This is a genomic window from Streptomyces sp. IBSNAI002 (assembly GCF_052244475.1).
Taxonomy (GTDB): domain Bacteria; phylum Actinomycetota; class Actinomycetes; order Streptomycetales; family Streptomycetaceae; genus Streptomyces.
In genome coordinates this window covers 4497722-4721277 of the sequence record NZ_JBQPXG010000002.1, presented here as the reverse complement: position 1 = coordinate 4721277, position 223556 = coordinate 4497722, and the positions used below count along the sequence as shown (strand labels likewise).

Sequence of the window (223556 nt, the reverse complement as noted above, 5' to 3'; positions counted from 1 at the left end):
TTGTCCTCGGCACTACAACTACACCATCCGTCCAGCCCCAAGGGCCAAACCGACGGAATTGCCCTCCGAGGTGTTCATCAGCGGCGGAAGCCGATGGACCGCCCCATAACGGACAGTCACCCCACTGTGACGATCAGTCACAGAGCGATCAGGAGTCGTCAGACCCCCCGTAGAGCGCAATGCCGAGCATTCCGCCCTTAGTTGGACGGAAGGAACCCTCCCCGGACTCCTTGTCCTATTTTGGCACGAGGGTAGGGGAAGGGCGCAAGGGTGTGGTTAGTGCGGTCCGTCACGCTTGGGCCAATGGCCCGTATCGGGACGTAGGTCCTGGTACAACGTCCCTAAAGCGATGATCAAGCCCCTGATCAGCCACTTATGGCCGAAAGACCGATACGCGGGGGTACGTACGGGTGCTATCGGAGCCGGATCCGGGCCCGGCCGGCCCCGGAAACTAATTCGCGAACAGTCTCTCCCGGACCGCCCTCCAGCGTTCCGCCAGCTCCTCGTAGACCTCGGCCGCCCCTTCCTCGTCACCCGCCCGCAAGGCCGCGATCCCCTCCGCGAGGTCACCCGCCGAGCGGTCCGCCGCCAGCCGGTCCGCCGGCAGCGCGTGCAGCAGCCCGCCGTAGTCCAGCTCGACCATCGACCGCGGGTGGAACTCCTCCAGCCAGCTCCCGACCTCCACCAGGCCGTCGGCGAGCATCCCGTACCCCTCCCCCGACCGCAGCGTCCGCAGGGCGCGCGCCAGCCGCCGCCGCGCCTGCACCATCGGCGTCCGGTAGCGCAGCCGCTCGCCCGGGACGTAGTCCCGCTCCTGATCCGCCACCAGCACGAACCAGCGCAGCGGGACCTGCCACACCCCCGTACGGATCCACGGGCGGGCGTCCGGGTTCCGCTCGCGCCAGCGCTCGTACTCCTCGGCCGCCCGCCGGCGCACCGGCGGCGGCAGCGCCGCGTCCAGCACCGGCAGCGGGAACCACTCGACCAGCTCCTCCAGCGCCAGCCAGCCGCGGAGCCGGGTGCGCCAGGGGCAGACCAGCAGCACCCCGTCGACCTCGGCGGTGAACGCGTCCGCGCTCTCGTGGGCCGGCACCCCCACCACGGGGACCCGCACCAAGTCGGAGAGCGACCGGCGCAGTTCGTCCTGGGCCGTCGGGGCCGTCCCGCGCCGGGCGTAGTCGGCCCAGTGCGCCCGCTCCGGCTCCGGAAAGGCCACCAGGGGCTCGTAGACCCGCAGGTAGGAGGCGTACGGGACGGCCGGCGCCGAGCGCGCGGAGGGCAGCAGGGGATCGGGAGATTCGCTCACGCTCTCGTACTCCCCTTTTTGCGGCTCCGCTACCTCCGGCACGCCAGTGACACGGGAGTGTTCCGATCCTCGGACAGGCGGCCCCGACGCCCCCCGCAGGTCTTACGCTGCTCCCAGCACGCCCTCCCCCACCCGCAGGGCGGGCGTCTTTTCCGCGCCGCATCTCTTCCATGGGAGTCACCACCGTGACCGAAATGACCGACGGCGTCCTGCACACCCTGTTCCGTACGGAGCAGGGCGGCCACGAGCAAGTCGTGCTGTGCCAGGACCGAGCCACCGGCCTGAAGGCCGTCATCGCGATCCACTCCACCGCACTGGGCCCGGCCCTCGGTGGCACGCGCTTCCACGCGTACGCCTCGGACGAGGAGGCCGTCCTCGACGCGCTGAACCTCTCGCGCGGCATGTCGTACAAGAACGCCCTCGCCGGTCTCGACCTCGGCGGCGGCAAGGCCGTGATCATCGGTGACCCCGACGTCCTCAAGAGCGAGGAACTGCTGCTGGCCTACGGCCGGTTCGTGGAGTCCCTCGGCGGCCGCTACGTCACCGCGTGCGACGTCGGCACGTACGTCGCGGACATGGACGTCGTGGCCCGCGAGACCCGCTGGGCGACCGGCCGCTCCCCCGAGAACGGCGGCGCGGGCGACTCCTCGGTGCTCACCGCGTTCGGTGTCTTCCAGGGCATGCGCGCCAGCGCCCAGCACCTGTGGGGCGACCCGACCCTGCGCGGCCGCAAGGTCGGCGTGGCCGGCGTCGGCAAGGTCGGCCACTACCTGGTCGAGCACCTGCTGCAGGACGGCGCCGAGGTCGTGATCACGGACGTGCGCGAGGAGTCGGTGCGCCGGATCCTCGACAAGCACCCGGGCAAGGTCACCGCGGTCGCCGACACGGACGCGCTGATCCGCGTCGAGGGCCTGGACATCTACGCCCCCTGCGCGCTCGGCGGCGCGCTGGACGACGAGACCGTGCCGGCCCTCACCGCCGGGATCGTCTGCGGCGCGGCCAACAACCAGCTCGCCCACCCCGGCATCGAGAAGGACCTGCAGGACCGCGGGATCCTCTACGCCCCGGACTACGTGGTCAACGCGGGCGGCGTGATCCAGGTCGCCGACGAGCTGGTCGGCTTCGACTTCGACCGCTGCAAGGCCAAGGCCGCGAAGATCTTCGACACCACCCTGGAGATCTTTGCTCGCGCGAAGGCGGATGGCATCCCGCCGGCCGCCGCGGCCGACCGGATCGCCGAGCAGCGGATGGCGGACGCCCGCTCCGCGCGCTAGCCGCCGGCCCCTCTCGGGGCATCCGGACGCGCCCGCCGGGGTGCGGGGAGACGGAACTCACTGCACTTCGGCGGGTCGCGGGCCAGGAAAGCGTTAAAATCGCGGTGACCAGCGAGGACGGGGCGCCTCGTTGGTACTGCACCGGGGCGCGTCATGCGGGCGGCGTACCGTATGGCCGCGGAAGCAGGTACCGTTAAACCCCTACGGACGGTCTCTCCACGGAGAGCCCGCTCCGAACCATGAACGCGTGTCAGACTCTGGGGCCGTCGAGCCCCGTCACCGAGGGGGTCGAGCCATGGGGCGCGGCCGGGCCAAGGCCAAGCAGACAAAGGTCGCCCGCCAGCTGAAGTACAACAGCGGCGGGACTGACCTCTCGCGTCTGGCCAATGAGCTGGGCGCATCGCCGACAGAGCCGCTGCAGATCAGCGAGCCGGTCGAAGTCGATGACGATCTGGACGACGACGACCCGTACGCCAAGTACGCGGATCTCTACAACAGCGATGACGACGACGAGGACGAAGAGTCCGGTCCGTCGGCACAGCGTCGCGGCGCTTGACGCTTTCTCGAGAGCGTCTGCACAACAGGGTCAAAGACTGAAACCCGGTCCAGGGCATCGCCCCGGGCCGGGTTTCAGTGCTGCTCAGCTCGCGTAGGACCCGGTCAGGGTCGAGCCCTCGGTGTGCTCGCCGCGCTCGACGATCTCACCGGCGACCCAGGAGTCGACGCCCCGGTCGGCCAGCGCGGTCAGGGCCACGTCCACCGACTCGGCGGGCACGACCGCCATCATGCCGACGCCCATGTTCAGCGTCTTCTCCAGCTCCAGCTGCTCGACCTGCCCGGCCTTGCCGACCAGGTCGAAGATCGCGCCCGGGGCCCAGGTCGAACGGTCGACCGTGGCGTGCAGGTGGTCCGGGATGACCCGGGCCAGGTTCGCGGCCAGGCCGCCGCCGGTGATGTGCGAGAAGGCGTGCACCTCGGCCGTCCGGGTGAGGGCCAGGCAGTCCAGCGAGTAGATCTTGGTGGGTTCCAGGAGCTCCTCGCCGAGCGTGCGGCCGAGCTCCTCGATCTCCTGCTCCAGGGACATCCCGGCCCGGTCGAAGAGGACGTGCCGGACCAGCGAGTACCCGTTCGAGTGAAGGCCGGACGAAGCCATCGCGATGACGGCGTCACCCGTACGGATGCGATCTTGGCCGAGCAGCCGGTCGTACTCGACGACACCCGTGCCGGCGCCCGCCACGTCGAAGTCGTCCGGGCCCAGCAGGCCCGGGTGTTCGGCGGTCTCGCCGCCGACCAGGGCGCAGCCGGCGAGGACACAGCCCTCGGCGATGCCCTTGACGATGGCCGCGACACGCTCGGGGTGCACCTTGCCGACACAGATGTAGTCGGTCATGAAGAGCGGCTCGGCGCCGCAGACGACGATGTCGTCCATGACCATCGCGACCAGGTCGTGGCCGATGGTGTCGTACACACCGAGCTGACGGGCGATGTCGACCTTGGTGCCGACGCCGTCGGTGGCGGAGGCGAGCAGCGGACGCTCGTAGCGCTTGAGGGCGGAGGCGTCGAAGAGGCCGGCGAAGCCGCCGAGGCCGCCGAGGACCTCGGGGCGCTGCGTCTTCTTCACCCACTCCTTCATCAGCTCGACGGCGCGGTCTCCCGCTTCGATGTCCACGCCTGCGGCTGCGTAGCTGGCACCGGTGGTCTTCTCTGTCATGACAGGAGAGAGCTTTCGTGTCGTTACTGCGTGTGGTGCCGGGCCCTGGGAGAAGCCTCAAAGACAGGACCCGGCGCAGGTTGAGCCTGGGGTCCCCCGGACGGGGTCCGGGGGACGCTACGGGCGACGGAGCGCGTCGGCGGCGTCCGTGCCGCCCGCGAGCTCGGTCTCCAGGAGCTGCTTGCCCAGGAGCTGCGGGTCGGGCAGCTCCATCGGGTACTCGCCGTCGAAGCAGGCACGGCAGAGGTTGGGCTTCTGGATGGTCGTCGCCTCGATCATCGCGTCGAGCGAGATGTACGAGAGCGAGTCCGCGCCCAGCGACGTGGCGATCTCCTCGACCGTCATGCCGTTGGCGATCAGCTCGGCCCGGGTGGCGAAGTCGATGCCGAAGAAGCACGGCCACTTCACCGGCGGCGAGGAGATCCGGATGTGGACCTCCGCCGCGCCGGCCTCGCGGAGCATCTTGACCAGGGCGCGCTGGGTGTTGCCGCGGACGATCGAGTCGTCGACGACCACCAGGCGCTTGCCCCGGATGACTTCCTTGAGGGGGTTGAGCTTCAGGCGGATGCCGAGCTGGCGGATCGTCTGCGAGGGCTGGATGAAGGTCCGGCCGACGTAGGCGTTCTTGACCAGGCCGGAGCCGTACGGAATGCCGCTGGCCTCCGCGTACCCGACGGCGGCGGGCGTGCCCGACTCCGGGGTCGCTATGACCAGGTCGGCGTCGACCGGGGCTTCCTTGGCCAGGCGCCGGCCCATCTCGACACGCGAGAGGTAGACGTTCCGGCCCGCGATATCGGTGTCCGGGCGCGCCAGGTAGACGTACTCGAAGACACAGCCCTTGGGCTTCGCTTCCGCGAATCGGGAGGTGCGCAGACCGTTCTCGTCGATCGCGATGAGCTCGCCCGGCTCGACCTCGCGGACGAAGCTGGCGCCGCAGATGTCGAGGGCGGCGGTCTCGCTCGCGACCACCCAGCCGCGCTCCAGGCGGCCGAGGACCAGCGGGCGGATGCCCTGCGGGTCACGGGCGGTGTAGAGGGTTCCCTCGTCCATGAAGACGAGGGAGAAGGCGCCCTTGACCTTCGGGAGGACCTTGGTGGCCGACTCCTCGATCGTCAGGGGCTTGCCGTCCTCGTCGGTCTGCCCCGCGAGCAGGGCGGTGACCAGGTCGGTGTCGTTGGTGGCCGCCACCTGGGTGGCGCGGCCGTCCTGACGGGGGAGGTCGGCGACCATCTCGGCGAGCTCGGCGGTGTTCACCAGGTTGCCGTTGTGACCCAGGGCAATGGAGCCGTGGGCGGTCGCGCGGAAGGTGGGCTGCGCGTTCTCCCAGACGGAGGCTCCGGTGGTCGAGTAGCGGGCGTGACCGACCGCGATATGACCTTGGAGCGAGCCGAGAGAGGTTTCGTCGAAGACCTGGGAAACGAGGCCCATGTCCTTGAAGACGAGGATCTGGGAACCGTTGCTCACAGCGATTCCCGCGGACTCTTGTCCGCGGTGCTGCAGTGCATACAGTCCGAAGTAGGTGAGCTTGGCGACCTCTTCGCCCGGAGCCCAGACACCGAAGACGCCGCAAGCGTCCTGGGGGCCCTTTTCTCCGGGGAGCAGGTCGTGGTTGAGTCGTCCATCACCACGAGGCACACCCTGAGTGTAGGCGAGGTCGACCACTGGTCCGAATTCGGGATGCCCGGGAAATGTCACAGCACAGAGGGTGACGGGGCTGCTGCGTCTCGGTATCCGGATTCCTTTGTTGACAGCTGTATGGACATTCGTACAGGCTCTCGGCCCATGCAGCCTCTCGGTGACCGCACCGTCACCCTCGTCGAGCGCCGGCACGTGGACCTGGTCCGTGTCGCGAGCGCCATCTGTCGCTGTTCTGCGTAGTCACACGCCGCAATTCCTTTCCCTTTTTTTCGCCCGCCTCGCCCCGGTATGCCCTGCGCTGCCGGGCGCCGGGCCGTGCCTTGGAGTACCTGTGACCTCGTACGAACCCCAGCTGTCCCGGCGTGCCTTCGGCGGAGCGGTCGGCGTGACCGCCGCCGCGGCGGCGGTGGGACTGGGCGCCGCCGCCCCTGCCCAGGCCGTCGAAGGCGCGCACGAACGGGAGTTCCGCGCCGCGCGCGGGCGGCGGTCCCGGCGGCCCAACATCCTGTTCGTCCTGGGCGACGACCTGGGCTGGGCGGACCTGTCCTCGTACGGATCCCCGCACATCAAGACCCCGAACCTGGACCGGCTGGCCCGCCAGGGCGTCCGGTTCACCGACGCGTACGCGGGCTCCGCGACCTGCTCGCCGACCCGGTTCAGCCTGTACACCGGCCGCTACCCGGCCCGTACCGAGGGCGGGCTGGCCGAGCCGATCGCCGACAAGTCGGTGGGCCTGGAGCCCACCCATCCGACGCTGGCCTCGCTGCTACGGGACTCCGGCTACTCCACCGCGCTGATCGGCAAGTGGCACGCGGGCTACCTGCCGGACTACGGTCCGACGAAGTCCGGCTGGCAGGAGTTCTTCGGCAACTTCGGCGGGGCGCTGGAGTATTACTCCAAGCTCGGCCTGGGCGGCGAGTACGACCTCTACGAGGGCGACGCCACCTACCGGGACCTGCGCTACTACACCCGGATCATCACCGAGCGGGCCGTCGAGTACGTCTCCCGGGACCACCACGGCCGGCCGTGGCTGCTGAACCTGAACTTCACCACCCCGCACTGGCCGTGGATCGCCGAGGGGGACACGGAGGAGAGCGCCGGGATCGTCCGCCGGATCAAGGCCGGCGACGGCCGCGCGCTGTGGCACCAGGACGGCGGCTCGCTCGACAAGTACCGGCAGATGGTCGAGGACCTGGACCGGTCGGTCGGCGAGGTGCTGAAGGCGCTGAAGCGCTCCGGCCAGGAGGACGACACCCTGGTGGTGTTCTCCAGTGACAACGGCGGCGAGCGCTTCTCGTACAACTGGCCGCTGTCGGGCAACAAGGCCTCCCTCCAGGAGGGCGGGATCCGGGTGCCGAACATCGTGCGCTGGCCCGCGCGCCTGGACGGCGGGCAGGTCAGCCGCGTCCCGGTGTTCAGCCCGGACTGGACGGCGACGCTGCTGGAGGTGGCCGGGACGCGGCCGCACCCGGCGTACCCGCTGGACGGGGTGAGCCTGGCCGGGTACCTGCTGCGCGGCGAGAGGCCCGCCGAGCGGGACCTGTTCTGGCGGGTCCGCGGGGAGCGGGCGCTGCGCCGCGGCCCCTGGAAGTACTACCGCGGCAAGGCGGGCAGGGACCAGCTGTTCGACCTGGCGGGCGACGTCCGCGAGCAGGCGGACAAGGCCGCGGTGGAGCCGGCCCGGCTGGCGGAGCTGCGCTCGGCCTGGGAGGCCGTGGACGCGGGGCTGCTGCCCTACCCGGCCTGACCGCGCCACGGCCGGCGCACGGCCCGCGGGTCATTCGACCGCCGTGGCGCCCTTGGCGGTGAGGCCCTTGCCGTCGGGGGCGGTCAGGGTGAGGCTCTGGCCGTGGATCTTCCAGGTGAGCGGGCCGCCGGAGAACAGCGCGGTCAGGGTCCTCTCCAGCTCGCCGGCCGGGCCCTCGCAGGCCATCCGGGTCGCGGTGAGCGGCCCGAAGGTGACCGAGGAGCCGTCGACGGTGGCCTTGGCGCTGAACCGGTTGCAGCCGAGGCTGCCGCTCGCCGCGCCGTCGGGGGTCAGGGTGAACCGGGCCTTGCCGGCCGCCTCGGCGGGGACGGCGGACGCGGTCTCCCCGTCGACCAGCCCGTCGACGTCCCACTGGGTCGTGGCGAGCGGGGCGTCCGGGGCCGGGGGCTGGGAGGTCAGGGCGATCGTGCTTCCGTCTGCGGTCTTCAGGGTGAGTCGGTCAGGGCCCCGGTCGATGGTGAGGCGGCCCTTGAAGAGCTGGACGAAGGCGTTCTCGAACTCCTGGTCCTCGCAGGCCATGGTGGTGGTCACGCCGGGGGACACGGTCACGGCGGAGGTGCCTTCGAAGACGGCCTTCGCCAGGAGGCCGTTGCAGCCGTAGCTGCCCCTGGCCTCGTCCGCCTTGAACTCGACGCGGGCTGCCGCGGGGCCGTGCAGGGTGCGGCCGCCGGTCGTGAGGGACTCGACCGCCCAGGAGCCCTGGGGGTCGGGGAGGGGCCTGCTCGCGCCGTCCCCGGACTGCGCGCACGCGGAGAGCGCGAGGACGAGGGCCAGGCCGGTCGGAAGGTGCCTGAGGGTACGCATGACGATGGGACGGAGCAGGCGCCCGGGCGGTTCCGCCCGGCGCGCGGCTCAGCGCATCAGGGGGAGCAGCGCGGACAGGTCGGCCCGCTCGCCACTGGCTCTGACCTGCGCCTCGTCGAGGGCCGCGGCCCAGTCGGTACGGCCCGTCGCGAGCCGGATCCAGGTCAGCGGGTCGGTCTCCACCACGTTGGGCGGGGTGCCGCGGGTGTGGCGGGGGCCCTCGATGCACTGGACCACCGCGTAGGGCGGGATCCGCACCTCGACCGAACCTCCCGGTGCCTTGAGGGCGAGGGCGTCGGCGAGCAGCCGGGTGCAGGCGGCCAGGGCCTGGCGCTCGATGGGGATGTCCGATCCGGCGGCCCGGTTCAGGTCGTCGGTGTGGACCACCAGTTCCACGGTCCGGGTGACCAGGAAGTCGGCGAGGGTCATGTCCCCGATCCACAGGTTCAGTACGCGGGCGCCGGTGTTGGCCTCCAGTGCCGCGGCCAGGCCGGCGGCCGCCCGGTCGAAGAGCTCGGGGAGCGGGGCTCCGGCGAGGGTCTCGCGGGCGGCCTCGGAGATCTTCCCGGCGAGGGAGGCGGTGGCGAAGGGCCACTCGGCGGCGGTCAGCTCGGGGACGGCGGCGGGCGGCCGCGCGAGGCCGACGGCGAGCGAGTCCGCGATCCACGCGATGTGCGCGGCGAGGTCGGCGACGGTCCACTCGCCGAGCCCGCTGGGCCGCGCGAGCTGCTCCTCCCCCAACTCCCCCACTACCCGGGCGACATGCCCGAACTGTGCGGTGACCGCCGTACGGATCTTGACGGGGTCGTAGGCGCGCGGCTTCTTCCTGGCGGGCGGCATGCCCCGACCCTACTCGGGCGGGGGCAGCACGAGGCCGGAGCATCCGCGGCGCGCGGCCGCGTCTTCGGCGTATGCCTTGAACAGCTCGTCGAGGCGCGGTCCGAGGACGGTCCGGTAGCGGTACGGGACGGTCATGGTCAGGGTGGCCGGCCGGCCCGCGCAGGTCATCGAGCCGTAGAGCACGCCGTCGAGGCGGCCCGCTCTGCCGGGGAGCACCGGGTGCGGGCTGCCCGAGCCGCGGACGGCCACCGCGACGGCGGCCGCGTCGTCACCGAAGTACGCGCGCGTCCGCAGCCACCAGGGCGAATACCGCAGGGACCCGATGACGTCCTCCCGCTCCTCGCGGGGAAGCAGGCCGAGTGCCCGCTCGGTCCCCTCGGGGCTCATCGCGAGCAGACAGCCCTCCTCGCGGGCGGCTGCGGCGCGGGGGACGCCGGCCGCCCGGTCGGGCAGCCGGTAGCGCTCGGCCGTCCGCAGGTGGGCGGGATACCAGCCGCAGCTGTCCGCGCGCTCGCCCACCGGCCCGAGAGCGGTGACGGGCGCCGGCAGTTCGTCCGGGAGCGGGGGCAGCCGCGTCCGGCAGCCGTACTTCTCGGCGGCTGCCTCGGCGGCCCGGCGGGCGATGCGAGCCAGGACCGGGCGGTCCGCGGCCTCGTGCGCCGTGCTCGGGGAGCTCGCCGTCACGATCAGCGAGGTGGTACCGGCCTTGGCGGGCTGCTCGCACCGGGCCACGACGGTGACGTCGTCGGGTCCGTAGTCACCGAGTGCGCCGTCGCCGAGCGGCATGCGGTCGGGCGACTCGGTCCGCGCTGTCACGTCGCCCGGGTCGCGGTAGGTGCGGAACGGGCCGGTCCTGCGGAGATCGTCGGTGACGTGCAGGTCGCGCGTCACCGGCAGCCCCTCCAGGGCCAGCGTGAACTGGCTGTAGCGGCGCTCCTTGCCGTCGCGGTCCTCCAGGCGGCTCAGCACGCAGCCGTCCGGAACCGTGTCGAAGTCGACGGTGCTCGGGTTCTCGCCGCCGAGCACCACCCGGTCGGCGCCGCCGTCCAGGCGCATCACCGCGTCGGCGTCCACCAGCCCGGCACATGCCCGGGTGATCAGCCCGCGGCTCGCCTCGCGGTCCTGGTGCCTCCCGTACGCGTCGGTCAGCGCCCAGCCGCCGAAGACCACACCGCCCGCACCGGCCATGCACAACAGCAGATTGACCGCGTTGCGCCATCGGCCCCGGTCCGGCAGCGGGCCGCCCCTGGACCGCTCCAACGGTTCGAACATCCCCGCCCCCCGCTCGTGCGCCGTGACGGCGCGACCGACCGTACCAACCACCGCCGACAACGCGGAGGCCCCGCCCACAGGAGGGACGGGGCCTCGTACGACCGAGAACCGGATCAGGCCAGCAGGGCCGGGATCGTCGTCTCGTGGGCCTCGCGGAGTTCGGCCAGGGGGAGGGTGAACTCGCCCTGGATCTCGATCTCCTCGCCGTCCACCACACCGATGCGGGCGACCGGCAGGCCGCGCGCACCGCACATGTCGGTGAACCGGAGCTCCTCGCTGCGCGGGACGGACACGATGGCCCGGCCCGCGGACTCGGAGAACAGGAAGGTGAAGGCGTCCAGGCCCTCCGGGACCACGATCCGCGCACCGTTGCCGCCGCGCAGGCAGGACTCGGTGAGTGCCTGGATCACGCCGCCGTCGGACAGGTCGTGCGCGGCGTCGATCATGCCGTCGCGCGAGGCGGAGATCAGGATCTCGCCCAGCAGCTTCTCGCGGCCCAGGTCCACCTTGGGCGGCATGCCGCCGAGGTGGTTGTGGACGACCTGCGACCAGGCCGAACCGCCGAGTTCCTCAGCCGTGTCGCCCAGCAGGTACAGCAGCTGGCCGGCCTCCGAGAACGCCATCGGCGTACGGCGGTTGACGTCGTCGATCACACCGAGGACCGCCACGACCGGGGTCGGGTGGATCGCGATGTCACCGGTCTGGTTGTAGAGCGAGACGTTGCCGCCGGTCACCGGGGTGCCCAGCTCCAGGCAGCCGTCGGCCAGGCCACGGCAGGCCTCGGCGAACTGCCACATGACGTCCGGGTCCTCGGGGGAGCCGAAGTTCAGGCAGTCGGAGATCGCGAGCGGCTTCGCGCCGGTCGCGGCCACGTTGCGGTAGGACTCGGCCAACGCCAGCTGCGCGCCCGTGTACGGGTCGAGCTTGGCGAAGCGGCCGTTGCCGTCGGTGGCCATGGCCACGCCGAGGTTGGACTCCTCGTCGATGCGGACCATGCCCGCGTCCTCGGGCTGCGAGAGCACCGTGTTGCCCTGGACGAAGCGGTCGTACTGGTCGGTGACCCACGACTTCGACGCCTGGTTCGGGGAGGAGACCAGGGCCAGGACCTGCGCGCGCAGCTCGGCCGAAGTGGCCGGGCGGGGCAGCTTGTTCGCGTCGTCGGCCTGGAGCGCGTCCTGCCAGGAGGGGCGCGCGTACGGGCGGTTGTAGACGGGGCCCTCGTGGGCGACGGTGCCCGGGGGCACGTCCACGATCTGCTCGCCGTGCCAGAAGATCTCCAGGCGCTCGCCGTCGGTCACCTCACCGATGACGGTGGCGATGACGTCCCACTTCTCGCAGATCTCCATGAACCGGTCGACGTACTGCGGCTCGACGATCGCGCACATGCGCTCCTGCGACTCGCTCATGAGGATTTCCTCGGGCGAGAGCGTCGCGTCGCGCAGCGGAACGGTGTCCAGCTCGACGCGCATGCCGCCGGAGCCGGCGGAGGCCAGCTCGGAGGTCGCGCAGGAGAGCCCGGCGCCGCCGAGGTCCTGGATGCCCGCGACCAGCTTCTCCTTGAAGATCTCCAGGGTGCACTCGATGAGGAGCTTCTCCTGGAAGGGGTCGCCGACCTGGACGGCGGGGCGCTTGGTGGGCTTCGTGTCGTCGAAGGTCTCGGACGCGAGGACCGAGACGCCGCCGATGCCGTCGCCGCCGGTGCGGGCGCCGTAGAGGATGACCTTGTTGCCGGGCCCGGAGGCCTTGGCGAGGTGGATGTCCTCGTGCTTCATCACGCCGATGCAGCCGGCGTTGACCAGCGGGTTGCCCTGGTAGCACTCGTCGAAGACGACCTCGCCGCCGATGTTCGGCAGGCCCAGGCAGTTGCCGTAGCCGCCGATGCCCGCGACCACGCCCGGCAGGACGCGCTTGGTGTCGGGGTGGTCGGCGGCGCCGAAGCGCAGCGGGTCCACGACGGCGACCGGGCGGGCGCCCATGGCCAGGATGTCGCGGACGATGCCGCCGATGCCGGTGGCCGCGCCCTGGTAGGGCTCGATGTACGAGGGGTGGTTGTGCGACTCGACCTTGAAGGTGACCGCGTAGCCCTGGCCGACGTCGACGACGCCGGCGTTCTCGCCGATGCCGACGAGCATGGCGTCGTTCTTGGGGGCCTTCTTGCCGAACTGGGCGAGGTGGACCTTGCTGCTCTTGTACGAGCAGTGCTCGGACCACATGACCGAGTACATGGCGAGCTCGGCGCCCGTGGGGCGGCGGCCGAGGATCTCCCGGATCCGGGCGTACTCGTCCTCCTTGAGGCCGAGTTCCTTCCACGGCTGGGAGGAGTCCGGGGTCTCGGTGGCGTTCTTGACGGTGTCGAGGGTCATGCGGAAACCAGCTTCTTCAGGACCGACGTGAAGAACGGGAGGCCGTCGGTGCGGCCGGTCCCGATCAGCGGCTCGACCGCGTGCTCGGGGTGCGGCATGAGGCCGACGATGTTGCCCGCGGCGTTGGTGATGCCGGCGATGTCGCGCAGCGAGCCGTTCGGGTTGCCGTCCAGGTAGCGGAAGGCCACGCGGCCTTCGGCCTCCAGTTCGTCGAGCGTGCGCTCGTCGGCGGTGTAGCGGCCGTCCATGTTCTTGAGCGGTACGGAGATCTCCTGGCCGGCGGTGTAGTCGCCGGTCCACGCGGTCTCCGCGTTCTCCACCCGCAGCCTCTGGTCGCGGCAGATGAAGTGCAGGTGATTGTTGCGGAGCATCGCCCCCGGCAGCAGGTGGGCCTCGGTGAGGACCTGGAAGCCGTTGCAGATGCCGAGGACGGGCATGCCGGCCCTGGCCTGCTCGATGATGGTCTCCATCACCGGCGAGAACCGGGAGATGGCTCCGGCGCGCAGGTAGTCCCCGTAGGAGAAGCCGCCCGCGAGGACGACCGCGTCGACCTGGTGCAGGTCCTTGTCGCGGTGCCAGAGCGAGACCGGCTCGGCCCCCGCGAGGCGGACGGCGCGCAGCGAGTCACGGTCGTCGAGCGTTCCGGGGAACGTGACGACTCCGATGCGAGTGGTCACCGTCAGGCCTCGACCTTCACGGTGAAGTCTTCGATGACGGTGTTGGCGAGGAAGGTCTCGGCCATCTTGTGGATGCGGTCGAGGGTGGCCTGGTCGACCGGTCCCTCCACCTCGAGCTCGAAACGCTTCCCCTGGCGGACGTCCGCGATTCCCTCGAAGCCCAGGCGCGGCAGTGCACGCTGCACCGCCTGGCCCTGGGGGTCGAGGATCTCCGGCTTGAGCATGACGTCGACTACGACGCGTGCCATCGGGCACTCCCGTGTGTGGTTGGTGCGAAGGCGGTTCCCTCAGCGTACCCGGCCGAAATTTCTACGCGGGTAGATATCACGGAGAGGTGATCACCGGGCCGTTTCGGCTTCACCAACGCTTCGCAAAATCCGACGGAAAACCACGCGCCCGGCATTGCGGCGGGACACGCGGAGAGAATTAACTGGGCTTCGCAATGCAATGGGAATCGGGGTACAAAGGAATCACCCGGGATTCCGGATGAATGATGCATTGCCCCGAAACATCCACACAGTCGACATCGCCCCACGTCAGCAGGGAGCGAGTCGCACGAAGGGACCGATATCCGTGGCGCACCGCGTAGTAGTCACGCTCTCCGACGACATCGATGGCGGAGAAGCGGCGGAAACGGTCGTGTTCGCTCTGGACGGAAAGTCGTACGAGATCGACCTCAATGTGGCCAACGCAAAGAAACTGCGGAAGGGCCTCGCGCCCTTCGTGGCCGCAGGACGCCGCCAGTCGCGTTCGGGGAAGGCCTTCAAGCACACGTCCATCGCCCCCGATCCGGCGGTCGTCCGGGCCTGGGCCCGGTCCAACCAGCACGAGGTGCCGCCCCGCGGCCGCATCCCCAAGAAGATCTACGAGGCCTACAACGCGGCCCACTGAGAGCCGATTTGCCATCCACCCCCCTCAGTCGGCTAGTGTGTGGATCACGCCGAGGGGCCAGACCGCAGGTCAGAGCCCCGAAGTCGTGCGGGTGTAGTTCAGTAGCAGAACATCCTCCTTCCAGGAGGAAGGCGCAGTGTGCGATCCCTGTCACCCGCTCTGCATCGGTTTACCGGCCACCACAGTGGATCAGGTAGAGTGATGCACGCACTGCTCGCAGTGCACGCAGTAAACCTGCGGACGTAGCTCAGTTGGTAGAGCACCACCTTGCCAAGGTGGATGTCGCGCGTTCGAGTCGCGTCGTCCGCTCCATTGGAGAAGACCCCGGTCATTACGACCGGGGTCTTCTTCGTGTTTCTCGTTTCTCTCCCCGTGCCGCGGTCCCTCCCCCTGCCCTGACAAATGTCATCGCGGATCATGACAGCGCGCACTGCCCCGGCCCTTCCGGCGCCGCGAGGCTGGAGTCATGACTGACACCGTGATCGACGTCGAGGAGCTGCGCCGGGGCTACTCCGGCGGTTTCGAAGCCGTACGGGGCGTCTCCTTCTCCGTGGCCCGCGGCGAGGTCTTCGCCCTGCTCGGCACGAACGGCGCCGGCAAGACCTCCACCGTCGAGCTGCTGGAGGGACTGGCCGCGCCGAGCGGCGGGCGGGTCCGCGTCTTAGGGCTCGATCCGTACACCCGGCGGGCCGAGGTCCGCCCGCGCACCGGCGTCATGCTCCAGGAGGGCGGCTTCCCCTCGGACCTCTCGGTCGCCGAGACCGTGCGGATGTGGGGCGGGGTCACCACCGGTGCCCGGCCCGCGGCGGAGGTGCTGGACCTGGTGGGCCTGGGCGCGCGCGCCTCCGTACGCGTCAAGCAGCTGTCCGGCGGTGAACGGCGGCGCCTCGACCTGGCGCTGGCCCTGCTGGGACGGCCCGAGGTGCTGTTCCTGGACGAGCCGACCACCGGCATGGACCCCGAAGGGCGCCGGGACACCTGGGCACTGGTGCGGGAACTGCGGGACCGGGGGACCACGGTGGTGCTCACCACGCACTACCTGGAGGAGGCCGAGGAGCTCGCCGACCGGCTGGCGATCCTGCACGAGGGGGAGCTCGTCCTGTCCGGCACCCCGGCCGAGGTGACCGCCACCCGGCCCGCCCGGATCCGCTTCACGCTGCCCGACGAGGTGCCCGCGGCCCGGCTCCCGCTGTCGCTGCACGCGGCGGCGTACGGGCAGCGCGTGGAGATCCGTACCGCACGGCTCCAGGAGTCCCTGACGGAACTGCTGCGCTGGGCCCATGACTCCGGGGTGCCGCTGGACCGGCTCGACGCCCGGTCCGGCTCGCTCGAGGAGGCCTTCCTGGACATCGCGCAGGGCCGCCGTACCGAAGGCGCGGCCGTCCCGGCCGGCGCCCCGGAGACCGCCGGGGCGAACGCTCCGGCCGACGCAGTGACGGGAGCAGCCCGATGACCGCCTTGACCTTCAACCTGAACCCCGGCCGGCTCACCGCACTCGGCCGCAGCGAGCTCACCCTGCTGGTCCGCAACCGGGCGGCCCTGAGCGTGGCCCTGCTGATGCCGGTGCTGATGGTCTTCGTCCTGCGCTCCACGCTGGGCGGGTCCCAGGGCGCGGCGGCCGTCGGCGAGGCCACGCTGACCGGCGGGATCGGCATGGTGCTGCTGCTCGTCGTGTACATGAACCTGGTCTCCGCGTTCGTGGCACGGCGCGAGGAGCTCGTACTGAAGCGGCTGCGCACCGGCGAGGCGACCGACCTGGAGATCCTGGCCGGGACCGCACTGCCGTCCGCCGTCCTCGCGGTCGGCCAGATCACCGTCCTCGCGGTCGCCGGGGCGGCCGCCCTGCACGTGCGGATGCCGCAGAGCCCGCTGCTGCTCGTCGCGGCGGTGCTCGCCGGGATCGTGCTGCTCGCCGGGATGTCGGCGCTGACCAGCGCCGTGACCCGCACCGTGGAGAGCGCGGGCGTGACCACGCTGCCGCTGTTCCTGCTGACCGCGCTCGGCTCCGGGCTCGTCGTACCGCTCGATCGGATGCCCGGCCTCGCGGCCTCGGTGTGCGAACTGCTGCCGCTCAGCGGGGTGATGACCCTGGTACGGGCCGGCTGGAGCGGCGGCGCCGGGGCCTCCGGGCTGCTGGGGGCGGCACTCACCACACTGGCCTGGGTCGTGATCACGGTGTTTGCTGTGCAGAAGTGGTTCCGCTGGGAACCGCGCCGCTAGAGGATCCGGGGGACGGGAACCGTGTCGAAGCTGACGGGGTGGTGGAAGAACCGCAGCAGTGCGGAGAAGGTCGAGCTGTACACGCGCTGGTCGTGCCATCTCTTCGTCCTCCTGGAGATCGTCTCCTTCGGGCTGCTCCCGGTGGCCGTCGAGGCCTCGGAGCGGCCCCTGCTGGCCCTGGCCCTCGGCCTGCTGGTCTGCGCGCACGCGGTGCTGTGCGGATTCGTGTACTCGCGGGGGATGGACTGGGTGGTCGGCCGGCGCGAGCGCCCCGTCCGGCTCCTGGTCACCGTCGCGGCCGTGACGGCCGCCTTCGTGGTGACGGTGCTCGTCCTGCGCCGGTACGGGGCGTTCTCCGACCCGGCGGTGGCCCCGCAGCTGATCGTGGGGGTGACCGGGTTCGGGAGCGGGGCCATGGTGATGTGCCTGCCCTCGGTGCGGCAGATGCGGTACGTCGGCCCCGCCTGGTCGGGCGGCACGGGACTGGTGGTCCTGGCCCTCGGACTGTCGGCCGGAGAGGCCCTCGGGTACGTGGTCGGCATCCTGCTCTCCGGCCTCTTCTTCTCCCTGGCCTGCGGGTTCACCAACTGGCTGCTCATGACCGTCTGGGAGCTGGACCGCTCCCGCGAGGCCCAGTCGCGGCTGGCCGTCGCCGAGGAGCGGCTGCGCTTCGGCCGGGACCTGCACGACGTGATGGGCCGCAACCTGGCGGTGATCGCGCTCAAGAGCGAGCTGGCGGTCCAGTTGGCACGGCGCGAACGCCCGGAGGCGGTGGACCAGATGATCGAGGTGCAGCGGATCGCCCAGGAGTCCCAGCGAGAGGTGCGGGACGTCGTGCGCGGCTACCGGGAGGCCGATCTGTCGGTCGAGCTCGAGGGCGCGCGCGGGGTGCTGAGCGCGGCCGGAATGGACTGCCGGGTGGACTTCGCGGCCGGCCGGGCGCTGCCCGCCGAGGTGCAGTCGGCGCTCGGCTGGGTGGTGCGCGAGGCGACCACGAACGTGCTGCGGCACGGGGACGCGCAGCACTGCCTGATACGGCTGACCGCGCCGGAGGCCGGGGCCGTGACCCTGGTGGTCGAGAACGACGGGGCGCCCGAGTCTCCCGCCGGGCCGCCCGGCTCGGGGCTCGCCGGGCTGCGCGAGCGGCTCGCGGTGCTGGACGGGACCCTGCAGGCGGGGCCGGTGGCCGGAGGCCGGTTCCGGCTGTGCGCCGAGATCCCGAGTGCCCACGTGCAAGGACTGGAGGTGCGGGCGTGAGCCCCGTACGCGTACTGCTCGCCGACGACGAACACCTGATCCGCGGGGCGCTGGCCGCGCTGCTGGCGCTGGAGGACGACCTGCTGGTGGTCGCCGAGGCCGCCTCGGGGCCGGAGGCCCTGGCGATGGCGCGGGCGCACCGGCCGGACGTGGCCGTGCTGGACCTCCAGATGCCGGGGGCGGACGGTGTGAGCGTCGCCACATCGCTGCGGGCCGAACTCCCGGACTGCAAGGCCATGATCGTGACCAGCCACGGCCGTCCCGGACACCTGAAGCGGGCCCTGGCGGCGGGGGTGCGGGCCTTCGCCCCGAAGACCGTCTCGGCGCAACGGCTGGCCGAGCTGATCCGGACCGTGCACGCCGGAGGGCGTTATGTGGACCCGGAGTTGGCGGCCGACGCGATCAGCGCGGGGGACTCTCCGCTGACCGCCCGGGAGGCGGAGGTGCTGGAGTTCGCGGCGGACGGGGCGCCCGTCGCGGAGATCGCGGAGCGGGCCCGGCTGTCGCAGGGGACCGTACGGAACTACCTGTCCTCGGCGGCCACGAAGCTGGGTGCCGAGAACCGTCACACGGCAGTGCGTCTCGCACGCGAGCGAGGTTGGGTATAGTAGTTCTCGCGCTTACGGCGCACCTGCGGACATAGCTCAGTTGGTAGAGCACCACCTTGCCAAGGTGGATGTCGCGCGTTCGAGTCGCGTTGTCCGCTCAGAACGAAGAAGCCCCCGGTCCTGCGGCCGGGGGCTTCTTCGTGTCTCAGGCCTCGCTCTGCCAGGTCAGGCCGGTGAGCCGCTCGTAGGCCTCGACGTACTTGGCGCGGGTCTGCTCGACGACCTCCTGCGGGAGGGCCGGCGGCGGGAGTTCGCCCTTCGGGTCCCAGCCGGAGGCCGGGGAGGCCAGCCAGTCGCGGACGTACTGCTTGTCGAAGGAGGGCTGCGCGTGGCCCGGCTCCCACAGGTCTGCCGGCCAGAAACGGGAGGAGTCAGGGGTCAGCACCTCGTCGGCGGCGACCAGCGTGCCGTCCTTCGGGTCGAAGCCGAACTCGAACTTGGTGTCCGCCAGGATGATCCCGCGCTCGCGGGCGATGTCCCGGGCGCGGCCGTACACGGCGAGGGTCGTCTGGCGCAGCAGGGCCGCGGTCTCGGGGCCGGTGGTGCGCGCGACCTCCTCGTACGAGACGTTCTCGTCGTGCTCGCCGACCGCCGCCTTGGCTGCCGGGGTGAAGATCGGCGCGGGCAGCTCGGATCCGTCCACGAGGCCGTCGGGGAGGGCCAGCCCGCAGACCGTGCGGGTCTGGCGGTACTCGGCGAGGCCGGAGCCGGTGAGGTAGCCGCGGGCCACGCACTCGACGGGGACCATGTCGAGGTTGCGGCAGATCAGCGTGCGGCCCGCCCAGTCGGCGGGGGCGCCGGCGGGCAGGTCGGTGGAGATGACGTGGTTCGGGACGAGGTCCGCGAGCTGGTCGAACCACCACAGGGAGAGCTGCGTGAGGACGCGGCCCTTGTCCGGGATCTCGGTGGGCAGCACCCAGTCGAAGGCGGACATGCGGTCGCTGGCGACCATGACGAGGCGGTCTTCCTCGTCGCGGTAGAGGTCGCGCACCTTGCCGGTGTGGAGGTGGACGAGGCCGGGAACCTCAACCGGCTCGGGCTTTTCGACGAATCCGGACACGGGGTCTCCCTGTGGGTCTGTACAAGCGCAAACCCATTCTCCCGTACGGGGCCGCCCGCCCGGGCAGGCGGGGGTGCCGTGCGCGCCCGGCGGGATCTCAGTCCCGCTTGCAGATCCGGTCGAGGAGGTTGGCGGTGGCGCGCTGCACGCGCTCGTCGACGTGGCCGGGGCGGTCGAGCGCCGGTGACCAGGCGAAGGTGCCGGAGGCGAAGACCAGGGCGCCGCTGGGCGCCCGGTAGAGGGAAGTCTCCTGGTGGCGGCGGTGGTTCTCGCTGTCGAGGTACGGGGAGTGCGCGAGCAGGATGCGCTCCTGGTGCGCGGGGAGCTGGGTGCGCGGGAAGTACCGGTCGGCCTCGCCCGCGACCAGGCCGGGCAGTTCGTCGTTCTCCCCCGCCCCGGTGGAGTTCCACAGCCAGTGCGTGGCGTTGCGCACGATGAGGGGCGCGGGTTCGGGGACGCGTCCCGCGTACTGGATGCCGAGCAGCTGCTGCTCCGGGCGGTCGACCTCGCGCCAGAGGCTCGGGCGGCCCGGGCCGCGGCGTTTTCGGCAGGTCAGGAGCCTGTCCTCGACTCCGGAGGGGGAGGGGCCGAGCTCGACCTGCCAGTACATGGTGTTGGCGGAGAGGAAGACGAGGGAGGTGCCGTGGTCGCGGGCGCGCTCGACGGTGCGGCGCATGGGCGCGGACCAGTACTCGTCGTGGCCGGGGAAGACCAGGCCGCGGTAGCGGGTGGGGTCGACGCGGCCGGCGTGCAGGTCGCGGGTGTCGGCGTAGGCGAGGTCGTAGCCGTAGCGCTCGGCCCAGCGGATGAAGTCGTAGGCGTGGCCGACGTGCAGGGGCAGGCCGGCGCCCGCGTACGGGCGGTCGAAGGAGACGGTGTGGGCCGCGTCCTGCTCGCCGAGCAGCCGTCCGTCCTCGTCCCAGGCGTGGTAGAGGCTGGCGCCGGTCCGGCCGTCCTCCGGGTAGAGGTTGTAGGCCTGCCAGGTGATGTCGGGGAGCAGCAGCAGGAGGTCGGCGGGGTGGTCGTCGCGGACCGTGAAGGGGATGTGGGAGCGGTAGCCGTCGGCGGTGGTGAGGACGGCGACGTAGGCGCCGATGCTCCAGTACGAGGGGACCTGGAGGCGCCAGGACAGCCACCAGTGGTGGCAGGAGACGGTGCGGTCGGCGGCGAGGGGGGCCGGCTGGACGATGCCGGACAGGCGCGGGCTGGTGGTGATCTTGGAGGCGCCGTCGCCGCCGTAGTGGCCGATGCGGTAGACGTCGACGGAGAACTGCTGGGGCGGGTCGACCGTGATGTGGAAGTCGATCGCCTCGCCGGGGGCCACGGCGCCGGTGGAGGCGAAGCCCTTGATCTGGCGGTGCACGTCGTCGGCCGTGCGGGGGCCGCCGGTACCGCCGCGGCCGCGCGGGAGCTGTCCGGGGGCCAGGGCCGGGTCCACGTACCAGGGGACGACCTGGCCGGTGTCGTCGAAGTAGAGCTCGCTGCCCCGGAACCAGGGCAGGGGGCCCTGTCCGAAGGGGTCGTTCACCGCGTGCGCGAGCGCACCTGACTCCCAACGCCGGATCTGGTCCGCACCCATAACCGCTCCCCTCCCTCGCTCCCCCGAACGGGCAATGCATCGAGCCGGTCCCAGCACATCACATAACGCACGCAGTCCGTCACCGTTCGTCGCGAATTGACGTGATCGGAACACAGGGATCCGGTTGTGTGTGCGATCCGTAGCCCGTCCGGGAGGCGTCAGACGAGGCGGACGGGCTTCTCGGGGCGGACGCCGAGGTCCGCGAGCCAGTCGCGCAGGGGCTCCGGATCGCCGTCTTCGACCAGGCACAGCACGCGGGGCGCGAGGTCGGAGCGGCGGTCGCCGCCGACGAGCAGGACCGGGCCGTCGAGCCAGTCCAGGCCGGGTGCGGCCCCGGCGGAGTCGACGGCCGCGCAGCAGACCATGGCGGTGACGTGGTCGGCCAGCAGGTCCCGGCCGCTGCGCGGGGGCTGGAGCGGGAACAGCGGCACGGCGTCCGCACCGCGTGCCTTCCCGGTGTCCGCGGCCGAACCGGCGGCGCGCTCCTCGCGGGCCAGGTCGCCGCTGAGCCGTCCGGCCAGGGCCTCCCCGGCCGCGCCCGCGCCGGCGGGGTCGGTGAGGTAGCCCAGCACCCGCTCCAGCGTGGGACCGGCGAAGCCGTCCACGGCGGCGGGCGCGGGGGGCGGGGTCGCGGGGGCGGGGTCCGGTGTGGCGGGCTGCGCGACGGGGGACGCGGCCACCCCGGTCAGGGCGTCCAGCGCCGAGTGCAGGCGGGCCGCCTCCGTGCGCCACTTGCGGTCCACGACCTCCTCCGGATAGGCCGCCCAGTCCACCGGGGACCACTCCGGCCCGGTCTCGGCCGGACCGCCGTGGAAGAGCCGCGCGGCCAGCAGCGAGGCCGCCTCGTCGATCGCGCCGGGCTGTTCCAGCAGGTCGCAGGCGGGGCGCTCGCCGAGGCGCGAGGTGAACCCGTCGGCCAGCCGGTCGCGCCGGGACAGCTCGGTCAGCGCGGAGACCACCCCGGCGTCGAGGTGCGCAGGCCAGCGGCCCATCCGCCAGGCGGGCAGCGCGACCCGGGTCAGCAGCCGGTCCCAGCCCGCGTAGGCCAGGCCGACCTGCTCCTGGGCGACGATGCGCAGCCCGTAGTCCACACCCTGTGCGCGGTCCGAGGCGGCCGCGGCCACGCCGCGCTCCATCTCGGCGGCGTCCACCCGGCACAGCCGCAGCAGCAGCCGGGCGGGGACGGCGATCCAGCCGAGGCCCCGCCGGCCGCCCACGTCCACGGCGGCGTCCAGACCCCGGACGAACCCGCGGGCGTCGGCTATGTCCGGGTGGGCGGAAGGACCCGTACCGGCGACGACGGGGGCGAGGACGGCGCGCAGCTCGGCGACCCGCATCCACCACAGGAACGGCGAGCCGATGACCAGCACCGGGGCGGCGCCGGGCTCGGACTCCGGCCCGGCGGATATGCCGCCGCGGCGGTGCGCCGCGTGGGTGCGGTCCTCGAGCCAGCTGTCACAGTCCGGGGTGAGGGCTATCGCGGAGGGCGCCGGTACGTTCATGCGGTCGGCGAGGTCCCGCACCAGCCGGTACAGATCGGGGGCGGCGGCCTCGGACAGCGGCACCGTCGGTGTCACGGCCGGGCTCGCCCGCAGGACCACCGCGCCGAAGATCCCGCCGACGAGCAGCACCAGCACGGCGGCCCCGCAGACGGCGAGGGTCACCGCGGGCCAAGGGTCACCGGCCAGCCGGCCCGTCATCCGGGCGGCCACCAGTACCACCGCGAGGGCGGCGGGCAGCAGCCCGACGGCCAGGGCCCTGCTGCGCACGCGCAGCACGGCCAGGGCGCGGGAACGCGCGGACGGCACGCCCACGTCCATGATCGAACCGGTTCCGGACACGGCCGGACCTCACCCCCTCTGCGCTGCGGCGGCTTTGCTCACTCCCCCACTGTGACACCCGCCACTGACATCGCAATGCCGGTGGGCCAAGTGCCGGAACGAGTGCCGGAATGCTTGCGCCGCACCCTAGTTGGGGCGCGCCCGGGCGTCAGCCGGACCGGGGGACGATCACCCGATGGAATGGCTTTGGGCAAAGGTGGGTGCGTTCGAACGCGGCCGGATGCAGTCGCACGCGAACGCGCCCGCGGGCCCGGGCGCACCTCGTGCGCACCGGGCCCGCGGGGGTCGCTCTGCCGCAGCTCAGGGGCGTTCGGCCGCCTTGGCCGCGATGTCCGTACGGTGCTGCGAGCCGTCCAGCCGGATCCGCGCGACGGCCTTATACGCCTTCTCTCGGGCCTGTGCCAGATCAGAACCGGTCGCCGTCACCGAGAGCACGCGGCCCCCCGCGCTGACCACCGAGCCGCCCTCGCGCCGGGTCCCGGCGTGCAGCACGTACGCATCGGGGGCGTCCTGCGCCGCCACCTCGTCCAGACCCTCGATCACGTCGCCGGTGCGCGGGGTCTCGGGGTAGTTGTGCGAGGCGACGACCACCGTCACGGCCGCGTCCTCACTCCAGCGGAGCGCGGGCTGGGCGTCCAGGGTGCCGTTGGCGGCGTTCAGCAGCACGCCCGCGAGGGGGGTGCTCAGCCGGGCCAGGACCACCTGGGTCTCGGGGTCGCCGAAGCGGGCGTTGAACTCGATGACCCGGGTGCCGCGGCCGGTGATGGCCAGGCCCGCGTACAGCAGTCCGGAGAAGGGGGTGCCGCGGTGGCGGAGCTCGTCGACGGTCGGCTGGAGCACCAGCTCCATGACCTCCTCGACCAGCTTGGGGTCGGCCCACGGGAGCGGCGAGTACGCGCCCATGCCGCCGGTGTTGGGGCCCTCGTCGCCGTCCAGGGCCCGCTTGAAGTCCTGGGCGGGCTGGAGCGGGAGCACGGTGACGCCGTCGGTGATGGCGAAGAGGGAGACCTCGGGGCCGTCGAGGTACTCCTCGATGACCACGCGGTCGCAGGCGAGCGCGTGGGCGCGGGCGGCGGCGAGGTCGTCGGTGACCACGACGCCCTTGCCGGCGGCGAGGCCGTCGTCCTTGACGACGTACGGGGCGCCGAAGGCGTCGAGGGCCTCGTCCACCTCCTCCGGGGTGGTGCAGACGTAGCTGCGCGCGGTCGGGACCCCGGCCGCGGCCATCACGTCCTTGGCGAAGGCCTTGGAGCCCTCGAGCTGCGCCGCCTCGCCGGACGGGCCGAAGACGGGGATGCCGGCGGCGCGCACGGCGTCGGCGACTCCGGCGACCAGCGGGGCCTCCGGGCCGACGACGACCAGGCCGGCGCCGAGTTCGGTGGCGAGAGCGGTGACGGCATCGCCGTCGAGGGCGTCGACCGGGCGGAGCTCGGCCACCTCGGCGATGCCGGCGTTGCCGGGAGCGCAGTACAGCGCGGAGACGTCGGGGTCGAGGGACAGAGAGCGGCACAGGGCATGTTCGCGGGCGCCGCCGCCGATGACGAGGACCTTCACGCTGCTCAGCCTAGCCCGGACGGCGCAGCCGGATTCGTGCGGCCACCCCAATCAGACGGGGCTACTCATTCGTGTATTCCTCCACAACGGTGGCTCCGAGCTCGCGCACGATCAGGTCGTGTCCGGTCAGGGCGCTCTCGACGAGGTCGGGATCGTCGTCCTCGGCGAAGTCGTCCTCGGGGGCGACGGGCGGGGGCGCCTGCTGTACGGGGGGCTGCGGGGCGGAAGCCGACTGCTGGGGCTGCTGTGGCTGGTACTGCTGCGGGGCGGGGGCGGACGGGGCCGGCGCCTGGGTCGCGGGCGGGGGGCTGTAGGCCGGGGCGGGGGCTGCCGGGGCTCCGTACGAGGGCGCGGACTGGAGCGGGGCCGGTGCCGCGCCGGCCACCACGGCGTCGATCTTCCAGTTGACCTGGAACTGCTCGGCCAGGACGGCCTTGAGCACGTCCTCGCTGCCGCTGCTCGCGAAGTTGTCGCGGGCTCCGGGGTTGGGGAAGCCCAGCTGGAGGGTGGTCCCGTCGAAGCCGGTGACCTGGGCGTTCTGGCTGAGCAGGATCCAGGTGAAGCGGCGGCGGTTCTTGACGGCCTCCAGGACCCCGGGCCACATCGCCTGGACCTGCCCCGCGCCGGCGGCCATGCCGGGCGAGGGCGCGGGGGCGGCGGCCGGGGCCGCGGGGGCCGGGGCCTGGGCGGCCGGTCCGGGGGCGGCGGGCGCGGGAGCCGGGACCCCCTGGCCGGGAGCGGCAGCGCTGGGCCAGGCACCGGGGGCGGCGGCCGCGGCGGGGGGACGGGCTCCGGGGGCGCCGCTGCCGGGCTGCGCGGCTCCGGGCCATGCGCCGGGTGCGGGCGCGGCGGCCGGGGCGGGGGCCTGGGCAGGGGCCGGGGCGGGGGCCGGGGGTGCGGCCTGCGCCGGTGCCTCCGGCTGCGCGGCGGCCCGTACCGGCTCGGGAGCCGCCGCCGGAGCGGGGGCCGCGACCGGAGGCGGGGCCTGTACGGCGGCGGCACGCGCCGCGGCGACGCCGCCACCCGGACCCGCGGGCGCCATGGCGTGCGCCTCCGGCCCGGGCACGTAACCCAGGGCGGGCCCGGCGGGCGCGGGGGCGAAGGCGGCGGCCGCCCCGCTGCGCTCCAGCCGGTCGAGGCGGGCCTGGAAGGACCGCTCGTCGTCGAAGGCGGCGGGCAGCAGCACGCGGGCGCAGATCAGCTCCAGCTGGAGCCGCGGCGAGGTCGCGCCGCGCATCTCGGTGAGCCCGGTGTTGACGAGATCGGCGGCGCGCGACAGCTCGGCGGCCCCGAACACGGACGCCTGGGCCTGCATCCGCTCCACGACATCGGCGGGGGCGTCGATCAGCCCCTTCTCCCCGGCGTCGGGCACGGCGGCCAGGATGACCAGGTCGCGCAGCCGCTCGAGCAGGTCGGCGACGAACCGGCGCGGGTCGTTCCCGCCCTCGACCACCCGGTCCACGACCTCGAAGGCGGCGGCCCCGTCTCCGGAGGCGAAGGCGTCGATGACCGAGTCGAGCAGCGACCCCTCGGTGTACCCGAGCAGGGAGGTCGCCATGGCATACGTCACACCGTCATCACCCGCACCGGCGAGCAGCTGGTCCATGACGGACATCGAGTCGCGCACGGACCCGGCGCCGGCGCGCACGACCAGCGGCAGCACGCCGTCCTCGACCGAGGCGCCCTCGCGGCCGCAGACCTCGCCCAGGTACTCGCGCAGGGTGCCGGGCGGCACGAGCCGGAACGGATAGTGGTGCGTCCGGGACCGGATGGTCCCGATGACCTTCTCGGGCTCCGTCGTCGCGAAGATGAACTTGAGGTGCTCCGGCGGCTCCTCGACGACCTTCAGCAGGGCGTTGAAGCCCGCCGAGGTGACCATGTGGGCCTCGTCGATGATGTAGATCTTGTACCGGCTCGACGCGGGCCCGAAGAAGGCCTTCTCCCGCAGGTCACGGGCATCGTCCACACCACCGTGCGAGGCGGCGTCGATCTCGATCACGTCGATGGACCCGGGGCCGTTCCTGGCCAGGTCGCGGCAGGACTGGCACTCCCCGCACGGGGTGGGAGTGGGACCCTGCTCACAGTTCAGGCAGCGGGCGAGGATGCGCGCGCTGGTCGTCTTTCCACAGCCGCGCGGCCCGCTGAACAGGTACGCGTGATTGACCCGGTTGTTCCGCAGGGCCTGCATCAGCGGGACAGTGACATGCTCCTGCCCGATGACCTCGGCGAACGACTCGGGGCGGTAGCGGCGGTACAGCGCAAGGGACGACACGTCTACGAGGTTATCCGGGCCCACCGACAACGGCGGCCCACCTGGCCCCCCGGAACGCAAAGCGCCCCCCACGCACCCGCCAGAGCCCACTTACCCTTGCTGCCTTCCGGCCCTGGGGGAGTTGGGTGAGATAGCGCCACGTGAGGGGCTGACCCCACCCTAGCGGATGGACGCCCCCGGAATCGAGCCCGCCCCCGGCTCCGCCCTCCACGAACGATCACGTTCGCGAGCACCCCTCAACGTCTTGTATTGTTTGCGGCGGAGGATTCGCCTAGTGGCCTAGGGCGCACGCTTGGAAAGCGTGTTGGGGGCAACCCCTCACGAGTTCGAATCTCGTATCCTCCGCAGCCGCCTGAACAGGCGAAACGAAGAGCCGGACCGCTGATCGCTGTCCGGCTCTTCGGCGTGCCGTGGTTGCATTTCTAGTTGCGTTTATATCGCCTCAATCCGGACTTTCGGCACATCGGTGGCCGACGCCGCCCTCCAAGTACCGCTACCTGGGGAGGAACCCCTTCCGTTCCGCATCCGCGACCCCGGCGAAGGCACCATGCTTGAACTCTGCACCGGAACGGCTTCGGTGCCGCTCCGGCCCGGTTCGACGAGGTGCCCCATGAAATCCCGATCAACGCTGGCGTCCTGGCTGGGCAGCCTCGACGCTCCGCGCCTGGCGCGTGTGCTCGCTGTCCGGAAGGACGCGGCGTCATCTCCGGAGCCGCGGACGGTGGGGGAACTGGCGGACCGCCTCCAGCGCCCGGGGTCGGTGGCGTTGACCCTGCCGCAGCTCCCCCTGCCGTGCCTGCAAGGGGCCGAGGCGCTGGCGGCGCTGGGAGGACCGGCGTCGCGCGATGCCCTGGCGAAGCTGCTGGGAGCGACGGGCAGCGCAGCCGCCCGCAGGCTGAACTCCACGCTGGAGGTGCTGGCCGATCACGCGCTGGTGTGGCCGGACGGCACCGGAGCACTCCGCATGGCCTCAGCCCTGCGGCAGGCGTGGGACACACCCCTGGGGCTGGACGCCCCTCTGGAGAAACTGCTGGCAAGCGTGACCTCGGACGAGCTGCGCACCATGCTCGTGACCCTCGGCATCGAGCCACCCGGCACCAAGCAGCAGCGACTGGCGGCCTTGGTGGATCACCACAGCGACCCGCAAGCCATCGCCACACTGGTGGCACGGGCACCGGCAATCACACAGAAGCTGCTTGCCCGCCAAGCGGAATCCGCGGCGGGGCAGCGGCAGTTCATCATGTTCGGGTCACCCGGGCCCGACCTCGAACCCGGCGCCCGATGGGCACTCGACCGGGGGCTCCTGGTCGTGGACCGCCACCGGTACGGCCCCGCGCGCGTGCCCGTCGAAGTCGCGCTGGCGCTGCGCGGGCCGGACTGGCACGCCCCGTTCGCCCCCCTGCCGCCTTCCACACAGGTGGTGCCCGTCGGCGCCGCCGAGGTGGAACGGGAGGCCGCAGCCGCGTCCACGGCACTTGCCGCCCAGGCCGCCTCCGTCTTGTCGGCCTGCTCCGCTTCCCCGCCGGCCAGGCTCAAGTCCGGTGGGATCGGCGCACGTGAACTGGCCCGGATCGGTAAGGCGTCCCAGGCCGACGACAGCGTGGTCCGCATCGTGCTGGAGACCGCGTACGCCGCCGGACTACTGGGCCGGGACGGCGACCGTGTGGCACCCACCGCGACATACGACGCCTGGGCGGACCAGGAGCCCGCCGAGCGACTCGCTGTACTGCTCCAGTCATGGCACCACCTGGCGCGCACCCCCACCCAGGCGCGCGACGAGGACAACAAGGCGCTCCCCGCCCTCGCGGGAGCACCTCCTTGCCCTGGCTGCCTGCAGGCCCGGCACGGACTGCTCCAGGCGGCGGCACAGCTCCCGGCGGGACACGGCGCGACCACCGCCGCGGACCTGGGGCCGCTGGTGGCCTGGTATCGCCCACTCGCCGACGCGTCGCCCTTGGATGGGACACCGTTCGCCACCCTGATCCGCGAGGCCGAGCTACTCGGCGTGCTCGCCCGCGGCGCTCTGTCTCCCCTCGGCCACGCCCTGCTGGAAGATGACGTCTCAGGACTGGCCGCCGTATGCCGGCGGCTCCTGCCCACGGCCACCCGGACAGCACGGATCGGCGCCGACCTCACCGCCGTCGTCACCGGCACTCCCTCGGCACCACTCGCCGCGCTGCTGGATTCTGTCGCCGACCGCGAGACCAGCGGCACAGCCTCGGTCTGGCGATTCAGTACCGGCAGCGTCCGCCGGGCCCTGGACGCCGGGTACACGCCGGACGACCTCACAGCCAATCTGGCCGCCGTCGCTACCGGACCGCTGCCCCAGCCCCTGTCGTATCTCATCGCCGACACCGCCCGCAGTCACGGCCGCGTGCGCATCGCCCCTGCCGCCTGCGTCATCCACGGTGAGGAGCCAGCGCTGCTCGCCGAGCTCGCCGCCCACCGCAAGCTCGCCAAACTCGGCCTGCGACAGCTCGCGCCCACGGTGCTGGTCAGCCGCAGCCCGCTCGGCGCGACCCTCGCCGCGCTCCGCGCCGAGGGCTACGCCCCCGTCGCCGAGACCGCCGACGGAACCGTACGCATCGAGAAGACCCGACCGCAGAGGGCCGCCGCCGTACCGACCCCCCGAAAGGCCGGCTCGGGCGCCGACCGCCACAACGCGGTCAACCACACTGTGAGGACGCCGGCCGGCACCGACCCGAACGCCCTGGCCGCCCGCCTCCTCGTCGCCCCGCCCGCCACCCCGGACCCCGACCCCTTCGGCAGCGGGGTCCCCTTCGGCACCGACACCGAGGAGATCGTCGCCGGGTACGCAAAGCGGCTGTCCTACGCCGATGTCCGCCAGCTCGCCCACGCCATCGACACTGGAACGCCCCTCACCGTCGAATACGTCGCCACCTCCGGCAACCGCACGGTGCGCACCCTCAGCCGGCTCGAACTCGACCCGCCCTACCTCGAAGCCTGGTGCCACCTGCGCGAAGACGAACGCGTCTTCACCCTCTCCCGCATCCACAGCGTCATGCCGACGTGAATCCATGGCGTCGCTGAACAGTGAGAGGTATAGTTGTTTCCACATTTGATATACAGGAGGTGTACATGAGTCGGACAGTGATTGACCTCGATGACGAGCTGGTGGCAGATGTAGCCAAAGCGCTGGGAACCAGCACCAAGAAGGAGACGGTCAACACGGCCCTGCGCGAGGTGCTGGAGAACAGGCGGCGGGCGCTGGCCTTGACTCGCCTGCGTGGCGCGGCCGACGAAGGCGCGTTCGATCTGACACTCTTCGAGGACAAGCGGAACTACCGACGGTGAACGCCGCTCTCTACCTGATCGACACCAGCGCCCTCGCCCGCTTCATGCGGGGCGACGCGGAGCAGCACGGCTGGGACCAGGCGGCGGCCGCCGGCCTGATCGCCACGTGCCCCGTCACCGAGCTGGAGTTCTTCTACAGCGCCCGATCGGCTGCCGACCGGGCACGCGGCATCGAGGACATGCGGCTGCTCTTCGGCTGGGTCCCGGTCGACGATCGCGCTTACGACCGGGCCTGGCAGGTCCAGGAGGCCCTCACCAAGCAAGGCAAGCACCGCAGCGCCGGCGCGGTGGACCTCGTGGTCGCCGCGACTGCCGAGTTGCAGGGACTCACCCTCCTGCACTGTGACCACGACTTCGAATGCATCGCCGCAGTAACCGGCCAGCCCCTCCAGTGGTACGGCCCGGAGGGCCGTAAGTAGCCGAGCAGTGGTTGCAGTTCTGGTTGCATTCACGTCCATCCGGGGCCGTCCGGACCAGGCCGCCCAGGACAGTCCGCCGCAGGTCAGGCCGGGCACGACCCCTGCCGGACCGCCGTACGAACATGTGGAAAGCGTGTTGGGGGCAACCCCTCACGAGTTCGAATCTCGTATCCTCCGCCTGATCGAAGGCCCGGACCGCACCTGCGGTCCGGGCCTTCGGTGTCTCATGTCTGCAGTTCCTGTCACGACCGGTCCGCCCTGAACAACAGGTGACGGCAGTCGGTGAAGGGCGACGCGCTGCTGGAGCTGCTGCGCCGGGAGCTTTCTCGGCCCCGGGACAGAAGTGGCCGCCAGGAGGCCGACCGGATTCTCAACCCTCCGCACCCGTGGGCGCAGTCGTCGGGGCGGCCGGGGTGAGGTGCGCGGCGAGGATCTCGACGAAGGCGTCCACATGCGGCGGGCGGGGACCCGGGCGGGTGGCGCAGTACCAGGTGCGGGTGAGCGGCCGGGCGCCGATCCGGACCAGGGCGAGGCGGTGGCTGGCGGCATAGGGGGCGGCGACCCAGTTGGGCAGGACGGTGGCGCCCTGGCCGCCGGCGACCATTTCGATCAGCAGGTCGGTGATGACAGGCATCAGGGTGATCCGGGCGGGCCGGGCGCCTGGCGGCAGGGGCAGCGGGACCGCGGGGATACGGCTCTGGTCATAGACGTCGTACAGCACGAGTCTCGCGTCGGCGAAGTCTCGAGTGGTGAGGTGGCTACGCCGCGCCCAGGGGTGGTGGTCGGGGACGACGGCGACCATCTCGTCCTCGAACAGGGCGGTGAGGTGGACCCGGTCGAGTTCACGGTCGGGTTTGGTGACCAGGGCGACGTCGACGAGGTCGGCGAGCAGGGCGGGGACGGGCGCGTCGTCAGCGACGGTCTCGATCCGCAGTTCGGCGTCCGGTTCGCGGTGGCGGAATGCACGGATGACCGGCGGCAGCCAGGTGAAGGTGGTGCTGCACTGGGCGGTGAAGCGGACCCGCCGGTGCCGCCCGTCCCGCAGGTCGCGCAGGTCCCGCTCGGCGGAGTCGAGTTCGGCGAGGATGTGGCGGGCGGCAGCGAGCATCCGGCGTCCGGCGGCGTTGGGGACAAGGCGTCGACCCGCGCGGTCGAAGAGTTGCAGGCCGAGCCGGTCCTCGAGCCGCGTGAGGCGCTGGCTGAGGGCGGGCTGGCTGACGTAGAGCTTGGTGGCCGCGGCGGTGAGCGAACCGGTTTCGGCGGTCGCGGCGAGCAGTTCCAGGTCGCGCAGGTCGAAATCCATAACTCCAAGTTATCTCACGCTCCAATCGCCGTCGTGGAGTTATGAGCGGCAGGCTCCTAGGTTCGAGTCAGCGGGCAACCACCGCTTCGAATCAGCGAGGGAGCACCATCCATGTCCACCACCACGGTGATCGTCACCGGTTCCTCCAGCGGCATCGGTCTGGACGTCGCCCGGGCGTTCCTGGCGCGCGGCGCAAATGTCGTGCTGAACGGCCGGGACGCCGACCGCCTCGCCAAGGCGGCGGCGTGCCTCGGCCACCCGGACCGGGTTGCCCCCGTACCGGGGCCGATCGGCGCCGCGGCGACCGGCGAGGCGCTGGTCCGGGCCGCGGTCGAGCGCTTCGGCGGGGTCGACGTCCTGGTCAACAATGCGGGGACGTTCGCGCCGCGGCCGTTCACCGAGGTCACCGAGCAGGAGCTGGACGGCTACCTGACGGGCAATCTGAAGGGCACCTACCTGACCACCCAGGCGGTGGTGCGCCAGCTGCGCGAGCAGGGCCGCGGCGGTTCGATCGTCAACATCGGCACGGTGCTGGTGGACCACGCGCTCACCGGGTTCCCGGCCTCGGCGCCGGTGGTCAGCAAGGGCGGGGTGCACGCGCTCACCGTCAGCCTGGCGGCGGAGCTGGCCCCGGAGCAGATCCGGGTCAACCTGGTGGCACCCGGCGTGGTCCGCACCCCGCTGCACGGCGGCGCGGACGTGGACTCCTTCGGCGGCCTCGCCCTGCTCAACCGGGTCGGCGAGGTGGGCGAGATCGCCGAGGCTGTGGTGTACCTGGCAGGCGCCGAGTTCGTCACCGGGCACGCCCTGCGGGTCGACGGCGGCCACGTCACCGGTCGGTCCTGATGACGGGTCCACAGCACCCGCAGCACGGCCCCCGATCGACCGACTCCCGTGCGAGCGAACCGCGTACGAGCGTCGCCGTCGCGCTCACCACGTACTTCGACGGCCTGTACGAGAGCGACACCGACCTGCTCGCCGGGGTCTTCCACCCTGCCGCCGTGTACGCGAGCGCCACCGAGGGCGAGCTGCTGCACCTGAGCATGGCCGAATACCTGCCGATGGTGGCCCAACGCGAACCGCCCGTCGCCAGGCGGGAGCCGCGCCGGGACCGGATCGTCTCGATCGAGTTCGCCGGACCAGTCACCGCACTGGCCCGGGTGGAGTGTGCGATCGGGGAGCGCCGGTTCACCGATCTCCTCACCCTGGTCCGGGTGGAGGGACGCTGGCAGATCATCGCCAAGGTCTTCCACTACGAGCGCGCCGAGCGCGTCGACACGGAGGGCTGAGCATGCCGTACGTCCAGGTGCGGATCACCCGCGAGGGGGCGAGCGCCGAGCAGAAGGCCGAGCTGATCGCCGGGATCACCGAGTTGCTGGCCCGGGTGCTCGACAAGGACCCCGCCACCACCTTTGTGGTGATCGAGGAGGTGGAGCTCGAGGACTGGGGAGTCGGCGGCCTGCCGGTCGCCGAGTTCCGGCGCCTGCGGGCCGGCTGACCTACCGTGTCTCCGCCGCCGATGCGTTTACCTCCCGGCCGTTGGGCGGGCGCGTCGGCGGCCGAACCGTCCGTACCCGCCGCGCCGTCCTGCGTCCTGGGTCAGTAGGGGTCTCAGCGGAGGGAGGACGGCCGCAGACGGACACGGACCGCTGGCGGCGGCAAGGGTGCTGATCCCCGACGGCAGGGGCGGATCATGCTGGTCCGGGTCTGATGCCAGGCGAGGCAGCCAATCGGCAGACTCGTCCCCAAGGCACCTGTTGGTGATCCTCTTCACGAACCTGCCGTGTGCCCCTCGGGGCCATCAACTCGCCTCGGTGGCTTTCGGCAGTGAGAGGAGTCCGCCGCCTGCGACCCGAGCGCCTTGGCGATCCGGCTGCTGACGGCCTCGCCCGCTCCCGAACCGGCGCCACTCGGCGGCGGAGCGCCCCGCTCGGACACCGAGGAGATCGTCGCCGGGTGGGCGAAGCGCCTGCCGTACGGCGACGTCCGCCGGCTCGCGCCCATGCTATCGACGCCGGCCAGGCCGTCACCGTCGAGTACGTGGCCGCCTCCGGCAACCGGAGCGTGCGCACACTGAGCCACCTCGCACTCGACCCGCCCTCCCTGGAAGCCTGGTGCCACCTGCGAGAAGACGAACGCGTCTTCACCCTCTCCCGTATCCGCAGCGTCATGCCGACGTGAAACCCCTCCAGTGGTACGGCCCGGAGGGCCGCAAGCAGTCCAGCAGCGGCGAGCGGACAGGTCTTCGGGCCCTGGGATCAGGGACGAGTGGCCGGGGAAAAGACCGATCAGACGGCGTCCAATGGGGGGTGCGGCGACGAGGCCGCCGGCGTCGGGAGGTCCCAGTGGCGGTCGAGGAGAAGCGCGGGTTCTGCACCCTGTGCAAGTCGCGCTGCGGAGCGGTCTACACCGTCGAGGACGGCCGGCTCACCGGCGTGCGCCCGGATCCGGAGCATCCCACCGGGGCCGCCATGTGTCCGAAGGGGCGCTCCGCGCCCGAGATCGCGCACAGCACCCGCCGGCTGACCACGCCCCTGCGCCGGACGCGGCCCAAGTCGGACCCCGACCCGGGCTGGGAGCCGGTCTCCTGGGACGAGGCGATGGGTGAGATCGCCGAGCGGATCGGGAGGATCGCCGGGGAGAGCGGGCCCGAGGCGGTGGCGTTCGCGGTGGCCACGCCCTCGGGGACGATGGTGTCGGACGCGACCGAGTGGATCGAGCGCTTCGTGCGCCACTTCGGCAGCCCGAACACCGTGTACAGCGCGGAGATCTGCAACTGGCACAAGGACTTCGCGCACGCCTTCACCTTCGGCTCGCCCCTCCCGCCGCCCGACTACGCGCACGCTGGTCTCGCACTGCTGTGGGGCTTCAACCCGGCCAAGACCTGGCTGTCGCAGTCGGCCGCCGTGTCCGCCGCGCAGGCGGCCGGCATGAAGCTGGCGGTGGTGGACCCGCGGCGGTCCACCAGCGCGCTGCGGGCCGATCACTGGCTGCGGGTGCGGCCGGGCACGGACGCGGCGCTCGCGCTGGGCCTGGCGAACCTCCTGATCGAGAACGGGACGTACGACGAGGAGTTCGTACGGGCCTGGACCAATGCCCCGCTGCTCGTGCACACCGGCACCGGGCGGTTCCTGCGCGCCGGGGAGCTCGCCGGGGGCGGGGACGGGAGCCGGGGCCCGGAGGGGTTCGTCGTCTGGGACGAGGAGCGCGGGGTGCCCGAGGCGTACGACACCGGGCGGGCCGCCCGGCGGCCCGGGCGGTTCGCGCTGACCGGGGTGCGCCGGGTGGTGACGCGTACGGGCGAGGCCGTCGACTGCGTCCCCGCCTTCCAGCGGTACGCGGAGGCCTGCGCCCGGTGGCCCGCCGACCGGGTCTCGCGCACGACGTGGATTCCCGAGCGGGAGATACGGGCGCTGGCGGCGGAGATCGGCGCGGCGCGTGCGGTGACGTACTACGGGTGGACGGGGGTCGGCCAGAGCGCGAACGCGGCCCAGACCGAGCGCGCGCTGGCCACGCTGTACGCGCTGACCGGGTCGTACGACACCCCGGGAGGCAACCACGTCGTGCCCCCGCCCCCGTACAACGCGGCGGCCTCCTTCGAGCAGTTCCCGCCGGGCCAACGGGCCAAGGCGCTCGGCCTGGACAAGCACCCGCTGGGGCCGCCCGCCCTCGGCTACGTCAACGCCGGCGACCTGTGCCGCGCCATCGAGGAACACGAGCCCTACCCGGTGCGGGCGTTGATCGGCTTCGGGTCGAACCTCGTGGTGGCGCAGCCCGATTCGGACCGGGTGGCGCGGGCGCTGCGCGAGCTGGAGTTCCAGGTCCACCTCGACCTGTTCGCCAACCCGACCAGCGCCAGTGCCGACATCGTCCTGCCGGTCAGCAGCGCCTACGAGCACGAGGCCCTGCGCTTCGGCTTCGAGATCGGGCACCGCGCCCAGGAGCAGGTGCAGCTGCGGCCGCGGCTGGTCGAGCCGCTGGGCGCGGCGCGGTCCGACACCGAGGTCGTCTTCGACCTCGCCTGCCGCCTGGGCATGGGCGGGCTGTTCTTCGACGGGGACGTCGAGGCGGCCTGGAACTGGCAGCTGGAGCCGCTCGGCCTGACCGTCGGGGAACTGCGCGGGCGGCCCGGCGGGGTACGGGTGCCGCGGCCGCTCGCCTACCGCAAGTACGCCTCGGAGACCGGCGGCGACGGCCGGGTGACCGGGTTCGGCACGCCGACCCGCCGCGTCGAGCTGTACTCGGAGCGGCTGCTGGAGCACGGCCATCCGGCCGTCCCCGAACACCGCGACCCCGCCCCCACCGACTCGGCCTTCCCGCTGGTGCTGACCTGCGCCAAGCACGGGTCCTTCGTCCACAGCCAGCACCGCGGGCTCACCTCGCTGCGCCGCCGCGCCGCCGACCCGTGCGTGGACATGAGCCCGCGCGCGGCGGCCGTACGGGGCATCGCCGAGGGCCAGTGGGTGGAGCTGTCCACCCGGCTGGGGAGCATCCGCCTGCGGGCCCGCTTCGACGACTCGCTGCACCCGTCGGTGGTGGTCGGCGAGTACGGCTGGTGGCAGGAGGCCCCCGACCTGGCGCTGCCCGGGGCCGATCCGCTCGCCGCGACCGGCAGCAACCTCAACCGGCTGGTCGGCCACGAGGGCGCCGACCCGCTGAGCGGGTCCGTGCCGCTGCGTTCCGCGGTGTGCGAGATCCGGCCGGCGCCCGGTGACGGCACCTGGACCGGCACGCGCCCGTTCACCGTCACCGCCGTGTCCGCCGAGGGCCCCGGCGTACGCGCGCTGCGCCTGGAGCCCGACGACGGCGGCCCCCTGCCCGACTACCGTCCCGGACAGCACCTGACCGTCCACGCCCAGGACCCCTCCGGCTCCGCGGAGGATCAGGAGCGGGATCCTGAGCGGGATCCTGAGCGGGATCCTGAGCGGGATCCGGCAGAGGCCCTGGTTCCGGCAGGGGATCCGGCGGACGGCCGCAGCTACTCGCTCACCGGCCCCGCCACCGAGGCCGGCCGCTCCGCCTACCACCTCGCCGTACGCCGCCTCCCCGGCGGCGCCTTCTCCACGTACGTGCACGAGCGGCTCGGCGTCGGCGACCGGCTGCACCTCACCGCCCCCCGCGGCGTCTTCCGGATCCCCACGCACACCGACACCCCGGTGGTGCTGCTCGCGGGCGGCATCGGGATCACCCCGTTCCTCGGCTATCTGGAGACGCTCGACCGGACCGGCGGCACCGTCCCCGAGGTCGTCCTGCACCACGGCAACGACAACTCGGCCGACCACCCCTTCCGCGACCGGCTGCGCGGACTCGAAGAACGCATCAGGGCGCTGCGCATCGTCGACCACTACGCGAACCCGGGCGCGGGCGACGTACCCGGCCGGGACCACGACCGCCGCGGCTTCGTGACGGCCGCCGACATCGCCCCCGGGCTGATCGCCCGCCGCGCCCGCTTCTACCTGTGCGGCCCCGGGCCGATGCTCGACTCGCTGACCGCGGGCCTCAAGGCGCGGGGCGTGCCCGGCTTCGAGATCTTCAGCGAGCGGTTCCGGGCCGAGCGGCGGGAGGTCGCCGTCCCGGACGACGCGGCCTTCACCGTGCGCTTCGCCCGCTCCGGCCGCGAGCTCACCTGGCACAAGGCGGACGGCACCCTGCTCTCCCTCGCCGAACGGGCGGGCCTCTCGCTGCCCAGCGGCTGCCGGGTCGGCCAGTGCGAGAGCTGCGCCTGCACCGTCCTCGCGGGCGAGGCCGCCCATCTGGTCACGCCGTCCGAGGACCTCCCCGACGGCGAGGTCCTGACCTGCCAGTCCGTCCCGGCATCCGATCTCGTCCTGGACGCCTGAGCCGCCCGCCGCGCCTTCGCCCGCATGCGCGTCCCCGGCGGCTCGCCTAGCGTTTTCGCAGGCGGCCGCAGTGGGAGGCAGGAAAGCGGATGGAGTGGTTCAGGGCGAACGTCTTCCGGCCCCACCCGGAACTGCTGATCTTCCTGACCATCGCCGCCGGCTTCCTGCTCGGGCGGCTGCGCTACCGCTCCATCGCCCTCGGCGCGGTCACCGGATGCCTCGTCGCCGGACTGGTCATCGGCTCCCAGGCCAAGGTGGAGATCGACGGGCCGATCAAGTCGGTCTTCTTCCTGATGTTCCTCTTCGCCCTGGGCTACGACGTGGGTCCGCAGTTCTTCCGCGCCCTGCGCAAGGACGGCCTGCCCCAGGTGGTCCTCGCCGCCATCGTCTGCGTCAGCGGACTCGCCGCCGCCTGGGCCTTCGCCGCCCTGGCCGGCTACGGCCCCGGGCTCTCCGCCGGGCTGCTCGGCGGCGGGCTCACCCAGTCGGCGGTGATCGGCGTCGCCTCCGACGCGATCTCACGCCTCCCCGGCCTCGGCCCCGCCCAGGCCCGCGACGAATCCCACCTGGTCGCCGTCGCCTACGCGGTCACCTACCCCCTCGGCACGGTCCTGCCCGCCCTGCTGCTCGCGGGGGTGCTGCCGCGCCTCGTCCGCAAGGACCTCGCCGCCGAGAGCGCCGTACTGGCCGCCGACCTGGAGGCGGCGGAAGAGGATCCCGACGCCGGGGAGGGCTACTACAAGCACGTGCTGCGCGCGTACGACGTGGACGTGCCGCGCTTCGCGGGCCGCACGATCGGGGAGTTCGAGGCCGACCAGAAGGCCGCCGGGCGGCGCCTCTACATCACCCGGCTGCGCCGCGCGGGCAAGATCCTCGAACACGATCCGGACACCCGGATCGAGCTCGGCGACACCCTGGCGGTCAGCGCGGTCCGCGGGGACCTGGTCGCGTACGACGCCCGCAGCCACATCGGGATGGAGACCGACGACAGCGAACTGCTCGGCTACCGCACCGAGTCCCTGCACGTGGTCGTGACGGGCCGGCGCGGTGAGCGCGGCGCCCGCACCATCCGGACCCTGCGGCACGAGGAGTTCATGCCGGGCGTGTTCATCGAGGGGCACTGGCGGGCCGGCGTCGACCTGCGGGTGCGCCTGGACAACACCGTCGAGCGCGGCGACACCCTGGCCCTGACCGGGCCCCGGGAGCGGGTCGACGCCGCCGCCGCGGAGCTCGGCACGCCGGTGCCGACCAGCTTCGCCACCGACATGGTGTGGATCGCCCTCGGGCTCTTCCTCGGCGGCTGCCTGGGCATCCCCGCCCTGCACGCCGCGGGGGCCCCGCTGTCGCTGTCGACCTCGACCGGAGCCCTGCTGATGGGCCTGGTCTTCGGCTGGGTCCGCAGCAAGTACCCGACGTACGGGAACCTGCCGTCGGCCGCGCAGTGGCTGATGGGCACGCTCGGCCTGTGCGTGTTCGTCACCGTCGTCGGCCTCAACGCGGGCCCCAGCTTCGTCCCCGGCCTGCGCCAGGCCGGGTGGCCGCTGCTGCTGTGGGGCGCGGTGGTCACCACGCTGCCGCTGCTGGCCGGGTTCCTCTACGGGCACTTCGTGCAGCGGCTGCCGCTGCCGATCCTGCTCGGCGCCCTGGCCGGGGCGCAGACCACCACGGCCGCGCTCGGCGCCCTCGCCGAGCGGGCCCGCAGCCAGATCCCGGCCCTCGGCACGACGGTCCCGTACGCCCTGGGCAACGTGCTGCTGACGATGTGGGGCTCGGTGATCGTCCTGCTACGGCGGTGACCCGCCGCTCCTCCGCCGTCCCGCCGTCCCGCCCCGTCCCCGCCGTCCCGCGCCGTCCCCGCTACAGACAGCGCAGCGCCGCGTAGAGGTCGAGCTTGTGGTCCAGGCGGGAGAGGTCGCGGCCCGTCAGGACCTGCACCCGTTCGATCCGGTAGTGCACGGTGTTCACGTGCAGGTGGAGGGCTTCCGCCGTGCGCGCCCAGGAGCAGTTGTTGGCGAGGAAGACCTCCAGGGTCTCCCGCAGCATCCCGTCCCCGAGCGCTCCCAGCGTCCGCGCCCCGAACACCTTGCGCACCTCGGACGGCACCCCGGCGAGGAGTTCCGCGAGGGTGCCCAGCTGCTCGACCGCGCGCACCGGAACCTCCTGGTCCGTCGCCGTCAGGGCGAACCGGGCCTGGCCGAGCGAGGCCCGCAGCCCCTGCGCCCCGTCCGCCGTCCCGGTCCGCGCGCCCGCGCCCAGCCGCAGGTCCGCCTCCGGGCCGCCGCAGGCCCGCAGCAGCGGCCACGCCGAGCGGAGCCGGTCCGCGGGCCCGGTCCCCGCGTCCGGTTCCTCGTACAGCACCGCCGCCGTACGGCCCGCCGCGTACGGGACCCCGTCCAGGTGCTCCAGCGCTTCGGCCAGCGCTTCTCCCGAGGTGGCCGCCAGCGCGCGGTACCCGCCGCCCGCCGGGAGCCCCGCGGCGGACAGCGCCTCCTCCAGGGCCCCCGGGTCGGCCGGTCCGGGCTCCTCCAGCAGGGCGATCAGCTCCTGGCCCGCCGCCCGGGCCAGGGCGGCCCGCCGGTTGTGCCCGTCGCGGTAGCGCGCGAAGACCTCGGCGATCTCGTGGAGCACGCGCGGCGGCGCGGCGTCCGGATCGGGCAGGAACAGCCGCCAGGCGTCGTACGGGGAGCTCTCGGCCTCGATGCCCAGCGATATCCCCTCGCGCCCGGACACGGCCACCGCCCGCTCGGCGGGGAGCAGGGGTGCGGACGGGGTACGGGCCACGGTGCGGCCGCTCGCGGTGAGCAGGTAGCCGCTGACCCGGCCCAGGTGCGCGCAGGAGCGGTCGAGCAGTTCGGCGGCCCCGGCCCCGGACTCGAGCAGCCGGCTGAGCTCGCCGCGCACGTTCTCGGGGAGGGCGAAGGTGCGGGTCGGGCGGCGGCTGAGGTCGCCCCAGTGGCGCAGGTACACCGCCTCGGTCACGGCGCGGAAGCTGGTGCGCGCGGGGACGGCCACGATCGGCACCCGGTGGGCCCGGCAGGCGGCGACGAGTGCGTCGGGCACCCGGCCGTGGGTCTCCTCGCCCGCCAGCAGGGCGGTGGCCCCGGCCCCGGCGAGCGCGGCGACGAACCGGTCGGCCTTGGCCAGGTCGCCCTCGGTCCACCAGACCAGCCCGCTGAGGACCAGCTCGCCCGGCCCCAGGAAGCGGCCCGGGTCCTCCAGGTCGGTGGCCGTGACCCCGCTGACCTCCTGGCCGAGAAGGGCATCCTCGCCCCAGAGCAGGGTGAGGCCGAGGCTGTCGGACTGGAGCAGGTCGAGGACGTGCACGGCAGGGTCTCCTTGCGATGGGTGGCAGCCCGCATTCGCGAGGTTGATCGGGCGATAGCCATCGTAAATGCAAGGGCAAGTGGGTTCTTTTCTGTCTGGTTGATCCTCCAGTACGGACCATCCCGCGGCCGTGCGTTTCCGTGCCCGAGCCCAGTCGTCCCACCCCCGGCCGCCTTGCTTCACTGGCGGAAACACCCGGGGCACGGAAGGGCCGGTGGCGCAAAATGGACCTCAACACGGTGTTCGACGTGCGGGACGCGCGCCGCCGCGAACCCTGGCGGCCCGGCGATGCCTGGCTCGGCGGCGGCACGTACCTCTTCTCCGAGCCTCAGCCGCACATCCGCCGCCTCGTCGACCTCTCCCGGATGGGCTGGCCGCCGCTGTCCTGGCAGCCCGACGGCTCCCTCGACATCGCCGCGACCTGCACCATCACCGAGCTGTCCCGGTTCGGCCGGCGCCTCGCGGCGACCTGCGCCCCGCTCTTCGAGCAGTGCTGCCGGGCCTTCCTGGCCAGCTTCAAGATCTGGAACATGGCCACGGTCGGCGGCAACCTCTGCAACGGCCTTCCCGCCGGGCCGATGATCTCCCTCACCTCCGGTCTCGACGGCACGGTCCTGCTCCAGGGGCAGGACGGCGCCACCCGCCGCCTGCCCGTCACCGACTTCGTCCGCGGGGCCGGGGTCAAGGACCTGCGCGACGGGGAGCTGCTGCGCTCGGTGCGGCTGCCCGCCCGCGCGCTGGACTGCCGTACGGCCTTCCGGCAGGCCTCGCTCTACGGGCTCGGGCGCTCCGGCGTCCTGGTGACCGGCGCGTCCGACCCCGCGGACGGCTCCTTCGCGCTCACGGTCACCGCCGCCACCACCCGCCCGTTCCGCTTCTGGTTCGCGCTGCCGCCCACGGCCGCCGCTCTGCGGACGGTGATCGACGACACCGTCCGGCCCGCCGAGTGGTTCGACGACATCCACGGGCTGCCCGCCTGGCGGCGGCACATGGCCCTGCGCCTGGCCGAGGAGATCCGCGCCGAACTCGCGCTGGAGGGCGTTTCCCGGTGAGCTACGAGATCGAGATCAACAAGCAGCGGTTCGACACCGCGGCGCGGGCCGGCCAGTGCCTGCGCACGTACCTGCGCGACCGCGGCTGGTTCGGCGTGAAGAAGGGCTGCGACCAGGGCGACTGCGGAGCCTGCACGGTCCACGTCGACGGCCGCCCGGTGCACAGCTGCCTCTACCCGGCCGTGCGCGCCGAGGGCCGCTCCGTCACCACCGTCGAGGGGCTGTGCCCGCCCGGCGGTGAACTCCACCCCGCCCAGCAGCAGTTCCTGGACGCGCAGGGATTCCAGTGCGGGTTCTGCACGGCCGGGTTCCTGATGACCACCGCCGCCCTCCAGGCCGAGCGGGGCACCGAACACGACGACGGCAAGCTCGACGACCTCCCGCGCGCCTTCAAGGGCAACATCTGCCGCTGTACGGGCTACCGCGCCATCGAGGACGCCGTGCACGGCGTCAAGCACACCGAGGCCCCGGAAGCCGGCCAGGCCGTCGGCAAGTCGCTCGGCGCCCCCGCCGGACCCCAGGTGGTCACCGGAACCGCCCGCTACACCTTCGACGTCGAGGTGCCCGGGCTGCTCCACATGAAGCTGCTGCGCTCCCCGCACCCGCACGCCCGCATCATCGGCATCGACACCCGGGACGCCCTCCGGGTCCCGGGCGTGCACGCCGTCCTCACCCACCACGACGCCCCCGACCGGCTGTACTCCTCCGCCCGCCACGAGCACCCCACCGAAGACCCAATGGACACCCGGGTCCTGGACGACGTGGTCCGCTTCGTCGGGCAGCGCGTGGCGGCCGTCGTCGCCGACAGCGAGCAGGCCGCCGAGGAGGGCTGCCGCCGCGTGGTGGTCACGTACGAGGAACTCCCGTACGTCATCGACCCCGAGGAGGCGATGCTCCCGGGCGCGCCCGTCCTGCACCCCAAGGGCCCCGAGTCGGGGATCTTCCGCGCCGAGAACAACGTGTGCGGCGAAGTGCACGGCACGATCGGCGACATGGAGCAGGGCTACGCGCAGGCGGACGTCGTCCACGAGGAGACGTTCCGGACCCAGCGCGTGCAGCACGCCAGCCTGGAGACCCACGGCAGCGTCGCGTACTTCGAACCCAAGGAGGACGGCGACGGCGAGCGCATCACCGTCCGCTCCTCCACCCAGGCGCCGTTCCTGACCCGGCGGGCGCTGTGCGCGCTCTACGACCTGAACGAGGACGAGGTCCGCGTCGTGGCGGGCCGCGTGGGCGGCGGGTTCGGCGGCAAGCAGGAGATGCTGACCGAGGACATCGTGGTCCTCGCCGCCCTGAAACTGCGGCGCCCGGTGAAACTCGAGTTCACCCGGGCCGAGCAGTTCCACGGGGCCACCACCCGCCACCCGTTCAAGATCACCATAAAGATCGGCGCCAAGGCCGACGGCACCCTCACCGCGCTGCGCATCCGCGTGCTCTCCAACACCGGCGCCTACGGCAACCACGGCCCGGCGGTCATGTTCCACAGCGTCGGCGAGTCCTTCGCCGTCTACCAGGCGCCGAACAAGGAGGTCGAGGCGTACTCGGTCTACACCAACTGCGTGCCGGCCGGCGCCTTCCGCGGCTACGGCCTCGGCCAGGTCCTCTTCGCCCTCGAATCCGTGATGGACGAGCTCGCCGTCAGGCTCGGCATGGACCCGCTCGCGCTGCGCGAGAAGAACGTCATCGGCGCCGGCGACCCCATGGTGAGCCCGATCGGCCACGAGGAGGACCTGTTCATCGCCTCGTACGGGATGAAGCAGTGCATGGACGTCGTCCGCCGGGCCATCGCCGAGGACCGCAGCCACGAGGACGTCCCCGAGGGCTGGCTCACCGGGACGGGCACGGCCGTCGCCATGATCGCGACCGGTCCGCCGGGCGGCCACTTCGCCGACGCCCGGGTCAGCCTGCTGCGCGACGGCACGTACGACATCGCGGTCGGCACGGCGGAGTTCGGCAACGGCACCACCACGGTCCACAGACAGATCAGCGCGGGCGCGCTGAACACCACGGTCGACCGGATCGCGGTCCGCCAGTCGGACACCGACGTCGTCCGCCACGACACCGGCGCCTTCGGCTCGGCCGGCACGGTGGTGGCGGGCAAGGCGGTGATGCTGGCGGCCGATTCGCTCGCCGAGCGGCTGCGGACCTTCGCCGCCCGGCACACGGGGGTCGCCCGGCACCTGTGCACGCTCGGGGCGGAGGCCTTCGACTGCGCGGGCCGGACCGTCACCCTGAAGGAGCTGTACGAGGCCGCGTACGACAAGGGCAGGCTGGAGGAGCTCGCGGCGGACGGGCACTGGGGCGGCTCTCCCCGCTCGGTGGCCTTCAACGCCCAGTGGTTCCGGCTGGCGGTCGACCCGGGCACGGGCGAGATGCGGATCCTGCGGTCCGTCCACGCGGCGGACGCGGGCAAGGTCATGAACCCGATGCAGTGCCGGGGCCAGGTCGAGGGCGGTGTCGCGCAGGCACTGGGCGCGACCCTCTTCGAGACGGTACGGGTGGACGAGCGCGGGGAGGTGACCACGGCGGCCTTCCGGCGCTACCGGCTTCCGCAGTACGCCGATGTCCCGCGCACCGAGGTGCACTTCATGGAGACGCGGGACGCGATCGGGCCGCTGGGCGCGAAGTCGATGAGCGAGAGCCCCTTCAACCCGGTGGCCCCGGCCTTCGCCAACGCACTGCGCGACGCCACGGGGGTCCGCTTCACGGAACTGCCGCTGACCCGGGACACCGTGTGGCAGCAGATGCAGTCGGTGCCAGGTAGAAACGACCAATAATCACGCACTTGCAGCTCATAATATGCTCTCAACCTTGCAGATGAGGTTCCGGATCGCCGAGCCCGGGCATCACCTACCCATGGCCAAACTGATGCTGCACGGAGACCTGGACCACCCGGCGACCCTGAGCGTCGCGGACCTGCGGGAATGGGCACAGCACCGGGCTGCGGTCACGTTCGACTGCGCGACGAACGGCCCGCAGCACCACGTGTTCGAGGGCCCGTTGCTCCGTGACGTGATCGCGGACGCGGGCCCCGCGTTCGACGCCCGGCGGCGCAAGGACAGGAGCCGCTTCCTGATCGCGATCAGCGGCGGGGACGGCCACCACTCCGTCCTGTCCTGGGCCGAGCTCGACGCCGACTTCGGGGACAGCCCCGTCCTGCTGGCCACCCGGCTCGACGGGGAGGACCTCGACGAGGCGGGCAGCCAGCTGGTCGTGCCCTCGGACCGCTGCGGGGCGCGCTACGTCAGCGCGGTCACCCACGTGTGGTTCGGCGCGCTGACGGCGCCGGGGGCCGGGATGTGACGTCGTGCGGCGGCTCAGCCGAAGTCGGGCATCTCCCCGACCGTCGTCGACATGTCGATCACCGCGAAGGCCGCGCCCTGCTGGTCCGTCAGCGCCGCGAAACGGCCGAACGGGCTGTCCATCGGGCCGAAGTGCAGCTGCCCGCCGTGCTTCTTCGCCTTCTCGATCGCCTCGTCGCAGTTCGGGACGCCGAAGTACACCTGGATGTAGGAGGGGACCTCGGGCGGGAACTCGTCGCCCATCTTCATCCGGCCCAGCACCGGATTCTCCGGACCGCCGACGCTGTAGACCTTGAAGTCCATGCCGGCCGCTTCCGGGTCGTCGCCCGCGTCCATCTCCTGGGTGCTGTACGGGAACACCGCCGGAAGGAAGGCGTCCGGCTTGTCGGGCTCCCGGGTGAAGACCTCCGCCCAGGCGTACGCGCCCGCCTCGCCCGTCTTCTCGAACCCCTTGTGGTCACCCGGCTGCCAGACGCCGAAGACCGCCCCGCTCGGCTCCTTCGCGATCAGCATCGAGCCGAAGCTGCCCACCTGCATCGGGCCCATCAGCACCTCGCCGCCGTTCGAGGTGACCTTCTCCGCCGTGGCCGCCGCGTCGGGCGAGTGGAGGTACAGGCACCACTGCGACGGAGCGTCGGCCCCGGGCATCGGGGGGACCACGGCGGCGACGGCCTTCCCGTCGGAATAGGCCTGCGTGTAGTTGCCGTACTCGCTGCTGGCCTCGCCGAAGGTCCAGCCCAGCACGTCGGCGTAGAAGGTCTTGGCGGCCTCCACGTCGGCGAACATCGCGTCCACCCAGCACGGCGCGCCTTCGGTGAACTCACCCATGATCGATCGACTCCTCGGATTCGGACTCGGACGTACGCGTAGCTGTCGTCGTATCCACGCTAGGCGCGCGGTGTGCCGACCGCGCGGGGAACGCGCCCGCGCGCGAGGCTGGAGCCATGGACAAGGACATCACCATCCGGCTGGCACAGCAGCCGGAGGCCGACGCTCTGCTCTCCCGGAGCCCGCTCGCCGCGCTCGTCGGGATGCTGCTGGACCAGCAGGTGCCGATGGAGTGGGCCTTCTCCGGGCCCTGGACGATCGCCCGGCGGCTCGGCTCCGACGACCTGGACGCGCACGCCATCGCCGCGTACGACCCGGAGGCGTTCGCCGCCCTGCTCTCGGACAAGCCGGCCGTGCACCGCTACCCCGGGTCGATGGCGAAGCGGATCCAGCAGCTGTGCGCGTACCTGGTGGAGCACTACGACGGGGACGCCGAGGCCGTCTGGAACGGCGTCGGGACGGGGGAGGAACTGCTGGCGCGGCTCAAGGCACTGCCCGGCTTCGGCGAACAGAAGGCCCAGATCTTCCTCGCCCTGCTGGGCAAGCGGCTCGGCGTGCGCCCGAAGGGCTGGCGGGAGGCGGCGGGCGGCTACGGACCGGCGAACGTCTACCGCTCGGCGGCCGACATCACCGGCCCCGCCTCACTGGCCAAGGTCCGGGCGCACAAACAGGAGATGAAGGCCGCGGCCAAGGCGGCGAAGAGTTCGGGCTGAGGGGCGGGGCGCCGGCGACGGCATCGGCGAGGGCCGAATTGACCGGCCGGATCCGGGCCCGATTGACCCCTGAAGCCGGTCGATCCGGACCGTAGATTGATGGACATGACAGAGATCGCGACCCGCGCCGCCACCGCCGAAGCCATCCACGACGCCCCCGGCAGCCTCATCACCCTGCTCACGGACACCGCCGAACTCACCTGCAACACGGCCACCTTCGACGAGGGCGCGGCCGGCGCCCCGGTGCACTTCCACACCAAGGCCACCGAGTTCTTCCACGTCACCGCCGGCCGGCTCGACATCCTGGTCGGCGACGAGGTCCAAACCCTCGACGCCGGCGACTTCCTCGCCGTCCCGCCCGGCGTCAAGCACGCCTTCGCCCCCGCCGCCGGCCACACCGCGAGCGTGTTCGTCGGCTTCACCCCCGGCATGGGCCGCTTCGACTACTACCGCCTGCTCGGCCGGGTCAACGCGGGCGAGGCCACCGTCCAGGACATCAAGGACAGCTCCGCCACGTACGACAACCACTACGCGGAGAGCGCCGCCTGGAGCGGCCGCCGCCGCAGCGCGGAACCGTAGGTCACGTCCGCGTCGAGGCGGCGCAGTTCCTCCGCGATCAGTTCGGCGCCGCTGCGGATCTTCAGGGCCACGCTGCGGTCGGGGCTCCCCGGCAGGACCAGCGTGGCCAGGGCGCCCGCGGGCCGGTCCACCCGGATCTCGCCGCCCGTGGTGCGCAGGGTGACCCGGGTGATCACCGGGCCCTCGCTCGGCACCCGGTCCACCGGCACCCCGAGCCGGTCCTCCAGCCAGCGCGCCAGCAGCTCGGCGCTCGCGTTGTCGGGCTCGCTCGCCACCGCCGCGCCGGTCACCGGCAGCGGCTTCTGGTCCAGGGCGGCCGCCAGCAGGGCCCGCCACGGGGTCAGCCGGGTCCAGGCCAGGTCGGTGTCGCCGGGCTGGTAGGCGGCGGCCCGCTCGTCCAGTACGCCGACCGGGTCGAAGGCCGCGGCCGCGTCCGTGATCCGGCGCTGCGCGAGCGCGCCCAGGGAGTCCCGCGCCACGTCGGCGGGGGCGTCGGCCGGCCACCACGCCACGACCGGCGCGTCCGGCACCAGCAGCGGCAGGACGACCGAGCCGGCCTGCCCGGTCAGCTCCCCGTGCAGGCGCAGCACCAGGGTCTCCCCGGTGCCCGCGTCCGTACCGACCCGCAGCTCGGCGTCGAGCCGGGTCGCGCGGAGCTTGTGCGAGCCCCGCGAGGTCCGCTTGATCACCGTGATGACGCGGCAGGGGTGCTCGCGCGAGGCCTCGGAGGCGGCGCGCAGCGCGTCGTAGGCGTTCTCCTCGTCGGTGACGACGACGAGGGTGAGCACCAGCCCCGTGGTGGGGCTGCCTATCTCCCGGCGGGCTGCGAGCAGCGCCCGGTTGATCTTGCTGGACGTGGTGTCGGTCAGTTCGGTCCGCATGCCACGAGTCTGTCAGCGACCGGCCGGTTCCCGTCACCCGGTGCGCTCGATTCCGCCTGGATCGGGGGACCGGGGCCGGGAGCGGACGGGACCGCCGCTCAGCGCCGCTTGCGTGCCGTGCCGAAGATCGAACGCGAGATCTCCCGGCCCAGCTGCGTCCCGATCGACCGGGCCAGCGACCGGAACAGCCCGCTCCCCACCACCTGCTCGGCCAGTGAGGGATCGGGCTTCGGGGCACTGCGCGCGGCCCGCGCCGCCTCCTTCTCGGCCTCCTTGGCCTGCTTCTCCGCCTCGGCCTCCGCCGCTGCCGCCTCTGCCTGCGCCTCCGCTGCGGCCTGCTCGGCGCTGATCTTCTCGTACGCCGACTCGCGGTCCACGGGCTCCGCGTAGCGCGACCAGAGCAGCGAGGACTTCACCGCCCGGTCCAGGGCCGCCGGGTCGACCGGCCCCATCAGCGACTGCGGGGCGCGCAGCCGGGTCGCCGCGACCGGGGTCGGGGCGCCGTTCTCGCTGAGCACGGTGATCACCGCCTCGCCGGTCCCCAGCTGCGTGAGCAGCTCCTCCAGGTCGTAGTCGGAGTGGGGGAAGGTCTTCACCGTCGCCTTCAGCGCCTTCGCGTCGTCGGGGGTGAAGGCGCGCAGTGCGTGCTGCACGCGGTTGCCGAGCTGGGCGAGCACGTCCCCCGGCACGTCCTTGGGGGTCTGCGTCACGAAGAACACGCCCACGCCCTTGGAGCGGATGAGGCGCACGGTCTGGGTGATGGAGTCGAGGAAGGCCTTCGAGGCGCCGTTGAAGAGCAGGTGCGCCTCGTCGAAGAAGAAGACGAGCTTGGGCTGCTCCAGGTCGCCGACCTCCGGCAGGTCGTTGAAGAGGTCAGCGAGCAGCCACATCAGGAAGGTGGAGAAGAGCTGCGGCTTGTCCTGGACCGCGGGGAGTTCCAGTACGGAGACCACGCCCCGGCCGTCCGCGGCCGTCCGCAGGAACTCACTGGTGTCGAACTCGGGCTCGCCGAAGAACTCCGCCGCCCCCTGCTGCTCGAAGGCGGTCAGTGCCCGCAGGATCACCCCGGCCGTCACCGTGGACAGCCCCCCGATGCCCTTGAGCTCCGGTTTCCCCTTGTCGGACACGAGGAAGGCGACGACCGCGCGCAGGTCCTTGAGGTCGATCAGCTCCAGGCCCTTGGCATCGGCGTAGTGGAAGATCAGGCCGAGGGACTGCTCCTGCGTCTGGTTGAGCTGGAGCACCTTCGACATCAGGACCGGGCCGAAGCTGGTGACGGTGGAGCGGACCGGGATCCCGGGGCCGATGCCGCCCAGCGAGTAGAACTCGCTCGGGTATCCGGTGGCCTCCCACTGCTGGGCCACGTCCTTCGCCCGCTGCCCGACCTTCTCGTTCGGCGCGCCCGGCGCCGAGATCCCCGAGACGTCGCCCTTGACGTCCGCGAGGAAGACCGGCACCCCGTTGGCCGACAGCTGCTCGGCGATCAGCTGGAGGGTCTTGGTCTTGCCGGTGCCCGTCGCGCCCGCGACCAGCCCGTGCCGGTTGAGCATCGGCAGGGGGATGCGGATCTGGTGGTCCGGCAGGCAGCCGCCGTCCCAGAGCAGGGCCCCCAGGTCGAGCGCGGGTCCGGTGAAGGCGTATCCGGCAGCGATCTTGTCGGCTGGGCCCGTCTGGTCCGCCACGGCGGCGGGGTCGGTGCTCTCGCTCATGCATCACTCCCGAATTGGCGCTCTTCGTCACTTTTGCACCAACGCGGCGAGGCTGCGCACGCAGGGCCGGGCCCGGTAGGCTTTCCGTGTGATCTTCAAGCGCATCGGTAACGGAAAGCCGTACCCCGACCACGGCCGGGAAAGCACCCGGCAGTGGGCGGATGTCGCGCCGCGCCCGGTCCGGCTCGACCAGCTGGTGACGACCAAGGGACAGCTCGACCTCGAAACGCTGCTCGCCGAGGACTCGACCTTCTACGGCGACCTCTTCGCGCACGTCGTGAAGTGGCGGGGCGACCTCTACCTGGAGGACGGACTGCACCGCGCCGTGCGCGCCGCCCTGCAGCAGCGCCAGGTGCTGCACGCCCGCGTCCTCGAGATGGACTGAGCCCGCGGCCCGGGCCCGCCCCGCGGGCCCGGCGGCCAAGGCCCGGCGGGCCCCCGCCCGGCCCCTACCCGCCCGCGCCCACCCGCCGACGGACACGGGTAGGGATTTCCGGCGCTTCGCGTGGATTGCGCCTTTCGGGTCACCATTGACCTATCAGCAGATCATTTAGTAGGCATCGCCACCGAGCGGCACTACGCTGCGCCCATGAGCATGCTCACTCCCCCCGGCATGGGCGGAAAGTACCGCGTCACGGGAGCCGCTTACCCCCGCATGAGCCGTAAGCGGAGCCCCCGTCGGATCATCTTCGCCGTCCTCGGCTCGGTCCTCGCCCTGGCCCTGCTCGGCTACGGGGCCTTGCAGCTCATCGACGTGTTCCAGGGCGACAGCCCGAAGCGGAACACGGCCGCGGGCGCCAAGGACTGTCCGACGAAGGCGGCCGACACCGCGGCCAAGGGCGGCCCCGAAGCCGCGGCGGCCGCCTCCCAGAAACCGGCGGTCGTCCTGCCGAAGCCCGCCGACATCACCGTCAACGTCTACAACGCGACCCCGCGCGCGGGCCTCGCCAAGGCCGTCGGCGACGAGCTGCGCAAACGCGGCTTCAACGTCGGCAACGTCGGCAACGCCCCCGCCGACTTCGACAAGAAGGTCCCCGGCACCGGGATACTGCTGGGCTCCCCCGCCACCGACAAGGCCGCCTTCAGCGTGCTGGGCACCCAGCTCGCCGGCACCACCCAGCAGACCGACACCCGCGAGACCGCGGACATCGACCTGATCCTGGGCGATGCCTTCAAGGAGCTGAGCACGAAGGAGGACGCGGACAAGGCGCTGGCCGTCCTGGCCAACCCCGTGCCCGCGCCCGCCGCGAAGTGCTGACGCCCTGACGACGCCCCGGAGCCCCGGTCCGGGGCTCCGGCGGCCGGGGCGCTCCGGCCGTCCGGGCCGTCCCGCCGTCCGGAGCCGGTGGTGCTATTCGGCCGAGCCGTACATGCGGTCGCCCGCGTCGCCCAGGCCCGGAACGATGTAGCCGTGCTCGTTGAGCCGCTCGTCCACCGCGGCCGTCACCACGGTCACCGGCGTGCCCGCCAGCTCGCGCTCCATGATCTCGACACCCTCGGGCGCGGCCAGCAGTACCACGGCCGTGACGTCGTCGGCGCCGCGCTTGATCAGTTCCCGGATCGCCGCGACGAGCGTGCCGCCGGTGGCCAGCATCGGGTCGACGACGTAGACCTGGCGCCCCGAGAGGTCCTCCGGCATGCGCGTCGCGTACGTGGAGGCCTCCAGGGTCTCCTCGTTGCGCACCATGCCCAGGAAGCCCACCTCGGCGGTCGGCAGGAGCCGCACCATGCCGTCGAGCATGCCGAGACCGGCCCGCAGGATCGGCACGACCAGCGGGCGCGGGTGCGAGAGCTTCACACCGGTGGTCGGGGCGACCGGGGTCTCGATGTCGGCCTGCTCGGTGCGCACGTCACGCGTGGCCTCGTACGCGAGCAGGGTCACCAGCTCGTCGGCGAGCCGGCGGAAGGTGGGGGAGTCGGTGCGCTTGTCGCGCAGGGTGGTGAGTTTGTGCGCCACCAAGGGGTGATCGACGACCTGCAAACGCACAACATCCTCCAAAACTCGGCCTGCGACCTGCAAAAACGGCCGCGAGACGCGACCTGCACCCAAAAGGCTACGCGCTGAGCGGGCCCCCGCGCGTCCGTCTGCGGATGCGACCCGCGCGCGGGCCCTCCAGGCTGGACTGATGAGCCACGCACCGGTGATCGCCGCCGTCGACGGATCCGAGCACAGCCTGCGCGCCCTGGAGTGGGCCGGGGCCGCGGCGCTGCGGCACGGTACGGGGCTGCTCGTCGCCCATGTACTGCCCGACCACGCCCAGTTGTACGCGGGCCGCCGGGCCGCGCTGCACGACTCCTCGCAGCCGGAGGAGTTCGCCGACCCGGTCGGCGAGCGGATCCGGGCCCTGCTGGGCGGCGGCCCCGGCCTGCCGGAAGGCGTCCGGTACGAGTCCCTGGAGGGCTCCGTCCCCGAGGCCCTGCGCGTGATCGGCGCGGAGGCCCTGATGCTCGTGATGGGCTCCCGCGGGCGCGGCGGCTTCGCCAGCCTGCTGCTCGGCTCGAACAGCCGCGCCGTCGCCACCACCGCGCCCTGCCCGGTCGTGGTGATCCCCCACGCGGACCGGAAGGCGGCCGACGCCTCGGCGGAGGAGTCCGCCGGCAAGGTGGTGCTCGGACTGCACGCGGCGGAGACCCCGGACGACGTACTGGACTTCGCGTTCACCGAGGCGTCCGTGCGGGGGACCACCGTCCAGGTGGTGTCCGCGTACGCGATACCGCCCGCGCCGACCATGATGATCGACGCCCCCTTCGTCGTGATCCCGCCGGAGGGACTGGCGGACGACGGGGACGCCGTACCGGCCGAGCGCGAGATGCTGCGCTCCCAGACGGAGCGGCTGGCACCCTTCCGCGACCGCTACCCCGGCGTCCCGGTCGAGCAGGCCGCCGTGCCCGGGGACGCGGCGGGACGGCTGGTCATCGCCTCGCGGTCGGCGGAGCTGGTGGTGGTGGGCCGCCACCACCCGCGGCGCAAGGCCATGTCTCTGCTCATCGGCTCGGTGGCGAACGCCGTGCTCCAGCACGCGCACGGCCCCGTGGCCGTCGTCCCGACCCTTCCCGACGAGGCGGCCGACGCCGCCTGACCGTTCTGACCTGCGGTGGGGTGGCATCAAACGGCCCGTCCGGGGGAAGGTGGGTGCCAGGGGGAACGACCGACCAGCCCGGGGTGGTGGCCGATGCCCGACTCTCAGCCGAGCGACGAAGTGCCCGAGACCGCGGCGCAGCGCCGAGCACGCCGCGCGCAGTTCCTGCGCGACCTCATGGAGGCGCGGGCGCTGCGCGACCGCGTCCAGCCCCGGCGTGCCCGCGCCGCCCGCATGCGCCAGCAGATGCGCATGCGCACGTTCCGCTGGTGACCCTGGGTCCGACACGGCCGGGGCGCGCCCGGCGCGCGCGAGCGCCGCTGCGGAGCCCGGCCGGGGCCCCGGACCCGTACGGCACCGCCGCCCCGCGCCCTCCGTACGGGCCGCGCACCGCACGGCACGGGACGACGCAAGCGCGGAAGACCTCTCGCAATGCCGCCGTTTCTGCCACGATGCCGATTGGGCGGGGCAGTACGGCGAGAACCACGGCCGTTCGGCCCCAACCTCCGGCCGGGGGGACCTCCAACCGGCACGCCTAAGACCAGTGGGAGAGTCACGGTGTATTTCGCCGCACTGCTCGCGCGCACCGAAGACGGGTGGGAAGCGAGCGACATGGAACTCGACGACGTCGAGTCCCTCAGTGATCTGATCGATCTCGCCCGGTCCGCCGCTGTCGACGACGACACGGTGGTCGCCCTCATCGAGCAGGAGGACGCCTGGTTCGGCGTCGTCCGCGTGGACGGCGAGGAGGACCCGCGGTACTTCGTATCGAACGCCTCCGCGGCCGCCCGCAGCTCCTACGGCTCGATGCTGACCAAAGAGCTGCTGGGCAGCGACGAGGAGGACGACGAACTCGACGAGCTGGACCTGGACGGCACCGAGGACGGCGAGGAGGAACCCCTCACCGCCTTCACCGACGAGACCGACGACGAGGACGAGCCGGGAGGCACCGGCGCGGAGCCGGTACCGGCCGGTCCGCTCGGCGACCCCCAGTTGCTGGACGACCTCGGCGTGACCCACAAACAACTGATGACCCTGGACGGGGACGCCCTCTCGGAGATCGCCGAGTCCCTCGGGGCCACCGAGGTCCTGGAGGCCGTCCGCTAGTGCTCCCTCCGCACCACCCGCACGAAGGGCACGACGCGCCCGACCGGCACGACGCGCACCTCGCGCACGACGCGCACGGCCCCGATCCCGTACGGGACCCGTGGCGGGACCCCATGCGCCTGGCGCTCCGGGAGGCCGCCCGGGCGGTGCCGGCCGGCGACGTGCCGGTCGGCGCCGTCGTGCTCGGCCCCGACGGCGCGGTCATCGCCGCCGGGCACAACGAGCGCGAGGCGACCGGCGACCCCACGGCGCACGCCGAGGTACTGGCGCTGCGCCGGGCCGCTGCCGCCCTCGGGGAATGGCGGCTTCCGGGGTGCACCCTCGTGGTGACCCTGGAGCCGTGCGTGATGTGCGCGGGCGCGCTCGTGCAGTCCCGCGTCGCCCGCGTCGTCTTCGGCGCGGACGACGAGAAGGCGGGCGCGGCCGGCTCGCTGTGGGACCTCGTGCGGGACCGGCGGCTCAACCACCGGCCCGAAGTGATCCGCGGCGTCCTCGCCGAGGAGTGCGCACGGCAGCTGACCGACTTCTTCCGCTGCCTGTGACCGGCACGGCGGATTCCGATTTCGGTGAACGAGGATCCTTAGGCTAGGATCCATCTCGGTAGTGTGTCCGAGTGGCCGAAGGAGCTCGCCTCGAAAGCGAGTATGGGGCAACCCATCGGGGGTTCAAATCCCTCCACTACCGCTCCGATCGAGAGCCCCGACCCGCAAGGGTCGGGGCTCTCGGCGTTCCGCCCGGACGGCAGCGGGGGGGGCGCCGCAACCCGCCCGCGCGTCCGCCCGCGCGTCCGCCCGCGCGTCCCTCCGGATGACGTCCGCGTGACCGCCCGCCCCCTCGGCCGTTGTCACGGCATGACCAAGACCCAGCGCATGCTCGCCGCCATCGCCCTCGCGGGGGCCGCCGCGGGACTCGCCGCACCCGCCGCCTCCGCCGCGCCCGTGGCCCCCCTGACCCTCCCGGACCTCCCGTCGGCCGCCCCGGGCATGCCCACGGGCGCCCAGCCCACCTCCGTCCAGGAGATCGGCGGGAAGATCAGCGAGGGCGCGAACCAGCTCAACCGGCTGGCGGAGCTCCCGAACGACCTGGCACCGGTCATCGCCCCCGTACAGCCCCTGACGGACCTCGCCGGCGCCATCCAGTAGCGGGGAAGCGGAGACGGCGGGAACGCGGAGCGGGCGGGAGAACCGGAAAACACGAAGAAGGCCCCGACCGGAGTCGGGACCTTCCACGTATGGGACGGGGGAAGTGGCATCGGGGGGACAAGCCACTTCCCCCGATGAGGACGGAACCTGCCAGTCCGGGCCGCAGTCAGGGGGGAAGCTTGCGGCTCGGACCCCGCAGTGAGGTCCTGTCCCTCACCCACCGATTTCCTGCCAGAACCGGTGGGCTCACATCAATCCTGCGCCCCCCGCAACCGCGGGCACACCGGCAAAGGGCCCGGAGTGCCGGGTCATTGGTCCTTAAAGGCCGGGTGAGTGTCCAAACGCGACCGGTTAGACTCACCCGACTTCGCAGGACCGGTTGGGGAGGCCGTCAGCGCACATGGACACCAAGAAGCTCATCACGGGTGCCCTCACCGTCTTCGTCCTCTTCGTGATCATCACCCAGCCCAAGCGCGCGGCCGAGATGGTCGGAATAGGCTTCCAGGGCATATCGGATGCAGCCTCCGGTATCGGCGAGTTCATGACCGAACTGGTGCGCTGAGCCCGTACGCTGAAGCGGCTTCCGGATTTCCCGGCCCCCCACTCCGACGGGTGGGGGGCTTTTTGCATACCCACCACTGGGCGTAATGCCCTAATATGCCCAACTTGCCCTCAACACGGTGATATACGGTGCTTGCACACAGTGCACATCTCTTGTGATGCTATGACCGCTTTTGACGGATGAGTTGACCGAAGGGGTGGCGTGACCGTGCCGGCCAGTACAGCGCCTCAGGTGCCACCCCAGCAGGACCCGCAGCAGGACTCCCCGGCACCGCCCCGGCAGGAGTCGCGCCAGGGGCTCCGCCCGGAGCCACGCCAGGATCCGTCCCCGGAGGAGCCCCCGGCCGCGCCAGGACCCCCTCCCGCGCCCCCCAGGCCGCCGAGCCGGGGCGCGGACACCCGGGCCCTGACCCAGGTCCTCTTCGGGCAGCTGAAGGGGCTCCAGCCGGGCACCAGCGAGCACAACCGGGTGCGCGGGGCCCTCATCGAGGCCAACCTCCCGCTCGTCCGCTACGCGGCCGCCCGCTTCCGCAGCCGCAACGAGCCGATGGAGGACGTGGTCCAGGTCGGCACCATCGGGCTGATCAACGCCATCGACCGGTTCGACCCGGACCGCGGCGTGCAGTTCCCGACCTTCGCGATGCCGACCGTCGTGGGCGAGATCAAGCGCTACTTCCGCGACAACGTGCGCACCGTCCACGTGCCCCGCCGCCTCCACGAGCTGTGGGTGCAGGTCAACGCCGCCACCGAGGACCTCACCACCCTCCACGGCCGCACCCCGACCACCGCCGAGATCGCCGAGCGGCTGCGCATCACCGAGGACGAGGTCCTCTCCTGCATCGAGGCCGGCCGGAGTTATCACGCAACCTCGCTCGAGGCCGCGCAGGAAGGCGACGGAATGCCCGGCCTCCTCGACCGCCTCGGTTACGAGGATCCGGAGCTGGCCGGGGTCGAACACCGCGACCTCGTGCGCCACCTGCTCGTACAGCTGCCCGAGCGAGAACAAAGGATCCTGCTCCTGCGGTACTACAACAATCTGACGCAATCCCAGATCAGCGCGGAGCTCGGCGTCTCCCAGATGCACGTCTCACGGCTCCTCGCCCGCAGTTTCGCCCGACTGAGATCCGCAAACAGGATCGAGGCGTAACCGTAACGAGTGGAGATCATTCACTTGATTCCCGACAGAACGGGCTGATCGCCCTCTGACCTCGTCTGTCGCTGGAGATATATGTCGACTTGGCGCTACAGCGTGTTGCCGACATGTGACATTCTGCTTGAACCGCGTTTGCCGCAGCCCCGCCTCCGGTATTCAGGTGGAGGCTGCGTTCCTCCGACGGGCGCGCCGAACGCGACCGTCCGCGACCTCAAGGGGGTGGCATGTCCGTAGACCAGGGCAGCTCACAGGTGCTCACGCTCGTCAAGAGCGCGACGCCGGCAGCACGGCCAGTGTCTGACCGCTCGGAAGCCATCGACACCCGCACCCTCTCCCGCTCCCTCTTCCAGCGCCTCGCCGCCCTGGACGCGGACAGCCCCGACCGGGCGTACGTACGCGACACCCTGATCGAGCTGAACCTGCCCCTGGTCCGGTACGCCGCCGCGCGCTTCCGCAGCCGCAACGAGCCGATGGAAGACATCGTCCAGGTCGGCACGATCGGTCTGATCAAGGCGATCGACCGGTTCGACTGCGAACGCGGCGTGGAGTTCCCGACGTTCGCGATGCCGACCGTCGTGGGCGAGATCAAACGATTCTTTAGGGACACCTCCTGGTCCGTCCGCGTCCCGCGCCGGCTCCAGGAGCTGCGCCTGGCGCTGACCAAGGCCAGCGACGAGCTCGCCCAGAAGCTGGACCGCTCGCCGACCGTCCCCGAGCTCGCCGCCGTCCTGGGCGTCTCGGAGGAGGACGTCGTCGACGGCCTCGCCGTGGGCAACGCCTACACCGCCTCCTCGCTCGACTCGCCCTCCCCCGAGGACGAGGGCGGCGAGGGCTCGCTCGCGGACCGCCTCGGCTACGAGGACACCGCGCTCGAGGGCGTCGAGTACCGCGAGTCGCTGAAGCCGCTGCTCGCCAAACTCCCGGCGCGCGAACGGCAGATCATCATGCTGCGGTTCTTCGCGAACATGACCCAGTCGCAGATCGGCGAGGAGGTCGGCATCTCCCAGATGCACGTCTCCCGGCTGCTCACCCGCACCCTCGCGCAGCTGCGCGCGGGCCTGATCGGCGAGTGATCCGGGCGTACGGGCTTCCCAATTGACGGAGCGTCAGGAAAACTGGCGCGATGCGAAAGGGATCTCGCGCGGCCGCCCTCCTCGTCCTGTGCTGCACGGCCGCCGCCGGCCTCACCGGCTGCGGCGGCCCGGCGCGGGACGGCTACCTCGCCGTGGGCGCCGCGGCCCCGGGCCCCGAGCGGGGTGCGGGGGAGAACGTGGCGCCGCGGGGCGGGGTGGAGTTCCAGCCGCTCGGCGGCCCGTCGGCGGCGGGCGGCTCCTCCGTGTCGTCGAGTACGTCGGCCAGTGCGCCGGAGTCCCAAGTGCCCGGCGGCTCCGCCCAGGGCGGGACCGCGGCGACCGGACCCGGCGGCTCCGGACGACCCCCGGGCACCGCACCCGGAGCCGGCCCGACCACCCACGCACCCGGCACACCCGGCACCGGCGGCGGCTCCGGCAGCCCCGGGGGCTCCGGAGGCGCGGGAAGTCCCGGCACGCCGAACACGCCGCCGAGCCCGCCCGCCAAGCCCGGCACCGCGCCGCCGGCGCCGCCCGCGACTCCGGCGAAGCTGACGCTGTCCGCACCCCTCAGGGCGGCCGCGGGCGACCGCTGGTGCGAGCGGGTCACCGTCACCTTCACCAACACCGGCACCGCCGCGGCCCGTTCGGGCACGGTCAGCTTCGCGACGCACATCATCGGCGCCCTCGGCATCGACTGGGCCACGATCACCACCACCCAGCCGCTGCCCGCGCCCATCGCGGGCGGAACCGCGAAGACGCAGAGCTACACGGTGTGCGTGGAGGCGTGGCGGGTGCCGCTGGGCATGCACGTGGACACCCGCCAGGTCACGGCCACCTGGAGCTGAGGCCCTGACCGGGGCTTCCGGCCAGGGGCATCCGGCCGCGGCCGGATCCGGTCCGGGGTCCGGGGCCCGCGGCTCAGCCCAGGAAGAGCCAGGCGGCCGCGCCGATCACGACCACCGCCGCGACGGCCAGCCCCAGCCACAGGCCCTTCCTCGGGCCGGCGGCCTGCTGCTGCTCCTCTCGGAGCTGACGGCGGGTGGGCGCCTGCCGGGCCGGTGCGGCCTCCTCGACGAACGCCCGGAACATCTGGGTGCTGCCCGCGGGGTCGTAGTTGCCCTCGGGGCCCTGTGAGTTGTGGTTCGCAGCCATGGAGCAGGACCCTAGCCGGTTTTCCGATTCTTTTACCGCCCCACCCCCCGGATTCGTTTGCCTGTAGCAACCATCCGCTTCTATGGTTGCTTTAAGCAACAAGATGGGGGGCTGTCCGGTGACCACACAGACGGCGGAGACGGCGAAGCCGACGGAGACCACACGGTACGAGGAGCTGGCCCGCCAGCTCACCGGAATCGGTGCGGTCAAACGCGACCTCGCCCGCATCCTGCCCCCGGACTGCCCGCCCGGCGCCGCCGCCGTCCTCACCGTGCTGCACCGGCACGGCGAGATGCGGCTGAGCCGGCTGGCCGAGCTCATGGCCGTCGACATCTCGGTGACCAGCCGGCACGTGACCCACGTCGCCGAGCGCGGCTGGATCGGACGCGAGGCCGACCCGGGGGACGGCCGGTGCCGGATCCTGCGGCTCACCCCGGCCGGCCGGGCGCTCCTCGCCGAGCTCGGCTCCCGCTACACGGCGGCGCTGGAAAGAGCGCTGGCCGCGTGGTCCCCCGAGGACGTCGACACGCTGAACACGCTGCTGGCCCGGCTCCGCTCGAGCTTCTAGACAAAGGAACGACATGGTCCAGTCGGAGACGACGACCGACAACCCGCCCCCGTCCGTGACCACGTCCGCGACGCCGTCCGTGGCCCCGGCCATGACCCACCCGCAGATCATGAAGGCCCTGTCCGGGCTGATGCTCGGCATGTTCGTGGCGATCCTGTCCTCCACGATCGTCTCCAACGCCCTGCCCCAGATCATCAGCGACCTCGGCGGCACGCAGTCCTCGTACACCTGGGTGGTGACGGCCGCCCTGCTGTCGATGACCGCGGCCACCCCCCTGTGGGGCAAGCTGTCCGACCTCTTCAGCAAAAAGCTGCTGGTCCAGATATCCCTCGTGATCTACGTCCTCGGCTCCGTGGTCGCGGGCCTGTCCCAGAACACCGGCACGCTGATCGCCTGCCGCGTGGTCCAGGGCATCGGCGTCGGCGGCCTGTCCGCCCTCGCGCAGATCGTGATGGCCGCGATGATCTCCCCGCGCGAACGCGGCCGGTACAGCGGCTACCTCGGCGCGGTCTTCGCCGTCGCCACCGTCGGCGGGCCGCTGCTGGGCGGTGTCATCACCGACACCGAGTGGCTGGGCTGGCGCTGGTGCTTCTACGTCGGCGTGCCCTTCGCGGTCATCGCGCTGATCGTCCTCCAGAAGACCCTGCGGCTTCCCGTGGTGCGCCGCGAGGTCAAGGTCGACTGGCTGGGCGCCTTCCTGATCAGCGGGGCCGTCTCGGCGCTGCTGATCTGGGTCACGCAGGCCGGCGACGCCTACCCGTGGATCTCGTGGCAGACCTGGGCGATGACGGGCGGCGCGGTCGCGCTCGGCCTGCTCTTCGTCCTCGTCGAGTCCCGGGCGAGCGACCCGATCATCCCGCTGCGGCTGTTCCGCAACAAGACCATCACGCTCGCCTCGGCGGCCTCGCTGTTCGTGGGCATCGCGATGTTCTCGGGCACGGTGTTTTTCAGCCAGTTCTTCCAGCTGGCCCGCAACGAGTCCCCCACGATGTCCGGAGTCCTCACGATTCCGATGATCGGCGGGCTCTTCGTCTCCTCCACCGTTTCCGGTCAGGTGATCACCAAGACCGGTAAGTGGAAGGCCTGGCTCATCGTCGGCGGCATCCTGCTGACCGCCGGCCTGGGGCTCCTGGGCACCCTGCGGTACGACACCCCGTACTGGCACATCGCCGTCTACATGGCGCTGACCGGCCTCGGCCTCGGCATGATGATGCAGAACCTGGTCCTCGCCACCCAGAACCAGGTCGCCCCCGAGGACCTGGGCGCGGCCAGCTCGGTCGTCACCTTCTTCCGCTCGCTCGGCGGCGCCATGGGCGTCTCGGCGCTCGGCGCGCTGATGGCGCACCAGGTCACCGGGTACGTGAAGGACGGCCTGACCGCGCTCGGCCCGAAGGCCGCCGCGTTCGGCCACGGCGGTACGGGCGGCGGAGCCATCCCCGACCTCGACAAGCTGCCGGCCCCGGTCCGCACGGTCATCGAGTCGGCGTACGGGCACGGCGTGGGCGATGTCTTCCTCTACGCGGCGCCCACCGCGCTGCTGGCGCTGCTGCTCTGCCTCTTCATCAAGGAGGTCGCGCTGAAGTCGAAGCCCGAGGCCCACGCCCCGGCGGCCGGCTCCGCCGAGGCGCCCGCGGTCCCGGCGGAGGTGCCGGCCAAGGCCTGAGCACCGCCCGGGAGGGTCTACGCCGTGGCAGTGGCCGTGGCCGCGGCAGTCGTCGCGGCCACGGCCTTGGCTTTGGCCTCGATGCCTGCGATCAGGACGTCGAGCGCGAGGCAGAAGTCGCCCTCGGGCGCCCGCCGGGCCGCGCCCCCGCAGCCGTGCAGGAACTGCGAGACGGCGAGGTGGGCACCGGTCCGGGCGGGGCCGGCGAGGCCCGTGGCGTCCAGCAGCCGCTGGAGGGCGGCGTCGAAGGCCCGGGCGTGCGGGCCGATGTTCGGATAGGCGGCGCTGAGCGGGGCCACCCAGGGGTGGTCCGCCAGCAGCCGCCGGTAGGCCCGGGCCAGCACCCGCAGCCGACCGGACCAGCCTTCGGGGGCGGGCCCGGCGTCCGGTCCCGGTCCCGGACCCGGACCCGGACCGGCGTTCGGACCCGGACCCGGACCCGGTCCCGCCGACGGGGCCAGCTCGCCCAGGGCGCGGTCCAGGGCGAGTTCGAGCAGGTCGTGCTTGGTGTCCACGTACCAGTACAGGGACATCGCGGTGACCCCGAGCCCGCCCGCGAGCCGCCGCATCGAGAACCGGGCCAGCCCCTCGGAGTCGAGCAGCCGCACGGTGGCGGCGGTGATCCGGTCCCGGTCGAGCCCGGAGGGCGCCTCGCTGCGGCGTCTGGCGGGCGCGGCCGGCCTGGCGGTCAGCCACACACTGGACTCGACCGGGAGCGGATCACCGGAATCGGCCGCGGTCACCATGGAGGCACCCTCCTCACGCCAGGTGGATCAGCCCGGAATGCCCGGTCCGTCCTCTTGATGCTAGGGGGTGTGCCACGGCCGGGGCTGGATCAGGACGTGGAAGCCGTCAGGTCGTAGAAGGTGGCTCCGCCGACCGTGGTCGCCTCGAAGGTGGCCTTGACCCAGGTCTCGATGGCGGTGCCGGTGGCCCCGCCCGGTCCGCCGCCGCCCTGGCGCATCCCGCCGGCGGCACCGGCCTCGGTTCCGGCTCCGTCCCCGGTCCCGTCCCCGGTCCCGGTCCCGTCCCCGGTGCCTCCCTGCCCGATGAACCAGTGGATCTTCCCGTCCCGTACGTACTGCTTGAACTGCTCCAGGGTGGGCGACGGGTCGCTGCCGTTGAAGCCGCCGATCGGCATCACCGGCGCGCCACTGGCCAGCTGGTAACTCGCTGCGTTCTGCGAGCCGATGGCGGCCGCCGCCCAGGTGTACCGGTCGGCGCCGGCGCTCAGGGCCGCCTTGGCCTCGGCGTCGACCCGGGTGCCGCCCAGCAGGCCGCCCGGCCCGCCCTGGCCCCCGCCGCCCACGCGCTCGAGGCCGCGCCCGCCCTGGCCGCGCCCGCCTCCGCCGCCGTCCTGCGGCACCTGGCCCGCCCGCCCCCCCGGCATGCCGCCCTGCGGCCCGCCGCCCTGGCCCGCGCCACCGGGACCGCCCGGGGGCAGCTCGCCCGCGCCGCCCCGCATCATGCCGCCGGGCCCGCCCCGGCCGCCCGCGACCGCGGGCCCGGCGGTCACGATGGATCCGGTGTGCCCGGTGCTCACGGTGGTCAGGCAGTACGCGAGGGGTCCCGCGAGTGCCGCGCCCAGCGCCAGCGCGGCGGTGGCCAGGAGCACCCGGCGCCCCGCCCGCGCGGCGAACGGCAGCGCCGCCGCGGCGAGCAGTCCGCCGACCAGCACCGCCCAGCGCAGCCACGGCAGATAGCCGGTGGCGCGGCCGAGCAGCACGTACGACCAGACGGCGCTCAGCGCGAGCGTGCCGGACAGAGTGAGGAGCGCGGCCCTGGTGCCCCGCTCCTCCCACAGGACTGCGGCTCCCATCCCGGTCAGCGCGGCCACGAAGGGCGCCAGCGCGACGGTGTAGTACTCGTGGAAGATGCCCTGCATGTAACTGAAGACGAGTGCGGTGATCAGCAGCGAGCCGCCCCAGGCCAGGAACGCCGCCCGGGCCATGCCCTCCAGCGAGTCGGTGGCCCGCCGGGCCCGCCAGGTGATCACCAGTCCGGCCACGAGCAGCACCAGCGCCGCGGGCAGCAGCCAGGAGATCTGGCCGCCGATATTGGCCGAGAAGAGCCGGTCGATGCCCGTCTCACCCCAGCCGCCGCCTCCACCGCCGGCTCCGCCGCCGGCGCGTCCGCCCCCGCCGACGCTGCCCGTCTCGTTGCCGTTGATCCGGCCCAGCCCGTTGTAGCCGAGGGTCAGTTCCAGGAAGGAGTTGTTCTGCGAGCCGCCGATGTACGGACGGGAGGAGGCGGGCCACAGCTCCACGACGGCCACCCACCAGCCGCCGGCCACCACCATCGCCAGCCCCGCCGCCAGCAGCTGGCCCAGGCGCCTGCGCAGCGCGGTGGGTGCGCAGACGGCGTACAGCACGGTGAGCGGCGGCAGGATGACGAAGGCCTGCAGGGTCTTGGTGAGGAAGGCGAAGCCGACCGCGACCCCGGCCCAGACCAGCCACTTCGTGTGCGCACCGTCGAGCGCGCGCAGGACGCAGTACACGGTGACCGTGAGCAGCAGGGTCAGCAGCGCGTCGGGGTTGTTGAAGCGGAACATGAGCGCGGCGACGGGCGTGAGGGCGAACACGGCGCCGCTGAGCAGCGCGGCCGCGGGCCCGAACTGGCGCCGTACGGCCGCGTACAGCACCGCGGTCGTCGCGACGCCCATCAGCGCCTGCGGGACGAGGATCTGCCAGGAGCCGAGCCCGAACATCCGGACCGACAGCATCATCGGCCACAGCGCGGCCGGGGGCTTGTCGACGGTGATGGAGTTCCCGGCGTCCGAGGAGCCGAAGAAGAAGGCCTTCCAGCTCTCGCTGCCCGCCTGCACGGCCGCGGAGTAGAAGGAGTTGGCGTACCCGGAGGAGCCCAGGTCCCACAGCAGCAGGAGGGCCGTGCAGATCAGGAGCCCGGCGAACGCGGGCCGCTCCCAGCGGGGCCGGCCGGTACGGGCCCGGGCCTCGGCGGCCGGGAAGAGCGGAAGTGCTGCCGTGGTCATCGACTGTCCTTGGGCGTAGGGAACTCGAGGCCGCGCCGGTCGGGGAAGACCCAGGCGCGGAAGAGCAGGAACCGCAGCACGGTGGCGGCGAGGTTGGCGGTGATCAGCACGGCCAGTTCCGTGCTGTGCGCGGGATCGGCCGCGGCCGCGCCGAGCGCGGCGAGGGAGCCGCTGGTCAGGGCGAGTCCGATGGCGAACACCACCAGCCCCTGGGCCTGGTGGCGTACGGCCCGCTCCCGGCCGCGCACGCCGAAGGTGAGCCGGCGGTTGGCGGCGGTGTTGGCGACGGCCGAGAGCAGCAGGGCGGCGCCGTTGGCGAGCTGCGGGCCGGCTGCGGTGCGGAAGGCGGAGTACAGCACGAGGTAGAGCAGGGTGGACAGGGCTCCGACGGCGCAGAAGCCGAGGAGCTGGCGGGCCAGCCCGCCGTCCACCCCCGGCAGGGCGGAGCGGTCGCGCGGATCGTCGCCGAAGGGGCGGGCGAGCCGGTCGAGCGGGAGCGCGCCGACGGCCAGGGCCCTGCCCACGCGCCAGACGCCCTTGAGGTCCTCGGTCGCGGTCCGGACGATGTGGACCGTGGAATCGGGGTCGTCGACCCAGTCCACCGGCACCTCGTGGATCCGCAGCCCGGCCCGCTCCGCGAGGACGAGCAGCTCGGTGTCGAAGAACCAGCCGGAGTCCTCCACCAGCGGCAGCAGCCGTTCGGCGACCTCACGCCGGATGGCCTTGAACCCGCACTGGGCATCGCTGAAGCGGGCGGCGAGGGAGGAGCGCAGGAGGAGGTTGTAGGCGCGGGAGACGAACTCCCGCTTCGCTCCGCGCACCACCCGGGAGGAGCGCGCGAGGCGGGTGCCGATGGCGAGGTCGGAGTGGCCGGAGATCAGCGGGGCGACCAGCGGCAGCAGGGCGTTCAGGTCGGTGGAGAGGTCCACGTCCATGTACGCGAGGACCGGCGCGTCGGAACCGGACCAGACGGTGCGCAGGGCCCTGCCCCGGCCCTTCTCCTCCAGCCGGGTGCTGCGTACGCCGGCCAGCGCCCCGGCGAGCGCGCCCGCGACCTCGGGGGTGCGGTCGGTGCTCGCGTTGTCGGCGACGGTGATCCGGAACGGGTAGGGGAACGTACGGGTGAGGTGATCGTGCAGCCTGCGCACGCACGGTCCGAGGTCTTTCTCCTCGTTGAAGACCGGAATCACCACGTCGAGGACGGGCTCCCCGGGCACGGGTGCGAGGGGTGCCCGGGCCGGAAGGGCCCCGGGAGAGGCGTCGGTTGACATGCTCCGACCCTCGTGGAGCGGGCTGTCACCGCTGTGTGGTGAGCCTGTGCCCCGTCTGTGAGTCCTTCTGCGGGTCCATCTCCGGGTGCGCTAGCGGCTGCGCTTGCGGGTGCGGGCGGGCTCCGGCATCGGCGAGCGGCAGCAGCACTTCGAAGCAGGTCCGCCCGGGCTCGCTCCGTACGCCGACCCGGCCGCCGTGCGCGGTGACGACGGCCTGGACGATGGCGAGCCCGAGGCCGGTGGAGCCCGCGGCACGGGAGCGGGAGGCGTCGCCGCGGGCGAAGCGCTCGAAGACATGGGGAAGCAGGGCGGGCGGGATGCCCGGGCCGTCGTCCTCGATCCGCAGCCGGACGGCCGTCGTCCCGCAGGACACAGCGGCGGTGACGGTGGTGCCGGGCGGAGTGTGCGTACGGGCATTGGCCAGCAGGTTGACCAGGACCTGCTGGATGCGGGCCGGGTCGCCGCGGACCGGCGCGGGCTCGTCGGGCAGGCGCAGCCGCCAGTGGTGCCCGGGCCCGGCGGCCCGGGCATCGCTGACGGCGTCGACGACGAGGGGGGCCAGGTCGGTGTCGGTGTCACCGGCGGCGAGCGGACGGCCGGCGTCGAGCCGGGCCAGCAGCAGGAGGTCCTCGACCAGGCCGGTCATCCGGGTGGCCTCGGACTCGATCCGGCCCAGCGCGTGCCGGGTGTCGGGGCCCGGCTCCTCCCGTCCCCGGCGGGTCAGTTCCGCGTAGCCCCGGATGGAGGCGAGCGGGGTGCGCAGTTCGTGGCTGGCGTCGGCGACGAACTGCCGGACCCGCGTCTCGCTCTCCTGGCGGGCCGTGAGGGCGGCGGAGACATGGCCCAGCATCCGGTTGAGCGCGGCGCCGACCTGGCCCACTTCGGTACGGGGGTCGGCCTCGGTGTCCGGAACCCGTTCGTGGAGGGCGGGTTCGCCCTTGTGCAGGGGGAGTTCGGAGACGCGGGTGGCGGTGGCGGCGACCCGGCGCAGCGGGCGCAGGGCCACCCCGACCAGGGCCTGCCCGGCGAGGGAGGCCGCGATCAGCCCGGCGAGGGTGACGCAGACCTCCACCGCGATCAGGGTGTTCACGGTGGAGTCGACCTCGCGCAGCGGGAAGCCGAGGACGACGCTGCCGTCGGGCGCGGACAGCACCCGGTACTCCCCGAGCCCCGGAAGGCTCAGGTTCACCGCCTCGGCCCTGCCCGACGCGTTCGGGCGGGCGGTCTTGGCGAGGACGGCGATCTGGGCCTCGGTGAGCGGGTTGGGCTCGCCGCGCTCGGGGTCCTCGAGCCGCATGCTGCGGTCGGCGCCGAAGACCTTGCCGTCGGAATCGACCCGGAAGCCGACGGCTCCGAGCGGCGTACCCGGGCCGAGCACCGACTTCCCCTCCCTGACCACCCTGCCCGAGCCGGGGGGCGGGGAGGCCATGGAGACGGAGGTGCGCAGCTGCTCGTCGAGCTTGTCGACCAGGTAGGAGCGCAGGGCGAGGGTGGTGACCGTCCCGATGGCCGCGCCCACGACCGCGATCAGGGCGACCGCCGAGACGACGAGCCGGGTCCGCAGCGACCAGGGCCGGCGGGCCCGCGGCCACCGCTTGCCGCGCAGGACCACTATTCGGCCGGCTTGATCAGGTAGCCGGCGCCGCGCCGGGTGTGGATCAGCGGCGCCATGCCCGGCCCGCTCTCCAGCTTGCGCCGCAGGTAGGAGATGTACAGCTCGACCACATTGGCCTGGCCGCCGAAGTCGTAGGACCACACCCGGTCCAGGATCTGCGCCTTGCTGAGCACGCGGCGCGGATTGCGCATCAGGTAGCGCAGCAGCTCGAACTCGGTGGCGGTCAGGTGGATCTCCCGGCCGGCCCGGACCACCTCGTGGCTGTCCTCGTCGAGCCGCAGGTCGCCGACGACGAGCACCGAACCGCCGCGCGCGGCCTGCGCCGCGCCCGAACGCCTGACCAGACCGCGCAGCCGCGCCACGACCTCCTCCAGGCTGAACGGCTTGGTGACGTAGTCGTCGCCGCCCGCCGTCAGGCCCGCGATGCGGTCCTCCACGGAGTCCTTGGCGGTCAGGAAGAGCACCGGGACGTGGGGCAGCTCGCGGCGCAGCCGTCCCAGGACGGCGAGCCCGTCCATGTCGGGGAGCATGATGTCGAGGACCACGACGTCGGGGCGGAACGCGCGCGCCGCCCGGACCGCACCGGCCCCGTCACCGGCACTGCGGACCTCGCAGCCCTCGTAGCGCAGGGCCATGGACAGCAGCTCGGAGAGCGAGGCCTCGTCGTCGACGACGAGGACCCGGCAGGGCCCGCCGTCGGGCCGCACCAGGGCCGAGAGGGTGCTGGTGGACGTGGACGCGTGTGAGGTGGTCGTCGCAGTCATGCATCCACGCTGTCCGGTGCCTCTGAGAGCGTTCTTGTCCCTCTCTGTGAATTTCCTGAGAAACGGACATCGCGGCAGCGGCAGCGGCAGCGGCTCAGCCGTCGAGCCGGAACAGCCGGGCGCCGTTGTCGTGGCAGACGGCCCGCAGCCAGTCGTCGCCCAGGCCGAGCCGCTCGAGGGCGTCGAGCTGGTGCTCGTAGGGGTAGGGGATGTTCGGGAAGTCGGTGCCGAGCAGGATCCGGTCGCCCAGGCCGGCGAGCCGCCCCCGGTCCCCGGGCGGGAAGCCGCTGATCCGTTCGGAGAAGTCGGTGAAGGCCATGGTGGTGTCGAGGCGCACCTCGGAGTACCGGTCGGCGAGGTCCAGGAAGTCGCTGTACTCGGGCATGCCCATGTGGGCGACGATCAGCGGCAGCCGCGGGTGCCGGGCCAGCAGCCGGGCGATCGGCTCGGGTCCGGTGTACTTGGCCGGGGCGGGCCCGGAACCGCAGTGGATCACGGTCGGCACCCCGGCCTCGGCGAGCAGCCCCCAGACGGGGTCGAGCCGGTCGTCGTTCGGGTCGTACGCCCCGACCTGGAGGTGGGCCTTGAAGACCCGGGCCCCGGCGTCGAGGGCCTGGCGGACGTACGCGCCCGCACCCTCCTCCGGGAAGAAGGTCGCCGTGTGCAGGCAGTCGGGGGTCCGGGCGGCGAAAGCGGCGGACCAGGCGTTCAGCCACGCCGCCATCGCCGGCTTGTGCGGGTAGAGCATGGCGGTGAAGGCCCGGACGCCGAACTCCCGCAGGAGCGCCACCCGCTGCTCCTCCTCGTGCCGGTAGGTGATCGGCCACTCGACTCCGGTCAGCGGACCGACCGCGTCGAAGTAGTCCCACACCTTGTCCAGGACCCGCTCGGGCATGAAGTGCGTGTGTACGTCGACCAGTCCGGGCAGCCCAAGCCGCTCCCGGAAGGCGCGGACCGCTTCAGCCGTTGCGGACAAAGCCCCGGCTCCGTTCGACGGTCGCGACGTGCAGGGTGTAGCTCTCGTACCATTCCGCGCGGCCCTGCTTCATGGCCGCCCGGTGCTCCAGGTCCTCCCGCCACACGCGCAGCGACTCGTGGTCGCGGAAGTAGGCCACGGTGATCCCGAGTCCGCCCGGGTTCCGCGCGGACTCGTAGCCGAGGAAGCCCGGGTTCTGCTCGACGATCTCGTTCATCCGGGCGAGGACCTGCGGGTAGCCGCTGTCGTCATCGGTGCGGACATTGCTGAAAACGGCCATCACATAGGGCGGTTCGAAGGCCGGTACCGGCTGGATGCTCATGCCCACCACCCTGTGCGGCGGGCCCTGGCATGTCCACCGGAATCGGCCCCGCCAGGCGAAAGGGATCCAAGTCTTGACCATGAAGCCCGGGAGGAACCCCGGCCGAACCGCTCGGCGACGGCCCGCCTCAGAACAGCCCGTCCTGCTCGACCGGCGGGTGCTCCGCGACCGACGGGATCTCCGCCACCGGCACCGAGCTCCCCACGGCCCCGTCCGCCGGAGCGGCGAGCTCCCACCCGGCCAGCAGGCGGGTGTCCGCCACCAGCCCGTCCGCGAAGTGCAGATCGGGCCCGGCCGCACCCACCAGCTGCCCCACGACCGCCGCGTCCGGGACCATCTCGGTGATCACCCGGGCGGGATCGGGCAGCCCCTCCAGCCCGAACACGCCGGCATGGTCCACGACTTCACACCCCACCCGCTCCAGCGAGTCCGGCCAGCCGGGCAGCGCGGCGGCCCGCGCGTGCAGCTCGGCGACCTCCCGGGCCCGCTCCGGCGCGGCCGGCAGGTGCGCCCGTACGGCCCTCTTGCGGGCGTACGGGATCCGGTCCGGCACCCCCAGCGCCGCCCGCAGCAGCTCCTCGGTGCGCCGGGTGGCCATCAGCGGCCCTCGCCCCAGCCAGGCCCAGGCCACGGCGCCCTGCTCCAGCAGCCGGGCCCGCCCCCGTTCCTCGGCGGTGATCCCGACCTTGACCATCCCGGGCCCGAACCACGCCAGGTAGACGCGGTAGGTACGCGGATCGGCGGCATGGGTGTCGGCGGCCACCGAGAACGACCGGTCGAGCCGCGCGCATTCGGGACACTGCGCGCTCCCGGCCCGCCCGGGCACGGCGGCCCCGGTGGGGCAGGGCGTCCGTTTCCCGGCCCGCCACACCCCGAGGCAGCGCCGCTCCCCCCGGGCCACGAAGGCCAGCCGCTGCCCGTAGGTGAGCGGGCTCACCCGCTCCCCGCGCCCTTGCCCGTACCAGCCGATGGCCGGCTGCCCGCCCTTCCACCGGATTCCGGTGCACCGCCAGCTCACAGCGGGAGCGGCCGCTCGAAGAAGGTCTCCAGGACGACGGTCGCGTGCGTACCGCTCACCCCGTCGATCGCGTAGAGGCGCCGCAGGACGTCCTGCAACTCCCCGGTCGAGGCCGTGCGCACCTTGACCAGCGCCGACGCGCTGCCCGCGATGATGTGCGCCTCCTGGATCTCGGGGATCGCCTCGAACGCGGCGGCGGACTCTCCCATCCAGGCGTTGGAGTCGACCATCACGTAGGCGAGCACCCCGCTGCCGACGGCCACCGGGTCCACCTCGACGGTGGTCCGCCGGATCACCCCGCGCTCGCGCAGTTTGCGGACCCGCTCGTGGGTCGCCCCCGCCGAGAGCCCCACGGCCGCGCCCAGCGCGGCGTACGACTGGCCGGCGTCCTCCTGCAGGCGCAGGACGAGCGCCCGGTCGATCTCGTCCACGCGATCTTCCTCTCATGGGCCCGTCGGCCCTTGCGAAGACGGTACCTGATCCTGCAATCTCACCATCAAACCGAACATAATTCGGAACTTGGTCACCTGGGGGAATCATGTCTGGCATTGCCGACCTCACCTTGTACGAAATCCTGGACGAGCGTTTCAAGACCGGCCGCTGTGCCAACGGCGACGCGCGCCTGGACCGGCTCTACGACGACTGCCGCTGGGCGGAGGGCCCGCTGTACCTGCCCGCCTGGCGACAGCTGGTGTGGAGCGACATCCCCAACGACCGCATGCTCCGCTGGGACGAGGCGACCGGCGCGGTGTCCGTCTTCCGCTCCCCGGCCGGCCACTCCAACGGCAACACCCTGGACCGCGAAGGCCGCCTGATCACCTGCGAGCAGGGCAACCGGCGCGTCACCCGCACCGAGCCCGATGGCCGCCTCACCGTCATCGCCGACCACTTCGACGGCAAGCGGCTCAACAGCCCGAACGACGCGGTGGTCCGCTCGGACGGCTCGGTCTGGTTCTCCGACCCGGACTTCGGCATCACCAGCGACTACGAGGGCCGGCGCGCACCCAGCGAGATCGGCGCCTGCAACCTCTACCGCGCCGACCCCGCGACCGGCGAGGTCCGCATGGTCGCCGACGGCTTCCTCGGCCCCAACGGGCTGGTCTTCTCCCCCGATGAGAGCGAGCTGTACGCCGCCGACACCCGCGCCGGCCACATCCGCGCCTTCAGGGTCACCGACGAAGGCACGCTCACCGCCGACCGGGTCTTCACCACCTGCCCGTCCATCGACAACATCCGCTTCGACGACGAGGGCCGCCTGTGGGCCGCGGCGATGCAGTCCGGCGTCCACTGCTACGCCGCGGACGGCACCCTGATCGGCCGCATCCGCGTCCCCGAACCCGTCTCGAACATCGCTTTCGGCGGCCCCGGGAACAACCGCCTCTTCATCACCGCCACCACCTCCCTGTACTCCCTGGTGATGTCCGTGACCGGCCTGCCCCGAGTCCTCTGAGAGCGGCGCCGCGCCCGGCTACCGGGCGACGAACTGCGTCAGGATCGCCTGCACCTCGTAGATGTCGACACCCTTGGTGAAGGTCTTCTCGATCGGCGCCGAGGTCCCGGATATCCAGATCTTGAGCTCGGCGTCGAGATCGAAGTGGCCGGCGGTCTCCACGGAGAAGTGCGTGATGCTCCGGTAGGGCACGGAGTGGTACTCGACCTTCTTCCCCGTGAGCCCCTGCTTGTCGATGAGCACCAGCCGCCGGTCGGTGAACAGGATCGTGTCCCGGATCAGCAGATAGGCGGCATGCACCTGCTCGCCCTGCCCCAGCAGCCGCGCGTAGTCCCGCTGCGCCGACGCCGAGTCGATGCTGTGCGCGTTTCCGAACAGTCCCATGAGAGCCCCCGCGTTCCGGTTTCCGCTTCGAAGAATCTTCAAGAACCGTACGCAAACCGCCCCGTAACCCGCGTCCCCCCACAGAGCCATCTCACCCCTGACCACCCACGGGGTACCCCCTCCCCACAAAGGAGGAGACCTGCCCCCGCCCGCCTCCACTCCGGCTCCGCCAGGGCATGCGACAGAGGCCCTCAGGATTTCTCCTGAGGGCCTCTGCCTCACTGTGCACTCGGCAGGATTCGAACCTGCAACCTTCTGATCCGTAGCTCTAGCCAGACCGGTCAGCGACGGCCATACCGGCCGCTACGAGGCCCGGAAGGGACGCTACCGGACAGGGGTGGTTGCCGTGGTTGCGGTAGGCGACAGCTGTACGCCGACAGACCCTCACCCCGCCGCTCCGGGGCCGCCTTGGCGTTCTGCTGCTGACGCCTCTAGTTCAGGAATCCCGTCTGCCCCAACGAGTTCTTGGACATCATGGTCGCCATGGAAGCCTCTCAAGTTGTCCAAGCTCTCACGGCAGGCATCGGAGTTGCTGGAACCCTGGCGGCAGCGCTACTCACCCAGGCGTTCAATCGACGCACCGAACGGGACAGACACAAACGCGAGGATCAGGCGCGTTGGCTTGCGGACAGACAGCGGGTAGGCGCGAAGTTCTTGGCAGGAGCCCTGTCCATGGAGCGGGAACTCTGGTCAACGTGCGCTCAGCTGGACCGGGAAATGCGGAGCGAGCGCTTGCCTGGGCATACATCCATCCTGTTGACGCCCGACGACGGCATACCAGGAGTCCTCGATGCGACGACGAGAGCAATCGTGGTCGAGACCATCGAGGAAGGGTTCGAGCGGCTCAACGAGCTTGAAGAGCTAGTTGCAGAGCTGACGCTGATTGGCTCACCCGAGGAAGCGGCGACAGCGGGGGAACTACTTGAGCGCCTCGGGGACTGTATTGGGCACCTGGAGGTCTTCGCGCCATTCGATGATGCTGCGGATGCCGTTGAGCGATGTCGCAGCGCGCGCGACGCCTTCTCGATTGAAGCTCGTCGCAGTTTGCAAGGTGACGAGTCATTTTTGCCGCCTGACAGGCGGCCGCGTGCCTGACACCGGGTGCAGCCCCCTTGACCAGCCGACCCACTCCAGCACCCACCCCAACTCCCATCCCGTCTGCCGTCGGCCCACACGCATGTGGAGCGGACGCGGTGCCGGGCGTCCAGGTGGAGCGCCCTACTGGACGTACGACCTGGACGCCCGGTGCCGTGTCTGCTCGGCTTGTCCTGGGCCGATGGCAGATGGGACGGGAGTTCCCCCGCCTCAACCCCCCACGGGCCGGCACCCGCCAATGGCGCCCCCGCCATCCCGGAGCCGGAGGCCCCCGCCGGATGCATGTCGGTGAGTGATGGCGCCCCGGGCCCGTAGGGGACTGCCTCATGCCTTTGGGCCTATCCCGCCTTGCAGGGGCGGGCGTCGGCGCAGCGCGCGCGGAGCGGGCCGCAGGCAGGAGCGTCGCGCGGAGCGGAGCCGGGAAGCCCGCCCGGCGGAGCGGAGCGCAGCCGGGTGCTTGATGAAGTAGAGAAACCTGTAACAGCTCGCTCTGTCACCGGCGGTCTTGCCGACCCAGCCGCCAGCTGTTGGCATATGTGTGGCAACGGCATGCAGGGGGGCGGCTGATGAGCGATCTGACGGTGCATTCGTGGATGAAGCATGGCAAGGATCGGCTCTATGTGAATCTGCCGGATGGCACAGCTGTGGCCTGGGCGGATCGGGCGACCAAGGCTGTGACGATCAAGAATCGGAAGTATCAGGACGAGGCACTGGCGCTTCTCCGACGTCATCTTGGGGAGGGACTCACCGTCAGCTCCGCACCCGCTCCTGTTCGTGAACCCCGCCCGACGGCGCCCTCTCGGCAGCCTGTGCAGTCCGCCCCTCCACCCCGGGAACACCGCTCCGAACGGCCAGCGGTTCTCCCACCCCTCAACCCCAGTGAGGACCTGGCGAGGAACCGCCCCGGCTCCCGGGTCGTCGGGATGATCGCCGAGCGGGGACCATCGACGATGCAGCGGCTGAGGACGAAGTTATTGGGACAGTCCTCAGAGTGGGACAGCTGGTACGCGGGCCTAGAAGGCGAGCGGCGGGTGGGGCGGGAGCTGGAACGGCTGGCCCCATTGGGCTGGCGGGTGCTTCACGGTATCGAGAAGGGGAATGGCGGCGACATCGACCACTTGCTGATCGGCCCTGGCGGAGTGTTCAGCATCAACACCAAGAACCACCGCGGCGCCTCGGTCTGGGTCGGCGACTCGATGGCCAAAATCAACGGCGGCAAGCCCCGGCCGTACTCGGCGGCAAGCCAAGCTGAGGCGGACTTCGTGCGGGGCGTGCTGGGGAGGTACTGCGCCTTCGAGGTTCCTGTCGAGCCTGCCCTTGTCTTCGTCGGCATCGCGTCCTTGGATCGGGCGGCGACTCAGTATTCTGTTCGCATCTACCAAGAGCGCGAGGTGGCGTCGCTGGGTCCGCTCACAGGCAAGCTCACACCAGAACAGGTGGAGCAGGTGTTCGCGATCGCTCGTCACCGGCGCGTCTGGCTCCGGTCCTGACCCGGCGCATCGCGCAAGAGCCGACTCGTGAAACCTCGCCGGCGCAGTCGCTCGTACGCCTCGGTCACGTCGTCTGGGATGTGCTGGCTGATCATGAATCCCTGCTCCGGGTAGACCGACAGCCTCTGCAACGCGCCGACCAGCATGTCGATGACCAAGCGGGCATCGCCGATGGAGTCGACGTACTCGTCGAGCGTCATCGGGCTGGAAGCGCTGATGATCTCGATTCCGGGCCACAGTTTCCGCGCTGTGGCGTACGCGCGTCGCTCCTCGTACGGCTTGCTGATCAGCAGTACGGAGGAGACATCGACACCAGCCTCCTCGAGCAGTTCCCGGCTGAAGCGGATGTTCTCACCCGTGTTCCGAGCGCGCGGCTCTACGAGCACGGCAGAGCTGGGCACGCCGAGCTCCAATGCCCGCTCGCGGTAGTGGACGGCCTCTCCGCGGGGCATTCGCTCGCGCGTCGTCGGGCTGGTGGCTCCGGTGAAGACGAGGAGTGGAGCCATCCCACGTCGGTACAGGTCGACCGCCGCCTCAGCGACCCCCAGGTCGTGGCTGCCGAGGCCGATTGCTACCGAACACGGCCGTGGAGCGTGGCCCATCTGGTGGTAGTCCCAGATGAGTCGGGTGTCTGCCCAGTCCTGGGTCGAAATCACTCGTGGCCTTCCCTGTCGTTCGCCGAGTCCGGTACCTGGAAGTCGTACTCCCAGGCGAAGCGCGAAGCAGCGTGCACCCCTAGAGCGAATTCGACCACGGTGCCGTCGGCCGTGTAGGTCGTCCGGTGCAGCTCGACTACGGGTTCGCCCTGAGGAAGCTGCAATAGCTTCACTTCGTCGGCTGTGGGCGTGCGAGCGAAGATCCGCTCCCTCATGTGGTCGATCTCGTAGCCGGCGTCGTACAGAACGCGGAATCCACCACCCCGACCAGCCGGACCGGGCGTGGGATCCACCAGCCGGGTTCCTTCGACATGCTCGGGCCGGTAGTAGCTGGTCAGTGTGTGGGTCGGCTGGTCGCCTTCCTTCACCAACCGTGCGCGCGCGTAGACCAGTGCGCCAACTGGTAGGCCGTGTGCGGCGGCCGCCTCGAGTGGCGCCTCAACGAGGCTGACTGACTGGGTCTGCTCGTTGCGCCGATACGCCCGCCCTGAGGCCACGCGGTCCGCGATGAACGCCACCTCGTCCCCGTCGCGCCACTTCGCCTTGTCGTAGCGCGCGATGCCAAGTCGCTTCAGGGGAACCTGTTGTCGGACGACTGTTCCGTGGCCTCGGGAGGACGTGACCAAGCCTTCCGCTTCCAGCGCTTTGTAGGCCGCGTGGACGGTCGCCTTCGAACCTTCGCCAGCGTCTACCAGCTCTCTGATGTGCGGCAATTGCTGACCTGGGACGTAGTCGCCCCGCCTGATCTGATCAGCCAGCTTGTCTGCAAGCTCTCTCCACTTTGGCGCCATCGCATATCCCTTTCGTCGACTCCAAGTCAAACACAGTCCTAGGACTGCGGTGCAATATCTACTCAAGCGCTCGCAGTCCTAGGACAGCGAGAGTTGGCAGTCCTCTTTGGGCTGCCCCCGACAACGCTGGAGATATTGATGCCGTCGTTCAAGGTGGACACGTCGACCGCCGTGGTGTTCGTGGCCACGGCGCCCGTTCCGAAGCTCGTGAGCAAGCAGACCGGTGAGCGCGCCATCGACCGGGAGACCGGCGCCGACCTCTCCACGGTGGGCCTGCTGATCTCGGACGAGGGGGAGGGCAACCTCTACCAGGTGACCGTTCCGGAGACCGGGCTCCCCGAGGGGCTCACGCCGGGTATGCCGGTCTCGGTCATCGGCCTGAAGGCGCGGGACTGGGAGAACACGTTCAACGGGCAGGCCCGGCACGGCATCTCGTTCCGTGCCGTCGCCCTCACGGTCGGGGCCTGACCATGGCCGATCTGACGACCTTATGGGAGGTCGGCCTCCCACTGGCCGGGGCGGGCGGTGCCCTCGGCTACGCGAAGACCCGTGCGCCGCGCGTGTACTGGTCCCTGGTGGGGCTGCCTGTGGCGCAGGTTCGGTTCGCGGCGACCTACCGCTCCACGATGGACGTGTGCGGGCTGACGGTTCAGCCGTCCCGCCTACGGGCGTTCCTGGTCCGCAACGTCGCCCGCCGCGCTGACGTGCAGCCCGTACCGCCGAAGATCCGCCGCGTCCGGGGTTCCTCGACCGGCATGCGGGTCACCCTGCGGCTGCCCGCCGGGCTGGAGCCCGCCGACGTGATCGCGGCCTCCGAGCGGCTGCGGCACGCCTGGGGCGTCCACTCCGTTCATGTGGTCGAGACCCGGCCGGGCTTCGTCGAGCTGCGGATGTCTGGTTACGACGTGCTGCGGCGGGTGAGGATGCCTCGTCGGCGTCCTTCCGGGCTGATGACGGTTCCGGTCGCGCTCCGCGAGGACGGCACGGCCTTCGTCCGGGACTATCTCAAGGTCCCTCACGCGCTGACGCTCGGCGCCAATCAGTCGGGCAAGTCCATGTACCAGCGCAACCTGATCGCCGGGCTCGCCCGGCTGCGGGTCGCCCTGGTCGGGATCGACTGCAAGCGGGGTGTCGAGCAGCGGGGGTATGCACCGCGTCTGTCGGCGCTCGCCGTGACGCCGGAGCAAGCCGCGGGGGTCCTCGACACGCTTGTGAGCGAGATGGAAGACCGCTTCGACCTGCTGAGCCAGTACGGGGCCGCCGATCTGTGGGCGCTGCCTGACGAGGTTCGGCCGGTGCCGATCGTGCTGCTGGTGGACGAGGTCGCGGAGCTGTTCCTCGTAGCCGGGAAGAAGGACGAGGAACGCCGGGACCGGATGGTCATGCAGTTGATCCGCCTCGGGCAGATGGCTCGAGCTGCGGGCATCTACCTGGAGATCTGCGGCCAGCGGTTCGGATCCGAGCTCGGCAAGGGCGCGACCACGCTCCGCGCCCAGCTCACCGGCCGCGTGGTCCACCGGGTCAACGACAAGCAGACGGCCGACATGGGATTGGGCGACGTCGCCCCGGACGCCGTGGTCGCCGTGACCTCGATCCCGCCCGACAAGCCGGGCGTCGCGGTGGCGGGTGACTCTTCCGGTGGCTGGTCCCGCATCCGCACTCCCGAACTCAGCGCAGCCACCGCGGCTGAGATCTGCGCCCAGTTCGCGCACCTGACACCGGACCTTCCCGGCCTCGCCCCGTACCGGCCGGCGGTACCCGTGCCCGCCGAGTCTGTCGAGTCCGTGCCGCTCGTGAAGCCGGTTCCGGCGACGGACTGACATCTCTCCTCCTCGGTCGGCGTGACCGTCTCGCGCCAGGTCCCTACCCGACCCATGCCCGAAAGGAGGTGACCCCGTGTTCCGCACCCTCCGCCTCGACGCCGTACTCATCCAGGCCGTCATCGCCGGTGCCCTGTCCTTCGCCCACCTGCACGACCTGGCTGCGGCGGCCGGACAGGACGGCTGGAAGGCGTGGGCCTACCCCGTGAGCGTCGATCTGCTGCTGGTCGCCGCGTGGCGCCGGATGCGCACCGACGCGGAGAATCGCGACGCCTGGCTCTGGTTCGCCATCGCGCTCGTCGCCTCGCTCGGCGCCAACGTCGCCACCGCCGGACTGCTCGACCTGCAAGAGGTCCCGGCCTGGCTGCGCATCCTCGTCGCCGGATGGCCCGCCCTCGCCTTCCTCGGCGGGACGCTCCTGGCCCACGCTCCCGCTCCCACCCCGGTCCGGGAAACCGAGCCCACGGATCAGCCACACGTCGAACTCGCGCCGGACGTGACCGTGGAGCGCGCCCCGGAACTGGCTCCCGAGCTGCTCCCGGCTGATCCCGCACCGCAGTCCGCACCCCCGGAGCCTGCGCCGATACCGCCCGCCGTGTCGGTTCCGCCCGCGCTGTTGGACCACGCCCAGAAGATCGCGGACGCCCACCAGGCGCAGACCGGGGCTCCGATCGACACGGCGACTCTGCGGAGCCGCCTCGGGATCCCGCCCGCGCTAGCGGACGCCATCGCCACCCAACTCACCTGATCGCGAAAGGAGATCACCCGCATGCGTCCCAACCGCTTCCACAACGTCATCCGCATCGGCCCGGTGCAGGTCGGCACCCATCGCGACGGCCGGGGCCGTACCCGGCACACCGCCGTGTGCACCGCCCCCGGCTGCGACTTCTCCGCCGACTACCTCACCCGCGCCGCCGCCGAACTCGCCGCCCGAACCCACCGCTGCAACCCGCGCTGACCGCGAAGGAGATCCGCGTCATGGACGTACCGCTCTGGCTCGCCCTGATCGCCGTCGGCGCCCTCGGCTACAAGCTCATCCGCCCGCCGCTGTGGCTCGTCGCCGTGATCCTCCTCGGTGGCTACCTCCTCGCCGACAGCTTCATCGCCCCGCTCCTCGACCCGATCACCAAGTAGGGAGGCCCCGCCATGCTCCGACCGCGCATCCCGGTCAACCCGCTCCCGACCGGCCTCATCACCCCACTCGCACAGCCCGCGGCTCACTCCGGTATCGAGCCCAACCGCGACTCCTCGCCGATGGCCTGCGACCACCCCCACGGCTCGGCTACGGCACCGACCGCCCCGGCCCGCGCCACGGTCCAGCTCACCCCCGGCAGCGTGGTCGCCCTCGCCGCCGGCGGAGGGGCCGTCGTCCTCGTCATCGGCGCCGTACTCGTCTCCATGCTCCTCGCCGTCGCCATCACCGGCGTCTCCGTCGCCGTGATCACGGTCGTTCTGCGCCTGGTCGTCAAGGACCTCCAGAAGGGGCGGTGACGCAGATGGACACGCACGTGATCGCAGCGGGCTTACCGGCCCTGGGCTGGGCCCTCCACGGCGGAATGCTCCTGCGCCGCCTGGCCACCGCCCGCCGCGACCCCCTGACCGGCCTGCACACCCGCGCCGGTTGGACCACCCGTGCCGAGCACCTCATTGCCAAGCATCCGGGCGCCCTCGTGGTCCTGGTCGACCTGGACGACTTCAAGGCCGTCAACGACACCCACGGCCACGCCGCCGGGGACACGGTGCTCACCGCGACCGCCCACCGCCTGACCACCTGGTGCGGACGACATGGCATTGCCGCCCGCCTCGGCGGAGACGAGTTCGCCGCCATCGTCACCGACCCCGGCCGAACCCCGGGCCTTCACGCCCTCCGGACGGCCCTGGACCAGTCCGTCACGCACAACGGCCACGCCCTGCCGGTCTCGGCCTCGGTCGGCCACTGCCACCGCGAAGAGTTGCCCGTGCCAGCCCTCACCGACGCGCTGTCCGCCGCCGACTCCTCGATGTACGCGGCCAAGGGCCACGGCAGGCGCCACACACGCTGAGCGGCCCCCGGGACGGCCTCGGTCGCCAAACTTCCGCCGCCCCGGGCGCCTGAACCCCTCCCAGATCCAACGGACCCGAAAGGGAAACCTCATGATGCCCCAGACCACCTCGGTCCGGCCGGTCTGCCGCGACTGCGACGGCTTCGCCACCGCCACGATCACCACCGGCCTCCGCTCCGCAGACGGCACCCGAACCACCATCCCCGTCAACTGCCCGGCCTGCCGCGGCCTCGGCCGCACCATCCCCGCGCCCCTCATCCGCGCCGGGAAGTGAGCGCCTTGTCCGACGCCGCCACCCTGGCGGGCCTGGACCCGGCCACCCTGAGCGACCTGCTCAAGGTGGCCGGGGCCCCCGGCTTCGACCGCCTCCACGAACAGATCCGACGCACCGGAGGATGCGCCGCACCCATCCGCCTCTCCGGCGGCACCAAGACCCTCGACCCGGCCACCCGAACCGTGCTCCACGCCTACACCACCGACAACGAACCCGGCGGCGTCCTGCGCGTCGCCTGCGGCAACCGCCGGGCCTCCCGCTGCCCCGCCTGCGCCTGGACCTACGCGGGCGACACCTACCACCTGATCCGCGCTGGCCTCGTCGGTGATCCGGCCAAGGGCACCCCCGAGACGATCCGCGACCACCCTCGCGTCTTCGCCACCCTGACCGCCCCGTCCTTCGGACCGGTCCACAACCGCCCCGGCACCCGACCCTGCCGCTGCGGGGTCCAGCACCCCGAGGACGCGCCCGAGCTGGGCACCCCACTCAACCCCGACACCTACGACTACGCGGGCGCGGTCCTGTGGAACAACCACGCCTCCGAGCTGTGGCGCTACTTCACGATCTACCTCCGCCGAGAGATCGCCTCCCACGCCGGGATCACACAGGTGGAGCTGAAGGAGGCATGCCGGGTCTCGTTCGGCAAGGTCGCCGAGTACCAGAAGCGCGGGGCGGTCCACTTCCACGCCGTCGTACGCCTCGACGGACCCGCCGGACCGAACACGCCTCCACCATCGTGGGCATCGATCAGCCTGCTCGATGACGCGATCCGGGCCGCCGCCCGCCGCGTCGCGGTGAACCTTCCCGCCACCGGAGACTTACCCGCCCGCACCCTCACCTGGGGAGCCCAACTAGACGTCCAGCCCATCGGCGGACTCGGGCACGAGGAGCTGACCGAACAGGCTGTCGCCTCCTACGTCGCCAAGTACGCCACCAAGGCAGCCGAGAGCACCGGAGCCACCGATGCCGCTGTGCACTGCCGAAAGTGCGAGGGAACCGGGGTGTCCGACCGGTACAACCGCCCGGGGTCTGCTCTCAGCCGCTGCGCTGGTTGCCAAGGAACGGGCACCCGCGAAGACCTCGGAAAGCTGCCTGTCCCCGAACACGCCCGCCGTCTCATGGCGGCCTGCATCGCCCTCCAAGCCTTCTATCCAACCCGCCGCCTCGCCGCCTGGGCTCACATGCTCGGCTTCCGGGGCCACTTCTCCACCAAGTCCCGCCGCTACTCGACCACCCTCGGCGCCTTACGCCAGGTCCGCGCCGACTACCGCGCCGCCCAACAACGCGCCTCCCTCGGCCTGCCCGACCCCGACGACCACCCGGAAGCCACCCTCCTCGTCATCGCCCACTGGTCCTACGCCGGACACGGCTCCACCCCCGGTGAGTCCTGGCTCGCCGCCAACGTCCGGCGGGACCTCCAGCACAACCGCGAACACGCTCGTGAGATGCGGGCCGAACTGTCCGAACTGGAAGGAGAAACCGCGTGGCTGCCGTAGTCATCCAGCGGAAGTGGCACACCACCGCCGAGGTCGCCGACATGCTCGGCTTCGGCCTGTCCAAGACCAAGATGCTCGTGCTCGCCGGGGAGATCCGTTCGGTGAAGGTCGGCCGCAACCGCCGCATCCTCCCGGCCTGGGTGGACGAGTATGTCGAGCGTGTCGCCGCCGGCGCCGAAGGGTGGGCAGCATGAGCGGCAAGCGTGGCAACGGCGAAGGCTCGATCTACCCGTACAAGAACGGCTACGCCGCCTACGTGTGGGTGACCAAGCCCGACGGCAAGCGCGCCCGGAAGTACGCCTACGGCAAGACCCGCGAGGAAGTCCACGAGAAGTGGCTCAACCTGCACGCGGAGGCGAAGAAGGGTCCCGTCGCCACGCGACACCGGACGCTTGCCGCCTTCCTCTCCTACTGGCTCGACTCGATCGTGAAGCCCAATCTCGCCCCGCTCTCCTACGTCTCGTACGAGGGGTACGTACGCCTCTACATCACCCCGCACCTCGGCACGAAGCGGCTGGACAAGCTGACCGTCCGCGATGTCCGCGAGTGGCTGACCAAAGTGGCCGCCGTCTGCCAGTGCTGCGCTCAGGGCAAGGATGCGAAGCGCGCCCCTGAGAACCGGCGGTGCTGTGCGATCGGGGAGTGCTGCGAGTCGTACCCGTCCCGGCGCGTGATCCAGGGGTCTCGCGATGCGCTGCGGGCCGCCCTCACTCACGCCGTCGCCGAAGAGGAGATCGGCAAGAACGTCGCCGCCCTCGTGAAGGTGCCCAAGCCCCGCCGCACGCGGATCAAGCCGTGGTCCGTGGTCGAGGCGGGCCGTTTCCTCGCGGATGGGGTCGCCCGGGAAGATCACCTCTTCGCCGCGTGGATGCTCGTCCTCTGCCTCGGGCTCCGGCGTGGGGAGGTGCTGGGCCTGACCTGGAAGTCGATCGACTTCGACGCCGGGGAGCTCTACGTCGATCACCAGATCCAGCGGGCCGGTCGGCAGCTGCTCCACCGGGAGACCAAGACGGAAGACTCCGACGACTTCCTTCCTCTGCCCGCCCTCTGCCTCAAGGCGCTTCGGATACGTCGCGCCCAGCAGCTCGGGGACCGGAAGGCTGCCGGGGATCTCTGGCAGGACAGCCGCGGGCTCGTCTTCACGACGAAGTACGGAACCCCGATCGAGCCGGGGAATCTCACCCGGATGTTCGCGCTGCGGGCCCGGCGCGCCGGCCTTCGCGCGATCCCGCTCCGGAACACCCGGCACACGTGCAGCTCGCTCCTGGTCGCGCTCAAGGTGCACCCGAAAGTGGCCCAGCGGATCCTTCGGCACTCGCAGGTCTCCATGACGATGGAGGTCTACGCCGAGGCGAGCGAGGAGCAGGTGCGGGAAGCCATCGGCAAGCTGTCCGAAGCGATGGGTGGCAGCGGCGGCTGAGGCGGTTGCTGTACTTCGCTGCTGTACGGCCAAAACGGCAGAAGCCCCAGACTTTCGTCTGGAGCTTCTGGCCTGCTGTGCACTCGGCAGGATTCGAACCTGCAACCTTCTGATCCGTAGGCGGGTGCCGCTCACGCGCGCACCGGCACCGCCCTCGGCTGACACCGCGCCCAGCTGGTCAGCGAGTTGGCTCGGCGTCCGCGAATGTCTGCTGATGTGCGCCGACGTTGATGTCAGCGGCTGATGTCGCACAGGCACAGCGGGGTCTCCCAGTCAGCGCCAGCCGAGCGCACGCTTTTCAAGTCTGTTGGCGCAGGTCGGGGCCGGATTCGGCGTCGTTCATCTGTGTTCACGGACGTTCGCGATGTCGGGGAGAGGCGCAGCGTAGACGCCCGTGAACTTCGGTGTACCGGAGTGAATGAGACGGGAACTGAGACAGGGTGCCCGTCGGTGATCCCGGATCCTTAGCCCTCCTCGGGGCCTCGCCGGGAATCGCTGGTGTTTCGGTGGAAAAGGATCACCGGTGCCAGAGCCAGCACTGTAGCCCCGGTTGCGATGGGTGCGGCCAGCGCCGGGAAGAGGGCGGTCAGGCCCGTGGAGACTGCCACCAGGCAGATCAGGAGGGCGAAGCGCCACCGGTTCGGCTTCGAGTAGAGGGTCGGGAGCCTGGAAGGCCGCCCCTTCCGACTTGAACCCTCGGGGTGCATCGGTAGTGTCATTACTGACCTTTCTCTCTGTCCCTCCCCTCGTAGCGTGGAGTCCGTGATTGCAGGGGAAGTTGGGATTCATGGGGTCCAAGCAACGCACATACACGCCTGAGTTTCGTGAGGGCGCTGTACGCATCGTGATCGAGACGGGCCGACCGATCCCGGAGGTCGCCGAGGAGCTCGGCGTGCACTCCGGCACGCTGCACAGCTGGGTGTCGCGGTGGCGGCGCAACGGGTCGGCGTCGTCCGACCGGTCGACTGAGCCCGCGCCGGGCGGGCGGATGCGCGAGGCCGAGCGCGCCGAGCTGGAGCGGCTACGGCGGGAGATGTCGGAGAAGAACAAGCGGATACGCGAGCTGGAGATGGAGCGTGATGTCCTCAAGCGATGCATGGTCCTCTGGGTGAAGTGACCGAGACGGACCCGGCCGCCCTGGCCGCGTTCATCGGTAACCAGAGGACCGAGCACCGCATCCCGCACCGGCTGGCCTGCCAGGTCCTGGGGGTGTCGGAGTCCTGGTTCTACAAGTGGCGCGACAAGCCCACCACCGCGCGTGAGGTCCGGCGCGGGCAGCTGACCGACAAGATCCGGCAGATCTTCGAGGACTCCGGCGGCACCTACGGCTCCCCGAAGGTCTGGTGCCTCCTGGTCCGCGCAGGCTGGCGGGTCTCGGTGAACACCGTCGCCCGTCTGATGGCCGAGCTCGGGCTGGCCGGACGGAAGGTCCGCCGACGGCGCGGGCTGACCCGGCCCGGCAAGCGTCCGGCGGCCCCCGACTTCGTGCGGCGGGACTTCACCACGGACGCTCCGGACCAGGTCTGGTGCGGCGACATGACCGAGATCACCACCGGTGAGGGCAAGCTCTACCTGGCCACCGTCATCGACCTGTTCTCGCGCCGGCTGCTCGGCTACGCGATGGGCGCACGCCATGACGCCGAGCTGGTCGTGGCGTCCTTGAACATGGCCGCGGCCACCCGCGGCGGTGACGTGAAGGGCGTGATCTTCCACAGCGACCGCGGCAGCGAGTACGGCTCCCGGCGCTTTCGCCGGGCCTGCCGCCGACTGGGCGTGACCCAGTCCATGGGCCGCGTCGGGTCGTGTTTCGACAACGCCGTCAGCGAGGCGTTCAACAGTGTGCTCAAGGTCGAGTACGCCTACCGCCACACGTTCGCCACCCGCACCGAGGCCCGGCTGAGGATTGCGACCTGGATCACCGGCTTCTACAACACGCACCGGCTACACAGCGTGTGCGGCTACCAGAGTCCGATCGACTACGAGCACGACCACCGGGCCAACTCCGCCTTGGAGCTGGCCGCTTAGAAGATCTCCACAGTCCGAGGGGATTGACACTCTGCCGAGAACCTGGTCAGGACGGCTCCCGCTGCAACGGGGGCCGTCTTCTTTGCGGCCGCGCCACCCTTCGGAATCATGGTGACAGCGGGTCAGCAAGTAGCCAATCTTGTTATCCACAGGGGGCGTTGCCTAGTTGTGGATAATTGACGATTTCCTGTGGGTGGGTGCCGAAAATCTGTGGGCAGCGCTCTGGATGCCTGTGTGACATGAGTCACTGTGGAGTCTGGGATGCTGCCCTGACCTGCACGAACGACTCCCGGGGCTGACTGGAGAAAATTTCTCGTGGTGGAGGGATCTGATCGGCATGGGACCCCACTCACCAGAAGGACAATCTGCGGGGGCCTCTACGCTTTCCGGCCCAACTTCGAGCGCACTTGCTTGGCTTGCTCGGCGAGATCGTCCAGCCACTCCTGCGTCACGTGGTTCTCCCAAATCGGCAGGTGCACTGCCGATACCCACGAGCCGAAGACCCTGCCGCCGGACCCTAGATGGCCGTAGGCGCGAAACCGGATGGGCACGTACGCCCTCGAGAACACCTGGAGTCGGATGCCGGCGCCAACGGCGAGAGGGGGTGCCAACCAAACCCCGTTCGCCTGCGGCTCCAAGCGGCTTGGCGGTCTGTGAAGGTAGTGACCGCCTGGGAAGCCGTAAACAACGGGGGCAGGGCCGTCAACGTCGATCTCAAGGCCGACACCATCGACACCGAAGCCGATTGCCCCCACGTTCGAGATGCGCACGCCAAGGTAGCGCTCCTCGGAGTCGGCGTTGATGAGCTTGAACTCCGGGAGGTTTTCGATCTCTGACACGATGCCCTCGCCACCAACACGGATGACGCCGACTGCCTCTGCCTCGGCCTTCGGCGTGGTGAACGCATTGAAGATCTGTTCGACCTGCCCCTCTGTGAGGTCAGTGCTTCGCCCCTGGGCAAGCTGCTGCCGTTTCCAGTCGAGCAGCTCTTCAGTGGGGTAGCCGTTCGGGAAATCGTCGATCCAGCCGTGATGCTTCTTGCATAGCAGGAGGAGGTTCTCCTCCGCGTTGCACAGCTCAGGCGGGTAGCCCGGGTCGTGCCGTGGGCCATCGGCACTCGCTGAGCGTATGTGCGCGATCTCCGCGGTCACGCTGAGCTGTTCTCGGTGCTCCTCGATCAGCGGCGCCTCGCACTCGGGGTAGGCGCAGTGGGATGCGCGTCCGAACAGCAGCTTGCACAGCCGGGGGCCAGGGCTGAAATCACTCACACGCCCGACGATAGGCGGTCCACGCTCCGCGAACTGCTAAAACCCCCACTAGACGGCAGGCCCCAGTTGCGCCCTGCAAGACCCCCGCGCCTCTCGGCGTCTGATGTCACACCACTGAGATTGATGTCGGATCCGGACTCCTGTCCAACAGGTTGTGGCCGTTGTCGAGCCTGGCCGGCCGCTGAGCGAGCCACCCTGAGACACGCGGTCCGCCGTTCACCGCCCCGCCTTCCGTGACGGTGCGGACGTGCTCAAAGCCGTGGCGGAGGTAGTACCGCTGAAGCGCCTCGTTTGTCGTCCACGCGTCAAGGCGGAGCCAGGAGGCGCCGGAACGATACGCCCGGTCGCCCGCCCAATCGAGCAACCGCCCACCTAGGTCACGTCCGGCGTGCGTCCTAGCGACGGTCAGCTTGTTCACGAACATCGACGGCTCGGCGAGTTCCTCGCTCGTCCAAAGGCCGTCCTCCGCCTCAGGCGTGAGGGTGATGGTCGCCGCGGTCGTCCCGCCATCACGGACCATGAAGACCGTCCCGGCCTCGATTGTGGCCAGCAGTCGGTCCGCCGGGTAAGGCCGGCGCCACTGATCCGAGCCCAGTGCGCTCAGCCAGGCCGCCGCCTCCTCGCGGAAGGCGAGCAGCTTGGAAAGGTCATCAGGAGTAGCAATCTCGACGATCACGGGCGCTCGCTCTCGATTCGGTCGGGGAGCTCACCGATCTCGTAGTTCATGCGGTTGAGGTCGCCTCGAAACGTCGTGATCGTGCACCGGATGACCCTGTCACCCGCGTATCCCGTACGCGTCCAGAGCAGCACTGGTACGCCTGCCCCTACGTCCAAGAGGCGCGATTCGTCAGGTGTCGGCATCCGCGTGGCGATCTCGTCGAAGTAGCCGATCTGCTCAATCCCGGCGGCCGCCAGGTAGCGCGTAGTGCCCTCCGCGATGTCCCCAGGCTCGGCAAGGCGAGGAGCCTGCTTCACAAGCCAGTCGGGGTAGTACGTCGCCTGGGTAGACCACGGCACATCATCCACGAAGCGGTGGCAGAACCTCAGGACCGTAGTCGAGCCGATGTCGACCTTGAGGCGTCCGGCGACGTAGTCCGTTGCCGGCGTCACCTCGACGCGGAACGTCTGAGTCGGGTGACGCCCGGCGTTAGTGACATCTGTGTTGTAGGCGTCGCCGTTCTGCGGGAACGTCAAGTTCTCGAAGCGGGAAGCGTTCAGTTCGAAGACCTCATGCTTGCGCACCTCGTAGCCGAGCCCCTGGCTGGAGGAAATAAGCCCCTCGCTGACCAGGGCGTTCAGGCCGGACCGCACCGTGTTGCGAGACGCGTCAAACCGCGCTGAGAGCTCGCTCTCGGAGGGCAGGCGAGACCCCGGCGGGTAGACGCCGTTGTCGATCTCACGACGGAGGGCGTCAGCCACCTGCCGGTACTTCGGCTGCTTGTTCATGACCCCATCATGACGCACTCGCTCAACTTGTTGGTACATGTGGGCCCCAATCCCTTGACGGCTCACGATCCGCGGGTGCAACATCACTGCATCAGCTTGTACCAACAAGTTGAGCAAGCGGAGCAGTGGGGCCAAGTATGCCCCTGCCCTGCCCGTCTTAAGCACCACCCGTACGACCAGGAGCCCCGCAGCGGACGGGGGGAGGCGACCCGGCGCCTTGTCATTCACCGGAGGGCTTAGACCGAAAGGTCACGTCTCCATACGCCTACGCCAGGTCCCAGACCTGAAGGAGACATGCGTACTGCTCAACCTTCCGTGCCGTCATCGGCGCGGCCGGATGCCTCCTCCGTCCGTCCGGCGCCTTTGCGCTGTACGGGCGGGACTGAGGGGAGCCGGGCCGGTTCGTCCGGCTGCTCCATCACCCCTACTTCGAGGGAGTTCGCATGTTCGGCAAGAAGTCCTCGTCGCAGTCCTCTTCCGACCTGTCGTCGCCGTCGTCGGTGGCGACGAGCCAGAAGGTCTACGACCGGATCACCTCCGGCAAGTGCAAGGACGCCCGTACGGAGCTGGATGCCGCGCACGGCCGTGGCGCTGGCAAGAAGGCCAGCTAGCTCCCGCCGCACCCCCGAACAAGGTGCAGCCCCCGGCGCTGGAACGCCGGGGGCTGCTGTTCGGGTCCCGTTCCTCCACAGAAGGAGCAAGACCCATGAAGTCCATCGCTGCACTTCAGAACCTCGTTACCCCGCTGCCCGTCGACCTGGAGCCGACGGATGCGGAGCTGGACGCGATCGAGTGGGAGCTGCCGCTGATCCTGGCGGAGGTCGACCTGCTCGACGCGGAAATCCCCGTCCTGGACCGGGCGCCGTCGGAGCTGGACGAGCGGCGGATCCGCAGGGCCCACCGCAAGGTCCTCACCGCCCGCCGGGTGCTGATCAACAAGGCCATCGCGGCCCACCTGCCCGGCGGTGCGGCATGAACGAACGCACCATGCAGGCCGCACACACCGACCTGCTGGCGGCGATCGTGGCCGCGCTGGACGTGCCCCTGCCGTCGATCGCCGATGCGGACGAACGGCTCTACCACCGGCTGCTCGAGCGCCGGACGAGTGACCTGCGGGTCATCCTCGCCGCGATGCTCCGCCACAGCGGGGACCCGTGGGAGAACGCGAGCGAGATCCGCCGGCGGACCGCCGAAGAGCCCGTCATCTACATCCCGTTCGACTTCACCCACGACGGAGCGGACCGGTGAACCGCCAGGCAAAGACCCTGCTGGTACTCGCCCTGATTGCTGTGGTCGGCATGGCGTTCCGGGTCTCCTGGAACGCGCTGCGGGACGTGGCGAGGGCGATCGGCGCGGACGGCACAGCGGCAACGCTGTATCCGTTTGTGGTCGACGGGCTGATGGCCCTCGCCCTGGTCGCCGCCCTCGTCCTGACCGGCGATGCCCGCAGGTTCGCCCTGCGAGTCCTCGCCTCGTACACGCTCGCCTCACTGGTCCTGAACTATGTCCACGGACTGGTTCCCGACCTGCACGCGAAGTCGATCGACTGGACCCGCCTCGCCGAATGGGATCCAGCGAATTGGGCGCTCGTGCTGCTGGCAACGTCGCTGCCGGTCGGGTCGATCTACTTCGGCTCCGACCTCGTCGCGAAAGTCCTCCACCACCAGCCTTCGACCGAACCGAACACGCAGGAATCGGCTCAGACCATGGCAAACCAGTCCATGGCTGAGCAGGATGAACCCCTGATCGAGCAGCCTGGTCCGGGGGCGGAGGTGGTCTCTTCCTCGCCTGCTCCGATCGAGCCGATCGAGGCCCTGCCCCAGCTCGCGGTGGCGGCCGAGTCGACTCGACCGCGTCGGGCGACCGGTCGAGTACCTGAGGCCGCCCGATCGACCCGTCCGGTCCGCACCGAGGCCGAGTTGCTGGCTGAGGCGCGGAGTCTGACGGAGTCGTGGCCGGTCGAGAAGCTGACCGGTGAGGGGATCCGTAAGGCCCTGCGTACCTCCCCGGCGAAGGCCCGGATCGTGCGGGAAGCGCTGAAGGCGGAGCGCGAGCGTGACGCCGTTGCGGCGGTGGCCCGATGAGCCTGACGTTCGCGGCCTGCTGCGACCCCGATGGAAGAGTCCACGGCCTCCCCACCTTCCCGTGGCGTCTGGCCCCCGAGGGTCTGGCCACGCGCCGGCAGTTGCGGGCTCTGGGGCTTCGGCCCGGTGGTCAGGACATCGCAGGGCAGGTCCTGCGCCCGCGGTTCCGGCGCGGTCCGCTGACCGCGTTCCTGTACCGCATCGACCGGGCCAAGCCCGTCCGGCCGATGACCCCGGCCAAGACAGCCGCACTGGCCAAAGCCAACGCGGCCCGCCGCACCTGCCCCGCCTGCCAGATGGATGCCGGATACGTCATCCCGGCCTCGCTCGGCATGTGCGTCCCCTGCGCCTACCCCGAAGGCACCCACCAGTCCGCTGCCTGACCCTGCCTGCAAGGAGTCTGATCATGAAGTCTGTCGCCCTATACAGCCTGATGCTCCGCACCGGAGCCGAGCACCTGACCAAGTGGCGGCCGGAACGCATCTCGGTCGACATCGCCCGCCAGTGCATCCGCCGTGGCCGCCGCAGCAACGCGACCGTCAACGTCTACGAGACCACCGACCGCGAAGGCACTGCGCTGCACGTCGCGTACGTCCACTACGGCCCCGAGCTCTACGACGGAGCGGACTTCGTCACGGACATCTACGAGATGCCCACGGCCGCCCTCACCGCCCTCTGACCACGGGAGCAGAGGACCAGAGGACCAGAGGAGCCAGCACATGAATCACCTCCCCGAACCCGCCCGCGTCGTCCGGCTCCCGGACGGTACCCACGTCTACGCCGACTCCGTGTCGCTGCCCGCGACGTTCCAGGGTCCGCAGGTCGTGCACCAGCACATCCACCAGGCACCGCCCGACCGGACCGTCCAGCGGATCGCGCTCGGCTCCGGCATCGGGGCCGGCACGGTCGCGGCCGGGGTGTACTTCGGCCCGCTGCTGGTCGGCGTGCTCACCGCGATCGCCGCGAACATCGCCTTCCTCGCCTTCCTTGCCCTGGTCCTGGGCTGGGGCGTGCACACGGTCGTGAAGTCCGTCGGCAGCCCGCAGGCCGCAGCTGCCGTGAAGAACGTTCGCAAGGCCCGCCGCAAGCGCGGCTGACCCCTTCCCCACCCCGTCTGCTCCACCTGACAAGGGAGTTCATCGTGTCGTCCCACGTGACGTGGTCGAAGCACTACTCCGGATGGATGTTCAAGTGCGGTTGCGGAGCCATCGGCCCGCTCCGCAGCAGCCGCGCGAAGGCTGAGCAGGACCGTAAGGCACACATGGCCGACAGGCACCCCGACATGGACTTCACCAAGCCCGCCACCTTCGCCGACCTCGGAAAGGTCTTCCGGGGCCGCAGGCGCGGCTGACGGCTGCCCGATCCACCCACCCTCGCGTGGGTGGTGAGGGGAGCCGGACAGACCGGCTCCGGAGGGAGCGTCATGGCGAAGGACCCGAAGTTCACCGCAGGCGAGACCGCCAAAATCGCCTGGTACACCGCCCGGATGGCCAAGCGCGGCATCGCCAGCGAAACCGTCCACCTCGGCGACCTGCAGAAGAAGGTCGAGCGGATCATCGACGGCGCCCGCGAACGCGAACAGCAGCAGGCCGCCGATGCGGCCGAGGCCGAGAAGGCCGCCCGCAAGGCCCGGGCCAAGAACGCGAAGAAGTAGCTGTGCCCCGGGGCGGCCGCCCCTCTCGCCAAAGAATGCGCGGCCGCTCCGGGTCCTCACCCTGCCCACTCACGCAGACAGGACCTCCAGCATGACCGACAACGTCGTCCCCCTGTTCAAAGACCCCACCAGCGGCACCTACACACTCCCCGGCGACACCACACCGCCCACACCTTCGCCGGGCCGTCCGGTGCGGGTGTGGAAGCGCTCCGGCCGTGCGATCCGGGCTGCCGTCACCGATGAGCGGACCCGCACCGCCCTGCGGCTGGTCGCCCGCCACGGCATGTACGTCATGGGCGGCACCCGCATCACCGCCAAGCGCACGTGGGACGGGCGGACCGGATCCCGCTACGAGCGCATGATCCGGGCCGCCGAAGCAGCCGGGAACTTCGAGGAAGCCAAGGAATGGGAGGACCGCCTCACCCGCTTCCGGGCCGCCCGCCATCACCGGCGCATGGACCTCCTCAAAGCCCCGCAGGACGCCGTCAAAAGCGCCCTCTACGGGACCGGACTGACCGTCGGTGGTCTGCTCCTGCTGGGGATCGTGCTGGCCATAGCCAACAAAGACATCACCTGGGTGGTCGGCCCGCTCGGCGCGGTGATCGAGGCGATCCGGTGGATCGTTGCGGTGGCCACCGTCGTGTGGGGACCGGCTGTCACGGTCGGTCCGTGGCTGGCCTTACTGGCTCTGTGGGGAGTCGGCCGGCACCAGCAGACCGCGCCGCAGTGGATGCTTCCCGCTCAGCAGCGTGACGACGCCGGAGCACCCATCACGCCCTCGATCGTCGTCACCGCCCTGCGTGATCTGGGCATCGCGCCGCTGCGGGGGGCCATCAAGGAGATGGGGGACGCGGGCGCGGCGATGCTCGGCCCGATCCGGATTGCCGGATGCGGTGTGGAAGTCGATGTCACCCTGCCGTCCGGGGTGTCGACGGCTGAGGTGCAGGGGCGGCGCAGGAAGCTCGCCGAGAACCTCGCCCGGCACGAACACGAAGTGTTCATCACCCTTCCCACCGCGGCCCGCACGGTCCGGCTGTGGATCGCCGATTCCGGCGCGCTGGACGAGCCGATCGGCCCGTCCCCGCTGGTGACTGACGAGACGCTGACCGCGAACTACAAGACGGGCAAGGCCCCCTGGGGTCAGGACCTGCGCGGCGACACCGCCCTGATCAGCCTCTATCAGCGGATGCTGCTGATCACCGGTCTGTCGAACCAGGGCAAGACCGCCGCGCTGCGGGCGCTGGCCCTGTGGCTGGCCCTCGACAAGACGGTGGAGTTCCGGATTGCCGACCTCAAGGGTGTCGGCGACTGGCGGATGTTCCTCGGACTGGCAACGACCCTGATCGAGGGCCCGACCGACGAACACGTCATCGCCGCGACCGAGATGGTCGAAGGCATGGTCGCCGAGATGGAACGCCGCATCCAGGCCCCGCCCGGCAGCACGTTTCCGCCGCTGGTCGGCATCGTCGACGAAGCACAGGTCGCGTTCATGTGCCCGGCCATCGGCGCCGACAAGCGGCCCTACGGCGGCTCCAAGGCCACGTCCCGGTACTTCATGTCCTGCCGGAAGATCCACAACCAGGGCCGTGCCGTCGACGTGATCCTGTGGGAGGGCACCCAGGACCCCACCGACCAGAACCTTCCCAAGCTGGTCCGCGAAGGCGCCCACACCCGCGGCTCCCTCGCTCTGGGCACCGAGTCCCAGGCCCGCATGGCCCTCGGTGACAAGGCCGTCGACGGCGGAGCCGCGCCTCACCTGCTCCGGCAGGGCCTGGACAAGGGGACCGTGGTCGTTGCTACCGACGGCATCCAGATCCCGGCCGGACAGGCATCCATCACCGTGCGCACCCACTACATCGACACCGACGCCGCCGCCCTCATCGCCGACCGCGCCAAGACCCTGCGGACCGGCATCGCCACCCGCTCCACCATCACGGCCGCCGAGCAGCTCGACCCGCTCACGGACATCCTGGCCGTGCTCGCCGACGCGCCGCGCATGCTCACACACGACGTTCTCAAGCGGCTGGCCGCACTGAACGAGGGCGCGTACGGCGGCTGGTCGTTCATCGACCTCAAGCGCGTACTCGACGGCACCGGAGCCGAACCGTACAAGTCCGACGGCCGCATGGTCATCGGCCGCGACCGCGTCGCCCGCGTCCTCGCCGGCCGCCCGGAAACCGGTTCCGCTTCCGCCGCCGAGTAGAGGGAGCCGCACCCCACCGGGCCAGGGAGGCAGGGAGAACTCCCTGACCGCCTCCCTGACCCCCTCCCTGGCTCTGACCTGCACAAATGATCTGCCAGGGAGGCAGGGAGGCACCGCAGGTCAGCGCCCCGAAGCCCCCTCCACACGCACCCCGACAGGGGGTGCCCAAACCTCCCTGCCCGGTCACCGGCAGGGATTCCGCATCACTCCCCTGACAAGCCGAGAGCGGCCCCTCTCACGCCAATGAAGCGGGGCCGCTCTCATCCAGAACGCTCAAGAACTGGAGAGACCAGAATGACCCACACCACCGACATCCGGCGAGACCGCGAGCGACCGGCCTTACTGGATCTGTTCTGCTGCGCCGGCGGCGCCAGCATGGGCTACCACCGGGCCGGGTTCGACGTGACCGGCGTCGACATCCGCCCACGCCCGAACTACCCCTTCACCTTCCGGCAGGGCGACGCCCTCACCGTCCTCGCCAACCTGATCGAGTCTGGCGAGATCCGGCGGTTCGGCATCGCCCACGCCTCCCCGCCGTGCCAGAAGGGCTGCTCCCTCACCGTAGGGACGAACACGTCCCGAGGCTGGGGCGGGACCCATGTCGACCTGGTGGCCCCCACCCGCGAACTTCTCGACGCGTCCGGACTGCCGTACGTGATCGAGCAGCCCAACGGAAAGGCCGTCATCCGCAAGGACCTCTCGCTCTGCGGGGAGATGTTCGGACTCGGCGTGCTCCGCCACCGCAACTTCGAGTTGGGCGGTTGGACCACGCCCCGGCCGTTCCACCCCAAGCATCGCGGACGGGTACGTGGCTGGCGCCACGGCGACTACTTCGACGGCCCGTACGTCGCCGCGTATGGCTCCGGCGGGGGCAAGGCCACCGTGCCGGAGATGCAGGCGGCCATGGGGATCGACTGGAGCGACGTCCGGGAGGAGCTGACCGAGGCCATCCCCCCGGCGTACTCCGAGTGGATCGGCCGCGCGTTCCTCGCCCGCACCCTGTCCGGGGCGGTGGCCGCATGAGGGCCGCGACCGGGCACTTCCGCACCGCGCTCTGGCTCGCCGGGATCGGCCTGCCCGTACTGCCGCTGCGGGAGGGCAAGCTCCCGTTCGGCAACTGCCACACCTGCGCGGACTCGGCGTGCGGCGACCGACCGCACATGAAGGCCGCTGGCTCCTGCCAGTGCCCCGCCCCCTGCCACGCCTGGGCTGCTGCCACCACCGACCCCGTAGTCCTCACGTCCCCGGCATGGGCACGCGCCTGGCAGCAGGCCGGAGCAGTCGCCTACCATCCCGGCGGCGCTGGGCTCACCGTCGTGGACCTCGACAACGCCGACGCCGTCACCTGGGCCCGCCAGACCCTCCCCGGGACCAAGGTGGTCCCGACGACTCGTGGGCAGCACTGGATCTACCGGGGCGCCATGCAGTCCGCCAACAAGGTCCGGCCCGGCGTCGATATCAAGTCCCGCATGGCCTACGCCCGCTGGTACGGCCCCGGCCACGGCCCCATCAGCGTTCTGCCGGACGCCGTCCGCGCGCTGGTCGTGAGGGAAGAGCCCACCCACCCCCGACGCGGGGAGGTGGACTCTTCCTCTCCCGCCCGCGCCACATGGGACCGATCCGTCGCTACCGGCTGCCGCCACACCGACACCTTCGTCCGCACCGGCCTGGAACGAGGCCTTGCCAAGGTGTCCGCCTGTCGCGAGCAAGGCGCAGGCAGCACCGCCTACGGCGTCGCTCGCTTCCTCGCCGCCCAGCACACCGCCTGCCCGGGGCCGTGCGGCCTGGAGATCCTCGGTCAGCAGGTCATCGACGCGGCCGCCTCCGTCGGGGTCCCCGAGGCGTACGCCGAGCGTGCCGTCAGGAACGGATTCAGCGCCGGGCTAGTGAGGGCATCGTGACCGCCGGCCCCGGCTCCGCCGTACCGGCCCTTGCTAGCGACGGCAGTGGCGCGCTGAAGGTCGTCGCCGAAGGCGTCCTTTCGTCCGTTCGCCCTGACCCGCGCGCCGATGACGGGCGCCGGCCCGTGGCGTGGCTCCACATCAACACCCCCGGGCGGGGCGTGACCCCGTCCGTCCGGTCCTGGTGCGCCTGCGGACGGGACCTGTTCGTCGCAGGCCAGACACGGGCCCTCGCCCTGATCGCCGACCACGAACAGCACCGCATCGTCTGCCACCTCATCCCCACCCCGCAGGAAAGGAGGAAGGCCGCATGAGCCTCGCCGAGAAAATGCCCGCTCCGACCAACCCCATGGCTGTCGCCCGCCGCATCCTGCCCGGCTGGGAGGACGAGGAAGGACGCCTGCTCTGCCGACGCTGGCGGGGATCGTGGATGCGCTGGACCGGCACCTGCTGGCGCGAGTTCGAGGACCTGCAGATGCGCAAGAGGCTGTATGAGCAGTTGGAGCACGCCACCTACGTGGCGGGGACCGACAGCGACGGTCTGCCGGAGGTCCGGGACTGGGCTCCGACCCGTACCAAGCTCAGCAACCTTCTGGATGCCCTTTTCGCGATCACCCTCCTGCCCACGGAGGTGGACGCACCCTCCTGGATCGACCGGGAGTCAGCCGCGGCGGACCGCAGTCCGATCGTCGCGTGCCAAAACGGGATCCTGCGTATCCGGGACCGGGCACTGCTGCCCCACACCCCGGGGTTCTTCAACATCGTCTCCGTCCCCTTCGACTACGACCCGCAAGCAGTCGCCCCGAACTGGGACAGCTTTCTGCACAAGCTGTGGCCCGACGATCCCGCATCAATCGCCGCCTTGCAGGAATGGTTCGGCTATGTCCTGTCCGGCCGGACCGACCAGCAGAAGATCATGCTTCTGAAGGGTCCGACCCGTTCCGGGAAGGGCACCATCGCCCGGGTCATGAAAGAGATGGTCGGCGAAGAGAACATCGCCGGCCCGCCCCTCTCGGCACTGGGCACGAACTTCGGCCTCGCGTCCCTGATCGGGAAACCGCTCGCCGTCATCGCCGATGCGCGCCTGTCCGGGAACGACAGTGGCGTGGTGGAGCGGCTGCTGACCATCTCGGGCGAGGACACCATCGACATCGACCGCAAGTACCGCGATGTCTGGACCGGCAAGCTCCCCACACGGCTGATGGTCCTCACCAACGAACTGCCCACCTTCGGGGACTCCTCCGGTGTCATCGCCCGCCGGTTCATCGTGCTGAACCTGACCGTTTCCTGGCTCGGCAGGGAAGACACCGGCCTGGACGCCAAACTCGCCGCGGAGATGCCCGGCATCCTCAACTGGGCCCTCGAAGGCCTGGCCCGCCTGGAGCGCACCGGCCGGATCACACAGCCGGAATCCTCCCGGGACGCGGTCATGATCATGCAGGACACCGCATCCCCCACCAGCGCGTTCGTACGCGAACACTGCACCACCGGGCCCACCTGCGAAGTGCCCGTCGATGCCCTGTGGGCCGTCTGGCGGGAGTGGGCCGAGGACAACGGCGTACGCGCCGGAACCAAGCAGGTATTCGGCCGCAACCTCCAGTCCGTCGTCCCCCAGCTCCGCCGTACCCGTCCCCGCGACCAGTACGGCCGGCAGGTGCCCGCCTACAGCGGGATCACGCTCAACCAGTCCGATCCACATTCCCCTGAGTCGCGACTCAACGCGTCTCAACCCCCCGCAGACCACCTCTGAGACGCGTTGAGACGCGACTCAACGCAATGTGGTCTGAACTCATCTCGCCCGGAGGCTGCGTTGAGTGTCGACCTGCCCACGACCCATGAGGTCGTGACCGTGCCCGAAGCGATGCGAGCGCTGCGGCTCAGTCGCTTCAAGATCTACGACTTGATCCGGTCCGGCGCCTTGCCCAGCTTCACCGAGGGACGTGCACGCCGCATCCCCCTCGAGTCCCTCCACACCTACATCCACAACAAGCTTGAGGAGGCTGCCTAATGGCCAAGAGGCGCGCGAACGGGGAAGGCACCATCACCAAGCGCACGGACGGCCGCTACCAGGCGGCAGCGTACGTCTACCGGCCTGACGGCACGCGGGTGCGGAAGTTCGCCTACGGCAAGACGCGCGAGGAGGTGAGCGACAAGCTCATCGAAATGCAGGACAAGACCCGGCAGGGCATCCCGGCCGCCACGTCCGCCATGGCGTTCGGGGACTACCTGACGTACTGGCTCGAAGCAATCGCGCCGAACCGCCTGAAGCCTGCGACGCTCAGCAGCTACGAGGGGCTCTCTCGCCTCTACATCCGACCGGCCCTCGGAAAGAAGCGTCTCAATCGGCTCTCTCCCTCGGATGTGCGGCTCTTCCTCGCCACTTTCAAGGCCGGATGCCTGTGCTGCATGCGCGGGGCTGACGCCGCCCGTGCAAAGGAGGATCGCAGCTGCTGCGCGGTGGGCCGGTGCTGCAAGCGCAGTCCCTCGGCGCGGACCGTCCAGTACGTGCACGCAGTACTCCGCTCCGCGCTCCAGCAGGCCATGCGCGAGGAGCTGATCGCGCGGAACGTCGCCAAGATCGTGGAGACCCCCACCGTGAAGCGAGAAGAGGTACACCCCTTGGACGCGGGAGAGGCTCGAATCCTCCTCAAGACCGCAAAGCCTCATCGCCTGTACGCGCTCTGGCTGCTGCTCGTGTCGACCGGCCTGCGCCGCGGTGAGGTTCTCGGCCTCACGTGGGGCGATGTTGACCTCACCGCCGGACAGCTACGGGTACGGCGGAATCTCCAGCGCATCAAGCGGGAGCTGCTCTTCGGCACCCCGAAGACTGCACGGTCCATTCGTACGGTCTCGCTCCCGAAGCGGTGCGTGGACGCCCTCAAGGCGCACCGGGCCCAGCAGGAGAAGGAACGGAAGGTGGCCGGCGAGAAGTGGAAGCCACTCGATCACCAGCCGAGCGGGTTGATCTTCACCACGTCGACCGGGCGGGCCACCGACCCCCGGAGCCTGAACCGCATGCTCACGCTCCTCTGCACCAAGGCCAAGGTCCGCCGGGTGCGCGTGCACGACCTGCGCCATACGTGCGCTTCACTGCTGCTCGCTCAGGGCGTGGATGCTCGCACGATCATGGAGACGCTCGGGCACAGCACGATCACGATGACGCTCGACACCTACGCGCACGTGATGCAGACGACGCTCAGGGCCGCGGCCGATCGGATGGACGATGCACTGGGGCTTGACGACTCCACCCAGGAGGAGGATGCGGCACCGGAGGATCCGTCCAAGACCTGAACGGTCCAGCATCCACGTTGATGTCACCCGTTGATGTCAGAAGCCCCCTGGGATAATCCCAGGGGGCTTCTGATCAGCGTGCACTCGGCAGGATTCGAACCTGCAACCTTCTGATCCGTAGTCAGATGCTCTATCCGTTAAGCTACGAGTGCTTGTCCGCCGGGGTTTTGCGCCCCGTTGGCCTTGCGAGAACAACAATACATGGACCTCGCCGGGACGCGAAATCCATTAGGCAAACCAGCACTGACCTGCAGAAATGCTCTGGAAGAAGATCATCCGGTTGGGTGCGGGAAGTGCCCTCGGAAGCTGCGTGCGGCCGCCCTGGCTCCGATCGGGACGGTTCGGAGGTCGCACAGATGTCGGGGCGGAACGGGGCGGGGCCGGAACGCACCGAAGCCCCGGTCCATGAGGACCGGGGCTTCGTGAAGTGCGGAGGCGGAGGGATTTGAACCCTCGATGGGGTGTAAGCCCCAAACCGCATTAGCAGTGCGGCGCCATAGACCGGACTAGGCGACGCCTCCAGCACACCTTCGCGTACGAAGGTGCGTGCAGATGATGACACAGGCGCAGGGCCCCTCACCAATCCGCTCCCACGGTACTAGGAGGGGTGGGCGAAGGGCAAAGCCTTAAACCCCCTCGGCACGCAACGTCGGCGGACCCGAGTCGTTGGTCAGGCGTACGACGTACGGACGACCTGGAGTGCCCCATGCTGCGTCTCGCCGGCTTCGCCGTCACCTCCGCCCTGGCCGCCGCGGCCCTCGGCCCGCTGCCCCCACTGCCCGAGCCCCTGAGCGGGCTGCTCGCCGCGCCCGACCGGCTGACGATCACCATGGCCAACACCGGCAACCGCCGGATGGACCGCGAGTACCAACTCGAATGCGACCCCGTGGGCGGCAACCACCCCTCGGCGGAGCAGGCCTGCGCGAAGCTCGACCAGCTCGCCAAGGAGCGGAAGGACCCCTTCGCACCCGTCTCCGACCGGCAGATCTGCCGCATGCAGTACGGGGGCCCGGCCACCGCCGACATCACCGGGACCTGGCGGGGGCGCAAGGTGGACGCGCACTTCCGCCGGACGAACGGCTGCGAGATCAGCCGTTGGGAAGAGTTGGAACCTCTGCTTCCGCCCGGGCGTTCCTGACCTGGGAGGATGCTCGTGGCGGGCCGTATCCGCCGCACATCGGCCACCTCATCGCGGGACTGTGGCCTTAGACTCCTCCCGTGACATGCCAGTAGTCGTGGTCAGGGAGGAAGCTCGTCGTGAGCAGCAGGCCATCCCGAGGCGCTGCTCGCCTCGCAGCAATACTCGACGCACTTCCGGACGCGCTGTTGCTCGTCAACGCCAACGGCACTGTGGTCAACGCGAATTCGATCGCTCTCGAGGTCATGGAGAGTCCGGGCACCGGGCTCGTCGGCCGGGGCGTGCTCGACCTCCTGCCCGAATTCGACTCCAAGCTGATCCCCGGCTCCATGCGCCGGCCCGGCGAGGACGAGGGCGGCCGCGCCCGGCCCAAGCGCATGGTCGCGCGCCGGACCGACGGCAGCGAGTTCCCCGTCGAGGTCACCAGCGCCCACCTCGACGGCCGCGACGCCTACCGCGAGCCGCAGCCCGGCTACACCGGTGACGAGCTGCTGATGCTCGTCGTACGGGACCTCTCACAGACCGTGGACACCGAGGCCGAGCTGGCCCGCTCCCAGCGGCAGACCGAGATGATCCTGCGGGCCGCCGCCGAGGGCGTCGTCGGCACCGACACCGACGGACGGGTGGTGCTGGTCAATCCGGCCGCCGCCCAGATCCTCGGCTACCGGGCCACCGACCTCGGCAACCGCGAACTGCACGGGCTGGTCCAGCACTCGCGCGCCGACGGCTCGCCGTTCCCCTACGAGGAGTCCCCGCTCGCCGACACCCTGCGCAGCGGGCGCAAGCACCGGGTGCGCGGACAGGTCCTGTGGAACAAGGCCGGACAGCCGGTCGCCGTGGACCTCACCACCTCGCCCGTGCGGGACGGGGAGCAGCTCGTCGGCGCGGTCATGACCTTCACCGACCGACGGCCGTACGACGCCCTCGCCGCGCGCCACGCGCAGCTGCTGGCCGTGCTCGGCGAATCCCTGCGCGGGCCGCTGGACGAGCTGCGCGGGGAGCTGGCGACGCTGGCCGCCGACGACGCCGGGCAGCTGTGGCCCGAGGCCAACCAGCTGCTGCACCACCTGGCCGCCGGGTACTCCCGGATGAGCACGCTGGTGGACAACGTGCTCGGCTTCCAGCGCCTGGACTCCGGCACCGACCGGCTCAAGAAGAAGAAAGTCCTGATCAACGGCGTGGTCAAGGCGGGCGTCGACGGCGCCGTCGAGCTGATCGGTCCGGGGCGCGCCCAGTTCGCCGTCCACGCTCCGACGATCGAGGCCGAGGTCGACGCGGACCGGATCGCGACGGCCCTCGCGCACCTGGTCGCGGACGTCGCCGGGGTGGACGCCACCGGCAAGACCCGCCAGGGCAGCGGGTACAGCGACTCGACGATCGTGGTGGCCGCCGCGCAGCGCGGTGATGTCGTACGGATCGAGGTGCGCGGGCCGTACGAGGGCGGCAACCCGGTCCACGAGCCGATCGTGCGGGGCATCGTGACCGCGCACGGCGGCGTGCTGCAGACGGTCGAGGTGCCTGGCGCGCCCGGCGGTGCGTACGTGCTGGAGCTGCCGCTGGGCTCGGGCGCGGGGACGGTCACCCTGCCGGAGCCGGCGGAGGAGGAGCCCCCGGCCGAGACGGCCCCCGCGGGCCGGGTCTCCGGAGGCCGGCGGGCCCGCCGGGGGGTGGACGCGTTCCTGGAGGACGAGGCCGCCGGTTCGGGCGCGCCCGGCGCAGAGAAGGCCGCCGAGGGCGGTTCCGCGCTGGCGCTGCCGTCCGGGCGGCGTCGGGCCGGCGACGCCGGCGCGGGGGCCGAGACGGGGCCGGAGCTCGCGCAGTCCCCGGTGAACCCGGCCGGGCTGGGCACAGGCCGGCGCCGTGGCCGCGCCGGTGACGGCACTGGCGAGGGCGGTCCGGGGCGGCCCGTGCCCCCGCAGGGCACCGCCGTGCCCGCGCTGCCCGCCGTTCCCGCCGTGCCCCCGGTACCGCTGACGGAGCATCCCGCGGGACGGCGGCGGGCGCTGGGCGCGGCCGGTCCGGCGCAGCCCGGCGGTCCCGTGCCGGCCAACGGGCTCGGGCCCGCTCCCGCTCCCGCCCAGGCTCCGGTGCGGCCCATCGCTCCCGAGGGCGGCTTCGCGCTGCCGCCCGGCCCGACCCCCGCTGCCCCCGCTGCCCCGGCTGCGCCCGCGGCCCCGGCTCCGCAGGATCCGGTGATGGCCGGTTCGGCATCCGCACCGGCCGGGGCCGATGCCGAGGCCGAAGCCCCCGGTGGGCGGCGTGGCCGGCGGGTGTTGGGCGCGCCCGCGGCCGAGGACGAAGCACCGGCCGCGCCGTCGGCCGCGGCCGAGGGGGACCCCGTACATCCGACCGGGCGGCGGCGGGCTCTGACGAACGCGCCGGCCTGGCCGGTTCCGGCGGCCCGCACCGCTCCGGAGGACGGCGACACGGCCTCCGGCCAGGTCGCGGTTCCCGGGGCCCGGCAGTCTCAGGACACTCCGGCGGAGGGCCAGGCCGCGCAGCCGATCAGTGTGCGCGCGCTCGGCACCCTCGGACAGGGCGTCTCCGTGGACCCCGCCGGTTCGGGTTCCGGCCGCCGTCGCCGGCTCTCCGAGCCCGCTCCGCAGGGGCGGGCCTTCGCGATAGGAGCCCCCGAGGCGGGCTCCGACGAGGGCCCCGAGCCGCTGGACGGGCCCGGCGGCGCCGTCGAGGTGGTCAACCGGCCCGTGCCGCGGCCCGTGGACGACGAGTTGCCGCCGGAGCCGCTGGACAATCCGCGCAGGCTGCTGGTGTGGCCCGCGCCCGACGTGCAGACGCAGCAGGCGCTCAGCGACCGCGGCTACCGTCCGGTGATCGTGCACTCCCGCGAGGAGGTGGACGCGCAGATCGCCGCGTTCCCCGCCGCGCTGTTCGTGGATCCGCTGACCGGGCCGATCACCCGGACCGCCCTGCAGTCCCTGCGCCAGGCAGCGGTGGCCGCCGAGGTGCCCGTGCTGGTCACGGCCGGGCTGGGGCACGCCACGCGGGAGGCGGCGTACGGCGCCGATCCGGCCGTCCTGCTGAAGGCGCTCGCTCCGCGCGACAGCGAGCAGCACCCCTCCCGGGTCCTGCTGATCGAGGAGCACGACGAGATCGCGACCGCGCTGACCGCCGCGCTGGAGCGGCGCGGCCTCCAGGTGGCGCGGGCGGGCGCCGACACGGACGCCGTGGAGCTGGCGACGCGGATACGGCCCAACCTGGTCGTCATGGACCTGATGCAGGTACGCCGCCGACGGGCCGGGATCGTGGACTGGCTGCGTGCCAACGGGCAGCTGAACCACACCCCGCTGGTCGTCTACACGACGGCCGGTATCGAGCCGTCCGAGCTGCCGAGGCTGGCGTCCGGCGAGAGCGTGCTCTTCCTCGCCGAACGGGCCACGACGGCGGACGTACAGGGCCGCATCGTGGACCTGCTGGCCAAGATCGGCACCAACTAGTCATCCTGGCCCGATGGCCACGACCCACACGAGCGAGCACACCGTCCCCGCCGACAACGGGGAGGTGAACCTGCTGATCGCGCGGCAGGTGGAGCCGGGGCACGAGGAGACCTTCGAGGCCTGGGCGCACGGGATCCTGGAGACGGCCGCGGGCTTCCCGGACCATCTCGGGTACGGGCTGTTCCGCCCGGCGCGGGCCGGCGGGCCGTGGTTCCTGGTCCACCGCTTCCGCAACCAGGCGGCGTTCCAGCGCTGGCAGGACTCGGCGGAGCGGGCGGAGTGGTTCTCCAACTGCCTCGGACACCACCACACGGAGATAGCCCGCCGCGAACTGCACGGCATGGAGACGTGGTTCGCCAAGCCGGGTACGACCCGGCCCGCGCCGCCGCGGTGGAAGATGGCGATCAGCTCGGGGCTGGCCATCTTCCCGATCTCGCTGGCGGGCAACGCGGTGCTCGGGCCGTACCTGGTGGATCTGCACTTCGTGGTGCGGACGGCGGCGTTCGCCGTCGTCTTCAGCACCCTGATGACCTATGTGGCCATGCCCGCCGTCAGCAGGCTGCTGCGGCCATGGCTCACCAAGGGCTGAACGGGCTGAAGGGCGGACCGGGAGCGGTCAGTCCAGCTTCGTGACGTCCAGCGCGCCGTCCGCGTACTGCCTGCGGATCACCTTCTTGTCGAACTTGCCGACGCTGGTCTTCGGGACCGCCTCGATGACCGTCCAGCGCTCCGGCAGCTGCCACTTGGCGATGGACTGGCCGAGGAACGCGCGCAGCCCCTCGTAGTCGACGGTCGCGCCCTCCTTGAAGACGATGGTGGCCAGCGGGCGCTCGCCCCACTTGTCGTCGGGGACGGCCACGACCGCGGCCTCGGCGATCTCGGGGTGGGCCATCAGCGCGTTCTCCAGCTCGACGCTGGAGATCCACTCGCCGCCGGACTTGATGACGTCCTTGGCCCGGTCGGTCAGGGTGAGGTAGCCGTCGGTACTGATGACACCGACGTCACCTGTCTTGAGCCAGCCGTCCGCGCTGAACTTGTCCTCGGGGCGGATGGGTTCGCCCGTCGACCCGCCGTAGTAGGCGCCCGCGATCCAGGTGCCGCGCACCTCCAGCTCGCCCGCCGATTCGCCGTCCCAGGGCAGGACGTCGCCGCCGGGGCCGATCAGCCGGGCCTCGACGCCCGCCGGGAAGCGGCCCTGGGTGATCCGGTAGGGCCACTCCTCCTCGGCACTCAGCCCGGCCGGCGGGTGCGCCATCGTGCCCAGCGGGGAGGTCTCGGTCATGCCCCAGGCGTGGCAGAGGCGGACACCGAGCTTGTCGTAGGCCTCCATCAGGGAGGGCGGGCAGGCCGCGCCGCCGATGGTGACCTGCTTCATCGAGCTCAGGTCGCGGGGATGGGCGGTGACCTCGGCGAGGAGCCCCTGCCAGATGGTGGGGACGGCCGCAGCGTGCGTCGGCTTCTCCCGCTCGATCATCTCGGCGAGCGGGGCGGGCTGCAGGAACCGGTCCGGCATCAGCATGTTGATGCCGGTCATGAAGGTGGCGTGCGGCAGCCCCCACGCGTTCACGTGGGACTGTGCGCGCAAAGGGGCAAATGAAAACGGCGCGGTCGCTAGGCCGCAGGTACCGGCTCGCCTTGCGCCTGGTGCTCGTTGTCGAACTCGGCGGGGCGCTCGAACAGGGCGGCCGACGACCAGCCGGCGCGCGTGCCGAACGGGCCGCGACAGACCTTCTTGGGCTCCCACGGGTCGGGTTCCCACAGCGGGTGAACCTCGGTGCGGATCTTGATGTACCGGGAATCCTCCGAGCGGACGTCGTAGACGACGACCCGCCGGATTACCGATTCGAGCATGGCGTTCTTCTCGATGGGCAGGAACGAATCCCACTCGGCGAGTAGGCCGTCGAGTAGCTGTTTGAAGTCCTCGCGGGTGGGCGTTGCCTCGACCTCGCCGAGTTCCGCGAGTTGCTTGGTCAGTGCTCCTTTCTTTCCCATGAGCTTGTTCCGTACGCGATCGAACGCGTCCGCCGGGTACTTGTCCGGGTCCATGGCGTTGTCCTCGACCAGCCGATCGATAGCCGCGTCGAGCTTCTTCAACTCGGCGTTGATCCACGCGCGTTCACGCTTGGCGGCGAGGCGGGGATCTTCCTTCGGCGCGGTGGCCTGCCCGGGGACTGTCGGCACCGTGTCGACGACGGGCGCGCAGACCTCTTCTAGCCAGTCGTATACCTGGCCCTCGACCTCCTCGCGCTTGGCGTTGATGCCCTTGGGGCAGGCGATCTTGGACACGTTCTTGTTCCGGCTGCACACGAGCCAGTGCCCGGGGACCTGGGCGCCGTTGCGGGTGGCGCTGGCGTGGCTGATGTGGTGGCGGCAGTAGCCGTGACGGAGCAGGCCGGTAAGGGTGTAGGTCGCCTTCCGGGTCCGTGGCGGCTTGTTCTTGGTGAGCTTGCGGTGTGCCTTGTACTCCTCCCATACGTCGTCTTCGATGATCTTGGGCTGTGCACCGGGCAGGTAGAGCATCCGGCCGTTGGGGCACTTGGACATCTTGGGGTCCTTGCCGTAGCCGCAGGTGCATTCGCGGTCGTGGCTGAGCAGGTAGCCGGCGGCAAAGCCTGAGTCCATGAATCGGCTGATGGTGCTGGTGTGCCACAGGCCGCCGCGCAGGGTGGTGACCCGTAGTTCTTCGTTGAGCCAGTGCCCGATGGTGTTGAGCCCCTGGGGTACGGGCTTGGCGAGCTTGCGCTCGAACATCTCCTCTGCCACTGAGGCGTACTCGTGGTGGAGGGTGTAGCGCTCGTCCTGGAGGCGCCATCCGGTCGGCGCGGTGGCGTCGGGTATGCGTCTGGGGTGCCAGACGTACCCGAACCTCGCTCGGCCGGTGGCGGGTAGCTGGTTCTTGAGCCTGACCTCGTGGGTCTCGCGCCACTGCTCTCCGGCGCGGTTGGACTCGTAGTTGCCGAACGCGAAGATCATTTCGCGTTGCAGCTCGCCGAGGGCCGTACGGGCGTCGACGGGTTCGGTCGCGGACTCCAGCTGTCCGCCGACGGCTTCGAGGCGGGCCAAGTTGACGTTGTTGCCGACGCGGTTGCGGCCGAAGCGGCTGAACCGCCAGACTGCTATGCCCTTGGCTTCGCGGCGCTCGACGCGCTCAATGGCGCCTTGGATCTTGCGGTTGAAGTTGCGGCCGGTGGCGTCGAGGTCCACGACCAGGGGCTCGGCGAGGCGCCGGCCCGTGCGTGCTGCCCAGCCTCTTAGGGCGTCCTCTTGGATCTCCGGGCTGATCTTCTCCTCGTTCCACGTGCTGACTCGTATGTAGCCGACCCAGAGATCGGGTTCGGCTACCTGGAGGAGCGTGGTCATGGCGTCTGGGGCTTCCCTTCGGTGGGTGCCGGCCCGCTTTGCGGGGGCACGGCGGACACGGTGGCTGCGGCGTCATGTGCGGGGGCGCCCTAGCTCTGGCTGTCCGGGGGAGGGAAGACGAACCCGTGCGTGGCGTGGGTGAGTCCAAGCGTGTAGCCCTCTCGAAGAGCGCTGTTCGCGGTGTCGTTGGCCTGCTTCCGTGCCCGGATGTTGCGGGCGATGGTCACGAGCGCCAGAGCACCGAATCCCACCCGTATAGCCATGCACGCGCGCCCTGGGCGCGGATCGCTGACGGCACCTCGAACAGCCAGCGCGGCGCTGCTCAGGAGTACGGCGCCGGCTGAGGCGGTGGCGATCTGTTCGCGGGTGATCATCATGGCAGTGATGGGCCTTCCTGAGTTGCTATCCGCTGGCGCGGTCGCTCGTGGTGCTGTTGGTGGGTGGTTCGGTGGCGAGCAGACCGCGCACCGTGCGGTCGAACATGGCGACGCCCTCGGGGCTCTTGATGCCGAGTTCGGCCGCCGCCCGCTCTGTGGTGATGGGCATGGGTTCTAGTCGGGCGTTCGTGAGGGCGGCGACGTCGTCCTCGCTCAGCACTGACGCGCGCACGAGGACTTCGATAAGGGGGACATCAAGAGCAAGGGCGATGGGCGTGAGGGTCGTACGGATGTCTGGCAATCCGGGCAGGCCGCGTAGGACCCGGGACAGGTTGCCTTCGGGCATTCCTGCGTCGCGGGCGAATCTCCCCTGACTACCTCGCTCGACGTAACCCCTTCGGGCCATCATCTCGCGCAGCCATGCGGCGAACGTCTGTGGCGTGTGGGCGTGGCGATCTTCTGTCATACGTGAAATGTATCGCGCGTGACAGAAAGAAGTGCCAAGAACTCGGCAAGAGCATAGCCCGCCCCCTTCCCCAGTCCTGGCCGTGCGTGCGGACCGCTCCGACTCATGTTCGAACGGACTTTCGAGTCGAGTGTACGGCCGCGCCCACCCCCTGTCACCTGCGTAATCGTCAGTTCACAGTGCGCAGCAGCTCAGGGCCGCACTGACCAGTTACGTCCGGATCTTGTCGGTTGTTCGAAACTGAACTGTTGCACTCTCAACTCATGTCACACATGACAGAAGCATGCTAGATTCCTGCCATCGAACGGAGAACGTCAGTTCGTGTCACGGGAGGAATTTGCCATGTCTTTTGCATCTGAGGCTCTGATAGCCGCTGCGGAGGCCAGGGGACACCACGGCCCCGCCGAGATGGCCCGGCAGCTGGAAGTGCCGTACCTGAACGTCTACCGATGGGTCACCGGCCGGAACACCCCCAACGCCGTCGGCCTCGCCGCCATCGAACGCACCTACGGCCTGACTTCCGACGCGCTGATCCCCGAGCAGGCCGCCGCATGAGCGCCGCACTGATCACCAAAGAGCAGGCGTGCACCAACTTCCGGCGCATCCTCGACGCCGCCCGCGAACGCCGCGACCTCGACCGCGCCGCCGGACGCCTGGACCCGGCCGCGGAACTGGTCCTGCGCCGCATCGAGCGCCGCCAGCGCGCCGAGCGAGCGACCGCCGGCCGCGCCGCCGCCTGAAACACGAAAAGGGCCGCCCCGGACACGACCCGGAACGGCCCACACGCCCACCACAGGAGCAGCTAGACGTGTCCCCCGACGCTACCCCGGGCCGCCAGATGATCGCCCCTCAGCTCACCGCCGACGGCCGCGCCGTCCGCTGGCCGATCGCCGACCGCCTCGCCCCGCTGGTCGACGATCTCGCCCTCGCCTACGCCGAAGACCCCATCGGAGTCGGCTACCTGCTCGCCGCACACGCCGCCCACGTGGCCGCCGTCGACTTCGCCGAGTGCAGCGAGGACATACCGGAGTACGAGCGGAACATCCGGGCCGCCCAGGCCGACGCCACCCGCGAGGCCCTGCTCGACGAACTGCCGAGCGCCCCCCAGGTCGACGCCCAGCTCACCCCGGACGACGCGATCACGTACGCCACCCGCCTCACCAAGCTCGCCGTCTTCTCCCGCCTCACCAAGGACAGGTACCGCGCATGACCGTGACGACTCTCCCCACGCCGCTTACCGACCCCCGCGTGTCGCCGGAACTGGCCGCGCGCCTGATCGAGGCCGTCACCGGTCCGGCCGCCCTTCCGGCCCCGGCCCCCACGACCTACGAGCCCGCCCCCGAGGGTGCGCCGGCCGAAGCCCCGCGGATCTTCGCTGCGATCAATGCAGTCATGCGCGACACCATGCCCGTGGGGAAGAACCAGCAGAACACCCAGCAGAACTACAAGTTCCGAGGCATCGACGACGTCATGTCGGCCATGGCTGGCCCGCTCCGCACCCACGGCGTGTTCATCCTGCCGACCATCGCCGGGCAGCGACAGGAACGCGACGGGAAGATGACCCGGACCAACATCACGATGCGATACCGCGTCTACGGACCGGCGGGTGACTGCCTGATATCTGAGGTTCCGGGCGAGGCGTCCGACTTCGCGGACAAGTCGACGAACAAAGCCCAAAGCGCGGCCCTGAAATACCTTCTGTTCACCCTGTTCATGCTGCCCGTCGACGGACGCAGCATCGATGACGGGGACCGCGACCACCCCGTACAGCCGACGCCCGAACACCGCGCCGAGCACGCCCAGAGCAGGCAGCAGCGCCAGCAGCGCGGACAGGGCAGGCAGCAGCCGCGCCGGACAGAGCGCGCCGAACCCGGCCCGTGGGAGCAGCCGCCCGCCCCGGCACCTACCCAGCCGGCCACCCCGCGCCGCGACTATCTCGCCGAGGCCACCACCGCCACCGACGACGCCGCCCTCGCCGCGATCGTTGATGCCGCCCGCCAGCAGGGAGCGCCCGGCCCGTACCTGTCGCAGCTCGACGACATCCTCGAAGCACACAGGGCGCACGACGTCGCCGCCGTGCGCAAGCTGTACGACGCGGCGCAGGCCGCCGGGGCCGACCGCGCGCACCTCGCCCGCCTCGCCGCGATCGGGGGGAACAAGCCGGGCGCCAAGCAGCAGGACGCCCCGGCCGGGGGCTCCATAGCCGCTCCCGTCGCCACCTCGGAGCAGGCCGCCGCCGACGCCGAGCAGCGGCTCAGGCTCGCCGCAAGCCGGGCGCACCTTGTGACTCTCGACGCCGATTTCGAGAGCGTCTATGGCCTGCCCGTCGAGCAGGCGACAGCGGCCCAGCTCGACCAGTTCCGCGCCAAGGTCGAGGCCGCCAGGGGTGCCCGATGACCGTCACCGAACAGAAGGTCGAGGCGCCCGACCCGGCCCACCTCGCCGCCGTCCTGCGCCGCCGCCAGGCGATGCGGGCCCAGCTCGACCAAGCCGAGGTGCTGTACGAGGACGTCAACCGCGAGGCCGGAAAGCTGCTCGACCAGCAGTACAAGGCCACCCGCAGCACCAAGGCCGACATCACTCTCAACGACGACACGAAGTTCGCCAACGTGACCCGCGTCGGGGGCGAGGCGGAGGCGCAGGTGACCGACCGCGAGGCGTTCACCGCGTGGGTGCGCGACAACTACCCCGACCACTGGGATTTCCGGGTCGTCCCGGCCCGAACCGAGACCGTCGTCGACCAGACGTTCGCCGCCGCCGTCCTCGCCGCCGTCGACGCGGCCGGCGCCCCTCAGTACGCCGACGTGGCGACGGGACTCGTACACGACGTGCCGGGCGTGATGATCAAGCCGACCCGCAGCCGCTACTACCGGTGGACGTTCACCCGCCCATCGAAGCGTCAGCCACTCGACGGGCGCGAGCTGGTCACCACCGCCGTACAAGCCGGACATCTGGACCTCGACGCGCCCCTCGCCATCGAGGCCGCGCCCGCCGAGGCCGAACAGTGAGCATGCGTCGGGGCAGAAACGATCCTCCGCCGTCATGCGAGCACGGCAACCCCACCTGTGGCGCCGTGCCCGCCCGGCCCTACCCGTGCGGCTTCCGGTGCGAGGAACACCAGCCCTCCCGTACCCGCCCGTACTGACTCCCGCGCCCTTCCCGGGGCGAGCCCGGCCCCCGTGCCCCTCGCCCCGGGCGCCCCACCCCAAAGGAGCCCCACCCGTGACCCTCGACGCTCAGGCTTGGGTGTGGAAGCACAGCCGCACGCGCGGAAACGCCCGGCTCGTCATGCTCGCCGTGGCCGACGCCACGACCGGCCCCGAGGCCGAGACCCGCATGGGCACCGCCGAGGTCATGCAGCGCCTGAACGTGTCCCGCTCTACCGCGCGGGCCGCCGTCGACGCCGCCCTCGCCCTTGGCGAACTCATCGAGAAGGAGTCCGCCAAGGGCAGCCGCGCCACGCTGTACCAACTCCCCGGGGCCGTCGGCTACACCCGCTCTACCGGGCCGAATCTCGGCCCCCCAGCCCAGATGGTCCAGGGGCCGGATTCCGGCCCCCTAACCCCTACCGGGCCGAATCCCGGCCCCTCTACCGGGCCGAATCTCGGCCCCCCAACCGATCCCCCCGAACCCCCTTACCGGGCCGAATCTCGGCCCCCTTGGGGACCGGAATCCGGCCCCCATCACTCATCCATAGATGGAGTGAATGAAGGGGTGAGGGAAGGAGCGCCCAGCAGCGTTCCGCCGGAGTTCGCCCGCGAACTGGTCGACAAGATCACCGCCGCTGAGATTTACCCGGCATGGGACCTGCGCCCCGGCGAGTGGTTTCAGGTCGACGCACTGCTCAAGCGGTCCGGGGTCGACATGCTCGCCGCCGTCGCCGTCAAGGCCGCCAGCAAGCGCGACGTGTCCCACGCCAGGTACTTCCTGCGGGCATGGCTCAACCTCCCGCCGGCCGCCGCGCCCGGCACCGTGCCGCCGCCCAGGACCGGGGCAGACGTGATCCCCCTCGACCGCGCGCCCCGCCGGGGCAAGGCCGCCAACGCCGCCGCCATGTTCGCCGCCGCCGCCGGAATCACCCCCCAGGAGCACCACCGATGAACAGGACCGAAGTCGGCGCACTGCTCGCCTACGCCGTCCGCCTCGACCTCCGCCTCACCCCCGAGACCCAGGCCGACGCCGATGAACGGCTCGACCAGTGGTACGAACTGCTCGCCGACGTCCCGCCGACCGCCCCGCACCCCGACGGCCGCGACTGGAACGCCGCCCACGTCGTCAAGCACCACATAGCCAGCAGCCCGTACCGGATCCAGCCGAGCGACGTCTCGCGCCCCTGGTACGCGTTCAAGGCTGACACCCTCGGACGCCACACCGACCCCGTGCCGCCCGTCGACCCGGACAACGCCCCTGCCTACCGTGCCGCCCTGCGCGGCACCCGGCAGGCCATCGCCACCGGCCAGGCCGCCCCCGCCGTCTACCGCGAACTCACCGGAGGCAGCACCCGCGACGCCCGCGACGAGTTCGCCGCCGCCCGCCTCGCCGCCATCGGAAGCAGCTACGTACCGCGCGACGTCCGCGACGCACTCACCCCGTGGCGACGGACCCGGGCGCAGCGCGAAGGCCTCGCCGCCGCCGGGCAGCCTGACCCGCTGAACATCCCCTGCCCTTGGGAGCCGTGCCGGGCCGCCGCCGGGAAGCCGTGCCAGCAGGGCAGCAAGCACCGCAGCGACCGCGCCACCCCGCACCCGGCCCGCATCGATGCCGCGACCGCCCAGCACTACGCCCAGCAGGCCGCCGCGTGAACCGGCCCCCGCGCGCCCAGCCGACACCCGACGACGACCCCCTCGACGACGAGGACGAGCACAGCCCGTACGCACGGCTCATGACCCAGGGCCCGACCGCATCGGACCACCGCGGCCGTCTGCGAGGCCGCCACATCGTCAACGGACGCGGGATCCGCTAACCCCCCGGTCATCCCGGATGACAACGCACACCCACACCCGCAACGAATCACGTACGATCCGAAAACACTCCGTTCCAACTGTGATCGAAAGAAGGCACTTTCGTGTCAGGCGAGACCCTTGTAACCGTCGTCGGCAACCTGGTCGACGAGCCGGAGTTGAAGTTCACCCCGGGTGGCGCCGCCGTCGCCCGCTTCCGCATCGCGTCCACCCCGCGCACGTTCGACAAGCTGACCAACGAGTGGAAGGACGGGGAAAGCCTGTTCCTGACCTGCTCGGTATGGCGCCAGGCCGCCGAGAACGTCGCCGGAAGCCTCGCCCGAGGAACCCGCGTCATCGTGTACGGCCGACTCCGTCAGCGCACCTACGACGACCGCGAAGGCGTCAAGCGGACAGTGTTCGAGCTGGACGTCGAGGAGGTCGGCCCCAGCCTCAAGAACGCCACCGCCACCGTCACCAAGACCGGCGCCACCGGCAACGCCCCACAGGCCCGCCAGCAGCCCCAGAGCGGCGGATACGGCCAGCAGCCCGCCCACAACCCATGGGGCACACAGACAGGCGCAGAGCCCCCGTTCTAGCCCCTCGCCGCGACCGAGTCCGCGCGACCGGTCGCGGCCCCTCCCGTGCGCGCACGAGCAGCACCTCGAACCGACCCAGGAGCCCGAATCCGTGACCCGCATACCCGACGACGCCGCCGCCGTCTCCCTCGACACGCACCGCCTGATCATCACCATGCCCAACGCGGGTCCGGCCGACGTCCGCTCGAACCTCCCGCGCGCCACCGTCGCCGCGATCCTCCGGCACCTCGCCGACGAACTCGCCGACGAGCAGCCCCTCGCCGCGCTCCCCGGGGAAGCCCTCGCCGTCCTCACCCAGCGACTCACGACAGGCCACCGCCCGCCCGAGGCCGCCCGGCACGCCGCCGACGCCCTCGCCCACCACACCCGCGAGCTGTCCAACATGCTCGCCACCGCCCTCGACCAGGGCGCGCCCGTTGCCGAACCCTCCGTCGGCCGGCATCTGGTCTCGATGCTGCGCAGCCACGCCGTTCGCCTCGACACCATCCCGCGCACGGCCGTCGACAACCTGCTCGACCGCATCGAGGCCAGCGTCACCCGCCGGGCCAAGCGATGACCAACGACAGCGCCCTCGCCCTGGCCGCCGCCGTCGCCGCAACCCCCCTGGTCGTCTGGGCCGCCCGCCTCGCCCACCGCCGCCAGGACCGCGCGGCCCGCGCCCGCGCCGACCGCGAACTGTGGCGACTCATCCGCACCAAGTGCACCAACCCCGGCCAGTGCCCCACCTGCACCGCCCACGCCCAGCGCGCCGAAGGGACCGACCAGTGACCCGCCGCACCATGGCCGACCGCCGCCGCACCATGGCCGACCGCCGCCGCGCCGCCGCCGACCGCGACGCCCGCCGCGAGTCCCTGCTCGTACTGCTTGACCGGGCGCAGCGAGGTACCGCCCTCACGCCCGACGAGGCCGCCCTACTGCGCGCACACGTCACCGCGGAATTGACCGAGGCCGACGAGCTACGCCGCACCGTCGCAGGCCAGCAGAACGCCATACAGCGCGCCCAGGAGCGGATCCGCGCCGCCGAGGAAGCCATCACCGAAGCCGAGGCAGACGCCGCCCGCGCCCTCGCCCTGGCCGCCAGCGACCGACAGTTCGCCCAGGACCGGGCCGCCACCGGCCACGCCCAGCGCGAGCGCGCCCGAACCGCAGAGGCCGCCCTCGCCCTCATTCACGCGGGGACGATCTCCGCCGCCCTGCTCGACTCCTCCCTCACCGTCGAGTCGTGACCGATCGGCCGGCCCCGCCCCGCATCGACCCCGACCGTGTGCGCGCTGCCGTCGCGGAACTGCGCGCCGCCCTCGACGCATGGGCCGCCGCCTTCGCCCCCGCCGTACGGGACGCCGCGCAGCAGCTCGCCGCCGCCCTCGACCACATCCGCGAGGCCCCAGCCGCCCCGCCCGCCGGCCCCGCCCGTCCGGCGTGGCGCTCCCCGTACGGGCCCGCCCGCACCCGCCGCCGCAAGTAGGAGAGCACCGCCACCGTGACCACGCCCGCTTACGCCGCCCTCGCCGAGCGCGCCCCCTCCCGTACCGCGTCCCGTGCCGCCGATGACCTGTTCGCCATCCGTGAGCAGTGGGGCGACCTGCTCGCCGCCATCGCGCGCCAACCGGCCGCCGACTGGCCGCCGCGAGACTCCCGCGCGTACATCGACGGGCACCTCGACGTCCAGGACGACGACGAGCACCAGGACGACGAGCCCGCCATCGGCCGGGCGCCGTTGACATTGCGCGAGCACCCCGCGCCCGTGAACTTGACCGCCCTCGACGCGGCCCTCGACGTCGAACGCGACCTGTTCGACCTCGCCGACCAACTCGCCGCCCAGGCGCAGCGCCCCGTACGCACCGGCCGCGACCGTCACGGCAGGTTCGTACGCGACGAGGACGACGCCGCCGACCCCGCCCGCTGGACGTGCACGTACCACCGCGACGCCGGACCCGCCGCCGCCGTCGCCCCCGGCAGCCGGGCGTATGGGCTGCACTGGGCCGCCGTGTGGGTCGAGGGCCGGCTACTGGGCGAGGCCGTCGACGAGGGTCTGTTCACGGCCATACCAGCGCGCGTCATCGACGAGGCCGCCGCCATCGTCTCCGAGGCCCGCCGGACGGTAGAGCGGGCACTCGAAAGGGACGGGCGAACCACGGTCCTCGACGACCCGTGCCCCTCGTGCGGGGGCGAGCTTGCCGCCCGTACGCGCTCCGGGGGCGAACCTTCCGTGTCCTGCTCGACCGGCGAGGCGTGCGCCGCGCCCACGCCCCTCGAACGGGGTCGGCGCACATGGCATGGGTATGCCGGCCTCGCAGCGCTGGCAGCGCTGGACGCGGCCCGGCGCAAGGCCGCAGAGCACCGACCACACCCCCATCTCATGAAGCCACTTCACGGCATCTTGTGAAGTGGCTTCGGTGCTGTTACGGTCGATCTTGTTGGGCTTCCACCCCGACACCCCCGGGCTTCCACCCCGGACCACCACCACCACCACGGGAGACACCCCATGGACACCTACGCACACGGCTACGGCACCACCGGCCACTACGCGAAGCCGGGCACGCACACGAGCTACTGCGGTCGCGAACTCCAGCACGACCCCAACACCCCTATTGCGCAGCGGGTTTGCAAGTCCTGCGCCAAGGCCGAGAAGGCCGACCGCGTCGCCGCCGAGCAGGTCGCCGCCGACCGTGCCGCCGAGGGCCCCACCCTCGCCGAGCGCGCAGGGGTCCGGTACTGCCACGTCGGCACCGGCCGCCGCGTCCACTACTCGCCCAGCAACGACGACACCCTCTGTGGGTACGAGGTACGCGAGTACACCGACGGCCCCACCGGCGAGCAGCAGCTTTGCGCGCGTTGCATCAAGGCCGCCGAGGAGCGCGCCTACGCCCGGTCGCTCGCCGCTGCCTCGCCTCTGGCCGCCGCCGCCGTGCAGCGCGCCGAAACCGTCGAGGCCGCCGACGCCGAGCGCGCGCCGGCCAACGTGATCCGCGTCGCGGCACGCGGCTTTCGCCGGGGAGGCAGCTCCCTCACGGAGATGATCACCACCGTTCACACCAACTGTCCTTGCAAGATCGGTAAGACGCTGGTCGGCACGTACGCGACCAAGGCCGAGGCCGACGCCGCCGTCACCGAGACCGCCCAGGACACCGGCCGCCCCGTCACCCACTGCATGTGGTCCCGGCCGCTCAACGCCACGCCCAACCAGGTTGAGGCCGAGCAGGCCGCCGCGTTCGACACCGCCGCCCGCGCCGTCGACGCCGTCGAGCACGCCGAGGAGACCCGCGCCGCCGTCGCCACCGTCGAGGATGCCGAAGCGCTGTACGCCGCCGCCCTGGTCACCGAGGCCGACGCCGACGCGGGCACGTGGCGAGGCCAGTGGATCGGCGAACAGCAGGCCGACACCCTGTTCGCCGTCGAGCGGCACGTCGAGCAGGGCGCCTTGTTCAGCGAGGCCGCACCCGCCGAGCAGCCCGAGAAGCTGATCGTCCGCGCCCGGTTCGAGCCCGCCGCCGTCGAGCGCGTCAAGGCCAAGGCCGACGCCGACCGCGCCGCGTGGCGTACCGAGATGGACGCCCGGAAGGCCGCCGAGGCCGCCCGCTACGGGACGCCCGAGCAGGCCCCCGCCCGTCGCGTCGTCGAGGGCGTGATCGTCGAGCACGCGGGCACCAGCGAGGGCAGCACCCCCCGCAACGCCACGCACCCCGGGGTGATCGCCGCGCGCGCGGCCCTTGCCGGCCTCGCCGTCGCCCGCCTCACGGGCCACCACGACGTGTGCGAGCCGACCGCCGGGGAGCAGGCCGTACGCGGGTACATGGTCGAGCCGCGCGGGGGCCAGCGCGTGGCCGTGTACTGGCTTGAGGGCGGACAGACCATCCGCCGCGATACGAAGTGGCACGGGCCCTCGCTCGACTGCCTCGCCGACCGTCTGACCCGTCAAGGCTGGGAGGTCGAGCCCTTGCGCGCGTCCTCGCTGTGCGTGTTCGCCCACCAGCCCGAGTAACGCCCGCCGACCGCCCGCCCCGCGACCGTGGGGCGGGCCCCGACCACCACCAGGAGCAGCAGCCATGAGCGACCAGCAGCAGCCGCACCACGACGAGCAGGGGAGCACCGGGCACTACGAACGGGCCGACGCGTCGAAGTTCCCCACCAGTGAGCTTGGCCAGCGCGCCGCCGCCGAGGGCTGGACGGGGCCGGGCCTGGCCAAGGCGGTGCGCGACCACAACCGACGGATGCTCGCGCGCACCGGGGTGGACGCCGACCGCGCCCGGACCGACGTGCTGCGCGACAAGATTCTGACGCTGTTCGCCGAACACGAGGAGGCCACCGAGGTACGCCGCGCCGGGCAGGAGGCCGCCTACGGCCTTCGGGAACTCGCCGACCGATACGCCAAGGCCGAGACCCGCCAGGAGCGCGACGACCTCGCCGAGCAGGCCGGCGGATCGCTCACCCTCCCCGAGGCCGGACTCATCCGCCGCGTGGCCAAGGCCCTCGAAATGGCGTTGCCGGGGGTGATCGTTGACGCGCACGTGGACGGCATGAGCGCCCCGTCGATCGCTCGGGAACTCGCGTGCAGCGACCGCCACGCCTACCAGGTGATCAAGGATTACCCGTGGGGGGCGCAATGGATCCTGTACCGCGCCACCGGCGACGACGAGTGGGAAGAGGTCGCGGCCGAGCTGGTCGAGACGACCGAGACCGCCGCCGACCTCGCCAACCGCATCATCGGCCAACGGCTCACAGACGACCTCGCCCGTACCGGCGCCCGAGTGTGCGTGTGGCGTGCCGGGGATGGGAACGACCCCGACGAGGCCCGGGGCGAGTGCGAGATCGAGGCGAGCACGCAGACCGACTGACCGACCCGCAAACACAGTGCGGGCCCGGGGGAACCTTCCACGCTCCCACCGGGCCCGACTCACCACGAGGGAGACACCCCCACATGGCTACGCCCAACCCTACCGGCGCCCCTCGTACGGCCGCGCCGGCCATCGGCACCCGCACGTCCGTGCGCGTCGACCGGGCCCTGTCCGACGATCTCGCCGTACTCATGTTGCCCGGCGTCAACGCGTCCGACGCGATCCGGGCCGCCGTCGGACACCTCGCGAACATCTACCGGACCGCGTGGCACCACGGCGTGTGCCCGTCGGACACGGCACCGCGGATCCTCGCCTACCAGTTGGACGGGCAGGCCACGACCACGCCCACGACCAGCGCGTATGACGTCCGACAGCCCGCGCCCGGGGTCAGCGCACACCTGCCCGAACCACCCCGGGGCGCGCACGTCGCCGCGTAACAGCCGTGCGCCCCGACGTCCGACAGGCGGGGCGCAGCCGTCCGACGACCGGTCGCGGCCCCTGTACGCGCGCCCGTTCGACAGAGACTTGCGCCGTTACCTTTCCGTGACCTAGAGTTCGAGGCGACCCCGGCATGCCCGGAAACGGTCGAACGATAAGCGCCCCGCCAACGTCACCGGCGGGGCGCTTTGATGTGCCCGCACTACGGCCCCGGCGGGCCCCTGGCCGTGCGGGAGGTGAGCCCACATGGCGCGCCCCATCACCGACAAGGACCGCACCCAGGTTCACCGCCTGCACGCCCAGGGCAAGGCCCGCAACGAGATCGCCCGCACGATCGGCCGCTCCCCGTCGACCGTGTCGAAGATCGCCGCGCAGCTCGACCCGCCGCTCACGTTCGACCGCGCCGCCGAGGTCGAGACTGCTACCCGCGTCCGCCGCGCCGACCTCGCCGCACGCCGCGCCGAACTCGCGATCACGCTGCAAGACGCGGCCGAACGCGAAGTCGGCCGGATGACACAGCCGCACCTGTACTTCGAGTGGGGCGGCAAGGACCACACCTACGACGAGAAGTGGCAGCCCGAGCCGACCCCCGCCGACCGCCGCACCATGATGGCGACCGCCGGGGCCGCCCTCGACCGCTCCCTCAAGTTGGCGCCGCCGCGCGACGAGGCCGGCGAGCAGTCCCGTTCGGTCATCGGCCGACTCATGGACGGACTGGCCCGGAACTACGCCGAGCGCCACGCCAGCGAGGCCGCCGTCGATGCGGACTGACCTCGCCCTGTCCACCAAGCAGATCGACAGCATCGTCGAGGCCGAGGCCTTCCTGAACATCTGGGAAGGCAGCGTTCGTTCCGGCAAGACGATCGCCAGTCTCCTCCGGTGGCTGGGGTATGTCGCCGACCCGCCCACGGGCGGGGAGCTGGTCATGGTCGGCCGCACCCGCGACAGCCTCGCCCGAAACGTCTTCGGCCCGTTGTCGAATCCGGATGTCTTCGGCGACCTCGCCCAGGACATCCACTACACCAGCGGCGCCCCCACTGCGAGCGTCATGGGGCGCACCGTTCACGCCCTGGGCGCCAACGACGCCCAGGCCGAACCGAAGGTACGAGGACTCACGTGCGCGGGCGCGTACGCCGACGAGCTGACGACGCTCCCCAAGTCGTTCGTTGACCAGCTCACGGCCCGATGCTCCGTCCCCGGGTCCAAGATTTTCGGGACGACCAACCCCGACAACCCCGCGCACTGGCTCAGGAAGAACTACCTACTCAGGCCGCGCGAGACCCGCCTCAAGTCGTGGCACTTCCAGCTCGACGACAACCCTGGCTTGGACGACGAGTACAAAGCCCGCATCAAGGCCACGCACACCGGCCTGTTCTACAAGCGGAACGTGTTGGGTCTGTGGGTCCAGGCCGAGGGCGCCATCTACGACATGTGGGACGAGGACGAGCACGTCGTCGACACCCTGCCGGAGATGCGCCGCCACTGGATTGGCATCGACTACGGCACCGTCAACGCAACGTCCGCGCTGCTGCTCGGCGAGGGCGTCGACGGTCGGCTGTACGTGTGCGCCGAGTGGCGCCACGACTCCCGCGCGGCGCACCGCCAGATGACCGACGCCCAGTACTCCGCCGCCCTGCGCAAGTGGGTGGCTGACCTGGGCGTACGGCCCGAGTGGACGTTCTGCGACCCCTCCGCCGCATCGTTCATCACGCAGCTGTGGGCCGACTCGTACGAGGGCGTCGCCCGCGCCTCGAACGAGGTCATCGACGGCATTCGGTCCGTGGCTTCCCTGCTCGGCGCCGGCCTACTGCGCGTGCACCGCTCGTGCGAGGGGCTGCTCGACGAGCTGCCCGGCTACGTGTGGGACGAGGCCGCCGCTGCCCGGGGCGAGGACAAGCCCGTGAAGAAGGCCGACCACAGCTGTGACGCCCTGCGCTACGTCATCCACTCGACCGCCCATGAGTGGCGGCACCTACTCACCGCACCGCCCTAGGAACCCCCCACATGAGCGCCCCCACCGCCATCCCCACCGCAATCACGGTTGACCAGCGCCGCGCCGTCTGCCGCGTGCTGGGCCTGCCCGCCGCCCAGGTCTACGACCTCCACGTGCACGCCCGCGAGGGCGTACGAGCGTCCCTGTTCGTCCTCGACCGCGAGGGCCGAAAGATGCTGCACGGCGAGGAGCCGTTCACCGCGACCGTGCATATACCGCTCGCAGAGGAGGTGACCGCCCGTGGCACTCCCTGAGACCGGCGCACCGTGGCCGCCCCCGCAGTGGGCCCCGATCTATGACCGGATCCGCGTGGATGACGCGTGGTACTCCGGCGACTCCCGACGCCTCGCCCGCCTGCACGGCGCCACCCAGGAGCAGCCCGGCCGCCGCCGCGTATGGGGCCGCCGCGAACAGCCGGCCCCCAGCCGTGACACCCGCCTGCACATCCCCCTGCCCGGCGACATCGCGACGACGTCCGCCGACCTGCTGTTCGCGGACATGCCCGCCATCCGCACCCCCGATACGCCGACACAGGACCGTATCGAGCAGCTGCTCGACGAAGGCCGCGTGCAACAGACCCTGTTGGGTGCAGCCGAGCAGGCCGCCGCCCTGTCGGGGATCTTCCTGCGGGTGACGTGGGACAAGGCGCTTGCGGCCCGCCCGCTGCTCACCGTGGTGCAGCCCGATTGCGCGGTACCTGAGTTCCGTTTCGGGATGTTGCGCGCGTGCACGTTCTGGGAGGAGCTGCCCAGCGGCGACGGAGTCACGGTGTGGCGGCACTTCGAGCGGCACGAGCCCGGCCGTGTGGTCCACGCGCTGTACCGGGGGACGTCCGACAACGTCGGCCGCCCCGTACCGCTCGCCGAGCACTCCGGTACCGCCGACCTGGTCGCCTCCCTCGACCGCGACGGGGACGGACAGACGATCAGTACCGGTATCCCCCTGCTCACCTGCGCCTACGTGCCGAACATCGGGCCCAACCGGGCCCACCGCGGATCCCCGATCGGCCGCTCGGACTACGCCGCGCCGTTGTACGACCTTTTCGACAACCTCGACACGGTGTGGACGTCGTGGATGCGTGACATCCGCCTCGCCCGCGCGCGCCTGATCGTTCCGTCCGGCTACCTCCGCAGCGAGGGACCGGGCAAGGGCGCAGCCTTCGACGCGGACCGCGAGGTATACGAACAGCTCAACATGCCGCCCAACGAAAAAGGCGCGGGTATCACCCTGTCCCAGTTCGATATCCGGGTCGATGAGCACCAGCGGACCGCCGAAGCGCTCATGCGGCAGGCCGCCCAGTCGGCCGGCTACTCCGCCCAGTCCTTCGGCCTGCACGGCCAGGGCGAAGCGATCACCGCCACCGAGTCCGACAGCCGCGACCAACGCAGCATGGTCACGCGCAAGAAGAAGGCCGGCTACTGGCGGCACGGCGCCGCCGACATCCTGCACGTCATGCTGTGGCTCGACGCCATCCAGTTCGGCACCCGCATCACGCCCGAGCGCCCGAGCGTCGAGTTCGGCGACGGGGTCGCCGAGTCGGAGCAGCAGACCGCCACCACGCTCGACCTGCTCGCCCGCGCCGGAGCCGTCTCCACCGGCACGAAGGTCCGCATCCTGCACCCCGAGTGGGACGACACGGCCGTACGGGCCGAGGTCGACGCGATCCTCGCCGAGACCGGCGCCGCCCCGGATCCCGTGGGCACGTTCCCGCTCGCAGCGTGACCGGCAGGGGGTGACGTCGTGCCGATCCACCCGGGCATGGTCGAGCCCCTGGCCGAGCGCACCCGCGACCTGTACGCCGCCGCCGAGGAACGGCTACTCGCGATCATCGCCCGGCAGCTCGCCGCAGGTCTGGACGCGCCCAGCTGGGCCGAGCAGAAGCTCGCCGCCGTCCAGGCCATGCGCCGCGCCTCACAGGCCGTCGTCGACGAGCTGCACCAGGCCGTCACCCTCGACGTGTTCGACGCGGTAGCCCAGTCCTACAACGAGGGCCACCGCGCCGCCGTCGCCGAGCTGGGCGCCCTGTCCGACGACGCGCGCCGGCTGGTCGATGACCGGCTACCGCAGGCGCAGGCCGTCGACCGCCTCGCACAGGAAACGGTGGACGTCGTCACCTCGACCCACCGCGGAATCCTGCGCGCCGTCGTCGACCGCTTCCGGGCCGTCGTCTCCGAGGTCACGGCCACCGTGGCACTCGGCACGGGCACCCGCCGCCAGGCCACACAGGACGCCATGCGCCGTTGGGCCGACGAGGGCGTTACCCACTTCCGCGACGTCTCCGGCCGCCGCTGGCAGCTCACCTCTTACGCGGAGATGGCTGTACGGACCGCGACCGGCCGCGCCGCCACCGAAGCCCACACGCGCACGCTCGCCGAGCACGGCGTCGACCTGGTCACCGTGTCCGACTCCCCGCGCGAGTGCCCGCTCTGCCGACCCTGGGAAGGCAAGGTACTGACCATCGGCGGGCCCGCCGGCCCCCGCACGGTCGAGGTGGAACACGCCACCCAAGACGGGGTCATGATCCCCGTGCGCGTGGCCGGATCCCTCGACGAGGCCCGCCTCGCAGGGCTGCAACACCCGAACTGTAGGCACTCCGTCAGCGCGTACACCCCGGGTCTGACAGTGATCGAGAAGGCCACCAGCGACCCGGACGGGTACGAAGCCGGACAGAGACAGCGCGCCATCGAGCGATGGATCAGGCAGTACAAGCGCCGCCAGGCCGCCGCCGTCACCCCCGAGGCCAAGCGCGCCGCCGGGGTCAAGGTCCGGGCGTGGCAGGGAGCCATGCGCACCCACCTTGCCGCGCACCCCGACCTACGCCGGTTGCGTCATCGCGAGCAACCCGGAGCCTCGAACCTCCCCGAACCGCGCCAGGCCGATTCTCGAGAATTTGTCGAGGCCGCCCGGGTGTGGTCCGGGGACGACACCACACCGCGCGAGATGAGTGACGACCAGCTCGCCGCCGCCATGCGCTCCAACGTGCTGGACGACCGCGCCCGCGCGCGGATCGAGGCCGAGGCCGACCGCCGCGACCTCGACACCCTGCTCGACCGGGCGCGCCCCGGGGGCCGGCTGGTCGACGACCTGCTCGCCCTGTCCGATGACGAACTCGCGCGGATCCTGCCGCACCTCGACGACGTCGACACCCTGCGCGTCATGGCCGAGGTCCACCGCCGCAACCGCGCCGGAGCACTGCCGGGCGTGCGCGCCGACCTAGTGCACCTCTCCGATGACCAGCTCGCCGCCCGCTACCGCGACGCGCCCGACGACCAGGAGGCCACGACCGCCGAGGCCGCCCGCCGCGACCTGCTCGCCCAGACCTTCCCCGCCGGTACGCTGCGCGCCGACCTCGACCAGGCCGACGACGACACCCTCGCATGGGCCATGTCCTACGCCGACCCCGCCGAGCTACTGCGGATCGCCGAGGAGATGGACCGCCGGGACGACGCCGCCATGCCGCAGCCGGCCACCACCGGCGACGCCGTCGACGACCTGCTCGCCGACCGCCAGGCCCTCGCCGAAGCCCTCGACCCCGCGCCCGACCCCGACGGGTGGGGCGCCCTCGCCGACGACGCCGCATGGGCCGCCGTCGCCGCCGGAGACGGAGCACCCGCCCCGGCCGCCGAGGAAGGGGAGCACGAGGAAGGGGACCACGAGGAAGGCCCGCGGATCACCCGCCGCGAGGCCCGACAGCTCTACGACGAGTACACCTATCGGCAGTACCTCGCCGCCGAACAAGACTGCAATGGGTACCTGCTCAACAGGAAGGCCAAGGCCGCCGGACACGACCCGGGGAGCCTGTTCTCAGGCCCGGCCAGGATTGCCCACAGCCGCGCCAGCGACGAGCTGAAAGAGTGGTGGGCGACGCACGGCAGGCTCACGCAGGCCGAGTTCATCGAGCAGGCCACCGGTCAGCGCCAGCGCTGGGCAGAGGGCGCGCGCCACAATGAGGCCGACCAGCAGAACAAGCGGTAAGGGGGCCCCGTGGGGACACGCGCGCAGATCGTCGAGGCGCACCAGAAGGGCTCCGAGGCCGGGCAGAGCGGCGCACCGCCGACCGTCTGCCCGCACGGCCGTGACTCCATCCTCCAAGCCGCGTGGATCAAGGGATACGCCGCCGCCCGCCGCAAGGCAGGACACGAACGGCCCCAGTAGCCGCGCAACCGACGAACACCCCGAGGGGGCCCGCCAGGAGCAGGCCCCCTTTCGCATGCCCGTACGCCCGCCAGGAGCGGGCCGACCAGCCCCAGGAGGGCAACCCATGAGCACCCCCACCCCCGGCCCGACCGGCGAGCAGGGCAACCCGAACCCGGGTACCGGGCAGGTCCCGACCACCCCGCCGACGCCCACCCCGCCCGCGCCGCCCGCCGCCCCGCCGACCCCGGGCGACCAGGACCAGGCCGCGACGATCGCACGTCTCGAATCCGAACTCACCGCCGCCCGCGCCGAGGCCGGCAAGGGCCGCGTGAACGCGAAGCAGCAGACCGCCGACACCGCGCGCGCCGAGCTGACCGCGCAGCTGCTCGGCATTTTGGACCCGTCCAAGGCGGGCCAGGAGGCGACGCCGGAGGAGCTGACACAGCAGCTCACCACCGCGCAGGCACAGGCCCGACAGACCGCCGTCGAGCTTGCCGTATACCGGACCGCCGCAGCGGCCGGGGCCGACGCTGACGCCCTGCTCGACTCCCGGACGTTCGCCGACTCCCTCGCCGGTATCGACCCGGCCGACACCGCCGCCGTCACCTCCGCCGTCAAGGCCGCCGTCACTGCAAACCCCCGTCTCGGCGCCAAGCCCACCGGCCCGCAGGTCGGAGGCAGCGAGTTCAACGGCGCCCCGCCCCAAGGCGTCACCGCCACCCAGTTCGCCGCCATGGACTACGCGGCGCGCGCCGAGCTGTACCAGAGCGACCCCACCACTTACCGGCGCCTCGCCGGCTGATACCTCCCGGCACCGCGCCGGGCCCAACGCCCGGCGCCCCCGCGCGCCGGAGAGAGTGAGCAGCAATGCCGCAGACCACCAGCGCAGCGATGATCGTCCCCGAGGTCTGGGGCGACATGGCGCAGGCAGCGTTCATCGGAAAGGTCCGCGTCGCCGGATCCGCCGCCGTGATCGAGGACAACACCCTTGAAGGCGTCCCCGGTAGCAAGATCGAGTTCCCGAAGTGGGGCGCGCTCGGCGAGCTGGACGAGCTGACCGAGACCACGCCGCTGACCACCACGCCGATGACGACCAGCTCGGCCGAGGCCGTCATCAAGGAGGTGGGCAAGGCGGTCGAGATCACGGACAAGGCCCGGCTTACCTCCCTGGGCGACCCCGAGGCCGAGGCCCGCAGGCAGTTCGGCGTGCTCGCCGCCCGCAAGATCGACGCCGACCTCATCGCCCAGGCGCAGGCCGACGAGACCGCCGCAGGCGGAGGCAACCCGTTCAAGTTCACCACCGCCAGCGGCAAGACCACGTTTTCGTGGCTGGACGCCGTGGTGCCCGCGATCGGCCAGTTCGGTGACGAGTGGGAGCCGTCGGACTTCGCCGGTCTCTACATCAACAGCGTGCAGCTGGGCGAGGCCATGGCCGACGCACAGTTCATCGACGCGGCCAAGCTCGGCAGCGGTGAGAGCGCCGCCGCGTCCGGCAGCATCGGCCGCATCGGTGGTGTGTCCGTGTTCGTGACCAACCGCGTCACGGCCGGAAAGTTCCTGCTGCTCAAGACCGGTTCGCTCGGCCTGCTCTACAAGCGGCGCCCGCTGGTCGAGTCGGACCGCGACATCCTCGCCCGCTCCACCGTGGTGACCACGACCATGCACTACGCCGTCAAGCGGCTCACCGACCGGGGCGTGTGCGTCGGCACCCTCGCCGCGTCCTGACCACGGAGAAACGATTCCCCATGCTGCTGCGCCGACATCACCCCGAACCGACGGAGCCCCCGGACGACACCGAGTCGGCCGACGCTCCCCCGGACGCCCCGCCGCCCAAGAGGCAGGCGGGGCGTTCGTCGTCCAAGACCCGGGAGGAGTAACGGGTGGGCCGCGTCTACGCCACCCCCGAACAGCTCGCGATGTGGATGGGCCGGCCCGCCCCGGACGACGACGCGGCCCGCCTGCTCGCGCGCGCCAGTGAGGACGTCGACGACGCGCTACTCACAGCCGTCTACGACGTCGACGCCGACGGAGACCCGACCGACCCGCAGATCGTCACCGCCCTCGCGGCAGCCGCGTGCGCGCAGGCCGAGTTCTGGCTCGCGTCCGGCGACGACGGGACCGGGGCCGGTTCCCGTTGGGATTCGGTCAGCATCGGGCCGGTAGCCCTCTCTGGGCGCCGGCCCGGCCCGTCGGATGCGTCCGGCCTCGAACTCGCCCCGCGCGCGTACCGGGCGCTGCGCGCGGCCGGACTGCTGCCGGGGGTGATCTGGTGATCGTCCCCGCCGTGTTCCTGACGCATCGCATCACCGTCGAGCCGTACCTCGGGGACACCGCCTACGGGCCCGCCTACGGGCCGCCCGTCCCCGGCATCCGCGCCATGGTCTCGCTCCCGCAGATCATCACCGCCCCGGGTATCGACTGCCCGCCGGGGTCCCGCATCACCCTGGCGGACGGCCGGACCACGACAGCCCAGTCTGTCGCCGACCACAGCGCCCCCGGCCTGCCCGTCCCGGACTGTGTGGAGGTGACGTGCGGTGAGTCCTCAGCGCAGCCGACTTCGCCTTAACGGTGACGCCGTCCTACGCGGCACCCACGCGGGGGCGCTCCGCGGCCTGCGCCTGGCCGCCGAGCACGTGCTCACCGAGTCCCGCAAGCGCGTCCCGATCGAAGAGGCCACCCTCGAACGCTCCGGCACGGCCAGCGTGGACGAGTCCTCGCTTACGGCCGCCGTCTCGTACGACACCCCGTACGCGGTCCGCCAACACGAGGAGCTGAACTACCAGCACGACGCCGGGCGAACGGCCAAGTACCTCGAAGGGCCGATGACCGAGCAGGCCGACCAGGCCGCCGCCATCATCGCGGCGCAGCTGCGCAGGTCCCTTCGTGGCTGACCCGCTCGACTCCCTCGCCCAGTACCTCGCCGCGCGGGCCCTGCTCACCTACGACCCGACGGGCGTCACGGGCGACTGCTTCATCGAGGCCATGCCGCCGGCCCCTGACCGCGCCGTCACGCTCGCCCTGTACGACGCGGGCGCGCACGCCTCCCGCGACGACGACCAGGACCGCCGCCTACAGATCCGGGTGCGCGGCACCGCCGACCCGCGCGTCTCCCGCGTCCGGTGCGAGGCACTGCACGACGCGCTGCACGGCCTCGCCGGGGTCGAGCTGCCCGGCGGTATCTGGCTCACCCTCGCCACCGCGCGCGGCCTTCCCGCCCCCATAGGCACCGACTCCACCGGCCGACACGAGCACGTCGTGAACCTCGACGTCGCCCTCGCCGCCCCCACCCCGTAAGGAGGGACACCCCCCATGGCGGACACCCGCCCCATCGACGCCCGAGGCTGGATTTTCCAGGTCGAGGACACCGACGCCGACCCCGATGCATGGCTCCCCATCGCCGGTATCGACACGTGGAACTACAACCCGTCCGAGAACGAGGAGACGACCGAGACGGTCGCGTTCGACAGTAACGGCCAGTACGAGCAGGACGTCATGCAGCGCGGCGCGTCCCTCTCCCTTGAGGGCAAGTTCCGCATCAACAAGACCACCAAGGTGCGGGACCCCGGACAGGCGTACATCGACAACGATTGGGCCGAACGGCTCGGCTACGAGTCCCGCAACCGCCTGCGGTACCGGCACGAGACACAGACCGTTTGGCGCGTGTGGGAAGCCACGGTGTCGCCCGGTGAGCAGGGTGGCGGGAACAACGACAAGACGTCGTGGTCCGCCACGTTCACCCGGTGCGGCGCCGCCACGACCATGGCGGTCGCCCCGTGATCGAGAACCACGACGAGACCGACGCGCGGCCCGAGGTCGCCGACTTCGACGCGTACTTCGAAGAGCAGACCCGACCCGCGCCCCAGGGCGTTCCGCTGCGCCTGTACGGCCGTGACTACGTGCTGCCGCCGAAGCTCTCCACCATCGTCGCGCTACAGCTGCACCGCGTGCACACCAGCGCCCACCCCGACGACATCCGCCGACTGCTCGCCGCCCTGTTCGGCCCGGCCGCGATCGACCACTGGGCCGAGAACGGCATGGACGACCGCAGCTTCGGAATCGTCCTGCTGTGGTCGACGTCGAACATGCAGCAGCCGGGCAGCATGACAATCGCGCAGGCCGCCGAGGAGCACGACGCCCGCGAGGCCGCCAAGGACGCGGCGGGAAAAGCCCGGCCGCCGCGCCCCCGCCCGAAGGGGAAGGGCAAGCGGCCGAATTCTGGCAAGCGGTCCTGACCAACTGGGGCGCGGTCGAGGCTGACCTCGCCCGCGAGTACCACCTCGACGCCGACCAAGTCGCGCACCTGCCCGTACGCCGCTTCCTGGTCCTGCTCGGCGGGCTGCCGCCCGAATCGCGCTTCGCGCAGCGTTGGCAGCGCACACCGCGCACCGTGAACGACCCGGCCGAGATCGCAGCTCTCACCGGCATGCCTATGTAAATAGCGAGTTAGCCGCCTAGCAGCGCGGCCAAGGGGGTGACTCCCTTTGGCCCTCACCATCGGTGAGCTGACCGGCTATATCGACCTCGACGACTCCGGCGCACAGGCCGGTGTCGCACGCACAGAGGCCGCCCTCGAAGGGCTCCAGCGTGACGCTGACGGCCGCCTCAGGGACATGCGCGGCCGGTTCATCACCGCCGGTTCCGAGATGGGCGGTGGCCTCGCCGCCGGGTTCGAGGGTGGCGCGGACCGGGCGGGCCGCAGCCTGGCCGGCATCGGTCCGATGCTGGGCGCCGCCGCCACCTCGACCAAGCTTCTCGCCGGAAGCGCCCTGGTGGCGGGCGGCGCGGTCGCCACCGTCCCGCTCGCCATTATCGGGCTGGGCGCGAAGGTGCTCGCCGAGAACGAGCAGGTTAAGAGCGCGTTCTCGGACATGGCCGAGTCGGCCAAGGCCACCGTCCAGAAGGCCGCTCAGCCGCTCGTCAAGCCGTTCGTCGAGGCGGCCGGGCAGATCGGCCAGACGGTCAAGGACATCGCGCCCCGGCTCGGCGAGCTGTTCGCCGGGGTCGCGCCGATGGTGCAACCGCTGGTCGCGGGCATCGGCGATCTGGTCAAGAACGTCATGCCCGGCCTGGTCAACGTTGTCCAGGCCGCACAGCCCGTAGTCGAGGCCCTGTCCGGCGGCTTCGGCCTGCTCGGCGACGGCCTCTCTGGCTTCTTCGACGGGGTCAGTTCCGGCGCGGCCGGAGCGGCTGAGGGGCTGTCGGGTTTTTTCGAGGGCCTGTCCATCATCCTGCCCGCACTGGGCGGGTTCATCGGGACGCTGGCGGAAGCCGGCGGACCGGTGCTGTCGGCCCTCATGGGGGCGCTCGCGCCGCTCGTCGAGACCCTGCTCGACGCGCTCGCCCCCGCACTGGCTTCGCTGGGCCCGCCGCTCGCGCGGCTGATGACGGCCCTGGGCGACGGCCTCGCGCCGATAGTCGACGCGCTCGGCCCCGTCCTCGACGCGGTAGCGGGCGCGTTCGGCTCACTGATTGACGCCGTAGCACCCCTTTTGCCGGTTTTCGGCAATCTCATAGCGTCGGTCCTGCCCGCCGTTACGCCCCTGCTCAACGCGCTCGGCGACATCCTCGTACAGCTGGGCCCGACGGTCGGGATCCTGGTCGAGGCCCTGGCCGGGGCGCTGTCCCCGATCCTGGCCCAACTCCCGGGCCTGGTAACGCCGTTCGCGGCTGTCATCGGGGAACTTGCAGAAACGATTCTGCCGATCCTCGCGGATCTGATCCTGGCCCTGTCGCCGTCGCTCGCGACGGTCGGCGCCGCCTTCGGTCAGATCCTCGTCGCCCTGGCCCCGCTACTGCCCGCCATCGGACAGCTGCTAATCGGCGCGCTGAACGCCCTGATGCCACTGATCACGCCCCTGATCGGGCTGATCGGACAGCTCCCGGGCATCTTCGCGAACGGCCTCGCCTCCGTGATCTCACAGGTTGTCGTCCCCGTCATCAGCGCCGTCGTGGCCCTGCTGAACGGCGACTTCGGCAAGGCGTGGGACCTGGCCAAGCAGGCCGTGAGCAACGCGGGTGCGTTGATCGGGCAGATCGCCGGGAAGCTCGGCGAGTGGATCAGCGCGGGCATCGATCGGGCCGTTGAGTTCCTGCGCGGCCTGCCCGGCCGCGCGGCGTCCGCCGTGGCTCCGATGGCCGGCCAGCTCCGTGACCGCGCGGTACAGGCCATGTCGGAGTTCAAGAACGGCGTGGTCAACAAGGCCAACGAGGCTGTCAGTTGGCTTCGCGGCCTGCCCGGCATGCTGTCGTCCGCCCTGGGCAACATGGGCTCGCTCCTCGTCGACAAGGGCCGCGACGTCGTACGCGGCTTGTGGTCCGGCATCCAGTCCATGGGCTCTTGGCTGCGCTCCACCCTGATGGGCTGGGCGAAGAACCTGATCCCCGGCCCCATCGCCAAGGCGCTGGGCATCCACTCGCCGTCGCGCGTCATGGCGCGGGACGTCGGCCGGTGGATCCCGGCCGGTCTGGTCAAGGGCATCGAGTCCGGACAGGGCGCGGTCGATCGCACCATGCGCCAGCTCGTCACCCCGCCCAACGCGCCGGCCCTCGCGTTCGCGGGCGCAGGCGTGAGCCCGAGCCCGTTCGGACAGCGGTCGCCGTTCGGTACGTCCGGGGGCGGGTCCATGGTGCACGTCGAGCACTGGCACGCCGCCGAGAACGGCAGCCCCGACGACAACGCCCGCGCGCTCGCGTGGGCCGCGAAGGCACGGGGGTGAGCTGTGGCCGCTGGTGATCAGCTCACCTCCCCCGGGCAGATCCAGTACGGCGAGCTACTGCTCGGCACAGGCACCGCCTACCGGTGGCGGACCCTCACCGGGTGGGAGACCCTGCCCGCCCTCGACTCCGGAACGGTCCTGCGGGCCGGCGGACACGGCGCCTACCCCGGCGCCCTGTTCGCCCAGGCCCGCACGGTCACCCTCGACGGGCTGTTCGTGCGGGCGCCGTCCGCGACGATCGGCGAGGCCGTACGTGCGCTGAACGCCGCTACCGGCGTCGTCGCCGACGAGCAGCCACTCGCCGTATGGCTCGACGAGCGCGGGCCCCTGCTCGCCCATGCGCGGATCCTGCGCCGGCACATCCCCGTCACAACCGGCTACCGGCAAGGCGTGATTACCGGGGCCGCACTCCAGTGGGAGGCCACCGACCCCCGCCGGTACGGCATCCACGAACAGGAGGTCACGGCCTACCTCCCGCAGGCCGAGGCCGGTCTCAGCTGGAATACCGACCCCGGCCCCGAGCACCTGGCCGAACCGCTGGACTTCGGTACCCCCGGGTCCACCGGAAACCTGATCGCTGTGAACGACGGGGACGCCGACACGCACCCCCTGATCACCTTCCGGGGCCCCGTGTCGATGCCGTCCCTGACCAACATCACCACCGGCGCCGTCATCGAGTACGACCTCGACCTAGCCGCCGAGGACCGCCTCACCGTCGATACCGCAGACGGCACCGTCGTCCTGAACGGCACCGCCAGCCGTCTCTACACGGCCACCTCGCGCAGCGCGCCCGAAGAGGCGTACGCCCTGCCGCCCGGCCCCACGCCGCTGGCCTTCCGCGCGTCGCCCGGCAGCGACGACCCCGCCGCATCCGTCACCGTGCGCTACCGCGCCGCCTACTGGTAGGAGGACCCCCTTATGACCGTGCGCGCCGGATGGCTGCTGCCCGACGGACAAACCCGCGAGGACACCCGCCTTGCTCCCTTGGGCGCCATGGCTCCCGAGAACACACTCACCACCCGCGACGGGCTGATAGCCGGAGGGGCCGGACTTGTCGCCACCGGGGTAAGCGCCATGCAGGTGCAGATCAGCACCGGCCGCGCCGTCATCCAGGGCACCACCGCCCAGGGCTCATACCCCGTTGCCGTGACCGCGCCGGTCACCCTGAACGTGCCGGACGGGCACGCGCAGCACCCACGTATCGACGCCGTCGCCATCCGGCTCTATGACGCGCTGTACGACACCAGCCAGCAGACGGCCGTACAGCTGGAGATCGTCACCGGCACGCCGAGCGCAACGCCGAGCGCGCCGAGCCTGCCCAACTCATCCATCCGGCTGTGGGAGATCGCGGTACCCGCCGGGACGTCCGCCGGTACCGGCGGGATCAGCTGGGCGTCCGCGCTGACCGACCGCAGGCGGTACACGTCCTCGTACGGCGGGATCCTGCCGCGCGGCTACTCCCTCTCATTCTCCGGCGGGTACGCCGGGCAGTACCGCGACAACGGCGCCGAGCTGGAGCGCTGGAGCGGGACCGAGTGGGAACCCGTGATCAAGCCGATTCAGTGGCAGGCCCTACCGCTGCCCGCCGGCCTGACCGCTCCCGCCCACTCGCCCACCCAGTACGCCATCCACAACGACCGGATATGGCTGCGAGGGGAGATCATCAAATCCGGCGGCGGCGGCAGCATGATCAACAACGGCACCACCGTGCTGAACCTCCCCGGCACCATCCCCGTCCCGTTCTGGCTCCACCTGCCATGCGGCGTCGCAGGGGGCAACGCGCCGACCGCCGCCCTGGTCGGCCGTAACTCGTTCATCATCAACCTCGACGGCGGCGGCACGTGCTGGTCGATCTACCTGAACGGGATCTCGTGGGCGCGGCCGTAACCGGCGCGTACCGCGCCCTGATCTGCGATCTACGGTCCGATCAGCTGCTCGACGTACTGCCGCTGCACGGCGTCAGCCTAGACAGCTACATAGGCAAGACCGGCAGCTGTACCGGCACCATCCCCATCCCCAACGCCCAGATAGCCGCCCGCGTCCGCGATGCCGTCGCCCCCGGGCGAACGGCTCTTTGGCTGGAGCGTGGGGGCGACATCTGGTGGGGCGGACTGATCTGGACCACCGAGATCCGCAGCGACGAGCGCGGCCGGTTGTCCATGGGCATCCAGGCCGGAAGCTTCGAGAGCTATCTCGACCACCGGCTCTTGATGACGTCCGGCGTCGCCGAAGGGATGGACCAGTTCGACCTAGCGCGGTACATGGTCGACTACGCCCAGCAGACCACCGGGGGCGATATCGGCATCGAGTACGACGCCCGCACCTCCGGGGTGCTGCGGGACCGCACTTACTCTCGCTACGACCTGAAGACCATCCGCGAAATGCTCGACGACCTCGCCGCCGTCGAGAACGGTTTCGAGTGGCGGATCAGCGCGCACCGCGACCCCGTCAGCGGGCGCCGGATCAAGCGGTTGCAGCTGGGGCACCCGGTCATCCGCACCGGCAAGAGCGATATCGTCCTCACCCGGCCCGGCCCGGTCCTCTCGTACACGTGGCCCGTCGACGCCACGAAACAGGCCACCGTGTGGCAGTCCCGGGGCGCCGCCGTCAACACGAACGCGGCCGCGGATTCCGTGCCGCTCATGTCGAACACGTACACCGACATTGGCGCGCACGCCGCCGGCTGGCCGCGTCTGGACGGCACCAGCGACCACACCACCGTGGAAACGGAAAGCACCCTCAACAAGCACGCAGCGGCCGACTTCTACGCCGCCCGCGCCCCGCGCACGATCCCCGAGGTCACGATCGCCCTCGCCCGTACGCCCCTCACCCCCGCCCTGCTCGGCGCGACCGTCCGTCTGCGGATCAACGACCTGATGTGGCCCGACGGCCTCGACGCCCGGTACCGCGTGGTCGGAGTCGCCATCACCGCGCCGGAACGGGGACGCCCCGAAGTTGCCCGCCTCTACTTGGAGTTGCCCTGATGGCCGCTGTCCCGCAAGACCTGCTAGACCGCGTCCGCGACCTCGAACGGCGCGTGCGTGAACTTGCCGGGCGTGCCCAGATGCGCCCGGCCCTGACCGAGATCATGCACGGCGACGTCCGGATCGGTGAGGGCGGCCGGCTGATCACCCAGGCCCCCGGCGGCAACGTGGTGTTCGAGTCCGGGCAGGCCCCGCAGGGCGATTGGGGCGTGAAGCTCGCCCGTGAGGACGGCAGCAACGCTCTGACCGTCGGATACGACTACTCCACCACCAGCCAGATGATCCACATCTGGTCGCGGGACACCGCAGCGAAGAACCGCATTCTCGTCATGGACGACTTCTACTCGGACCGCTTCCTTGGCCGCCCATGGATCCCGTTGCAGCTCCACCCCACCGAACGGCAGGACACCGGCCAGACCGGTTACGAGGTCGCGTGGTGGGGCGGCGGGCCGGCGTTCAACGCGGTCGGTGAGCTGCACCTCGTGACCTACGCGGGCGCCGGGGGCGGACAGGTCAAGGTCACGATGGAGCCCGCCAGCGGGCCCCGCGTGATCGCCGAGTACGACTGTCCGGCCGGGCAGTGGACCGAGCGCACGATCACCGAGCCCATGCACGGTGTCGAGTACATGGAACACGTCATGTGGACCGTCGAGCACCGCTGTAAAGGCTCCGGTTCCAACATCGAGACCCGCCTCTACTCCGCCACCGGCCGGAACACCTACGTGGAGTCCGAGAAGCCCAGCGACCCCGTCCGCACCCCCTAGGAAGGAGGCCCCGTCATCACCCTGCCCATAACCATCCCCGTCGTCACCGTCCGAGGCCGCTTCCTCTTCCCCAACGGAACCCCCCTCACCGGGTCCCTGTCCTTCCGGGCCCCGGCCATGCTCACCTTTGGCGCGGCAGACGTCATCCTGGGCGGTCCCGTCATCGCCCAGCTCGACCCGCAGGGCCGAATATCGGTCACCCTGCCCGCCACCGACGCGGCCGGGATGACGCCTACCGGCTGGTCGTACGTCGTCACCGAACAGCTTGCCGGGGTCGGTACGAACCGCTCGTACAACATCCTCATCCCCGCCGCGAAAGACGACGTCGACCTCGCCGACATCGCGCCCACGGACCCCACGAAGCCCAACTACCTCGCGGTACCCGGTCCGACCGGCCCGAAGGGCTCGACCGGCCCCCAGGGCATCCAGGGCCCGCCGGGACCGTCGAATACCAGGTGGCGCCGCCGGGACCTGCCCGATCTCCTCACCGCGGATTCCCTGTACGCGGGTCCGGCGCCGGTCATCACCACCACGCTCGGCACCACCCCGGCCGCTGGATACGTCCGGCACGTGCCCGCCCCCGTCGCCCTGGCGGGCGGAGAGGTCCGGGGCGCGTTCACGTTCGCGGGGGCGGGCGGGTTCCTGGCCGGCACCGGCACCCCCGACAACCAGTACGTCTTGCCGACGTCGAGGTACCCCAACCTCTACACGTCCGGGCAGGCCGTGTGGTGCGTGGAGTTCGGCACCGACAGCCGGTACATCCAGGTCCGGTACAAGCACATCAGCACCGCGTCTCAGTTCCGCCTGTCCATCGACGGGCGCAAGGCCAGCGACGTAACCCAACCGGCGGGCGGCACGAACGCCGGATCCGGGCACCTGATCACGATCGACCTGGGCAGCGCTGCCCCGAGGACGATCCGTCTCGACTGCACCACGATGCCGTTCGGCGGTGTGTACCTGCCCCCATCCGCTGGTCTGTGGCGCGTCCCGTTGCAGGGCGGGCGCCTGGCCGTCCTGGGCGACTCCATCAGCGACGGGAGTGCCCACAACACGGGCGGTGGCCAGGGCACATGGGTGGCGCGCGCCGCCCGCCTGCTCGGCTCCACCGACGTGTGGGAGTCCGGGCGCGGTGGTACCGGGTACGTCAACCCGGGCACGTTCGCCAACTTCGGCACCCGCGCCCCGGCCGACATCGTCGCGTGGGCCCCGGACCGGCTGATCGTGTTCGGGGGGTACAACGACGTCGCCGGGAACGACCAGGCCGTCATCAAGGCCGCCGCGACCGCCCTGTACGGCCAGATCACCAGCGGCCTGCCCGCGTGCGAGACGTACGTACTCGGCTGCTGGGCCCCCACCGGCACACCGGCCCCCAGCATCGTCGCCACCGACGAAACCCTGAGGTCCGCCGCCGCCCTCGCGGGTCTACCGTTCGTCTCCCCGGTCACCGGCACCATCTACGCCGCGAACGGGCAGGCCGTCGCCACGCACGGCCCGTGGATCACCACCGGCAACGCCCCCATCTACGTGGGCACCGACCTGGTGCACCCCACCGACGCCGGGCACTTCTACCTCTCCCGCCGCATCGTCAACTCGCTGCGCGAGCTACTGCCCGCATAACCACCCACCCCGCCGCACCCCCGGACGCACCGCGCCGGGGGCCCTTGGCATGCCCAGAAAGGCCCCGCGTGAAGTTCGTCAGCCGCGCCCAGTGGGGCGCCCGCCCCTCCCGCTACAGGCTCACCCGCATCCCCGACACACGGGGCGTGAAGATCCACTACGAGGGCAGCCACATCCCGCCCAGCCTCGCCAACCCCGACGCGCACACCCTGTGCGCCGGACGCGTCCGCGCCATCCAGGCCATGCACCTCGCCGACGATGACGAGGACTACTCCGACATCGCGTATTCGGCGATGGTGTGCCCGCACGGCTACGTCTACGAAGGCCGCGGAGCGCACCACCAGACCGGCGCCAACGGCACGACCGCGCTCAACCGCGCCCACTACGCCGTGTGCGCCATGGTCGGCAGCTCCGGCCTGACCGAGCCGACCCCCGCCCAGCTACACGGCATCCGCGACGCCATCGAATGGCTACGCAACGACGGGGCAGCCGGCGCCGACGTCAAGGGCCACAAGGACGGGCACCCGACCGCCTGCCCCGGCGGTCCGCTGTACGCGTGGGTACAGCGCGGCGCACCGCGCCCCGGCGGCACCCCGGACCCGGCCCCGAACCCGGGCCAGAAGTTCGAGCCGTTCCCCGGGGCCGCATGGTTCAAGACCGCGCCCCGATCCCCGATCGTCACCGCCATGGGCCGCCGCCTCGCCGCCGAGGGGTGCAGCCGCTACCAGTCCGGCCCCGGCCCGCAGTGGACCGACGCCGACCGCCAGAGCTACGCCGCGTGGCAGCGCAAGCAGGGCCACACCGGGGCCGCCGCCGACGGGTGGCCCGGCCCGAAGACCTGGGCCGCCCTCAAGGTCCCCAAGGTCTGACCCCGCCCCACCCAGCACCCCCCGAAGGAGCCCCACATGACCGACGCCGCCAAGCGGACCGTCCGCACCGTCATTCAGACCACGGTCGCCCTGGCCGTCGCCCTGCCCGCCGTCATCGGCGCGGCCGGCATCCCCGACACCCTCCCGTGGGTCGCCGCCGCCCTCGCCGCCGCCGGTGGCCTCGCCCGCGTCATGGCGCTGCCGACCGTCGAGGCCCTGCTCGACCGCGTCGGCCTGGGCCTGGTCGACAACGCGAAAGGCACCGACGTCTCGTGACCATCACCACCCCCTCCGACCCGGCCGCCGTCGCCGTCGAGCTGGAGAGGCTGCGCGGCACGATGGAGACGGGATTCGCCCGCGTCGACGGAAGCCTCGCCCTGCTCGTACAGCAGGGCAAGCAGACAGACCGGCAGCTCTCCGACCACGAGGCCCGCCTCGACACCCTCGAACGGTCCCGATGGCCGCTCCCGTCCGTCGCCGCCCTGGTCGCCGTCACCGGCCTGACCCTCACCCTGTGGCAACTCGCCGCCAAGTAGCAGCACAACGCCCCCGTACGGCCTGCTCCGGGCCGTACGGGGGCGCCTTCGTGCGTTCACCCGTTCCGGTCTGACAACTCCGCCACGCGAGCGTACAGAGCCTCTTTCAGCTCGCCCATCCGCAGCGGATCAGGCCGCGGGTGCACCCACTGGTTCCCCGGGTGCAGACCGATCGGAACGGGAGCGCTCCGGATGAACTCCGTGAACTCCCCATCGGACCACGGCGGCACCCACGCCCCCGACCGACACACGTACACCGCGTCGAACGCCACCCCGGGCACGGCCCCGTCGTCGATCGTCATGTCGACCTCGACGAGGGGCACCTCGCGGGGGCGCGCCAGACTCTCCCGCCACGGCGGGAAGTGGACGTGAAGCCGCGCGCCGGCCCACGCGTGCGCGAGCATCCAGTTCTCACACCGGATACCGTCCCCGCTCGTCCGCCAGTGATCGAATGACGCGTGATTCGTCTTGTACCCGGCATCGTGGTGCGCGTCGTACAGGTGAACCGACTCCCACGCCCCCGACCCGCCCACAGTGCTGGGCCACAGCTGCCCGGCCCACGCGTTGCTGTCCGCATAGATCAGTACGGCCCGGTCCGTGAACGTGAACCGGTCCCAGAAGCCGCGCCACCCTTGTACCTGGGGCAGCTCCACCCCGGCCCCAAGGAACGCTTTCGCGCGCGCCTCCCAGACCACTTCCGTGTGGTACTCGTCCTCAGCCACGGGCCACCCGTACAGCTCCGGGTGATCCCCGACCGGCCCCCCAGCGTCGGGGGTCGGAAAGAAGAAATCCCAGTCAACGGCGAGCATGTGCACAGCAGGTCACCTCTCCTCGGGGTACTGCCCAGCGTAGCCAGAAACGGGCGGCGCCCCGGGTCGAAACCCGGGGCGCCGCTTTACAGTTGGGCCGGATCAGTGGCCGGGCGAGCCGCTGCCGCCCTTCCCGTCGCCGTCCTCGATGTCCGTCTGGCTGGACCCGTGGCCGCCGTTGTCCTCGTCCTCGTCACCGCGAACGGTGGCCATGCGCTTGAGTGCTTCCTTGAGCGTCACTGTTGTGCCTCCTCAAGATCCCCGGTACGTGGTCTGTCCCCGCACCGTCGTGCACTTGCTGACCCACCCCGCCCGGCTCCCATTGCCGTGCATGCCGGACGGGGTGGGGGTTGGCACCGCCCCTGCCGGGATTCCGATACGTGGCGGGGGAGCCTCGATCTCGGATCCGTCCGGCAAGGACGGAGTCTTGGGGGGAGGGCCCCGCCCGAGGGAGAGGGAACGGGCGGGGCCACCGTGCGGGCGCCAGTTCCTACCTATTGGCGCCCCAGCTGCTTCGGCTGTGGTGGTGGGGAAGGGGGGACAGCCGAAGCGTTCCAACCCGCCCCCCTGCGTATCTCGCGGCCATAAGGGAAGTGGGGACCGGATAGCGAGCAGGGGGCGGAGCCTTAGACCCGCAGCGCGGCGAGGCGGGAGTCGTGGAAGATCAACACGTCTCGCTTACGCCAGGCGAGCAGGATGTTCCCGCCGCCCTTGTCCGGCGGCACCCCCCGGATGCGCCCCACGTGGAAGATGTCCCCGGCGTGCACGGGCTTCGCGCAGAGGATCACCGCCGGGATGACCCCCCGGAACGGGGCCGTCTCCTGGTGGCAGCGGCGGGCCCACTCGACCTGATCCGCCTTGAGCCAGGCCATGGACCCGCACACTCGCCCCGGGGGCCGAAGCTGCCTCACCGCTGCATCACCGCCGCCGCCCCCAGGAACAGCCCCACACCACCGAAGATCATGAAGACCATGAGCGGACCCGTGAACCGGGCCGCGAAGTCGTACGCCCGCCGCACCCGCCCTCGCCGCCGGCTCGCCTCCCGTACGGCACGCTTCACCAGCTCGGGCGCGGCTTCCTCGATGGCGGCCGACACCTCCGCGGCCTGGTACTCGGCGAGCATGTCGACCCATCCCGCTTCCAGCTCGGCGCGCTGGTCCGCCGTGAAGCGGAAGACCTCTTCAGGCTTCACCTGGGCACCCGGCTAGCTGCGTTGGCGTGCCGGACGCCGACGCTGACGCGCTCCTCATCGGTCGGCTTGACCAGGTCGCCCGGCTCGATGTCCCACTCGATCCCGCCTTTGACGGCCCGGACCTGGACCTTGCCCCACTCGCGGGCCAGGAGCTTGCCCAGCTGCCCCGTGGGCTTGATCTTGACCAGTTCACCGATGTACGGCACCCAACCGGCGCCGTCGCCTTCCTCAGGGGTGCTCACGCCGCCGCTCCCTCGCCGTCGGTCATCCGGTGGGGGTGCTGCCGGATGATGGTGTTGCAGTTGTCGACGCTCACCCCGTTGCCCAGCGGGCGGACCGCTTCGCGGTGTCGCCCGGCGGCCCCACAGATCAGGCACCCCGGCACCGGTACGGGCTCAAGCTCCAGCAGAACGGGGGTGTGCAGCACGGGGGCCGCGCTGGTCTCACTGCTCATCGCTCAACCGCCTTTCCAGCCCGGCCGTGAGGGCTCGCAGGATCTCGGGGGTTGCTCGTGTGGTCGTCCGGATCGGCGCGGCCTCAGCCGGCACCCAGTCGGGCATCGGGGAGTCGTCCAGGCCGAGCCGGTGAAAGTCCCTCCGGGCTATGGCGGCGTCCACGTCGCTCATGAGTCGCACGCGCTTCGGGAGCTTGTCCGCCATGGTCGTCACGCCCTTCCGGTCGCCCGAAGACTTGATGACTTTCTGTGCTACAAGCGTCGCCCTGCGCGCGTACTCTCAACAGGGGGGAAGTCTGGACAGGCGTAACTGTCCAAGGATTTTCGGGGAGTTGTTCGAATGAGCGTGGAGACAGAAGAGACCGACCCGACCGACCCGACCGCGTCCCCGCTGGTGCACTTCGGCCGCGAGGTCCGGTTAGAGCGCGAACGCCTGGGCATCTCGCGCAAGGAACTGGCGAAGGCGGCAACCTGCGGATACTCGCTCGTGGCCAAGATCGAAAGCGGCGACCGGATCCCGCCGAGGGAGTTCGCGGAAGCCTGTGACCGCCTGTTTCCTCACTCCAATGGACGGTTCGTTCGGCTGTGGCCGCTCGTGCTGCGGTACGCCTTCCCGCCCTGGTTCCGCCGGTACGTCGAGCTGGAAGAGAAAGCGGCCGTGGTGCGGATGTTCAACCCGCAGCTCCTACCCGGCCTGGTGCAGACGACGGACTACGCCCGCGCGGTGCTGCGCACTGGTCGGCCTTCCAACCTCGAAGACCTGGTCACCGCTCGGATAGAGCGACAGCGGATCTTGCAGCGTGAGCAGCCTGTGCGGCTTTGGCTGGTCGTGAATCAGGCCGTGCTGACCCACACGGTCGGCGGGCCGGACGTGATGCGCGCGCAGCTCGGGCATCTGCGCGGCCTGGCCGAGGACCCGACGCATCGCGTGCAGATCATCAAGGACAAGGGGCGGCACCACGGGTATCACAGCCCCTTCGGTGTGCTCTCGTTCCCCGAGGGCTCCGACGTCGTGCACGTGGACGGGTTCCCCCGGGGCTATCTCCTTGCTGAGCCAGACGACTTGGAAAAGGCGCGGGGCGCCTATGATCTGCTCACGGCCATGGCGTGCCCGCCGGATGAGTCGGCCGACCTGATCGACTCCACATTGAAGGATCTCTACTCATGAACGATGCCGACATTCCCGAGCAGGCTTGGCGTGCGTCGACGTACAGCGGCAACAACGGCGGCGAGTGCGTCGAGTGGGCCCCCGAGTACGTTGCGACTCACGGTGTCATCCCCGTGCGCGATAGCAAGGTGAAGGGCGGCGCGGTGCTGATGGTCACCCCGTCCGCATGGGCCGGCCTGGTCGGCCTGGCCGCCGCGCACGGCGTACGGTAGCCACGCCGTGAACGCGGAAGCGGACCGTACCCGGTGGGTGCGGTCCGCTTCTGTTTGGCTGGTCGTAGGGGGGCCGGCCCCTGACCTGAGCCGTTACGTCAGGCCCTCTCAGACCTGCTCGACCTCCAACGCCCCTTCCGCGAAGCGTGCCCGCAACGCCTTCTTGTCGAACTTGCCCACGCTCGTCTTGGGCACCTCCGGCACAATGGCCCACCGCTCCGGCAGCTGCCACCGTGCGATGCCGCTAGACGCGAGGTGCTCCCGCAGAGCGAGCCAGTCGGCCGCCGCACCGTCCCGGAGCACCACGGTGGCGAGCGGCCGTTCCCCCCACTTTTCATCAGGGACCGCGACGACGGCAGCCTCGACAACGTCAGGATGCGACATCAGGGCGTTCTCCAGCTCGACCGACGAAATCCACTCGCCGCCGGACTTGATCACGTCCTTGGCCCGGTCGGTCAGGGTCAGGTAGCCGTCGGCGCTGATCACGCCGACGTCGCCGGTCTTGAGCCAGCCGTCCGCGCTGAACTTGTCAGCCGGCCGGGTGGGCTCTCCATCCACCCCGCCGAAGTAGGCGCCCGCGATCCACGGTCCGCGCACCTCCAGCTCACCCGCTGACTCTCCGTCCCACGAAAGTTCGGCACCATCCGGGCCGATGAGACGTCCCTCGACACCCGCCGGGAAGCGGCCCTGCGTCAGCCGGTAGGCGAACTCCTCGTCGGAGCCGTGCGCCACCTTGGCCGGCGGCCTCGCCACCGTGCCCAGCGGCGACGTCTCCGTCATGCCCCAAGCGTGGAAGACCCGCATGCCGAGATCGTCGAACGCCTTCATCAGGGAGGGAGGGCAGGCCGAGCCGCCGATCGTGACCTGAGTCAGGGTGCTGACGTCGCGCGGCTTCGCGGTCAGCTCGGCTAGCAGGCCCTGCCAGATGGTAGGCACGGCCGCAGCGTGCGTCGGGCGCTCACGCTCGATCATTTCGGCGATCGGACCGGGCTGCAAGAAGCGGTCCGGCATCAACATGTTCACGCCGGTCATGAACGCCGCGTGCGGTAGCCCCCAGGAGTTGCAATGGAACTGGGGCACGATCACGAGCGAAAGATCCGCGTCCGTGAGCCCCATCGACTCGGTCATGTTGACCTGCATCGAGTGCAGGTAGATGGATCGATGCGAGTACGCGACGCCCTTGGGGTCCCCGGTGGTCCCCGACGTGTAGCAGAGCGAGGCGGCCCGCCGCTCGTCCAGCTCTGGCCAGTCATAGACGGTGGGGCGCCCGGCGATCAACTCCTCGTACTCGTGCACCTGGACGCCGGGAGCTGCGGAGAGCGCCGCGCGGGCCTCGTCCGCCGCTGCACCGGAGACGACCACGTGTTCAAGGCGTGGCAGGTTCGGAAGGAGCGGGAGCAGCAGCCCGACCAATGAGCCGTTGACCAAGATCACCTTGTCGCCAGCGTGGTGCGCGATGTAGCTCAGCTGATCTGTCGGAAGCCGAAGATTCAGCGTGTGGAGCACTGCACCCATGGACGGGACGGCAAAGTACGCCTCGACGTGCTCGCCGTTATTCCACATCAAGGTTCCCGTGACGTCGCCCTCGCGGACGCCCAATCCGCGGAGTGCGTGAGCCAGCTGTGCGGCGCGCGCCCCGATCTCGGCAAAGGTGCGTCGCTGGGGTTCCCCGCCCGTCCACGTGGTGACTGTCGACGATCCGTAGATGCGTTCGCCGTGCCGCAGGATCCGGCTAACGGTGAGCGGGGCGTCCTGCATGGTGCTAAACATGGAAGCCTCCGGCGAGCGCGACAGTGCGGCGGTTAGGACAGGCGGCGCGGTGCGTCCGTGGCCCGTTTGAGCAGGTCAAACGCCCTGACCGCCTCCCTCCCCCTTTGCGCGCACATACGTGGAACTGCGGGACCACGACGAGGGTGGTGTCCTTGTCGTTCAGGCCCATCGACTCGGCCATGTTGACCTGCATGGAGTGCAGGTAGATCGACCGGTGCGAGTAGACGACGCCCTTCGGGTCCCCCGTGGTGCCGGAGGTGTAACACATGGCCGCGGCCTGGCGTTCGTCCAGTTCGGGCCAGTCGTACGTGTCGGGGCGGCCCTCGAGCAGCTCCTCGTACTCGTGCACGCGTACGTCCAGGCCCGCGAGGGCGGAACGGTCTCCGACGCCCGCGACCACGACGTGCTCGATGGTCGGCAGGTGCGGCAGCAGCGGCACCAGCAGGGGCAGCAGGGTGCCGTTGACCAGCACGACCCGGTCGGCGGCGTGGTTGACGATGAAGACCAGCTGCTCGGGAGGGAGCCGCAGGTTGAGGGTGTGCAGGACCGCGCCCATGGACGGGATCGCGAAGTACGCCTCGACGTGTTCAGAGTTGTTCCACATGAGGGTTGCCACACGGTCGTCCTGCTGCACACCGAGTTCGTCGCGCAGGGCGTTCGCGAGGCGGGTGGCCCGGGTACCGATCTCGGCGAAGCTGCGGCGGTGCGGCTCGGCCTCCCCGGTCCAGGTCGTGACCTGGGACTTCCCGTGGATCGTCATCCCGTGCTGGAGTATGCGGGTGACGAGGAGTGGTACGTCCTGCATGGTGCTCAGCAAAGCGTCCTCCCGGTGAGCGCTGCGGCGCCGCGGCGGCTACGGATGCTGCCGATTCTGCGCACGTACCGGTCGGCATGTCACTACCCGGGAGTAGAAACCACGCTGTGTTTCACGTGAAACATCCCCTCGTTTCACGTGAAACATCGTCCGGCTCACCTGACCGGCGTAAGCTCCGGGTCCTCGCGGAGCTTGCCCAGGGCACGGGATACGGCGCTCTTGACCGTGCCGACCGAGACCCCCAGCAGCTCGGCGGTCTGCGCCTCGCTGAGGTCCTCGTAGTACCGCAGGACGACCATGGCCCGCTGCCGGTCGGGGAGCCGGGTCACCGCGCGCCACATCGCGTCGCGCAGGGCCTGCGCCTCGGCGGGGTCGGCGGCCGGGGCGTGCTCGGTCTCCGGGAGCTCGTCGCAGGCGAACTCGTCGACCTTGCGCTTGCGCCACTGGGAGGTCCGGGTGTTGACGAGGGCCCGCCGGACGTAGCCGTCGAGGGCGCGGTGGTCCTCGATGCGGTCCCAGGCCATGTACGTCTTCGCGAGGGCCGTCTGGAGCAGGTCCTCGGCATCGCACGGGTTGGCCGTGAGGGAGCGCGCGGTGCGCATCAGGACCGTGCCGCGGGTCCGGACGTACGCCGAGAACGACGGGTACGGCGTCGGCTGCGAGGCGAGCGTGCACACAGGCGTGGTCATGGCTCCACGCTAGGAGCGCCCGCCCGCCCTGGGATCGCCCGCAGGTGCCGAAGCGAGGTCCGCCTCAGGTTGTAGGAGTAGGGCAAACCCCACCCCCTGAAGGTGGAGGAGGCGGGGCCCCGCGGCGGGCCGGTCTCAGCCGTCGGCTCCGAGGATCAGCCCGGAGGTCGGCACGCCCGTACCGGCCGTGACGAGTACGTGCTCCGCCCCCGCGACCTGGTTGACGGAGCTGCCGCGCAGCTGGCGGACTGCCTCGGCGATCCCGTTCATGCCGTGCAGGTAGGCCTCCCCCAGCTGGCCGCCGTGGGTGTTGAGCGGCAGCGCGTCCGCGGCCACGAAATCGCCGGCCTCGCCCGGCCCGCAGAAGCCGAACTCCTCCAGCTGCATGAGCACGAACGGGGTGAAGTGGTCGTAGAGGATGCCGACGTCGATGTCCGAGGGCCGCAGCCCGCTGGTCCGCCACAGCTGGCGCGCGACCACGTCCATCTCGGGCAGCCCGGTGAGGTCGTCCCGGTAGAAGGAGGTCATGCCCTCCTGGCGGCGGCCGGCGCCCTGCGCGGCCGCGGTGATCACGGCGGGTGCCTGCCGCAGATCGCGTGCCCGCTCGGCCGTGGTCACGACCAGGGCCTGGCCGCCGTCGGTCTCCTGGCAGCAGTCGAGCAGCCGCAGCGGCTCCACGATCCAGCGCGAGGCGGCGTGGTCGGCGAGGGTGATGGGCTTGCCGTGGAAGTACGCGGCGGGGTTGTTCGCGGCGTGCCGCCGGTCGGTGACCGCGACGTGCCCGAAGGCCTCGGGTGTCAGGTTGTACGTGTGCAGGTAGCGCTGGGCCGTCATGGCCACCCACGAGGCGGGGGTCAGCAGCCCCCAGGGCAGCGACCAGCCGAGCGCGGCCCCCTCGGCCGAGGGCTCGCGCTGCTGCACGCCGGAGCCGAAGCGCCGGCCCGAGCGCTCGTTGAAGGCGCGGTAGCAGACCACGACCTCCGCGACCCCGGTGGCGACGGCGAGGGCGGCCTGTTGGACGGTGGCACAGGCCGCGCCGCCGCCGTAGTGGATCCGGGAGAAGAAGGAAAGGTCTCCGATGCCGGCCGCCTGGGCGACGGTGATCTCGGGGCTGGTGTCCATCGTGAAGGTGACCATGCCGTCGACGTCGGCGGGGGTGAGCCCGGCGTCGTCGAGCGCGGCGTGCACGGCCTCCACGGCGAGCTTGAGCTCGCTGCGGCCGGAGTCCTTGGAGAACTCGGTGGCGCCGATGCCGGCGATGGCGGCGCGGCCGCCGAGTTCGTCGCGCGTGCGCACGCTCATGCCGGTACCTCCGCGGTGACCGTTCCCGTCACGTGGTGGCCGATGCCGTTGGCGCCGACCACGCGGATCTCGACCGTGGACCCGGCCACGGCGGTGACCGTGCCGGTGAGGGTCATCGTGTCGCCCGGGTAGTTGGGGGCGCCCAGCCGGATCGCCACCTTGCGCAGCACGGCCTGCGGACCGAGGTGATCGGTGACGTACCGGCCGACCAGGCCGTTCGTCGTGAGGATGTTCATGAAGATGTCCGGTGAGCCCTTCTCGCGCGCCAGCGCCGCGTCGTGGTGCACGTCCTGGTAGTCCCGGGAGGCGATCGCACCCGCCACGATCAGCGTGCGGGTGACCGGGATCTCCAGCGGCGGCAGTGTGTCGCCGACCCTCATGCGCGTTCCCCTTCGGCTATCGAAGCTCCCAGCTCGGCCAGCAGTTCGCTGCCGCAGCCCAGATACGCGTCCAGCTGGCGCCCCCACAGGAAGTGCCGGTGCACCGGGTGGTCCAGGTCGGCGCCCATGCCGCCGTGCAGGTGCTGGCCCGCGTGAACGACGCGCTTGCCCGCCTCCGAGGCCCACCAGGCCGCGGTCAGCGCGTGTTCGCGCGCCGCAAGCCCCTCGTCGATCCGCCAGGCCGCCTCGTAGGCGGTGACCCGGATCGCCTCGGTGTCCATGTAGGCGTCGGCCGCGCGCAGCATGACCCCCTGGTTGGTGGAGAGCGGCCTGCCGAACTGCTCGCGGGTCGAGGTGTACTCCACTGCCCGGGCGAGCGAGCCCGCGCAGACGCCCGCCTGGAGTCCGGCGAAGGCGGTCCGGGCCGTGGCGAGGACCTCCTCGTAGGCCCTGGCGCCGCCGATCCGCTCCGCCTCGGCGCCGGTCAGGGCCAGCCGTCCCGCCGACCAGGGTGCGGTGGTCTCCACCGGGGAGGTCCGAACGCCCGGCGCGTCCGTCCGTACGAGCCACAGCCCCCGGTCGGCGTCCGGGACCAGCACGTGCGTGGCCTCGCGCAGCCAGGGCACGGCGGGGGCGGTCCCGGTGAGCCGGCCGTCCCGCGCGGTGATCCGGCCGCGGGCCGGGAAGGCCCCGGTGGCCACCGCCTCGCCGCTCTCCAGCGCGGGCAGCAGCCGGGCGCGCTGCTCGGGGCTGCCGTGCGCGGCCAGCGGGAGCATGCCGTACACGCAGGTGGCGGCGTACGGGACCTGTGCGGTGGTGCGGCCCTGTTCCTCCAGGAGCAGGACCAGCCCGAGCAGGCCGACGTCCTGGACGGCGGCGATCAGCCCGGAGGCCGTCAGGGCCTTCCACAGTTCGGCGTCGCTGCCGGTGCCCGCGGCGGCGAGGCGTTCGTGGGTGGCCAGGTCGTGGAAGATCCGGGCGGCGAGTCCGGCCGCGGCGGTCTGCTCCTCGGTGGGGTGGAAGTCCATCAGCCCGCACTCCCGCGGAAGACGGGGAGTTCGAGGTCGTCGTCGACGCGCAGGAACTCCAGTTGGACGGGCAGCCCGATCCGCACCTTGTCGTAGGGGACCCCTGTGATGTTGCTGACCATCCGGACCCCTTCGGCGAGTTCGACGAGCGCCACGGCGTACGGGGGGTCGAAGGCGGGGAACGGCGGATGGTGCATGACGACGTAGCTGAACACCGTGCCTTCGCCGGAGGCCTCGACGGTCTCCCAGGCGGGGGAGGCGCAGGCGTTGCAGCCGGGGAGCCAGGGGAACCGGAGGGTGGCGCAGTTGGTGCAGCGCTGGATCAGCAGCTTGTGCGCGCGGACCCCGGCCCAGAACCCCTCGTTGTCGCGGTTGATCACCGGACGGGGTCGCTGGGCCTTGGGCATGGGCTGCGGCGGCTGCTGCTCCCGCGGCCTGCCGGAAGGCGCGTACTTGAGGATCCGGAAGCGGTGGGTGCCGGCGAGCTCGCCGTCCGCGTGGACGTCCATGCGCGTGGTCACGAAGTGGCCCGTGCCCAGCTTGGTCGTCTTGCGCGGCGACACGGACTCGATGACGGCGTCGAACGTGATCGCGTCGCCGGGGCGCAGCGGGCGGAGGTACTCCTGCTCGCAGTCGGTGGCGACGACCGAGGAGAAGCCGGCGGATTCGAGGAGCACGAAGAGGTCGTCGTAGGCCGAGGAGCGGTCCGAGTGGCCGGACAGGCCGCCCATCGTCCAGGCCTGGAGCATGGTGGGCGGAGCGATGGCGTCCGGGCCGGTGTAAGCCGGGTTCGCATCGCCCATCGCCTCGCACCAGTGCCGGATCATCGCCTGGTTGACCACGTCCTTGCCCCGGCCCGCGGTGGCGGCGGGCCGCCCCTCGAAGGCCGTGAGGAGGGTGTGGAACCGGGCTGCCTCCTCGGCTGCGCCGGCAGCGTCCGCCGTCATCGCTTCCTTCCCTTCATGCCGAGCCGCATCATGGCGACGATCTCCCGCTGGACCTCGCTGACCCCGCCGCCGAAGGTGTTGATCTGGGCGGCGCGGTTCATCCGTTCCAGTTCGCCGCCCGCGAAGGCCCCGGGCCCCCGGACGAGGGCCTCCTCGCCGACCACCTCCTGGCACATCCGGTAGACCTCGACGGTGGATTCGGTGCCGAGGAACTTCACGCCGCTGGCGTCGCCGGGGGCCAGCGTGCCGCCGCCCACGTCCTGGACGAGGCGCCAGTTGAGCAGGCGTACGGCGGCCAGCCGGGCGTGCGCCTCGGCGAGCCGGGAGCGCACCCAGGGGAGGTCGGCGGGGCGTTCGCCGGTGACCGGGTCGGGGGTTCGGGCGTGGGCGAGGGCCGCCTCGTAGAAGTCCTCTGCCTGCATGCCGATGGCGGCGAGGGCCACGCGCTCATGGTTGAGCTGGTTGGTGATCAGGCCCCAGCCGCCGTGTTCGGGGCCGACGAGATGGCCGGCGGGCACGCGCACGGAGTCGTAGTACGTCGCGGTGGTGGTGAGTCCGCCGACTGTGTCGATGGGGGTCCAGGAGAAGCCCGGGGCGTCGGTGGGGACCAGGATGATCGAGATGCCCTTGTGCTTGGGGGCTTCGGGGTCGGTGCGGCAGGCGAGCCAGATCCAGTCCGCGTTCTGGGCGTTCGAAGTGAAGATCTTCTGCCCGTCGATGACCCAGTCGCCGCGTGTCCTGGCGCCGTCGGCCGTCCTGGCGCCGTCGTCCGTGGTGGCGCCGTCGTCCGTGGTGGCGCCGTCGCCGTCGCGGACGGCCCGGGTGCGCAGGGCGGCGAGGTCGGTGCCGGCCTCGGGTTCGGAGTAGCCGATGGCGAAGACGATCTCGCCCTTGAGGATCCGGGGCAGGAAGAAGTCCTTCTGCTGCTGGGTCCCGTACTTCATCAGGGTCGGACCGACCGTGTTGAGCGTGACCATGGAGACGGGGGCGCCCGCCCGGTAGGCCTCGTCGAAGAAGACGAACTGCTCGTCCGGTCCGCGCCCTTGGCCGCCGTACTCGACGGGCCAGCCGAGGCCGAGCAGTCCGTCGGCGCCGATGCGGCGCAGCAGTTCGCGCTGGCGGGCCGGGTCTTCGGGGACCCCGTCCGGCAGCAGATCCTGGAAGTACTCCCGCAGTTCGGCGCGCAGCCGCAACTGGCCTTCGGTCGGGGCGAGGTGCACGGCGCTGGCCTCCCGGCATCACATCATCGAGTGAACCTGACTGTCCGTCAGATTCACCTGTGGTGTCAAGGTCGGAGAGGGGCCAGGGCGGGCACGCGAGAGGGCGCCCGCGCTACCGGACCCCAGCCGGTCCGGTCGCACAGGCGCCCTCATCAGTACGAGATCAGTACATGCGGCTCAGGCCGCGGCTACCACCAGGGGTAGAAGTCGACGGCGACGTTCGAGTTGGACTGGTTGATCGCCGTGAAGGCCGAGCCGTTGACCTGCGCGGTGTTGTTCTGGTTGGAGGCGCCGGAACCGGTCGCCACCTGCTGCGACGTGGACGAGTTGCCGTTGTTGTCGCCGCCCACGCCGCTGCCGATGATGCTGGCGACGCTCGCATTCGATCCGTCGTTCGCGAAGGAGCCGTTGTCGGCCGAGGCCACCCCGCCGAACAGGGCGACGGCGAGGGGGAGCGCGGCGACGGCGGCGATGACGCGGGCGGTGCGGATGCTTGCCATGTCTGAATCCTCCAGATAACCGAAGTGGGCTTCACTCCAAGGCAGTTGGCCGACCGCCTCGGTCGTTCTGCGTGCTGACGACGTCGCGAGATCAGAATTGCCCACCGAATCCCCGGCGAACCACCCCGGAGTCTGCGATTCCCCCGCAAGTATGACCAACATCGGATAAACCCCATTCGCGCCCCCTGCGCCCCAGGTCAGCGCCCCGGAACCCGCTGAAACCCCTGCCCCACAAGGGATGAAGCGTTCCATCAAACGCCCTGTCCCGAACATGCCGAAAAGGGCCGCACCGTCCGGGAACCCCACCGTCTCCCGGGCCTGCGGCCCTGCAATGCCAAGCTTTGCGCCCCCTGCACGCCCCCGGCGCCCGCCGGGGCATTCCTTCCGTGCCCCGCTCCGGGGCACCCACACGGCGCGATCCTCGGTCACATGTGACCGGGCTCCAGCGCCGCTTCCCACTGCTCTGCCCGGAGGTGGCGCGTACGCCTGCGCATCCGGATCCTGCGACTCCTGCTGCTACTGCCACTGCCACTGCCACTGCCACTGCTGCGGTAAGGCTGTGAGTACGAGTTACGAGTACGACTCCGCGTACGGATGCCGGCCTTCGGCCCCTGCTGCGCCTGCGCCTACGCGGCGAGCGCGAGCACTTCCCGGGCGGCTCCGGCAGCGGCTCCGGCCGGGGCAGCGGCCTGGGTACCAACCGGGGCGCCGATCGGGGTACCGACTTGGGTCAGCGACCGAGCGGCCGTGCCCGGTCCGGCACCCATGGCCTCGGCGGCGGTCGAACGCCGGACGGACGGGGACTTGCCGTGGGCCTCCGCGCGGATCCGCTGCTTGATGGTCGGCGGCAGCGATCCGCCCCGCATCATCGCCCGCCAGGTCCGCCGGGCGGCGAAGGCCGGGCGACGCACCGCGGCGACAGCGGCGGCCGGGGCGGCGGGGGCCGGCGCCGACGCGACGGCCGCAGCGGCCTTCCCGCCGAAACCGAGGAAGGTGAGGAGGGCCACGAGGGCGGCCAGGACCGAGGTCCAGACCGAGGAGAGAGTGCTGCGCTGAGCCATGACAGGGGCCTCGTTTCGAGATGTTCCGACGGGCGGATCTGAATACATTCGTCATGATGTGCCCGCAACCGCACCACCCCCATGACCCGCGCCGATCTTCCGACAAACACCACTCGGAAGGCCCAGTCAGCGGGGTCGTCTCCGGTGGCGACGAAGCGCCTCCGAGACTCCGGTACCCCTTCTGACCTGCACCTTCATCCCACGTCAGGGCTCTGATTCCCAGCGGCACGCACACGGCGCCACGGCAAGTCGCGATGCGCGTCGCGCGTCGTTACCCCAGCGGGGAAGCCCGCGTGACCGGGCGGGGACGTGCCACCGCGGTAGGCGCGATGTGGACACCTGCCGGCCCGCACCACGACGCTCCGGTGCGTTCTCGGACCACAATTGCCCCCTGAGCCGTGGGCGCTCGTCGCTGCGGGAGGGAGAGCGATATGCCGGTGGTCGGTAGCGCGGGCATGACCGGTCTGGGGGTCGAGATGACCCGGGTGGGCAACCGGTGGCGGGTGACCCGGCCGTGGCCTCCCCAGTTGCGCCCCTTCCTGCACAGCTATGCCGGCTACTGGGAGGCGGCGGCCTCGCCCTACCGGGTGCGGCTCGTCCCCACGGGCCGAGCCGTCGTGGTGATCAACCTGGGCGCGCCGTTCGCCCAGGTCCGGCGGCTCGGCGACGCGAACCCGAACAGCCAGGTGACCGGCTCGCTGGTGGTGGGGCTGGAGGACGGGCCGCGGGTGTGCGACCACCCCGGCGGCCAGGAGGCCATCCGGCTCGAGCTGACCCCGCTCGGGGCGTTCCGACTGTTCGCCGTGCCGATGAGCGACCTGACGAACAGGGCGGTCGAGCTCCACGACGTACTCGGTCCGCAGGCCGGACTGCTGGTGGAGCACCTGGCCGCCACCAGCGACTGGGGAGCCCGCTTCGATCTGCTGGACTTCGCGCTGTCGGCCCGCCTCGAGCGCGGCCCGGAGCCCGCACCGGAGGTCCGCCACGCGTGGCGCCTGCTCTCCCGCGCGGGCGGGGCGATCCCGGTCGGCCGGATCGCGGCCGAAGTGGGCTGGAGCCAGGGCTACCTGATCCGCCGCTTCACCGAGCAGGTCGGCCTGACGCCCAAGGCCTCCGCGCGCGTGCTGCGCTTCCACCGGGCCATGCGGCTGCTCACCCGCGAGGGGGCCAACCTCACCGACGTGACGGCTGCCTGCGGCTTCTACGACCAGGCGCACCTCAACCGCGAGTTCCGCGCCCTGGCCGGGACCACCCCCGGCCGGATGGCCGCCGCCCGCCTGGCGGAGGGAGCCCTCCCACAGTGAGGGGCGAGGGAGTCCGGTGGCCCGGTGGCCAGGTCAAATTTGTCCAAGCCAGGCCGCTCTGGCGTCGCTAGTGTCCCCTGTCGTGGTGATCAGGCGCCCACACGCGTGGAACGCGTCGTGGTGAACCTGGCTCAGAGGGGGAGTATTCGATGGAAGACCTGCTGCGCATCCTCGTGTCCGGCGCGATCACGGGGGGCCTGATCGGTTTGGCGGGAGCCCTCGGCGCCCGCAGGCGCCGGCGCCGGGAGGGCGGCAACACCAGCGGCCGCTGACGTGCACTGACGCCGCCCGCCTCCTGGGCGGACCGGCCGCCGCTTGACCCCAGTGCACTGGTCAGCGCCGGGAAGTCGGGGGATCCCGGCGCTGACCAGTCGAAAGTCAGAGGGCGGGCCCCCGCATCGGGGACCCGCCCTCTGACCGGTCAGTTCCCTGACCCGCAAGCGGTGGGTGTGGGATTTGAACCCACGGTGACTCGCGCCACGACGGTTTTCAAGACCGTTCCCTTAGGCCGCTCGGGCAACCCACCTGGCCGGTACAGAGTACCGGCCAGGTGGGGATGGCGGGGCCGATGAGGGTCAGGCCGTCTGGGCCTTGTCGTAGGCCGCCTTCGCCTCGTTGCCGAAGTACGGGCCGTACATGCGGTTCGGCAGGAAGGTGTAGCCGAAGCTGTTCACCGAGACCTGGGTGCCGAGGCCGGTGGTCTCGTTGAAGTCCTGGAACCAGGGGCCGCCGCTGGAGCCGCCCGTCATGTTGCAGGCCAGGCTGTGGTCCTTGGTGAGCAGGAAGTCCTTGCCGCTGTTGCCGCTGCAGTAGACGAGCTTGGTGCCGTCGTACGGGGCCGCCGCGGGGAAGCCGAAGGAGTACATCCTCTTGTTGTAGCCACCGTTGAAGAGGATGCCCTGGGCTCCGACGGCCTGGCTCAGGGTCTGGCCGTTCAGCGGGGCGACGACGGCGAGGCCGACGTCCATGTTCATGTCCTCGCTGGCGGCCCACTGGTCGGTCGCGAAGGTCTTGGTGGCCGACCACTGGCCGTAGGGGGCGCTGCCGTTGCTGTAGGCGGGGACGAAGACCCAGTTGGTGTGCCAGGCTCCCTGGTACTTCACGCAGTGGCCGGCCGTCATGACCGTGCTGCCGTTGGCGCTGGTGACCGAGTCTCCGGAGCAGGAGGCGGTCCGGCCCCCCATGGTGAAGAAGACCCGGCCCGAGGTCTTCACCACCGCTCCGCCGCCCGTCCAGGCCCCGCCCGCCTGCGGGAAGGCGGTGGGCGACGCGGAGGCGGCCGTCGGGGCGATGCGGGTGGGGGCTGCCGAGGCGGCGACCGGCGTGCGGGCCGTGCCGGGGGCCGCCGTGATGTCGAGCGGGGTCGCTGCCCGCATCCGCTCGGCGGTCCAGAAGCCCTGGGTGTGCTGCTGCCGGAAGGACGCGGACGTGTCCGCCGCGGCCGACGGGGAGGCCGCGGTCAGGACCCCCGCGATCAGGGCGCCTGCCGATAAGAGGACGGATGCGGCGATGCGATGACGATTCACGCATGACTCCTTCTGCCGTGCCCGGTCCGTGCCTGTCGGTCGGACCAGGGCAGGGTGGGGGTGAAGAACGGTCGGTGCGGATCGGTCGTGCGGTGTGTGCGGGCCGTGCCGGGCGGTGCGGGCTGTGCGCTTGCCGGGCAGAGTGGCACGGCCGCGCGGCATTGTCAGCGGGCAGTCAGAACGTTCGGTCGGTTCCGGCCACGAAATGGCCAACTCCCTTCCCTCTCCGCTGTCATGCGGTGAGCAGCACGCCCGCGTACGAGACCCCCGCCACGACCACCCAGGCCCCGAGCCCGAGCACCGCGGCCCGCCCGCCGGTCCGGGCCAGGGTCGGCAGGTGCACGGCGCTGCCCAGGCCGAACAGGGCCGCGGCGAGCAGGACCTCCTGCGCGGTGTGGGCCCATTCCAGGGCCAGGTCGGGCAGGGCGCCCGTGGCGCGCAGGGCCGCGGCGGCCAGGAATCCGGCGACGAACAGCGGCACGGGGGCGGGGCGGCGGCCCGAGGCCGTACGCACCCCGCGCCGCCTGGCCCGTACGGAGAAGGCGACGGCCGCGACCAGCGGGGCGAGCAGCGCCACCCGAATCAGTTTGACGAGCACCGCTTCGCCCAGCGCCGCCGGGCCCGCGGTCTGCGCGGTGGCCACCACCTGGCCGACGTCGTGCACCCCGGCGCCGACCCATCGCCCGAACGCGGGATCGGAGAGCCCCAGGGGCCCCTGCAGGAGGGGGAGCACCGCGATGGCCAGCGTCCCGCACAGGGTCACGAGGGCCACCGAGGCGGCCACGTCCTCCTCGTCGCTCCCCGACACCTCGCTCACCGCGCCGATCGCCGAGGCCCCGCAGATCGAGTACCCGGTGGCGATCAGCAGCGGCTGGTCTCCCGGCAGTCCGAGGCGCCGGCCCAGCCAGAGCGTGCCGAGGAACGTGGCCGCGACCACCGCGACCACCATGGCCACGGTGGCCCAGCCCAGCCGCAGGACCTGGTCCAGCCCCAGGCCGAGGCCCAGCAGGACGATGCCGATCCGCATCAGCCGCCGGCCGGCCAGGGAGAGGCCGGGGCGGGCGGTTCCTCGTACGTATCCCCGCAGGCCGGGAAGGTGTGCCACGGCGATGCCCAGCACCACCGACGCGGTCAGCATGGGGACGGCGGGTACCGCCCGGTGGATGCACCAGGCCGCCAGGGCTCCGCCCGCGGCCGCCGCCAACCCCGGCCAGACGGTGGATGTTTCACGTGAAACATGCCCGACCGCCACGCCCTGGGGGCGGTGGAGAAGCGCCATCAGTCGACGGGGAGCGTGTAGACCCGACGGATGCTGGTGCCCAGCCTGGAGACGTCGGCGCCGTACACGTGCACGGATATCGCCTTCGCACCACAGGAGTTGCGCACCCGGTGGATGTCCCCGGGCGGGGCGAACCCGCAGACCTCTCCCCGCCCGTTGACCACGTCCTCGGTGGCCACCAGCCGGGCCGAGTCCGGTCCGGGCGAGAGCCGGTAGCGGCGTTCGCTCTCCTCGCCCTGGTGCACCCCGGCCACGCACCACGACACGTGATCGTGGATGCACGTCTCCTGCCCGGGCAGCCACACCAGCGCCACCACCGAGAAGCCGCCGTCGGACTCGGCGTGCAGGACGTGCTGCCGGTACCGCTCCGGGTCGCCCTCCTGCTGCGCCGGGGTCAGCAGGTCGGGCGCGCCCAGATGCGGGGCGAGGCGTTCGCCCACCAGGTACGCGGTGAGGTCCGGGGCCAGTCCCCGGTCCACGACCCTGCGGATCTCACTGACGAGGGCGGCCATCCTCATGGTCGTACGGGCCGGTGTGGTGGTGGTCATAACGGCAGCGTCCTGCCGTCGTTCGATCACGTCCAACGACAGTTGTGACCCGAAATCCCAAGCTCTGCTTATGGGTTGGTCAGCAGCCGACCCGGTTCGCGGCCGCGCTCTTCAGCGCGTCGAGCACCACCGCCGTCGCCGGGACGCGCAGGTGGTCGCGGTAGACGTAGGCGGCGATGTGGCGGCGGGCGGCGGGCTGGAGAGCACGTCCGCACACCCGGTTCAGCGAGAGGGAGGGCAGCACCAGCGCGGGCATCATGGCCACGCCCAGCCCCTGCCCGACCAGGCTCTGCACCACCAGGTTGTCGTCGGTGGCGAAGCGGATGTCGGGCACGAAGCCCAGCTCCGCGCATTCGTGCAGGAGGTTGGCCCGGCAGCGCGGGCAGCCCGCGATCCACTGCTCCTCCGCGAGATCGGCCAGGTGGACGGCCCGGCGGCGGGCCAGCGGGTGCCCGGTCGGGAGCAGCACGGTCAGCTGGTCCTCCAGCAGCCTGACCTCGGCGACCTCCTCCGGGACCTCCTCGTGCAGCCCGGGATAGGTGAAGGCCAGGGTGATGTCGCACTCCCCGCGCTCCAGCCGGCGCAGCGACTCGGGCGGTTCCCCCTCCAGCAGCTCCACCTGGATGCCCGGATGCTCCTTGGCCAGGCCGCTCAGCGCCTCGGGGACGAGGGTGACGTTGGCGCTGGGGAAGCCGCAGAGCCGTACGCGCCCTGTGCGCAGGCGTGCGTACGCCTTGAGTTGGGCCTCGGCGGCGGAGAGGCTGCCGAGGATGACCTCGGCGTGCCGCGACAGGGACTCCCCGGCCTCGGTGAGCTGCATCTTCCTGCCCACGCGGGTGAACAGCGGGGTTCCGACGGCCCGTTCGAGCGCCTTCATCTGCTGGGTGATGGCGGGCTGGGTGTACCCCAGCACGCGGGCGGCCGCCGAGTAGGAGCCTGAAGCGACCACGGTGTGGAACGTCCGTATGTGCCGGGAATCGAACACCCGTGAAGCATAAGCAGACATTGGGAGGGGCCGTAGGCGGAATTCCGCCCACGGCCCCTCCCATCAAGCCACCGGCGCGCCGGGCGGCGCGCCCCGCTACTTGTCCCCGACCCGCGAGCCGAGGGTGATGTCGACCGTCGTCGGCTTGCCTCCGCGCAGGTACGTCAGCTTCACCGTGTCGCCGGGCTTGTACGTCCAGATCATGCTGATGAGGGTCGGGCCGCTGTCGACCGGCTTGCCGCCGAACTCGGTGATGATGTCGCCGGGCTTGAGGCCCGCCTTGCCCGCCGGGCCGTTCGGGTCGACCAGGTCGTTGGCGGGGGCGCCCTGCTCGGAGATCTTGGCGCCCTCGGACTTGGCCTGGAGGTCGACGGAGACCGAGATCACCGGGTAGACCGGCTTGCCCGTCTTGATCAGCGATTCCGCGACGTTCTTCGCCTGGTTGATCGGGATGGCGAAGCCGAGGCCGATCGAACCGGCCTGACCGCCGCCGAAACCGCCGTTGCCCGCCGACTGGATCGCCGAGTTGATGCCGATCACGGCACCCCGCCCGTCGAGGAGCGGGCCGCCGGAGTTGCCCGGGTTGATGGAGGCGTCGGTCTGGAGCGCGCTCATGTACGAGTTCTTGCCGCCGGAGCCGTCGCCGGAGGCGACCGGGCGGTTCTTGGCGCTCACGATGCCGGTGGTGACCGTGTTGGACAGGCCGAAGGGGGCGCCGATCGCGATCGTCGCGTCGCCGACCGCGACCTTCTCGGAATCGCCGAGCGGCAGCGGCTTGAGGCCGGCCGGCGGGGTCTTCAGCTTGAGGACGGCGACGTCGTAGCCCTGGGCCCGGCCCACGACCTCCGCGTCGTACCTCTTGCCGTCGGAGAAGGTGGCGGTGAGCTTGCCGCCGTTCGCAGCGGAGGCCACGACGTGGTTGTTGGTGAGGATGTGGCCCTGCTGGTCGTAGACGAACCCGGTGCCGGTGCCGCCGTCGCCGTCGCCGGCCGAGGCCTCGATGGTGACCACGCTCGGCAGCGCGCCCGCGGCGAGGCCCGCGATGGAGCCCGCTTCCCGCTTGAGGTCCTTCGGGGTGTTGCCGGCGCTGATCGTGGTCGAGCCGGTGCCGTCCTTGCTCCGGTCGGCGGCCCAGTAGCCGACTCCGCCACCGATGCCGCCGGCCAGCAGCGCCGCCACCAGCACGCCGGCGATCAGGCCGCCCTTGCCCTTCGGTTTGGCCGGCGGGGTGCCGTCCGCGGCGAGGGGGGCGCCCCAGGGGCCGCCGCCCTGGCCGCCGCCCGCACCGTACGCGGGCACCGTGGGCGGCGGGGGCGGCCAGCCCTCGGCTCCGTGCGCGGCCGGAACAGGGGCCGTCGCGGGCTGGCCGTAGGGCGCGGGCTGCTCGTAGGGCGCCGGCTGCCCGTAAGGGGCGGGCTGCTCGTACGGGGTGGGCTGCTCGTACGGGGCGGGAGCCTGGGCCGGAGCCGGCGCCGCGGCGGGAGCCACGGGCTGGGCCGGCGCCGGGGGCTCCGGCACAGGCGGAATCTGCTGGGTCGGCTCGGTGCCCGGGGCCGCCGTGTGCGGCAGCTGCTGGGTCGCCGGCTCGGCGGCCGGTGCCGGTTCCTGTGCCTGTGCCTGTGCCTGTGCCTGTGCCTGTGCCTGTCCGGCCGCCTGCGTCTCGGAGGCCGGAGCAGGGGGTACGGACGGGGCCGCGGGGGGTTTAGGGGCCGCGGTGCCCTCGTTCTCGGTGCTCACAGCGCTCTCTCCTCGTCACACACGGCTTCGGAATTCTCTGTCGTATCGGGCCGACTGAACGTTCGACGTGCCGTACAAGTTCCTGGGCAAAGCCTTTCCCATGGCCCGTCAGAGCACTGTAAGCCGGACCTGTGCATCTCCCGCCATTCTTTATATCCGGCATTCCGGACGCATCCGCAGGACCGCTCCCCGGCACCGATGGGCCAGTCGGTGGCACCATGACCCAGTGACCCACGCATCGCCGCGCCCCATCCAGGTCGTCGCCCACCGCGGCGCCTCGGAGGACGCCCCCGAGCACACCCTGGCCGCCTACCGCAGAGCCATCGAGGACGGCGCCGACGCCCTGGAATGCGACATCCGGCTGACCGCCGACGGCCATCTGGTCCTGGTCCACGACCGCCGGGTGAACCGCACCTCGAACGGCCGCGGCGCCGTCTCCGCCCTGGAGCTGGCCGATCTCGCCGCCCTCGACTTCGGCTCCTGGAAGGACCGCGAGGAGTCCCCCGACTGGGACGCGGACCCCGAGCGCACCTCCGTCCTCACCCTGGAACGCCTGCTGGAGCTGGTCTCGGACGCCGGACGGCCGGTACCCCTCGCGATCGAGACCAAACACCCGACCCGCTGGGCCGGACAGGTGGAGGAGCGCCTGCTCTTCCTGCTCAAGCGGTTCGGCCTGGACGCCCCCGCCGCCGAGGGGCCGCACCCCGTGCGCGTGATGAGCTTCTCCGCCCGCTCGCTGCACCGGGTGCGGGCCGCCGCCCCGACGATCCCCACCGTGTACCTGATGCAGTTCATCTCGCCCCGGATGCGCGACGGCCGGCTGCCCGCCGGCGTGACGATCGCCGGCCCCGGGATGCGCATCGTGCGCAGCCACCCCGGCTTCATCCGCAAGCTCCAGAACGCGGGCCATTCCGTCCATGTATGGACAGTGAACGACCCCCAAGACGTTCAGCTCTGCGCTGATTTGGGTGTAGAAGCGATCATCACGAACAGACCGCGTCAAGTTCTGTCCCAACTGGGGCGCTGACGTCCCGTTTTGCCCACCAACCCCTCCCACCCCGTTGGTAACAGGGTGTGCTCCGGCGCATCCGCTCCGCATTCGGTCGGCGCGAATGCGTCAGAGGGCTCCGCTTGGACGGTTTCCGGTCCAGGCCATTGGGGCATCCAGACCATGCGTGGGGCTAAGGAGGTTCCGGGGGTGGCGTTGGTGGTGGCACAGGAAGTGCCCACGTCGTCGTGCATGGATGTACGCCATGGTCCTGCGGGCGTGGGCGAGGCGAGACACCGGATGCGTGAGCAATTGCGCATCAGCGGGGTGTCCGAATCGGTCGTGGACGATGCCGTACTGATCCTTTCCGAACTGCTCAGCAACGCTTGCCGACACGGCAGGCCCCTGGGAGCGCGGGAAGTCGGGGACGGGGAGATACGCGCCGCATGGCGCGTCGACCAAGCGGGACGACTGACGGTCGAGGTCACGGACGGCGGCGGGCCCACCCGCCCGGTCCCGGCCACGCCTTCGGTCACCGCACGGGGCGGCCGCGGGCTGAACATCATCAGCGCGCTGGCCCAGGACTGGGGTGTCCGGGATGGAGCGGCGGGTGAGGTCACCGTCTGGGTGATCGTTGCCTGTGGGACCCGGCACGAGGATTTCGCTACGCGCGTTGCGTCCCCGGCGATCGACTTCAGTACGGCGTTCGACGACCTGGACACGTGAACCACGGTCCAGGGCCACGATCCAGGACCAGGATCCACAGCAGCACACAGCACCGCACACAGCAGCACCGGGCATCGCACAGGCGGCCGTCCGGGAGCGCACGCCGACCGTGCTCCCGGCCGCACCCCACCGGTTCCGGCGGTACGAACGGCTAGGCTCGCGCCCAGACACGACGTCGTACCGCCGCAACCGGGAGACACCCACGATGGCCAAGAAGCGCCCCGCAGCCAAGACTGCAAAGCCGCAGCTCAACAACGGTGAAATCCCGGTGGTGGGCGCGCGCGAGCCCTGTCCCTGCGGGTCCGGGCGCCGCTACAAGGCCTGCCACGGCGCAGCCGCGGCGCACGCCGTCACCGAGCACGTACGGCGCCCCTTCGAGGGCCTGCCGGGCGAATGCGACTGGGTCGCGCTGCGCGAACTCGTGCCGGCGGCGACCGTTCCGCTCACCCTCAAGAGCGGCCTGCCCGAGGGAGTCCCCTCCGTCACGCTGGTCACCGTGCTCCCCATGGCCTGGCCGGCACTGCGCCGTGAGGACGGCTCCGTCCTCCTCGGCCTGCAGAACGACTCCTCCAGCGGGGACCTCGGCCGCGACATGGCGGACACCCTGGAGCGTGCGCTCGTAGCGGAGCCCGGAACTCCGATTCCGGCACGCCGAGTTCCGGCCGACGGTCCGCGACTTCAGGATCTCCTGGACTCCGACGGCGTTTTCGAGCCGGTTGTGCACACCGGCTTCGAATTCTGGATTCCGGAATCGGAGGGCGCCCAGAACGCCTCCCCGGAGATCGCCGCCTCGCTGGAACGGGCCAACGCGGCCGCCATTCCCACCGTCAAGCTGACGGGCGTGGACGCGGCCTACTGGTGCGAGACACCGGAGAAGAACCACCTGCGCTGGGTCATGCCGCACCCCGAGGAGAAGCTGCTCGACGCCCTCGCGCGGCTGCACGCGGCCGGCACGGCCTCGCTCGGCGAGGGCACCAAGCTCGTCGGCTCCTTCCGCGCGCACGGCCTGATGGTTCCCGTCTGGGACCTGCCCACCGGGGTCACGGCCGACGACGTCGAGAAGCCCGCGGCGGAGCTCGCGGAGCGCCTGGCCACGGCCCTGGCCTCGGACGCACCGCTGACCACGGAGGAGCGCCGGGCGCGCGGCGGGCTCACCAACCGACAGGTGACACTCAGCTGACCTGCGCTCCCGCGCCGGTCCGGTGACAGGAGTCACAACTCCCGCTAACCGTCTGCAAATCGGTGTCTGAATATCAGAGATCGAATTTGCGTACAGGCGATCTCTTGTTACCGTTCTTGTAGCCCGGTCGCTGGTGCATCCCCCGTCGCCAGCGACCGGGCCTTGAATTTCCGACGGTCCTCAACCGTCTCCCGGTGCCGGTGAGTTGCTCCCGGACCGCAGGAGCAGCTTCCCTTCATCATCCGGAACTGCAAATTCCGCTACGGCCGAGTAACTGTCCGGAGCCCCGGCGGACTCCTCCTTCGGCGTCTCGCACAGCCCCGGCTCGTCGCCCGCGCCGACCGCGCAGAGGATCTGCACCGTACGCCCGGCAGGCCCCATGACCGTCAGCACGGCGTCCAGCGGACGACCGCTCGTGTTGCGGTAGTAACTCCGGCCCCACGTCCGGCCCTCACCCACCAGAACGCAAGTCTGCGCCTCCACGCCATCGGGCGAGGACAGCTCGGGGCCGCACCGGGAATCCGTACGGGGCTGCTCGATGGGGCCGCGCCGCTCGGGCCCGGCCGCCGGCCGCACCGGAGTCGCCGTCGCCGTACGGGCAGGCGCCGTCGGAGCCGCCCGCGAGGAATCCGACAGTCCGAGGGTCGAGAACAAGCCACCGCTTTTTCCGTCGTCCTGGCCGGCGAAATCCGGCCCGGCGATCGCTCCTGCGAGCGGGAGCGACAAGATGATCAGCACACCGGCGCCGATACCGATCAGGCGGAGATTCATTCGCCGAACATAGCGATGCGGGAATGGGGCGCGGAGATCCCCGCGCCCAATTCCCCTGGAAACTCGTCTCGCTGGCACCCGTACGAGTGATCCGCACGGGCGCCGTCCGCCCGCCGGCCGACCGAACCGGGCAGGTCAGTAGGCGAGTCTGCTGCCGCCGCCCGGTGCACCGCTGCTCGCCTCGACCAGTGCGTCCACCACCGCCTCCACCTGCGGGAGCCAGACATCGGGCGCACCCGCGGGCCCGGCCGGCCCCGCAGACGGTTCCCGCTCCCACCGGACCTCGCCACCGCTGGAAGCGGCGGAAGGCGGCAGCAGGAGATAGCCGCCCTCGCCGTGGAAGCGCAGCGAGGAGGGCACGTGGTCCTTGGCGTAAAGGAGTTCGCCGAGCAGCTCCAGCGAATACGGGGCCACCAGCAACGACCACCGCGTGGGCGTGGCCACGACCGGACCGAGCCGCATGCCCTGGGCGTCCAGCCGTACGAGGGCCCGCGCGGCCGCGCCCGCCGGGAGGCTCACCGCACACGGAGCGGTCCCACCGGTGGCCATCAGGACAGGGGCGGTGGGCCGGTTGGTCCACCACCAGGTCACCATCCGCGGGTCGGTGGTGGCCGCGAGCAGGCCGGGGTCGAAGGGGTGCGCGCCGGGGACGACGCACTCGGGGTCGGGGCAGGCGCAGCGCGAGCCGTCCGCGGCGGAGCGGCCGACGCCGGGCAGCACGGGCCACTGCCAGTCGGTGGCGCAGGTGAGCGCCGCTTCCAGGAGAGCCGGCGTCGTGCCGGTCTGTCGCGGGGTCGGGCGCAGGGATTGAAAGCGATCGCGGAGCCGCTGGAGACGCCTTCCGAGGATCTCGCGCATGAGCGCTCGTTCCTTTCCGTTGAACGCCGAGGGCCACATCACACCATGTAAGCGGTGTATCACCACACGTACAGGTTTCGCGTCACTGTCCGCCATAAGCAGGTTCACACGGTTTGTGCTGTTTTGTCATGGAACGCAAGTCCGCACCGGCTGCCGCCGCTAAGGACGGCGGCCGCCCCCGGTCGGTTCCCGGCCCCTCACCGGGCAGGTCACACGGAGCATCCCGGCGGTGCCGAGATCGCGACACAACAGTGCCGGGGCCGCGCCAACTGGCCCCGGGCACTACCGATTACGTACCCGGACCCCTTGTGGAGCCCGTCCAGTCGACCGCAAAAACCGCTCCCTTCCGGCCTTTTCCAGCCAAGTTCTAGCCTTGGCTCGACAGTGAGTTGCCGTCCCACGGACACCAGGATTCCCACCTGGGCAATGCTGGACATGCATCCATGTGTGCGTGTAGATGTGGATTCCTTGATGGCGGCGCAGCACGATCTGGGGGTTTGCGATGCTATTTGGCGAATCGCACCAGGTGGAAAGGCGGACGCCATGAGCGCCCCGCATCTGCCGAAAGTGGCTGGAATCGATCCAACGGTTACGACGCCACCGCACACTGTGGCGCCCTCGCCCGCCCGAACCACCCCCGCCCCGGCCCCGGCACCCGGCGCGGGCGGTCTCATCCAGGACCGGCTGGCAGGCATGGTCTCTGACCTCACCACCCTCCACGAGCTCACCGAGCGGCTCGCCCGCACCGGCGATCTGGAGTCCTCCCTCCACGAGTTCCTGCGCGCCGGCGCCGCACTCGTCGGCGCCCGCCGCGGCCTGATCGTCCTGGAGCCCTCCGACGGACTCGGCCCCACGAGCACGATCGGCCTCGGGCTCGGCCACGCCGACCTCGGCCACATCGAGACCGTGCCGCGCAGCGCGACCTCGTACGGCCGCATCCTCGACGGGCTCCCCGACGCCTACGGCGGCTCCGAGGTCCTCCCCGAACCCGGCGAGACTCCCGGTACCGGAGGCTTCGCCGCCCCCGTCGACCCCCGCCACCGCGAGGTGGCCGCCCGCCTGGGCTACGCCGCCAGCTACGCACTCCCGCTGACCGCCGAGGCCACCGGCCGGCTCGGCGCCGCCGTCTGGCTCTACGACGAGCAGGCCGAGCCCAGCGACCGCCAGCGCGACCTCGCCGGACTGTACGTACGGCACGCCGCCGAGCACCTCGCCCGGATGCTGGAGGTCGAGCGCTCCCGCTCCCGGCTGGCCACCGTCACCGAGGAGCTGCTGCCCAGCCGCCTCCCCCGGGTCCCCGGAGTCCAGCTCTCCGCCTGCCACCACACCGGGCCGCGCGGCGGGGGCGACTGGTACGACGCGCTGCCGCTGCCCGAGGGCGCCCTGGGGCTGGCCGTCGGATCCGTCACCGGTTCGGGGCCCAGCGCCGTCGCCGCGATGGGCCGGCTCCGGGCCTCGCTGCGCGCCTACGCCGTGATGGAGGGCGAGGATCCGGTCGCCGTCCTGTCCGACCTGGAGCTGCTGCTGCGCCTCACCGAGCCCGCGCGCTCGGCCACCGCGCTCTTCGCCTACTGCGAGCCCGCCCAGCGCAAGATCATCCTGGCCGGCGCCGGGCACGCCCCACCGCTGCTCATCGGCGAGCGCCGCACCGAGTACGTGGAGACCTCGCTGTCCGCGCCGCTCGGGATGCTGTCCTGCTGGGAGGCGCCGAGCGTGGAGATCGAACCCGCGCCCGGAGAAACGGTGCTGCTGTACACGGACGGGCTGCTGCGCCGTACCGGCGACCCGATGGACCGGGCCTATGCCCGCTTGCACGCGGCGGCCGCCTCGGTCCCCCGTAGCGCCCGGGAGGACCCGGCGGCCCTCTGCGAGCACATCCTGCGGACCGTGCTGCCCGAAGGAGACCCGGCCGACCTCCCCGAGGACATCGTCCTGCTCGCCGCCCGGTTCGAATGAGCGCGGTGCGACCGATCAAAACGGTCGTTTGTGCGATAAAGCACACGGGCCCGCGAGTGCTCGCACATACGATGGACAAGGGCCCCACCCCGGTCCGTGCCTGTCGTCGTAGCTGAGGAGAATGACGTGGCTGACGAGCTCACCCCGGAGACCCCGGAAGAAGAGCAGCCCAAGAAGACGCACAAGCAGCGCAAGAACGGTCTGTACCCGGGCGTCAGCGACGAACTCGCCGAGAGCATGCGCACCGGCTGGGCCGACACCGAGCTGCACGGGCTCGAGCCCATCGCCCAGGCCACGCACACCGCCGCCCGCCGCGCCGCACTGTCCGCGCGCTTCCCCGGCGAGCGCCTCGTCGTCCCCGCGGGCCGCCTGAAGACCCGCTCGAACGACACCGAGTACCCCTTCCGCGCCTCGACCGAGTACGCGTACCTCACCGGCGACCAGACCGAGAACGGCGTCCTGGTCCTGGAGCCCACCGGGGAGACCGGCCACACGGCCACGGTCTACCTGCTGCCCCGCTCCAACCGCGAGAACGGCGAGTTCTGGCTCTCCGGCCAGGGCGAGCTGTGGGTCGGCCGCCGCCACTCCCTCACCGAGGCCGAGCAGCTCCTGGGCATCCCCGCCAAGGACGTCCGCGAGCTCGCCGAGGCCCTCACCGAGGCCGAGGGCCCGGTGCGCAACGTGCGCGGCCACGACGCGGTCATCGAGTCCGCCCTCACCGACAAGGTGACCAAGGAGCGCGACGACGAACTGCGCGTCTACCTCTCCGAGGCACGCGCCGTGAAGGACGACTACGAGATCGGCGAGCTGCAGAAGGCCGTCGACTCCACCGTCCGCGGCTTCGAGGACGTCGTGAAGGTCCTCGACAAGGCCGAGGCCACGTCCGAGCGCTACATCGAGGGCACCTTCTTCCTGCGCGCCCGCGTCGAGGGCAACGACGTCGGCTACGGCTCCATCTGCGCCGCCGGCCCGCACGCCTGCACCCTGCACTGGGTCCGCAACGACGGAGACGTCCGCTCCGGCGACCTGCTGCTGCTCGACGCCGGTGTGGAGACCCACTCGCTCTACACCGCCGACGTCACGCGCACGCTGCCGGTCAACGGCACGTACACCGACATCCAGCGCAAGATCTACGACGCGGTGTACGAGTCCCAGGAAGCCGGCATCGCCGCGGTCAAGCCGGGCGCCAAGTTCCGCGACTTCCACGACGCCTCCCAGCACGTCCTGGCCGAGAAGCTCGTCGAGTGGGGCCTGCTGGAGGGCCCGGTCGAGCGCGTCCTGGAGCTCGGCCTGCAGCGCCGCTGGACCCTGCACGGCACCGGCCACATGCTCGGCATGGACGTCCACGACTGCGCCGCCGCGCGCACCGAGGCGTACGTCGACGGCACGCTGGAGCCGGGCATGTGCCTCACCGTCGAGCCCGGCCTGTACTTCCAGGCCGACGATCTGACCGTGCCCGAGGAGTACCGCGGCATCGGCGTCCGGATCGAGGACGACATCCTCGTCACCGAGGACGGCAACCGGAACCTGTCGGCCGGACTGCCCCGCACCTCGGTCGAGGTCGAGTCCTGGATGGCACGGCTCAAGGGCTGACGAGCAAGGCCGGCGGCAAGCCGGCGCCGTGACGGGCGGGGTCCTCTCAAGGGGTCCCGCCCCTCGGTGTTCCTACGACACCTTCAGCAGCGCGTCGTCGCGCCACTTCAGCATCTTGTCGAAACTCACGACCGCGCCGCGGCCCGGCCGGTTGCGGAAGCGGACGTGATCGGCCAGCTCCTCGATCAGGTGCATGCCGCGGCCGTGCTCGGCCAGCGAGGGTCTGCGGCGCGCCACGGCCGAGGGCGGGAATCCGGGACCCGAATCGGTCACCTCGATGCGGCAGCAGTCCCCGTCGAGATACGCCGTGACGTGGTACGCCTCGGCCTCGTCCGGGATCATGCCGTCGCCGCCGTGCTCCACCGCGTTCGCACACGCCTCGCTCAGCGCCACCGAGAGGTCGTAGGAGATGTCCGGGTCCACCCCCGCGGTCTCCATCGTTCCGAGCAGCAGTCGCCTGGCGAGCGGCACGCTCGCGGCTTCGCGCCTCAAGTGGAGAGACCACCAGATGCTCATACCGTTACCTATTGCCGCCCACGGGGGCCCGTAAGCGCGCAAAGGGCCTCCGAGAGCCCATTGCCCTCGTTCGGCCGATGCGGCTCTCCCGGGATCCGGTATATGCGGCGGTGCCCGCCGCGGCCCTCCGGCAAGGCCCCGGGCCGGGTCCCATGCCGGACTCATGGGACCTTCCGGACCTGCCGTATGGAGGGCCTAAGGGCAGTGCGATGATGGCCCGGCCATGACTGCCCCCCACGCGACGCACGCCGGAGCCGGCCTCCGGCTCATCCGGGCCGCGGTGTTCACCGCGGTCTGTGTCGTGCTGTCCGCGGCGGGGCACGCCCTGGCGTCCTGTGCCACGGTGCCGTGGTGGTCGCTGTGCCTCGGCTTCCTCGCCGTCTTCGCGGTCGCCGCGCCGCTCGCCGGACGCCGGCGCTCGCTGCCCGGCATCGCGGCGGTCCTGACCGCCGGCCAGCTCGCGCTGCACACCGTGTTCGGCCTCGGCCAGCACAGCGCCGCGGCGGCGTCGGCGGGCCGGACGACGGCCACCGCGGCCGACGGCTCGCTGGCCGAGATCGCCGCCCGGCTGGTGTGCGGCGGCAACTCCGTACCGCTCAGCCCGGCGGACGCCCGGCAGATCCTGACCACCGCCGGACTGGACCCGGCCGCCCTGACCGCAGAAGCCGCGCAGGCGGGACAGCTCGCCTCTCAGGGCCACGGGGCGCACGCCCACCTCGCGCAGGCGGCCACCTCGGCCCCCGCGACCGGGCTGTTCAGCCCCGCCATGCTGCTCGGCCACCTGGTGGCGGCACTGGCCGTCGGCTGGCTCCTCGGCCGCGGTGACGCCGCGCTCTTCCGGCTGCTCGAACTGTCCCGGCTCTCCGCCGAAGCCGACCCGGTACGCCCGTTGCGGGCCGCGCTGGCCTTCGTACGCGCCCTCGGCGCCGGTCTCCCGGGCATGCCCACCGACACCCCGCGGGCCCTGCGGACCGCGGCCGATCCCGCGGCAGCCACCGGCCGTGAGGCGCTCCAGCACACGGTGATCAGGCGCGGGCCGCCCGCGGCGCTCACCCTCGCAGCCTGACGCGGCACCTCCTCCCCCGGACGACACCACGGGAACACGGGTGCCGCGGAACTCCGTGCACACCCGTGCGCGGAACCACCGTCACCTCTGCTTCCGTGGAGTGTTTCTGCATGAAGACCTCTCGCGTCTCCTTCGCCGCCGCCCTCGCCGCCGGTACCGTCCTGTTGCTGTCCGGTCCCGCCCTCGCGCACGTGGGCGTACAGCCCGGCGAGGCCGCCAAGGGCGGCTACGCGACGATCGACTTCAAGGTCCCCAACGAGCGCGACAACGCCTCGACCACCCAGCTGGAGGTCAATTTCCCGGTCGACCAGCCCCTCACGTCCGTCATGCCGCAGGACGTTCCCGGCTGGACCGTGACGGTCGAGAAGAGCAAGCTGGACAAGCCGCTCACCGTCCACGGCAAGCAGATCAACGAGGCCGTCACCAAGGTCACCTGGTCCGGCGGCAAGATCGAGCCCGGCAAGTTCCAGCAGTTCCCGCTCTCCGTGGGCAAGCTGCCCGAGAACGCGGACCAGATGGTCTTCAAGTCCATCCAGACCTACGACAACGGCGAGGTCACCCGCTGGATCGAAGAGGCCAAGGAAGGCGCCGCGGAACCGCAGAACCCCGCGCCCGTCCTGAAGCTGACCGCCGCCAAGGGCGCCGACCACCACGACGCCGGCGACAAGAACGCCGACAAGCCCACCGCCGAGAACGCCAAGGACGGCGAGCACGGCCACGACCAGGCCGACGCCGAGCACGGCTCCGACACGACCGCGCGCGCCCTCGGCATCGCCGGCATCGTCATCGGGCTCGGCGGTGTCGCCTTCGGCGTCGCCTCGCGCCGCCGCTCCGCCTGACCGGCCGCGCCCCGTCGCCCTACCGTTCCCGAACGTCCGTCACATCCCCGATCACAGGGACATTTCCCATGCGCACCACACGCGTGACGGTCGCCGCACTCATCGCGGCGGCCGCCCTCACCCTGACCGCCTGCGGCGGCGAAACCGCCAAGCCCGGCGCGGTCAACCAGATCTCCGGCGGCCAGAGCCAGAACAAGGCCGCGACCGTACTGGACCGCCCGTTCACCAAGCCGGAGCTGGTCCTCACCGACACCACGGGCAAGCCGTGGAACCTGCGCGAGCAGACCAAGGGCAAGCCGACGCTCATCTACTTCGGCTACACCCACTGCCCCGACGTGTGCCCGCTGACGATGAGCAACATCGCCGTCGCCAAGAAGGCGCTCCCCAAGGCCGACCAGGACAACCTCCAGGTCGTCTTCGTCACCACCGACCCCGACCGTGACACTCCCGACTCCCTCGGCGCGTGGCTCAGGGCCCAGGACCCGTCCTTCACCGGACTCACCGGGGACTTCACCACCATCCAGGCCGCCGCGCGCTCCCTCGGCATCGGTATCGACGCCGCCACGACGGACGCCAACGGCAACGTCGTGTCCATGCACGGCGCCCAGGTCATCGCCTTCTCGCCCAAGACCGACGAGGGCTACGTCCTCTACGGCGAGGGTACGACCGTCGACGACTACACCAAGGACCTGCCGAAGATCATCAAGGGAGAGAACCCGTGAACGCCCGCACCACCCGCACCCTCGCCGCCGCCCTCTCCCTGACGGCAGCGCTCGCCATATCCGGCTGTTCCGGCTCGAAGGACGAGGCGTCCAAGCCCGCGCCCACGGTCAGCGGGGCCTTCATGCCGGAGCCGGTCAACGACAAGATGGCCGGTGCGTTCATGGTCATCAAGAACGACTCCAAGACCGCCGACAAGCTCACCGGCGTCACCTCCTCGCTCTCCGACGATCTGCAGATCCACGAGACGAAGAACCAGAAGATGCAGCAGGTCCAGTCCCTGGACGTGCCCGCCAACGGCGAGCTCACGCTGGCGCGCGGCGGCGACCACATCATGTTCATGGGGCTCAAGAGCACGCCGAAGGTCGGCGACAAGGTCACCGTCGAGCTGCGCTTCGAGAAGGCCGAGCCGGTCAAGGTCGAGCTCGAGGTGAAGGAACGGACGTACAACACCGCGCAGGCTCCGACATCAACCACCGCCGGCAACGGCCACTGACGGACCGAGGAAGCGACTCGCCATGACGGCCACCGCCCCCGCCCCATCCCCGGTTCACGCCCGGACCACGGCACTGCTGCCGCGGCTCGTGCTGGTCCTCGCAGCCTTGCTGGCAGCCCTGTTCACCGCGGCCCCCCCGGCCTCGGCACACGCGGCACTCACCGCGAGCGACCCCGCGGACGGGGCGGTGGTCGCCACGGCCCCCGCCCAGGTCACCCTCTCCTTCTCGGAGCAGGTGGCCCTGGGCGACGACTCCATCCGCGTGCTGGACCCGCAGGGCAAGCGCGTGGACACCGGCGAACTGCGCGACATGTGCAGCGGAAACATCGTCCGCTACGGCACCGCGCTGCACTCCGGCCTGCCCAACGGCACGTACACCGTCGCCTGGCAGGCCGTCTCCGCCGACAGCCACCCCATCTCCGGTGCCTTCACCTTCTCCATCGGCGCGCCCTCGGCCACCGATGTCACCCTGCCCAGCACACAGACGGGCGGCGGTCCCGTCGGCATCGCGTACGGGATCGCCCGCTACGCCGCCTACGCCGGCTTCACCGTCCTCGTCGGCGGCGCCGCCTTCATCCTGCTGTGCTGGCGCCGGGGTGCCGCCGAGCGGCCGCTCCAGAAGCTCGTCGTACGCGCCTGGGTGACCCTGACGGCCGCCACCCTCGCCATGCTCGTGCTCCGTGCCCCGTACACCGGGTCCGGGAAGTTCGCCGACGTCTTCGACCTCGAAGGCCTGAAGGCCGTCCTGGAGACCAAGACCGGCGCCTCACTGGTCTCCCGGCTGCTCCTGCTGGGCGCCGCGGCCCTCTTCATCGCGGTCCTCTTCGGCGTCTACGCACGCAGGCAGGGCGTCGCCGCGAACGCACCGGACGGCGCGGAGGAGAGCGCGGAGCAGGGGCCCGGGGAGGCCCGGGACGCCGGGGCCCGGGACACCAACGACCTCACCTTCGGCCTGGGCATCGGCGGGGCCGTGGTCTCCGCCGGCATCGCCGCCACCTGGGCCCTGTCCGAGCACGCCTCCACGGGCATCCAGCCCGGCATCGCCATGCCCGCGGACATCCTGCACCTGCTGGCCGTGGCCACCTGGCTCGGTGGGCTCGCCGCGCTCCTCGTCGCCCTGCACAAGGTCCCCGGCATCGAGCGGGCGGCCGTCCGGCGCTTCTCCCAGGTTGCCTTCGTCAGCGTCCTGGTGCTCGCGGTCACCGGCGTCTACCAGTCCTGGCGCCAGCTCGGCAGCTGGTCGGCACTGACCGGAACCTCGTACGGGCAGCTGCTGCTCCTGAAGGTCGGCCTGGTCGCCGTCCTCGTCGCCATCGCGTACATGTCCCGGAAGTGGACCGCCCGGCTCGCCGACGCATCCGCGGACGAGGCCGATGTTTCACGTGAAACGGCCGTCGCCACAGCCGATGTTTCACGTGAAACAGAGCCGGTCGCCGTGCCCGCCGACCCCCGGCGCGCCGCCCAGCTCGCCCGGCAGCGCGCCGCCCTCGACAGCGCACGCGAGAAGCGGGTCCGTGACGCCGATCCGGACCGAACGGGCCTGCGCCGCTCTGTCCTCGCCGAGGCGGCCGTCGCCGTGGCCCTGCTCGCCGTCACCACGGTGCTCACGAGCACCGAACCCGGTCGCACCGTGGAGCGGGAGGCCTCCCGCGGCTCCGCTTCGACGGCGGTTCCGGACCGCGCCGTGAAGATCACCCTGCCCTTCGACACGGGCGGCCCGAACGGCAAGGGGAACGTCCGGCTCGAGCTCGACCCGGGGCGGGTCGGCGCCAACACCCTGCACCTGTGGGCCGACTCCGGGGAGGGCACGCCCCTCGACCTCCCCGAGGTCAAGGTCTCCTTCACCCTCCCGGCGAAGGACATCGGCCCCCTGCCCCTCCTGCCCGAACGCTCCGCCCCCGGGCACTGGACGGCGTCCGGGGTGCAGCTGCCGCTCTCGGGCGAATGGCGCATCGACGTGACCGTCCGCACGTCCGACATCGACCAGACGACCGTCCAGAAGACAGTGAAGATCGGCTGACCCGCGTGACCGAGAGCAATACCGACATCGAGATCTCCCGCCGCCGGCTGCTGGGCACCGTGGGCGCCGCAGGCGCCACCGGGCTCGCGCTGGGCGCCGCCGGTGGCGCCCTCGCGCACTCCGCTTTCGCCGGCTCCGGGAGCGGTTCCGGGTCCGGGGCCGCCGACAGCCTGTCCTCCCTCGGGGCCACCCAGGTCGCCTTCGACGGCGACCACCAGGCCGGCATCACCACGCCCTTGCAGGCCAAGGGGCACCTCATCGCCTTCGACCTCACCGCGGGGGCCGGCCGCACGGAGGCCGCCGCGCTGCTGCGGCGCTGGTCCGAGACCACCCGCCGGCTGATGGCGGGCGAGACCGCTCCGACCGACGACACCGGCATCGCCCTAGACGCCGGCCCGTCCTCCCTGACCGTCACCTTCGGCTTCGGCCACTCCTTCTTCGAGCGCACCGGCCTCACCGCCCGTCGGCCCATCGCCCTGGAACCTCTGCCGGACTTCTCCTCCGACCGGCTCGACGCCCAGCGGAGCAACGGCGACCTGTGGGTCCAGATCGGCGCGGACGACGGGCTCGTCGCGTTCCACGCCCTGCGCGCCCTGCAGAAGGACGCCGGGGAAGCGGCCCGCGTCCGCTGGCAGATGAACGGCTTCAACCGATCCCGCGGCGCCACGGCCTCCCCGATGACCGCCCGCAACCTCATGGGCCAGATCGACGGCACGGGCAACCCGAAGCCCTCGGAGCCCGACTTCGACAAGCGGATCTTCGTGCCTGCCGCCGGCCCCGGGCCCGCCGAGCACGCCTGGATGGCGGGGGGCTCGTACGCCGTCGTCCGGCGCATCCGGATGCTCCTCGACGACTGGGACAAGCAGCCCGTCTCCCAGCAGGAGCAGGTGATCGGCCGTACCAAGGCCACCGGAGCCCCGCTGACCGGCGGCGGCGAGACCACCGAGATGGCACTCGACAAGATCGGCTCGGACGGCAAGCCGGTCATTCCGTCCAACGCCCACGCCCGGATCTCCGCCCCCGAGCAGAACGGCGGGGCCGCCATGCTGCGGCGCCCGTTCTCCTTCCACGACGGGATCGGCCCGGACGGTGCGCCCGACGCGGGACTCCTGTTCGTGTGCTGGCAGGCCGATCCGCTGCGCGGGTTCGTCCCCGTCCAGCGCAAGCTCGACCGCGGTGACGCGCTGTCGGCCTTCATCCGCCACGAGTCCAGCGGCCTCTACGCGGTTCCGCCCGGTCCGCGCACCGGCGAATACGTGGGGCAGCGGCTGCTCGAGGGGTGAACAGCACCGCGGTGGGCAGCACCCCGGCATTAGGCTGACCGCATGTCGGCAACCCGATTCACGTATCTCGGTCCCGAGGGCACTTTCACCGAAGCCGCCCTGCGCACACTGCCGGAAGCAGCCACCCGGGAGCTCGTCCCGATGGTGTCGGTCCCGGCCGCCCTGGACGCCGTGCGCAACGGCGAGGCCGCCGCCGCCCTGGTGCCGATCGAGAACTCGGTGGAGGGCGGGGTCACCGCCACCCTCGACGAGCTGGCCTCCGGCGAGCCGCTGATGATCTACCGCGAGGTGCTGCTGCCCATCGCGTTCGCGCTCCTGGTGCGTCCCGGCACTTCCCTGTCCGAGGTCAAGACGGTGACCGGGCACCCGGTCGCCCAGCCGCAGGTGCGGAACTGGCTGCGGGCGAACCTGCCCGACGCGGTGTGGGAGTCGGCCGCCTCGAACGCCGACGGCGCCCGGCTGGTCCAGGAGGGCCGCTTCGACGCGGCCTTCGCCGGCGAGTTCGCCGCCGCCACCTACGGGCTCGTCCCGCTGGTCACCGAGATCCACGACGCCGAGAACGCCGAGACGCGGTTCGTGCTCGTCGGGCGCCCCGCCCGGCCCGCCGCCCCGACCGGCGCCGACAAGACCTCCGTCGTGCTGTGGCTCGGCGACGACCATCCCGGTGCGCTGCTGGAGCTCCTCCAGGAGTTCGCCGTGCGCGGGGTCAACCTGATGCTGATCCAGTCCAGGCCGACGGGCGAGGGCATCGGCAACTACTGCTTCGCGGTCGACGCCGAGGGCCACATCTCCGACCGCCGCGTCAGCGAGGCCCTCATGGGCCTCAAGCGCACCTGCCCGCAAGTCCGCTTCCTCGGGTCCTATCCGCGGGCGGGCGTCGCTCAGGGTGACGTCCTGGCCCCGAGGCCGGGAACCTCAGACGGCGACTTCACGGCCGCCTCGGACTGGCTGACGCGCTGCCTCGACGGCCGGGCCTGAGGCTTCGTCCACTGTCCACAGAGTTATCCACAGGCCGAGATGGGGACCTGGGGACAAGTCGACAGAGCGGCACGACAAGGTCGACAAATCGGTCGTGGGGCCCAGGTTTCGCGCTGGGGAGCGGAAGGTGAACGGCGTCACCCCCGTATCGAGGATCAACTCTTTGGGGCGAGTCATTCCCACCCGAATGAGTGTGTGAGGGTGGTTTGAACCCTGATTCGCCCCAGCGGCCTGCCGGTCGCCAATGATCTATTTACGTGTCCACAGATGCGGCACACAGCCTGTGGATAAGATCCGACGGCCGGTAATTCCTGTGGACAAGGAACGGCTTACGGCCCTGCTCAGGGACGGCGCACGACTGCCGATGTGCCCCTTTTCGGGGAATGGCCCCGCTTTTATTGACCGTCCGAGAAGGTTCACTTCCGGCCAGCAGTCAAGACTTATGCATTCGCGGCAATTGGGACATAGCGACACGCAGCGTGATATCGGTGTGATCCCAGGAACCCCAGCCCGGTAGCCTGGAGGGGTGATTGACCTCCGGCTGCTCCGTGAAGACCCTGACCGTGTCCGCGCCTCGCAGCGCGCCCGTGGAGAGGACGTCGAACTCGTCGACGCGCTGCTCTCCGCCGACGAGCGCCGCAGGTCCTCCGGCATGCGCTTCGACGAACTGCGCAATGAGCAGAAGTCGCTCGGCAAGCTCATCCCGAAGGCCTCCGCGGAGGAGCGGGCGGAGCTCCTGAAGAAGGCCGAGCAGCTCAAGCAGGACGTCAAGGCGGCCGAGAGCGAGCAGAACGAGGCGGACGAAGCCGCCAAGCGGCTCCTGCTCCAGCTCGGCAACATCGTCCACGAGGACGTCCCGGTCGGCGGCGAGGAGGACTTCACCGTCCTGGAGACGCACGGCACCATCCGCGACTTCGCCGCCGAGGGCTTCGAGCCCAAGGACCACCTGGAGCTCGGCGAGTCGCTGGGCGCCATCGACGTCGAGCGCGGCGCCAAGGTGTCGGGCTCGCGGTTCTACTACCTGACCGGCGTGGGCGCCCTGCTCGAGCTGGCCCTGGTCAACGCGGCCATCGCCCAGGCCACCGAGGCCGGCTTCATCCCGATGCTCACCCCGGCGCTGGTCCGTCCGCGCGCCATGGAGGGCACCGGCTTCCTCGGCCAGGCCTCGGAGAACGTGTACCACCTGGAGAAGGACGACTACTACCTGGTCGGCACCTCCGAGGTCCCGCTCGCCGCGTACCACATGGACGAGATCATCGACGCCGACAAGCTGCCGCTGCGCTACGCCGGCTTCTCGCCGTGCTTCCGCCGCGAGGCCGGCACGTACGGCAAGGACACCCGCGGCATCTTCCGGGTCCACCAGTTCGACAAGGTCGAGATGTTCTCGTACGTCGCGCCGGAGGAGGCCGAGGCCGAGCACCAGCGCCTCCTGGAGTGGGAGAAGCAGTGGCTGACCAGCCTGGAACTGCCGTTCCAGGTGATCGACGTCGCCACCGGTGACCTGGGCGCCTCCGCCTCGCGCAAGTTCGACTGCGAGGCGTGGATCCCGACCCAGGGCAAGTACCGCGAGCTGACCTCCGCCTCGAACTGCGACGGCTTCCAGGCCCGCCGCCTGTCGATCCGCTACCGCGACGGCAAGAAGACCCAGCCGCTGTCCACGCTGAACGGCACCCTGTGCGCCGTACCGCGCACGATCGTCGCGATCCTGGAGAACCACCAGCAGGCCGACGGTTCGGTGCACGTGCCGCAGGCGCTCCGTCCGTACCTGGGCGGCCGCGAGGTCCTGGAGCCGATCACCAAGTGACCCCGGCCCCGTTCCCGTACAAGCTCGTCGCGACCGATCTCGACGGCACGCTGCTGCGTGGCGACGACACCGTCTCGGAACGCACCCGTGAAGCGCTCGTCGCGGCCACCGCGGCGGGCGCGGCGCACATCGTCGTCACCGGCCGTGCCGTCCCCTGGACCCGGCACGTGCTCGACGACCTCGGCTACCAGGGCATCGCCGTCTGCGGGCAGGGTGCCCAGGTCTACGACGCGGGTGCGCACCGGCTGCTGACGTCGGTGACGCTGGACCGGCAGCTCGCCGGTCTGGCGCTCTCGAAGCTCGAGGCCGAGATCGGTCCGCTGGCCCTGGCGGCCAGCCGGGACGGTGTGGACGGCGAGGTCCTGTTCGGGCCCGGGTACCAGGTGCAGGAGGGCCTGCCGGCCATATACCTGGAGGACACCGCCGCGGTGTGGACGGCCCCCCTGAACAAGCTGTACATCCAGCACCCGGGGCTGGACGACGACGCGCTCGTCAAGGTGGCGCGGGAGACCGTGGGCAGTCTGGTCGACATCGTCATGGCGGGTCCCGGGATCGTGGAGATCCTGCCGCTGGGGCTGACCAAGGCGACCGGCCTGTCGCTGGCCGCGCGCCGGCTCGGGGTGAAGGCGGCGGAGACGATCGCCTTCGGCGACATGCCGAACGACATTCCGATGTTCGGGTGGGCGGCGCACGGCGTGGCGATGGCCAACGCCCACGCGGAGCTCAAGGCGGTGGCCGACGAGGTGACGACCTCCAACGACGAGGACGGCATCGCCGTGGTGCTGGAGCGTCTGCTGGGCGCCGCGTAGCGGGAGCCGCGTACGACGTACGAGAGGTCCGGGGAAGCCCGCGCCGCACGGCGCGCTCGAAGTGGCTCCCCCGGACCTTTTGTTGCTCCCCGCACGACTCACTCTGCCCCTCGCGCACGCCCCTTACCAGCGAATTTCCGCGCCTCGGCCATGGGATCCGGCGGGTACGACGGCCGCGAGGGCGACCCTCCACAGGCCGCTGGGAGGAAGGTGAACCCGTCGCCGGGTACGGCCGGTATCTGCCGGACGGCAGATACCGCGGGCGGAGAGGCGCTCGTAGGGTCGCGACGTGACCTTGAAACCGAGCGCGTTGTACGCCCCCGTGCTGGCCGGGGCGGGCCTGGTGTCCCTGATCGGTTCGGCCCTCTCCGTGCCGAGCACGTGGTCGCTGGCGGGTACGGCGGTACTGCTGCCGCTGCTGGCCCTGGTGGCCCGCTGGTCCCCGGTGCGGTCCGGGAGCCTCGCGGGCGCTCTGGGCGTGGCGGCGGTGGCTCTGTGGCCGGTCCCGCTGGTGTGGGCGGACGGGTCGTGGCTGGAGGTCTGCGGGGCGGCGGCCTTCTGGGCCGTGCCGGCTTGCGCGGCGCTGGGCGCCGGCGGCTACCTGCGCCGTCAGGCGGGCCGGCTGCGGCAGGCCGTACGGGACGCTCGGCGTGACCAGCAGCTGGAACTGGCCCGGGACCTGCACGACTTCGTGGCGCACGACGTGAGCGCGATCGTGGTGCAGGCGCAGGCGGCGCGGTTCGTGGCCGCGCAGGACCCGGGGCAGGCGGTCCGCGCGCTGGAGCGGATCGAGGCCGCGGGGCTGAGCGCCCTGGAGTCGATGGACCGGACCGTGCACGCGTTGCGGGAGGCGGCGGGCCGTCCGACCGCTCCGGTACCCGGGCTGGCCCAGCTGCCGGAACTGGTGGAGCGGTTCGAGGGCGGGGAGCTGGAGAGCGATCCCGCGGCGCTCGCGGGGCTGACACGGGAAGCGGACACCACGGCCTACCGGGTGGCCGTAGAGGCCCTGACGAACGTCCGCCGGCACGCGCCCGGCGCCGCCGTGGTGCGGGTCGCCGTGCGCCGTGCCGGGGCCGGTATGGAACTCAGCGTGGTCAACTCCGCCGCACCCCGGAGCACGGGCGGGCTGCTGGGCCGCCTGCGGCAGGGCGGCACGGGGCTGGCGGGGCTGCGCGGGCGGGTGGAGGCCGCCGGCGGGACCCTGCGGGCAGGGGCCGTCCCGGGCGGCGGGTGGCGGGTTTGTGCGGTCTTCCCCGCGCAGGGGGATGCCGTCGGGTGATCATGGCGCAGTGACCACACGCATCCTGATAGCCGACGACCAAGAGGACATCCGCAGCGGCTTCCGGCTGATCCTCGATTCGCAGCCGGACATGACCGTGGTGGGGGAGGCGGCCGACGGGGAGAGCGCGGTGGCGCTGGCCCGGGAGCTGCGGCCCGACGTGGTCCTGGCGGACATCCGGATGCCGCGGCTGGACGGCCTGGAGGTGACCCGGCTGCTGGCGCCGCGGGCCCGGGTCGTGGTGGTCACCACCTTCGACCTGGACGAGTACGTGCACACGGCGCTGCGCAACGGGGCGTGCGGGTTCCTCCTGAAGAGGTCCGGACCGGCCCTGCTGATCGAGGGTGTGCGCGCCGCGATGGCCGGGGACACGCTGATCAGTCCGCAGATCACGGTCCGGCTGCTGAGCACGCTGACCCAGGCGGGACCGGTCGCCGCCGGCACCGTGGCGCATCCGCTCACCGAGCGGGAGGTCGAGATCGTACGGCTGGTGGCGCGGGGGCTGACCAATGCCGAGATCGGCACGGAGCTGTTCATCACCGCGGGGACGGCCAAGACCCACATCGCGAACGTCCAGGCGAAGCTCGGGGCCCGCAACCGGGTGGGGATCGCCGCGTGGGCTTGGGAGCACGGTGTGGCGAAAGCGGAAGCCGGTTAGTCACGTTTCACGTGAAACGAGAGGCACGCGAAACGAGAGTCCCGGGAAACCAGGGTCATGTTTCACGTGAAACAACGTGGCGGGTGAGCGGCCAGGAGAGCAGGCCGACGGAGAGCGCGATGGCATGGCCGAGGTCCGTGAAGGTGCCACCGGTGAGGAGGGGGAGCCCGAAGAAGGCGACGGCGCCCGCGAGGTAGAGCCACCGCCAGGGGCTGGGGAGCCGGTAGGTGAGGACTCCGACGGCGGCCGCGATCCCGTAGCTGACGCCGATGTCGACGACGTGGGTCATGCTGCGCGGGGCGCGGTGCTCCTCGATGGCCATCAGGAGGACCTTCTGGCTGACCAGCGTGGCGACGATGTGGGCGGTCGCGACGATCACGAGCCAGCGCAGGGTGCCCAGCCAGCGTTCGACGGGAGCCTGGAACAGCTCGAAGAGCACGGCGTAGAGGGCGAGTGAGGCCGGGTTCTCGATCCAGAAGGCGCTGCTGACGAGGGCCCGGACGGGGTGTTCGACGAGCTGGTGGATGTTGCTGCTGTTGCGGTGGAGCAGGATGTGCTCGACCCGGTCGGGTGCGATCACCACGACGATGCTGGTGATCGCGATGATCAAGAGCCAGATGTGCGTTCCGGGCGAGGAGCGTATCCAGGACCGCAGGGGCCTGGACGGCTCGGGCTCGGGGTGCTCGATCATGCCCCGATGATGACGCGCGAAGCTGTGCCCCGCCTGGCCGGTGGGCCGGGCGGGGCACAGCTTCGAGGCGCGGTGGACCTACTCCTCGCCGGCCAGGGTGAGGCGTCGCAGCTTCTGGCCCGCGTAGACGGTGGCTCCGACGGTGACCACGGTGAGCAGGACCACGGCGGTGGGCAGGCCGACTGTGGCGTCGACGTATCCCTCTCCGGCGACCTTCTCGGCCAGGGACAGGGCCCACTGCTGGACGCTGAGGGTCTTGGCGCCGGAGACCAGGCTGCCGAAGAGCGACTCCCAGATCAGGGCGTAGACCAGGCCGAAGACGACCGCGTGCCGGCTGACGGTGCCCAGCAGCAGGAACAGCGCGCTGTAGGCGATCGAGGCCACGAGGGCGGCGATGGTGTAGGCGACGGCGATCTGCTGTCCGTTGCCGTTGAGGATGAACCCGGCGATCAGGGTGGGGATCGCGGAGAAGGCCATGGTGACGGCGATCGCCACGATCAGCTTGGTCATGATGATCGTCGGTCGCTTCACCGGCTTGGAGAGCAGGTAGACGATCGATCCGTCGTCGATCTCGGGGCCGATGGCGCCCGTTCCGGCGATGACGCCGATCAGCGGGACCATCGTCGCGAGGGCGAAACCGCCGAGCAGGTCGGCGGCGACCTTGTCGTCCACACCCGTGAGGGCGCGGACGGCGATCGCGATGAGGATCAGCAGGGCGGGCAGCAGGAAGAGGATCAGCGCCCGGCGGCGGCCGAGCAGGGCCCGGTAGGTGAGCCGGGCAACGGTGGGGTCGTACATGGATGCCAGCTCCTTCAGGCCGCGACGAGGTAGGAGAAGACCGACTCGAGGGACTCGTCGGAAGGCGAGACCGTCAGCAGCCGGATGCCGTGCGCGCGGGCGACCCGCGGCAGCAGCTCGGTGAAGCGCCCGAAGTCGACGGCCTGGATGCGCAGGGCGCCTTCCTTCAGGTCGACCTCGATACCGGCCGTGGACGGGTCGGCGATCAGGGCCGCGGCGAGGGCCCGGTCGTCGGAGGAGCGGACGAGGTAGCGGTGCGGGCGGTCCGTCATCAGGCGGCGGATCTTGCGGAAGTCGCCGGAGGCGGCGTGCCGGCCGGCGACGACCACCTCGATGTGGGAAGCCAGTTGCTCGACCTCCTCCAGGATGTGGGAGGAGAACAGCACGGTGCGCCCGGCGTCGCCCATCCGCCGCAGCAGGTCCATCAGCTGCATGCGCTGGCGCGGGTCCATGCCGTTGAACGGCTCGTCGAGGAGGAGTACGGACGGGTCGTGGACCAGCGCGGAGGCCATCTTCACGCGCTGGCGCATGCCCTTGGAGTACGTGGAGATCTTGCGGTCCTGGGCGTGCTCCATCTCCACGGTGGCCAGGGCCCGCTGGGCGTCGGCGTCGCCGAGCCCGTGCAGCTCGGCATTGGCGATGACGAACTCGCGGCCGGTGAGGAAGTCGTACATGGCCTCGCGCTCGGGCACGACACCGATCTGCTTGTAGACCTGTTCGTTGCGCCAGATCTGCGTGCCGTCGAGGGTGACGGTGCCCGTGGAGGGGGCGAGGAAGCCGCCCATCATGTTGATGAGGGTGGACTTGCCGGCGCCGTTGGGGCCGAGGAGGCCGGTGACGCCGGGACCGATGCGCATGGTCACGTCGTTGACGGCGACGACGTTCCCGAACCAGCGGGAGGTGTGGTCGATGTCGATGATGGTCACAGCCCGGCCTTCCGGTAGCGGGCCATCAGGGCGGCGTAGGAGCCGGCGATGAGGCCGAGGACGACGAGCAGGTAGACGACGCCGGTCGCGGCAGAGGGGCCGTCACCACCGGGGAAGGCGGTGGTCGCGCCGAGGAAGGCCGTCTGGACCCCGTCGATCAGGGTGATGGGGGAGAACAGGCCCATCCAGTCGATGGCCCCGGTGTTCCCGGTGCTGTAGGCGATGCCCTGGACGGCGGTCACGGCGCCGTACGGGATCAGGAGCACGGCGATGATCGCGGCGACGCCGAACCCGCGGCGGGGGGTGAGCGCGGCCATGACGAGGCCGAGACCCGCGAAGAGCAGCGACAGCAGCAGTACCGACACCAGTCCCTGCCCGAATCCCTTGGTCTGGTCACCGAAGTCGAACTTCGCCAGCAGCGAGCCGATCCACATGATCAGCAGCGGGGTGGCGGTGAGGATGAACAGGGCCGAGGCCATGGCCGCGAACTTGGCCACGACGTAGTCGACCCGCTCGATGGGCCTCGAGAAGTAAAGCGGAACGGTCTTGAAGCGCAGGTCCCGGGAGACCGACTGGGGCGCCTGGGAGGCGAGGTAGAGACCGATGACCACCTGGGTGGTAAGGGCGTACGTCGTGTACTTGATCGGCAGTTCGGTGGAGCCCGGGACGGCGATGGCCACCGCGACGAGGATCAGCGCGGGAACGCACATCACCGCGAAGAGGATCATCGGCAGCACCTTGGACTTGGCCGACCGGCCGAGTCCGTAGGCGCCGCGCAGGGACTGCGAGAACAGCGACTTGCGGGCGTAGGCGCGGCCGAGCCGGGGGCCGTCGTAGGACCGGTAGCCGATGTTGTGGATCTGGGTCGAGGTGTCAGGCGCCATCGGAACCGGCTCCCTTCTGGTGGATGGACCGCGCGGGCTGATCGCTGTCGCGGAAGACCTCTGCGATGTGGTGGCGGCGCTGCTCCATGCGGACCAGGCCGATGCCGAGGTCGGCGACGGTGTCGCGGACCGTGTCGTACGTGTCCTCGCCCGTGGCCTCCACCAGGAGGATGTGGCCGGCGCCGGGCAGGCCCTGCTCCTCGCCCACGTGCAGGACGATCCCCGCCTCGGTGAGCGCCTTGCGCAGGGCGGCGGTGCCGTCCGGGTGCGCGTCGGAGTCGGTGACCTCGACCGCGAGGGTCGTGGTGATCTGGGTGAAGTCGCTGGTGGAGCTGGAGCGCAGCAGCTTGCCGCCGTCGACGACCACGACGTGGTCGCAGGTCCGCTCCAGCTCTCCCAGGAGGTGGGAGGTGACCAGGACGGAGATGCCGAAGTCGGTGTAGACCCGGCGGATCAGGCCGAGCATCTCGTCGCGGCCGACCGGGTCGAGACCGTTGGTGGGCTCGTCGAGGAGGACCAGCTGGGGGTCGTGGACGAGCGCCTGGGCCAGCTTGACGCGCTGCTTCATGCCCGTGGAGTAGCCGCCGATCGGGCGGTAGCGCTCCTCGTAGAGCCCCACGTGACGCAGGGTGTCGGCGGTGCGTTCCCGCGCCGCGGTGGGCGGGAGCCCGGACATGCGGGCCATGTGGACGACGAACTCGGTGGCCGAGACGTCGGGTGGCAGGCAGTCGTGCTCGGGCATGTAGCCGACGCGTTCACGGATGGCACTGCCATGCGTGGTGACGTCGAGGCCGAGCACGGCGGCGCTGCCCTCGGTGGCGGGGGACAGTCCCAGCAGGATCTTGATCAGCGTGGACTTGCCGGCTCCGTTGGCACCCACGAGGCCGGTCACACCAGGCCCGATGTCCAGGGAGAGCCGGTCGAGGGCGGTCACTCGGGGGTACCGCTTGCTCAGGCTTTCGGTCGCGATGACAGTCACGGCTTCGACGTTAGTGGCGCGGCTCCCGCGATACGTCAGACCTTGAGCTGGATCCCGTCTCAGCCTTCAGGCGTACATACCCGTACTGGAGGCTGATGTGGACCGGACAACTTTGTCCACAGGTCTGTGCACGACCCTTGACGTGACCTCCGGTCATTGTCACATTCATCAGTGTCAACTTACGGACACGTACGGCGACCGAGACGGGTGCTGAGCCATGGCAGGGGACGATTTTCGAGGGTTCAGGGAAGTGCAGCGCCTCTCCTACGAGTGCGCGGAGACCGTCGCCGCGCAGCTGCGCCCCGGGATGACCGAGCGCGAGGCCGCGCGGATGCAGCGGGACTGGCTTCGCGAGCGCGGCGTGCGCGACTGGTTCCACCTGCCCTTCGCCTGGTTCGGCGACCGCACCGCCTTCGCGAACTTCCGGATCCCGCTGCAGTTCTTCCCGACGAACCGGAAGCTGGAGCCGGGGATGCCCTTCATCCTCGACATGGCTCCGGTCTACAAGGGGTACGCGGCGGACATCGGGTACTCGGGCAGCCTCGGGCTCAATCCGGTGCAGGACAGGCTCATGTCCGATCTGCGGGCGCACCGCACCCTGATCCTGGAGCAGGTGCGGGAGCGCCGCTCCCTGCGCGAGATCTACGAGAACGTCGAGCGGCTCATGACCCGGCAGGGGTACGCCAACCGGCACCGCGCCTATCCCTTCGGCGTGATCGCGCACAAGATCGACCGGGTCAAGGAGCGGCGCTGGTCCCCGACGGCGTTCGGTTTCGGCACCCAGTCCCTGAAGGGGCTGGCCTCCGACGCCCTGCACGGGCACCGTGAGGGATGGTCCCCGCTGTGGAGCCCGTACCGGTTCTCCGACCATCCGCCGCAGCCCGGCCTGTGGGCGGTGGAGCCGCATCTGGGTTTCCGGGGCACCGGTGCGAAGTTCGAGGAGATCCTGGTCGTCACCGACTCCCGGGACCCCGGGGAGAGCGCGTTCTGGCTGGACGACGATCTGCCGCACGTGCGGCGCTGGGCTGAGGAGAGGGCGGCATGAGCGGCATGAACGGGACGGGTACGGCGGGTCCGGCGGGCGCGCGCGAGCGCTGGGTGAGCACCGGCGGGGTGGAGCTGTGCGTGGCCGAACTCGGCGACGCCGAGCAGCCCACGGTGGTGCTGGTCCACGGCTACCCGGACAGCAAGGAGGTCTGGTCGGAGGTCGCCGAGCGGCTGGCCGCGCGCTTCCACGTGGTGCTCTACGACGTACGCGGCCACGGGCGTTCGACCGCACCGCAGCCGCTGCGCGGGGGCTTCACCCTGGAGAAGCTGACCGACGACTTCCTGGCGGTGGCCGACGCGGTCAGCCCGGACCGGCCCGTGCACCTGGTCGGCCACGACTGGGGGTCCGTACAGGGCTGGGAGTTCGCCACCGTCGCCCGTACCGAGGGCCGGATCGCCTCCTTCACCTCGATGTCGGGCCCTTCCCTCGACCACTTCGGGCACTGGATCAAGAAGCGGATGGCCCGGCCCACCCCGCGCCGGGCGGCGCAGCTGCTGGGCCAGGGCGCCAAGTCCTGGTACGTGTACATGCTGCACACGCCCGTGCTGCCGGAGCTCGCCTGGCGCGGGCCCCTCGGCAAGCGCTGGCCGGCGATGCTCGAACGGCTGGAGAACGTGCCGGCCGGCCCCTACCCGACGGCCTCGCTGCCCTCGGACGCGGCGCACGGCGCCTGGCTCTACCGGGACAACGTGCGCCCGCGGCTGCGCCGGCCCCGCCCGGACGCGTACGCCCACGTACCGGTGCAGCTGATCACCCCGACCGGGGACGCCTTCCTGTCCGAGCGGCTCTACGACGACCTGGACGGCTGGGCCCCGGATCTGGTGCGCCGCACGCTGCCCGCCAAGCACTGGGTGCCCCGGACCAGGCCCGACCAGCTGGCGACGTGGATCACCGAGTTCGTCACGGCCCGGGAGGAGCCCGCCACGCGGTCGCCGGAGCAGAAGGCCCCGGTGAAGTACGCCGACCGCTTCGGCGGCCAGCTGGTCCTGGTGACCGGTGCGGCCAGCGGCATCGGCCGGGCCACCGCCTTCGCGTTCGCCGAGGCCGGGGCGCGGGTGGTGGCCGTGGACCGGGACGCCGAGGGCGCGGCGCGCACGGCGGACATGGCCCGCCTCGTCGGTGCCCCCGAGGCCTGGGGGGAGTGTGCGGACGTCAGCGACGAGCAGGCCATGGAGAAGCTCGCGGCGAAGGTGGCCGCGGAGTACGGGATCGTGGACGTCCTGGTCAACAACGCCGGGATCGGCCTGTCCGGGGCCTTCCTCGACACCAGCTCCGAGGACTGGAAGAAGGTCCTCGACGTCAACCTGTGGGGCGTCATCCACGGCTGCCGGATCTTCGGACGGCAGATGGCCGAGCGCGGCCAGGGCGGACACATCGTCAACACCGCCTCCGCCGCCGCCTACCTGCCCTCCCGGACCCTGCCCGCCTACAGCACGTCCAAGGCCGCGGTGCTGATGCTGTCGGAGTGCCTGCGCGCCGAACTGGCGTCGAAGTCGATCGGCGTCTCCGCCATCTGCCCCGGCATCGTCAACACCAACATCACCGCCACCTCGCGCTTCGCCGGGGTGGACGAGACCGAGGAGAAGCGCCGTCAGGAACGCTCCTCGCGGCTGTACGGGCTGCGCAACTTCCCGCCGGAGAAGGTCGCCGACGCGATCCTGCGGGCCGTGGTGCGCAACGAGGCCGTGGTGCCGGTGACTCCCGAGTCCAAGGGCGCCCTGTGGATGTCCCGCTTCGCCCCTCGCACCCTGCGGCGCATCGCGAGGATAGAGCCCCGGCTGTGACCGGGACCGGGTATGTGATCAGCCCCCGCCGGGTGGCCTTCGACTGGCGGTCCACACCGCTGCACTGGATACCCCGCGAGCCCACCGCCACCCACGTCATCAACGTGCTGCACCTGCTGCTGCCCGCCGGGGAGCGGTGGTTCGTCAAGGTCTTCAAGGAGGCCCTGCCGCTGGTCACCGACCCCGAGCTGCGCAAGGACGTCAAGGGGTTCATGGGCCAGGAGGCCACGCACAGCGTGCAGCACGCCTTCGTACTGGACCACCTCGCCCGGCAGCGGCTGGCGACGGAGGCCTACACGCGGCACGTGGACTTCCTCTTCGAGAAGCTGCTCGGGGAGAGCCCGCCGTTCGGGGCGCCGGTCACGGCGCAGGAGTGGCTGCGCTTCCGGCTCGCGCTGGTCGCCGCCATCGAGCAGTTCACCGCGGTCCTCGGGGACTGGGTGCTGCGCGCCGACGGACTGGACCGGGCGGGCGCGGACGCGGTCATGCTGGATCTGCTGCGCTGGCACGGTGCGGAGGAGGTGGAGCACCGCTCGGTCGCCTTCGACATGTACCAGCACTGCGGCGGAACGGGCCTGCCCCGCTACGCGCGGCGCGTCGAGGGCATGGTCGTGGTCGCGCCCGTACTGGCGGGGCTGTGGGTGTGGGGGGCTTCGTACCTCATGCGCAACGACCCCGAAGCGGGCGGCCGGCCGCGCTATTCGCTGCGCGGGCACAACCGGGCGGTGGCCAAGGGCCTGCTGCCCACGTGGAGAGAGCTCGGCACGGCCATACCCCGCTACTTCCGGCGGTCGTACCATCCCTCGCAGGAGGGCTCGCTGCGCAGGGCGGTCGAGTACCTCGCGGCCTCACCCGCCGCCCGGGCCGCGGCGGGCGCGGTCGGCAGAGCCGCGATGTCGTAGGGAGCCGGGATTGTCCGATCAGGCGGTGGCCGAGTACCGGATCGAGGATCTGGCGCACCACAGCGGAGCGACGGTGCGCACGATCCGCGCGTACCAGGACCGGGGTCTGCTGCCGAAACCGGAGCGGCGGGGCCGCTCCAACGTCTACCGGGACACGCATCTGGCGCGGCTGCGGCAGATCGCGGACCTGCTGGACCGCGGCTACACCCTGGCCTCCATCAAGGAGCTGCTGGAGGCCTGGGACGCCGGGCGCGGGCTGGGCGGTGTACTCGGGCTGGTGGCCGAGGTGCACGGGCCGTGGACCGACGAGGAGGCGGCCCGCATCAGCCGGGAGGAGCTGAACGAGCGCTTCGGCGGCCGGCCCGACGACGACGCGGTGGACGAGGCGTGCGAGCTGGGAGTGCTGGAGCGCGTCCCGGGCCGCCCGGACCAGTTCCTGGTGCCTTCGCCGCAGGAGCTGACCGTGGCCGCCGAGCTGTACGCGGCCGGGGTGCCGCTGTCGGCCATCACCGGGCACCTGCGGGAGCTGCGCGGGCAGGTGGAGCACATCGCCTCGCGGTTCCTGGAGTTCACCACCGAGCACGTCTTCGCGCGCTACCTCGGACAGGTGCCCCCGACCGACACGGACGCGGCGGAGGCGGCGACGATGGTGCGGCGGCTGCGGCCGCTGGCGCAGCAGACCGTGGACGCGGAGCTGGCCCGGGCCATGCGGCTGTTCGCGACCCGGCACCTGCAGCGGCACCTGGGGGCGGGCGGGTCGCCTCAGCCGTCGGGTCCCTCCCCGGTGGCCCTCCCGGCCGGGACGGTCCGTGCGGTGCAGGACCTGGTCGGCGCCGACCACGTGGCGGAGTTCGTCCGGGCCGCGACGGAGCGGGAGCTCCAGGCCCGGACGATGAACGATCTGGCGCGCCGGGCCGGACCCGGACAGTAGTCCACAGGGCGGATCACGAGTCCACAGGGCGGATCGCTCCTTTGCCGCCAAAACCGGCCCAAACGGCTGTGGACAACTCCTGTTTGCCTGTGGGCAACGGGGGTTGGGAGGTCAGCCGATGGTCTCGTACGCGGCCTTGGTGACGGTCGCGTCGTCCACCGGGCCGGGCTCGGCCAGGGTCTCCACCGGCACCGGCTGCTTCGCGGACCGGGTGGTCCCGTACAGCAGGGCGGCGAGTGCCAGACCGAGGATCCCCCCGATCAGCTGGGCGAGGACGAAGCCGGGCAGTGACTGCGGTGCTATGCCGGTGAAGGAGTCGCTGAAGCTGCGCCCGATGGTGCCGGCGGGGTTGGCGAAGGAGCCGGAGGAGGCGAACCAGATCGCCGCGGCGATGTACGCGGCGACGGCGGCCGGTATGAGCCCGGAGCGTCCGATGCGGCCGAGGCCCTGGATGACGAGGACGAGCCCGGCGGTGGCGACGACCTCGCCGACGAGCAGGTGTCCGCCGTCGCGGACCTGGGTGGCGAAGGCGCCCGGGGCGCGGCCGAACATGGCTTCCGCGAGGACCGCCCCGCCGATCGCTCCGGCCGTCTGGGCCACGGCGTAGGTCAGCGCCTCCCGGCCGGCGAGCCCCTCCCCGCCGGTACGCCGGGACCACCAGGCGGTGAGGGTGACCACCGGGTTGAGGTGGGCACCGGACAGCGGCCCGAAGAGCGTGATGATCAGCCCGAGGCCGATGGCGGAGGCGACCGAGTTGGCGAGGAGGGCGACACCCGTGTCGCGGCTGAGCTCGGCGGCCTGTATTCCGGAGCCGATCACGACCACGAGCAGTCCTGCCGTCCCGATCAGTTCGGCAGCCGCACGGCGTGGCAGAGAGGTATGGGCTGTCATGGTTTCTCCCCCTGGGCAGAAGTGGCAGCGGAAAATGTATTCCGTATCTTGGAATAGCGGTAGAGGGTGTCCACGGCTGCCGGCACCCCGGAAAATCCCTGCCGACGGGGCCTCCGACCGGGCACGCTGGGGCCATGGACGACAAACGCACCGTGAAGGTGTCCAAATACGTCTCGAAACACCTGCGGCATCAGCCGGAACGGATCGGACTGGTGCTCGACCCCCACGGCTGGGTGGAGATCGAGGACCTGCTGCGCGCGGCCAAGGCCCACGGCTTCGCCTTCAGCCGCGCCGAGCTCGATCACGTCGTGGCCGCCAACGACAAGCAGCGGTTCGCCGTCGACGGCACCCGGATCCGGGCCAGCCAGGGCCACACGGTGGCCGTGGACCTCGGTCTTCCGGAAGCCGAACCGCCCTCGTACCTCTACCACGGCACCGTCGCCGCCGCCCTGGAGGCGATCCGTGCCGAGGGCCTGCGCCCGATGGCCCGCCACCACGTGCACCTGTCCCCCGACCGGGAGACCGCGACCCGCGTCGGCGCACGGCGCGGCCGGCCCGTGGTGCTCAGCGTGGACGCCGGGGCGATGCGCGCCGCCGGGCACGTGTTCCGGTTCAGCGCCAACGGGGTGTGGCTGGTGGACGCCGTACCGCCGCAGTTCCTGCGCTTCCAGTAGCCCGTCCCCGGACCACCCCTCCGCAGCGCTCTCCCGACGGGAATTCACGCGGAGATTGTCGGACCATCCCCCTAATCTGTTGCCCACTCCGGGATCCGTGAGGGGGGAACCTCGCGATCGCCGAACCATCCCGTTACGCACGCGAGGTGACGCCCCATGACGTCCACGCCCCATTCCTTCCAAGTCGACCTGCGCGGCTTGGTCGACCTGCTCTCCCACCACCTCTACTCCAGCCCGCGCGTCTACGTCCGCGAGCTGCTGCAGAACGCCGTGGACGCCGTCACCGCCCGCCAGAGCCTCGACCCGCAGGCCGCCGTCCACATCCGGCTGACCGCCTCCGGCGGCCGGGTGACCATCGAGGACAGCGGCATCGGCCTGACCGCCGCCGAGGCCCACTCCCTGCTCGCCACCATCGGCCGCAGTTCCAAGCGCGGCGGGGAGCACGGACTGGAAGCGGCCCGGCGGGAGTTCCTCGGCCAGTTCGGCATCGGCCTGCTCGCCTGCTTCGTCGTGGCCCGCCAGATCCGCGTCGTCACCCGCTCCGCCCGTGACCCCCGGGCCCTGCCCGTCGAATGGCTGGCCACGGACGACGGTTCGTACACCTTGCGCGAACTGCCCCACGAGGCACGACCGGAGCCGGGTACCACCGTCGTCCTCGAGGCCCGCCCGGGAGCCGGCGAGTGGACCGTGCCGGCCAAGGTGGAGCAACTGGCCCGCGACTACGGCTCCCTGCTGCCGTACGACGTCACCTTCGACGACGGCGAGGGCGGCGAGCCGCGTCCCGTCACCGACCGTCCCGCCGTCTGGGACCGGCCCTTCCCCACCCCGGCCGCCCGGCGCGTCGCGCTCGCCGGCCACTGCGCGGAGCTCTTCGGCTTCACCCCGCTCGACAGCATCGACCTCGACCTGCCGGTCGCCGGGGTGCGCGGGGTGGCGTACGTCCTGCCCGAGCCGACCAGCCCCGCCCACCGGGCCGGCCACCGCGTCCACCTCAAGGGCATGCTGCTGACCGACCGTGCCGACAACCTGCTCCCGGACTGGGCGTTCTTCGTCCGCGCCGTCCTCGACACGGACACGCTGCGGCCGACCGCCTCCCGCGAGAACCTGTACGACGACGAGACCCTGGCCGCCGTACGGGACGCCCTCGGCGGCCGCGTCCGGGGCTGGCTGGCCGAGCTCGCCGCGAGCGACCCGGAGCGGCTCGCCGCCTTCCTCGGCGTCCACCACCTCGGGGTGAAGTCCATGGCCCGGCACGACCCCGAGCTGCTCGGCCTGATGCTGCCCTGGCTGCCGTTCGAAACCAGCGACGGACCGATGAGCCTGGAACAGTTCGCGGCCGCCCACACCGACGTCCACTTCACGCGCACCGTCGAGGAGTTCCGCCAGATAGCACCGATCGCCGCGGCCCACGGCCTCGGCGTCATCAACGCCGGCTACACCTACGACGCGGACCTGCTGGCCATGCTGCCTTCCGTACGGCCCGAACTGAAGGTCACCGAACTGGACGCCGGAGCCGTCACCGAGCGGCTCGACCCGGTGCCCACGGCGGCCGAACTGGCACTCGCGCCCTTCCTCGCCACCGCCCGTACCCGCCTGCACCCGCAGGGCTGCGACGTGGTGCTGCGCGCCTTCCAGCCCGTCTCCGTCCCGGCGCTCTACCTCGACGACCGGCAGGCACGGCAGGAGCGGGACCGGACCGCCGCCCTGGAGAGCGCCGACTCCCTGTGGAGCGGCATCCTGGGCGCGCTGCGCGGCTCCGCGCCCCGCGCCCGCCTCGTCCTCAACCACAACAACCCGCTCGTCCGGCGGATCTCCGCGCTCCCCGACGAGGCGCTGACCGGCACCGCCGTCGAATCGCTCTACGGGCAGGCCCTGCTGATGTCCCAGCGGCCGCTGCGTCCCGCCGACTCCACCCTGCTCAACCGGGCCTTCCTCGGGCTCCTGGAATGGGCGACCCACTTCACCGAGGACCCGGAGGACCAGAAGTGACGAACCCGACGCGCCGGGAGATAGAGCAGGGGCTGGTGGAGAACCGCGAATCCCCGGGCGGCGCCGCGCGCAACGCGCACGCGGAGGCCCTGGTCGCAGCGGCCGAGGCGAGCGGCGACCGCGCGCTGTTCCGGGAGACCCTGGACAACCTGATCAACGCCTACCTGTGGAGCTCCGAGTCCTCGAAGCTGCTGGTGCCCTTCGCCCGGCTGCTCCAGGAGTACGACAAGGACCCCGGCGCCTTTTCCGAAGGGGACGCCCACTCGCTGTTCTGGCAGTTCAAGTGGGTGGCCGGAGCCATCGCCGACTCCCCCGGAGTGCCCCTGGAGTCGGCCACCGGCTGGCTGGACGAGATGGAGCGGCGGTACAGGATCGCGGGCTACAGCGAGCGGCCCGTTCGCGAACGGGAGCTGTGGCTCGCCGACGCGACCGGTGACGACGCGCGGGCCCAGCAGGCCTTCGAGCGCTGGCTGGCGGCCGAGCGCGACGACATGAGCGACTGCCGCGCCTGCGAGCTCAACGGGCAGGGCCAGTACGCCGTGCGGTCCGGGGACGACGCCCAGGCGCTGGAGATCTGGGCGCCGGTGCTGGCAGGTGAGGAGACCTGCGCCGAGGAGCCGCACCGGGTGCTGGCCACCTCCCTGCTGCCGCTCCTGCGCCTCGGCCGGACCGATGAGGCCCGCTCGAACCACGTACGCGGCTACCGCCTGGCGCGCGGCAACGACAGCCTGCTGCCGTCGGTCGCCAGGCACATCGAGTTCTGCGCGCTGACCGGGAACGAGTCGCGCGGCCTGGAGATCCTGGCCGAACACGCCTCGCACGTCGGGCCGCTCGCCAACGCCGACGACCAGCTGGCCTTCCACGGCGGCATCCTCGTGCTGCTGCGCCGGCTGCGGGAGCTGGGGCACGGACAGAGCCCGGCCGTGCCGTACGACGGCACCCCGCACACCGTCGCCGAGCTGTACGAGGTGATGCACACGGGCGCGCTCGGCATCGCCCGGCAGTTCGACGCGCGCAACGGGACCAGCCGGGTCTCGGACCGGTTCCTGGCCCGGATCGGGCGGGAGCCGCTGGTCGAGCACCTGCCGCTCGGGGTGCGCAGCGCGGCGCTCAGCCGGCCCGCGGGCTCGGTCGCGCCCGCCGCATCCTCCACGTCCTCGGCGTCCTCGCCGGTGGCGGCGGCCACCGCGTTCGCCGAGCTGGTGGAGCGTGCCCGGCAGGCGCGTGACCTGGGGCATCCGGGCGCCGACGCGCTGTGGGCGGAGGTGGCCGTACGAGTCGGCGCGGAGCCGGATCCCGACCCGCTGGTCTCGGCCGACGTGGCCGACCATCGTGCGCTGACCGCTGCGAAGCGGGGCGCCGCGGAGGCGCCGGAGCTGCTGACGGCGGTGCGCGACGGCTACCGGGCACTCGGCCGGGCGGACCGGGCGGCGCCGGCCGAGCTGCGGCTCGCGAGCGTGGCCGCCCAGTCCGGGTCCGCGCCCGCGGAGATCCGGAGGCTGCTCGCGGTGGCCCTGGAGGCCGCGGAGTCGCTGGACGCCTCGGATCCGCTGCGGATCCGGCGGATCGCGCTCGCGGAACTGGCCTCGATCCGCGTGGAGTCGTACCTGCGCTCGGCCGAGGCCACCGGTGACGAGGAGCACGGGCACGGTCATGCCGAGCTGGCGGCCGAGCTGACCGCGTTCACCGCCGCCCACGGGGGCACGCTCGCGGACCTCGCGGCGGAGGCCGAGGAGATGCTGGGGCGGATCGCGCTGTCGCAGGGCGACCCGGAGCGGGCCGTGGCCCTGCTGGGGGCCGCCGCGGTACGGGCGGTCGCGGCGGACCGGCCCTGGCAGGCGGTCGACGCCCTGGTGCTGCGGGCCGGGGTGCTGATGCGGCTGGACCGGCCCGAGGAGGCGGAGCAGGCGGCGCGCTCCGCGCTGGAGCATGCCGCCGAGGTGACCGACGGCGAGACGCAGGGCGTCCTGCGGCTGACCCTCGCGGACATCCTGCTGCGACAGGGTGAGGCGGCGGAGGCCGCGGCGCACGCGCTGGCCGGGGCCCACTGGTTCGACCTGGCCGGCCTCGCCGCCGACGGCGGGGCCCAGGTCCGGCTGGTCCTGGCCCGGGCGTACGCACAGGGCGGGCGGGCCGCCGAGGCGGCGGAGGTGCTGCAGTCGGCGCTGCCGGATCTGCTGGAGCACGGCGAGGAGCAGGCCGTGTCCGCCCGGGAGTTCCTGGGGGACCTGCTGCGACTGCTGAACGAGTTCCGGGCGGCGGCGGAGCAGTTCCTGCTGGCGGCGGAGACGGCCAAGGACTGGGAGGATCCCCGGCCACAGGCCGGCCTCGCCCAGTCGGCGGCCGACACGCTGTCCGACGCGGGCCTGGCCACGGAGGCGGTCGCCGCCTACGAACGGGCCCTGGAGCTGCACCGTCTGACGGGGGAGGCGCCGATCGCCGAGGCCCGGATCCTGCGCTCCCTGGCCTGGCTGGGGCTGCGCGAGTCGGTCACCGACGCGTCAGTATCGCGGGCCCGGGCCCTGATGGCGGAGGCGGTCGGGGTACTGGAGGCCGCCCTGACGGCGGAGCCCGGAGCCGCGCAGCTGCGGTCCGAACTGGCCCAGACCTGGCACCAGCTGGCGCAGGTCCTCGACCGGAGGGTCAGCGCACAGACGAACCGCTTCGACGAGGACGAGGACGAGTACGCAGACGAGGACGCTGAGGCGCTCGCGACGCTGAGCGAGACGGAGGTCGAGGCGCTGCGTCTGGAGGAGATCGACCTCTGGGACCGGGCCGCCTCGGTCTACGCGGAGCTCGGCCCGGACCATCTGCGGGACCGGTTCCAGTGTCTGAACAACGCCGCGTGGACGGAGCAGGAGCGGGGCCGGGCGGATGCGGGAGCCGCCCGCGTCTCCGCACTGATCGACGAGGTCAAGGCATTGCCCGAGGGCGCGGTACCCGAGTGGCTCCTGCCCTCCGCCGAGCGGCTGCTCGAGCAGCTGACGGGCTGAGCCGACTGCCGCCGGCCCCGCGGTCGTCGCCGCCCCCACCGAGGGTGGCGACGACCGCGGGTCGGGAGATCAGCCCTTCAGCTGGGCCGGAGCCTCCAGGGCGATCTTCTCGAAGACCGCCTCGTCGGCGGCGAAATCGGAGTCCGGGATCGGCGCGTGGATCACCAGCTCGGTGAAGCCCAGCTCGAGGTGGCGGCCCGCGAAGTCGACGAACGCGTCCACGGACTCCAGCATGGTGTTCCGTTCGGGGGTGAAGCCAGTCAGGAGGATCTTCTCCATCGGCGCGAACTCCCGCCCGATCTCCTCGAACGCCGCCTCCAGCCGTCCGAACTGGCCACGCAGTGCCTCCAGCGACTGATCGGGTGTGCCCTCCTCGAAGAGCTTCGGGTCACCCGTGGTCACCCAGGCCTGCCCGTGCCGGGCGGCAAGGCGCAGGCCCCGCGGGCCCGTGGCGGCGACCGCGAACGGCAGACGCGGCCGCTGGACACAGCCGGGGATGTTGCGGGCCTCCACGGCGGAGTAGAAGGTGCCCTGCGAGTTCACCGCGCTCTCGGTCAGCAGCCTGTCCAGAAGCGGTACGAACTCGCCGAAGCGGTCGGCCCGCTCGCGGGGGCTCCAGGACTCCTGTCCCAGCGCGGTGGCGTCGAAGCCGTTGCCGCCCGCTCCGATACCGAGCGTGACGCGCCCGCCGGAGACGTCGTCCAGGGTGATGAGCTCCTTGGCGAGGGTCACGGGGTGGCGGAAGTTCGGGGAGGTGACCAGCGTGCCCAGGCGCAGCCGCTCGGTGGCCCCGGCCGCAGCCGTCAGGGTCGGCACCGCTCCGAACCAGGGCCCTTCCCGGAAGCTCCGCCAAGACAGGTGGTCATAGGTGTACGCGGTGTGGAACCCGAGCCGTTCCGCCCGGACCCACTGGTCGCGCCCCCCTTCGTTCCATCGACGTACCGGAAGGATCACCGTGCTCAGACGCAGACTCATGCGTTCGAGACTACGACCGTCCCGATGTTTCACGTGAAACACGTCCGCCGAACCCCGTGTTTCACGTGAAACATCGGGGGCCCGGGACGGTACCGCCCCACCGTGGTCCGGCCGGTCCCGGGCGATGGGCGAAGATGGGGCGGTGACCTCGGCTCCCCAGTGCCCGGACGGGCCAACCCCCGCCCCCCGGCTCATCGCCACCGACCTCGACGGCACCCTGCTGCGCGACGACAAGTCCGTCTCGCTGCGCACCGTCGCCGCTCTCGCCGCCGCCGAGGAGGCCGGGATCGAGGTCTTCTTTGTCACCGGACGGCCCGCCCGCTGGATGGACGTGGTCAGCGACCACGTCCACGGTCATGGCCTGGCGATCTGCGCGAATGGCGCAGCGGTCGTCGATCTGCACGCCGGGCGGGAATTCGTCCAGGTCAGGGCTCTTCCCCGAGCTGCCGCCATGTCCGTGGTGAAGGCACTGCGCAGTGCGGCGCCGGGCACCTCGTTCGCGGTGGAGCTGACCACCGGCATCAACTACGAGCCGGCGTACCCGCCGTTCTTCCAGGACCCCGGCGCCCACCTCGCCGTCGCCGAGAAACTGCTCGACGAGGACACGGACGAGAGCGCCCCGCCCGTGCTCAAACTGCTCGCGCACCACGCCGAACTGGCCCCGGACGAGTTCCTCGCCCTGGCCCGCGAGGCCGCGGGCGAGTACGCCTCGATCACCCGCTCCAGCCCGACCGCCCTGCTGGAGATCAGCGGACAGGGCGTCTCCAAGGCGAGCACCCTGGCGCTGTGCTGCGCCGAGCGGGGCATTTCCCCCGCCGAGGTGGTCGCCTTCGGGGACATGCCGAACGATGTGGAGATGCTCAGCTGGGCCGGCACCTCCTACGCGATGGGCAACGCCCATCCGGACGTGATCGCGGCCGCGTCCGGCCGGACCACGGCCAACAACGAGGACGGGGTCGCCGTCGTCATCGAGCGCATCGTGGCCGACCGGATCGCCCAGCGCCGGCAGTAGGCCCTGGAGGAGACCGCCTAGAGCGGGGCCTCCCACACCACGGTGGTCCCGCCGCCGTCCTCGCCGATCCCCGGACCGTACGAGCTCGCGCCGCCGAGCGACTCGGCCCGCCGGCGCAGGTTCCGCAGCCCGCTGCGCCGACCGCCCTCGGGGATGCCCACCCCGTCGTCGGCGACCTCCAGACGGACACCCGGGCGTCCGTCCGCCAGCGTGATGGTGGAGTCCAGGACCACCTCGATCCGGGAGGCGTCGGCGTGCCGGAAGGCGTTGGACAGGGCCTCGCGCAGCGCGGCGATCAGGTTCTTGCCCACCAGTTCGCCGACGACCGCGTCGACCGGCCCGAGGAAGCGGTGGGCGGGCTTGAAGCCGAGCGGTACTGCGGCCATGTTGATCTCCCGGAGCACCCGCGTGCGCAGACCCGAGGGGGCCTCCGCCGGGCCCTGCTGGAGGGCGAAGATCGCCGTACGGATCTCCTGGATCGTCACGTCCAGCTCGTCCACGGCCTTGCCCACCCCGTCGCGGACCTCGGGGACGATGGACCGGCGCTGCGCGCCCTCCAGCATCATCCCGGTCGCGAACAGCCGCTGGATGACCAGGTCGTGCAGGTCCCGGGCGATGCGGTCGCGGTCCTCGAACACGGCGAGCCGTTCCCGGTCGCGCTGCGCCTCGGCCATCATCAGCGCGAGCGCCGCCTGCGAGGCGAACTGCGTGGCCAGGGTCCGCTCGGCCTCGCTGAACGGCCGTTTGCCGCGGGCCCTCGGGGTGACCAGGGCTCCCAGCACCCGGCCTCCGCTGTGCAGCGGCAGCATCATGCAGGGCCCGTACTGACTGGTCAGCTTGCTGATCATGCGCGGGTCGGAGGACGCGTCGTCCACGAAGACCGGCTCGCCCTGGAGGAGGTTGTGCACGACCGGGCTCTCGGCGGGGACCACCACTCCGAGGGAGGTGGCCGGGTTCTCGGCGGAGACGGCGACGATCTCCATGCCGCCGTCCTCGGCGGGCAGCATGACGATCCCGGCCGAGGAGTCGGCAAGCCTGCGGGCCTGCTCGGCCACCACCGCGAGGGCGTCGTCCGCGTCCCCGCCGGACAGCAGGGCGGTGGTGACGGCCACCGAGCCGTCGATCCAGCGCTCCCGCTGGGTGGCGGCCTCGTACAGCCTGGCGTTGCCGATGGCGATGCCCGCCTCGGTGGCCAGGACGCGGACCATGTGGACGTCGTAGTCGTTGAACGGGCCGCCGCCGTTCTTCTCGGCGAGGTAGAGGTTGCCGAAGATCTCTCCCTGGACGCGGATCGGGACGCCGAGGAACGTCTTCATGGTCGGGTGGTGCGGCGGGAAGCCGGCCGAGCGCGGATCCTTCGTCAGATCCTCGAGCTGGACCGTATCGGGATGCGAGATCAGCGCCCCGAGCAGGCCCCGTTTCCCGTCCGGACGGTGCCCGATCTTCCGGGCCAGCTGGGGGCTGACACCGAAGGTGACGAAGTCCGAAAGTCCCCGGCCCTCGATGTCGACGACGCCGATCGCCGCGTAGCGGGCGTCCGCGAGCTCGGCCGCGGTCTCGCAGATCCGGTCCAGCGTGGAGTGCAGTTCGAGCCCGGTACCGACCGACCTCATGGCCTCCAGCAGTTGCGGTACCCGGGCCGTGAGCTCGGTGGACAGGCCTTGCAGACTCCTGGTGGCCTGGGTGGCGGCCTCCAGCGGGTCCGGCGTACCCGGTGTTGGTTCCGGCGGTTCCTGGGACTCCTGCACTGACATGCCCTTGAGACTAGTTAGTCCCGATTAGTGGGGAAAGTCGGCATGGGGAAAGTCGGCCACCATACCGTCGGCCGCCCGTTCCCGCTCCAGCAGCTGCCGCAGCGGTCCCCCGGCAGCGGCCAGCTCGGCGTAGGCGCCCCGCTGTACGACCTCTCCGCCGTCGAGTACGAGCACTTCGTCGACCGCCTCCAGCCCGGCCAGCCGGTGCGTGATCAGCACGGTGGTGCGGCCCTCGGTCGCCGCCAGCAGGTCCGCCGTCAGCGCGTCCGCCGTGGCCAGGTCCAGATGCTCGGCCGGCTCGTCCAGCACCAGGACGGGGAAGTCCGCGAGCAGCGCGCGGGCCAGCGCCAGGCGCTGGCGCTGGCCGCCGGAGATCCGCTCGCCGTGCTCGCCGACCAGGGTGTCGAGCCCCTCCGGAAGTCCGTCGACCCACTCCAGGAGCCGCGCCGCGGCGAGCGCGTCCCGCAGCTCCTCCTCGCTCGCTCCGGTCCGGGCCAGCCGCAGGTTCTCCCGTACCGAACTGTCGAAGAGGTGCGCGTCCTGGGCACAGAGGCCCACGAGCGCGCGGACGTCGTCGCCGTCGAGCGCGCACACGTCGGTCCCGCCCAGGGTGTACGTGCCTTCGCGCGGGTCCAGGAACCGCAGCAAGACCTGCGCGAGGGTGGTCTTGCCGGAGCCCGAGGCCCCGACGACGGCGATGCGCCGGCCGGCCTCCAGGGTCAGGTCCACACCCCGCAGCGCGTCCCGTTCCTGGCCCGGGTGCCGGGCGCCGAGCCCGGTCAGCCGCAACGGGAAGGGCGAGCCCGGAGCGGCGGCGGGCTCTCGCGGCTCGGCGACCGGGGCGGGGGCGTCGATGACCTCGTAGACCCGCTCGGCGCTGCGTCGTACCCGCTGGCGGTACTGGACCGCGAGCGGAAGGCCGTTGACGGCCTCGAAGGCGGCCAGCGGGGTCAGCACGGCGACGGCCATGGCCACCCCGGACAGCCGTCCGTCGTGCACCGCGTTCGCCGCCGCGGCCGCGGCGGCCACGACGGTCAGGCCGCACACGAGGGCGGACAACCCGCCGCCCAGACCTGCGGCGGCCGCTCCGCGCGCGGCGATCCGCGTCAGGACGCCGTCGCTCTCCCGGGTCCGGACCTTGCGGTCCTCCAGCGCACCGGCGACGGTCAGCTCCGCCGTCCCGGTGAGCAGATCGGCCACCCGGGTGGCGAGCTCGCCCCGGGCGGGCGAAAGCCGGCGTTCGGCACGCCGCGCGCAGGCCCCGCTGACGAGCGGCACGCCGATGCCGGCGGCGAGCAGTCCGACGGCGAGCGCTGCTCCGGCCTCCGGCAGCAGCCAGGTGGTGAAGGCGACCGAGCCGGAGCCGACGAGCACGGCGGTCCCGACCGGCAGCAGCCAGCGCAGCCAGTAGTCCTGCAGTGCGTCGGCATCGGCGACCAGCCGGGCCAGCAGGTCCCCGCGCCGGTGCTCGCGCAGCCCGGCGGGGGCGATGCGCTCCAGCCTCCGGTACACGGAGACCCGCAGATCGGCGAGCATCCGCAGCACGGCGTCGTGCGAGACCAGCCGCTCCGCGTACCGGAAGACGGCCCGGCCCATTCCGAAAGCCCGGGTGGCCGTCACGGCCACCATCAGATACAGCACGGGAGGTTGCTCGGAGGCCCTCGAGATCAGCCAGCCGGACACGGCCATCAGCCCGACACTGCACCCCACGGCCAGCGCTCCGAGCAGCAGCCCGAGCCGGAAGCGGCCCTGCCATGCCTGGGCCACGGCCCGTACCCGGCGCAGCGGATCGCTCCCGCCCGAGTCGGCCCCGCCGACGGCGGTGCGCGCCCGTTCGGCCGGGGCGCCGAGGATCCACTCCCCGGCATCGGGCGAGGACGGGCCGAGGGCTGCGGCCGGGGAAACCGCGGCCGGGTGGGCGGCGGCTGGCCGGGGGAGCGGCCCGCGGGCGGCTCCCGCAGCGGCCATCGGCACCACGCGGTCGGCGACCGCGAGCAGCGCCGGCCGGTGCACGACCAGCAGGACGGTCCGGCCCACGGCCAGCCGCCGGACCGCGTCCACCACTCCGGCCTCGGTCTCGCCGTCCAGCGCGGCGGTCGGTTCGTCCAGCAGCAGTACGGGCCGGTCGGCCAGGAAGGCCCGGGCGAGCGCCAGCCGCTGGCGCTGTCCGGCGGACAGGCCCACACCGCCCTCGCCCAGGGCGGTGTCGACCCCACGCGGCAGCGCGGCCACGAACTCCCAGGCCCCCGCGTCCTTCAGGGCCCGGACCACGTCCTCTTCACGGGCCTGCGGGCGGGCCAGCCGTACGTTCTCCCCGATGGTCCCGGCGAACAGGTGCGGGCGCTGCGGAACCCACGCCACCCGCTCCCGCCACGCCTCCGGCGACAGCTCGGCGAGGTCCGCTCCGGCGATCCGGACCCGTCCCTCGGTCGGCGCCACGAACCCCAGCAGCACCTGGAGCAGGGTGGACTTCCCCACTCCGCTCGGGCCGGTGAGCGCCACGCACTCCCCGGGTTCGACGGTCAGCGAGACCGGCCCGGGCGAGTCCTCGCCCCGGCCCTCGTAGCGGACGGCGACCCCGTCGATCTCGATGCGCAGCGGAACGCCACCCGGCAGACCGGCCCCGCCGGCGGGCCGCGCGACGGGGGTTTCGAGGACCTCGAAGATCTCCTCCGCGGCCGCCAGTCCCTCGGCGGCCGCGTGGTACTGCGCGCCGACCTGCCGCAACGGCAGGTACGCCTCGGGCGCCAGGATCAGGATGACCAGGCCGGTGTAGAGGTCCAGCTCCCCGTGCACCAGCCGCATGCCGATGGTGACCGCCACCAGTGCCACCGACAGGGTCGCCAGCAGTTCCAGGGCGAAGGAGGAGAGGAAGGCGATGCGCAGGGTCCGCATCGTCGCGCGCCGGTAGTCGTCGGTAATCTTGCGGATGGACTCGGCCTGGGCCTTGGCCCGTCCGAAGACCTTCAGGGTCGGGAGTCCGGCCACCACGTCGAGGAAGTGCCCCGACAGGCGTGACAGCAGCCGCCACTGACGGTCCATCCGGGACTGGGTGGCCATCCCGATGAGGACCATGAACAGCGGGATCAAGGGGAGGGTGACGACGATGATCGCCGCCGACACCCAGTCCTCGGTGACGATCCGGGCGAGCACCGCCACCGGTACGACCACCGCGAGCCCCAGCTGGGGCAGGTAGCGGGAGAAGTAGTCGTCGAGCGCGTCCACGCCCCGGGTGGCCAGGGCGACCAGTGACCCGGTCCGCTGACCGTTCAGCCAGCCGGGCCCCAGATCCGCGGCCCGGTCCAGCAGCCGGCCCCGCAGTTCGGACTTGACCGCTGCCCCGGCGCGGTGCGCGGCCAGCTCCGTCAGCCAGGTGACGAGTCCGCGTCCCAGGGCCACCGCCGCGAGCAGCAGCAGTGGGGTCCGGAGCGCGGCGCCGCCCAGATCCTCCTCGAAGGCACCGACCACGATCTCGGCGATCAGCATCGCCTGACCGACGACCAGCCCCGCCCCGGCGAGGCCCAGGGCCACCACCGCGGCCAGGAAGAGGCGGGTGGAACGGGCGTACCGAAGCAGGCGTGCGTCGATCGGTTTCACGTGAAACATCCCCCAGGCAGGGTCAATCGGTCAGGCAAGAGGGTCTGGGCGGCGATGCCGCGGCGCTCGGGAGCTCAGTGCGCGTCGACGATGTGCTGCGTTCCGATCCGCTTGCGGAACACCCAGTAGGTCCAGCCCTGGTAGAGCAGGACCAGCGGCGTGGCCACTCCCGCGCACCAGGTCATGATCTTCAGGGTGTACGGGCTGGACGAGGCGTTGGTGACCGTGAGGCTCCAGGCTTCGTCCAGCGAGGACGGCATGACGTTGGGGAACAGCGTCAGGAAGAGCATCGCGACGGCTGCCGCGATGGTGACCCCGGACAGGGCGAACGCCCAGCCCTCGCGGCCCGCCCGGTTGAAGCCCAGGGCACCCAGGAGGGCGAGCACCGCGACCGCCATGGCGACCAGGCTCTTGGCGTCGCCGCGCGAGAGCTGGGTCCAGACCAGGAAGACCAGGGCCAGCACCGCGGTGACCGCACCCAGCCGGATCGCCAGCCTGCGCGAGCGGTCCCGGATGTCACCGACCGTCTTGAGCGAGGTGAAGACCGCGCCGTGGAAGGTGAACAGGGTGAGGGTGACCAGGCCGCCCAGGATCGAGTAGACGTTGAGGAGGTCGAAGAAGGTCCCGACGTACTCCTTGTTCTGATCGATCTTCACACCGCGGACGATGTTGGCGAAGGCCACACCCCACAGGAACGCGGGAATCAGCGAGGTCCAGAAGATCGCGTGTTCCCAGTTGGTCTGCCACTTGTCCTCGGGGCGCTTGTGCCGGTACTCGAACGCCACCCCTCGGATGATCAGGCAGACCAGGATGATCAGCAGGGGCAGGTAGAACCCGGAGAAGAGGGTGGCGTACCAGTCGGGGAACGCGGCGAAGGTCGCGCCGCCCGCGGTGAGCAGCCAGACCTCGTTGCCGTCCCAGACGGGTCCGATCGTGTTGATCAGGACCCGCTTCTCCGTACGGTCGCGGGCGAGCAGCTTGGTCAGGACGCCGACTCCGAAGTCGAAGCCCTCCAGGAAGAAGTAGCCGATCCACAGGACGGCGATGAGCACGAACCAGACGTCGTGGAGTTGCATCGTGCGGTCTCCTCAGCCTCAGTACGAGAAGGCCATCGGCCGGTCGGGGTTCTTGTCGTCCCCGCCGATCTTGGTGGGCGGGTTAAGGTCGGCCTCGGTGAGCTCCGGGGGGCCGAGCTTGACGTACTTCACCAGCAGCTTGACCTCGATCACGGCGAGCACCGCGTAGAGGGCAGTGAAGCCGATCATGGATGTGAGGACCTCGCCCTGGGACACGCCGGGCGAGACGGCGTCACTGGTGCGCAGGACTCCGTAGACCACCCAGGGCTGGCGGCCCATCTCGGTGAAGATCCAGCCCCAGGAGCTGGCGATGAGCGGGAAGCCCATGGTCCAGAGCGCGACGATCCAGTACAGCCGTCCCCACTTGGGGCTCAGCGCCTTCTTGAAGAGGACCAGGTGGGGGACCTCGTCCTCAGAGGTCCGCAGCCCCGGCGGCAGCATGAACTTCTTGCGGGTCAGCCACAGACCCAGCACGCCCACGCCGAGCGAGGCCATGCCGAAGCCGATCATCCAGCGGAAGCCCCAGTAGGCGACGGGAATGTTGGGCCGGTAGTCGCCGGGCCCGAACTTCTCCTGCTCGGCCTTGTTGACGTCGTTGATGCCGGGGACGAAGGAGGTGAAGTCGTCGTTGGCCAGGAAGGACAGCAGGCCGGGGATCTCTATCGCGACCTTGTTGTGGCCCTTGTCGACATCGCCGTAGGCGAAGATCGAGAAGGGTGCCGGGGCCTCGCCGTCCCAGAGCGCCTCGGCCGCGGCCATCTTCATCGGCTGCTGCTTGAACATGACCTTGCCGAGCAGGTCGCCGCTGATGGCGGTGCCGAGTCCGGCGATGATCAGGGTGACCAGGCCGAGCCGCAGCGAGGTCCGCATCACGGGGATGTGCTTCTTGCGCGCCAGGTGGAAGGCGGCGATGCCGACCATGAAGGCGCCGCCGACCAGGAACGCGGCCGTAATGGTGTGGAAGAACTGGGTGAGCGCGGTGTTCTGGGTGAGGACGAGCCAGAAGTCGGTGAGTTCCGCGCGGCCGCGTTCCTCGTTGATGCGGTAGCCGACGGGGTGCTGCATCCAGGAGTTGGCGGCCAGGATGAAGTAGGCGGACAGGATGGTGCCGATGGAGACCATCCAGATGCAGGCCAGGTGGATCCTCTTCGGCAGTTTGTCCCAGCCGAAGATCCACAGGCCGATGAAGGTCGACTCGAAGAAGAAGGCGATCAGCGCCTCGAAGGCCAGCGGGGCCCCGAAGATGTCACCGACGAACCGCGAGTAGTCGGACCAGTTCATTCCGAACTGGAACTCCTGGACGATGCCGGTGACGACACCCATCGCGATATTGATCAAGAAGAGCTTTCCCCAGAACTTCGTGGCCCTGAGGTACTTCTCCTTCCCGGAACGCACCCATGCGGTCTGCAGGCCGGCCGTCAGCGCGGCGAGCGAGATCGTCAGGGGCACGAAGAGGAAGTGATAGACGGTGGTAATACCGAACTGCCATCGCGCCAGTGTCTCGGGCGCCAAAGCCAGGTCCACGTCGTCATCTCCTTCGGTTCGCCGTGGCACAGCCGCAGTCTGCCTGTTGTGTCCCACTCAAACCGGGAGGAAGCGGGACACGCTTGTGAACGCGTTCACATTCACAAGCATTATGTCGCACCGGCATTCGGGCCCTTCGGGCGGGGTCCCCTCTAGCCAACAGTTTCAACAGATTGTTGAATGCGGCTCATGAAGATTCGAATCTCCTGGCCTGCGGGCCAGCTCACCGCGACCCTCGACGAGACCCCGACCGGCAAGGCGCTGGCCGAAGCCCTTCCGATCTCCGCCTCCGCGAACACCTGGGGCGAGGAGGTCTACTTCGACACCGGCGTCTCCGTGGCGCTCGAGCACGACGCCCGGCAGGTCGTCGAGCCCGGCACGGTCGCCTTCTGGACCGAGGGGGACGCACTCGCCCTGCCCTACGGCCCCACTCCCATCTCGCGCGGAGGCGAGAGCCGCCTGGCGAGCCCGTGCAACGTGCTCGGCTCCTTCGACGGCGACCCCCGCCTGCTGTCCACCGTCCGCGACGGTGATCCCATCCGCGTGGAACTGGCCTGACCCGGCCTACAGCTCCTTGAAGAAGGCCTCCGCCGTGTGCAGGAAGAGGTCGTTCGCCTCGGTCTCACCGATCGTGACCCGCAGGCCCTCACCCGCGAAGGGCCGGACCACCACACCGGCCTTCTCGCAGGCAGCCGCGAAGTCGGCGGTCCTCTCCCCCAGCCGCATCCACACGAAGTTCGCCTGGGTGTCCGGCACGGTCCAGCCCTGCGCGAGCAGCGTGTCGTGGACCCGCTTGCGCTCGCCCACCAGCGCCCCTACCCGGCCCATCAGCTCGTCCTCGGCGCGCAGCGAGGCCACCGCCGCGTCCTGGGCGAGCTGGCTGACGCCGAAGGGCACCGCCGTCTTGCGCAGCGCCGCGGCCACCGGCTCGTGCGCCACCGCGAAGCCGACGCGCAGGCCGGCGAGCCCGTACGCCTTGGAGAACGTACGCAGCACGGCGACGTTCGGGCGGTCGCGGTACAGCTCGATGCCGTCCGGCACGTCGGTGTCGCGCACGAACTCGCGGTAGGCCTCGTCGAGCACCACCAGGATGTCCGAGGGCACCCGGTCCAGGAAGCGCTCCAGCTCGGCACGGCGCACGGCGGTGCCGGTGGGGTTGTTGGGGTTGCAGACGAAGATCAGCCGGGTCCGCTCGGTGATCGCGTCGGCCATCGCGTCCAGGTCGTGCACGTCGCCCTCGGTCAGCGGCACCTGCACCGAGGTCGCACCCGAGATCTGCGTGATGATCGGGTACGCCTCGAAGGAGCGCCAGGCGTACATGACCTCGTCGCCCGGGCCGGCCGTCGACTGGATCAGCGACTGGGCCACACCCACCGAGCCGGTGCCGGTGGCGACGTGCTCGACCGGCACCCCGAACCGCTCCGCGATCTCGTTCACCAGGCCGGTGCAGGCCATGTCCGGGTACCGGTTGAAGTTTCCGGCCGCCGCGACCGCGCTCTCCAGCACCCCGGTCAGCGGCGGGTACGGATTCTCGTTCGAGGACAGCTTGTACGCGACGGACCCGCCCGCAGCCGCCGGCTTGCCCGGCTTGTACGTGGGAATGCCGTCAAGCTCGGCACGCAGCTTCGGGCTCTTCTCGCTCACCGCAGGTCCTCCTCGACCATCCCGTCCGACGTCGCCGTCGACTCAATACTGCTCACCTTATGAGGATTCCGCTCTCCCGAGAATGGGGGCGCCTGGAATGCGGGGGAGCGCGCGCATATATGCGCGCGCTGGTGGCCTGCGCCGTGGCGCGCGTCCCTCGTGCAGGTGAGTTGAGACCGGCCCGGAGGCACCCCGTTTTGGCATGCCCGTGGCCGCCGACAAGCGCCACCACAGAGTTCAGGGATCAAAAACCTTCAGTTCCAAGGTCATTGGGGGTGGCGAACCGTGCAGAAACGTGCCTGTCAACGCGTGCATATGCACACGGACCACCCACCCCACCGAGCCCTACTATCGGCTCGCCATGACAGCAGCAGGGAAGCATCAGGTGAGCCGGACCGAGACCACCCGGCGGGCCGCCGGCCGACAGGGCCGGGCAGGCATCAGGGACGTGGCCGCCGCGGCGGGCGTCTCCATCACAACCGTCTCCGACGCGCTCAATGGCAAGGGGCGGCTGCCGGACGCCACCCGCCGCCACGTTCGCGAGGTGGCCGACAGGCTGGGCTACCGCCCGTCCGCCGCCGCCCGCACCCTCCGTACCGGCAAGTCGGGCCTCATCGGCCTGACCGTGACGACGTACGGGGATGAACCTTTCACCTTCACCGAATTCGCCTACTTCGCCGAGATGGCCAGGGCCGCCACCTCCGCCGCGCTCGCCCGCGGCTACGCCCTCGTCATCCTCCCCGCCACCTCCCGACACGACGTGTGGTCCAACGTCGCCCTCGACGGCACCGTCGTCATCGACCCCTCCGACCACGATCCCGTCGTCAGCGAACTGGTCCGCCAGGGCCTGCCCGTGGTCTCCGACGGCCGCCCGGCAGGCTCCCTCCCCGTCACCGCCTGGGTCGACAACGACCACGAGGCCGCCGTACTCAACCTGCTCGACCACCTCGCCGCCGCCGGCGCCCGCAGAATCGGGCTGCTGACCGGCACCACCACCGACACCTACACCCGGCTCTCCACCACCGCGTACCTCAACTGGTGCGAGCGCGTCGGCCAGGACCCCGTCTACGAGTCCTACCCCGCCCACGACCCCTGCGCGGGCGCCGTGGCCGCCGACCGGCTCCTCGCCCGCCCCGACCGCCCCGACGCCGTGTACGGGCTCTTCGACCCCAACGGCACCGACCTGCTCGCCGCCGCCCGGCGCTACGGCCTGCGCGTCCCGGAGGACCTGCTGCTCGTGTGCTGCAGCGAGTCCACCGTGTACGCCAACACCGAACCGCCCATCACCACCCTCTCCCTCAAACCGCGCCGCATCGGCACCGCCGTGGTGCAGCTGCTCATCGACGCGATCGAGGGCGTGGACACCGGACGCCCCGTCGAACAGGTCGTCCCGACCGAACTCATCATCCGCACCTCGTCGCAGCGCAGGCAGCCCCGAACGACCGTCAGCCCGCCCCGCTCGCCGGCGCAGGACTGACCCGCTCCACCCCTGCTTGGACGGGACCTTTGGCACTGTCCGGGATTTCAGGAACACAGATACCGGGATAAACCGGTAGGAACGATCGGCTCCGGACAGGATTCACCACCCCTGGTGCGTCACACAGCGCGAGCCGCATTCCTATGATGGGCGCACGACATCACGGACCCTCCTCCCTGGAGGTCAGGAGGGTCCGCAGGTGTACGGCAGCGCGACGGTGGTGGAGGGGTCGATGACTCAGGGGGCCGGTCAGGGACCCGCGATGCGGACGGAAACGCTGCGGGACTTCCGGGTGCCGGTCACCGAACCCGCTCCGTACGCCGTATCCGCCGGGCTGCCCGATGAAGCCCCCGTCTACGGCGAGTACCCGGCGTACTACGAGGAGGGCACGCTGAGCGTGCCCCCGCAGCCGGGCTACGCGCCGCACCCGGCCACCCCGCACGCCGCACCGCCCGTCGCGCACCACACGGCGTACGCGGCACACGAGGTGCCCGAGGTCACGGAGCCGGCGCCCGAGGACGACGAGTTCGCCGGCTACACCCCGACCCACCGCGACCTGCCCGTCATCGGGCGCGGTGCGCTCGGCGGCCCCGGCGACACCGTGCAGGTCCAGTACGTGCCCCAGGACCCGGCAGCGGCCGGCCCCGGCCCGCTCTACGTCGTCGGCGACGTCCACGGCTACCTCGACGAACTCGTCACCGAACTCCACGCCCAGGGCCTCATCGACGCCGAGCGCCGCTGGTCCGCCGGCAACGCCCGGCTCTGGTTCCTCGGCGACTTCACCGACCGCGGCCCCGACGGCATCGGCGTGATCGACCTCGTCATGCGCCTGTCCGCCGAAGCGGCGGCCGCCGGCGGCTACTGCAAGGCGCTCATGGGCAACCACGAGCTGTTGCTGATCGGCGCCAAGCGGTTCGGCGACACCCCCGTCTCCTCCGGCGCCGGCACCGCCACCTTCCAGGCCGCCTGGCTGCTCAACGGCGGTCAGCGCACCGACATGGAACGCCTGCAGGACGTACACCTCCAGTGGATGTCCCGGCTGGACGCGGCCGTCCTGGAGGAAGGGCACCTGCTCCTGCACTCCGACACCACGGCCTACCTGGACTACGGCGACTCGATCGAGGACGTCAACGACACCATCCACGAGCTGCTCAACCGCAACGACGCCGACATCACCTGGGACCTCTTCCGCAAGTTCACCAAGCGGTTCGCCTTCCGCGACGAGGAGACCGGGCCCGGAGCCGTACGCGAACTGCTCGGCACCTACGGGGGCAGCCGCGTCGTGCACGGGCACAGTCCGATCCCCTACCTGCTCGGCGAGGTGGGCACCGAGGACGGTGACGAGTCCCGCGGACCGGAGGCCGTGGACGGCCCCCACGTGTACGCGGACGGGCTCGCCATCGCGATGGACGGCGGCGTCACGATGGCGGGCAAGCTGCTCGTCGTGCAACTTCCCTTGAGTGACTGAGGCTTGTCACGCTGGGGGTATTTCTGCAAAGCCCCTGTCAACCTGCGGTGTGGGCGCTCTACCATCGCTCTATCCGTAGCAGGCTCTCCTCCGTTTGTGCCGGCGCCCGGGTCTACGCGGGCAAACCGGCCTCCACGGAGCATCGGGGGATGCACATGACCAGCGCTCCGCACCTGCTGACCGAAGACCGACCGGAGTTCGATCGGCTCCTCGACGAGGCGCTGCGCACCGCACGTGAACGGCCCGAGCTCGCCGCGATCGGCGAACGTCTGAATACCGAACAGCTGCGCACCATGGCCCTGGGGGCCAGCGCCCTCCTGACCGCGGCAGCCGCCACCGAGTACGACCACTACGTGAAGGTCCGCGAGGAGCGGCGCGACGAGGTCCTCTCCACTCCCGGGACGACCGGGGAGGAAGCCGAAGGGCAGGGCGGCGCGGGCCTCGGCGCGGTGATCGCCGTCCTCGCCCCCGTCCTCGCGGGCACCGCCATGCTGATCTTCCTGCTGGTGGGCTACATCCTGAAGCTGATCGAACCCGAACCGGCCTTCGCCGACACCATGCTGGCGGCGGGCTCGTTCTTCGGCGTGCTCACCGTCGCCTCCCTGGTCTTCGCCGTGATCGGCCTGCTGGTGACGGCCGTGCGCAACGGCGCGACCGAGGTCGCCGCGGACGGGTCCGAGGCGATACCGGACGAGGTCGCGCGGGCCCGCGAGGCCTGGCGGACCGCGCTTCTGGAGCGGGGGATCATGCCCTTCCTGCGGGAGGCACTGGCCGATCCGAGCGCGGGATCGGGCTTCCCGGCGGCCCCTCGCAGACGCGGCAGCCGGATGCCTCACCTGGGGTACACGGCTCCTGACTTCACCAGCCCGGGATCGCCCTCCGAGAGCCCCCGGCCCGGCTACACGGCGCCGGACTTCTCGAGTCCGGACTTCGGCGGTCCGGAGCACGAGCCGAAGTAGGCCCCGGCCGGTCCCGCCAGCCCCGCCCGGCTCCGCCCCGGCTCCGCCCGGCTCCGCCCCGGCGATGTTTCACGTGAAACGAGGGCGCCGCTCCACGGCCGGACCGGCCGTGGAGCGGCGCCCTCGCGCGTGAGCGCTGCGTCAGTCGGCCAGCGGCAGGTAGACGCGGCTGCCCGAGGCCGCGAACTCGGCGGACTTCTCCGCCATGCCCGCCTGGATCTCCTCGGCCTTCAGGTCGCCGCCGTGCTCGCGGCGGATGTCCTGCGAGATCTTCATCGAGCAGAACTTCGGGCCGCACATGGAGCAGAAGTGCGCGGTCTTGGCCGGCTCGGCGGGCAGGGTCTCGTCGTGGAACTCACGGGCCGTGTCGGGGTCGAGGGCCAGGTTGAACTGGTCCTCCCAGCGGAACTCGAAGCGGGCGTCCGACAGCGCGTCGTCCCACTCCTGGGCTCCGGGGTGCCCCTTGGCCAGGTCCGCGGCGTGCGCGGAGATCTTGTACGTGATGACGCCGGTCTTGACGTCGTCGCGGTTGGGCAGGCCCAGGTGCTCCTTGGGCGTGACGTAGCAGAGCATCGCGGTGCCCCACCAGGCGATCATCGCGGCGCCGATGCCCGAGGTGATGTGGTCGTACGCGGGCGCGACGTCCGTGGTCAGCGGGCCGAGCGTGTAGAACGGCGCCTCCTCGCAGATCTCCTGCTGGAGGTCGATGTTCTCCTTGATCTTGTGCATCGGGACGTGGCCCGGGCCCTCGATCATCGTCTGGACGTTGTGGCGCTTGGCGATCGTGTTCAGTTCGCCCAGCGTCTTCAGCTCGGCGAACTGGGCCGCGTCGTTGGCGTCCGCGATGGATCCGGGGCGCAGGCCGTCACCCAGCGAGTACGTGACGTCGTACGTCGCGAGGATCTCGCAGAGCTCCTCGAAGTTCGTGTAGAGGAAGTTCTCCTTGTGGTGCGCCAGGCACCAGGCGGCCATGATCGATCCGCCGCGGGAGACGATGCCGGTCTTGCGGCGGGCGGTCAGCGGCACGTAGGGCAGCAGCACGCCGGCGTGGACCGTCATGTAGTCGACGCCCTGCTCGGCCTGCTCGATGACCGTGTCCTTGTAGATCTCCCAGGTCAGGTCCTCGGCACGGCCGTCGACCTTCTCCAGCGCCTGGTAGAGCGGCACGGTGCCGATCGGGACGGGGGAGTTGCGCAGCACCCACTCGCGCGTGGTGTGGATGTTGCGGCCCGTCGAGAGGTCCATGACCGTGTCGGCGCCCCACTTGGTCGCCCAGGTCATCTTGTCGACCTCCTCCTCGATGGAGGAGGTGACCGCGGAGTTGCCGATGTTGGCGTTGACCTTCACCAGGAACCGCTTGCCGATGATCATCGGCTCGATCTCGGGGTGGTTCACGTTCGCCGGGAGCACCGCGCGACCTGCGGCGATCTCCTCGCGGACGACCTCGGGAGAGACGTTCTCGCGGATCGCGACGTACTCCATCTCCGGGGTGATCTCGCCCCGGCGGGCGTACGCGAGCTGTGTGACGGCGGCGCCGCCGCGGCCCCGGCGGGGCTGGCGCGGGCGGCCCGGGAAGACCGCGTCGAGGTTCTTGAGCCCGCCCCGCGGCGAGGTGTGCTTGATCCCGTCGTCCTCGGGGCGCACGGGACGTCCCGCGTACTCCTCGGTGTCCCCGCGGCTGATGATCCAGTTCTCGCGGACCGGCGCCAGGCCGCGGCGCACGTCGGTCTCGATCTGCGGGTCGGTGTACGGCCCGGACGTGTCGTAGAGCGTCACGTCCTTGCCGTTGGTGAGGTGGACCTGGCGGACCGGCACCCGGATGTCGGGGCGGGAGCCCGCCACGTAGCCCTTGTGCCAGCCCGGCTTGCGCTCGGTCTGGCCGTCGGTGTCCTGGCTGACGGCAGGCGTGCGTGCGTCCTGAATGGTCATGAGACCTATCTCCCTACGCCGGCATTACCCGGTAACAGGTTCGGCGGTCGACGCAGCCTCTTCCCGTACGCATCCGTGATGCTCGTACGGTGATCAGCGCCCTCTCAGCCCGGTGCTCCGAGCTCCCGCGTTGTGCAAAGGTGCCCCCACGCTAGCGTCATCTAGGGCGTGCTGAACAGTGGGCCCCCTCATCTCTTGCGATGATCTGCCAGTGACGACCTCGCCGCAGCCCCCCACCGAGCCCACGGATCCCAGTGGCCACACGAGCCATGCGCACTCGGGTTCCGGGCACTCCGCCGGTCACTCCCACAGCCATGGCCACGGCCCGGCGGCCCCCGTCTCGAAGCACCTGCGCAAGGTCATCGCGGCGGTGCTGATCCCGTTCGCCGCCGCCGTCTGCATCGGCATGGTGGTGCTCTGGCCGAGCGGCGCCCCCGCCCACGAGCGCACGGGCGTGGGCTTCGACCGCCAGACCCAGCAGGGCACCGTCGTCTCGCTCGAGCATGTCGACTGCAAATCCGTGAACGCCTCGCAGGTACCGACCACCGGGGAGGTCACCACTCCCGAGGGCCGCGAGGCGCAGGCGGCGCAGACCGGCGAGTGCAAGAAGGCCACCGTGCGGGTCGGCACCGGACCGGACCAGGGCCGTACCTTCGTGGAGATCGTCCAGCCGGGCGCACCACGGCAGCTGACGGACGGCCAGGAGGTAGTGGTCGCCTACGCGCCGGACGCCCCGCGCGATCTCCAGTACTCGGTGATCGACGTGAACCGCAAGTTCCCCATGGCGCTGCTGGCTGCCATCTTCGCCGTCGCGGTGGTCGTGGTGGGCCGGATGCGCGGGCTGTTCGCGCTGATCGCGCTGGTCATCAGCTTCGGCGTGCTGACCCTCTTCATCCTCCCGGCCATCCTGCAAGGGTCGAACCCGCTGCTCGTCGCCGTCATCGGGGCGAGCGCCATCATGCTCATCGCCCTGTACATGTGCCACGGACTGACGGCCCGCACCTCGGTCGCCGTCCTCGGCACGCTCGTCTCATTGCTGCTGATCGGGCTGCTGGGCTCGCTTTTCATCGACTGGGCGTTCCTCAGCGGCAACACCGACGACAACACGGGTCTGATCCACGGGCTCTACCCGGACATCGACATGAGCGGTTTGCTGCTCGCAGGCGTGATCATCGGATCGCTGGGCGTACTCGACGATGTGACGGTCACCCAGACGTCGGCGGTCTGGGAACTCCACCACGCGGACCCTTCGATGGGGCCGCGCTCCCTGTACCGGGCGGCCATCCGGATCGGCCGCGATCACATCGCGTCGGTGGTCAACACCCTGGTGCTGGCGTACGCGGGTGCCGCGCTTCCCCTGCTCCTGCTGTTCTCCATCGCGAACAGCAGCATGGGTTCGGTGGCGAACAGCGAGCTGGTCGCGGAGGAGATCGTACGGACTCTGGTGGGCTCGATCGGTCTCGTCGCCTCGGTGCCGGTGACGACGGCGCTGGCCGCCCTGGTCGTCTCGGCCGACCGGCCGGGGACCCCGGACACGGGATCGGCCTCGGGACCGGTCCGCGGCGGCCGGGGCCGGCGGCGCAAGCGCTGAATCGGTGGTGCCGGGTCAGCCCGCGTTCTGCTCGTTCTGCCGGGATTCGGCCAGGATCTTGCCGAGGGCCTCGTCGAGGTTCTCCTCGAAGTCGCCCAGGTTCCGCTCCTGACCGAGCGGTACGAGCCGGTCGGTGCGGTCGAGGAACGCGACGAGCGGCGCGGCGCCGGCGCGGAACAGAGCGCGGTCACCGCCGACCTGGAGGCGGATGTGGACATCGGACAGGTCCTCGGGATCGGTGGGGGCGATGTGCACATCGCCGTCACCGCACGGCTTGTTGATGCCGTCGAGGAGCAGTTCCCGGCCGAACGCCCAGGTCACGGGCGCGTCTCCGGGAAGGTGGAAGGTAAGGCGGACTGCGTAGGGATCACGAGCGTCGTACCGGAGTTCCACCGGGATCCGGAACGAGAGCTCCTCGGAAACGAGGAAGCTCATCATGACCTCTGCCTGTACCGACTCGCGCATTGCCTACCCCGCTGTAGTGGAAGTGGCCAGGAATGGCCCCCAGGGCCTTCTTGACAAGGGTGGTGGAAGCGCTAGCAGATCACAAGGAGTGAGTTTTCAGATACTGATAGAGAACGAGAGGGTGCTCAACAGCGCGCCTACTTCACTCCGTAGCCGATCGACTACACAGGGCAATCTTTCCTCTTGGTGCAAGGGTAGAGAAATCGCCATGGTCGCGGCGGCATCGCCCGCGGTAATGGGGATCGCGGCGCATACCGTGCCCAAGGCATATTCCTAGGCGTTCGGTTACAGGCTGCATCCGCTGCAAGGACCCGATCCGGTGTTCCAGTGACCTTTGGTCCGGCACCGTATAAGGGGTGATGGCCTCGACCGGATGCCGGTCGTAATAGTCCTTGCGCGTCTTCTCGTCGAGCTGGCCGAGCAGGCACTGCCCGATGGCGTGCGCGTGGCCGGTCGCGCGGAAATCGGCCCATTCCTCGCAGGCCGGGTTGGCCGGGGTGTCCGAGACGCCCACGACCTCGATCTCACCCTCGCGGAACATCGCGAAGTAGACGGGGGCCCCGACGGCGTCGCGGAAGTGCGCGAGCGAGTCGAGGATCATGCTGCGACGTTTCTGCTGGAGTCCGCCACCGGCCAGCCGACCGGCCGCGGCGCCCAGTACGAAGACTCCGCTCTCTCTGCGCAGATAGCCCTCGTGGGTCAGCGTGCGCAGCAGGTGGTACGCGGTGGGAAGCGGGAGCCCGGCCTCGCGCGCCAGCTGTTTCGCCGGAGCTCCCTCGCTATGCGCGCCCACCGCTTCGAGCAGCCTCAGCGCCCGCTGTACCGAACCGATGAGAGTCGGCACTCCGGCGTTGTGAACCGAAGACAAAGCTCACCCCCAGGCGTGGCGGCGGGCTGTGGGGGCCCGCCCTGCGGGGGCCACCCCCGCTTATGCCGTACTCCTGGGGGTGGTCGTGCTCGGCACTCACTTGGGATAGCGGCGGTTCAGAGCAGTAGTACCGGCAGTCGGTGCCCAGGGGACGGCACAGATTGCCACTGTATCCGCCGGTTCCTGTGCTGTGAGCGGTTTCGCCCGGCACGTTCCCCCGACTGGCCCAATCCGGACGTGTCCGGGCCGGCTCCGTCTACCACTCACCGGAGGAGGAGGACTTCGCGCCGCGGCCGCTGAACTTCTTCACCACGAACACCAGACCGCCGACGAGGCCCACGAAGAGGAGCAGCTTGAAGACGATCGAGATCAGCGCACCCAGGATGCTCGTGATCACACCACCGAAGACGAACAGCGCCAGCAGCGGGACCGCGACCCACTTGACCCACCAGGGCATGCCTGCGAATACCTCTCGGATGCCGTCCATGTCTGCGACCTCTTCCTCGTCTTCCTCGTCCGTGACTTCCTGCTCCCGATGCTAGGAGGCGGCGGACCCGGGCGGGGGCCCGCGAGCCCCCGGAGTCCCCTGATCCGCCCCCTAGGGGGCCCGGGGCCGCGACCCTCACCGGCGGGCAGCCGCTCAGCCCTCCGGCGGGGAGAACACCACCATCACCCGCAGGTCCTCGCTGATGTGGTGGAACTTGTGCGGCACCCCCGCCGGGACGTACACGACACTGCCGCGCGCCACGGTCGTCGTCTCCTCCCCGACCGTGATCGAGGCCCGGCCGCTCACGACGAAGTACACCTCGTCCTGACGGTGCGGCTGCTGCGGATCGCTCTGCCCGACGTCGAGCGCGTACAGCCCGACCGACATGTTCCGCTCGCGCACGAACTGCAGATAGGCGCCGTCGTTGGCGGCCCGCTCCGCTTCGAGTTCGTCAAGCCGGAAGGCTTTCATCGTTGTTGTGCCCCTTGTACTCGATCGTTCCCTCGCATCCGCTGATCTGCGGATGTCCCACCGGGATCTTCTCTGCCACGATCAGACACATGACGAATTTCGTAGTCAAGACGCTCGCCAACGCGGCGGCCCTGGCCGTCGCCATCTGGCTGCTCGCCGGCATCTCCCTCGACGACGGGAGCAGCCTGGGCCGCAGGACGATCACGCTGCTGCTCGTCGCCCTCGTTTTCGGCCTGGTCAACTTCATCGTCAAGCCCGTGGTGAAGCTGTTCTCGCTGCCCCTGTTCATCCTCACCCTCGGCCTGTTCACCCTGGTGGTGAACGCCCTGATGCTGCTGCTGACCTCGTGGCTGGCCAAGCAGCTGGACCTCAGTTTCCACGTCGACGGATTCTGGACCGCGGTCCTCGGCGGCCTGATCATCTCCATCGTCTCCTGGGCCGTGAACATGGTCCTGCCCGACAAGAACTGAACGGGCCGCACACGACCAGCCCCACCGGGCCCGGCAGTTCCGGGCCTGCTGGACGCCGTACGAGGGGCCGTGAAGGAGCACACCGCATGAACGAGGACACGTACGACACCGCCCGGGCCGGCGACGGCACCCGGGCCGTCCGGGCCGGGCTGCCCGAACCCGTCAAGAATGAGCCGACCCTGCCGGGACCGGTCTTCGCCGCCCACTTCCACCTCCCCGGCGACGTGGAAGGCCCGTACACCTACGGCCGCGACACCAATCCGACCTGGACCCTCCTGGAACGGGCCGTCGGAGAGCTGGAAGCCCCCGGCCAGGACGTGCACACCGTCGTCTTCGCCTCCGGCATGGCCGCGGTCTCCGCCGTCCTGCTCTCCCAGGCGCGCACGGGCGACACGGTGGTCCTGCCCGACGACGGCTACCAGGCGCTGCCCCTGCTGCGGGAGCAGCTCGAGGCCTACGGAATCCGCGTGCGCACCGCCCCGACCGGGGACGACGCCCAGCTCTCGGTGCTCGACGGGGCCCGGATGCTGTGGATCGAGACCCCCTCCAACCCCGGGCTCGACGTGTGCGACGTACGCCGCCTCGTGGAGGCGGCACATGCCGGCGGGACCCTGGTCGCCGTCGACAACACCCTGGCCACCCCGCTCGGCCAGCGACCGCTCGAGCTCGGCGCGGACTTCTCGGTCGCCAGCGGCACCAAGGGCCTGACCGGACACGGCGACGTGCTGCTCGGCTACGTCGTCTGCCGCGACCCGGAACTCGCGGCCCGGGTCCGGCAGTGGCGCAAGATCGTCGGTGCGATCCCCGGCCCGATGGAGGCCTGGCTCGCCCACCGCTCCCTGGCCACCATCCAACTGCGCGCGCAGCGCCAGTGGGCCAACGCGCTGGCCGTCGCCGAGGCCCTGGCCGACCGCGCCGACGTCACCGGGCTGCGCTACCCGGGCCTGGCCTCGGACCCGTCGCACAAGACGGCCGCCCGCCAGATGCGGGGCTTCGGGTCGGTGGTCTCCTTCACGCTGCCCGACCGCGCGCACGCCGAACGCTTCATGGCGGCCCTCCAGCTGGTGGAGGACGCGACGAGCTTCGGCGGGGTACGGTCCACCGCCGAGCGGCGCGGGCGGTGGGGCGGGGACGCCGTGCCGGAGGGGTTCATCCGCTTCTCGGCCGGCGCGGAGGACACGGAAGACCTGGTCGCGGACGTCCTGCGGGCCCTCGACCGCGCGGCCGGCATGGCCGGCTGAGGTCGGCGGGGCCCGTGGAACGGCGGTCCGAGCCTCCCCCCTCGTGGCTCGGACCGCCCTGGGTTCTGCCGGCGAAGAACCACGTGACAAGGCTAGTTGACTCTGCGTCAGAGTCCAATCACGGTAACGACAGGTGGCTATCGGCATATTTATAGTTGAAGCCCCCACCGAGAGGTGCCGCGATGGACCTGGCCCTGCTGCGCACCTTCGTCGCCGTCCACCGGGCGGGCTCCTTCACCCGGGCCGCCGCGCTCCTGGGGCTGTCCCAGCCCGCCGTCACCTCCCAGATCCGCACCCTCGAACGGCAGCTGGGCCGCCCTCTGTTCCACCGCCGGGCCCGCGGGGTCACGCCGACCGCCGTGGGCGACGAGCTCGCCCACAAGGCCGCGCCGCACCTCGACGCGCTGCTGCGGATCACCGAGGCCGAGCGGGAGGCAGCCGGGGCCTCGCGCACCCTGCACGTCGCCGGGCCTCCCGAGTTCCTGTGCCTGCGCGTGCTGCCCGCGCTCGCGTCCCTGGTCGGCCAGGGCCACACCCTGCGCGCCGCGCTCCAGACCGGCGCCGAGGAGACCCTGGACGGGCTCGCCGCCGGCCACCACGACCTCGTGGTCACCACGGCCCACCCCCGGGGCGGGCTCTTCACCGTCTCCGCCCTGTGGGACGAGGAGCTCGTGCTGGTCGCCGCGCCGTACTGGGCCGCCCTGGTCGGCACGGACCAGCTCCGCGAAGCGGGTCCCGCCGCCCTCACGGGCATTCCGTTCGTCGAGGTCCACGAGAGCCTGCCCCTGGTCACCCGCTACTGGGCCGCCGTCTTCGACAGCAGGCCCGACGCCGTTGACGCCGCCGCCACCGTGGTCGTGCCCGATCTGCGGGCCGTACTGGAATGCGTGCAGTCCGGTGCCGGGTTCGCCGTCCTGCCCCGCTACCTGTGCCAGGACGCCCTCGGCAGCGGCCGGATCGTGGCCCTCGCGGAGCCCCCCGTGCCCCCGCTGCGCACCTGGTTCCTCGTCGTACGGGCCGGCAGCCTGTCCCTGGCCCATCTCGCCCGCGCGCACGAGCGGCTGCTGCACGCCGCCGCACGCTGGTGAGCCCCGCTTTTCGGCCTCTGGCGCGTTTCAGAAGGGGAGCCGTGGGCCACTCTTCTCCCATGACCGAACGTCCCGTGGTCAAACGCACCGCCCGCGCGATCCTGCTCGACGGTGACGACCTGATCCTCATCAAGCGCACCAAGCCCGGCGTCGATCCCTACTGGCTCACCCCAGGCGGCGGAGTGGAGTCCTCGGACGCAACCGTCGTCGACGCCCTCCACCGGGAGGTCCACGAAGAACTCGGCGCGAAGATCACCGATGTAGTGCCCTGCTTCGTCGACACCGTCGAGCACATCGCCGACGGGGGAGTCACCGGCGTGAAGGTGCAGCACTTCTTCGTCTGCCACCTCGAATCCATGGACCCCAGCCAACGGCACGGCCCCGAGATCGACCAGCCCGAAGGCGAGTACGAGATCGTCCGCGTGCCCTTCAGCAGGGTGGGCATCGCCGCCGTCCATCTCGTCCCGCTGTCCCTGCGGCACTACCTCGACGGGAACATCGAGGGCGTACGCGCCATGCACGCCCCCGACCTGGGCTGAGCCCCCGGCCGGGACCGGCGGGCACGCCCGCCGGTCTCAGCCGGCCACGCCCACCAGCTCCTCCACCGCGTCGTGCCGGATCCGCTCGCCGGGGATGCCGATCCTCTTGAGCTCGTCGACCCCGCTGCGGATCATCGCGGGCGGCCCGGATATGAACGCGTCGTACGAACTCCACGGCCCGTTCTCGCCGACCGCCTGCGGCAGCTGCCCGGCGAGCCAGTCCCCGACCACCGGGCGCACCGACAGCCAGGGGTGCGAGCGCTGCAACCCGAGCAGCGTGTCCTTGTCGTACAGGTCGTGGTCGCTGCGGGCCCCGAAGAAGACCTCCACCGGCCGCCGCTCGCCGTGCTCGGCCACGTCCTCGATCAGCGCCTTGATCGGGGCGATCCCGGTCCCGCCGCCCAGGCACAGCATCCCGTTGTCCGTCGTGTGGTCCACGACCATCGACCCGGCCGGCGGCCCGAGGCGCAGGACGTCCCCCGGCCGGGCGTGGCGCACCAGCGCGTTGGATACCCAGCCCGCGGGGACGGCCTTGACGTGGAAGGACAGCAGGCCGTCGGCGCGCGGCGCCGAGGCGAAGGAGTAGTGCCGCCACACCCGGGGCCACCAGGGGGTCTCCACGCTGGTGTACTGGCCGGCCAGGAAGGCGTACGGCTGGTCGGGGCGGACGGTCAGCACGGCGATGTCGGATGTGCGCAGATCGTGCGAGACCACCTCCGCCTGCCACCACGGCGGGCGGCCGGCCTCGTCCTCGGCCGCCGCGTCGATCATGATCTGGGAGATCGCGGTGTAGGCGCGTACCCACGCCGCCTCGGTCTCCGGCCCCCAGGTCGCTTCCGCGTACCGGGCCAGCGCACCGATGAGGGCCTCGCCCACCACGGGATAGTGGCCCGCCATGGTGCCGTACTTGCGGTGGCCCGTGCCCAGCCGCCGCAGAAAGGGCGTGAGCACCTCGGGGTTGTCGATGTGCTCGGCCGCCGTCAGCAGGGCCTTCAGCAGCCGGTCGCGCTGAACGTCCATGGCGGCGGGGAACATGCCGCGCACTTCGGGGTGTCCGGTGAACACCAGGGCGTAGAAGTACGAGGTCACCTTGTCGGCGACGGGTGCGATCTCCGCGAGGGTCCGGCGGATGAGCACGGCATCCGGCGAGGGCTCGGCCGCACCCCCCTCGACGGGTATCCGGGCCGTCCCCCGTCTGGCCGATCTGGTGGGCGGAGCGTCCATGCGGTGCCTCGCTTCGAACATCTCGGTCGGTTGCACACGCCACGGTCTGTGAATCCGTGGTTCCGGGGTTTACAGCGTGCCAGCCGCTCCGGAGGCCTGCGGGGAAATGCGGGAAATCCGCGTTTCGAACCCACTTTCCTCTTAAGATGCCGCAACTTCCGGGCGTGGCATCCCTGCGAGCTGATATGCCTCCCGGAGGTCCCGGCCCTCGTAGACGTGCGTGGCACGCTCCGCCAGATACGGCCGCGCGTTGACCGCCACCGAGACCGGCACCACCTCGAAGAGCACCGCGTCGGTCATCGAGTCCCCGTAGGCGACGCAGTCACTCCGGCTCACCCCGAACCGCTCGCACAGCCGGTCCGCCACCGTGACCTTGCCCTCGGGCGTCAGGATCCCCGACACCTCCATGGGTCCCACGAACGGCACCTGCGGGTACAGGGAACCGTGGGCTGCGTGCGCCCCCCACTCCAGCAGCAGTTCCACGAAGAAGGACGGGGACAGGGAGATCACCGCGCAGTAGTCCCCGCGCTCCCGGATCTCCCGCCACACCTCCTGGATGCCCGCCAGCCACGGAGAACCGTCGAACGCCGCCCGGACGTGTGCGGGCGTCAGCTCCGACCACAGCGCGTGGGCGGCCACCGAGAACTCCTGCGGCCCGATCTCGAGCGTGCTGAACGCCCGCTCCAGTTCGGCGATCTCGGCGCTCAGTCCGAGCTGCCGGGAAATCTCGACCGGCGCCGCGGAGCCGAACATGAGGGTGCCGTCGAGGTCGAAGAGATGCAGAAGGGCCATAGCAATCGAGGCTAAAGGGTCTGCTTCACACACAGCAGCATGTTTCACGTGAAACATGCTGCTGTTTCACGTGAAACACCGATCGGCTTCACCGACGCACCTTCCGGCCGGTCCCGGGAGAAAGGGAGGGATGTTTCACGTGAAACATCCCTCCCAAATCCTCTGGACGGCTCCCGACCCCATGATCCAGTCTGAGTCGGTGACACCTCCACACCTCACCGAGCTGCCGATCCGAGCGCTGACCGCGGACGATCTCCGCCACTGCGCCGACCTCTCCGAAGACCGCGGCTGGCCCCGCGAGGACCACAAATGGGGGCTGCTCCTCGCCGCCGGAAACGGCTACGGAATAGACGCCCCGGACGGGCGGGGACTGGCCGCCGCCTGCGTCGTCACCGGCTACGGCGGCACCCGCGCCGAACCGGAACTCGCCGCCATCGGCATGGTCCTCGTCGCCGACCGATACGCCCGCCGGGGACTGGGCCGCCGCCTGATGACGCACATCTGCGACGACGTCCTCAAGGGCATCCCCCTCACCCTGCACGCGACGCCGTACGGACGCCCGCTCTACGAGGAGCTCGGCTTCGAGACCACCGGCCGCGCCGAGATGCTGAAGGGCGTCTTCCGCCCCGACACGGCGGCCGCGGCCGCCGCCGGCAGCACCGTCCGGCCCGCCACCGCCGAGGATCTGCCGCGGATCCTGCGGCTGGACACCGAGGTCTTCGGCACCGACCGGACCCACATCATCACCCGGCTCCCCGCCTTCACCGACCGGCTGCTCGTCGCCGAGGACCGGACCGGCGCCCTCACCGGCTACGCCGCGATCTGGCCCAACATGGAGACCCATGTCATCGGCCCGCTGATCGCCCGTGACACCGCCGGAGCCCAGGCCCTGGTCACCGCGCTCGCGGCCACCACCGACCGGCCGCTGCGCACCGACGTCGACGTCCGCCACGAGGAGCTCGTCTCCTGGCTCAAGGACCGCGGCCTCGGCTCCGTGGCCTTCAACGCCGTCATGACCCGGGACATCGCGGGTCTGCCCGGCGACTGGAGCCGCCGCTGGGCGCCGCTCACCGTGGCCGCCGGCTGAGAAGGGAACACCCCACCGTGACCGACGCCCCCGAACTGGCCATCCGTCCCGCCGCCGAGGCCGATCTGCCCGCCATCGTCGCCATGCTGGCCGACGACCCCCTCGGCGCCACCCGGGAATCGCCGGAGGACCTCACCCCCTACCTCTCGGCCTTCAAACGCCTGGCCGAGGACCCGAACCAGCACCTCGTCG

230 protein-coding genes, 8 tRNA genes, 1 other RNA gene and 4 pseudogenes (1 of these 243 cut by a window edge) are annotated in these 223556 nt (G+C 71.3%); 155 read left to right on the top strand and 88 right to left on the bottom strand.

Going from position 1 to position 223556, the window contains the following annotated elements; genetic code table 11:
• Window positions 1–451: 451 nt before the first annotated feature.
• A complete protein-coding gene (locus ACTVZO_RS22895; RefSeq protein ID WP_443300174.1) occupies window positions 452–1306 on the bottom strand; it encodes a hypothetical protein in 855 nt (284 codons plus the stop codon).
• 170 nt (window positions 1307–1476) lie between these two features.
• Here ACTVZO_RS22895 and ACTVZO_RS22890 point away from each other — a divergent pair, with 170 nt between their 5' ends.
• Both ACTVZO_RS22890 and ACTVZO_RS22885 read left to right on the top strand, forming a co-directional pair.
• A complete protein-coding gene (locus ACTVZO_RS22890; protein WP_443300173.1) occupies window positions 1477–2580 on the top strand; it encodes a Leu/Phe/Val dehydrogenase in 1104 nt (367 codons plus the stop codon).
• A 295-nt stretch (window positions 2581–2875) separates the two neighbouring features.
• Complete coding sequence (locus ACTVZO_RS22885) at window positions 2876–3136, top strand: DUF3073 domain-containing protein (protein ID WP_069921195.1); 261 nt, start codon at window positions 2876–2878, stop codon at window positions 3134–3136.
• Window positions 3137–3220: 84 nt separating this feature from the next.
• On the opposite strand, the gene purM is transcribed toward ACTVZO_RS22885, so the two are convergent.
• Together purM and purF are read right to left on the bottom strand one after the other, a co-directional pair.
• Window positions 3221–4291: a phosphoribosylformylglycinamidine cyclo-ligase gene (gene purM, locus ACTVZO_RS22880; RefSeq protein WP_443300172.1), complete on the bottom strand. Its 1071-nt coding sequence runs from the start codon at window positions 4289–4291 to the stop codon at window positions 3221–3223.
• 117 nt (window positions 4292–4408) lie between these two features.
• Window positions 4409–5926, bottom strand: coding sequence for an amidophosphoribosyltransferase (gene purF, locus ACTVZO_RS22875; protein WP_443300171.1), 1518 nt, complete (start codon window positions 5924–5926; stop codon window positions 4409–4411).
• A gap of 42 nt (window positions 5927–5968) precedes the next feature.
• Here purF and ACTVZO_RS22870 point away from each other — a divergent pair, with 42 nt between their 5' ends.
• Both ACTVZO_RS22870 and ACTVZO_RS22865 read left to right on the top strand, forming a co-directional pair.
• On the top strand, window positions 5969–6169 hold the full coding sequence (locus ACTVZO_RS22870; RefSeq protein ID WP_443303244.1) for a putative leader peptide: 201 nt from the start codon (window positions 5969–5971) through the stop codon (window positions 6167–6169).
• 91 nt (window positions 6170–6260) lie between these two features.
• Window positions 6261–7676, top strand: a complete 1416-nt coding sequence (locus tag ACTVZO_RS22865; RefSeq protein ID WP_443300170.1) for a sulfatase-like hydrolase/transferase — start codon at window positions 6261–6263, stop codon at window positions 7674–7676.
• A 30-nt stretch (window positions 7677–7706) separates the two neighbouring features.
• Here the strand turns inward: ACTVZO_RS22865 and ACTVZO_RS22860 are convergent, their stop codons facing one another.
• The 6 genes from ACTVZO_RS22860 to purS form a co-directional block, all read right to left on the bottom strand.
• Window positions 7707–8501 (bottom strand): META domain-containing protein, encoded by a 795-nt coding sequence (locus tag ACTVZO_RS22860; protein ID WP_443300169.1) that lies wholly within the window; start codon window positions 8499–8501, stop codon window positions 7707–7709.
• Between the two features lie 48 nt (window positions 8502–8549).
• A complete protein-coding gene (locus ACTVZO_RS22855) occupies window positions 8550–9341 on the bottom strand; it encodes a sterol carrier family protein (protein WP_443300168.1) in 792 nt (263 codons plus the stop codon).
• 9 nt (window positions 9342–9350) lie between these two features.
• Window positions 9351–10613, bottom strand: a complete 1263-nt coding sequence (locus tag ACTVZO_RS22850) for a hypothetical protein (RefSeq protein WP_443300167.1) — start codon at window positions 10611–10613, stop codon at window positions 9351–9353.
• 113 nt (window positions 10614–10726) lie between these two features.
• Window positions 10727–12976: a phosphoribosylformylglycinamidine synthase subunit PurL gene (gene purL / locus ACTVZO_RS22845; RefSeq protein WP_443300166.1), complete on the bottom strand. Its 2250-nt coding sequence runs from the start codon at window positions 12974–12976 to the stop codon at window positions 10727–10729.
• Window positions 12973–13653: a phosphoribosylformylglycinamidine synthase subunit PurQ gene (gene purQ, locus ACTVZO_RS22840; RefSeq protein WP_443300165.1), complete on the bottom strand. Its 681-nt coding sequence runs from the start codon at window positions 13651–13653 to the stop codon at window positions 12973–12975. Before purQ ends, purL begins: the two co-directional genes overlap by 4 nt.
• 2 nt (window positions 13654–13655) lie before the next feature.
• Entirely contained in the window at window positions 13656–13901 is a 246-nt protein-coding gene (gene purS / locus ACTVZO_RS22835; RefSeq protein WP_443300164.1) for a phosphoribosylformylglycinamidine synthase subunit PurS, read from the bottom strand.
• A 325-nt stretch (window positions 13902–14226) separates the two neighbouring features.
• On the opposite strand from purS, the gene ACTVZO_RS22830 reads away from it, so the two are divergent.
• The 8 genes from ACTVZO_RS22830 to ACTVZO_RS22795 all read left to right on the top strand — a co-directional run bounded on the left by ACTVZO_RS22830 (window position 14227) and on the right by ACTVZO_RS22795 (window position 18727).
• The gene (locus ACTVZO_RS22830) at window positions 14227–14544 is read left to right on the top strand and encodes a histone-like nucleoid-structuring protein Lsr2 (RefSeq protein WP_443300163.1); all 318 of its coding nucleotides are present in this window, start codon (window positions 14227–14229) and stop codon (window positions 14542–14544) included.
• 87 nt (window positions 14545–14631) lie between these two features.
• Window positions 14632–14703 (top strand) — tRNA-Gly (locus ACTVZO_RS22825).
• Window positions 14704–14780: 77 nt separating this feature from the next.
• Window positions 14781–14856 (top strand) — tRNA-Gly (locus ACTVZO_RS22820).
• A gap of 154 nt (window positions 14857–15010) precedes the next feature.
• Window positions 15011–15997: an ABC transporter ATP-binding protein gene (locus ACTVZO_RS22815; protein WP_443300162.1), complete on the top strand. Its 987-nt coding sequence runs from the start codon at window positions 15011–15013 to the stop codon at window positions 15995–15997.
• On the top strand, window positions 15994–16764 hold the full coding sequence (locus ACTVZO_RS22810; RefSeq protein ID WP_443300161.1) for an ABC transporter permease: 771 nt from the start codon (window positions 15994–15996) through the stop codon (window positions 16762–16764). Before ACTVZO_RS22815 ends, ACTVZO_RS22810 begins: the two co-directional genes overlap by 4 nt.
• 21 nt (window positions 16765–16785) lie before the next feature.
• Window positions 16786–18021, top strand: a complete 1236-nt coding sequence (locus ACTVZO_RS22805) for a sensor histidine kinase (protein WP_443300160.1) — start codon at window positions 16786–16788, stop codon at window positions 18019–18021.
• Complete coding sequence (locus tag ACTVZO_RS22800; RefSeq protein WP_361749834.1) at window positions 18018–18629, top strand: response regulator transcription factor; 612 nt, start codon at window positions 18018–18020, stop codon at window positions 18627–18629. Before ACTVZO_RS22805 ends, ACTVZO_RS22800 begins: the two co-directional genes overlap by 4 nt.
• Before the next feature lie 25 nt (window positions 18630–18654).
• Window positions 18655–18727, top strand: a tRNA-Gly gene (locus ACTVZO_RS22795).
• A gap of 47 nt (window positions 18728–18774) precedes the next feature.
• On the opposite strand, the gene ACTVZO_RS22790 is transcribed toward ACTVZO_RS22795, so the two are convergent.
• The 6 genes from ACTVZO_RS22790 to ffs all read right to left on the bottom strand — a co-directional run bounded on the left by ACTVZO_RS22790 (window position 18775) and on the right by ffs (window position 27088).
• The gene (locus tag ACTVZO_RS22790; protein ID WP_443300159.1) at window positions 18775–19689 is read right to left on the bottom strand and encodes a phosphoribosylaminoimidazolesuccinocarboxamide synthase; all 915 of its coding nucleotides are present in this window, start codon (window positions 19687–19689) and stop codon (window positions 18775–18777) included.
• Between the two features lie 97 nt (window positions 19690–19786).
• On the bottom strand, window positions 19787–21268 hold the full coding sequence (locus ACTVZO_RS22785) for a N,N-dimethylformamidase beta subunit family domain-containing protein (protein WP_443300158.1): 1482 nt from the start codon (window positions 21266–21268) through the stop codon (window positions 19787–19789).
• Between the two features lie 158 nt (window positions 21269–21426).
• A complete protein-coding gene (locus ACTVZO_RS22780) occupies window positions 21427–23109 on the bottom strand; it encodes a hypothetical protein (protein WP_443300157.1) in 1683 nt (560 codons plus the stop codon).
• 300 nt (window positions 23110–23409) lie between these two features.
• The gene (gene purD, locus ACTVZO_RS22775; RefSeq protein ID WP_443300156.1) at window positions 23410–24663 is read right to left on the bottom strand and encodes a phosphoribosylamine--glycine ligase; all 1254 of its coding nucleotides are present in this window, start codon (window positions 24661–24663) and stop codon (window positions 23410–23412) included.
• A gap of 61 nt (window positions 24664–24724) precedes the next feature.
• Window positions 24725–26935 (bottom strand): DNA polymerase III subunit gamma and tau, encoded by a 2211-nt coding sequence (locus ACTVZO_RS22770; protein ID WP_443300155.1) that lies wholly within the window; start codon window positions 26933–26935, stop codon window positions 24725–24727.
• Window positions 26936–26989: 54 nt separating this feature from the next.
• Window positions 26990–27088, bottom strand: an RNA gene (gene ffs / locus ACTVZO_RS22765) — signal recognition particle sRNA small type.
• A gap of 107 nt (window positions 27089–27195) precedes the next feature.
• Here ffs and ACTVZO_RS22760 point away from each other — a divergent pair.
• The 4 genes from ACTVZO_RS22760 to ACTVZO_RS22745 all read left to right on the top strand — a co-directional run bounded on the left by ACTVZO_RS22760 (window position 27196) and on the right by ACTVZO_RS22745 (window position 30669).
• Window positions 27196–27280 (top strand) — tRNA-Ser (locus tag ACTVZO_RS22760).
• 265 nt (window positions 27281–27545) lie between these two features.
• On the top strand, window positions 27546–29969 hold the full coding sequence (locus tag ACTVZO_RS22755) for a helicase C-terminal domain-containing protein (protein ID WP_443300154.1): 2424 nt from the start codon (window positions 27546–27548) through the stop codon (window positions 29967–29969).
• Between the two features lie 65 nt (window positions 29970–30034).
• Entirely contained in the window at window positions 30035–30250 is a 216-nt protein-coding gene (locus ACTVZO_RS22750; RefSeq protein ID WP_443300153.1) for a type II toxin-antitoxin system VapB family antitoxin, read from the top strand.
• On the top strand, window positions 30247–30669 hold the full coding sequence (locus ACTVZO_RS22745) for a PIN domain nuclease (RefSeq protein WP_443300152.1): 423 nt from the start codon (window positions 30247–30249) through the stop codon (window positions 30667–30669). The genes ACTVZO_RS22750 and ACTVZO_RS22745 overlap by 4 nt, the downstream gene beginning before the upstream one ends.
• Window positions 30670–31039: 370 nt before the next feature.
• Here the strand turns inward: ACTVZO_RS22745 and ACTVZO_RS22740 are convergent, their stop codons facing one another.
• Window positions 31040–31972, bottom strand: a complete 933-nt coding sequence (locus tag ACTVZO_RS22740) for a LysR family transcriptional regulator (protein ID WP_443300151.1) — start codon at window positions 31970–31972, stop codon at window positions 31040–31042.
• A 111-nt stretch (window positions 31973–32083) separates the two neighbouring features.
• Between ACTVZO_RS22740 and ACTVZO_RS22735 the strand changes: the two genes are divergently transcribed.
• The 6 genes from ACTVZO_RS22735 to ACTVZO_RS22710 all read left to right on the top strand — a co-directional run bounded on the left by ACTVZO_RS22735 (window position 32084) and on the right by ACTVZO_RS22710 (window position 39608).
• Complete coding sequence (locus ACTVZO_RS22735) at window positions 32084–32818, top strand: SDR family NAD(P)-dependent oxidoreductase (RefSeq protein ID WP_443300150.1); 735 nt, start codon at window positions 32084–32086, stop codon at window positions 32816–32818.
• A complete protein-coding gene (locus ACTVZO_RS22730) occupies window positions 32818–33261 on the top strand; it encodes a nuclear transport factor 2 family protein (RefSeq protein ID WP_443300149.1) in 444 nt (147 codons plus the stop codon). Before ACTVZO_RS22735 ends, ACTVZO_RS22730 begins: the two co-directional genes overlap by 1 nt.
• Before the next feature lie 2 nt (window positions 33262–33263).
• Entirely contained in the window at window positions 33264–33470 is a 207-nt protein-coding gene (locus ACTVZO_RS22725) for a tautomerase family protein (RefSeq protein WP_443300148.1), read from the top strand.
• A gap of 542 nt (window positions 33471–34012) precedes the next feature.
• Window positions 34013–34153: a WYL domain-containing protein gene (locus ACTVZO_RS22720; RefSeq protein WP_443300147.1), complete on the top strand. Its 141-nt coding sequence runs from the start codon at window positions 34013–34015 to the stop codon at window positions 34151–34153.
• A gap of 164 nt (window positions 34154–34317) precedes the next feature.
• The gene (locus ACTVZO_RS22715) at window positions 34318–37812 is read left to right on the top strand and encodes a molybdopterin-dependent oxidoreductase (protein ID WP_443300146.1); all 3495 of its coding nucleotides are present in this window, start codon (window positions 34318–34320) and stop codon (window positions 37810–37812) included.
• Between the two features lie 89 nt (window positions 37813–37901).
• The gene (locus tag ACTVZO_RS22710) at window positions 37902–39608 is read left to right on the top strand and encodes an aspartate:alanine exchanger family transporter (RefSeq protein ID WP_443300145.1); all 1707 of its coding nucleotides are present in this window, start codon (window positions 37902–37904) and stop codon (window positions 39606–39608) included.
• 61 nt (window positions 39609–39669) lie between these two features.
• Here the strand turns inward: ACTVZO_RS22710 and ACTVZO_RS22705 are convergent, their stop codons facing one another.
• Window positions 39670–41136, bottom strand: coding sequence for a helix-turn-helix domain-containing protein (locus tag ACTVZO_RS22705; protein ID WP_443300144.1), 1467 nt, complete (start codon window positions 41134–41136; stop codon window positions 39670–39672).
• Between the two features lie 224 nt (window positions 41137–41360).
• Between ACTVZO_RS22705 and ACTVZO_RS22700 the strand changes: the two genes are divergently transcribed.
• The 3 genes from ACTVZO_RS22700 (at window position 41361) to ACTVZO_RS22690 (ending at window position 45491) form a co-directional block, all read left to right on the top strand.
• On the top strand, window positions 41361–42188 hold the full coding sequence (locus ACTVZO_RS22700) for an FAD binding domain-containing protein (protein ID WP_443300143.1): 828 nt from the start codon (window positions 41361–41363) through the stop codon (window positions 42186–42188).
• A complete protein-coding gene (locus tag ACTVZO_RS22695; RefSeq protein WP_443300142.1) occupies window positions 42185–44965 on the top strand; it encodes a molybdopterin-dependent oxidoreductase in 2781 nt (926 codons plus the stop codon). The genes ACTVZO_RS22700 and ACTVZO_RS22695 overlap by 4 nt, the downstream gene beginning before the upstream one ends.
• A gap of 79 nt (window positions 44966–45044) precedes the next feature.
• Entirely contained in the window at window positions 45045–45491 is a 447-nt protein-coding gene (locus ACTVZO_RS22690; protein ID WP_384216847.1) for a molybdopterin-dependent oxidoreductase, read from the top strand.
• 14 nt (window positions 45492–45505) lie between these two features.
• Here the strand turns inward: ACTVZO_RS22690 and ACTVZO_RS22685 are convergent, their stop codons facing one another.
• Window positions 45506–46318 (bottom strand): VOC family protein, encoded by an 813-nt coding sequence (locus tag ACTVZO_RS22685; RefSeq protein WP_443300141.1) that lies wholly within the window; start codon window positions 46316–46318, stop codon window positions 45506–45508.
• A 116-nt stretch (window positions 46319–46434) separates the two neighbouring features.
• On the opposite strand from ACTVZO_RS22685, the gene ACTVZO_RS22680 reads away from it, so the two are divergent.
• Together ACTVZO_RS22680 and ACTVZO_RS22675 are read left to right on the top strand one after the other, a co-directional pair.
• Window positions 46435–47031 (top strand): HhH-GPD-type base excision DNA repair protein, encoded by a 597-nt coding sequence (locus ACTVZO_RS22680; protein WP_443300140.1) that lies wholly within the window; start codon window positions 46435–46437, stop codon window positions 47029–47031.
• Window positions 47032–47136: 105 nt separating this feature from the next.
• The gene (locus ACTVZO_RS22675; RefSeq protein WP_443300139.1) at window positions 47137–47610 is read left to right on the top strand and encodes a cupin domain-containing protein; all 474 of its coding nucleotides are present in this window, start codon (window positions 47137–47139) and stop codon (window positions 47608–47610) included.
• Here ACTVZO_RS22675 and opcA read toward each other — a convergent pair.
• Both opcA and ACTVZO_RS22665 read right to left on the bottom strand, forming a co-directional pair.
• On the bottom strand, window positions 47559–48491 hold the full coding sequence (gene opcA, locus ACTVZO_RS22670; RefSeq protein WP_443300138.1) for a glucose-6-phosphate dehydrogenase assembly protein OpcA: 933 nt from the start codon (window positions 48489–48491) through the stop codon (window positions 47559–47561). The genes ACTVZO_RS22675 and opcA overlap by 52 nt on opposite strands.
• Window positions 48492–48589: 98 nt before the next feature.
• On the bottom strand, window positions 48590–50200 hold the full coding sequence (locus ACTVZO_RS22665) for a helicase HerA-like domain-containing protein (protein WP_443300137.1): 1611 nt from the start codon (window positions 50198–50200) through the stop codon (window positions 48590–48592).
• An 88-nt stretch (window positions 50201–50288) separates the two neighbouring features.
• Between ACTVZO_RS22665 and ACTVZO_RS22660 the strand changes: the two genes are divergently transcribed.
• Together ACTVZO_RS22660 and ACTVZO_RS22655 are read left to right on the top strand one after the other, a co-directional pair.
• Window positions 50289–50585, top strand: coding sequence for a type II toxin-antitoxin system VapB family antitoxin (locus ACTVZO_RS22660; protein WP_017240525.1), 297 nt, complete (start codon window positions 50289–50291; stop codon window positions 50583–50585).
• Between the two features lie 228 nt (window positions 50586–50813).
• The gene (locus tag ACTVZO_RS22655) at window positions 50814–51458 is read left to right on the top strand and encodes a LytR C-terminal domain-containing protein (protein ID WP_443303243.1); all 645 of its coding nucleotides are present in this window, start codon (window positions 50814–50816) and stop codon (window positions 51456–51458) included.
• Between the two features lie 93 nt (window positions 51459–51551).
• Here the strand turns inward: ACTVZO_RS22655 and upp are convergent, their stop codons facing one another.
• The gene (gene upp / locus ACTVZO_RS22650; protein ID WP_069921170.1) at window positions 51552–52187 is read right to left on the bottom strand and encodes a uracil phosphoribosyltransferase; all 636 of its coding nucleotides are present in this window, start codon (window positions 52185–52187) and stop codon (window positions 51552–51554) included.
• A gap of 139 nt (window positions 52188–52326) precedes the next feature.
• On the opposite strand from upp, the gene ACTVZO_RS22645 reads away from it, so the two are divergent.
• The 10 genes from ACTVZO_RS22645 to ACTVZO_RS22600 all read left to right on the top strand — a co-directional run bounded on the left by ACTVZO_RS22645 (window position 52327) and on the right by ACTVZO_RS22600 (window position 59161).
• On the top strand, window positions 52327–53280 hold the full coding sequence (locus ACTVZO_RS22645; protein WP_443300136.1) for a universal stress protein: 954 nt from the start codon (window positions 52327–52329) through the stop codon (window positions 53278–53280).
• Between the two features lie 93 nt (window positions 53281–53373).
• Window positions 53374–53553 carry a hypothetical protein gene (locus ACTVZO_RS22640; protein ID WP_443300135.1) on the top strand — a complete coding sequence of 60 codons (180 nt, stop codon included), beginning with the start codon at window positions 53374–53376 and terminating at the stop codon, window positions 53551–53553.
• 285 nt (window positions 53554–53838) lie between these two features.
• A complete protein-coding gene (locus ACTVZO_RS22635) occupies window positions 53839–54387 on the top strand; it encodes a tRNA adenosine deaminase-associated protein (RefSeq protein ID WP_384216864.1) in 549 nt (182 codons plus the stop codon).
• Window positions 54388–54500: 113 nt separating this feature from the next.
• Entirely contained in the window at window positions 54501–54929 is a 429-nt protein-coding gene (gene tadA, locus ACTVZO_RS22630) for a tRNA adenosine(34) deaminase TadA (protein ID WP_443303242.1), read from the top strand.
• Between the two features lie 57 nt (window positions 54930–54986).
• Window positions 54987–55071: transfer RNA gene (locus ACTVZO_RS22625), tRNA-Ser, on the top strand.
• Between the two features lie 167 nt (window positions 55072–55238).
• On the top strand, window positions 55239–55529 hold the full coding sequence (locus ACTVZO_RS22620; RefSeq protein WP_443300134.1) for a hypothetical protein: 291 nt from the start codon (window positions 55239–55241) through the stop codon (window positions 55527–55529).
• Window positions 55530–55929: 400 nt separating this feature from the next.
• The gene (locus ACTVZO_RS22615) at window positions 55930–56091 is read left to right on the top strand and encodes a hypothetical protein (protein ID WP_215014193.1); all 162 of its coding nucleotides are present in this window, start codon (window positions 55930–55932) and stop codon (window positions 56089–56091) included.
• A 231-nt stretch (window positions 56092–56322) separates the two neighbouring features.
• Window positions 56323–57237 carry an RNA polymerase sigma factor SigF gene (locus tag ACTVZO_RS22610; RefSeq protein ID WP_443300133.1) on the top strand — a complete coding sequence of 305 codons (915 nt, stop codon included), beginning with the start codon at window positions 56323–56325 and terminating at the stop codon, window positions 57235–57237.
• Window positions 57238–57467: 230 nt separating this feature from the next.
• Complete coding sequence (locus tag ACTVZO_RS22605) at window positions 57468–58316, top strand: RNA polymerase sigma factor SigF (protein WP_443300132.1); 849 nt, start codon at window positions 57468–57470, stop codon at window positions 58314–58316.
• A gap of 50 nt (window positions 58317–58366) precedes the next feature.
• The gene (locus ACTVZO_RS22600; RefSeq protein ID WP_443300131.1) at window positions 58367–59161 is read left to right on the top strand and encodes a hypothetical protein; all 795 of its coding nucleotides are present in this window, start codon (window positions 58367–58369) and stop codon (window positions 59159–59161) included.
• A 73-nt stretch (window positions 59162–59234) separates the two neighbouring features.
• Here the strand turns inward: ACTVZO_RS22600 and ACTVZO_RS22595 are convergent, their stop codons facing one another.
• A complete protein-coding gene (locus ACTVZO_RS22595; protein ID WP_443300130.1) occupies window positions 59235–59468 on the bottom strand; it encodes a hypothetical protein in 234 nt (77 codons plus the stop codon).
• A 103-nt stretch (window positions 59469–59571) separates the two neighbouring features.
• Between ACTVZO_RS22595 and ACTVZO_RS22590 the strand changes: the two genes are divergently transcribed.
• Window positions 59572–60036: a MarR family winged helix-turn-helix transcriptional regulator gene (locus ACTVZO_RS22590; protein WP_443303241.1), complete on the top strand. Its 465-nt coding sequence runs from the start codon at window positions 59572–59574 to the stop codon at window positions 60034–60036.
• Window positions 60037–60127: 91 nt separating this feature from the next.
• Window positions 60128–61699 (top strand): MDR family MFS transporter, encoded by a 1572-nt coding sequence (locus ACTVZO_RS22585; protein ID WP_443303240.1) that lies wholly within the window; start codon window positions 60128–60130, stop codon window positions 61697–61699.
• A 17-nt stretch (window positions 61700–61716) separates the two neighbouring features.
• On the opposite strand, the gene ACTVZO_RS22580 is transcribed toward ACTVZO_RS22585, so the two are convergent.
• The 9 genes from ACTVZO_RS22580 to ACTVZO_RS22540 form a co-directional block, all read right to left on the bottom strand.
• Window positions 61717–62445 carry a TetR/AcrR family transcriptional regulator gene (locus ACTVZO_RS22580; RefSeq protein ID WP_443300129.1) on the bottom strand — a complete coding sequence of 243 codons (729 nt, stop codon included), beginning with the start codon at window positions 62443–62445 and terminating at the stop codon, window positions 61717–61719.
• An 89-nt stretch (window positions 62446–62534) separates the two neighbouring features.
• Window positions 62535–64691 carry an ArnT family glycosyltransferase gene (locus ACTVZO_RS22575; protein ID WP_443300128.1) on the bottom strand — a complete coding sequence of 719 codons (2157 nt, stop codon included), beginning with the start codon at window positions 64689–64691 and terminating at the stop codon, window positions 62535–62537.
• Window positions 64688–65962, bottom strand: coding sequence for a glycosyltransferase (locus ACTVZO_RS22570; RefSeq protein WP_443300127.1), 1275 nt, complete (start codon window positions 65960–65962; stop codon window positions 64688–64690). The genes ACTVZO_RS22575 and ACTVZO_RS22570 overlap by 4 nt, the downstream gene beginning before the upstream one ends.
• Window positions 65963–65987: 25 nt before the next feature.
• Window positions 65988–67574 carry a sensor histidine kinase gene (locus ACTVZO_RS22565; RefSeq protein WP_443300126.1) on the bottom strand — a complete coding sequence of 529 codons (1587 nt, stop codon included), beginning with the start codon at window positions 67572–67574 and terminating at the stop codon, window positions 65988–65990.
• Entirely contained in the window at window positions 67574–68341 is a 768-nt protein-coding gene (locus ACTVZO_RS22560) for a response regulator transcription factor (protein WP_443300125.1), read from the bottom strand. The genes ACTVZO_RS22565 and ACTVZO_RS22560 overlap by 1 nt, the downstream gene beginning before the upstream one ends.
• A gap of 94 nt (window positions 68342–68435) precedes the next feature.
• Window positions 68436–69317, bottom strand: coding sequence for an amidohydrolase family protein (locus tag ACTVZO_RS22555; RefSeq protein ID WP_443300124.1), 882 nt, complete (start codon window positions 69315–69317; stop codon window positions 68436–68438).
• A complete protein-coding gene (locus ACTVZO_RS22550; RefSeq protein ID WP_443300123.1) occupies window positions 69301–69639 on the bottom strand; it encodes an antibiotic biosynthesis monooxygenase family protein in 339 nt (112 codons plus the stop codon). The genes ACTVZO_RS22555 and ACTVZO_RS22550 overlap by 17 nt, the downstream gene beginning before the upstream one ends.
• Window positions 69640–69766: 127 nt before the next feature.
• Entirely contained in the window at window positions 69767–70657 is an 891-nt protein-coding gene (locus ACTVZO_RS22545) for a DUF2797 domain-containing protein (protein WP_443300122.1), read from the bottom strand.
• Complete coding sequence (locus ACTVZO_RS22540) at window positions 70654–71088, bottom strand: Lrp/AsnC family transcriptional regulator (RefSeq protein WP_443300121.1); 435 nt, start codon at window positions 71086–71088, stop codon at window positions 70654–70656. The genes ACTVZO_RS22545 and ACTVZO_RS22540 overlap by 4 nt, the downstream gene beginning before the upstream one ends.
• Before the next feature lie 107 nt (window positions 71089–71195).
• Between ACTVZO_RS22540 and ACTVZO_RS22535 the strand changes: the two genes are divergently transcribed.
• Window positions 71196–72107 (top strand): SMP-30/gluconolactonase/LRE family protein, encoded by a 912-nt coding sequence (locus ACTVZO_RS22535; protein WP_443300120.1) that lies wholly within the window; start codon window positions 71196–71198, stop codon window positions 72105–72107.
• An 18-nt stretch (window positions 72108–72125) separates the two neighbouring features.
• On the opposite strand, the gene ACTVZO_RS22530 is transcribed toward ACTVZO_RS22535, so the two are convergent.
• Window positions 72126–72491 (bottom strand): PH domain-containing protein, encoded by a 366-nt coding sequence (locus ACTVZO_RS22530; protein WP_443300119.1) that lies wholly within the window; start codon window positions 72489–72491, stop codon window positions 72126–72128.
• 465 nt (window positions 72492–72956) lie between these two features.
• On the opposite strand from ACTVZO_RS22530, the gene ACTVZO_RS22525 reads away from it, so the two are divergent.
• Together ACTVZO_RS22525 and ACTVZO_RS22520 are read left to right on the top strand one after the other, a co-directional pair.
• A complete protein-coding gene (locus tag ACTVZO_RS22525) occupies window positions 72957–73586 on the top strand; it encodes a hypothetical protein (protein WP_443300118.1) in 630 nt (209 codons plus the stop codon).
• A 566-nt stretch (window positions 73587–74152) separates the two neighbouring features.
• Window positions 74153–75076 (top strand): nuclease-related domain-containing protein, encoded by a 924-nt coding sequence (locus ACTVZO_RS22520; RefSeq protein ID WP_443300117.1) that lies wholly within the window; start codon window positions 74153–74155, stop codon window positions 75074–75076.
• On the opposite strand, the gene ACTVZO_RS22515 is transcribed toward ACTVZO_RS22520, so the two are convergent.
• Both ACTVZO_RS22515 and ACTVZO_RS22510 read right to left on the bottom strand, forming a co-directional pair.
• Window positions 75049–75732: a YdcF family protein gene (locus tag ACTVZO_RS22515; protein WP_443300116.1), complete on the bottom strand. Its 684-nt coding sequence runs from the start codon at window positions 75730–75732 to the stop codon at window positions 75049–75051. The two genes, ACTVZO_RS22520 and ACTVZO_RS22515, sit on opposite strands and share 28 nt — an antisense overlap.
• On the bottom strand, window positions 75729–76523 hold the full coding sequence (locus ACTVZO_RS22510) for a GntR family transcriptional regulator (RefSeq protein WP_443300115.1): 795 nt from the start codon (window positions 76521–76523) through the stop codon (window positions 75729–75731). The genes ACTVZO_RS22515 and ACTVZO_RS22510 overlap by 4 nt, the downstream gene beginning before the upstream one ends.
• Window positions 76524–76661: 138 nt before the next feature.
• On the opposite strand from ACTVZO_RS22510, the gene ACTVZO_RS22505 reads away from it, so the two are divergent.
• The 13 genes from ACTVZO_RS22505 (at window position 76662) to ACTVZO_RS22445 (ending at window position 85600) form a co-directional block, all read left to right on the top strand.
• A complete protein-coding gene (locus tag ACTVZO_RS22505) occupies window positions 76662–76991 on the top strand; it encodes an SCO3933 family regulatory protein (protein WP_443300114.1) in 330 nt (109 codons plus the stop codon).
• A 2-nt stretch (window positions 76992–76993) separates the two neighbouring features.
• Window positions 76994–78343 (top strand): FtsK/SpoIIIE domain-containing protein, encoded by a 1350-nt coding sequence (locus tag ACTVZO_RS22500; RefSeq protein ID WP_443300113.1) that lies wholly within the window; start codon window positions 76994–76996, stop codon window positions 78341–78343.
• Window positions 78344–78419: 76 nt separating this feature from the next.
• Window positions 78420–79091 carry a DUF2637 domain-containing protein gene (locus tag ACTVZO_RS22495; RefSeq protein ID WP_443300112.1) on the top strand — a complete coding sequence of 224 codons (672 nt, stop codon included), beginning with the start codon at window positions 78420–78422 and terminating at the stop codon, window positions 79089–79091.
• 21 nt (window positions 79092–79112) lie between these two features.
• Window positions 79113–79301: a mobile element transfer protein gene (locus ACTVZO_RS22490; RefSeq protein ID WP_443300111.1), complete on the top strand. Its 189-nt coding sequence runs from the start codon at window positions 79113–79115 to the stop codon at window positions 79299–79301.
• Between the two features lie 20 nt (window positions 79302–79321).
• Window positions 79322–79477 (top strand): hypothetical protein, encoded by a 156-nt coding sequence (locus ACTVZO_RS22485; RefSeq protein WP_443300110.1) that lies wholly within the window; start codon window positions 79322–79324, stop codon window positions 79475–79477.
• 12 nt (window positions 79478–79489) lie between these two features.
• Window positions 79490–79834 carry a SpdD-like protein gene (locus ACTVZO_RS22480; protein ID WP_443300109.1) on the top strand — a complete coding sequence of 115 codons (345 nt, stop codon included), beginning with the start codon at window positions 79490–79492 and terminating at the stop codon, window positions 79832–79834.
• Window positions 79835–79839: 5 nt separating this feature from the next.
• Window positions 79840–80385, top strand: a complete 546-nt coding sequence (locus tag ACTVZO_RS22475; RefSeq protein ID WP_443300108.1) for a GGDEF domain-containing protein — start codon at window positions 79840–79842, stop codon at window positions 80383–80385.
• A 91-nt stretch (window positions 80386–80476) separates the two neighbouring features.
• A complete protein-coding gene (locus tag ACTVZO_RS22470; protein WP_443300107.1) occupies window positions 80477–80659 on the top strand; it encodes a hypothetical protein in 183 nt (60 codons plus the stop codon).
• Between the two features lie 5 nt (window positions 80660–80664).
• Window positions 80665–82155, top strand: a complete 1491-nt coding sequence (locus ACTVZO_RS22465; protein ID WP_443300106.1) for a replication initiator — start codon at window positions 80665–80667, stop codon at window positions 82153–82155.
• Window positions 82143–82349: an excisionase family DNA-binding protein gene (locus tag ACTVZO_RS22460; RefSeq protein ID WP_443300105.1), complete on the top strand. Its 207-nt coding sequence runs from the start codon at window positions 82143–82145 to the stop codon at window positions 82347–82349. Before ACTVZO_RS22465 ends, ACTVZO_RS22460 begins: the two co-directional genes overlap by 13 nt.
• Window positions 82337–83575, top strand: coding sequence for a site-specific integrase (locus ACTVZO_RS22455; protein WP_443300104.1), 1239 nt, complete (start codon window positions 82337–82339; stop codon window positions 83573–83575). The genes ACTVZO_RS22460 and ACTVZO_RS22455 overlap by 13 nt, the downstream gene beginning before the upstream one ends.
• A 787-nt stretch (window positions 83576–84362) precedes the next feature.
• Complete coding sequence (locus tag ACTVZO_RS22450) at window positions 84363–84692, top strand: transposase (RefSeq protein ID WP_443300103.1); 330 nt, start codon at window positions 84363–84365, stop codon at window positions 84690–84692.
• Window positions 84689–85600 (top strand): IS3 family transposase, encoded by a 912-nt coding sequence (locus ACTVZO_RS22445; protein ID WP_443300102.1) that lies wholly within the window; start codon window positions 84689–84691, stop codon window positions 85598–85600. Before ACTVZO_RS22450 ends, ACTVZO_RS22445 begins: the two co-directional genes overlap by 4 nt.
• Before the next feature lie 377 nt (window positions 85601–85977).
• Here ACTVZO_RS22445 and ACTVZO_RS22440 read toward each other — a convergent pair whose 3' ends face one another.
• The 3 genes from ACTVZO_RS22440 to ACTVZO_RS22430 all read right to left on the bottom strand — a co-directional run bounded on the left by ACTVZO_RS22440 (window position 85978) and on the right by ACTVZO_RS22430 (window position 88314).
• Window positions 85978–86868, bottom strand: coding sequence for an HNH endonuclease signature motif containing protein (locus ACTVZO_RS22440; protein WP_443300101.1), 891 nt, complete (start codon window positions 86866–86868; stop codon window positions 85978–85980).
• Between the two features lie 106 nt (window positions 86869–86974).
• Window positions 86975–87544, bottom strand: a complete 570-nt coding sequence (locus ACTVZO_RS22435) for a GNAT family N-acetyltransferase (protein ID WP_443300100.1) — start codon at window positions 87542–87544, stop codon at window positions 86975–86977.
• Window positions 87541–88314 (bottom strand): GntR family transcriptional regulator, encoded by a 774-nt coding sequence (locus ACTVZO_RS22430; RefSeq protein WP_443300099.1) that lies wholly within the window; start codon window positions 88312–88314, stop codon window positions 87541–87543. Before ACTVZO_RS22430 ends, ACTVZO_RS22435 begins: the two co-directional genes overlap by 4 nt.
• Window positions 88315–88757: 443 nt before the next feature.
• Between ACTVZO_RS22430 and ACTVZO_RS22425 the strand changes: the two genes are divergently transcribed.
• The 16 genes from ACTVZO_RS22425 to ACTVZO_RS22350 all read left to right on the top strand — a co-directional run bounded on the left by ACTVZO_RS22425 (window position 88758) and on the right by ACTVZO_RS22350 (window position 99447).
• The gene (locus ACTVZO_RS22425; protein ID WP_443300098.1) at window positions 88758–88925 is read left to right on the top strand and encodes a hypothetical protein; all 168 of its coding nucleotides are present in this window, start codon (window positions 88758–88760) and stop codon (window positions 88923–88925) included.
• A 95-nt stretch (window positions 88926–89020) separates the two neighbouring features.
• Window positions 89021–89290, top strand: a complete 270-nt coding sequence (locus ACTVZO_RS22420) for a DUF6284 family protein (protein ID WP_443300097.1) — start codon at window positions 89021–89023, stop codon at window positions 89288–89290.
• The gene (locus ACTVZO_RS22415) at window positions 89287–89562 is read left to right on the top strand and encodes a hypothetical protein (RefSeq protein WP_443300096.1); all 276 of its coding nucleotides are present in this window, start codon (window positions 89287–89289) and stop codon (window positions 89560–89562) included. Before ACTVZO_RS22420 ends, ACTVZO_RS22415 begins: the two co-directional genes overlap by 4 nt.
• Window positions 89559–90398 carry a DUF2637 domain-containing protein gene (locus ACTVZO_RS22410; protein WP_443300095.1) on the top strand — a complete coding sequence of 280 codons (840 nt, stop codon included), beginning with the start codon at window positions 89559–89561 and terminating at the stop codon, window positions 90396–90398. The genes ACTVZO_RS22415 and ACTVZO_RS22410 overlap by 4 nt, the downstream gene beginning before the upstream one ends.
• Window positions 90395–90781 (top strand): RRQRL motif-containing zinc-binding protein, encoded by a 387-nt coding sequence (locus ACTVZO_RS22405; RefSeq protein ID WP_443300094.1) that lies wholly within the window; start codon window positions 90395–90397, stop codon window positions 90779–90781. Before ACTVZO_RS22410 ends, ACTVZO_RS22405 begins: the two co-directional genes overlap by 4 nt.
• Before the next feature lie 23 nt (window positions 90782–90804).
• Window positions 90805–91077 (top strand): hypothetical protein, encoded by a 273-nt coding sequence (locus ACTVZO_RS22400; RefSeq protein WP_443300093.1) that lies wholly within the window; start codon window positions 90805–90807, stop codon window positions 91075–91077.
• Window positions 91078–91117: 40 nt separating this feature from the next.
• Window positions 91118–91495 (top strand): DUF6251 family protein, encoded by a 378-nt coding sequence (locus ACTVZO_RS22395; RefSeq protein WP_443300092.1) that lies wholly within the window; start codon window positions 91118–91120, stop codon window positions 91493–91495.
• A 44-nt stretch (window positions 91496–91539) separates the two neighbouring features.
• The gene (locus tag ACTVZO_RS22390; RefSeq protein WP_443300091.1) at window positions 91540–91749 is read left to right on the top strand and encodes a hypothetical protein; all 210 of its coding nucleotides are present in this window, start codon (window positions 91540–91542) and stop codon (window positions 91747–91749) included.
• Window positions 91750–91821: 72 nt separating this feature from the next.
• The gene (locus ACTVZO_RS22385) at window positions 91822–92052 is read left to right on the top strand and encodes a DUF6257 family protein (RefSeq protein WP_443300090.1); all 231 of its coding nucleotides are present in this window, start codon (window positions 91822–91824) and stop codon (window positions 92050–92052) included.
• A gap of 91 nt (window positions 92053–92143) precedes the next feature.
• Window positions 92144–94255, top strand: a complete 2112-nt coding sequence (locus ACTVZO_RS22380; protein WP_443300089.1) for an ATP-binding protein — start codon at window positions 92144–92146, stop codon at window positions 94253–94255.
• Between the two features lie 294 nt (window positions 94256–94549).
• Complete coding sequence (locus ACTVZO_RS22375; RefSeq protein ID WP_443300088.1) at window positions 94550–95278, top strand: DNA methylase; 729 nt, start codon at window positions 94550–94552, stop codon at window positions 95276–95278.
• Window positions 95275–96156, top strand: coding sequence for a bifunctional DNA primase/polymerase (locus ACTVZO_RS22370; RefSeq protein WP_443300087.1), 882 nt, complete (start codon window positions 95275–95277; stop codon window positions 96154–96156). Before ACTVZO_RS22375 ends, ACTVZO_RS22370 begins: the two co-directional genes overlap by 4 nt.
• Window positions 96153–96470 carry a hypothetical protein gene (locus ACTVZO_RS22365; protein ID WP_443300086.1) on the top strand — a complete coding sequence of 106 codons (318 nt, stop codon included), beginning with the start codon at window positions 96153–96155 and terminating at the stop codon, window positions 96468–96470. The genes ACTVZO_RS22370 and ACTVZO_RS22365 overlap by 4 nt, the downstream gene beginning before the upstream one ends.
• The gene (locus ACTVZO_RS22360) at window positions 96467–97906 is read left to right on the top strand and encodes a DNA primase family protein (RefSeq protein ID WP_443300085.1); all 1440 of its coding nucleotides are present in this window, start codon (window positions 96467–96469) and stop codon (window positions 97904–97906) included. Before ACTVZO_RS22365 ends, ACTVZO_RS22360 begins: the two co-directional genes overlap by 4 nt.
• Window positions 97907–97966: 60 nt before the next feature.
• A complete protein-coding gene (locus ACTVZO_RS22355; protein WP_443300084.1) occupies window positions 97967–98164 on the top strand; it encodes a helix-turn-helix domain-containing protein in 198 nt (65 codons plus the stop codon).
• The gene (locus ACTVZO_RS22350; protein WP_443300083.1) at window positions 98164–99447 is read left to right on the top strand and encodes a tyrosine-type recombinase/integrase; all 1284 of its coding nucleotides are present in this window, start codon (window positions 98164–98166) and stop codon (window positions 99445–99447) included. Before ACTVZO_RS22355 ends, ACTVZO_RS22350 begins: the two co-directional genes overlap by 1 nt.
• Window positions 99448–99526: 79 nt before the next feature.
• Here the strand turns inward: ACTVZO_RS22350 and ACTVZO_RS22345 are convergent.
• Both ACTVZO_RS22345 and ACTVZO_RS22340 read right to left on the bottom strand, forming a co-directional pair.
• A tRNA-Arg gene (locus ACTVZO_RS22345) sits at window positions 99527–99599 on the bottom strand.
• Window positions 99600–99877: 278 nt separating this feature from the next.
• Window positions 99878–99968: transfer RNA gene (locus tag ACTVZO_RS22340), tRNA-Ser, on the bottom strand.
• Between the two features lie 185 nt (window positions 99969–100153).
• Here ACTVZO_RS22340 and ACTVZO_RS22335 point away from each other — a divergent pair.
• From ACTVZO_RS22335 to ACTVZO_RS22325, 3 genes are all read left to right on the top strand, one after another.
• A complete protein-coding gene (locus ACTVZO_RS22335; RefSeq protein WP_443300082.1) occupies window positions 100154–100585 on the top strand; it encodes an SSI family serine proteinase inhibitor in 432 nt (143 codons plus the stop codon).
• A 119-nt stretch (window positions 100586–100704) separates the two neighbouring features.
• The gene (locus ACTVZO_RS22330) at window positions 100705–104040 is read left to right on the top strand and encodes a PAS domain-containing protein (protein ID WP_443300081.1); all 3336 of its coding nucleotides are present in this window, start codon (window positions 100705–100707) and stop codon (window positions 104038–104040) included.
• A 13-nt stretch (window positions 104041–104053) separates the two neighbouring features.
• Window positions 104054–104629, top strand: a complete 576-nt coding sequence (locus tag ACTVZO_RS22325; RefSeq protein WP_443300080.1) for an antibiotic biosynthesis monooxygenase — start codon at window positions 104054–104056, stop codon at window positions 104627–104629.
• A 27-nt stretch (window positions 104630–104656) separates the two neighbouring features.
• Here ACTVZO_RS22325 and ACTVZO_RS22320 read toward each other — a convergent pair.
• The 4 genes and pseudogenes from ACTVZO_RS22320 to ACTVZO_RS22305 form a co-directional block, all read right to left on the bottom strand.
• A pseudogene (locus ACTVZO_RS22320) lies at window positions 104657–105616 on the bottom strand (AMP-binding protein); the annotation flags it as partial.
• Window positions 105617–105651: 35 nt separating this feature from the next.
• Window positions 105652–107400: a recombinase family protein gene (locus ACTVZO_RS22315; protein ID WP_443300079.1), complete on the bottom strand. Its 1749-nt coding sequence runs from the start codon at window positions 107398–107400 to the stop codon at window positions 105652–105654.
• Window positions 107401–107489: 89 nt separating this feature from the next.
• Window positions 107490–107777: a hypothetical protein gene (locus tag ACTVZO_RS22310; protein WP_443300078.1), complete on the bottom strand. Its 288-nt coding sequence runs from the start codon at window positions 107775–107777 to the stop codon at window positions 107490–107492.
• 25 nt (window positions 107778–107802) lie between these two features.
• Window positions 107803–108243 (bottom strand): helix-turn-helix domain-containing protein, encoded by a 441-nt coding sequence (locus ACTVZO_RS22305; protein WP_443300077.1) that lies wholly within the window; start codon window positions 108241–108243, stop codon window positions 107803–107805.
• A 342-nt stretch (window positions 108244–108585) separates the two neighbouring features.
• On the opposite strand from ACTVZO_RS22305, the gene ACTVZO_RS22300 reads away from it, so the two are divergent.
• From ACTVZO_RS22300 to ACTVZO_RS22105, 40 genes are all read left to right on the top strand, one after another.
• The gene (locus tag ACTVZO_RS22300) at window positions 108586–108798 is read left to right on the top strand and encodes a hypothetical protein (protein ID WP_443300076.1); all 213 of its coding nucleotides are present in this window, start codon (window positions 108586–108588) and stop codon (window positions 108796–108798) included.
• On the top strand, window positions 108795–108983 hold the full coding sequence (locus ACTVZO_RS22295) for a hypothetical protein (protein ID WP_443300075.1): 189 nt from the start codon (window positions 108795–108797) through the stop codon (window positions 108981–108983). The genes ACTVZO_RS22300 and ACTVZO_RS22295 overlap by 4 nt, the downstream gene beginning before the upstream one ends.
• A gap of 68 nt (window positions 108984–109051) precedes the next feature.
• On the top strand, window positions 109052–109453 hold the full coding sequence (locus ACTVZO_RS22290) for a hypothetical protein (RefSeq protein WP_443300074.1): 402 nt from the start codon (window positions 109052–109054) through the stop codon (window positions 109451–109453).
• Window positions 109450–110640, top strand: coding sequence for an ERF family protein (locus ACTVZO_RS22285; protein ID WP_443300073.1), 1191 nt, complete (start codon window positions 109450–109452; stop codon window positions 110638–110640). The genes ACTVZO_RS22290 and ACTVZO_RS22285 overlap by 4 nt, the downstream gene beginning before the upstream one ends.
• Entirely contained in the window at window positions 110637–111251 is a 615-nt protein-coding gene (locus ACTVZO_RS22280) for a hypothetical protein (protein WP_443300072.1), read from the top strand. The genes ACTVZO_RS22285 and ACTVZO_RS22280 overlap by 4 nt, the downstream gene beginning before the upstream one ends.
• Before the next feature lie 214 nt (window positions 111252–111465).
• Complete coding sequence (locus ACTVZO_RS22275) at window positions 111466–112344, top strand: hypothetical protein (protein WP_443300071.1); 879 nt, start codon at window positions 111466–111468, stop codon at window positions 112342–112344.
• Entirely contained in the window at window positions 112341–113045 is a 705-nt protein-coding gene (locus ACTVZO_RS22270; protein ID WP_443300070.1) for a zinc finger domain-containing protein, read from the top strand. Before ACTVZO_RS22275 ends, ACTVZO_RS22270 begins: the two co-directional genes overlap by 4 nt.
• Window positions 113042–113206, top strand: a complete 165-nt coding sequence (locus tag ACTVZO_RS22265; RefSeq protein WP_443300069.1) for a hypothetical protein — start codon at window positions 113042–113044, stop codon at window positions 113204–113206. Before ACTVZO_RS22270 ends, ACTVZO_RS22265 begins: the two co-directional genes overlap by 4 nt.
• 102 nt (window positions 113207–113308) lie before the next feature.
• Window positions 113309–113782 carry a single-stranded DNA-binding protein gene (locus ACTVZO_RS22260; RefSeq protein ID WP_443300068.1) on the top strand — a complete coding sequence of 158 codons (474 nt, stop codon included), beginning with the start codon at window positions 113309–113311 and terminating at the stop codon, window positions 113780–113782.
• Between the two features lie 91 nt (window positions 113783–113873).
• Window positions 113874–114338: a hypothetical protein gene (locus ACTVZO_RS22255; RefSeq protein WP_443300067.1), complete on the top strand. Its 465-nt coding sequence runs from the start codon at window positions 113874–113876 to the stop codon at window positions 114336–114338.
• A complete protein-coding gene (locus ACTVZO_RS22250; RefSeq protein ID WP_443300066.1) occupies window positions 114335–114550 on the top strand; it encodes a hypothetical protein in 216 nt (71 codons plus the stop codon). The genes ACTVZO_RS22255 and ACTVZO_RS22250 overlap by 4 nt, the downstream gene beginning before the upstream one ends.
• On the top strand, window positions 114547–115008 hold the full coding sequence (locus ACTVZO_RS22245; protein ID WP_443300065.1) for a hypothetical protein: 462 nt from the start codon (window positions 114547–114549) through the stop codon (window positions 115006–115008). Before ACTVZO_RS22250 ends, ACTVZO_RS22245 begins: the two co-directional genes overlap by 4 nt.
• The gene (locus ACTVZO_RS22240; RefSeq protein WP_443300064.1) at window positions 115005–115247 is read left to right on the top strand and encodes a hypothetical protein; all 243 of its coding nucleotides are present in this window, start codon (window positions 115005–115007) and stop codon (window positions 115245–115247) included. Before ACTVZO_RS22245 ends, ACTVZO_RS22240 begins: the two co-directional genes overlap by 4 nt.
• 15 nt (window positions 115248–115262) lie before the next feature.
• Entirely contained in the window at window positions 115263–116168 is a 906-nt protein-coding gene (locus tag ACTVZO_RS22235) for a hypothetical protein (RefSeq protein WP_443300063.1), read from the top strand.
• Between the two features lie 99 nt (window positions 116169–116267).
• Entirely contained in the window at window positions 116268–117764 is a 1497-nt protein-coding gene (locus ACTVZO_RS22230; protein ID WP_443300062.1) for a hypothetical protein, read from the top strand.
• A 64-nt stretch (window positions 117765–117828) separates the two neighbouring features.
• Window positions 117829–118617 carry a hypothetical protein gene (locus tag ACTVZO_RS22225; protein WP_443300061.1) on the top strand — a complete coding sequence of 263 codons (789 nt, stop codon included), beginning with the start codon at window positions 117829–117831 and terminating at the stop codon, window positions 118615–118617.
• A gap of 83 nt (window positions 118618–118700) precedes the next feature.
• A complete protein-coding gene (locus tag ACTVZO_RS22220; protein WP_443300060.1) occupies window positions 118701–119054 on the top strand; it encodes a hypothetical protein in 354 nt (117 codons plus the stop codon).
• 247 nt (window positions 119055–119301) lie between these two features.
• Window positions 119302–119826: a helix-turn-helix domain-containing protein gene (locus tag ACTVZO_RS22215; protein WP_443300059.1), complete on the top strand. Its 525-nt coding sequence runs from the start codon at window positions 119302–119304 to the stop codon at window positions 119824–119826.
• Window positions 119816–121048, top strand: coding sequence for a PBSX family phage terminase large subunit (locus ACTVZO_RS22210; protein WP_443300058.1), 1233 nt, complete (start codon window positions 119816–119818; stop codon window positions 121046–121048). Before ACTVZO_RS22215 ends, ACTVZO_RS22210 begins: the two co-directional genes overlap by 11 nt.
• Before the next feature lie 11 nt (window positions 121049–121059).
• The gene (locus ACTVZO_RS22205) at window positions 121060–121302 is read left to right on the top strand and encodes a hypothetical protein (protein WP_443300057.1); all 243 of its coding nucleotides are present in this window, start codon (window positions 121060–121062) and stop codon (window positions 121300–121302) included.
• Window positions 121289–122770 (top strand): phage capsid protein, encoded by a 1482-nt coding sequence (locus ACTVZO_RS22200; protein ID WP_443300056.1) that lies wholly within the window; start codon window positions 121289–121291, stop codon window positions 122768–122770. Before ACTVZO_RS22205 ends, ACTVZO_RS22200 begins: the two co-directional genes overlap by 14 nt.
• 36 nt (window positions 122771–122806) lie before the next feature.
• Window positions 122807–125023, top strand: a complete 2217-nt coding sequence (locus tag ACTVZO_RS22195; protein WP_443303239.1) for a phage minor capsid protein — start codon at window positions 122807–122809, stop codon at window positions 125021–125023.
• 9 nt (window positions 125024–125032) lie between these two features.
• A complete protein-coding gene (locus ACTVZO_RS22190; protein WP_443300055.1) occupies window positions 125033–125203 on the top strand; it encodes an Rmf/CrpP fold protein in 171 nt (56 codons plus the stop codon).
• Between the two features lie 106 nt (window positions 125204–125309).
• Complete coding sequence (locus ACTVZO_RS22185) at window positions 125310–125987, top strand: hypothetical protein (RefSeq protein ID WP_443300054.1); 678 nt, start codon at window positions 125310–125312, stop codon at window positions 125985–125987.
• A 65-nt stretch (window positions 125988–126052) separates the two neighbouring features.
• Window positions 126053–126910, top strand: a complete 858-nt coding sequence (locus tag ACTVZO_RS22180) for a phage major capsid protein (protein ID WP_443300053.1) — start codon at window positions 126053–126055, stop codon at window positions 126908–126910.
• Between the two features lie 155 nt (window positions 126911–127065).
• Complete coding sequence (locus ACTVZO_RS22175; protein WP_443300052.1) at window positions 127066–127458, top strand: hypothetical protein; 393 nt, start codon at window positions 127066–127068, stop codon at window positions 127456–127458.
• Between the two features lie 11 nt (window positions 127459–127469).
• Window positions 127470–127751: a hypothetical protein gene (locus ACTVZO_RS22170; RefSeq protein ID WP_443300051.1), complete on the top strand. Its 282-nt coding sequence runs from the start codon at window positions 127470–127472 to the stop codon at window positions 127749–127751.
• On the top strand, window positions 127720–128076 hold the full coding sequence (locus ACTVZO_RS22165) for a hypothetical protein (protein ID WP_443300050.1): 357 nt from the start codon (window positions 127720–127722) through the stop codon (window positions 128074–128076). Before ACTVZO_RS22170 ends, ACTVZO_RS22165 begins: the two co-directional genes overlap by 32 nt.
• Window positions 128069–128479: a minor capsid protein gene (locus ACTVZO_RS22160; protein ID WP_443300049.1), complete on the top strand. Its 411-nt coding sequence runs from the start codon at window positions 128069–128071 to the stop codon at window positions 128477–128479. Before ACTVZO_RS22165 ends, ACTVZO_RS22160 begins: the two co-directional genes overlap by 8 nt.
• A gap of 15 nt (window positions 128480–128494) precedes the next feature.
• Entirely contained in the window at window positions 128495–128962 is a 468-nt protein-coding gene (locus ACTVZO_RS22155; RefSeq protein ID WP_443300048.1) for a phage tail tube protein, read from the top strand.
• Complete coding sequence (locus ACTVZO_RS22150) at window positions 128959–129417, top strand: hypothetical protein (RefSeq protein WP_443300047.1); 459 nt, start codon at window positions 128959–128961, stop codon at window positions 129415–129417. The genes ACTVZO_RS22155 and ACTVZO_RS22150 overlap by 4 nt, the downstream gene beginning before the upstream one ends.
• 249 nt (window positions 129418–129666) lie before the next feature.
• A complete protein-coding gene (locus ACTVZO_RS22145) occupies window positions 129667–131901 on the top strand; it encodes a phage tail protein (RefSeq protein ID WP_443300046.1) in 2235 nt (744 codons plus the stop codon).
• Between the two features lie 3 nt (window positions 131902–131904).
• Window positions 131905–132807: a phage distal tail protein gene (locus ACTVZO_RS22140; protein WP_443300045.1), complete on the top strand. Its 903-nt coding sequence runs from the start codon at window positions 131905–131907 to the stop codon at window positions 132805–132807.
• A gap of 12 nt (window positions 132808–132819) precedes the next feature.
• Window positions 132820–133788 (top strand): hypothetical protein, encoded by a 969-nt coding sequence (locus ACTVZO_RS22135; protein ID WP_443300044.1) that lies wholly within the window; start codon window positions 132820–132822, stop codon window positions 133786–133788.
• A complete protein-coding gene (locus tag ACTVZO_RS22130) occupies window positions 133773–134885 on the top strand; it encodes a hypothetical protein (RefSeq protein ID WP_443300043.1) in 1113 nt (370 codons plus the stop codon). The genes ACTVZO_RS22135 and ACTVZO_RS22130 overlap by 16 nt, the downstream gene beginning before the upstream one ends.
• Window positions 134885–135649 (top strand): hypothetical protein, encoded by a 765-nt coding sequence (locus tag ACTVZO_RS22125; protein WP_443300042.1) that lies wholly within the window; start codon window positions 134885–134887, stop codon window positions 135647–135649. The genes ACTVZO_RS22130 and ACTVZO_RS22125 overlap by 1 nt, the downstream gene beginning before the upstream one ends.
• Before the next feature lie 117 nt (window positions 135650–135766).
• Window positions 135767–137266, top strand: a complete 1500-nt coding sequence (locus tag ACTVZO_RS22120) for an SGNH/GDSL hydrolase family protein (RefSeq protein ID WP_443300041.1) — start codon at window positions 135767–135769, stop codon at window positions 137264–137266.
• Between the two features lie 68 nt (window positions 137267–137334).
• Window positions 137335–138135 carry a peptidoglycan-binding protein gene (locus ACTVZO_RS22115; RefSeq protein WP_443300040.1) on the top strand — a complete coding sequence of 267 codons (801 nt, stop codon included), beginning with the start codon at window positions 137335–137337 and terminating at the stop codon, window positions 138133–138135.
• Window positions 138136–138171: 36 nt separating this feature from the next.
• Window positions 138172–138411: a hypothetical protein gene (locus ACTVZO_RS22110; RefSeq protein WP_443300039.1), complete on the top strand. Its 240-nt coding sequence runs from the start codon at window positions 138172–138174 to the stop codon at window positions 138409–138411.
• Entirely contained in the window at window positions 138408–138671 is a 264-nt protein-coding gene (locus tag ACTVZO_RS22105; RefSeq protein WP_443300038.1) for a hypothetical protein, read from the top strand. The genes ACTVZO_RS22110 and ACTVZO_RS22105 overlap by 4 nt, the downstream gene beginning before the upstream one ends.
• Window positions 138672–138727: 56 nt before the next feature.
• Here the strand turns inward: ACTVZO_RS22105 and ACTVZO_RS22100 are convergent, their stop codons facing one another.
• From ACTVZO_RS22100 to ACTVZO_RS22070, 7 genes are all read right to left on the bottom strand, one after another.
• Window positions 138728–139486, bottom strand: a complete 759-nt coding sequence (locus ACTVZO_RS22100) for a hypothetical protein (RefSeq protein WP_443300037.1) — start codon at window positions 139484–139486, stop codon at window positions 138728–138730.
• A 96-nt stretch (window positions 139487–139582) separates the two neighbouring features.
• Window positions 139583–139720: a hypothetical protein gene (locus tag ACTVZO_RS22095; RefSeq protein ID WP_443300036.1), complete on the bottom strand. Its 138-nt coding sequence runs from the start codon at window positions 139718–139720 to the stop codon at window positions 139583–139585.
• Between the two features lie 386 nt (window positions 139721–140106).
• Window positions 140107–140352 carry a hypothetical protein gene (locus ACTVZO_RS22090; RefSeq protein ID WP_443300035.1) on the bottom strand — a complete coding sequence of 82 codons (246 nt, stop codon included), beginning with the start codon at window positions 140350–140352 and terminating at the stop codon, window positions 140107–140109.
• Between the two features lie 35 nt (window positions 140353–140387).
• On the bottom strand, window positions 140388–140672 hold the full coding sequence (locus ACTVZO_RS22085; RefSeq protein ID WP_443300034.1) for a hypothetical protein: 285 nt from the start codon (window positions 140670–140672) through the stop codon (window positions 140388–140390).
• Window positions 140669–140914 (bottom strand): hypothetical protein, encoded by a 246-nt coding sequence (locus tag ACTVZO_RS22080; protein WP_443300033.1) that lies wholly within the window; start codon window positions 140912–140914, stop codon window positions 140669–140671. Before ACTVZO_RS22080 ends, ACTVZO_RS22085 begins: the two co-directional genes overlap by 4 nt.
• Window positions 140911–141126, bottom strand: coding sequence for a hypothetical protein (locus tag ACTVZO_RS22075; protein WP_443300032.1), 216 nt, complete (start codon window positions 141124–141126; stop codon window positions 140911–140913). Before ACTVZO_RS22075 ends, ACTVZO_RS22080 begins: the two co-directional genes overlap by 4 nt.
• A complete protein-coding gene (locus ACTVZO_RS22070; protein ID WP_443300031.1) occupies window positions 141116–141331 on the bottom strand; it encodes a hypothetical protein in 216 nt (71 codons plus the stop codon). Before ACTVZO_RS22070 ends, ACTVZO_RS22075 begins: the two co-directional genes overlap by 11 nt.
• A 135-nt stretch (window positions 141332–141466) precedes the next feature.
• On the opposite strand from ACTVZO_RS22070, the gene ACTVZO_RS22065 reads away from it, so the two are divergent.
• Entirely contained in the window at window positions 141467–142294 is an 828-nt protein-coding gene (locus ACTVZO_RS22065; protein WP_443300030.1) for a helix-turn-helix domain-containing protein, read from the top strand.
• Entirely contained in the window at window positions 142291–142506 is a 216-nt protein-coding gene (locus ACTVZO_RS22060) for a DUF397 domain-containing protein (RefSeq protein WP_443300029.1), read from the top strand. Before ACTVZO_RS22065 ends, ACTVZO_RS22060 begins: the two co-directional genes overlap by 4 nt.
• A 108-nt stretch (window positions 142507–142614) precedes the next feature.
• Here the strand turns inward: ACTVZO_RS22060 and ACTVZO_RS22055 are convergent, their stop codons facing one another.
• The 10 genes and pseudogenes from ACTVZO_RS22055 to ACTVZO_RS22010 all read right to left on the bottom strand — a co-directional run bounded on the left by ACTVZO_RS22055 (window position 142615) and on the right by ACTVZO_RS22010 (window position 152217).
• The gene (locus ACTVZO_RS22055; protein ID WP_443300028.1) at window positions 142615–144276 is read right to left on the bottom strand and encodes a long-chain fatty acid--CoA ligase; all 1662 of its coding nucleotides are present in this window, start codon (window positions 144274–144276) and stop codon (window positions 142615–142617) included.
• A 109-nt stretch (window positions 144277–144385) separates the two neighbouring features.
• Window positions 144386–145093, bottom strand: a pseudogene (locus tag ACTVZO_RS22050) (AMP-binding protein); the annotation flags it as partial.
• Between the two features lie 152 nt (window positions 145094–145245).
• Window positions 145246–145779 carry a SigE family RNA polymerase sigma factor gene (locus tag ACTVZO_RS22045; RefSeq protein ID WP_443300027.1) on the bottom strand — a complete coding sequence of 178 codons (534 nt, stop codon included), beginning with the start codon at window positions 145777–145779 and terminating at the stop codon, window positions 145246–145248.
• Between the two features lie 135 nt (window positions 145780–145914).
• The gene (locus tag ACTVZO_RS22040; protein ID WP_443300026.1) at window positions 145915–147081 is read right to left on the bottom strand and encodes a lipid-transfer protein; all 1167 of its coding nucleotides are present in this window, start codon (window positions 147079–147081) and stop codon (window positions 145915–145917) included.
• A complete protein-coding gene (locus ACTVZO_RS22035) occupies window positions 147078–147461 on the bottom strand; it encodes a MaoC family dehydratase (RefSeq protein WP_443300025.1) in 384 nt (127 codons plus the stop codon). The genes ACTVZO_RS22040 and ACTVZO_RS22035 overlap by 4 nt, the downstream gene beginning before the upstream one ends.
• A complete protein-coding gene (locus ACTVZO_RS22030; RefSeq protein ID WP_443300024.1) occupies window positions 147458–148489 on the bottom strand; it encodes an acyl-CoA dehydrogenase family protein in 1032 nt (343 codons plus the stop codon). Before ACTVZO_RS22030 ends, ACTVZO_RS22035 begins: the two co-directional genes overlap by 4 nt.
• Window positions 148489–149436, bottom strand: a complete 948-nt coding sequence (locus ACTVZO_RS22025) for a bifunctional MaoC family dehydratase N-terminal/OB-fold nucleic acid binding domain-containing protein (protein WP_443300023.1) — start codon at window positions 149434–149436, stop codon at window positions 148489–148491. Before ACTVZO_RS22025 ends, ACTVZO_RS22030 begins: the two co-directional genes overlap by 1 nt.
• On the bottom strand, window positions 149433–150656 hold the full coding sequence (locus tag ACTVZO_RS22020; protein WP_443300022.1) for an acyl-CoA dehydrogenase family protein: 1224 nt from the start codon (window positions 150654–150656) through the stop codon (window positions 149433–149435). Before ACTVZO_RS22020 ends, ACTVZO_RS22025 begins: the two co-directional genes overlap by 4 nt.
• A 188-nt stretch (window positions 150657–150844) precedes the next feature.
• Window positions 150845–151156, bottom strand: coding sequence for a hypothetical protein (locus ACTVZO_RS22015; protein WP_443300021.1), 312 nt, complete (start codon window positions 151154–151156; stop codon window positions 150845–150847).
• 626 nt (window positions 151157–151782) lie between these two features.
• Entirely contained in the window at window positions 151783–152217 is a 435-nt protein-coding gene (locus ACTVZO_RS22010; protein WP_443300020.1) for a DUF6344 domain-containing protein, read from the bottom strand.
• 431 nt (window positions 152218–152648) lie between these two features.
• On the opposite strand from ACTVZO_RS22010, the gene ACTVZO_RS22005 reads away from it, so the two are divergent.
• Together ACTVZO_RS22005 and ACTVZO_RS22000 are read left to right on the top strand one after the other, a co-directional pair.
• Window positions 152649–153521 carry a helix-turn-helix domain-containing protein gene (locus ACTVZO_RS22005; RefSeq protein ID WP_443300019.1) on the top strand — a complete coding sequence of 291 codons (873 nt, stop codon included), beginning with the start codon at window positions 152649–152651 and terminating at the stop codon, window positions 153519–153521.
• Between the two features lie 149 nt (window positions 153522–153670).
• Entirely contained in the window at window positions 153671–153793 is a 123-nt protein-coding gene (locus ACTVZO_RS22000; protein WP_443300018.1) for a hypothetical protein, read from the top strand.
• A 169-nt stretch (window positions 153794–153962) separates the two neighbouring features.
• Here the strand turns inward: ACTVZO_RS22000 and ACTVZO_RS21995 are convergent.
• The 6 genes from ACTVZO_RS21995 to ACTVZO_RS21970 all read right to left on the bottom strand — a co-directional run bounded on the left by ACTVZO_RS21995 (window position 153963) and on the right by ACTVZO_RS21970 (window position 159596).
• Window positions 153963–154047: transfer RNA gene (locus tag ACTVZO_RS21995), tRNA-Ser, on the bottom strand.
• A 49-nt stretch (window positions 154048–154096) separates the two neighbouring features.
• Window positions 154097–155047 (bottom strand): trypsin-like serine peptidase, encoded by a 951-nt coding sequence (locus ACTVZO_RS21990; protein ID WP_443300017.1) that lies wholly within the window; start codon window positions 155045–155047, stop codon window positions 154097–154099.
• Between the two features lie 232 nt (window positions 155048–155279).
• Window positions 155280–156326 (bottom strand): YeiH family protein, encoded by a 1047-nt coding sequence (locus ACTVZO_RS21985; RefSeq protein WP_443300016.1) that lies wholly within the window; start codon window positions 156324–156326, stop codon window positions 155280–155282.
• Window positions 156326–156874 carry a cysteine dioxygenase gene (locus tag ACTVZO_RS21980; RefSeq protein ID WP_443300015.1) on the bottom strand — a complete coding sequence of 183 codons (549 nt, stop codon included), beginning with the start codon at window positions 156872–156874 and terminating at the stop codon, window positions 156326–156328. The genes ACTVZO_RS21985 and ACTVZO_RS21980 overlap by 1 nt, the downstream gene beginning before the upstream one ends.
• Before the next feature lie 79 nt (window positions 156875–156953).
• A complete protein-coding gene (locus ACTVZO_RS21975) occupies window positions 156954–157859 on the bottom strand; it encodes a LysR substrate-binding domain-containing protein (protein ID WP_443300014.1) in 906 nt (301 codons plus the stop codon).
• Window positions 157860–157955: 96 nt separating this feature from the next.
• Complete coding sequence (locus tag ACTVZO_RS21970) at window positions 157956–159596, bottom strand: S1C family serine protease (RefSeq protein WP_443300013.1); 1641 nt, start codon at window positions 159594–159596, stop codon at window positions 157956–157958.
• Window positions 159597–159822: 226 nt separating this feature from the next.
• Here ACTVZO_RS21970 and ACTVZO_RS21965 point away from each other — a divergent pair, with 226 nt between their 5' ends.
• The 3 genes and pseudogenes from ACTVZO_RS21965 to ACTVZO_RS21955 all read left to right on the top strand — a co-directional run bounded on the left by ACTVZO_RS21965 (window position 159823) and on the right by ACTVZO_RS21955 (window position 162490).
• Window positions 159823–160623 carry a glycerophosphodiester phosphodiesterase gene (locus tag ACTVZO_RS21965; protein ID WP_443300012.1) on the top strand — a complete coding sequence of 267 codons (801 nt, stop codon included), beginning with the start codon at window positions 159823–159825 and terminating at the stop codon, window positions 160621–160623.
• 85 nt (window positions 160624–160708) lie between these two features.
• Window positions 160709–161310: pseudogene (locus ACTVZO_RS21960) on the top strand (ATP-binding protein).
• Window positions 161311–161515: 205 nt separating this feature from the next.
• Entirely contained in the window at window positions 161516–162490 is a 975-nt protein-coding gene (locus tag ACTVZO_RS21955) for a DUF5926 family protein (RefSeq protein WP_443300011.1), read from the top strand.
• Window positions 162491–162670: 180 nt separating this feature from the next.
• On the opposite strand, the gene ACTVZO_RS21950 is transcribed toward ACTVZO_RS21955, so the two are convergent.
• Together ACTVZO_RS21950 and ACTVZO_RS21945 are read right to left on the bottom strand one after the other, a co-directional pair.
• Window positions 162671–163261 (bottom strand): hypothetical protein, encoded by a 591-nt coding sequence (locus ACTVZO_RS21950; RefSeq protein WP_443300010.1) that lies wholly within the window; start codon window positions 163259–163261, stop codon window positions 162671–162673.
• A 135-nt stretch (window positions 163262–163396) separates the two neighbouring features.
• Complete coding sequence (locus ACTVZO_RS21945; protein WP_443300009.1) at window positions 163397–164119, bottom strand: bifunctional DNA primase/polymerase; 723 nt, start codon at window positions 164117–164119, stop codon at window positions 163397–163399.
• 426 nt (window positions 164120–164545) lie between these two features.
• Between ACTVZO_RS21945 and ACTVZO_RS21940 the strand changes: the two genes are divergently transcribed.
• Together ACTVZO_RS21940 and ACTVZO_RS21935 are read left to right on the top strand one after the other, a co-directional pair.
• On the top strand, window positions 164546–166075 hold the full coding sequence (locus ACTVZO_RS21940; RefSeq protein WP_443300008.1) for a PP2C family protein-serine/threonine phosphatase: 1530 nt from the start codon (window positions 164546–164548) through the stop codon (window positions 166073–166075).
• Between the two features lie 126 nt (window positions 166076–166201).
• Window positions 166202–167668 carry an aminopeptidase P family protein gene (locus ACTVZO_RS21935; RefSeq protein ID WP_443300007.1) on the top strand — a complete coding sequence of 489 codons (1467 nt, stop codon included), beginning with the start codon at window positions 166202–166204 and terminating at the stop codon, window positions 167666–167668.
• 72 nt (window positions 167669–167740) lie between these two features.
• On the opposite strand, the gene ACTVZO_RS21930 is transcribed toward ACTVZO_RS21935, so the two are convergent.
• Window positions 167741–168184: an ATP-binding protein gene (locus ACTVZO_RS21930; RefSeq protein WP_443300006.1), complete on the bottom strand. Its 444-nt coding sequence runs from the start codon at window positions 168182–168184 to the stop codon at window positions 167741–167743.
• A 223-nt stretch (window positions 168185–168407) separates the two neighbouring features.
• Between ACTVZO_RS21930 and ACTVZO_RS21925 the strand changes: the two genes are divergently transcribed.
• The 11 genes from ACTVZO_RS21925 (at window position 168408) to ACTVZO_RS21875 (ending at window position 180136) form a co-directional block, all read left to right on the top strand.
• Window positions 168408–169250, top strand: a complete 843-nt coding sequence (locus ACTVZO_RS21925; protein ID WP_443300005.1) for a hypothetical protein — start codon at window positions 168408–168410, stop codon at window positions 169248–169250.
• Window positions 169251–169360: 110 nt separating this feature from the next.
• Window positions 169361–170089 carry a YcnI family copper-binding membrane protein gene (locus ACTVZO_RS21920; RefSeq protein ID WP_443300004.1) on the top strand — a complete coding sequence of 243 codons (729 nt, stop codon included), beginning with the start codon at window positions 169361–169363 and terminating at the stop codon, window positions 170087–170089.
• Between the two features lie 68 nt (window positions 170090–170157).
• On the top strand, window positions 170158–170811 hold the full coding sequence (locus ACTVZO_RS21915) for an SCO family protein (protein ID WP_443300003.1): 654 nt from the start codon (window positions 170158–170160) through the stop codon (window positions 170809–170811).
• Window positions 170808–171305: a copper chaperone PCu(A)C gene (locus ACTVZO_RS21910; protein WP_443300002.1), complete on the top strand. Its 498-nt coding sequence runs from the start codon at window positions 170808–170810 to the stop codon at window positions 171303–171305. The genes ACTVZO_RS21915 and ACTVZO_RS21910 overlap by 4 nt, the downstream gene beginning before the upstream one ends.
• 22 nt (window positions 171306–171327) lie before the next feature.
• On the top strand, window positions 171328–173325 hold the full coding sequence (locus ACTVZO_RS21905) for a copper resistance CopC/CopD family protein (RefSeq protein ID WP_443300001.1): 1998 nt from the start codon (window positions 171328–171330) through the stop codon (window positions 173323–173325).
• Window positions 173250–174608 carry an iron uptake transporter deferrochelatase/peroxidase subunit gene (gene efeB / locus ACTVZO_RS21900; RefSeq protein ID WP_443300000.1) on the top strand — a complete coding sequence of 453 codons (1359 nt, stop codon included), beginning with the start codon at window positions 173250–173252 and terminating at the stop codon, window positions 174606–174608. Before ACTVZO_RS21905 ends, efeB begins: the two co-directional genes overlap by 76 nt.
• A 42-nt stretch (window positions 174609–174650) precedes the next feature.
• On the top strand, window positions 174651–175586 hold the full coding sequence (gene pheA, locus ACTVZO_RS21895) for a prephenate dehydratase (RefSeq protein WP_443299999.1): 936 nt from the start codon (window positions 174651–174653) through the stop codon (window positions 175584–175586).
• Between the two features lie 526 nt (window positions 175587–176112).
• Window positions 176113–177390, top strand: a complete 1278-nt coding sequence (serS, locus tag ACTVZO_RS21890) for a serine--tRNA ligase (protein ID WP_443299998.1) — start codon at window positions 176113–176115, stop codon at window positions 177388–177390.
• Window positions 177387–178199, top strand: coding sequence for an HAD family hydrolase (locus ACTVZO_RS21885; protein ID WP_443299997.1), 813 nt, complete (start codon window positions 177387–177389; stop codon window positions 178197–178199). The genes serS and ACTVZO_RS21885 overlap by 4 nt, the downstream gene beginning before the upstream one ends.
• Window positions 178200–178488: 289 nt before the next feature.
• Entirely contained in the window at window positions 178489–179478 is a 990-nt protein-coding gene (locus tag ACTVZO_RS21880; RefSeq protein ID WP_443299996.1) for a sensor histidine kinase, read from the top strand.
• Between the two features lie 10 nt (window positions 179479–179488).
• Window positions 179489–180136 carry a response regulator gene (locus tag ACTVZO_RS21875; protein WP_443299995.1) on the top strand — a complete coding sequence of 216 codons (648 nt, stop codon included), beginning with the start codon at window positions 179489–179491 and terminating at the stop codon, window positions 180134–180136.
• Between the two features lie 55 nt (window positions 180137–180191).
• On the opposite strand, the gene ACTVZO_RS21870 is transcribed toward ACTVZO_RS21875, so the two are convergent.
• From ACTVZO_RS21870 to ACTVZO_RS21850, 5 genes are all read right to left on the bottom strand, one after another.
• The gene (locus tag ACTVZO_RS21870; protein ID WP_443299994.1) at window positions 180192–180827 is read right to left on the bottom strand and encodes a rhomboid-like protein; all 636 of its coding nucleotides are present in this window, start codon (window positions 180825–180827) and stop codon (window positions 180192–180194) included.
• Between the two features lie 78 nt (window positions 180828–180905).
• Window positions 180906–181625: an ABC transporter permease subunit gene (locus ACTVZO_RS21865; protein ID WP_384216988.1), complete on the bottom strand. Its 720-nt coding sequence runs from the start codon at window positions 181623–181625 to the stop codon at window positions 180906–180908.
• A gap of 14 nt (window positions 181626–181639) precedes the next feature.
• Window positions 181640–182551, bottom strand: coding sequence for an ABC transporter ATP-binding protein (locus ACTVZO_RS21860; RefSeq protein ID WP_443299993.1), 912 nt, complete (start codon window positions 182549–182551; stop codon window positions 181640–181642).
• Complete coding sequence (locus ACTVZO_RS21855) at window positions 182548–183435, bottom strand: ABC transporter permease (protein ID WP_443299992.1); 888 nt, start codon at window positions 183433–183435, stop codon at window positions 182548–182550. The genes ACTVZO_RS21860 and ACTVZO_RS21855 overlap by 4 nt, the downstream gene beginning before the upstream one ends.
• Window positions 183425–184414, bottom strand: coding sequence for an ABC transporter ATP-binding protein (locus tag ACTVZO_RS21850; protein ID WP_443299991.1), 990 nt, complete (start codon window positions 184412–184414; stop codon window positions 183425–183427). Before ACTVZO_RS21850 ends, ACTVZO_RS21855 begins: the two co-directional genes overlap by 11 nt.
• Window positions 184415–184631: 217 nt before the next feature.
• Here ACTVZO_RS21850 and ACTVZO_RS21845 point away from each other — a divergent pair, with 217 nt between their 5' ends.
• The 4 genes from ACTVZO_RS21845 to ACTVZO_RS21830 are packed head-to-tail and all read left to right on the top strand — an operon-like array spanning window position 184632 to window position 189079.
• Complete coding sequence (locus ACTVZO_RS21845) at window positions 184632–185459, top strand: M24 family metallopeptidase (protein ID WP_443299990.1); 828 nt, start codon at window positions 184632–184634, stop codon at window positions 185457–185459.
• On the top strand, window positions 185456–187246 hold the full coding sequence (locus ACTVZO_RS21840) for an SDR family oxidoreductase (protein ID WP_443299989.1): 1791 nt from the start codon (window positions 185456–185458) through the stop codon (window positions 187244–187246). Before ACTVZO_RS21845 ends, ACTVZO_RS21840 begins: the two co-directional genes overlap by 4 nt.
• Complete coding sequence (locus ACTVZO_RS21835; RefSeq protein WP_443299988.1) at window positions 187243–188148, top strand: metal-dependent hydrolase; 906 nt, start codon at window positions 187243–187245, stop codon at window positions 188146–188148. Before ACTVZO_RS21840 ends, ACTVZO_RS21835 begins: the two co-directional genes overlap by 4 nt.
• A gap of 10 nt (window positions 188149–188158) precedes the next feature.
• Entirely contained in the window at window positions 188159–189079 is a 921-nt protein-coding gene (locus ACTVZO_RS21830) for a MerR family transcriptional regulator (protein ID WP_443299987.1), read from the top strand.
• Window positions 189080–189190: 111 nt separating this feature from the next.
• Here the strand turns inward: ACTVZO_RS21830 and ACTVZO_RS21825 are convergent, their stop codons facing one another.
• Entirely contained in the window at window positions 189191–189970 is a 780-nt protein-coding gene (locus tag ACTVZO_RS21825; protein ID WP_443299986.1) for an aquaporin, read from the bottom strand.
• A gap of 134 nt (window positions 189971–190104) precedes the next feature.
• Here ACTVZO_RS21825 and ACTVZO_RS21820 point away from each other — a divergent pair, with 134 nt between their 5' ends.
• From ACTVZO_RS21820 to ACTVZO_RS21810, 3 genes are all read left to right on the top strand, one after another.
• A complete protein-coding gene (locus tag ACTVZO_RS21820; protein WP_443299985.1) occupies window positions 190105–190644 on the top strand; it encodes an RNA 2'-phosphotransferase in 540 nt (179 codons plus the stop codon).
• A 156-nt stretch (window positions 190645–190800) separates the two neighbouring features.
• Complete coding sequence (locus ACTVZO_RS21815; protein WP_443299984.1) at window positions 190801–192633, top strand: HSP90 family protein; 1833 nt, start codon at window positions 190801–190803, stop codon at window positions 192631–192633.
• Window positions 192630–195626: a tetratricopeptide repeat protein gene (locus ACTVZO_RS21810; RefSeq protein ID WP_443299983.1), complete on the top strand. Its 2997-nt coding sequence runs from the start codon at window positions 192630–192632 to the stop codon at window positions 195624–195626. Before ACTVZO_RS21815 ends, ACTVZO_RS21810 begins: the two co-directional genes overlap by 4 nt.
• Before the next feature lie 69 nt (window positions 195627–195695).
• Here ACTVZO_RS21810 and ACTVZO_RS21805 read toward each other — a convergent pair whose 3' ends face one another.
• Window positions 195696–196601 carry an LLM class flavin-dependent oxidoreductase gene (locus ACTVZO_RS21805; protein WP_443299982.1) on the bottom strand — a complete coding sequence of 302 codons (906 nt, stop codon included), beginning with the start codon at window positions 196599–196601 and terminating at the stop codon, window positions 195696–195698.
• A gap of 124 nt (window positions 196602–196725) precedes the next feature.
• On the opposite strand from ACTVZO_RS21805, the gene ACTVZO_RS21800 reads away from it, so the two are divergent.
• Window positions 196726–197613 carry a Cof-type HAD-IIB family hydrolase gene (locus ACTVZO_RS21800; RefSeq protein ID WP_443299981.1) on the top strand — a complete coding sequence of 296 codons (888 nt, stop codon included), beginning with the start codon at window positions 196726–196728 and terminating at the stop codon, window positions 197611–197613.
• Window positions 197614–197630: 17 nt separating this feature from the next.
• On the opposite strand, the gene ACTVZO_RS21795 is transcribed toward ACTVZO_RS21800, so the two are convergent.
• From ACTVZO_RS21795 to ACTVZO_RS21780, 4 genes are all read right to left on the bottom strand, one after another.
• Window positions 197631–199367 carry a sensor histidine kinase gene (locus tag ACTVZO_RS21795; protein ID WP_443299980.1) on the bottom strand — a complete coding sequence of 579 codons (1737 nt, stop codon included), beginning with the start codon at window positions 199365–199367 and terminating at the stop codon, window positions 197631–197633.
• A gap of 24 nt (window positions 199368–199391) precedes the next feature.
• Window positions 199392–202964, bottom strand: coding sequence for a thiol reductant ABC exporter subunit CydD (gene cydD, locus ACTVZO_RS21790; RefSeq protein ID WP_443299979.1), 3573 nt, complete (start codon window positions 202962–202964; stop codon window positions 199392–199394).
• Between the two features lie 74 nt (window positions 202965–203038).
• Complete coding sequence (gene cydB, locus ACTVZO_RS21785) at window positions 203039–204040, bottom strand: cytochrome d ubiquinol oxidase subunit II (protein ID WP_443299978.1); 1002 nt, start codon at window positions 204038–204040, stop codon at window positions 203039–203041.
• 18 nt (window positions 204041–204058) lie between these two features.
• Window positions 204059–205564 (bottom strand): cytochrome ubiquinol oxidase subunit I, encoded by a 1506-nt coding sequence (locus tag ACTVZO_RS21780; RefSeq protein WP_443299977.1) that lies wholly within the window; start codon window positions 205562–205564, stop codon window positions 204059–204061.
• A gap of 189 nt (window positions 205565–205753) precedes the next feature.
• Here ACTVZO_RS21780 and ACTVZO_RS21775 point away from each other — a divergent pair, with 189 nt between their 5' ends.
• Window positions 205754–206122 (top strand): cyclophilin-like fold protein, encoded by a 369-nt coding sequence (locus ACTVZO_RS21775; protein WP_443299976.1) that lies wholly within the window; start codon window positions 205754–205756, stop codon window positions 206120–206122.
• 6 nt (window positions 206123–206128) lie between these two features.
• Here ACTVZO_RS21775 and hisC read toward each other — a convergent pair whose 3' ends face one another.
• The gene (gene hisC / locus ACTVZO_RS21770) at window positions 206129–207208 is read right to left on the bottom strand and encodes a histidinol-phosphate transaminase (RefSeq protein ID WP_443299975.1); all 1080 of its coding nucleotides are present in this window, start codon (window positions 207206–207208) and stop codon (window positions 206129–206131) included.
• Window positions 207209–207569: 361 nt separating this feature from the next.
• Between hisC and ACTVZO_RS21765 the strand changes: the two genes are divergently transcribed.
• From ACTVZO_RS21765 to ACTVZO_RS21755, 3 genes are all read left to right on the top strand, one after another.
• Window positions 207570–208685, top strand: a complete 1116-nt coding sequence (locus tag ACTVZO_RS21765; protein ID WP_443299974.1) for a LacI family DNA-binding transcriptional regulator — start codon at window positions 207570–207572, stop codon at window positions 208683–208685.
• 232 nt (window positions 208686–208917) lie between these two features.
• A complete protein-coding gene (locus ACTVZO_RS21760) occupies window positions 208918–210153 on the top strand; it encodes a metallophosphoesterase (protein WP_443299973.1) in 1236 nt (411 codons plus the stop codon).
• Between the two features lie 149 nt (window positions 210154–210302).
• Window positions 210303–211112: a hypothetical protein gene (locus ACTVZO_RS21755; RefSeq protein ID WP_443299972.1), complete on the top strand. Its 810-nt coding sequence runs from the start codon at window positions 210303–210305 to the stop codon at window positions 211110–211112.
• 141 nt (window positions 211113–211253) lie between these two features.
• Here the strand turns inward: ACTVZO_RS21755 and thiC are convergent, their stop codons facing one another.
• Window positions 211254–213041 carry a phosphomethylpyrimidine synthase ThiC gene (gene thiC / locus ACTVZO_RS21750; RefSeq protein WP_443299971.1) on the bottom strand — a complete coding sequence of 596 codons (1788 nt, stop codon included), beginning with the start codon at window positions 213039–213041 and terminating at the stop codon, window positions 211254–211256.
• 211 nt (window positions 213042–213252) lie between these two features.
• Here thiC and ACTVZO_RS21745 point away from each other — a divergent pair, with 211 nt between their 5' ends.
• Window positions 213253–214632: a YibE/F family protein gene (locus tag ACTVZO_RS21745; protein ID WP_443299970.1), complete on the top strand. Its 1380-nt coding sequence runs from the start codon at window positions 213253–213255 to the stop codon at window positions 214630–214632.
• Window positions 214633–214647: 15 nt separating this feature from the next.
• On the opposite strand, the gene ACTVZO_RS21740 is transcribed toward ACTVZO_RS21745, so the two are convergent.
• The 4 genes and pseudogenes from ACTVZO_RS21740 to ACTVZO_RS21725 form a co-directional block, all read right to left on the bottom strand.
• Complete coding sequence (locus tag ACTVZO_RS21740) at window positions 214648–215097, bottom strand: SsgA family sporulation/cell division regulator (protein WP_443299969.1); 450 nt, start codon at window positions 215095–215097, stop codon at window positions 214648–214650.
• A gap of 96 nt (window positions 215098–215193) precedes the next feature.
• Window positions 215194–215965: pseudogene (locus ACTVZO_RS21735) on the bottom strand (IclR family transcriptional regulator).
• A gap of 256 nt (window positions 215966–216221) precedes the next feature.
• The gene (locus ACTVZO_RS21730) at window positions 216222–216452 is read right to left on the bottom strand and encodes a DUF5326 family protein (protein ID WP_384226790.1); all 231 of its coding nucleotides are present in this window, start codon (window positions 216450–216452) and stop codon (window positions 216222–216224) included.
• Between the two features lie 153 nt (window positions 216453–216605).
• Window positions 216606–216923 (bottom strand): cupin domain-containing protein, encoded by a 318-nt coding sequence (locus ACTVZO_RS21725; RefSeq protein WP_443299968.1) that lies wholly within the window; start codon window positions 216921–216923, stop codon window positions 216606–216608.
• Between the two features lie 89 nt (window positions 216924–217012).
• Between ACTVZO_RS21725 and ACTVZO_RS21720 the strand changes: the two genes are divergently transcribed.
• From ACTVZO_RS21720 to ACTVZO_RS21705, 4 genes are all read left to right on the top strand, one after another.
• Window positions 217013–217393 (top strand): phage holin family protein, encoded by a 381-nt coding sequence (locus ACTVZO_RS21720; RefSeq protein ID WP_443299967.1) that lies wholly within the window; start codon window positions 217013–217015, stop codon window positions 217391–217393.
• 86 nt (window positions 217394–217479) lie between these two features.
• Window positions 217480–218634, top strand: coding sequence for a cystathionine gamma-lyase (locus tag ACTVZO_RS21715; protein WP_443299966.1), 1155 nt, complete (start codon window positions 217480–217482; stop codon window positions 218632–218634).
• A 182-nt stretch (window positions 218635–218816) separates the two neighbouring features.
• A complete protein-coding gene (locus tag ACTVZO_RS21710) occupies window positions 218817–219722 on the top strand; it encodes a LysR family transcriptional regulator (RefSeq protein ID WP_443299965.1) in 906 nt (301 codons plus the stop codon).
• A gap of 59 nt (window positions 219723–219781) precedes the next feature.
• Entirely contained in the window at window positions 219782–220261 is a 480-nt protein-coding gene (locus ACTVZO_RS21705; protein WP_384226778.1) for an NUDIX domain-containing protein, read from the top strand.
• Between the two features lie 36 nt (window positions 220262–220297).
• On the opposite strand, the gene ACTVZO_RS21700 is transcribed toward ACTVZO_RS21705, so the two are convergent.
• Both ACTVZO_RS21700 and ACTVZO_RS21695 read right to left on the bottom strand, forming a co-directional pair.
• On the bottom strand, window positions 220298–221485 hold the full coding sequence (locus ACTVZO_RS21700; RefSeq protein WP_443299964.1) for a globin domain-containing protein: 1188 nt from the start codon (window positions 221483–221485) through the stop codon (window positions 220298–220300).
• A 141-nt stretch (window positions 221486–221626) separates the two neighbouring features.
• Window positions 221627–222277, bottom strand: coding sequence for an HAD family hydrolase (locus tag ACTVZO_RS21695; RefSeq protein ID WP_443299963.1), 651 nt, complete (start codon window positions 222275–222277; stop codon window positions 221627–221629).
• A 199-nt stretch (window positions 222278–222476) separates the two neighbouring features.
• Between ACTVZO_RS21695 and ACTVZO_RS21690 the strand changes: the two genes are divergently transcribed.
• Both ACTVZO_RS21690 and ACTVZO_RS21685 read left to right on the top strand, forming a co-directional pair.
• On the top strand, window positions 222477–223364 hold the full coding sequence (locus ACTVZO_RS21690) for a GNAT family N-acetyltransferase (RefSeq protein ID WP_443299962.1): 888 nt from the start codon (window positions 222477–222479) through the stop codon (window positions 223362–223364).
• Window positions 223365–223381: 17 nt separating this feature from the next.
• A protein-coding gene (locus tag ACTVZO_RS21685; RefSeq protein ID WP_443299961.1) for a GNAT family N-acetyltransferase crosses the window boundary here: on the top strand, window positions 223382–223556 show its 5' end (the start). It continues 287 nt past the right edge of the window; only the first 175 of its 462 coding nucleotides appear in the window; it begins with the start codon at window positions 223382–223384; the stop codon falls past the right edge of the window.

Excerpts from the sequence above, each read along its gene's own strand:
- ACTVZO_RS22010 (WP_443300020.1), bottom strand. The coding sequence starts at position 152,217 with ATGGCTCAGCGCAGCACTCTCTCCTCGGTCTGGACCTCGGTCCTGGCC.
- ACTVZO_RS21955 (WP_443300011.1), top strand. The coding sequence starts at position 161,516 with ATGGCCAAGAAGCGCCCCGCAGCCAAGACTGCAAAGCCGCAGCTCAAC.
- ACTVZO_RS22575 (WP_443300128.1), bottom strand. The coding sequence starts at position 64,691 with ATGACCACGGCAGCACTTCCGCTCTTCCCGGCCGCCGAGGCCCGGGCC.
- ACTVZO_RS22035 (WP_443300025.1), bottom strand. The coding sequence starts at position 147,461 with ATGAGGGTCGGCGACACACTGCCGCCGCTGGAGATCCCGGTCACCCGC.
- ACTVZO_RS22060 (WP_443300029.1), top strand. The coding sequence starts at position 142,291 with ATGAACGATGCCGACATTCCCGAGCAGGCTTGGCGTGCGTCGACGTAC.
- ACTVZO_RS21815 (WP_443299984.1), top strand. The coding sequence starts at position 190,801 with ATGACGTCCACGCCCCATTCCTTCCAAGTCGACCTGCGCGGCTTGGTC.
- cydB (WP_443299978.1), bottom strand. The coding sequence starts at position 204,040 with ATGCAACTCCACGACGTCTGGTTCGTGCTCATCGCCGTCCTGTGGATC.
- ACTVZO_RS22560 (WP_443300125.1), bottom strand. The coding sequence starts at position 68,341 with ATGACTGCGACGACCACCTCACACGCGTCCACGTCCACCAGCACCCTC.
- ACTVZO_RS21695 (WP_443299963.1), bottom strand. The coding sequence starts at position 222,277 with ATGGCCCTTCTGCATCTCTTCGACCTCGACGGCACCCTCATGTTCGGC.
- ACTVZO_RS21950 (WP_443300010.1), bottom strand. The coding sequence starts at position 163,261 with ATGAATCTCCGCCTGATCGGTATCGGCGCCGGTGTGCTGATCATCTTG.
- ACTVZO_RS22370 (WP_443300087.1), top strand. The coding sequence starts at position 95,275 with ATGAGGGCCGCGACCGGGCACTTCCGCACCGCGCTCTGGCTCGCCGGG.
- ACTVZO_RS21940 (WP_443300008.1), top strand. The coding sequence starts at position 164,546 with ATGCTGGACATGCATCCATGTGTGCGTGTAGATGTGGATTCCTTGATG.
- ACTVZO_RS22195 (WP_443303239.1), top strand. The coding sequence starts at position 122,807 with ATGGTCGAGCCCCTGGCCGAGCGCACCCGCGACCTGTACGCCGCCGCC.
- purL (WP_443300166.1), bottom strand. The coding sequence starts at position 12,976 with ATGACCCTCGACACCGTCAAGAACGCCACCGAGACCCCGGACTCCTCC.
- ACTVZO_RS22005 (WP_443300019.1), top strand. The coding sequence starts at position 152,649 with ATGCCGGTGGTCGGTAGCGCGGGCATGACCGGTCTGGGGGTCGAGATG.
- ACTVZO_RS22700 (WP_443300143.1), top strand. The coding sequence starts at position 41,361 with ATGGACCTCAACACGGTGTTCGACGTGCGGGACGCGCGCCGCCGCGAA.
- ACTVZO_RS21925 (WP_443300005.1), top strand. The coding sequence starts at position 168,408 with ATGACTGCCCCCCACGCGACGCACGCCGGAGCCGGCCTCCGGCTCATC.
- ACTVZO_RS22530 (WP_443300119.1), bottom strand. The coding sequence starts at position 72,491 with ATGGGACTGTTCGGAAACGCGCACAGCATCGACTCGGCGTCGGCGCAG.
- ACTVZO_RS22375 (WP_443300088.1), top strand. The coding sequence starts at position 94,550 with ATGACCCACACCACCGACATCCGGCGAGACCGCGAGCGACCGGCCTTA.
- ACTVZO_RS21720 (WP_443299967.1), top strand. The coding sequence starts at position 217,013 with ATGACGAATTTCGTAGTCAAGACGCTCGCCAACGCGGCGGCCCTGGCC.
- ACTVZO_RS21920 (WP_443300004.1), top strand. The coding sequence starts at position 169,361 with ATGAAGACCTCTCGCGTCTCCTTCGCCGCCGCCCTCGCCGCCGGTACC.
- ACTVZO_RS22580 (WP_443300129.1), bottom strand. The coding sequence starts at position 62,445 with ATGGTGACCGCGGCCGATTCCGGTGATCCGCTCCCGGTCGAGTCCAGT.
- ACTVZO_RS21855 (WP_443299992.1), bottom strand. The coding sequence starts at position 183,435 with ATGGCGCCTGACACCTCGACCCAGATCCACAACATCGGCTACCGGTCC.
- ACTVZO_RS22690 (WP_384216847.1), top strand. The coding sequence starts at position 45,045 with ATGGCCAAACTGATGCTGCACGGAGACCTGGACCACCCGGCGACCCTG.
- ACTVZO_RS22725 (WP_443300148.1), top strand. The coding sequence starts at position 33,264 with ATGCCGTACGTCCAGGTGCGGATCACCCGCGAGGGGGCGAGCGCCGAG.
- ACTVZO_RS22045 (WP_443300027.1), bottom strand. The coding sequence starts at position 145,779 with ATGACCACGCCTGTGTGCACGCTCGCCTCGCAGCCGACGCCGTACCCG.
- ACTVZO_RS21795 (WP_443299980.1), bottom strand. The coding sequence starts at position 199,367 with ATGTCAGTGCAGGAGTCCCAGGAACCGCCGGAACCAACACCGGGTACG.
- pheA (WP_443299999.1), top strand. The coding sequence starts at position 174,651 with ATGTCGGCAACCCGATTCACGTATCTCGGTCCCGAGGGCACTTTCACC.
- ACTVZO_RS22535 (WP_443300120.1), top strand. The coding sequence starts at position 71,196 with ATGTCTGGCATTGCCGACCTCACCTTGTACGAAATCCTGGACGAGCGT.
- ACTVZO_RS21725 (WP_443299968.1), bottom strand. The coding sequence starts at position 216,923 with ATGAAAGCCTTCCGGCTTGACGAACTCGAAGCGGAGCGGGCCGCCAAC.
- ACTVZO_RS22250 (WP_443300066.1), top strand. The coding sequence starts at position 114,335 with ATGACCAACGACAGCGCCCTCGCCCTGGCCGCCGCCGTCGCCGCAACC.
- ACTVZO_RS22620 (WP_443300134.1), top strand. The coding sequence starts at position 55,239 with ATGACCAAGACCCAGCGCATGCTCGCCGCCATCGCCCTCGCGGGGGCC.
- ACTVZO_RS22810 (WP_443300161.1), top strand. The coding sequence starts at position 15,994 with ATGACCGCCTTGACCTTCAACCTGAACCCCGGCCGGCTCACCGCACTC.
- ACTVZO_RS22485 (WP_443300110.1), top strand. The coding sequence starts at position 79,322 with ATGGACGTACCGCTCTGGCTCGCCCTGATCGCCGTCGGCGCCCTCGGC.
- ACTVZO_RS22680 (WP_443300140.1), top strand. The coding sequence starts at position 46,435 with ATGGACAAGGACATCACCATCCGGCTGGCACAGCAGCCGGAGGCCGAC.
- ACTVZO_RS22210 (WP_443300058.1), top strand. The coding sequence starts at position 119,816 with ATGCGGACTGACCTCGCCCTGTCCACCAAGCAGATCGACAGCATCGTC.
- ACTVZO_RS22325 (WP_443300080.1), top strand. The coding sequence starts at position 104,054 with ATGGCCACGACCCACACGAGCGAGCACACCGTCCCCGCCGACAACGGG.
- ACTVZO_RS22755 (WP_443300154.1), top strand. The coding sequence starts at position 27,546 with ATGAAATCCCGATCAACGCTGGCGTCCTGGCTGGGCAGCCTCGACGCT.
- thiC (WP_443299971.1), bottom strand. The coding sequence starts at position 213,041 with ATGACCATTCAGGACGCACGCACGCCTGCCGTCAGCCAGGACACCGAC.
- ACTVZO_RS22615 (WP_215014193.1), top strand. The coding sequence starts at position 55,930 with ATGGACACCAAGAAGCTCATCACGGGTGCCCTCACCGTCTTCGTCCTC.
- ACTVZO_RS21775 (WP_443299976.1), top strand. The coding sequence starts at position 205,754 with ATGAAGATTCGAATCTCCTGGCCTGCGGGCCAGCTCACCGCGACCCTC.
- ACTVZO_RS22685 (WP_443300141.1), bottom strand. The coding sequence starts at position 46,318 with ATGGGTGAGTTCACCGAAGGCGCGCCGTGCTGGGTGGACGCGATGTTC.
- ACTVZO_RS22590 (WP_443303241.1), top strand. The coding sequence starts at position 59,572 with ATGGGGGGCTGTCCGGTGACCACACAGACGGCGGAGACGGCGAAGCCG.
- ACTVZO_RS21765 (WP_443299974.1), top strand. The coding sequence starts at position 207,570 with ATGACAGCAGCAGGGAAGCATCAGGTGAGCCGGACCGAGACCACCCGG.
- ACTVZO_RS22750 (WP_443300153.1), top strand. The coding sequence starts at position 30,035 with ATGAGTCGGACAGTGATTGACCTCGATGACGAGCTGGTGGCAGATGTA.
- ACTVZO_RS22030 (WP_443300024.1), bottom strand. The coding sequence starts at position 148,489 with ATGGACTTCCACCCCACCGAGGAGCAGACCGCCGCGGCCGGACTCGCC.
- ACTVZO_RS22470 (WP_443300107.1), top strand. The coding sequence starts at position 80,477 with ATGATGCCCCAGACCACCTCGGTCCGGCCGGTCTGCCGCGACTGCGAC.
- ACTVZO_RS22065 (WP_443300030.1), top strand. The coding sequence starts at position 141,467 with ATGAGCGTGGAGACAGAAGAGACCGACCCGACCGACCCGACCGCGTCC.
- ACTVZO_RS22040 (WP_443300026.1), bottom strand. The coding sequence starts at position 147,081 with ATGAGCGTGCGCACGCGCGACGAACTCGGCGGCCGCGCCGCCATCGCC.
- ACTVZO_RS22090 (WP_443300035.1), bottom strand. The coding sequence starts at position 140,352 with ATGGCCTGGCTCAAGGCGGATCAGGTCGAGTGGGCCCGCCGCTGCCAC.
- ACTVZO_RS22855 (WP_443300168.1), bottom strand. The coding sequence starts at position 9,341 with ATGCCGCCCGCCAGGAAGAAGCCGCGCGCCTACGACCCCGTCAAGATC.
- ACTVZO_RS22205 (WP_443300057.1), top strand. The coding sequence starts at position 121,060 with ATGAGCGCCCCCACCGCCATCCCCACCGCAATCACGGTTGACCAGCGC.
- ACTVZO_RS22500 (WP_443300113.1), top strand. The coding sequence starts at position 76,994 with ATGGCCGATCTGACGACCTTATGGGAGGTCGGCCTCCCACTGGCCGGG.
- ACTVZO_RS22360 (WP_443300085.1), top strand. The coding sequence starts at position 96,467 with ATGAGCCTCGCCGAGAAAATGCCCGCTCCGACCAACCCCATGGCTGTC.
- ACTVZO_RS22655 (WP_443303243.1), top strand. The coding sequence starts at position 50,814 with ATGGGCGGAAAGTACCGCGTCACGGGAGCCGCTTACCCCCGCATGAGC.
- ACTVZO_RS22665 (WP_443300137.1), bottom strand. The coding sequence starts at position 50,200 with ATGAGCGAGAGCACCGACCCCGCCGCCGTGGCGGACCAGACGGGCCCA.
- ACTVZO_RS21930 (WP_443300006.1), bottom strand. The coding sequence starts at position 168,184 with ATGAGCATCTGGTGGTCTCTCCACTTGAGGCGCGAAGCCGCGAGCGTG.
- ACTVZO_RS21870 (WP_443299994.1), bottom strand. The coding sequence starts at position 180,827 with ATGATCGAGCACCCCGAGCCCGAGCCGTCCAGGCCCCTGCGGTCCTGG.
- ACTVZO_RS21760 (WP_443299973.1), top strand. The coding sequence starts at position 208,918 with ATGACTCAGGGGGCCGGTCAGGGACCCGCGATGCGGACGGAAACGCTG.
- ACTVZO_RS21740 (WP_443299969.1), bottom strand. The coding sequence starts at position 215,097 with ATGCGCGAGTCGGTACAGGCAGAGGTCATGATGAGCTTCCTCGTTTCC.
- ACTVZO_RS22220 (WP_443300060.1), top strand. The coding sequence starts at position 118,701 with ATGGCTACGCCCAACCCTACCGGCGCCCCTCGTACGGCCGCGCCGGCC.
- ACTVZO_RS21985 (WP_443300016.1), bottom strand. The coding sequence starts at position 156,326 with ATGGCGCTTCTCCACCGCCCCCAGGGCGTGGCGGTCGGGCATGTTTCA.
- ACTVZO_RS21800 (WP_443299981.1), top strand. The coding sequence starts at position 196,726 with ATGGGCGAAGATGGGGCGGTGACCTCGGCTCCCCAGTGCCCGGACGGG.
- ACTVZO_RS22295 (WP_443300075.1), top strand. The coding sequence starts at position 108,795 with ATGAGCGCCGCACTGATCACCAAAGAGCAGGCGTGCACCAACTTCCGG.
- ACTVZO_RS22395 (WP_443300092.1), top strand. The coding sequence starts at position 91,118 with ATGAATCACCTCCCCGAACCCGCCCGCGTCGTCCGGCTCCCGGACGGT.
- ACTVZO_RS22740 (WP_443300151.1), bottom strand. The coding sequence starts at position 31,972 with ATGGATTTCGACCTGCGCGACCTGGAACTGCTCGCCGCGACCGCCGAA.
- ACTVZO_RS22430 (WP_443300099.1), bottom strand. The coding sequence starts at position 88,314 with ATGAACAAGCAGCCGAAGTACCGGCAGGTGGCTGACGCCCTCCGTCGT.
- ACTVZO_RS21705 (WP_384226778.1), top strand. The coding sequence starts at position 219,782 with ATGACCGAACGTCCCGTGGTCAAACGCACCGCCCGCGCGATCCTGCTC.
- ACTVZO_RS22550 (WP_443300123.1), bottom strand. The coding sequence starts at position 69,639 with ATGAGCATCCAGCCGGTACCGGCCTTCGAACCGCCCTATGTGATGGCC.
- ACTVZO_RS22225 (WP_443300061.1), top strand. The coding sequence starts at position 117,829 with ATGAGCGACCAGCAGCAGCCGCACCACGACGAGCAGGGGAGCACCGGG.
- ACTVZO_RS22015 (WP_443300021.1), bottom strand. The coding sequence starts at position 151,156 with ATGGCAAGCATCCGCACCGCCCGCGTCATCGCCGCCGTCGCCGCGCTC.
- ACTVZO_RS22335 (WP_443300082.1), top strand. The coding sequence starts at position 100,154 with ATGCTGCGTCTCGCCGGCTTCGCCGTCACCTCCGCCCTGGCCGCCGCG.
- ACTVZO_RS21865 (WP_384216988.1), bottom strand. The coding sequence starts at position 181,625 with ATGTACGACCCCACCGTTGCCCGGCTCACCTACCGGGCCCTGCTCGGC.
- ACTVZO_RS21700 (WP_443299964.1), bottom strand. The coding sequence starts at position 221,485 with ATGGACGCTCCGCCCACCAGATCGGCCAGACGGGGGACGGCCCGGATA.
- ACTVZO_RS21980 (WP_443300015.1), bottom strand. The coding sequence starts at position 156,874 with ATGACCACCACCACACCGGCCCGTACGACCATGAGGATGGCCGCCCTC.
- ACTVZO_RS22415 (WP_443300096.1), top strand. The coding sequence starts at position 89,287 with ATGAACGAACGCACCATGCAGGCCGCACACACCGACCTGCTGGCGGCG.
- ACTVZO_RS22730 (WP_443300149.1), top strand. The coding sequence starts at position 32,818 with ATGACGGGTCCACAGCACCCGCAGCACGGCCCCCGATCGACCGACTCC.
- ACTVZO_RS22735 (WP_443300150.1), top strand. The coding sequence starts at position 32,084 with ATGTCCACCACCACGGTGATCGTCACCGGTTCCTCCAGCGGCATCGGT.
- ACTVZO_RS21715 (WP_443299966.1), top strand. The coding sequence starts at position 217,480 with ATGAACGAGGACACGTACGACACCGCCCGGGCCGGCGACGGCACCCGG.
- ACTVZO_RS22405 (WP_443300094.1), top strand. The coding sequence starts at position 90,395 with ATGAGCCTGACGTTCGCGGCCTGCTGCGACCCCGATGGAAGAGTCCAC.
- ACTVZO_RS22490 (WP_443300111.1), top strand. The coding sequence starts at position 79,113 with ATGCGTCCCAACCGCTTCCACAACGTCATCCGCATCGGCCCGGTGCAG.
- ACTVZO_RS22885 (WP_069921195.1), top strand. The coding sequence starts at position 2,876 with ATGGGGCGCGGCCGGGCCAAGGCCAAGCAGACAAAGGTCGCCCGCCAG.
- ACTVZO_RS22850 (WP_443300167.1), bottom strand. The coding sequence starts at position 10,613 with ATGTTCGAACCGTTGGAGCGGTCCAGGGGCGGCCCGCTGCCGGACCGG.
- efeB (WP_443300000.1), top strand. The coding sequence starts at position 173,250 with ATGGCGCATCGACGTGACCGTCCGCACGTCCGACATCGACCAGACGAC.
- ACTVZO_RS22230 (WP_443300062.1), top strand. The coding sequence starts at position 116,268 with ATGGACACCTACGCACACGGCTACGGCACCACCGGCCACTACGCGAAG.
- ACTVZO_RS21820 (WP_443299985.1), top strand. The coding sequence starts at position 190,105 with ATGGACGACAAACGCACCGTGAAGGTGTCCAAATACGTCTCGAAACAC.
- ACTVZO_RS21755 (WP_443299972.1), top strand. The coding sequence starts at position 210,303 with ATGCACATGACCAGCGCTCCGCACCTGCTGACCGAAGACCGACCGGAG.
- ACTVZO_RS22135 (WP_443300044.1), top strand. The coding sequence starts at position 132,820 with ATGACCGTGCGCGCCGGATGGCTGCTGCCCGACGGACAAACCCGCGAG.
- opcA (WP_443300138.1), bottom strand. The coding sequence starts at position 48,491 with ATGCGGACCGAACTGACCGACACCACGTCCAGCAAGATCAACCGGGCG.
- ACTVZO_RS22180 (WP_443300053.1), top strand. The coding sequence starts at position 126,053 with ATGCCGCAGACCACCAGCGCAGCGATGATCGTCCCCGAGGTCTGGGGC.
- ACTVZO_RS22710 (WP_443300145.1), top strand. The coding sequence starts at position 37,902 with ATGGAGTGGTTCAGGGCGAACGTCTTCCGGCCCCACCCGGAACTGCTG.
- ACTVZO_RS22860 (WP_443300169.1), bottom strand. The coding sequence starts at position 8,501 with ATGCGTACCCTCAGGCACCTTCCGACCGGCCTGGCCCTCGTCCTCGCG.
- ACTVZO_RS22270 (WP_443300070.1), top strand. The coding sequence starts at position 112,341 with ATGAACAGGACCGAAGTCGGCGCACTGCTCGCCTACGCCGTCCGCCTC.
- ACTVZO_RS22510 (WP_443300115.1), bottom strand. The coding sequence starts at position 76,523 with ATGGCGCCAAAGTGGAGAGAGCTTGCAGACAAGCTGGCTGATCAGATC.
- ACTVZO_RS22075 (WP_443300032.1), bottom strand. The coding sequence starts at position 141,126 with ATGAGCAGTGAGACCAGCGCGGCCCCCGTGCTGCACACCCCCGTTCTG.
- ACTVZO_RS22055 (WP_443300028.1), bottom strand. The coding sequence starts at position 144,276 with ATGTTTAGCACCATGCAGGACGCCCCGCTCACCGTTAGCCGGATCCTG.
- ACTVZO_RS22385 (WP_443300090.1), top strand. The coding sequence starts at position 91,822 with ATGGCGAAGGACCCGAAGTTCACCGCAGGCGAGACCGCCAAAATCGCC.
- ACTVZO_RS22120 (WP_443300041.1), top strand. The coding sequence starts at position 135,767 with ATGCTCACCTTTGGCGCGGCAGACGTCATCCTGGGCGGTCCCGTCATC.
- ACTVZO_RS22890 (WP_443300173.1), top strand. The coding sequence starts at position 1,477 with ATGGGAGTCACCACCGTGACCGAAATGACCGACGGCGTCCTGCACACC.
- ACTVZO_RS21840 (WP_443299989.1), top strand. The coding sequence starts at position 185,456 with ATGAGCGGCATGAACGGGACGGGTACGGCGGGTCCGGCGGGCGCGCGC.
- ACTVZO_RS22110 (WP_443300039.1), top strand. The coding sequence starts at position 138,172 with ATGACCGACGCCGCCAAGCGGACCGTCCGCACCGTCATTCAGACCACG.
- ACTVZO_RS21845 (WP_443299990.1), top strand. The coding sequence starts at position 184,632 with ATGGCAGGGGACGATTTTCGAGGGTTCAGGGAAGTGCAGCGCCTCTCC.
- ACTVZO_RS22300 (WP_443300076.1), top strand. The coding sequence starts at position 108,586 with ATGTCTTTTGCATCTGAGGCTCTGATAGCCGCTGCGGAGGCCAGGGGA.
- ACTVZO_RS22585 (WP_443303240.1), top strand. The coding sequence starts at position 60,128 with ATGACCCACCCGCAGATCATGAAGGCCCTGTCCGGGCTGATGCTCGGC.
- ACTVZO_RS22125 (WP_443300042.1), top strand. The coding sequence starts at position 134,885 with ATGGCCGCTGTCCCGCAAGACCTGCTAGACCGCGTCCGCGACCTCGAA.
- ACTVZO_RS21905 (WP_443300001.1), top strand. The coding sequence starts at position 171,328 with ATGACGGCCACCGCCCCCGCCCCATCCCCGGTTCACGCCCGGACCACG.
- ACTVZO_RS22475 (WP_443300108.1), top strand. The coding sequence starts at position 79,840 with ATGGACACGCACGTGATCGCAGCGGGCTTACCGGCCCTGGGCTGGGCC.
- ACTVZO_RS22595 (WP_443300130.1), bottom strand. The coding sequence starts at position 59,468 with ATGGCTGCGAACCACAACTCACAGGGCCCCGAGGGCAACTACGACCCC.
- ACTVZO_RS22480 (WP_443300109.1), top strand. The coding sequence starts at position 79,490 with ATGCTCCGACCGCGCATCCCGGTCAACCCGCTCCCGACCGGCCTCATC.
- ACTVZO_RS21825 (WP_443299986.1), bottom strand. The coding sequence starts at position 189,970 with ATGACAGCCCATACCTCTCTGCCACGCCGTGCGGCTGCCGAACTGATC.
- tadA (WP_443303242.1), top strand. The coding sequence starts at position 54,501 with ATGCGCCTGGCGCTCCGGGAGGCCGCCCGGGCGGTGCCGGCCGGCGAC.
- ACTVZO_RS22380 (WP_443300089.1), top strand. The coding sequence starts at position 92,144 with ATGACCGACAACGTCGTCCCCCTGTTCAAAGACCCCACCAGCGGCACC.
- purM (WP_443300172.1), bottom strand. The coding sequence starts at position 4,291 with ATGACAGAGAAGACCACCGGTGCCAGCTACGCAGCCGCAGGCGTGGAC.
- ACTVZO_RS22185 (WP_443300054.1), top strand. The coding sequence starts at position 125,310 with ATGAGCACCCCCACCCCCGGCCCGACCGGCGAGCAGGGCAACCCGAAC.
- ACTVZO_RS22640 (WP_443300135.1), top strand. The coding sequence starts at position 53,374 with ATGCCCGACTCTCAGCCGAGCGACGAAGTGCCCGAGACCGCGGCGCAG.
- ACTVZO_RS21730 (WP_384226790.1), bottom strand. The coding sequence starts at position 216,452 with ATGGACGGCATCCGAGAGGTATTCGCAGGCATGCCCTGGTGGGTCAAG.
- ACTVZO_RS21945 (WP_443300009.1), bottom strand. The coding sequence starts at position 164,119 with ATGCGCGAGATCCTCGGAAGGCGTCTCCAGCGGCTCCGCGATCGCTTT.
- ACTVZO_RS22070 (WP_443300031.1), bottom strand. The coding sequence starts at position 141,331 with ATGGCGGACAAGCTCCCGAAGCGCGTGCGACTCATGAGCGACGTGGAC.
- ACTVZO_RS22215 (WP_443300059.1), top strand. The coding sequence starts at position 119,302 with ATGGCGCGCCCCATCACCGACAAGGACCGCACCCAGGTTCACCGCCTG.
- ACTVZO_RS22675 (WP_443300139.1), top strand. The coding sequence starts at position 47,137 with ATGACAGAGATCGCGACCCGCGCCGCCACCGCCGAAGCCATCCACGAC.
- ACTVZO_RS22785 (WP_443300158.1), bottom strand. The coding sequence starts at position 21,268 with ATGGGTGCGGACCAGATCCGGCGTTGGGAGTCAGGTGCGCTCGCGCAC.
- ACTVZO_RS22505 (WP_443300114.1), top strand. The coding sequence starts at position 76,662 with ATGCCGTCGTTCAAGGTGGACACGTCGACCGCCGTGGTGTTCGTGGCC.
- ACTVZO_RS22600 (WP_443300131.1), top strand. The coding sequence starts at position 58,367 with ATGCGAAAGGGATCTCGCGCGGCCGCCCTCCTCGTCCTGTGCTGCACG.
- ACTVZO_RS21805 (WP_443299982.1), bottom strand. The coding sequence starts at position 196,601 with ATGAGTCTGCGTCTGAGCACGGTGATCCTTCCGGTACGTCGATGGAAC.
- ACTVZO_RS22285 (WP_443300073.1), top strand. The coding sequence starts at position 109,450 with ATGACCGTGACGACTCTCCCCACGCCGCTTACCGACCCCCGCGTGTCG.
- ACTVZO_RS22570 (WP_443300127.1), bottom strand. The coding sequence starts at position 65,962 with ATGTCAACCGACGCCTCTCCCGGGGCCCTTCCGGCCCGGGCACCCCTC.
- ACTVZO_RS22310 (WP_443300078.1), bottom strand. The coding sequence starts at position 107,777 with ATGATGATCACCCGCGAACAGATCGCCACCGCCTCAGCCGGCGCCGTA.
- ACTVZO_RS22450 (WP_443300103.1), top strand. The coding sequence starts at position 84,363 with ATGGGGTCCAAGCAACGCACATACACGCCTGAGTTTCGTGAGGGCGCT.
- ACTVZO_RS22425 (WP_443300098.1), top strand. The coding sequence starts at position 88,758 with ATGTTCGGCAAGAAGTCCTCGTCGCAGTCCTCTTCCGACCTGTCGTCG.
- ACTVZO_RS22025 (WP_443300023.1), bottom strand. The coding sequence starts at position 149,436 with ATGACGGCGGACGCTGCCGGCGCAGCCGAGGAGGCAGCCCGGTTCCAC.
- purS (WP_443300164.1), bottom strand. The coding sequence starts at position 13,901 with ATGGCACGCGTCGTAGTCGACGTCATGCTCAAGCCGGAGATCCTCGAC.
- ACTVZO_RS22280 (WP_443300072.1), top strand. The coding sequence starts at position 110,637 with ATGACCGTCACCGAACAGAAGGTCGAGGCGCCCGACCCGGCCCACCTC.
- ACTVZO_RS21915 (WP_443300003.1), top strand. The coding sequence starts at position 170,158 with ATGCGCACCACACGCGTGACGGTCGCCGCACTCATCGCGGCGGCCGCC.
- ACTVZO_RS22350 (WP_443300083.1), top strand. The coding sequence starts at position 98,164 with ATGGCCAAGAGGCGCGCGAACGGGGAAGGCACCATCACCAAGCGCACG.
- ACTVZO_RS22315 (WP_443300079.1), bottom strand. The coding sequence starts at position 107,400 with ATGACCACGCTCCTCCAGGTAGCCGAACCCGATCTCTGGGTCGGCTAC.
- ACTVZO_RS22605 (WP_443300132.1), top strand. The coding sequence starts at position 57,468 with ATGTCCGTAGACCAGGGCAGCTCACAGGTGCTCACGCTCGTCAAGAGC.
- ACTVZO_RS22420 (WP_443300097.1), top strand. The coding sequence starts at position 89,021 with ATGAAGTCCATCGCTGCACTTCAGAACCTCGTTACCCCGCTGCCCGTC.
- ACTVZO_RS22815 (WP_443300162.1), top strand. The coding sequence starts at position 15,011 with ATGACTGACACCGTGATCGACGTCGAGGAGCTGCGCCGGGGCTACTCC.
- ACTVZO_RS21710 (WP_443299965.1), top strand. The coding sequence starts at position 218,817 with ATGGACCTGGCCCTGCTGCGCACCTTCGTCGCCGTCCACCGGGCGGGC.
- ACTVZO_RS22645 (WP_443300136.1), top strand. The coding sequence starts at position 52,327 with ATGAGCCACGCACCGGTGATCGCCGCCGTCGACGGATCCGAGCACAGC.
- ACTVZO_RS22870 (WP_443303244.1), top strand. The coding sequence starts at position 5,969 with ATGCCCGGGAAATGTCACAGCACAGAGGGTGACGGGGCTGCTGCGTCT.
- ACTVZO_RS22155 (WP_443300048.1), top strand. The coding sequence starts at position 128,495 with ATGGCGGACACCCGCCCCATCGACGCCCGAGGCTGGATTTTCCAGGTC.
- ACTVZO_RS22305 (WP_443300077.1), bottom strand. The coding sequence starts at position 108,243 with ATGACAGAAGATCGCCACGCCCACACGCCACAGACGTTCGCCGCATGG.
- ACTVZO_RS22520 (WP_443300117.1), top strand. The coding sequence starts at position 74,153 with ATGAGCGATCTGACGGTGCATTCGTGGATGAAGCATGGCAAGGATCGG.
- ACTVZO_RS22000 (WP_443300018.1), top strand. The coding sequence starts at position 153,671 with ATGGAAGACCTGCTGCGCATCCTCGTGTCCGGCGCGATCACGGGGGGC.
- ACTVZO_RS22400 (WP_443300093.1), top strand. The coding sequence starts at position 90,805 with ATGAAGTCTGTCGCCCTATACAGCCTGATGCTCCGCACCGGAGCCGAG.